Raw genomic sequence first — 230,686 nt, 5'->3', positions numbered from 1 at the left:
TGCGCGGTCATTGTTGGTAAATCATTAAGGTTAGCTTCAATAATTTTAACCACAGCAGAGCCTGAAATAGCACCGGCTGCTCCTGCATTAAGAGCCGCTTTTACATCATCTGGCGTTGAAATACCAAACCCTAAAAGAGCAGGGGCTGCATGGTATTCTTTTAATTTAGTAACAATATTACCAGCAGGCATTTGTGCTTTAGTATCGGTACCGGTAACACCTGCGCGCGATAGTAAATACGTGTAACCACGACCGTAAGAGGCGCACTGGCGAAGTGTGTCGTCATCTGCATTTGGTGTTGCAATAAAAATTGGGTCTACACCGTTATCCATTGCTGACTTTCTAAACATTTTAGATTCATGCAGAGGCACATCAGCCACTAAAATTGAGTCTACGCCTACTGCTTTTGCATCTTTATAAAATGCTTCTATACCGCGTTTAAACACAAGGTTTGAATACAATAATAAGCCAATTGGAATATCAGCATTATACTCACGTATTTCTTTAATAATATCAAAGCAATCTTGTGTGTTAATGTGCACATCGAGGGCGCGAATATTAGCTTTTTGAATTACTGGACCATCTGCAATTGGGTCAGAAAACGGAATACCAAGCTCAAGCGCATCAGCGCCGCCGTCAATTAGACTTTTAATAATCGCAATACTTTGCTCTTTACCTGGGTCGCCAATCGTTACAAATGGTACGAACGCACCTTGTTTTTGCTCGTTAAGCGCTGCAAACATTTTTCCGTAACGATCCGTTTTTACTTGGCTCATAGCTGACCTCTTTCAGTTAGTACATTGTGAACGTGTGCTAAATCTTTATCGCCACGACCACTTAAATTAATCACTATAACACTCTCCTCAGTTAGCTCTTCTGCGTACTTAAGCGCATAAGCTAGCGCATGGCTTGATTCAAGTGCCGGAATAATACCTTCATTTTTAGCAAGCGATTGAAATGCATCAAGCGCTTCTGTATCGGTAATACCCACGTATTGAGCGCGACCAGTTTCGTGTAAAAATGCATGTTGAGGACCAACAGCTGGGTAATCAAGGCCCGCTGATACAGAGTAAGACTCTTCAATTTGGCCATCGTCATTTTGCATAATATACGTATAAGTACCGTGTAATATGCCTTTAGTGCCTTTACAAATTGTTGCACCGTGCTCATTTGTATCAAGACCTTTACCAGCTGGCTCAACACCAATTAATTTAACGCTTGGTTCGTCAATAAAGTCGGTAAACATACCAATCGCGTTTGAACCACCACCAACACAGGCAATAACAGCGTCAGGTAAACGACCTTCTGCTTTAAGTACTTGTTGTTTGGCTTCTTCACCAATAATTTTTTGATACTCGCGTACAATTGTTGGGAATGGGTGAGGACCCGCAGCTGTACCTAGTAGGTAATGTGCGTCTTGGTAATTTGCTGACCAGTCACGCAGCGCTTCATTTACTGCATCTTTTAATGTGCCAGAACCCGCTGTTACCGGAATAACTTCTGCGCCCATTAACTTCATTCTAAATACGTTAGGTTGCTGACGTTCAACGTCTTTTGCGCCCATATAAATACGACATTTTAAACCCAGTAAGGCACACGCTAGCGCTGTTGCAACACCGTGTTGACCGGCACCTGTTTCAGCAATAACTTGTTTTTTACCCATACGCTTAGTAAGTAACGCCTGACCAAGTACTTGGTTCGTTTTGTGTGCGCCGCCGTGTAATAAGTCTTCGCGCTTTAGATACAGTTTTACTTTTGGGTTTTTAACTAAATTGCGCGTTAAAGTAAGTGGGGTAGGACGACCCGCATACTCGTTTAATAATTTACTTAGCTCTGCCTGAAACTCAGGATCTTTTTGTGCTTTGTTAAATTCATTTTCTAACTGCTTAAGCGCAGGGACAAGTAACTCGGGTACAAACATACCGCCAAACTCGCCAAAATAAGCTGGATTTTGCATTTTAACCTCAATAATTTCTGATGCTTGTGAAAGCATTATGTAATTTGTTAGGGCACTTTTTACCCGCAGATTCTTCAACGCCTGAGTTTAAATCAAGGCCTAAGGCACCTTTAAAAAGCGCATCTTTAATATTGTCTGGATTTAAGCCTCCAGCGAGCATAAATGGTGTAGTTGCGCCGCTAAGCACCGACCAATCAAATGCTTTACCAGTACCGCCAGCTTGTGTATCACTGTGCGTATCGTAAAGGTGTCGATCAACCCCATTTACAGGCGTTGGCAATGCATCTTTTATTGCTTGGGCTTTCCAAATTTCGCAATTAGTTGGAAGTTGTGTACGCAGCGCAGCAATGTAATCGTCACTTTCTTGGCCATGTAATTGAACTGCCGCTAATTTTAGCACACTTGCGTATTGAGCAACTTGCTCAATGGGGGCATCTACAAATACACCAACAAAGTTAAGTGGTGCGCTTTGGCTCAGCTCTCTTGCACAATCTAAATCGACATAGCGAGGCGATTTAGGATGAAAAATTAAACCACCATAAACAGCACCGTTTTGATATGCCGCTTGTGCATCTTGGCTACGTGTTAAACCACATACTTTATTGTCACCTAAAATAACACGGCGACATGCTTGCTCTAAATCACGCTCGCCCATAAGTGAGCTGCCAATTAAAAAGCCATCGCATAATGGAGCTAAACGTTTTACGTCTTGATGGGTGTAAATACCCGATTCCGAAATAACCACTTTATCAGCCGGAATAAGCTTTCGTAGTTTTTCAGTAGTGGCTAAATCGGTGCTTAAATCGCGTAAATCACGGTTATTAATACCAATAATTTGTGCATTAAGCGCAAGTGCGCGGTGTACTTCTTCTTCATTACTTACTTCGGTTAAAACCGACATATTAAGTGAATCGGCAACAGCATGCAGTGCTTTATAGCTTTCGTCATCGAGTACCGAAAGCATCAGTAATATAGCGTCACCGCCATAAATACGTGCCATATACACTTGGTACTCGTCTATAAAAAAGTCTTTACAGATAAGCGGTTGTTCTACTTGGCTGCGCACAAATTCAAGATAATCAAAACTGCCTTGAAAATATTTAGCATCAGTTAACACACTCATGCAGGTTGCATATTTTTTATAAACTGAGGTGATTTCAGTTAAATCAAATGGGTTTCTAATTAACCCTTTTGAAGGCGATGCTTTTTTACACTCTAAAATAAACTGTGTGCCAGGTGCTGCAAGTGCTTTATAAAAGCTACGGCTTGTAGGCACTGCAAGATGCTTAAAGCTTTCAAGCGGGCGCGCAGCTTTTCTTTCAATTAGTTCTAATTTTTTATCAGCAACAATTTTGTCTAATACATTAGCCATTACTTACCTCAATAATTGCACTTAGTGTGTTCATGGCTTGCCCTGAACTTAATAATATTTGTACTTGTTTTGCCCCGTCTTTTAACGTTTCTACTTTACCTGTTAGGTATAAAAGGGCAGCTACGTTAACCACAATAGCAGCATTATGTGCATCTGTGCCTTTGCCTTGCAAGATGGCGAGGCTAGCATTTGCGTTGTATTGTGGGCCTTCACCAGCGAGTTGTTCAAGTGAATAGTTTGCAAGGTCGAAGTCGCTTGGGTTTAGTGTGTACTGCGTAATCTCGCTATTATTTAGCTCAACTACCGTTGTTGGGCCGTGTAGGGCTATTTCGTCAGTGCCCGAGCCGTGAACAATCATAGCGCGCTTTGTGCCAAGGGTTTTAAGTGTTTGTGCCATTGGCATACACAACGTTTCGTTATACACGCCGAGTAATTGCACTTCAGGTGCCGCTGGGTTAGCAAGAGGGCCTAAAATATTAAAAATAGTGCGTGTTTTAAGCGATGTTCGTACGCCCATCGCATGGCGTACGCCACTGTGGTAGTGCGGTGCAAACAAAAAGGTAAAGTTAGTCTGCTCAAGACATTTTGCTGCTTGCTCTGGGCTCATATCTATATTAATACCCAGGGCTTTGAGTAAATCGGCTGAGCCTGAATTACTCGATACACTGCGATTACCATGTTTTACCATGTTAATACCGGCAGCAGCGGCAACAATTGCAGCCGTTGTACTTATATTAATTGTGTTTGAGCCATCGCCACCAGTGCCACAGCTATCGGCAAGTTGCGTACTGCTGGTAGTAAAAGTAACGGCGTTTTCGCGCATTGAGGCTGCAGCGCCTGCAATCTCGTCGCTTACTTCGCCTTTAATTTTAAGGCTTATAAGTAGGGCGGTTAGCTCAATTTCACTCATATTACCTTGCATTATTTCATCAAAAAGCGCTTTGGCGTCTGCGTAGTTTAATGATTGCCCAGTAATTAGTTGCTCAATCGCGTGTTGAACATTTATGGGTTGTTCTGGTTGTGTACTCATAATGTCCTCTTTTATTTAGCGCGTGTTAAGTAAGCGACACTTTGCTGAAGTAGCATTGCGCCGTTTGGCGTTAGTATTGATTCTGGATGAAACTGGTAACCCAATGCGTTTTCATCATGATGATAAATAGCCATAGGGATATCTTCGTACTGGGCAATAACCTCAATATTATCAGGCACTTTTGTTGCCATTAATGAATGGTAACGTGCCACAGGCATTGTATTGCCCATTCCATCAAATACAGGGTGCTCGCCTAAATTAATAATTGAAGACTTACCATGTACGGTTTCACCCGCGTGACCGATTACTCCACCGTAACTTTGTGTTAATGCTTGTTGGCCTAAACAAATGCCTAGCATTGGGAAGTGGCCTTTAGAGAGCTCAATAAGCTCCATTAAACAGCCCGCATCGCTTGGTGTGCCAGGACCTGGGGAAAGTACTAATAGCACTTGGCCTTGCTCTTGGCGCATTTTGTTAAAAATAACCTCAGCGCTAATGTTGTTTCTGTAAACAACCAGTTCGCAGCCAAGCATCGTAAGCTCATCAACAAGGTTATATGTAAATGAGTCAAAGTTATCTAAAAAATAGATTTTGATAGGATTCGCTTTACTCATTTTATACCGCCTTATACGTAGATTTTATGGCGGTGATAACCGCTTGTGCTTTAGCGCGAGTTTCGTTTGCTTCTGAAATAGGATCTGAGTCAAACACCACACCGGCACCTGCTTGCACATACGCTTTGTTATTTTTAACAAAAGCTGAGCGAATAACAATACAGCTATCCATTGCGCCATCACCGGTTAAGTAACCTACTGCGCCGCCATAGCTGCCACGGCGCTTACCTTCTGTTTGACGAACAAGCTCAGCAGCACGAACCTTTGGTGCACCAACAAGCGTGCCCATGTTCATACACGCTTGGTAAGCATGCAGTGCATCAAGCTCGGGTTTTAGTGTGCCAACAACGCGTGAAACTAAATGCATTACTTGTGAATAGCGGTCTACTTTTAATAGCTCTTTGGCAAAACGAGTACCTGCAACACTAATGCGGGCTACGTCGTTACGGGCTAAATCGACAAGCATTAAATGCTCGGCGCGCTCTTTTTGATCGTTTCTAAGTTCAAGCTCAATGCGGCTGTCTAGGTCTGGATTTATTTGCCCATTAGCAAATTTGCCACGTGGGCGAGTGCCAGCAATTGGGTATACTTCAACTTGCTGAGATTGCACTGTGTATTTAAGTGCTGATTCAGGCGATGCGCCAAATAAAGCAAAGTCTTCATCGCGCATATAAAACATATACGGACTTGGATTTTGCTTTTTAAGCTGGCTATAAGCATGCAAAGCGTCAGGACAAGGTAGTGAAAATGTACGCGATGGCACTACCTGAAAAATATCACCGTCTACAATATTCTTTTTAAGCTTAACTACTTGCTCGCAGTAAGTGTCATCGTCTATATCAACGCTTACCTCACATTCGCCACTTTGCATATCTGCACTAAATTCTGAAGCGTTATCGCACAGTGTATTTAATCGCTCTAGCTCTTTACCTACTTCAAAGCAGTTAGCGTGTACGTCTGGGCCGTTAAATACATTACCAATGAGTTCGGTTGTTTGTTTTTGATGATCAATAACAACTAAGGTTTCGGCTAAATAAAATACGTAATCTGGGCAGGTATTTTCGCCATCAGGTACATCACTTAACTGCTCAAAGTTTGCTACCATATCGTAGGCAAATACACCGCCTAAAAATAACGAAAATGGATTGTTAGTTGTGCTTTTTATACTGTTAATACAAGTGCGCAGAGCGCTAAATGCATTATCTGCAATTAGTTTACTCGCTTCGTCAGTATCGCCGCTAGTGTCTAAATAACACAGGGTAAGTGTTGCGCCGTCTAAAGTAGCGTCACAGCTTTTAACATTTGCCTGCAAGTAGCTTAGAAGCTGTTGCCCATTATTAGATTGAGCAGTAATAGTAACTGTTTTACCTTGGCATACAATGCGCAGTGCACAGTCGACTAAAATTAAACTTTTTACACTGTCTTTAGAATCAATCTCAGCCGATTCAAGCAGTAGTGAGTTAGGCTTATCAAGTGCCGCGTATAATGCAAGAGGACTACTAATATAGTCGCGTACTTGCGTAATGCTTGTTACTTCGCCTGGTGTGGTAGTTATATGACTAAAAATCAAACCTCATTCCCTCAAAAAATTAAACCCCGCAATGCTTTAGCAGTGCGGGGTTTGAATAACGATATCTAAATTACAAACAGATCATTACCGTCCCGCTATATCAGGCGCCACCACCAACGATGTGTAAGAGTAAGACCGTTATTCATGTTTTTCTGCCTCAAAATTTGTTAAATATTTTTAACGTATACGTTTCGTAAAATTTAGTTATAAAAAAACCCGCATAGTTGCGGGTTTTGAATTTTTGTTAGACACGACAATTCATCACCCGATAATTACGAGTGCCACCACCAAATAGTGTTTAAGTTTGAATTGATCATTATTGTTAATTCTTAATGTGTCTGAAAGTGGCTACAGTAAAACGTATCTTATGCTTTTGTGTCAAGTGTTTATTTAAAACAATTTAGTCAAAAAAGTTGTTATACTTACATAAACACCAGTAACCCTTAATTTTAAGCAGTTTTCTTTTGATAAAATATGATTTACATAGCCATACCACACATTCAGACGGGCGTTTAACGGTTGAAGAATTATTGCATCGCGCTGTTGATAAAAATATTGATGTGTTTGCTATTACCGATCATGACACTGTGGCGGCTATTAAGCCTGCGCAGCAATTTATTAAAACCGAAAACTTACCGCTTTCATTGATAACGGGTACCGAAGTGTCTACTAAATGGGAAAGCTTCGAAATTCATATTGTAGGTTTAAATATTGATATTAATAATATTGACCTTACCTCTTTATTATCAGCTCAGCAGCAAAAGCGAGAAGAGCGTGCACTAGAGATTGGTGTTCGCCTTGCAAAAAATGGCTTTGATGGCATTTACGAGCAAGCTAAAGAGCAGGCAAAAGACGCGCAAATAACGCGTGCACATTTTGCACGCGCCCTTATTGAGCGCGGTGTTGCTAAAAATTTCCCGGGTGTTTTTAAAAAGTACTTAGGGCGTGGCAAAACAGGCTACGTACCAAGTTGCTGGTGCACCATGCAAACCGCTATTGAGGCCATACATGCCGCTGGTGGTGTTGCTGTACTAGCGCATCCAAGTAGCTATCAAATGTCAAACAAGTGGCTACGCAAATTATTAGTAGAATTTAAAAGTGTAGGAGGGGACGCAATGGAAGTTGCACAACCTCAACAGGCGCCAAGCGAACGTCAATTTTTAGGTGAACTCAGCCGTGAGTACGAACTACTTTGCTCGCAAGGGTCTGATTTTCATTTTCCGACAAGCTATTTAGAGCTTGGCAAAAATTTATACCTACCAAAAGACTGCCAAGGTGTTTGGCAAGCTTGGGAAGGAGAAGAAGGGGCATTAACATGAGTCAATTATTTCATATTCATCCTGATAACCCGCAACCGAGACTAATTAGTCAAGCCGTTGATATTATTAAACAAGGCGGCGTTGTTGTTTACCCAACAGATTCGGGTTACGCCATCGGTTGTAACATTGGTAATAAGCAAGCCAAAGAGCGCATAGAGCGTATTCGTGGTATTGAAAAAAACGATAATTTTACGCTAGTTTGTCGTGATTTATCGGAGCTATCTACTTACGCACGTGTAGATAATCAGCTATTTAGGTTAATAAAAAATAATACGCCAGGGCCATATACCTTTATTTTTAAAGGCACAAAAGAAGTCCCTAAACGTTTATTAAACGACAAGAAAAAAACCATTGGCATGCGTGTAATTGAGCACCCAATAGCCTGTGCGTTACTTGCCGAACTTGGTGAGCCGTTAATGTCGTGTTCTTTAATTTTACCAGGTGAGCAGTTTACAGAATCAGATCCTGATGAAATATTAGAGCGATTAGATAAACACGTTGATTTAATTATTCACGGTGGCCACTTAGCCGAGCAAGCAACCACGGTAATCGATTTGTCGGAAGATGAAGTCAAGATTTTGCGTGTTGGCTGTGGTGATACAAGCCCGTTTGAGTAATAGCGAGTGAGCGAAAGCACTGCGAATACAAAAAATAGTGAAAAGCCAGTGCAGCAAAAGCTGCCACTGGCTTTTTTGCATGGTAAAGCGGTTGTAGACAAACCAGAAGATTTATACATTCCACCTGACGCGCTCGAAATAATATTAGAAACCTTTGAAGGCCCGCTCGATTTACTGCTCTATTTAATTAAAAAGCATAAGCTTGATGTACTCGAGCTTTCTATTTTTAGTATTACAGAGCAGTACGTAAGTTATGTAGAAATGATGACCGAGTTTCAACTCGAACTTGCTGGCGAATATTTAGTAATGGCTGCGTTACTTGCGCAAATTAAGTCTCGCTTATTACTCCCTGTACATGAAGAGCTTGAAGAGGAAGAAGATCCTCGCGCAGAGCTTATTAAACGCCTGCAAGAGTATGAGCTGTTTAAACAAGCCGCCGAAAACCTCGACGATATTCCCCGAGTTGGTCGTGATATTTTTATAGCGCATGCCGCTATGCCAATAAGTGAAGATACAAGTCAAAATCTCCCCGATATTGAACTTAAAGACTTAATGCTGGCGCTGAGTGATGTAATGGCGCGTGCAAAAACCTTTGAGCATCATCAAATTACTGCTGAAGTACTCTCAACCCGAGAGAGAATGAGCCAAATATTACAGCAACTATCGCAAGCAAACTCGGCAGTGGTATTTAATGCGCTTTTTACCCCAAATGAAGGGCGAAGTGGTGTAGTGGTTAGTTTTATAGCTATGCTTGAGCTTATTAAAGAAGGGCTTGTTACCTGTTTGCAAGTGAGCCCTGAGAGCTTAATTTATGTCAGCTTAAGCGAACAATCCACCCTATAAACTTATCTGTTTAATCATCTATTTGCAAAACTGACTTTAAATAATAAAGTTCTGTGCGTATACGCACATAAAGTGTTTGTAAATGTTATTTTCATTTACGGCTGTGCACTATATTGTAACGTCATAGCATTATAGGACGTTACACATGTTTAAAAATACACCTTCATCTTACGGACTTGTCGCCATTATTTTACATTGGCTCATGGCGCTGACTATTTTTGGCCTGTTTGGTTTAGGTTTATATATGGTTGAGCTTACTTATTACGATAGCTGGTATAAAGGTTCACTCGATTTACATAAGAGTATTGGTATTACGCTTGTGGCCGTATTTTTATTTAGAGTTTTATGGCGTGCTTTATCTACACAACCTAAGCCATTAGGTGAGAGTAAAGGCATGAACCAATTAGCGCATACGGCGCATATTGCTATGTATATTATTTTGGCTGTTATTGTTGTTGCAGGGTATTTAATATCAACCGCAGACGGGCGTCCAATAGAAGTATTTACTTTATTTAATGTATCAGCGCTTGATTTTGCCTTTGATGACCAAGCCGATATTGCAGGAAAAGTACATTATTACGGCGCGTGCACATTAATCGGGTTTGCAGTATTGCATGCACTAGGGGCGTTAAAACATCACTTTATCGATAAAGATAAAACCTTAATTAGAATGATCAAACCATTAAAGGATGATTAAAATGAAAAAATTATTAGTAAGCACAGCCGTTTCGGCTGCAATGATGTTATCGGCAACAGCCGCCAATGCAGCTGATTATGTAATTGATACAAAAGGCGGGCATGCATCTGTTAACTTTAAAATTAAACACTTAGGTTACAGCTGGTTATATGGTCGTTTTAATACTTTTGACGGCACATTTAGTTACGATGCTAAAAACCCTGATGCGTCAAAAATTATGGTAAACATTGATACCACAAGTCTTGACTCTAACCATGCAGAGCGCGATAAGCATTTACATGGTAAAGATTTTTTAAATGTAGATAAATACCCAAAAGCGACATTTAAAAGCACGAGTATTAAATTTGATGAAGACGGCGAAGAGGCTGATGTAACCGGTGAGTTTACGCTGCACGGCGTAACAAACACTATTACCTTTGAAATAGATAAAGTGGGCGAAGGTAAAGATCCGTGGGGCGGCTACCGCGTAGGTTTTGAGGGCGAAACCAGCCTTAAACTTACCGATTACGGTATTGATTACAACTTAGGACCTGCATCTACTCATGTTGATATTATTTTATCAATAGAAGGCGTTCGTCAGTAATACCATTATTAAATATAAAAACGCCACTTACTGTGGCGTTTTTTTTGCTTAACAGAAACTCAAATTAAGCGACTTCGAATTTGCTTATTTTGCGCTATTAATACGTGACTGTAATAGCGGCCTTAAATGCTCGGGCAACCAGCGCATGAGTAAATCATTATAAGCCTGCGTTTTTTTAATAACTTTAAGCTGCTCATTAAGAATAGCAATGTCTTCTGCGCCTTGCTTGTTTTTAGTACAGCCAATAAAACCATAACTTAACGCAGGTGATTCGGTTAATGGACGCTGCGTTAAGTTCTCTTCAAAGTGCATTGATTTAGCTAAATAGTAATGCTCGCTTGGGTAACCCAGCAAAATATCAATTCGTTTTAGGTTAAGCATATATGTGAGGCTCGCTAGGCTATCGCGAGTGGGTCTAATTACTAAATCTATATTAGGCGTACTGTTTATCAATGTATCTATCTCTTGGCCATAAGAGCGGCTCATAGAGATCCCAAGAGTTAGTTTTTTATCTTGTATTAAATCTAATAGTGATACTTCTTTTGATTCCGCTATATTTAGCGCTTTGGCGAGTCTTTTGTGCATTGCTATTGAAGGCGAGAGGCCCGTTGTTGAGCTCTCCTCTGTAAAATAAATATGCTCTTTTCTGTAATCATTTTTATAAAGCGATAACGCACAAACATTATTTGAAGTATTAGATAGCTCTTGGATTACTTTACCTGAAGGGATAAGCATGCGGTTAAAGGTAATATTAGGAAGTTGTTTTTCAAGTAATGAAATTATGCTTTCGTCACGGCCTTGGTGTTGATATTGACCATTTAAAATATAATAGGGTGCAAAGTCGTGCGCTAGCCAGTTTATGGTTCTAGCATTGCCTATTGAGCTCAGACAGAAAAAAAGTAAGAAAGTTAAAAATATACGGAGCATTACAACAGCTGCCAGTAATTATTATTGTAAAACTATTGTAACCAATAAAGAGCTAAAAAGTAAAATGCCAGCAACGAGGCTGGCATAATATCTTATCAATAATTGCAATAATAAAAGGGCAATTAAAGTTATGTGTTGCTTAGTTAGCTTTTAGCCACTTAACAAACTGGCGTGCATCACTCGCTTTTTGAAACAATGCATTTTTTAAACCTTGTGTATCACTAAAGATTACACGATGTTTGTTTACTGAAATTGATTGCACTGGATGTGCGATTTGGATCATAGACCCATTATATTTATAAGACATAATAAAACTCACTTTATTCTTGTTATTTATTCTGCGCTATATTTTTATAGCAAATTGCAGTTAATAAATTAACGATGTTGTGTTTAGCTTCATTACAGTGTTGACGATCTTTATGACACTTTTGCGATGATAGTAAAAAATCATCTCGGTATTATTCAAGGGGTTCTCGCCGTACAATAACTTAGCTTTCAAATATACGTTTTGCGGGGCTTACTGGATCAGGGTAAATGGTTAACCGCGGCGGTTTCTTTAAACCAGAGAGGGAAGGTAACTTATATATAAATTGTGTGCAAGCTATTTTTGTAAAAATATTTATAATAAATCTTATCAACTGCTTACAAAGCCCATTTTTAGTTACCAAAGGATAAGTATGAATTACCTAATAGTGAGTGATATTTATGGTTTAACCCCTGCTTTAAGGAAGTTATCACAGGCAATTAGTTCAAATCTAGTGATTATTGACCCTTACAATAACAAGTTTCAAGCTATTGAAAGTGAACAAGATAGTTACAATAATTTCATACAGCACTGTGGCCATGATAAATACACCGACAAACTTCAAAAATGCTTTGAGAGTTTAAAATTGCCAACGACGTGTATTGCTTTTAGTGCAGGGGCAAGTGCAGAATGGCGGGCACAGTTATTAACAGGCAATACACACCTTAAAAAGTTAATTGGCTTTTATCCGTCGCAAATTAGACATAATTTAAATTTAAGCGCAAAAGTACCCTGTGAGTTCATATTTCCAGAAAGTGAGAGTCACTTTAATGTTGATGAAGTTATTAAAGCTTTAAGCACCAAAGCGGATGTTAAGTGCTATAAAACCAATTTTTTGCATGGTTTTATGAACGAGTACTCAACCAATTTTAACGCGCAAGGGCTTGTTGAATATAGTAACTATATAAAACAGAGCAGCCGTTAAAGCGTGTTTAGCTGCTCTTTACTAATATCAGGAAAATCGGTGCGGGTATTATATTTTGCATACAGCGCTGTAAAAACGCTACTACCGGATAGCTTATCTAACTCTTTTATAAAGGTTTTCGCACTAGATCGAGCGGGTCTACAGCATACTTGATACTGTTTTATTATACCCGCGACAGATAAACCTTGTTTTTGTAGCTCCAAATCGGCCTGTGCAAAAAAAGCCGCACCCGTCCAATAAACACGTTGCTGGGCTCGTTGTTTCCACATATCGGCAGAGAGCTTATTAAGTGGCTGTGTTTTAGTTTTAGTTTGCATGCGGGCACGATCAAACCCTGCATTTAAACGTTGTACAAATTGCGGCTGGGTAATTATACCGCTGTCACGCATTATTACGTTTTGCATATAACTGGCAAAACCCTCGCTAAGCCAAAAACCGGAGTAGGGAAGTAGCGGCAAATATAAATGCGAAAGTTCATGGTATAGCGTCCAATCTTTAGTGAATGCATTTAAACTGGCATAGCGATCTATATGTAGTTCAAGCCCATCGGGGTTATTGCGCTTAACTGTAGCCCACGGTACAGGCTCAAAAGCAAAGTATTGCGGTTTTAAATAAATAGGCAATGTGGTTTGTTTTAAAGGTCCCAGTGTATTTTGTGTTTTTTCAACACTTTGATTAACCCATATAGACACCGTATTTTGAGCATTACTTGAGAGCGAGCTAAGGTTATGTATGACTACTTCAACGGCTAATGCGTTAAAAGAGCTGATTAATAGTAGCAGTACAAAAAAGAATTTCATTAAAATGCTCCACTGTAATTTAATAATTGGTACGAAAATTCTAATATACAAGACCAACTAAATGGATAAATAATCACGCCTAATTCTTTATTTTTTAAAATGATAGTAACTATAAAAGTACAAATACAGACACTCCTAGCTAAGCATGGTTTAATCAATTAATCGTTATTTTAAGTTAGGTTTAGCCATGACGTATCAGCATATTCAAGTTCCTGAGCACGGCCAAAATATCACTATTGATGCACAAGGACACTGGCAAATACCGTTAGAACCTATCATTGCTTTTATTGATGGCGATGGCGTGGGGCTAGATGTTATGCCGGTAATGCGCCACGTTGTTGATAGTGCAATTGAGCATTGCTATAAAAGCGCACGGAAAATTCATTGGATGCAGGTTTATAATGGCGAGCAGGCCGCAAAGCTGTATGACGGTGATTGGTTTCCACAAGAAACAATTAACGCGGTACGTGCCTGTAAAATTGCCATAAAAGGGCCGTTAACCACACCACTAGGTGGTGGTTTTCGATCTCTTAATGTCGCACTCAGGCAAGAAATGGATTTGTTTGTAAATATGCGCACTATAAAAGGCTTTAGTGCACTCCCTTCTCCTTTAAAAAACCCTTTTTTAACAAACATAACAGTGCTTCGTGATAGCAGCGAAGACGTGTACTCAGGTATTGAGTGGCAAGCAGGCAGTGTAGAAAGCGAAAAAATGCTCGATTTTTTATGTGAGGAAATGGGCGTAACCCGCCTAAGGTTTTCACAAGAGTGCGGAATTGGTATTAAAAATATATCTAAAGAAGGCTCTGAGCGACTAATGCGCTTTGCAATTAACTATGCACTTAAAAACGATAGTGAATCATTAACGCTAGTACACAAAGGTAATGTACTTAAATTTACCGATGGTGCATTTAAGCGTTGGGGGTTTGCACTTGCACAAAACGAGTTTAATGCCACTGCACATGAAAATGGGCGTTGGTTGCAAATAGAGCGAGCACACCAAGCGCCCTTAATTATTAAAGAAGTCATAGCTGACAACATGCTGCAACAATGTTTAATGCATCCAGAGCAATTTGATGTAGTGGTGACTACTAACCAAAATGGTGACTTTTTAGCGGATATGCTGAGCGCACAAGTTGGTGGTGTTGGTATAATGCCCGCTGCAAATTTAAATAACGATGTCGCATTTTTTGAGCCTACACATGGCACGTTTGAACGTATAGCAGGGCAAAATAAAGCAAACCCCAGTAGTAGTATTTTAAGTGCGGTATTAATGCTTAAATTTATGGGGTGGGACGAGGCCGCATTACTCATAGAAAATGCGTTAGAGCAAACATTTAAAAGCGGTGAAGTAACCTTTGATTTAGCGCAAGAGCAGAGCGATAACTCAAGTATTCATAACTCGACAACCTTAACTTGTACTGGCTTTGCAAAGAAGGTTATCGAGCACTTTTAAATACATTCATTATTAAGCTGCTGAGGCAGTTTTTACTCTGTGCATACAAGGGCGGTTGGTTAACTGCGCTGCACGATGGTAAATCTCATGTGCTTGGGGTTCATCGCACTGTGTACCACTAAGCGTATCCATTAACGCAACAACAATAATTGCAGGAACCTGGCAGCAATATTCGTCTAAAACGGCTTCCGTAGTTTGTGCATCAACATGGCAAAGTGGATGATTTTTAAGTTGGTATGCATTTAATAATGTATCAACTTCTAATACATCATCTGGTTGATGCTTTGTTTTACGGCATTTACAACCAAACTCATCAACTAAAGTAGCTAACGCTTGGTAAGTTTCAGTGGTGTTAGCTTTAGTGCATAACTGCTCTTCAATGAACTGATGCAAGTTAGCATCGATGAATAATCCGTCTTGGCGTGTGAAAGAAGCTGTTGTCATAATAATTACTCTTAGTTTGTTGGCTTAACTTCACTCTAGCGCTAAGTGTAATATTAATAAAATTGTTGTTTTCAATAACTGATATTGATTTTATCAATAGTAAGTTTTAAAACTAAATAAAAAATAGAAAACATATCTAAATAATACTAATTGATTTGGTGCAATGCGGTGAACGTGTGCACAAAAATGGAACAAGGGGAGGAGTTGAGGAATAAAGAAGGAATCTTAGTTAATTGTTTTTATTGAATTTTAATTATTTTATGAAGTTGGTACTAAGCTTGCTAATAATACGCTGTAGGTAGATTCCTATATCGACGATTTCCAAAAGCGCCACGGTATTTTCCCAAAGTTGAATACCGTGGCGCTTTTTTATTTTTCGCGTGTATTTTATTTAGCCGTCACAATAGCAATAACAATAGTAATGTTAAATTTTAATAAAGTAGGGAATAGCCACTAAAATACCGCCTACAATCAACAGCATGCTAACACTGGTCATAAAGTACGGAAAAACCAATAATGACAAACCAATACAAAGTGGCACTACGGCTTTTTTTCTTCGCCCGTAAGTAAGGTAGCCAATACCTATGCCGCCGAACAAAACACTCCACGCAATTATTGATGCACTATCCATTTATAAATTACCTATTTTGAAATACTGATTTAAATTACGACCGACATAGCCAGGTTTTCAATACCATGTGAAGGAGTCCATCTTTTAAATTCCACGAAGCCATGCTTTTTATATAAATTTATTGCAGGAGTATTAGCAACCGCAGTCTCCACTATTGCATGAGAAAAATCATCCATTGCTAAAACATAACTTATTAGCTTACTTGCGATACCTTTTTTAAAATGACTAGGATCAACGGTTAAACTACAAATATCTAAACACTCGTTGTTTGTATCTACTTCAATAACAGCTACTAAACATTCTTTTTCGCTGTAGCCATAAAAAGTTGTTTCTGACTTTTTTATACCTTTAATATTACGCGCTAAAGGAGGGAAGTTATGCGCGCCGATCAGTTTAGCCTCAATAGCATAGGATTTTTGAAAGACAGCAAAAATTTTATTTGCAGTATCGTTATTCTTATTATTAAGTTTGTTTATCATTGTCTTCTTTTTTAGAAAATAAAGCATGAATACCATATGCCGTAATAAAACCTCCGGCACTAATTGTGAAAAAAAGAAATAAATAAAACTTTTTCGGGTTATTTTCTAAAGATGCCACTGCCGGCTCATTGTATCTCTTATAAATGACACCACTTTCGTAATTAAAATAGCTGCGCAAAAGAATAAACAAACCTAAAACAATACACAGGAGCGCTTTACTTGTTTTCTTAGTGTTCTTTTTAGCTATTACTATTTGTTGCGCAGCTTTTGGCTCGTTACGATTTGGTTTAGCTAATTCATCTTTAAGGCGTTTGTAGTTCTCTGGATATTTATGTGAGTCAATACTTTCAATTGCTTCGTTTAATTCACTAAGTGAATAAGCAGAGTAATCAATATTTATAATAATCTTCCTTAAAAGGCTCTTAAATAACACTTACACAGCAAGGTTTTTAAGTTGTTGTTATTTAATGATATTTTTATAATCCGATTAAGTTTATTTTAATGTAGCAAAGACTTGAGGTTAGTCACTTTTACTTTCATATTTAAACTCGAATGAAACTATTGCAGCCAATATACCTCCAGTCGCTAATATAGCAGCGCTAAATAACATCTCCCATAATAATTTTTTCAACAGTAGAGTCTGATGAATATTTGTAAATATTACGCTCCAAGTTTGTTCAAAGTTGTATAAATTAACAACTTCATGAACATCATATAAAAAAGTACCTAACCCATTCAAAAAGTATGCAAGAGCTATATAAACAAAAAATCGTGCAGTAAATAAGAGGGTTTTTAAATTATCAGTTTCAACTTTAGAGAAAGGAAGAAAGCTAATTTTGGTGACCTTGCTCATTATAAGTGAACACTTCAAATATAGGTATTGGTACATAAAATTCCATTTTTTAATATGTCTTAGGTTATTGATAACGAGTATCTAAAGTTATTGACTTTATATCACTAATTAAGAATAACGCAGTACCTATTTTGATTCAATTCTTCAGCGAACACTGTATTTGAGTTCTAGCTTTTTCATTAGATAGTTTTTAACTCAATGTATTTAAAATGCTAACCAAGCTATTAGCTCAAAATAAGATGATTCAGTACATAGCACAGGCACTCGCATTAGGCTCTTGAGTACTAATCAAAGGTTTGCTCTTAATTACCTATCTGCAATCGTTTTAGCAAACGCTAATAATTCACGCCTTAACCATTGGTGTGCAGGCGCGTGGTGTAGTAGCGGGCTCCATATCATTTTTACCTCAATAGGCACTATTTGAAATGGTACAGGGCTGATTACTAAATCAGTATGAGAGGTTAACAATTTAGCCTGCCTGCGCGGTAGGGTGGCAATAAGTTGCTCTGATTGGCAAAGCAGGCTTGCGACCATGTAGTGGCGAGTAAAAACACGTATTTTACGGGTTTGTTCTAGTTGCCAAAGGGCTTCGTCTACCCAGCCTAATTTTTGCTTACCTGATTTATTAGTAACAGCGGCCTCCGGCCCCCAACCTGCACGGTTTACCCAAATATGTTCTTTTTGTAAGTAGTCGTCTAACCCTGAATGTTGTAAAAATGTATTTTTAGGATGCGTTAAACAACAGTAGTTATCGCGCCAAACACTGGCCTGATGAAACGAGCGAGGGAGACCGTTAAAGCGGTTTATAGCTAAATCAATAGTGCCTTTTTCCATATCTTGTAGGTTTACGTCGCTTGGGCTCAATACATCAAAATTAATACCGGGGTTTTTACTAAGCTGCGCCGTTATAAAAGGGGCTATTAAGGTCGACTCTATATAGTCGTTTGCCATTATTCTAAACGTAACTTCAGCGGTTGTAGGGTTAAACTGCTCACTAGGCTGCGTAATAGCTTCAGCCATTTTTAATAGGGCCTCAACTTCAGGCTTTAATGCAAGTGCCTTTGCCGTTGGCGTCATAGAGCCTGCGGCACGCACAAGTAGCGGGTCGTCAAATAAATCGCGCAAACGTTTTAGCGCATTACTCATAGCTGGTTGCGTAAGAGCAAGTTTATTTGCAGCTTTTGACACACTTTTTTCATCTATTAACACATTTAAGTAAACGAGAAGGTTAAGATCGACATTTCTTATATTCATATGGGCGTGTTGGCCTTTCAGGGTTGAAATTTGTTCAATCTAGGGGCGATTTAATCGCGGCGCGAGGTTTGCCACCTAGTGGGCTAAGTAAAAATCGAGCAAAGCTTCCGCGTCCTGCTCACGCCCCTTACCTACATCCATGTAGGCAACAAAGAGTTAATCGTCCCTAGAAAGAACCCTATGGGCAGTGTGTATTTGGCCTTTATGCAGCGTTAAAGTACATTTATGGGGAGTCACCACACTACATGTACTTTGCCTTGCTTAAAAACCAAATACACGGCTGCAAAATTAACCTCGAAAGGTCAATACGCCCAATAAATTCTATTTATATGCTTTATTAATTATCTAAATTAAAGCCTGCTTGCTAAGGTGTAAACCATTAATAAAAAATAACCGCCATAACTGGCATCAATATAAGTGCTGTATTTATGCAAAATAAGCTAACAAATCAATCTAATAATGCGCTACAACACGTTGTAGCCAGTAAGCTTGCACGATCTGTTTTTGCTGGATTTGAGGCGATGTTTTCGCAATTTTTAAATATTACACTGGGTGCACAAAGCCGTTTTGAACAACGACAGTATCACAGTGTACAAAGTGCTATGCGTGAACGTTTACAGGTGTATGAGCGCGAAGTTAAAAACGTGAGTGAAGCCGTGAGAGTTATTGCTTATGCTGAACTTACTTGCCCGCAAACGTGGCAGTTAGCTAAAAATATTTACGGCGATATGGTAGAAAATCACGAAAATAAACCTATTGCGCATACCTTTTTTAACTCAACGTTTGGCGCAATTTGGGACGATAAAAAAATTCGTACTGTGCATTTGTTTGTATTAAAAGCAAAGTATCGTAGTGAGCCGCGCTCTTATGAAAGCTTAGTGAGCAGGGTATCGCTACATAATGGGTTTAATAACGCCGTTAAAACGCTTATCACTAATCAAGTATTTAGAGTGCCGTTTAGTCATTTAGAACGCGATGTAGCCACATTACAAAGTACGTTAATGCAAGGCGCTAAGCAGCAATGCAAACAGGTGTACGAACTTATAAATTTAAACGATGGGTATATTGAATACGCCAACTCATTATTTTTTAGAAACAAAGCCTGTTATTTAATTGGGCGCTGCATTGCTAAAAATGGCGACAATATGCCTTTTGCTATCGCTATTTTAAATACCGATGAGGGATTAAAGCTTGATGCTGTAATGATGGGCGCCGATCAATTAAGTTTATTATTTGGTTTTGCACGCACCTATTTTATGGTTGATACCGATAAGCCCGCTCGTTATGTAGATTACTTAAGTGTGTTAATGCCACATAAACAACGCTTTGAGTTATTTAACGCCATTGGTTTTATAAAGCACGCCAAAACTGAGTTTTATCGGCACAAGGTTGATACGACTAAAAATAGCCCAGCCAACTTCAAGTATGTCACAGCACCAGGGACGCCAGGTATGGTAATGCTGGTATTTACTATTGAAGGGCTAGATTACGTTTATAAAGTAATTAAAGACAAATTTAGTGCGCCAAAAACAGCCACCAAAGCACAAGTGAAAGAAAAGTATAACTTTGTAAAACAAGCCGATAGGGTTGGTCGTTTGGTAGACACACACGAATTTAGATATTTAGCGTTTGATTTAAGCCGTTTTAGCGATGAACTGCTTGAGCAGATGAAAAGCCAAATTGGCAGCAGCATGGTTATATCTGGCAAGGCACTTATTTTAAAGCACGTTTATGTTGAGCGTAAAATGACCCCGCTTAATTTATATATTACCCAATGCGATAACAAAACCTTAGAGAGAGTTATGCATGATTACGGTAAAGCAATTAAAGAATTAGCCGGTGCTAATATATTTCCGGGCGACATGCTAATGAAAAACTTTGGCGTAACGCGATGGGGGCGAGTGGTGTTTTACGACTTTGACGAAATTTGCCCACTAACCGATTGCAACTTTAGAGAGGTGCCACAAACCCAAAATGCACTTGAAGAGCTAAGTAGTAACTCGTATTTTGATATAGCTGAAAACGATATATTTCCGAGCCAATTTAAGGTGTTTTTTAGCGCCAACGAGATTGCGTTTAATTATTTTAATAATGAGCACAGTAACTTGTTTTTAGCGACGTTTTGGCAAGGTTGTCAGCAACAAGTACACAATGGTTATCTACCCGATGTTTATCCTTACAAACAAAGTTGGCGCTTTTGAGGTTGTTTGAATCTGTGTTCATCCCCATCTATATGTTATTACAGTTTTTAAACTTGGAGCAACAATGAAATATATTTCTCATGAAGATGGTAATCTTGCATTTAGTGAAACCGAAAAACCGGTTTTAAAGAGCCATGAAGTACTTGTTAAAGTTGCAGCAATAGGTGTAAACCGTGCAGACAGTATGCAGCGCCAAGGTAAATACCCGGCCCCTGCGGGAGATAGCCCTATTTTAGGTTTAGAATGTGCCGGTGTTGTTAGCGATATTGGTGGTAAAGTTGATAGAGTTTGGCTTAATAAACGTGTTTTTGCTTTGTGTTCTGGTGGCGCTTACAGTGAATATGTAGCCGTTGATGCAAAGCAGCTTATGGAATTACCCGATGATGTAACAATGGCTGAAGGCGCAGCAATAAGCGAAGTGTACCTAACAGCATTTGGCGCGTTATTTGAGCTTGGTAAATTGCAAAAAGGGCAAACAGCGCTTATTCATGCAGGTGCTAGTGGTGTGGGCGGTGCAGCAATTCAAATGGCTAAAAGCGCAGGTGCTACCGTGGTTATTACCGCAGGTACGGATGACAAATGCCGACACGCAAAAGAACTCGGTGCCGATCATGCAATTAACTACAAAACCACCGACTTTGTAGAATATATGAAAGCAAATGAGTTAACAGCAAATGCAATTGTAGATCCTGTTTCGGGGAGTTACTTAAATAAAAATGCCGCTATTGCAGCGATGGATTGCCAAATTGTAATGCTTGCATTTTTAGATGGACGTTTTGCAGAAGTTGATTTTGCCGCGCTTTTACGCAAACGTATTTCGTTTCATGCCTCAACGCTTAGAAATCGTAGTATTGAGTTTAAACGCCAGGTGCGCGACGACTTTGTAGCGCGTTTTTACAATGATATTGCCACTAAAAAGTACGACTTTAACCTGTACAAAACATTGCCTTGGAGCGACGCAAACGAAGCTCATGCTATTTTAGAGCGTAATGAAAATGCTGGTAAAGTTGTTTTACTTGTAGAGTAACTCTTTAATTTTAGGGTTTAGCCCATATACTAAGCCCTATAAAAAACACTTAAGGTTTAATAATGAATCCAATACTAGCAATACTTAAAGAGCACAATGTAAGCGACGAAAAAGTAAAAGCATTGTTTGAAGCGTTTACTCAAAACCCAATGATGGCAATGGCGCTTGTTCAAGAGCTTGGTATTCCGCCAGAAAAACTACAGCAACTAATGGCAGTCGTAATGACTCAACCGCACCTTATTAAAGAAGCGACTGACGAACTTGGTTTAGATTTTGAAAAAGTAAAAGAAGCGAAAGAAAAACTAAATCAATAATTTTTTATGTGATAAAACATAAAACATAAAACATAAAACATAAAACATAAAACAATAAAAAAGCATAAGTATTTACTTATGCTTTTTTATTTGGCTTATTCTTTTATGACTACTCTTTTGGAAGTAGTACTGTGTCGATAACATGAATTACGCCGTTGCTTGCTTTTACATCAGCTTTTACAACTTTAGCGTCATTTATCATTACGCCCATGCTGTCGGCTTTAACCATAACTGATTGGCCTTGTAGTGTTTTCGCACTGTCTACATTCATTACATCGGCTGCCATCACTTTTCCAGACACTACGTGATAAGTTAATACCGCCGTTAGCTTGTCTTTGTTTTCAGGCTTGAGTAGCATTTCTACAGTGCCTTCAGGTAATTTAGAAAATGCAGCATCTGTTGGTGCAAAAATAGTAAACGGTCCTTTACCTTGCAGCGTTTCAACTAAACCTGCGGCTTTAACAGCAGCAACAAGAGTAGTGAACGAACCATTTTCAACGGCTACTTCAACAACGTCTTTTTTCATACCATGATGATCAGCATAAGCCATTGTAGTAAATCCAAGGCTTGCAGTTGTAAACAATAATGCAGTAGTAATTTTCTTAAACATTTTATTTTCCTTTAAGTTAATACCCGTTGGTTTCGTTAAATGTTACGACGCTCTAAATTTAATCGATCAATTAAAATTAGTAGTCAACATGTTTTGTTACATCATTGATTGAACTGCAGCTAATTAGCAAAGTCATATAAATAGTTACTCAATTAAAGACTTGTTCAATTGAAGGGAATAGGCATGAAATTAGTTTATAAGTTTTGGAAAAATAACCGCTCTCTTATCGTATTTATTGCACTGATGAGCGTATTTAGAAGCGCTGTTGCCGATTGGTACGAAGTGCCAACAGGCTCAATGAAACCGACCATTCAAGAAGGTGACAGAATACTTACCGATAAAATGGCCTACGATATTCGCGTCCCATTTACGCACATAAAATTACTTAAATTAGCGGATCCACAAGCTGGTGATATTATTGTTTTTGACTCACAAGCTGCCGATAACCGTTTAATTAAACGTGTAATTGGTGTGCCAGGAGACACCGTTGCGCTTGAAAATAATGAGCTCATTATTAATGGTAAAAAACTTAATTATGCAGATCAGCGAAGCAACATAGACTCGCTTGATAAAATTGAAGATTTAAACGGATTAGAACATTCGATAAGAGTGGCAAATATTCCTTCACGTTTATCGGGGTTTGATGCAATTACAATTCCTGATGATTATTACTTAGCAATGGGCGATAACCGCGACAATAGCGCTGACTCGCGTGTAATAGGTTTAATTCCGCGTAACGAGTTATTAGGAAAAGCAGAGCGCGTTATAGTGTCACTTGATTACGATAATTATTACCTACCAAGAAAAGATCGCGTATTGAAAAAGCTGAATTAATTAGTAGTAATTAATTTTGTATAGCGCCCAATCAAATTTTATGAGCACACATTTGGCTATTTTATAAATAAAATAAACTGCCTATTTAGGCAGTTTACTTATATAGTTTTTTACAAGCTTGGTAAGGTGGCTACGCTCTTGTTCGGTATTTAATACCTTACAAAAATCGCCACTTACTGCCGCGCCACAAGCACCTGCTTCAAACCATTGTGATAAATTATCTAAATTCACACCACCAACAGGTATTAATTGTGCTTCTGAAAATGGACCTGTTAATGCTTTAAAGTAACCAACGCCCATACTGCCCGCAGGAAATACCTTAATAATATCTGCCTTATATTCAATTGCATTTGCTACATCGGTAGGTGTTAGCGCGCCCATTAATACTGGTAACCCGTGCTGGTGGGCAAGTTCGACAACCGATTTGTTGGTATTTGGCGTTACAATAAACTGCGCGCCTGCATCAATTGCTTGCTGAGCAAGGGTGGTGTTAATTATTGTGCCTGCACCAATAAGTGCGTTTTTATGAGCTGCACGAGCTTTTGCTATTTCTTGCTCAAAGCCAGGCGTGTTTGAAGTGATTTCGAGTGCGTTTATGCCTGCATTAACTAAGCAATCAATTAATGGAGCTACGTCGCTTTGTTGTTTTAAGCGTAAGATTGCGAGTAACTTATATTGCTTGATTAGCGCACTGGTATTTAGTCTTTGGGTATGAAGGTTGCTGGTCATGGTTGTTGATCTAAAAAATATTTTAATACACTGATATTATTTAAATAATGCTTATAAAGCAAATAGGGAAGCCCATAAAAAAACCGCTGATGTATCAGCGGTTTTTATTGTATGAGTAATATTACATTACGCGCATACCAGGCTCTGAGCCGTCATCTGGGTTAAGAATATAAATTTCTTTTCCGCCAGGACCTGCTGCTAATACCATGCCCTCAGACATACCAAAGCGCATTTTACGAGGCTTAAGGTTAGCGACCATAACGGTTAACTTACCTTCAAGATCCTCTGGTGCGTAAGCTGATTTAATACCTGCAAACACTTGGCGAGTTTCGCCGCCTAAATCAAGTGTTAGCTTAAGTAGTTTATCAGCGCCTTCTACGTGCTCTGCTTTAGCAATTTTAGCTACGCGTAAGTCTACTTTTGCAAAGTCATCAAATTCTATTTCGTCGCTAATCGGCTCTTTTGCAAGTGGGCTGTTAGGGTCAATAGTTACTTTTGGCGCTAAGCTTTCTTTAGATTCTTCAACCATTTTATTTACTTTATCCATTTCAACACGCTGCATTAACGGTTTAAATTTATTGATAGGGTGGCTTACGAGTGCATTTTGAACGCCGTCCCATGCAAGGTCGTCATTTAAAAATGCTTGTACGTTGTCGGCCATTTCTGGTAGCACTGGTTTTAAGTAAGTAATTAAAACGCGGAACAAGTTAAGACCAAGAGAACACACTTCGTGTGCTTCTTGTTGCTTAGTTTCGTCTTTAATTAATACCCAAGGTGCTGCGCCATCAATAAATTGGTTTGCTTTGTCGGCAAGCGCCATTATTTCGCGAATTGCACGGCTGTAATCGCGGTTTTCGTAGTGTGTTGTAATGCTAGGTGCAGCCGCTTGAAACTCTGCTAACAGCTCTGGTTGCATAATTGTGCTGCTTAGCTTGCCATCAAACTTTTTAGTAATAAAGCCAGCACAACGGCTCGCTATGTTTACTACTTTACCTACTAGGTCTGAATTTACGCGTTGTGCAAAGTCTTCTAGGTTTAAATCAAGGTCAACAATACCGCTGCTTAATTTTGCTGCATAGTAGTAACGTAAGTACTCTGGGTTTAAGTTATCTAAATAAGTACGCGCTTTAATAAACGTACCCTTTGATTTAGACATTTTTTCGCCATTTACAGTAACAAAACCATGAGCGAATACGTTAGTTGGCTTTCTAAAATTAGCGCCTTCTAACATTGCTGGCCAAAATAAGCTGTGGAAATAAATGATGTCTTTACCAATAAAGTGATAAAGCTCAGCGTCTGAACCTTCAGCCCAAAACTCATCAAAGTTGATGCCTTTTTTATCACATAGGTTTTTAAAGCTCGCCATGTAACCAATAGGTGCATCTAACCAAACGTAAAAATATTTGCCCGGTGCATTTGGAATTTCAAAACCAAAGTAAGGCGCATCACGGCTAATATCCCACTGCTGCAGGCCATCGGTAAACCATTCGTCTAGCTTGTTAGCCATTTCTTGTTGAATAGTGCCCGAGTGTAACCACTCTTTTAGCATGCCTTCAAATGCTGGCAGGTCAAAAAAGTAATGTTCAGAATCTTTAAGTACAGGCTCTGCACCTGACATTACAGAACGCGGATTAATGAGTTCGGTAGGGCTGTATGTAGCACCACACGAATCACAACTATCGCCGTTTTGGTTTTCAGACTTACACGTTGGGCAAGTACCTGTTACAAAACGATCGGGTAAGAAAATACCTTTTTCTGGATCGAATAATTGCGAAATAGTGTGCTTTTTAATATGACCGGCATCGTTTAGGCGGTTATAAATAAGTTCGCTTAATTCTTTGTTTTCTTGGCTGTGCGTGCTGTGGTAGTTATCAAATTTGATATTAAAGTCAGCGAAGTCGCGTTGGCGCTCTATGCTCACTTGTTTTACCATTTCTTCAGGCGTGATCCCTTGCTTTTGCGCATTAAGCATAATTGGTGTGCCGTGGGCATCGTCTGCGCAAACATAATAAGCTTCGTGGCCCTGTAGTTTTTGAAAACGTGACCAAATATCAGTTTGAATATATTCCAATAAATGACCTAAGTGAGTAGGGCCATTTGCATAAGGTAATGCGCTGGTAATCAGGATCTTTCGCTGCGTCATAATCATTCCGAATTGAGGATAAAACGCCGTTTTTATTATACAAACGGCAATTATCATTAATTTATCTACAAGCTATCTGCTTAGAGTGCGCACAGCTTATGGATTTTTATTAATTGACTGGTGTTAATGCCCTGAATGTTACATAATTCCGTGGCACTTTTCATCAAAGAAACGCTATTTAATTGCTATGTTTGGACTGTCGAAACTATTCTCTTCTAAATCGGTGCAAAAACAACCGATAATTACTGCCTTAGCGGCATATCGTAGTGCGGCTTTTGCCGTCGGTATTGACGAAAGCTTCATTGATACTATTACTCAAAATGACGATAAATCACTACACATTAAATTAACCCTGCCATTTGCTGGGCAATCAGAAATGCCTTTAGTTGAGCAACACGTAAGTGAAAGCTTGAAAGTGCCTGTAACAATTAGCGCCAAGGTTATCATTAAAGAGGCAGCTAAGTTTAAGGCGATTAAACATATTGTGCTTATTGCCTCAGGCAAAGGCGGAGTAGGTAAGTCGACTACTGCCGTTAACTTGGCGGGCGCGCTTAAAAATGAGGGCGCAAAGGTCGGTATTTTAGACGCTGATATTTATGGCCCATCTATTCCAATGCTTTTAGGCTTGGTAGGCGCAGAGCCCGTCACTAAAGATAATAAACAGCTACAGCCTTTTGATGCAAACGGCATTAAAGCGCAGTCAATTGGCTTTTTAGTCCCAAGCGATGACGCCACTGTATGGCGCGGACCAATGGCGTCAGGCGCACTTAGCCAATTGCTTAACGAGACTGATTGGGGTGAGCTTGATTACTTAATTGTGGATATGCCACCGGGCACCGGTGATATTCAACTAACAATGAGCCAAAAAGTACCCGCGAGCGGCACTGTTATTGTCACTACGCCGCAAGACTTAGCTCTAGCCGATGCGCAAAAAGGCATTGCTATGTTTAATAAAGTAAACGTGCCAGTACTGGGCTTAATTGAAAACATGAGTTATTACATTTGCAGCCACTGCGGTGAAGCTAACCACGTATTTGGTAAAGACGGTGCACAAAAACTGGCGCACAAGCACGGCGTGCCCGTACTTAGCCATATTCCTCTTGCAATCGATATACGTGAGTATTCTGAGCAAGGAAAACTTATTGCCAACGATAACGACGCGGCGATAAGCAAAACATACAGCGCAGCAGCGAGGCTTATAGCCAGCACGCTCTATTATCAACAGCATCACAATGCAATTGAAATTGTGATTACAGAAGATTAATAAATAATGAGACTTTCAGACACACATATTAATGAATACCTAAGCGATGGTCGCATTGTTATTGAGCCTGCGCCAACAAGTGACATGATTTCAGGCGTAACTGCCGATTTGCGATTAGGTAATAAATTTAGAACTTTTAATGCGCATAATGCAGCATACGTGGATTTAAGTGGTCCAAAAGATCAGTTAAATAAAGCCATGGAATCAATCATGAGTGAAGAAATAGTGCTTGATGAAGGTGAAGCATTCTTTTTACACCCAGGTGAACTTGCACTTGCTATAACACACGAAAAAGTAACTCTGCCAGCAGACATAGTAGGGTGGTTAGATGGGCGCTCATCGCTAGCACGTTTAGGTTTAATGGTGCATGTAACTGCGCACCGAATCGACCCAGGCTGGAGCGGTAATATTGTTTTAGAGTTTTACAACTCAGGTAAATTACCACTGGCGCTTCGCCCACTGATGAAAATTGGGGCTATGAGCTTTGAAATGCTATCGGGCCCGTGTGAAAACCCATACAACATCCGTAAAGATGCAAAATATAAAGATCAAAACAGTGCAGTAGCAAGTCGTATTAGTGACGATAAGTAATCACCAAATATAGACATTACTCGTCTATTTTATGAAGCGCATAGCCCAGTAATTCAAAATACTGGTTAAGCGCTTCATTTGCTTTATTAATATGCTCAACATTTGGGTATATTAAATTACTGCTTTTTAAGCCTCCCACTAAAAAACTATTTTTTATATTTGAATGCTGCTCAATACAGGCTTCAAAACAACGTGCGGCAAGCTCCTCTGGCATACTCATATAATTCATATTGTGAGCTTTATCGTGTTCTATGCATGTTTGTACAAAGTTATTAGCATCAACGCTGTGCTCATCTAAAAATACATTTTTATAAAAACTGTTCAAAGCATTATTAAGTGGATGCGATAAATTAGGCGTGTTTGAAAGCCATAATTTTGAGGCAAAACCAAATCGTGGTTTTGCTGCAAATAAATGCTCGCTTATATGATGGTCAAACGCATGAAACCATTCGTGAGCAAGTGCACCACCGCCTGCATTTTTTGCAAGGGCAAGCGTTTGAGAGGCTGCATTATAATGCGCTTGTACACCTTTTTGACCACCATGACCAAATGCAAAATTAAGTTTGCCACGAAGACCAATAGCTTTGGGCGGTAAATGCAGTATTTGTGCAAGGTCGGCCAGTGCATCGTAAATTAAATTAGCGCTAATGTAGCGCTCTTCTTTAGTTACCCATTTACCGACGACCATTGACCTAAAGCCAAAGGTATCTCTTATATCGCTAAAGTCGACTTGGTCGTCAAAGCGATAGTCGGGGCCTTGGCGAGTAAAGCCACGTTTTAGCCTGTTAGGGTAGTTACGCATTGCAAGTTTCATATAGTAACGAATTTAATCTAAGTAACGTGCTTTTACGTGCTCGGGCATGTGATGGGTTTGTTTTTGTATTAATTCATCAAGCACATTATAAAGTGGTGCAGGATTTAACTGCTCTATTAAAAACAAACTATGCGCTACGGCTTCAAGTGTGGATAGGCTGTCGGCCCTAGGGGCTTTACGAATAGCATAACGATTTTTAGGTAACTGTTTAAAACTGACCGTTTTGAATTGATTTAGCAATGTGGTGAGCTGCAAAATTTTGTAGGCTTTTTTCCATGTACCATCAACCACGATTAAATGGGTGATGTTTTTTATATTAGATTGCTCAGCGCTATCGTCTAAATTTACAGCGTGTTCGTTAGGGTAGAGCAAAACAGTTGAGCTTACTGGCAGTGATTTAAGAATAGAAAAGTCGTCATTATTTTCGCCTTTGACTATTTGGCAATCAGTTAGACACAAATTGAGTAGTTTAGCGGTATTTTTTGCTATTTTTTCTTCGCTTGGGTGCTGTAGAATAATAACCTTAACTTTGTTGTTTATATTTGTAATTGCGCTGCAAATACAGGTGTTAAGTGCAAAGTTACAATGATTACAAAGTGTGCGTGCCATTTAATAAACTTTTTGTTGCCAGTATGATCCTCACAATTATACATTTATAAGGTAATTAAGTTGGTTTTTTTTACGCATCAATATAAAGTAGTACTATTAAACTGTAATTTACATGGATTGTTTTAAGGGCTTAAAATATGACAGAAATAAATATTGATACATCAGCATTAGAGAGTATGGAATCGTTATTGGGTGAGCAGTTTGCTGATACACTTGATTTTTGCTGCTCGGAGTTTGAGCGTTTAGGCTCTGAAGTTTTAGCAACCATTGGAAAAGACAGAGAAGCGGCGATTCGTCATTCTCATAGCTTAAAATCTAACGCTGCGCAGTTTGGTGCTTCAAGCCTTGCTGAAGTATCTCGCGTTATTGAACAAAATTTAAACCTAGATAACTTAGCTGAAGCCATCGACGCATCTAATAGCTTAATGGCTCAAGTAACAGGCTCTCAAGCTAAGCTAAATGAATGGTTAGCATCTCGTTAATTATTGAAACTGAAACGTGAATTTATTTCAGTATTAAGCGTTTAAATAGGCTGGCATTTTACGCCTTTACTAGGTTAGTCTAAAGACTCACTAGTCGAGGTAAAAATGTCTGATATTAAAAAGAGTCACAAATTAGAAGGTGTATGTTATGACATTCGTGGGCCGGTTTTAGCGCAAGCTAAAAAAATGGAAGACGAAGGTCAAAAAGTATTAAAATTGAATATAGGTAATCCGGCTGCTTTTGGTTTTGATATGCCAGAAGATATGCACCGCGATATTATCCGCAACTTATATTCAGCCCAAGGTTACTGTGACTCTAAAGGCCTCTATTCAGCCCGTGTGGCTATTTATCAGCATTACCAACAACGTGGATTACATAATTTAGATGTAGATAACATTTATATTGGTAATGGCGTAAGCGAACTTATTCAGATGATCACCCAAGCGCTATTAAATAATGGTGACGAAGTGCTTATTCCTGCTCCAGATTATCCACTTTGGACTGCTTCGGTCACGTTATCGGGTGGTAATCCGGTACATTATTTATGTGATGAAGAGCAAGATTGGTTTCCGGATATTGCCGATATAAAAAGTAAAATCACGTCTAAAACTAAAGCTCTGGTATTAATTAATCCTAATAATCCTACTGGTGCGGTTTACAGTGATGATTTGTTAATGCAATTAATTGATATAGCGCGTGAACATAAACTGCTGTTATTGAGCGATGAAATTTACGAAAAGATTTTATACGATGGTATAACGCATACTTCAATCGGCTCACTTTGCGACGATGTGCCTATTATTACTTTTAATGGTTTAGCTAAAACCTACCGTGCAGCGGGGCTGAGAATGGGGTGGATGGTTCTAAGCGGTCGTACCTCGGTAATGGATGATTTACGCAAAGGCCTAGAAATACTTTCATCTATGCGTTTGTGCGCAAATGTACCTGCACAGTATGCGATTCAACAGGCTTTGGGCGGCGTGCAATCAATTGATAGTCTAATAAACCCGGGTGGTCGCTTGTATGAGCAGCGTGATATTGCATGGCGCGGATTAAATGATATTGAAGGCATTAGTTGTAAAAAACCTAAAGGCGCACTCTATGCGTTTGCCAAAGTAGATACAGCACTTTTTAACGTCAAAGATGATGAAAAGATGATGTACGATTTGCTAAAAGCCGAAAAAATATTACTTGTACATGGCAGGGCGTTTAATTGGCCAGATCCTGATCATTTTAGGTTGGTCTTTTTACCAAGCAAAGATGATTTATCGGATGCGATGTTAAAAATGAAGCGGTTTTTTAAAGACTATCGCCAAGTATAGTTATTAAAAAATAATAAAAAAACGAGCCAAATTTGGCTCGTTTTTTACTTTAGTCATGAATATATTAACAGGGCGTGTAGATCTTTGTGGATTGAAATTTGTTCAATCTAGGGGCGATTAAATCGCGACGCGAGATTTGTAACCTAGTGGGCTAAGTAAAAACCGAGCAAAGCTTCCGCGTCCTGCTCACGCCCCTTACCTACATCCATGTAGGCAACAAAGAGTTAATTGCCGCTAGGCAGAATCCTTCGGGCAGCGCATGTTTGGCATTTATGCTGCGTTATCGCCTATTTATAGGGAACAACCACAGTTCATAGGCTCTGGCTTGTCTAAATACCAAACATTCTGCTGCAAATTCAACCACCAAAGTTCAGCACGTCCTAGTACGCTTTATCTACACGCACTGTGTTGTCGTTCAAGTACACTAATCTTACGTTATCGCCTTTGCTAAAACGCATTGATTGGTCCTGATCTTGAACAACCATAAACTGGTCGCCATTTTCAACTTGTATTAATAACTCTACAAAGTGATTTTGCTGATAATGACTTTGCTGCTGCCTATTATGTGCAACACTGCCGCCAATTACCGAACCTAATATTGTTGCTACTGTGCGGCCGCTACCACCACCAAACTGGTTGCCTACTACGCCACCGAGTAATGCACCGCCGAAGGTTTTCCAGCCGTTGTTTTTGTCTTGAATGATTTCTTGTTCGGTAATATTGCGTACCGATTTTACGTCACCAAATAAAACTTGCTGCACAGGGACTGCTTTATTGCGCTCGTATTTAGCAAACGTAGGCGCGCTTATTGTAAGTAAAGCGCACATAATTACAGTAATTGCTTTCATAACTTGCTCCTTTTATATCAACCTGCATAAATCTTTGATCAATTTAACGAATTAAATTGCGCTATAACGTCGTTAAAAATTTTTTATTTAGAACAACTAAATACAAAAATTTTTGCCTAGTACTAGCGTAATTTTCTTAACGTTAAATAGACCCCATATATAAGCAGATTGGTATTGGCTACCAGCCAAAGGTTGATTTTTCTTTAGTTTTACGAATTTCAGTTTCGTCTGCCCACTCAACTAGGCCGCTTTCCATATCCATTAAACGCATTGTAAATTTGTAGTATACGTCTGATTTGTCGGCATTTGATTTAACAATACTTGATAAGTTTCCATATAACATATATTGCGCACCAATTTGTTTACCAAATGCAACGGCTGTTGCAGGGTTAACAAGAGCATCTTCATTTTGAAACGTTAATTGCTCACGTACTGACTCAACACGGGTCATATCTACAAAACGGAACTTACCGCTGCGTAGCATTTGTGTTGAGATTGAATCGGTGATTGATTCTGTATCAATGTGCTCGCTGGTTTTATTTTTAATACGCTCAACAAATACTACAGGGCGTTTATTAGCGGTCATTGTGCCAACAACAGGTGAGCTGAGTAATGAGTCGGTCATTTGGCTCGCTACTTTTTGTAAGTCGGTAGAACCAAAATTAATATCTGTTGTTTCTACTGCTTGTGCATCGCCATAACTTACTACGGCTTTATTAGCACAGCCACTTAATACTAAAGCGCTCAAGCCAACTAAAGCGTAAGTTGATGCTGTTTTAAATTTGTTACTGGTGATCATGGTTGTTTCCTTTAATCTTTAAATTCTTGTGATTCGGTAGACACTTCTCTTACTGCTAAAGAAAAGGTAACCGCATCAGAGCTAGGTGCTAAGCCCGGTAATTGTGTTTTTGCAAAACCAAATAAGGTGAGTGCTTGCCAAGGTGAATGATTGCCTTTAATAACAAAGCCGTCTTTATCAAACCAATTAAATTGATACTGCAAATACTGTGATTTTTTATACTGGCTCGAAAGTGTCACTACTACATCGGTCAACTGGTTGGTTTGACGTGTTTTAACATCAGTAATGGCCAGCTTTTTACCGAGCTCTGGGTTATCTACACGTAATTGCTCATTAAACTGATTTTTATTTTGTTCAACAGAAATACCCGATGTAACCGGTTTGCTGGAACATGCACTGAGCATTAAGACTGCTAATAATGGCGCTATGTATTTCATGATGGCTCCTGGGCCTATTGACCTTTGTGGATTAAAATTTATTTTATCTAGTGGCGATTTAATCGAGGCGCGAGGTTTGTAACCTAGTGGACTAAGTAAAAACCGAGCAACAAAGAGTCAATCGCCCCTAGGACGAACCCAAAGGGCAGCGCATGTTTGGCATTTATGCTGCGTTATCACCTATTTATGGGGAACAACCACATTACATAGGCTCTGCCTTGCCTAAAAACCAAACATACTGCTGTAAATTTAACCTCGAAAGGTCAATAGGCCCTATAGTTGAACTACGTGGTAATTAAAGTAGTTATTAACGGAGGTTAAGTAAATTAACGTTAACCCTTGCTTACTAACGGTAAAATTTATAGGTGCTTGTGTGCCTATATGCAAAGAATGCTCACCTGTATTTAGGCTTTGCCTTGCAACACTTATTTGATTTGGAAGTGTAAGCCAGCTACGTGTATCAGCTTGCTCAGACGCCAAATTATAAATATTAGCAAGTATGTTACCTACATCACCGGCACTGCGAGCAAGCTCTGCGCGGACTTTTTCTTTAGCTACTAATCTAAGCACTTGGCGAGCTACTTTTGCAGGTATTTGATCTTCTAATGTTTTTGCTGCAAGTGCTTCAATGTGTACTAATGGGCTCAGCTCTAAGCTTTGTGCATCTAAGTTTATATTATTAAGGCGGCGCACATAGGCATTATCTTTATATACTGGCATTGCAAGGCTGTAAAAGCGTGCATCGCCGCGTGATGAATAAATTGGTAAGCGCAGTTTAAATTCATCTTGTTTTGGTACTAAGCCTTGTTCAAATAAAACAATTACTTCGCCTTGTGTTGCAGAAATAGTGGGTGCATCACTAAAACGTTTTTTAAATTCGCTTAGGTCTTGGTCAAACCCTTGTTTTTTAGCAAGGCGCATTACGTCCTGCTGTAAATAAATATTGTTAGGTTGTATAGCCAGTGCTTTTTTATAATCAATATAAGCATCGTCATACTGTTTAGCACTTTGGTAAAGCAAAGCAGATAAATAAAATGTGTAGGCATTTTGAAAGCCATTTTTCACGTCTCTGGTCACATTGCCCATGCTAGGGTAGTGCTGCTGCGCTTCCTTAACTGTTGAGTCGCCATCTGTTTTATTTTCGCTTAGTGCATCAACTTGTACTTTATTAGCGCGGCGAATTTCGACCAAAGCGCCTTCTACATCATTTTTATACACGTAGTTAAGTGCTTTATAACTATGAAGCATACTCATTTCGTAAGCCGGTGGCACATAAGTTATGGCTGAGTCGTTAGTAAATAACGCATTGCTTTGCTCAAGCCCCGCACTTACTTGTATTTTGGCGGCTTCACGTTTTTTTTGCATTTGCGTATACACGTTCTCAAATTTACTTTGTGCCTCTTGTGGCTTATTGGCAAAGTCGTTTAAGCGAGCTTGCTCAAGTTGGTTGAGTAAGTAGCTGCTGTGCATGGTGCTATTATTGGCAATAAGGGATTGCGCTTCTTCGATATTGTTTTTCTCGATCGCATTTCTTATTGGTGTCATTTGCGTGGCATAGTCATTAAATAGGTCATTAAAGCCCATTGTGCTACACCCACTTAAAATACAACAAAAGCTTAAAATTATACTTAGGCGCACTGCGCACTCCTCTCAATTCACCTGTATACATTAACATATTATTTTTAGCTAAATGTGTGAAATATTGTAAAAAATCGTAGAATAAAACTGCCTGCTAATAAAGAAATATAAAATGACATTGGTGAACAAAGTGTGAATTTTCTTGTTGGGTAACAATATTGAAATGCTTAAGGTACTTTATTGGTCTTATTGAATACAATGATCTCTAAAGCGTAACGATAAATGAATTTTTTAAATGAAGTAATTGCTATTCACTAAGTCGTATACGAAAAATACTAAAAGGATATCTTGTGTTGTAGACACCGTATTTTGCAAATGCGGCTAAGATTTGAGTATAAATGATCTAATTTATTAAAACTAAATACTCTCTTTGCACAGTTATACCAATCTTGTTTAAATGTGCTGCTCAGTAAGCGGTTTTATAGGCGCTTATGACAATATTTTGAGCTTAGTAGGTTAATTAGTTGATTAATTGAAATAACGCTGTAATTCGTTTTTATTGCTAAGGAATTTTTTTTGAAAGCTACGTTGTACACAATCATTGCTTTAATTGCGTTTGCTGCAAACTCTCTTTTTTGCAGAATGGCTTTAGCCGAAGGCTATATAGATGCTTGGAACTTTACAGTTATTCGCTTACTCAGTGGTGCTGCGTGTTTGGGCATTATAATGGCTATTTATACTCATAATTTAAAACGAAAAGGCACTTTTAACCCCGCTATTTTAAGCGATAAAGGAAGCTGGCGAAGCAGTATAAGCCTATTAGTTTATGCACTTTGTTTTTCGATTGCATACGTAGAGCTAGATACAGGCACCGGTGCACTGATTTTGTTTTCAGCCGTGCAACTCACTATGATTGGCTGGGGTATATATCAAAAAGAGCAGTTGAGTGTGCTTCAGTGGTGCGCGTTTATAGTGGCGCTAGGTGGGTTTGTATATTTAATGCTGCCATCTGCTGCTGTACCTTCATTATTAGGTGCATCACTTATGGCACTCAGTGGTGTGGCATGGGGTATTTACAGTATTCGCGGTAAAGTGTGCGTATCGCCACTGCGTACTACGGGGTTTAACTTTATAAGAAGCTTAGTGGCTATCCCTATTTTATTACTTGTTGGTATGAGTTATTTAAAAAATATGAGTATTGAAGGGGTTTTGCTTGCGTGTGCCTCGGGTGCGATAGCTTCTGGAATTGGTTACAGTGTTTGGTATGTGGCAATGCCGCTGCTTAAAAGCACCCAGGCGGCTGTTGTGCAGCTTTGTGTGCCGGTACTTGCAGCCATTGCCGGGGTCTTGTTTTTATCAGAGCAGGTAACAATGGAGTTTATAGTTGCAAGCTCCTTAATATTAGGCGCTGTGCTGGTATTTATTTTAAATAAAAAGAAGGCTTAATATTATTTAAGTTAACCTTCTTTTATGGTGGACTCACGTTTGTTACAAAGCGTTTATAAATAGCAGGTAAGTTATCAAGTATTGCCTGCTTACCCTGTAGTTCACTATTTTTTATGCATTCAAAAAGTACTTGCTCGCTAAGCGTATTCACTAACAATTGTGATTGCTTGATATGGCTTATATGCCAAAGCTCAGGTGCGACGCCGCCTAAATCATGTTGGTAAGGGCGATAAAAACCAAATTTAACCAAGTGAGTATCAAGCCAATTACTTAAAGGCGCAAACGGCCCACCTTGCAGGTATTCATCAGGTGTTAGCTGTAGTTTATAATCATCACTTACTGCAGCTTTATCAAACACGTCTAAATCGGTGCCTAAATGGTGCCTGCTTGCCCCAGGTAGTGCAGAGAAGAGCATTATTGCTATGCATTTATCTACATCATTTAATTTAGTTAAATCTACAACCTTTTGTTGTTTATTAAAAACAGATCGAATACCTAAAAACTTATTATTCCAAATAATTGATTGACGATTAAAGTCGCGAAAACTTGAGGCAATAGTAAGCTCAAATCCCGCTTTTTGTGCTGCACTTTGCAGCGATAAAAAATCGCTAATAATAGCGCTGTGCAAGCGATGATTTTGTATATCAGTTAAATGTGTATCACTTTGACCTGTAATACACTGTACTGATGTGGGTTGAGTGACATCCATTATGTTAAAAGTTGCTCTAATATTTGCTCGTAAATGTCGGTAAGGGCAATTAAATCATCGGTACTTACGCATTCATCCACTTTATGAATAGTGGCGTTACGTGGACCAAGTTCAATTACTTTAGCGCCAGTTTGAGCAATAAAGCGACCGTCAGATGTACCACCCGTGGTTTCTAGATTCGTGGTTAAACCGGTTACTGATTTAATCGCTTTAACTGTGGCATCAACAAGCGGGCCGTGCTCGGTAATAAAAGGTAAGCCATTTACTATCCAGCTTAATTCATAATTTAAGTCATGCTTTTGTAGAATGTCATTTACACGTTGCTGTAATTGCTCATACGTTACTTGCGTGCTAAATCTAAAGTTAAACTGTACTTCGAGCTCACCCGGAATAACATTACCCGCCCCCGTGCCACCATTAATATTAGAAATTTGAAAGCTGGTAGCAGGGAAGTACTCATTTCCGTTATCCCACACCGTTTGGCTAAGTTCAGTAAGTGCTGGCGTCGCTAAGTGAATTGGGTTTTTTGCTAAATGCGGGTAGGCCACATGACCTTGTATACCCTTAACGGTTAAAAAAGCGGTAAGTGAACCTCTGCGACCATTTTTAACCACATCACCGAGTACATCGCGTGATGAGGGCTCGCCTACAAGACACATATCAATTTTTTCACCGCGTGCCTCTAGCGTATCAATTACGCGAGTAGTCCCGTTTACAAACGGTCCTTCTTCGTCAGAAGTGATTAAAAAAGAAATCGAGCCTTTATGATCTGGATGTTTAGTAACAAAACGTTCGGTTGCTACAAGCATTGCGGCTAATGAGCCTTTCATATCGGCAGCGCCACGCCCGTGCAGTAGGCCATCTTTTATTAATCCTGAAAACGGCAGGTGTTGCCAATTTTTTTCAGGGCCTGTTGGTACAACGTCGGTGTGACCAGCAAAACAAAAATGCGGCGATTGTGTGCCTTTTCGAGCCCAAGTATTAAGTGTGTCGGTAAAAAATAATGATTCTATATTAAAACCAACCGCAGCAAGGCGATCGTTCATCATTTGTTGGCAGCCGGCATCTTCGGGCGTTACCGATTCACGTTGGATTAGCGCTTGGGCGAGTTTAATTACGTCATTAGTCATTATTTAAAAATCTCGTCGTATTGGGCTGCCTTAAAACCTAAATGGTAACTGCCATTGTTTACCAGTACTGGACGTTTGATCATGGCAGGTTGTTCAACCAACAATGGGATAGCACTTTCTTTAGTTAGGCTTTGTTTTTGCTCATCAGTTAATGCGCGATACGTTGTTCCACGTTTATTAACGAGTTGTTCCCAATCGAGCTTGTCTGCAAATTCACTCACCATTTGCTCATTTACGCCATCTTTGCGGTAGTCATGAAACGTAAATTCGATGTTGTTATCAGTTAAATGTTTTTTAGCTTTTTTTATCGTATCGCAGTTGCTAATGCCGTATAGAGTGATCATAAATCTAGTTCTTCTTAATAATAGTTAATAGTGTGTCTTCACCCGCATTTACATGCGAATGCGAGTAATGAAATGTGCCAAGGTTATGGCCGTTTAGTAAAATTAAACTAGCAAGCATTGGAGTATCAAGTTCTCGTAAATCAAAATAAGCAAGGCGTTGACCTTTGCATATTTTGCTACCATTGAGTTGCGCAATATGGGTATGCGTAATTGATTGCGAATCAAAAATAGTTAAGTTAATCAAGACTTTTAGACCATTATTAGCTTGTAGAATAAACTCAGTACCTGCATTTTTTACTTGTAATAAAGTTCCATCAAACGGTGCTAAAATTTTATGACTTGTTAGTTGCACCATAATACCAGGGCCCAGAGTGCCAAAACGAAAAAAAGGTTCTGGGTGCTCTTTCAGTTCAATTACTTTACCTGTAAATGGGCTGGTAATATTTATTGCATTAAGAGGCGTTTTATTTTGAGCTAAATAGTCAATTTTTTGAGCTTTCATAAGTTAATTTACCACCACGTTATAACCCTCTTTTTTTAAAGCGGAAATAGCATTTTCTGCAGTGTGTTTTTTTATGAGAATATAATCAGTATCGTAGGTTGAGATTGAAAAGATAGAAATTTTAGCGCGCGCTAATACCCCTGAAATATTAGCCATAATTCCGGTTAACGAAAAGCCAAGTGGACCTACAACCTCTAAAGCTTGCCAGTCGGGTTCGGTATCCAGGCTTTTTACTTCAAAATCGCTTGGGCATACAATTGAAAGTTCATCATGGGTTTTAGAAATAAAAAACAAAGATTGCTTTAAAAGTGCCGCAGGTATGTCGGCATCTACATCTAAACTGTGTATAGATAAAATGGTGCTGTGTAATTGTAATGTTTGTTTTGACATTAAAAGCCTGCGAACAGCAATATTGATAGCTTTATAGTATAGATTATTGGCTTTAAATTAAAGGTGTAACAACGACTAACTCAGCAGTAAATAAGTAGATAAAAGAAGGGAGTAAAAACTTACCCACAATTTCTGTGGATAAGTATGGGGGTTGCAGGGTATAAATAACCTAACTAGTTAATTATTAAATAAATAATAGCTAGGCTATAAAAAGCACACGTTACGTTTAATGAGTAATTAGCGCTTCTGTTTGAGCTGCCTGAATGGCAGTTAAGGCGATTGTATACACAATATCATCAACTAATGCACCACGGCTTAAATCGTTTACAGGTTTACGCATACCTTGCAGCATAGGGCCAATACTTATCAAGTCGGCACTACGTTGTACTGCTTTATACGTGGTATTACCCGTATTTAAATCTGGGAATATAAATACGGTCGCTTTACCGGCTACAGGGCTGTTAGGTGCTTTTTTAAGTGCTACGTTTTCCATTATAGCGGCATCGTATTGTAGTGGGCCGTCGATAATTAGATCAGGACGTTTTTGTTTTGCAATTTTTGTGGCTTCACGTACTTTTTCAACATCGGCACCTGTACCAGAAGTGCCCGTGCTGTAGCTGATCATGGCAACACGCGGCTCTATGCCAAATGCAGCTGCAGAGTCGGCAGATTGAATCGCTATGTCTGCAAGTTGTTCAGCATTAGGGTCTGGGTTAATCGCACAGTCACCGTAAACTAACACTTGGTCAGGCAGTAGCATAAAAAATACAGATGATACTAGTGATGACCCTGGTGCTGTTTTAATCAATTGCAGTGGTGGGCGAATTGTATTTGCCGTAGTGTTTACTGCACCCGATACTAAACCGTCTACTTTACCTTGCTCAAGCATCATTGTACCCAGTACGACGTTATCTTGTAGTTGCTCTTGTGCTACTACGGCAGTTAGGCCTTTGCTTTTACGAATTTCGACCATAGGCGCAATATAATCATTAATAATACTTTTTGGCTCGATAATACTTACATGTTCGTTTAGCTCAATACCTTGCTGCTGTGCAATACGCATTATTTCTTCGCGATCGCCTAGTAATATAGTTTTAGCAATTCCGCGTTGACCACAAATAGCAGCCGCTTTAATTGTACGAGGTTCATTACCTTCTGGTAGAACCACGGTTTTACCTGCTTTACGCGCTTTAGTGGTAAGTAAGTAACGAAATGCGGGTGGTGATAACTTACGAGTTTTACCTACACTTTTAGCTAGAGTATCTAGCCAGCTTGAATTGATATGCTCTGCGTTGTGATCTTTTACTTTTTCAATACGTTGGTCATCATCATTTGGTACTTCCATATTAAAGTTATGCAGTAGTAATGATGTACGCCACGTGTCTGCATCGGTTGCGAGTATTGGTAAGCCGGTTTGCATGGCTTGCTCACACAAGGCCATAATACGTGGCTCTGGCTCAAAACCACCGGTGAGTAATATAGCGCCAAGTTTAGTGCCGTTCATAGCAGATAAGCACGCAGCAACAAGTATGTCAGAGCGATCGCCCGGTGTTACTAATAAAGCGCCTGGCGTAAAATAATTTAAAATATTTGAAACCGTACGAGCACAAAAAGTAATACGGCGCAGACGACGATGAAGCATATCGCCTTCGTTAATAATCGTGGCTTTTAAGTATGCGCTTAAGTCTTTTACGCGCGGGGCTACTAAGTCAAAATCCCACGGGATTGCACCAAGTAACATAAACGGATTTTTTTTAAAAATAGGCAGGGAGGCTAAACGATTTAACTCGTTTTCAAGCTCTTCAGGTTTATAGGCATCGACTAAATCGGCGCGTGCACGACCTTCTTCATCAAGTGGCGCATTTACTTTATTAAAAATACAGCCCAGTACGCGAGGATGATCGATACCACCGTAGTTACCTGCTGCAATTTCAAGGCGGTCTTCTATTTGAGTAATGGTGTAATTACCTGGGGTAAGTACAAATACAATTTCGGCGCCGAGTGTTTGCGCAATTTCGCGGTTTACACGCCCAGCATAAGGTTGGCGACGAGTAGGTACCATACCTTCAATAATAGCGACTTCGTCGTCGTTTATTTTACTTTCAAAGCGTTCAACAATTTCCTCTAGTAGGTCATCACCTTTACCGTCGCCAATCATTTGCTCAGCATAATCAAGTGCAAAAGGCATTGGTGGGTTAATAGGTGAGCCTTGAGTGACTATTTGCGTTGATTTTTCAGGGCCTGTTTCACCTGAACGTGGCTGAGCTATTGGTTTAAAAAAGTTAACTTTAACTGTTTTTTGTTCAAGTGCACGCACTAAACCAACTGATACCGACGTTAAACCCACACCGGTAGAAACAGGAATTAACATAATACGACGTGCCATATTAAAGCTCCTTTACAATATTTGCAGCATCAAGGGCAATAACCCATTCTTCATTAGTTGGCATTACTACTGCTTTGACGTGTGAATTTTTACAGCTAATAACGCCTTCTTGACCAAAGCGCGCATTGAGGTTGGCTTGCGGATTACAATTAATACCTAAAAAGGCAAGTTGTGTAATTACTTTTTCACGAATAATATCTGAGTTTTCACCAATACCACCAGTAAATATAACAGCATCAAGGCGCTGTAATGGCACCATATACGCCGCGATTTGTTTTGAAAGTCGGTAGCAAAACATTTCAATTGCGAGTATCGCTTTTTTATTCCCGGCCAAAGCGGCTTCTTCAATGGTACGGCAATCGTTAGAAAGCTCGCTAATACCTAACAAGCCACTTTTTTGATTTAGTAGGTTATCAATTTGCTGGGCTGTGTAATCAAGTTGAGTGGTTAAAAAGTTAAATAAACCAGGGTCAATATCGCCGCTACGTGTGCCCATTATCAGCCCCTCTAGAGGCGTTAGTCCCATGCTGGTATCAACACTCTTACCATTTTTAATAGCGCATACAGAACAGCCGTTGCCTAAGTGGGCACTAATAAAATTGCTTTGCTCGATAGGTTGCTCAAGTAACTTTGCTGTTTGCCCTGCAACATAAAAATGACTTGTGCCGTGAAAACCATAACGCCTAACACCAAACTCGGTGTACAACTTATATGGAAGAGCGTAAAGAAAGGCAACTTCATTCATAGTTTGGTGAAATGCAGTATCAAACACCGCGACTTGTGGCAAACCTTCAAACGATGCCTGCGCCGACGATATACCTAGTAAATTAGCGTGCCCATGAAGCGGCGCAAGCGTTGCCGACTGTGTAATGCCTGCAATTACTTTTTCGTCAATCAATACCGATCGCGTAAAGTGCTCGCCGCCATGTACAACACGATGGCCCACTGCGATAAGTTGCTCGTCTAAGTTGTGATCTTTTATTAAGCTTACAAGCGTATTTATAGCCTCAGCATGTGCTTGATTAGCCGCTAAGTCGATAACTGTTTTAGTACCATTAAATTTGTATTTAATAGAGGGTGCTTTAGCGCCTAAGCGTTCAGCAAGACCTGAAATGATTTCGTGACCATCGTTCGCATCAATAATGGCAAACTTTAAGCTAGAGCTACCACAATTTAAAACTAAAACGTGTTGTGATTCAGGAGGGGTTGTTGGCATAGATTCAATTTCCATAAACAAATTTAGTAAGTAAACGTTAATACGTAATCGTTACACTTACGGTATTAAATAAAGCTAAAACAATTGAATGTTCAATTGCAAAGTGGTTAACGCAATGTTAATTACTTTACCTTAATTAAGATGTTTAAGTTAGGATTGTTCGCCATTAAAAGGTAAATTTAAGCTGTTTTACTGAGAAAGTGTAACTCTTTCATTTTGTGTTACACTTTGCGTACAGCTCGTTTTTCCATTGTATTTAAAAGCAGTATCTGTGAGGAGTCATGATGCAAAAAAGTGTGATGTCACAATTACAAACTGGCCGTTTGTATGGTAAAAAATGGCCAATGCGCAAAGAGCTTGCGCCTTTGTTTTTAGAGTTTAGAGTAATTAGAGCGACTGAGCTTGCCATTACAGTAATGCCAATCTTAGCCATGCTAACATTGTTTTTTCAGCTAAATTACTTGGGTTCTGATTTTTTACCGCAAGCCATTGCAAGTGCATTATTTTTTATATCGCTACCATTACAAGGTTTATTTTGGTTGGGTAAGCGAGCGCAAACGCCTTTAGAGCCTGCGATGCAAAAATGGTATAACGAGCTGTACACTAAAATGGCAGCTAATGGATATCAAACGCAGTTAAGTGAAAACAAGCCCCGTTATATGGAGCTTGCCAATTTACTTAAAGATATGTTTGATAAAATGGACAGGGCGTTTACTAAAGAGCAGTTTTAGAGAGTTACATCATTATCTATTTTGGTAAACTGAGTAATATAAAACGATAAGGTGACAGTGTGTTCACCTTTTTCTTCGAGTGCTGTCCAGTGCTCGGGTCTAAATTTCCATGCAAATGGCGTCATCATTATTAAGTTTTTAATATCAGTAAAGCTAAGCGCTATATGCTCTGTTAAAAGGATCTGCTCTGATTTTCGAAACCCTTTTGGCGTGGCTATTTCAGTATGCTCGTTTACTTCTGAATATATATACGATTTTAGCTCTTTTAAATGATAAGGGCCTGGGCTTGCGACCACTAATGTTGCGTTTTGATTTGCTAGGCGTTCAAGCTCTTGCTCAAATAAAGGTGCAAATACGCTAACAAGTACATCAGCAAATTGGCTTTTAAAGGGGGCTTGGCTGATTGATGCCACACTAAAATGGCAATTAGGGTAGCGCTTTGCTGCATATTTAACCGCTGATTTTGAAATATCGACACCGTATACAACAGCATTTGTTTTATTCGCGATTGCTTGGGTATAAAACCCTTCACCGCATCCTAAATCAATAATAGTATTCGCACTTATATTACTGATTATATCACTAAGGCTTTGCTGTAAAAAACGATAATACCCACGCTCTAAAAATGCACGTCTGGCTTGTACCATTTCAAGTGAATCACCCGGTTGTTTTGAATTTTTCTGTTGCACAGGCAATAAATTAACATAGCCTTCTTTAGCAAAATCAAAGCTGTGGTTGTTAGCACAACGAAGTGTTGAATCAGTTTTCAAAAGTGCTAGGTTACAAAGCGGGCATTGATATTCAAGACTCATGAGCCTAGGTAGTCCTTATCGTAAAAAGTTTTTACCCAATGCGGGCGATAGGTGATCATAATTGTTATAGCCATGCCGTTGAGCATTGCTTCAGGAAACCAAATTATGGCACTTAAATAAACGTAGTTATCTGCAAGTTCTTGCCAATTGTATTGCCCTATAGCTAAGTAAAATAAAGCACCTAGGCCTATTTTTATACAGGCTATAAATCCTGCGGTTATAAACGCACAAACAAATATATAAACAAAAAAATGACGAGGTAAATATTGGTAACTAATTATAAAGCCAAGATAGCTCAATAAAATAGGAATAAACGCACCAATAAGCAGTTGTACTGGTAACAGCTCAAGTTCAATTTGACCAAAGGCAGCGAGTAGGGCTGTGGCAAGTAGGCTACTTAAAATAGTCAACCGCCAGCCTAAAATTAATGTAGCAGCCGTAACACCTAGTATGTGTAAATCAAGGCCAGTTAAAATGCCAGCCTTTATTCGCCAAAGCACTGCAAACACTAACGCACACGCAAGTACGCCAGTTTGACGGACTGGCGTATTAAGCAATGTTTTATATGTTTTTTTATCAAAGCTTAATAGAGCAATAATAATTACAAGAGCCCAAAGTAGCCCCTGCATTGTTAGGCTGAGCATAATAATTACTTAAATGTTGACCATATAGGGGCATGATCTGACGGTTTTTCAATACCGCGAAGTTCGTAATCAATACCTGTATCTATGCAGCGTGCTGCAAGCTCATTGGTTGCAAGCACTACATCTATACGAAGTCCTCGATTATCTACAAACCCTTTAGAGCGATAGTCAAACCATGAGTATTGATCGTCTGTTTCGGGGTTTTGCTCTCTAAAGGTGTCTTTAAAACCCCAATTGAGTAATGTTGCAAGCCATTCACGCTCTACCGGTTGGAAAGAACATTTACCCGTTTTTAACCAACGTTTAGCATTTACTTCGCCAATACCAATATCTAAATCGGTAGGTGATATGTTGATATCACCCATAACGATGACGTCTTGATCGGGTGTGTGATTGGTTTCAAGGTGTGTCATTAAATCTTTATAAAATTGACGTTTATAAGGGAATTTAGTTTCGTGATTAATATTATCACCTTGTGGGAAATAGCCATTCATGACAGTAAGGTCGCGACCGTTTTCTTGTTCAACAGTGACGCTTATCATGCGTTTTTGCGATTCATCTGTATCGGTGGCAAAACCTTTTAAGACCGATTTAGGCTCTTTTTTGCATAACATAGCTACGCCATAATACGCTTTTTGACCATGAAAGTAGACGTGATATCCCATTTTTTGTACATCTTCTAATGGGAATGCTTCGTCGTGAACTTTAATCTCTTGCAAGCCAATAACGTCTGGTTGATGTTTGTCGATAATTGCTTGTAATTGGTGAAGACGAGCACGCAGACCATTGATATTGAAAGAAATCACTTTCATAAAATTTACCTTAAAATTGGTTCTATTTAATAAATTAAATTGTATCAGTAAATACGCGTACATAACATGACTGAATTGAGATAATAGCTGCGCAAATGTTGATCAAATGATGGGTAAAGTTTAAACATTGTGAATACAATATTAATTATTTAAATAAATAAAAAATTCAATTGAACTTAACTTTATTGAATATATAATGCGCGAAATTCACTTGTTTAGCTCGTTCAAATAGGATCTCTCATGAAAACTCAACTACTTTTAGCCACTGCTTTACTAGCATCTGCAACTGCGTCAGCTCAAAGCAATACTTACTTTAGCCAAGATAACAAAATTGAGTCTAAGTTATGTGTACTAAGTGCAAACGAAGGCTTTAGCGTTGCTCGTAAAGAAGCTGCCCAGCACGGTGTTTACCTATCTCGTTTTTCTAAAAGCATTTTATGTAATGGTGAAGATATTCGTGATATTGCTAAAAAAACGACATTAAGCAACGCATCAGTTGAGAAAGTAGAAGTATTTGCAAAAGACGCTCAACAAGAAACTCAATTATGTATGACGGCTTTAAAACAAGGTTTAGCACCTGTTCGTCAAAAAATTGGTAACCTAAACTCATTAAAATGTAATGGTCAAAACGTTACTGAGTTTGTTAAACGCTACCAAAACGCAGCAATCTAATTATTAGCTTAACTATATAAGTAAATTTGAAATGCCTGGTTTTTACCGGGTATTTTTTTGCAAAAATTACAAGGTTGTTTGCAAAGCTTGCAAGCTTAACTTATTGAAACTGTTTAATAAATATACCGGATGAGATTAAGTTATTGATTATTATAAGTTAACTGTTATTGGCATTGGATTTGTATTAGTTAAAGTGACATTTAATTAATTACGAAGGATACGTCTTATGAAAAAGTTAACATTAGCAGCCACTATTTTAGCATCATTAAGCCTAGCGGCTTGTTCATCTAATCAAGGTCTTGAAAGAATAGACAGTGACTTTGCAAGTTTAGATAATGATAGCGATGGCTACATCTCAAAAGTTGAAGCTGACGACGATAGCATTTGGGGCCATTTTTCAAATATTGACACCAATATGGATAACGAAATTAGCCGCAAAGAATTTAACACTTATATGAAGTTAAACAATGGTAAAGTAGCCACTGATTCTGAAGTAAGTGAGTCGGCATTTAAAGCTGAAATTGCTAAATTCGATAAAATTGAAAGCAGCTTTGCAAGTCTAGATAACGACAGCAATGGTTATATCTCGGTAGTTGAAGGTAACGATGATGATATTTCAAATCATTTTGGTTACATGGATAATAACCAAGATAAGCGCATCAGTAAAAGCGAGTTTATGGGTTACATTAAAAAATACGGTAACGCAGTAGCTGAAGATGATGCATTAGAAGCTTTTAAAAGTAACTAATAGTTACCATTTTAGTAAGTAAGATTAAAGCCAGTGCTAGTCACTGGCTTTTTTGTGTTTTAAATTTAGTTATTTGATAGATATATTTTCCTAGTTTGGTGTTGTTCTGTCATAATAGATGGCTGTGTATTTTTATTTGTTAAGAGTGTGTATGGCGGGTCGGCGAATTAGTGATGAACAACTAGTTGAGATCATTGAAGCAGCTATTTTTGTTGCAGATAAGCCTGTTAGTAAACGCCACCTTAAAGACATCGTATTAATAGATTTAGCTATTTCTATGACGCGAATAAATGACGCAATAGATACAATACAAGAACATTTTCAAACTCGTGGTATTCGCTTAGTTGAAGTGGGTAGTGGGTATCGGTTTCAGGCATGCAGTAGTTTAAGCCCTTGGTTAAATAACTTGTGGCAAGAACGCGCACCAAAATACTCGCGTGCTTTACTGGAAACATTATCACTTATTGCATACAGGCAGCCCATTACACGCGGCGAAATTGAGCAAGTAAGAGGTGTTACTACGGGTTCGAATATTATTAAAACCTTACTCGAAAGAGAGTGGGTTAAAGTGGTAGGGCATAAAGAGGTTCCGGGAAAGCCGGCTTTATATGCAACTACTAAGCAATTTTTAGATTATTTTTCGTTAACTGGACTTGAAAATTTACCTGCGTTGCCAACAGAGCAGCAAAGTAAAATTAACCAGTTATTGAGCGATCCTTCTGTGAGAGAACCATCCGAATGAGTATTATACAAGGTGAAAAGTTACAAAAAGTCTTAGCCCGTGCAGGCGTAGGCTCACGCCGTGAAATGGAAAAATACATTGACGCAAACCGCGTTAGTGTAAACGGTAAAGTGGCAAAGTTAGGTGACCGTGTTGAAGAAACCGATTTGATTCGTGTTGACGGACACAGTGTAAAAATCGAAGAAAAAGCAGACCGAATCTGTCGTGTGATTATGTATAACAAACCGGAAGGTGAGTTAAGCACACGTAAAGATCCTGAAGGGCGTCGTACTGTATTTGACCGACTTCCTCGTATTGATGGCGATCGCTGGATTGCGGTTGGTCGACTAGACGTTAATACATCGGGTTTAATGCTTTTTACAAACGATGGTGAACTGGCAAACCGTTTAATGCACCCAAGCTATGAAGTAGAGCGTGAATACTCTGCACGTGTATTTGGTGAAGTAACCAACGAGACGGTTAAAAACTTACTACGTGGTGTTGAACTTGAAGATGGTCCAGCCAAATTCACGACTGTAACCCCTATGGGTGGCGAAGGCGTTAACCGTTGGTTTAACGTAACGTTAAATGAAGGGCGTAACCGTGAAGTTCGTCGTTTATGGCAGTCTCAAGATGCGGAAGTATCTCGTCTTATTCGTATTCGTTACGGTAAATTAGAGCTTGATAAGCGCGTGCCACAAGGTGGTTGGATGGAGTATGATTTAGAAACAGTAAACTACTTGCGTAAAACCGTTAAATTAGGTCGCGAAACACAAACTAAGCTTTCTGTTATGCCTGAAAAACGCAAAGATAAACGCGCCAAAATTAACCAAATTCGTAAAGCAGTTAAAAAACACAATCAGCGTGTTAAGCCGACTAAACGTAAATAATCAATTAGTTATTTATTTATTGAACACAAAAAAGCCGCTAATTGCGGCTTTTTTAATGTACTGTTTAAATTATTTAAACTCTAAATTACTTTTTTACTTGAGCATCTAACGATTCGCCATTCACTTCACTAGAATCGTCACTCATTAGATATAAATATGTAGGCATTAAATCCTCTGGTGTAGCAAGTGCGTCTCTATCTTCACCTGGATATGCAGCAGCTCGCATTGAAGTGCGAGTAGCGCCTGGGTTAATACAGTTTACACGAATATTCGTTTTACCTACTTCACATGCCCATGTTTGCATCATACCTTCTACTGCAAATTTTGAGATGGCATAAGGCCCCCAAAATTCACGGCCTTTGCGGCCTACACCTGATGATGTAAATACTATCGATGCATTATCAGACTTACGAAGAACAGGAAAAAGTGCTTTAGTGATCATTGCTTGTGCAGTCACGTTTACTTTCATTATGTTTTCGAACGTAGATGAGCAAAAATGTTCAAGCGGACCGAGCGACCCTAAAATACCGGCATTATTAAGCAACCCATCAAGGCGCCCAAACTGATATTCGATTGTTGCAGCAAGGTCACGGTAGTTTTGTTTAGTTGCGCCTTTTAAGTCCATGGGTACAATTGCAGGTTTAGGGTAGCCAGCATTAACAATTTCATCGTAAACACATTCAAGTTTATTAGTTGTTTTTCCTAATAAGATAACTGTAGCGCCGTATTTTGCATACGTAATTGCTGCAACTCGGCCAATACCATCACCGGCGCCTGTTATTAAAATAACTTTATCTTTAAGTGCGTTTTCAGCTGCTTGATATGTGTGCATAAAAGTACCAATTCATATAATTTTTTTGATTTTAACATAGCGAAACGTGAAGTAATCGAATTTATTGTAAAATTAGGTGGCGAAAATAGAAACTTTACGTTAAGTTTAACTGGTCTAATGTCTCATTAATAACCTGATTACATTGTTTTAACTTAATACACTGATTAAACACACTATAAAAATAAAATACGTGCGGAGCCAACAATATGAAAAAAATGCTACTTTCACTCTCGGTTACAGCTGCTTTAGCAGGTTGTGGCGGTGGAGAAACGTTAACAGATGTCAAAAACGACACAGCACCAGTTATCCCAACAGCAACAGTTACATTTGATCCAGCAGCAGGTATCTTATCGGTACCCAATGATTTATTAATGAGTGGCACTCAAGACGGTACACTTAATATTCCTGGTGAATTAGATGACAACAATGTGTCTATTTCGCGCGCAGCTTATGCAAACCCTCAGCTTGCACTAGGTGCACTTGATGGTTGGTCTTCGCAGGTTCCTTATAAAATCGATTTAACATTCCCACCAAATGTGAGTTTAGATGAAGCGTCTGCTGGGACCCCTGGTACAGTAAGAATTTTTGAAGTTGTAATGGGTGCAAGTTTAACTGATGCAGAATGTTCAGTTGTAGCTGCCGGTACTGCTTGTAAATTGGTTGGTGAGCTTACTTTTGGTGTTGACTTTGTTACTCAAGCTTCAGGTGATGGCGTTGCAATTATTCCTTTAAAACCATTTACGGCAGGTAGCTCATACATCAATGTATTAACTACTGGTCTTAAAGATTCATTAGGGCGTTCTATTGAGCCTTCTTCTACTTATGGGCTGGTTAAACAAGAAGCGCCATTAATTACAGAAGCTCAACTTGGTTTGCAGGGTGCTGTTAACAGTTACGAAAATGTAGTTGTAAGTTCAGGAGATATCGCAAAAGAAGATATTATTTTTTCTAGTGCGATGACTATTCAATCAGCAGGCCCGGTACTCGGGACAATTAAAAAATTGCTAGCTGCAAGCTTGCAACAGCCTGCGTTACCAACTCCTGCGCTTCAAGTTCCTGAACAGCCTATGGTAAATGTACAACAAGTATTTGCTTCTCAGGGTGTAGAAGTCTCTGCTGCTTTCTCTGGTGTGCAATATCAAAAAGGTAGCATTATGTTACCGATGTATTTAGGTACGCCAACGGGTACTGATATTAGTGATTTAAGTGATACATATTGGCAAGGTATGTGTGATAACGCGGTGGCAATAATTGGTTATAAGGCCGTTGCAGGCGATGCATTTCCGACAGATCCTATTAGTGAAAATGATGGTTTATGTTCTGCATTAAGTGACGGACAATTACGTGACTTAGGACTAGACAGCACACGTCATTTGACAAAATACAACTCAATTCCAAAAGTACAAAGCATGGCAAATGTGCCAGTGCAAGTTACTAAACCTATTTTACCGATAATTAATGGTGTCCGTGCACAGTTACAATTAGATCCTATCGCAATGCCTGAAGGTGGATGGCCTGTTGTGATTATGCAGCACGGTATTACAACACAAAAAGAAAGTATGCTTGCTTTAACTGCGCAGCTTTCTATTCAAGGCTTTGCAACGGTTGCTATTGACCATCCAAGACATGGTGAGCGCGGAATAGATGTTGATGGTGATGGAACAGACGACTTTAATGCAACAACGGGTTCTGTGCTTAGTTACATGAACTTAAGTTCATTACTTGTTGCACGTGATAGCTTACGTCAATCGGCTGCTGATTTATTAGGCCTTCGTTTAGGCTTAAACTTTATTAACGATACAACTATCAATAGTAAAGACGTTACCTACATTGGGCATTCGCTAGGTTCTATTGTTGCTCCAGCATTTATTGCTCAAGCTAATACGCCAATGGCAGAAACGCTTGATCCGCTATTTAATGTAAACACGGTAGCTCTTGCAAGTGGTGGTGGCGGTATAGCAAGCTTCTTACTTGAATCTGCTGCGTTTGGTCCATTTATTCAAGGTTCAGTACTTTCACAAGCGGGTACAACAGAGGCTGATGAATTTACTGCATATTTACAAGGAGATGCAGTTTCTAACTGTGGCTCATTAATACCAGACATGGAAGCTTACTTGACATGTGGTTACAACGAATATATTGCATCACTTACCACTGCGGGTGAAACGACTAAACTTACTAACATTCAAGGTGTATTTACACAGTTTGCTTTTGCGGCGCAAACAGCGCTAGATAGTGGTGATCCAACGAACTACGCAGCCACTGTGAAAGCATTAGGTACTCCTGTTTATACTAATGTTGTTGTGGGTGATGGTGTTGATAACAAGCCTGACCAAGTGATACCACCAATGGCAGCTAATAATCCTATTTCTGGCACAATTCCATTAGCTAACTTGATGGGTCTTGAGACAGTAAGTTCTTCGCAAGCATTGAGTGAAACACCAGCAAGCTACTTAGTTAAATTTACTAAAGGGCATCATGGTTCTATATTAACACCAGCTCAAGATGCTGCACAGGCTGCAACTGTTGAAGGCAGTGCTGCCGCTAATGCAGAAATGCAGTTGCAAGTAGCTACTTACTTAGCTGCTCGCGGACGGATGTTATTAGTTTCCAACCCTGAGGTTGTGACTGATTAATAACCAGTAAAATAATTAACCTTTAAAAGCCACTGAAAAGTGGCTTTTTTTGCTTTAAAGCATGCTAAATTAGCTGAAATTTATAAATGGAGAAACCAGTTGGAATTTTTATATGAATACGGTTTGTTTTTTGCCAAAACAGTTACTTTTGTTATCGCTATAGCAGTTATTTTAATGCTAATAGTTGGCGCTGCGGTTAAGCCAAAGGCCAAAAAAGGTGAAATACAAATTGACGATATATCAGAGCAGTTAGTTGAACTTAAAGAGAGTTTTTTACAAAATACGTTGGGTAAAAAAGAGCTTAAAGCGCATCAAAAACAACTTAAATCAAAGAATAAAAAAGCAGATAAAGATGAGCCTAAACCTCGTTTATATGTAATTGACTTTGTGGGTAGTATGGACGCTCACGAAGTAGAAAGCTTACGAGAAGAAATAACGGCTATTATCTCTATTGCCGATCCAAGTAAAGACAAAGTACTTATTCGTTTAGAAAGTGGTGGCGGTGTTGTACATGGCTACGGACTTGCTGCATCTCAGTTACAGCGTATTAAAAGTGCGGGTATTCCTCTAAGTGTTGCAATTGATAAAGTGGCAGCAAGTGGTGGTTACATGATGGCGTGTGTCGCGGACGAGATACTTGCAGCGCCTTTTGCAATAGTTGGATCTATTGGTGTGATAGCTCAAATACCTAACTTTAATAAAATATTAAAGAAAAATGATGTTGAATTTGAGCAAATAACAGCAGGTGAATTTAAACGCACACTTACTTTATTTGGTGAAAACACAGATAAGGCCCGTGAAAAATTTCGTGAAGAAATTGAACAAACACATGGTTTATTTAAAACGTTTGTAAGCACTCAACGTCCAAGCTTAGATATAAACTTAGTTGCGACAGGTGAGCATTGGTTTGCAACTCAAGCAATTGATAAAGGCTTGGTAGATGTTATAAAAACAAGTGATGATGCATTGCTAGAGCAGCAACATGAGCGCCAAATTTATAAGATTAAATACAAAGTTAAAAAAGGGTTGAGCGATAAGCTAGCTCTTGGCTTGAGTAGTGGTGTAAATAAAGTGGGAATAAACTTACTTTCTAAGTTTAAGTCGTTAAATCCTTAGATTAGAATCTTTTTCAGGATTCAGTTAAATTATTTTTACTCGAAAAAAACCTTGATGGATTGCATCAAGGTTTTTTTATAGCTATATAAATGTAGCTTATGAGTCAATAGATTTATGATAATCTTCTAAGTCTTTAGCTGCATTAGGGTCGTTAAAGATGCTCTCATCTAGCTCACCTTCAGACTTGGCAACAACACAGGTAACCATACAATCGCCGGTTACATTAACTGCTGTACGTGTCATATCAAGTAATCTATCTACACCGATAATAATTGCAATCCCTTCTACAGGTAAGCCAACTTGGTTAAGTACCATTGCCAGCATTATTAAACCAACACCAGGTACGCCTGCTGTACCTACAGAGGCAAGTGTTGCTGTTAATATAACCATTAAATAATCAGATATTGTCAAATCGACACTAAACACTTGTGCAATGAACACGGTAGCCACACCTTGCATGATGGCAGTGCCATCCATGTTAATGGTAGCACCCAGTGGGATAGTAAATGAGGCAACCGAGTTATTAGCACCTAACTTTTTAGTAGCAGTTTCAAGTGTAATAGGCATAGTTGCGCTTGAGCTCGAGGTACTAAATGCAAATAAGCATGTGTGCTTCATTTTTGCTAAGAAAATAAGCGGGTTTAAGCCCGTTAATATTTTTAAAAGCAATGTGTAGTTTACAAAAGCATGTAATAACAGTGCAAGCACTACAACGCCAAAGTACTTCGCTAAGCTCACAATTAAGTTAAGCTCAATTGTTGTAAACAGTTTTGCCATTAAAAAGAACACACCATAAGGGGCAATATTCATTAAAAGCGTAACTAGTTTTAAAATCACAGTGTTTAAATCTTCAAATACGGTAGCAACACGTTTTCCTGCTTTACCACTTAATGCCATTGCTACACCAAATAAAAGCGCAAACACAATAACTTGAAGCATATTGCCTTTGGCCATCGCTTCAAAAGGGTTTGTAGGAAACATATCTATAATTACACGTGCAAGGGTAGGTGCTTCTTTAGCATCGTAGGTTGCATTAGATGGCAAGCTTATACCTTCACCAGGGCTAAATAATAAGGCAAGTGTAATCGCCACTGTTATAGCAATAGCTGTAGTTAATAAATATAAACCAATAGATTTACCACCTAGGCGGCCTAGTTTTTTAGGGTCGCTTAAGCTACAGGTACCACAAACAAGCGATACAAAAACAAGAGGCACAACTAACATTTTCAAGCTGGCAATGAATATTTGACCACCGACATGGAAAATACCATCAACAAAAAAGGCTTTAATTGGCAAAGAGAATAACCCAAGTGGTATTAGATAATCGTCTTCACCAGCTAATATAGCCTGAAATATAAAACCTACTGCAACCCCAAGCGCCATACCAATCATGATGCGAGTGGTTAAACTCATTGAACGGATTTTTGACATATTTCCTGATCTACATTTTATAAATTTGCCATAGACTACCAGCAAGGAAATATTTACTACAGAAAAAGTTAGTATTTATTTAAAAATATTTTGCACAAAAAAGTAATAAAAAACTGTGATTTTAGACTAAGTTATAGGTTAATATTAAGTGTAAATTAATTTTAATTATAATAACAACGCTAGGGAGAGGTTCATGCCTTTAATGCGACTGCTCGGCATTTCATTGCTAAGTTTTTTACTCACAGCCTGTGGTGGCGGTGGGTCACTTGAAAAAGACGGTTCTATAAGTGATGGTGATTCCACTACAGAGGCTGCTACATACTCGGTTTCATTAAATGGGTATTCTCAAACAGACGCAACAGAGTCAAATTCTGTTACCGCTACCTCCTCTTTAGATTTACGCGCAATTCTTACTCAAGACGGGGTAATTGTTGCGGGTAAGCGCATTACGTTTACATTAGAAGATGAGATTGGTGAACTGTCTCCATCAAGTGCATTAACCCAGAACGATGGTATTGCAACCGTTGAACTTACAGCCGGTGCTCAAGCCGGTGCTGGAGAAGTAACCGCTACTTATACAGTCGATGGTGAATCTTATACAAGTACTTTTGCTTTTCAATCAAGCGGTGGGCAGGGTGATGATACTGGTGTTAGTGGGTCAACAACTCTAACAGTAAATATTGTCGATGAAAATGGTGCTAAGTATTCGGATACAAATCCGGTTACAACTGACAACTTAGGCACGGTTACAGCGACTTTAAAAAATGATGGAGTTGCACTTAGCGAGCAACTTGTTACATTTACTACAAACTTCACAGGTAAAATAACGCCAGACTTAGGAACTGCAATTACAAACTCAGCGGGTGAGGCAAAAGTGACTCTCTCTAGTGGTAGTTTTAAAGGCGCAGGTCAAGTTGTTGCAACTTATAATCCTACGAACTCAACAGAAGTGAGTAATACAGCTGTATTTTATTCATCAGGTGATTCTGCACCAGTTGATTTGGCACAATTCTCTATATCAGTAAAGCTCTTAACAGGCTGTAACGCAGGCTGGGACGATAATCGTTCTAGTGTAAAACTTGACCCTACACAAGCAGCATCGAGTTGTACGGTAGCTAATACAATCTCTTCATCAGAACTAGGTGAATTATTTGTTGAAGTCATTGATGAGCAAAGTGGTGAAGGTAGTAAAAATTCGCTTGTTAATATTTCAACAAATTTAGGTTCTGTTCTCCCTTCATCTGGGACAGCCCTTACCGATAACTTTGGTATTGCTTTACTAAAATTGCAGCCTGGAAATACTGGTGGCGCAGGTACTGTGACTGTAACGTCTGTAGGTGAAAGTAATTCAACTAATTTTGCTGTAGGTATTGCTGATTTAACCCTAGAGGTTGATAACGGGCTTAATAAAGATACTTCAGGAAATGTTATTCCTTTAAAAGCAGGTGGTAGTACCGTTATTGAAGTAACACTTTTAGATGAAGATGGTAATTTATACTTAACTCCAACAGATGTTGAGTTCAGCTCAACTTGTGTAATTAGTGGCGACTCAGTAATTGATGAATCAGTAAAATCATCAAGTGGTATCGCAACATCAACATACCGAGCTACAGGTTGTAGTATTGATGATGATATTAATATCACGGTTGAGACAGGTGGTAAAAACTTTACTGCTACTACGATTATTCCTGTGGAAACATCAGCGGTACAATCAATACAGTTTGTTGATGTCAGCGAAACATTTATTGCATTACCTCCAGGTGAAGGCGGCGCCCCGACTCAATCGATTGTTAGATTTAAGCTAATAGATGCGGATGGCCTTGCATCCACGCAGCAACGTATTGATTTCAAGTTAACAGATTCAGTGGGTGCAGCTAAACTGTCGCTTAGAACAAGTGATACAAATAATGAAGGCTTTGTTCAAACAACGGTTGAATCTGGCATAGTGCCTGGTCCATTAGTGGTAAAAGCGTGTTTTATTTCTAAAGAAGATGTTAATAATTTACCTGAAGGTGATGACTTAACATGTTGGGTTGATGATGTAGAACTGTGTACATCAGAACCAAACAATGAAATTTGTCCAGACGGAACACTTACTTTAGTACCATTGAGCGAGCAGATAAGTTCTGTATCGGCTCAATTAACACTGGCTTCGGGCGTAACAGACCAAAACAGTTTTGATGCAAGCCCAAATACGTTTAATACTAACTCACTTAATTATAACGGTGTTTTAAATGATATTACGGTATATTTTGGTGACCAATTTAATAATTATAACGGTGACGGTGTAGAAGCAACTATTTTAGCTGAAGCTGGTGTTATTGGCTCATCTAGCAATGAAGTTACTTGTAAAACTGACGATGCTACCTGTGTTGTAACCTGGCGCTCTCAAGGGGACCGTCCATTTTATGATTATAAGTGGGGTAACCGAATTGGCGATATTGATGGGGACGCAACAACTACTGAAGGTATTAATCCAAAAACAGGTATTATAAATTGTGACCCATATTTTGGTATTGCAGCTCCTTGTATAAATGGTATTACACGCGCTAAAAATAATGCTGATGGTGTTGTTATGGGAGGGCGTGTAAGTGTTCTCGCTGTCACTAAAGGACAAGAGAACTTTGTAGATGAGCAAACTACTGATGATGTTAAACGCACCAATGGCTTGTTTGATATTGGTGAATATTATACTAGTTACGATTTACCTGAAGCATTTATAGATCACAATGAAAATGCTGCCTTCGATAAAGCAAACTGTAGTGATGCAGATGCTTCAAATTATGACCCGTCTACGGATGAATGTTCTGAGTTAATTTCACGAGGTGGTCATAATGAAACATGGCGAGACCTAGATAATGACGGTATTTATGACTTTGCAGATGGTAAATATAATGGCTTATTATGTAGCGAAGCCGCTGAAAATGCAGGTGAGTGTTCTCGAGAGCTAATTGAGGTGCGTAAACAAATTGAATTGGTTATGTCTGGAGATAACCCATATGTTCGTTTTTCTGTGCTGAAAACAACGGATATTCTTGATGCGCCGTATCCTGTTTACGTACCAGCAGATTGCTCAAGCTCTATTGTTGCTTCTCTGGAAGGTTCTGATGTGCTAGAACGTTGTGATGCTGAATCTATTAATCTATCTACGGTTAACGTTATTATTGATAACCCAGATTATGATGATACGGATCCAGATGAAACAGATCCTGAAACACTTACTATTGATATAGGTCTAAGTGGTATTACAGTTCGTATTCACTACACAGATGAGTTTGGTAATCCACTACCAGCGGGTACAACTGTATCTATAGCCTCTACAAATGGTGACTTATCTATTATCGAAAATAACGCTATTATTCCAAGTACGAATACGGATAAACCAATGTATTCAGATGTTCGTATTTCTCGTGAAGCGGATGGTAATGATAAATTTGACGGTGTACTTTCAATAACATTTGAGTTTACTACTCAGGCTGGTGGCACTAAAACAGTCTCCAAAGGAATCGAAATTTACGATAGTAAATAAGGCTTTATTTTAAAAATGCCAACCTTTAGGTTGGCATTTTTGTTTCTGTTCTATATATTCCACATCAATTAATCTAAAAACACTAGTTTGTTTAATTTAACGACAAAAATTGTTCGTTTATTCAGTAAATACTGAAAAGTTTGTATTAAAAGCTTGTAACAACTAGTGTTTGTAGATATACCTATAAATATTCGCGCCGCTTATGTCGGCAAAACACATTTTTAATATTTGGTTAGAAATAGGCAACTATGGGCAAATCGCTAGTAATTGTAGAGTCTCCTGCTAAGGCTAAAACAATTAATAAATATTTAGGTAATGACTTCATCGTAAAGTCCAGTATTGGGCATGTACGAGATTTACCTACTTCAGGTTCGAGCAAAGCTAAAGTGCCGGCAACTAAAACGCCAGCAGAAGTTCGTAAAATGGAACCTGAAGAGAAAGCAGCGTATAAAAAGCAACGAGATTATACAAACTTAGTCGCGCGTATGGGTATTGACCCAAACCAAGGCTGGGATCCGCATTACGAAATACTGCCTGGTAAAGAAAAAGTTGTTCAAGAATTACAAAAGCTGGCTGAAAATGCAGACCAAATATATCTCGCAACGGATTTGGATAGAGAAGGGGAAGCAATTGCTTGGCACCTTCAAGAAATCATTGGTGGTGATCCTGCTAAATATAAGCGCGTAGTTTTTAACGAAATTACTAAAAACGCAATACAGCAAGCGTTTGAAACACCTGGCGAGCTTAATACTGATATGGTTTATGCTCAGCAAACACGTCGCTTTTTAGACCGTGTTGTTGGCTTTATGGTATCACCTTTATTGTGGGCCAAAGTGGCCCGTGGACTTTCTGCAGGACGAGTTCAGTCTGTTGCGGTACGTTTATTAGTAGAGCGTGAGCGCGAAATTAAGGCGTTTATCCCTGAAGAATTTTGGGATATCCATGCTGACGTTAAAAATACTGAGTCTGAATTACGTTTAGAAGTAGCCAAACAAGCAGGAAAGCCTTTTAAGCCTGTAAATGAAGCTCAGGCTAGCGCAGCGGTTAAAAGCCTTGAGAATGCAGAATACAAAGTAATTAGCGTTGAAGAAAAACCAAGTAAAAGTCGCCCAAGTGCGCCATTAATTACTTCAACCATGCAGCAAGCGGCAAGTACGCGTTTAGGTTATGGCGTTAAAAAGACCATGATGCTTGCTCAGCGTTTGTATGAAGGTGGTTATATTACGTATATGCGTACCGATTCAACTAATCTTTCAAAAGATGCCGTTGAAATGTGTCGTGAGTATGTAACAAACGAGTTTGGTGCTAAATACTTACCAAAAGATCCAATTAGCTACAGCTCTAAAGGCAATGCACAAGAAGCGCATGAGGCAATACGTCCTTCAAGCGTTACCGTGTTATCTGGTCATGTTGAAGGTGTAGACGCCGATGCTAAAAAGCTGTACGAGCTAATTTGGCGTCAATTTGTAGCGTGCCAAATGGTACCTGCTGAATACGATTTAACAACACTAACTGTTGCAGCTAACGACTTCCAGCTTAAAGCGAAAGGCCGTGTGCTCCGCTTTGATGGTTGGACAAAAGTACAACCTGCAATACGTAAGAAAAACGAAGAAGATCAATCACTACCGGCTGTTAAAGAAGGTGAAGTCCTTACTTTAATCGAACTCGATCCTAAGCAACATTTTACTAAACCGCCAGCGCGCTTTAGTGAAGCAAGTTTAGTAAAAGAGCTTGAAAAACGCGGTATTGGTCGTCCATCTACTTATGCGTCAATTATATCAACGATTCAAGATCGTGGTTATGTACGTGTAGAAAACCGCCGTTTCTTCGCTGAAAAAATGGGTGAAATAGTTACCGATCGCTTGGTTGAAAATTTCACTGATTTAATGAACTTTGATTTTACAGCTAAAATGGAAGGCCGTTTAGATGATATCGCTGAAGGCGAGCGTGTATGGACTCAAGTTCTAGATAAGTTTTATACTGATTTTTCAACGCAATTAACTGTTGCTAAAGACGAGCCAGAGAACGGTGGCATGCGTCTTAACGAGATGGTTGAAACCGATATTGAATGTCCTACGTGTAGCCGAAAAATGGGTATACGAACGGCATCAACTGGTGTTTTCCTAGGGTGTACTGGTTACAGCCTTCCGCCAAAAGAGCGTTGTACTACAACAATGAACTTGGTGTCGGGTGATGAAGCAGTTGCAGCTGATGTAGAAGATGTAGAAACTGAAAAGTTAATGCAGATGAAGCGTTGTCCTATTTGTGAAACTGCAATGGATTCATACCTAATCGACGAAACCCGTAAATTACATGTGTGTGGTAATAACCCGGCATGTAAAGGGCATATAGTTGAAGAAGGTACCTTTAAAATTAAAGGCTATGACGGACCAATTATCGAATGTGATAAATGTGGCTCTGACATGGAACTTAAATCGGGTCGTTTTGGTAAGTATTTTGGCTGTAATAATGACGAGTGTAAAAACACACGTAAACTACTTAAAAGCGGCGAAGCTGCTCCACCAAAAGAAGACCCTGTTCACATTACTGAATTAGAGTGTGAAAAGTCAGATGCGTATTTTGTATTACGTGATGGCGCCGCTGGTATATTTTTAGCTGCAAATACTTTTCCTAAGTCTCGTGAAACACGTGCACCTAAGGTAGAAGAGTTAAAACGCTTTAGAGACCGTATCTCGCCTAAGTTTTATTACTTAGCAGATGCACCTGCTAAAGATCCTGATGGTAATCTTGCTGTTGTACGCTACAGCCGTAAAAATAAAGCTCAGTATGTTATGACTGAAGTTGACGGTAAAGCTACTGGCTGGACTGCTCATTATGAAGCAGGTAAATGGACAGAAGAAGCGAAGAAAAAGGCAGCACCTAAAAAGAAAGCTGCTGCAAAAAAGGCACCAGCTAAAGCAAAGCCTAAAGCGAAAGCTAAAAAAGAAGATGAATAAGCACGTTATCGCTTATTCATAACTTTTTATAGGTTTTAAAAAACTATAAAAAAACCGGAACGCACAGCTTGTGTCTATTCCGGTTTTTTTGTGCCTAGTTAAATGTTTTCGCAACGGCTTTATTAGCAGTACATTCAACTAAGCGTATTGGAGATACCAATTTTATTAAAAAATGGTCATTATATTGCACTAAATAACCCACTCACTGCGTTAAAAAACATTCATATAAAACAACTATATGTCATGCTATTTCACTTGCTATTGAGCTGTTTTCTTAGCGCTAAAATGGCTCACTAATTTAATGCAATTGGTATGATTAAATCTTAACAGAAGATACTTTTTTATAGCCTTCAGATTCAAGCTCATCATTTACGCATTTTAATACGTAGGCATTTAGCTCTTCATTGCTTACGTCATCATCTTTAGCCCAGTTAACACACATTTCTGTGTATTCTTTTACCATTTCGGCTGAAGCTGTTGGCGCATCGTCTGCTACCGCGTAAGTCGCAGATACTGCAAATAGTGGAGCTACGATTAATGCTAGCAATGCTTTTTTCATTCGTTTATTCCTAAAAAAATGGTGTGATGACTGATTTACCCAGTTTAAGATTAGGTTTAAACCAGTAGTGCCCAATCCAGAACAACTCTGTTGGTACACTGATTTTTAAACGAAAACGAAATAAAAGATAACGAAATTTTTTTATCGTGAGGATGAGTAATTTACTTGTCAGGATTTCGCAGCATTGTGTTGCAGTGGTTTATAAGCTAAGGTCGCTTTTTTTAATTAAAAGACAAACCAATGTCATCACACACCCCTAATAAAAAACCACGCCAAGCTAATAAAGTAGAGCATGCATTAGAATCTTTTATTTTTAAAGGGCGTTGGCTACTAGCCCCATTTTTTGTGGGTTTACTATTTGCAGTTGTACTGTTGTTAATAAAGTTTTTTAAGCAGCTTTATTTAATGGGTATTGCGACATTTACAGCAACCAATCAAGAGTTACTTGTCGGTATTCTAACTTTAGTTGATACGGCATTATTAGCGGGGTTATTGCTGATCATTACATTTAGTGGTTACGAGAACTTTGTTTCTAAGCTTAATATTGATAATCACGAAGACAGACCATCTTGGATGGGAAAAGTTGGTTTTTCAGGTCTAAAGATGAAATTAATAAGTGCGATAGTCGCTATTTCGGCTGTTGAGTTATTAAAAGTATTTATAAACTCAGGCGCATATCCAAGTGATGAGCTACTTTGGAAAGTGACTATTCATGTCACGTTTGTAATGTCAGGCGTTTTATTTGCTTTAACTGACTACTTAAACAGTAAAACCCAAAGTCATTAGAAAAATTAAACGCATAAAAGAGCCCAAGTAATTTACTTGGGCTTTTTATGTTTAGAGCTTAGCTGTAATATTAAGTGTAATTATTGATGTCATTAACACTTTGCATAAAAGCAAGCGAAAGGCTCAAGTGTTAGTGTGTCTTGGCTTAATTTTGCGCTGTGGTGGCTAAGCTCATTGTATTCTTTAACGATTGATGTTGGCATATCAATACTTGTTTGTTGAGAGCTTAGATTAAACATGCACAGCATTTTTTGCGGTCCAAGCGTTCTATAAAAAGCAAGCACAGGCTCAGGCGTTTCAATAAACTCAATATCACCCTCAAGTAAAACAGTTTGGCTTTTGCGCCACGCCATAAATTCACGGTAGGCGTTTAAAATTGAGTTGCTATCATTAGTTTGCACAGCGACTGATTGCTGTTTGTGTGCATTATCAACGGGTAGCCAAGGTTTTACATCACTAAAACCGGCATGAGATGAATCAACTTGCTCCCAAGGCATTGGCGTTCTACAGCCATCACGCCCTTTAAAGTTAGGCCAAAATGTAATGCCGTATGGGTCTTGTAAGTCTTCAAAGGCGACAGATGCTTCACCTAAACCTAATTCTTCACCTTGGTACATACACACACTGCCACGAAGGGAAGCAAGTAGGGCGGTTAGCATTTTACATTGCTGAGGGTTTATTTCGCCATTTTCGCTCCAGCGACTTGCTACGCGCTCTACATCATGGTTGCTAAATGCCCAACACGGCCAACCCTCAGTCATACGTTGTTCAAGAGTTTGAACCGTAGTTCTAATATATTCACTTGAATAATCATTTGTTAAGAGCTCAAAGCTATATCCCATGTGCAGCTTATCGCCACCTTGGGTGTATTGCGCCATTGTCGCCAATGAATCTTCTGATGAGATTTCGCCAAGCGATACAGTACCTGGGTATTTATTAAGTAATGTGCGAATGTCTTGCATAAACTCAATATTTTCTGGCTGAGTGTTGTTGTAGTAATGATACTGAAATGCGTATGGGTTATCTTCACTAAAACCACGACCCTGGCGCTTATCTTTTGGTTTAGCTGGGTTATCGCGAAGTTGTGCATCGTGATAACAAAAGTTAATAGCATCTAATCTAAAGCCATCAACACCTTTTTTAAGCCAAAACTCTACGTTATCAAGTACAGCTTGTCTTACGTCAGGATTATGAAAGTTTAAATCGGGTTGTTCGGTTAAAAAGTTATGCAAATAATATTGCCCACGGCGAGGTTCCCACTGCCACGCGCCACCACCAAAAATAGACAGCCAATTATTAGGTGCTGTGCCGTCATCTTTAGCTTCAGCCCAAACATACCAATCTGCTTTATCGTTATTTTGATTTTCGCGGCTATCTGTAAACCATTGGTGTTGATCTGATGTATGGCTTAGTACTTGGTCAATTATAATTTTAATATTGCGATCATGGGCTTGGCTAATAAGTTCATCAAAATCGTTTAAATCACCAAAAAGCGGGTCAATGTCACGGTAGTCACTAATATCGTAGCCAAAGTCTTTCATCGGCGATTTGAAAAAAGGTGAAATCCAAATTGCATCAACGCCTAAGCTTTTAATGTAATCAATACGATTAATAATCCCTTTTAAGTCACCAATACCATCGTTGTTGCTATCTTGAAAGCTACGCGGATAAACTTGATAAATAACCGCACCTTTATACCACTGCTTTTGGGTCATGCTTTTCTCCGTCATTCCACACAGTATTTAGACTATTCTTCATTGTGATTACGATTAATCACGTTATTTTCAAAAAGCATACGTGAAGCCTGTAATTCTGTAAAAAGTCTGCATACGTATGCACTAAAAATAATGCAATAAAATTATTTAAAATAAGCGCTTAGCGCATCTTTAGCGGTGTTCGTTTTGTGTGTTTAATGTTTACCAATTATGTTATTCATTCATTTTTTAGTTAAATTTAACCTAACAGTTTGTACTATAAAGGAAATATACCCTTGGTTTTACTAGAAATGGTCTGACCAATTTAACACTTAGTAAATGTGCAATTATTTAAACGTTATATAACAGCGCTAATTAATTTCATCTTGTTTACATTCAAGTAGGAAGGCTATTAGTTTTCTACAGAATAGATTTAATCTATCATGCCCTTTCAGTGTTTTTTGTTTTGTTTATTTTTAATAAAATCATATGGTTAAAATTATATGCGTGTAATGTATGTTAATGTTAGGCTACATTGAAATTGTTGAATACGTATGCATAAAGTTGTTAATAAAATAAATCTGGCGTTAATATTCATCCTGACAACAAAATTAGCTCGCCTTGTTTAACTATCACTTAAACATTGAACGCGGGTATCACAATATGGGTAACGGGAAAACATTATGTCTATGTTCAAACCAAGTATATTAACTTTAGCATTAACAGCTGCAGGCTTATCAAGCTTTGCTACACAGGCTGCTCAAGAAGATACAATAAAAAAAGATGATGTAGAAGTTATCGAAGTTAAAGGCTTTCGTGGCAGTGTTGTAGAATCAATCAACACAAAACGTTTTTCTACACAGGTTGTAGAATCTATTTCTGCAGAAGATATAGGTAAGCTGCCAGACTCTTCAATTGCTGAATCGATTGCGCGTTTACCCGGTTTAACCGCACAGCGCTTAGACGGCCGAGCAAGTCGTGTCTCTATTCGTGGTTTTGGCGAGAATGAAAGTGGCACAACGTTTAACGGTCGTGAGCAGGTATCGATTGGTGATAACCGTGGTGTAGAGTTTGACCTTTATCCATCAGAAATAATGAGCGGTGTAACTGTTTATAAAACGCCAAATGCAAGTATTGATGCTGAAGGTATTGCCGGTGTTATTAATATGCAAACCGTGCGCCCTTTAAGTAAAGGCGAGCGTGTTGTGCAAGTAAATGGGCAGTATGAGCAAACCAGCTTTGGTAAATTAAATCCAGACGGTAATGATGACGGTTACCGAGGCACTATTTCATACATTGACCAGTTTGCTGACGATACAATTGGTGTTGCCTTTGCTTTAAATACAATGAGTTCACCAAATCAAGAAAAACGTTGGAACTCGTGGGGCTACCCAGAATTCACTGAAAATGGTAACGATTATTCAATTTTAGGTGGCGCTAAACCATTTGTACGTTCATCTACACTTGAGCGCGATTCTGCAATGCTTGTACTTGAAGCCGCACCTACAGATAAATTAAACATGACGTTTGATGCGTTATATGTAGATTTTACAGATGAAAAAATTCTACGCGGTATTGAAGTTCCGTTTGCATGGGGACAAGGTAGTATTGATGCAAATAGTGTTGTAGTTGATGAAGCATCTGGCTTTATAACTAGTGCAGTAACACAAGGCCAACGTGTAGTAGTTCGAAACGATTATGAAGAACGCGAAGCGGAACTTACAGCTTTTGGTTTTAATACTAAATATGATATTGACGATTCGTGGTCAGTAGAGTTTGACGCAAGCTACTCACAAGTAGACCGTAAAATCTGGAGTGTTGAGAGCTACTCAGGTACAGGGCGTGGTGATGCTCGCGGTGTTGCAGATAACTTAGGTTATACATTTAATGGTGGAAACACCGGCGCAAGCTTTACTCATGACTTAGATTATAGCGATTATGGTTTAATACAGTTAGGTGGCCCGCTATCGTGGGGTGCAAGCTCTGCACTTAACGATAAATATGGTTTAACTGGTACTGAGTATGAAAACCAAGCGCAAGATGGTTTTATTAATGCACCGACCATTGAAGATGAGCTGTCAACATTAAAAATAGCGGCTTCAAAGGTATTAGAAAACGAGTACATAAGCTCTATTGAATTTGGTATGTTTTACAAAGAACGTGAGAAAACAAAAGATTCAGAAGGTTACTTTATGACGTTATCTAGCTTTTCGCTTGATAGCCCAGGCATGCTTAATGTGCCAGAACAGTACCGTAACGGAAGTGTTGATTTAGGCTTTATAGGCATGGGCGATATGATTGCTTATGACGTAAATGGCTTAGTTAACGACGGTTATTACGACTTACTGGCAGAGAGCTTAACAAATACAAGTCATGCGACTAAATCGTGGACTGTAAAAGAAGAAATTACTTCTGCATTTGTTCAAGCAAATATTAATGCTGAAGTAAGCGGCCTTGCATTAACGGGTAACGTGGGCGTGCGTTATGTACAAACTGATCAATCATCACAAGGTAATGCATTTAGTACTGTTGATGGTGTGGTTGTTACATCACCGACAAACATAAGTCATGATTACTCGCACGTATTACCTAGCTTAAACCTGTCACTTGCGATTGATGAGCAACAAACGATACGTTTTGGTGCTGCTAAAACAATTTCTCGTGCACGCTTAGATGAAATGAATTCATCAGTTAATGCTTCATATAATCAAACACCTGATGAAAATGGCAACTATTGGTCTGTATCGGGTGGTAACCCAAATTTAGAACCTAAAGAAGCAACCGGCTACGATTTTACTTACGAGAATTACTTTAGCGATGAAGGTTACTTCTCTGCTGCGTTTTTCTATAAAGATTTAACTCAGTGGATTTTTGACGGCACGTATGCAATTGATATGTCAGGCGTAGCTGACCCTTCAACAGGTGAAGTTCCTGCAACAGCATCAGGTACAGGCAGCGGTAAAATAAATGGCGGCGGTGGCGATTTATATGGTTACGAGCTTTCACTAGCGTTACCATTTAAAATATTCCATCCATCTCTTGAAGGTTTTGGTTTAATTGCCAGCCATACAGGAATAGAGTCTGATATAGAGGATCAAAACGGTAACGATTACGAGCTACCAGGTCTTTCGGATAAAATTCAAAGCTTAACAGTTTACTACGAAATGCATGGTATGCAATTACGTACCAGTATGCGCAAACGCAGTGCCTTTAAAGGTGATGTATATGGTTTAGGTTTTAACACTGAACAAGTTGATATTTTAGGTGAAACTATTTGGGATGTTCAAGCTGGTTATGACTTCTCTGAGGCCGGTATTGAAAGCCTTGAAGGTTTATCTGTTCAGTTTCAAGTACAAAACTTAACTGAAGAACCGTTTACGTCACTTTCTGGCGATAATGCTCTACAAGTACGTGACTACCAAGATTACGGTCGTACTTACTTGTTAGGCTTTAGTTACAAGCTATAATAAAAGTTGTGTGTAGAAGCCCTTGTGATTTGTTTTACAAGGGCTTTTTTATAGCTAGTTTATCAAACACTGATTAATACCAATTCGCTTAATTAAGTTTATTGAGCGCTGTATTAAAGCGTGGGCAATAATATGAAACCAATAAAACATGTCGTAATTGCAGGCGGTGGTACCGCAGGGTGGATAACAGCAGCACTGCTTAATAAAGTGTTAGGTAAAGTAATTAATATCACACTAATAGAATCATCAGCTATTGGTACGGTAGGAGTGGGTGAAGCAACGATACCGCCCATTATGCAACTTAATAACGCGCTGGGTATAAACGAGCAAGATTTTATTAATGCCACTAATGCTTCAATAAAATTAGGTATAGAGTTCGAAAACTGGAAAACGCCAGGGCATAGCTACATGCATGCGTTTGGCTCGTTAGGTAAAGATTTTCCCTTTTGCGATTTTTATAACTTTTGGTTAAAAGGTCAAATTACGGGTTGCGAAGACGACTTATGGGATTTTTCACTCAATTACCAAGCGGCTAAACAGCATAAATTTGCACCCCTCAATACAATTCCTAATACCCAACTACCTGGGCTGAGTTACGCATATCATTTTGATGCGACGCTTTACGCTGAATACTTAAAAAAGTTGGCTATATCGCGCGGTGTTAAACACATAGATGCAAAAATAAGCCATGTTGAACAATGCGATACAGGCAATGTTAAAAGCCTAGCACTGGATAACGACAGTCAAATTAGTGGGGATTTATTTATAGATTGCACCGGGCTGCGTGCACTATTAATTGAACAAACACTAAATACAGGGTTTATTGATTGGTCTCATTACTTACCATGCGATAGTGCAGTAGCCGTACAAACAAAAAGTACTCATGAGCTTAAGCCCTATACGCGATCTATTGCACATAGTGCTGGTTGGCAATGGCAAATACCACTGCAAAATCGTATTGGTAATGGCCTTGTTTATTGCAGTAGATACTTGTCAGATGATGATGCTAAGCAGTTACTGCTAAAAAGCGTACCCGCTGAGCCAATTACAGAGCCCCGTATTATAAAATTCAAAACAGGACGGCGTTTAAAGCAATGGCATAAAAATGTGGTGTCGGTTGGCCTCTCAAGTGGTTTTTTAGAGCCGCTAGAGTCAACCAGTATTCATTTAATTCAAACTGCGGTTACGCGTTTAATTAAGCTATTTCCACACAACGGTATTAGCGATGCGTTAGTAACGGAGTTTAATAAACAAAGCGTTATTGAATTAGAGCACATACGTGATTTTATTATTTTGCATTATAAACTCACCGAGCGAGAAGACTCCCCGTTTTGGCGTCAATGCATGCAAATGGATATACCAAATTCCCTTACCCATAAACTGAATTTATTTAAACACACAGGCAAAGTAATACGTGAAGATGATGAACTATTCGCCGAAGTTGCTTGGCAGCAAGTCATGATAGGGCAAGGGCTTATCCCTGATGACTATAACAGTATTGTTGATTCACTAAGTGATGATCAACTGAGCGATTTATTTTCTACTTTAAAAACGTTGATCAGCTCAACTGTAACGCAATTACCAACTCACCAGAATTTTTTAGCCAGCATTAAAAAGGTATAACAATGCGATTTTTAAACACACTTTTACTAGTAAGTGCATGTAGCTTACCAAGCTTTAGTTATGCACTTAGTGTAGAGCCTGCCAATTGGTGGGTCGGCATGAATAAAAATAACATTACAGTACTCGTGCATGAGCAAAATATAGCTAACGAAGAATTTAAATTAGATAAGTATAAAGGGGTTGAACTTAATAACGTAACACGTACCGACAACCCTAATTATGCTTTCCTTCATTTAAATATTAGCGATAACGCCAAAGCAGGAACGCTCAAGTTTAACAGCACTAATACAGCGCATAGCTTTGAGTTTCCTTTATTTACCCGAGATAAAAATAGCGCGCAACGCCAAGGTTTCACAAGTGCAGATGCTTTATATTTAATTAACCCAGATCGCTTTGTAAATGGCGACTCCACAAATGACACTGTCAAAAGCATGCTAGAAGCTGTAAATCCAGGTTTTAAAGGCGGGCGACATGGAGGGGATATTCAAGGTGTTATTAACGCATTACCGTATTTAAATAATTTAGGTGTAACACAGCTTTGGCTTACTCCAGTGCTTGAAAACAACATGCCAGATTACTCTTATCATGGTTACGCGATTACAGACTTTTATAACGTTGATCCGCGAATGGGATCAAATAATTTATACAAAACGTTATCAATAAAGGCTAAAGAGCAGGGCATTGGGCTTGTTATGGATATGGTGCTTAATCACTTTGGTGCTGAGCACCCGTGGATGAAGGATAAACCAACTCAAGATTGGATTAACTTTAATGGGCAGTTTGAAAATGGTAAAAATGCCACAAGCCATGCGCGCCAAACAATTCAAGATCCACACGCAAGTAACTACGATAAACGCCAGTTTAGCGATGGTTGGTTTGTCGCTAGCATGCCCGATTTAAACCAGCGCCAACCATTATTAAATGAGTATTTAATTCAAAATGCAATTTGGTGGATTGAATACGCAGATTTAAGCGGTATTCGAGTTGATACTTACTCTTACTCAGACAAAGCATTTTTAAGTGATTGGACCAAGGCCATTATGGATGAATACCCACACTTTAATATTGTTGGCGAAGAGTGGACTTCAAACCCTGCAATAGCGTCGTATTGGCAGCGCGGTAAAGTAAATCAAGATGGGTATGTGTCAAGCTTACCCAGTGTGATGGACTTTTCGTTGCAAGAGGCGGTAATTCGAGCTTTAAATGAAGACGAGGGTTGGAGCACAGGCTGGGTTAAAGTATATCAGTCATTAGCTAACGATTTTTTATACCCAGACACCAATAACATTATGGTGTTTGCTGATAACCACGATATGAGCCGTTTATATACGGAATTTGGGCAAGACTTAGCTAAAACTAAAATGGCGATGACTTTGTTTTTAACAACGCGCGGCATTGCTCAAATATATTATGGAACCGAAATATTATTGGATAATACGCCGAGTAAAGATCATGGTGATATACGAATTGATTTTCCAGGTGGGTTCAAAAATCAAAACGCTAATGCGTTTACTGGAGTCGGGTTAAGTAAAGATCAGCGCGATATGCACGAAACTATAAGCACGCTACTTAACTTTAGAAAGCAAAGCCCGGCGCTTGCAAAGGGTAAGCTCGTTCATTTCAGTCCGAACAATGGTGTTTATAGTTATGCTCGCGTTAGTGATACGCAAACAGTATTAGTTTTTATGAATAAAAACAAAGTAACACAAAAGCATAATCTTGATTACATGCAAGAAGTTATACCAAAAAATGCCAATGCGCAGGCATTATTCACACAACACACTTTTAAACTAACTAACAGTATTAACTTAGAGCCAATGACTGCTACGGTATTAGTGATTAATACGCCGTGAATGTTTAAGTGAATACGTATGCAGCAACTGTATGCTTGCTGCAGATATCTTTAGTATAAAGCTATAACACTACTGACAAAAAGACACACAATGAAAAAATCAGTTTATGTACCCGCATTACTGTGTAGCGCACTTATAACAAGTGGGTGCTCAGACAATAATGAAACCGAACAACAGCAAGCCCCTAAACAGGCGCAAAATGAGTTAACAAAGCCTGTTGTATACCAAGTATTTACACGCTTATTTGGTAACACACAGACCGCGAATGTGCCTTGGGGTACAAAAGAGCAAAATGGCGTAGGTAAATTTGCCGACTTTAACGATGCTGCACTTAAAGGTATTAAAGAATTGGGTACGACCCATGTTTGGTATACCGGTGTTTTACATCATGCGCTAGTGGGCGATTATACCGAGTATGGGATTACGCAAGACGACCCTGATGTAGTTAAAGGCCGTGCAGGTTCACCTTATGCAATAAAAGATTACTACGACGTAAACCCAGATTTAGCCATAAATGTGACCAATAGAATGGGTGAGTTTAGTGATCTGATTGAGCGCACTCATGAGCATGGCATGAAAGTGGTTATAGATATTGTACCTAACCATGTGGCTCGTAATTATAAATCAGTAGCAAAACCCAAAGGAATAAAAGACTTTGGTGAACAAGACGACACCAGCAAAGAGTACGATAAAAATAATAACTTTTATTATGTACCAGGCCAGTCTTTTCAGGTTCCGACATCACAAAGCTATACAGTTTTAGGGGGTAATACTCACCCTTTAGCTGACGTTTTTTTTGATGAAACGCCAGCAAAATGGACGGGTAATGGTGCGCGTGCACCCAAGCCAGATATTAACGATTGGTACGAAACCGTAAGAGTGAATTATGGCGTTAAGCCTGATGGCAGCTATGACTTTCCTGTATTACCTAAAGAGTTAGAAAACCAAGATTATCGCGCTCATTATGCGTTTTGGCAAAATAAAGAGCTTCCTAATAGTTGGTATAAATTTAGAGATATCACATTGTACTGGCTCGACAAAGGCGTTGATGGTTTTAGGTACGATATGGCCGAAATGGTGCCGGTTGAATTTTGGAGCTTTTTAAATTCATCAATAAAAATGCAAAAGCCCGATGCGTTTTTATTGGCTGAAGTTTACAACCCACAAATGTACAGAGCGTATATTCAGCAAGGAAAAATGGATTACTTGTATGACAAAGTCGGCTTTTACGACACATTAAAAGCCATTATGCAGGGTAAGCAAGCTGCTAATACTATTTTTGCAGCCCAAAGCCAAGTGGCTGATATTGAAGCGCACATGCTGCACTTTTTAGAAAATCACGACGAACAACGCATTGCTAGCCCTGATTTTGCAGGTGATGCACGCTGGGGGAAACCAGCAATGGTAGTTTCTAGCTTAATGAGTCGCGCACCTACTTTATTATATTTTGCCCAAGATGTGGGGGAGGACGGATCTGAAAACGCAGGTTTTGGCACATCTACTCGCACCAGCATTTTTGACTATATTGGTGTACCAGCGCATCAAGCATGGATGAACAACGGAAAATTCGACGGCGCTAACTTATCGAGCGAGCAAGCATCACTTCGTGATTATTATAAATCAATAATGGCTCTTAATCGTTTACCCGCTGTTGTAGGTGGAACCATGTCAGAGCTTTCACTTAGCAATAGCGAACGCGTTGTTGGTTTTGTACGCTCGCTGGGACAGCAAGCTGTTTATGTTTTTAGTAATTTTAGTGAGGAGCCACAAACGGTATTAATTAATTTAACACCAGAGCAAGCAAATACCTTTGAGCGAAATAAACCGCTACACGACTTACTTGAACAAAACACGGTAAAGATCATCACTGACAAAGAAGTTACAAAGCTTATGCTTTCGCTAGATGCATTTAGTAGCGCAGTTTTAACTAATAAGGCTAATCATGAATAATCAAAATAATAATTATGACAGCAACAAACCAAATCTAAGTTTTTGGCAAATATGGAATATGTGCTTTGGCTTTTTAGGTATTCAATTTGGTTTTGCACTACAAAACGGCAATGTGAGCCGTATTTTTCAAACCCTAGGCGCACAAGTTGATGATATTCCTATTTTATGGGTTGCAGCACCGCTAACGGGCTTAATAGTGCAACCAATAATTGGTTATTGGAGTGATAAAACATGGGGACGTTTTGGTCGTCGTCGTCCATTCTTTTTCATAGGGGCGGTACTTACTACTATCTCACTCTTTATCATGCCGCATTCACCAACCCTTTGGATTGCTGCAGGTATGTTATGGATTATGGATGCCTCAATCAATGTCACTATGGAACCTTTTAGAGCACTTGTAGGCGATAACCTGCCAGAAAAACAACGCGCTACAGGTTACGGGTTACAAAGCTTTTTTATTGGTATTGGTGCGGTATTAGCCTCAGCGCTACCATGGATGATGACCAATTGGTTTGATGTAAGTAATACCGCTGCGCCAGGGCAAATCCCTGAATCTGTTAAATATTCATTTTATTGGGGTGGGGTCGTATTGCTAGTCGCAGTTCTTTGGACAGTTATGCGAACCAAAGAATATAGCCCTGAGCAATTAGCTGCTTTTGAAAACCACACTGCCAAACCGACTAACACCGCATTAGTAGATATCAACTTCAATAAAGGTGCCATTATTTTTGTGGTGCTAGGTTTAGCAACCCTTGCATTAGTAATGGGTTTATCGCTTGAAAAAGAGTTATACCTACTTGCTGGTGGCTTACTAGCGTTTGGTATTGTGCAGTGGATAGCAAGCGCATTAAAGGCTGCTAACAAAATACAAGGCGGTTTTTACCAAGTAGTACAAGATGTATTTACCATGCCAGAGGCAATGAAGCAGCTTGCTTGGGTGCAGTTTTTTAGCTGGTTTACGTTGTTTGCTATGTGGATATACACCACAGCCGCAGTAACAAGCTTTCATTACGGCAGCAGTGATGCAACAAGTAAAGCCTTTAACGATGGGGCTGATTGGGTCGGTATTTTATTTGCAGCTTACAACGGCTTTGCGGCTATTGCCGCTATGTGTATTCCATTTTTAGTTAAAAAAATGGGCTTAAAAGGCGCACATTGCTTTAACTTATTACTAGGCGCATTGGGCCTTGCGAGCTTTATGTTTATAACAGATCCAAAAATGCTCCTTATTCCAATGATAGGCGTTGGCTTTGCATGGGCTTCTATTTTATCGCTTCCTTATGCAATGTTAAGTAACGCACTACCGAGTAATAAAATGGGCGTGTATATGGGTATTTTTAACTTCTTTATTGTTATACCGCAATTGCTTGCTGCTAGTATTTTAGGGCTTATTTTACGCCACGTATTTTCTAACCAGCCTATTTACGCATTATTAATTGGTGCTGCATCATTCGTTGTTGCTGCGATTGCTGTAATGCGCGTTAAAAATTCAAACTAAGGGTCACACAATGAAAAAATATAACCTTATTACTACCGCTCTTTTAACTTTGGGCTTAACAGCCTGTGGTGCACAAAATACGAATAACGAAAATATTGATGCTACAGTTTCAGCAGCTCCTGGCGCACCAGGTGCTGAACCATATTGGGCTTACGCGGGTAAAACCGGAATTGGTACTTCTTTTGAGCAATACCAAAACGGCCAATATAATAACAACGCTGCGACAGGTGAAGTATCAAAAGTATGGTTTTCAATTGCCAAAGGTATGATCACCGAAACTATGTTTGGACTCATTCACCAAGCTCAAATTAAAGATATGCAGTTTGTAGTAACCGGTAAAGATTTTACAGTCACTGAAGCTGACGACTTAGACGTTACAATTGATTACTTACATAAAGACGATAAAGGCAGACCACTATCGCTTGCTTACAAAGTAACAAGTACAGATAAGAAAGGGCGTTTTACCCTCGAAAAACACATATTCACCGACCCTGACGGACAAACATTGTTTGTACGCAGTATTTTTAATACATCACTTAAAGGCGTGAAAGCGTATGTTGCTGTTAATCCTTATATAAACAACAACGGCTTAGGTGATTTTGCAAAAACCACTGAGCAAGGCTTAGTAGCATGGGAAGATGATAATTTTTTAACGTTGCAATCATCTACGTCATTCAAAATGCAAAGTGTAGGCTTTACAGGTGTGAGCGATGGCATCACCTCACTTAAAAAACAACACACACTAAGCAAAAAATATTCAAACACAGGCGATAAGGCCGGTAATGTCACTCTGCTGGCAGAGCTTGGTACTATCTATAGTAATACCACATTTGATTTAGCACTAAGCTTTGGTAAAACGCAGCAGCAAAGCCAGCAACAAGGTGCACAGAGCTTATCTAAAGGTTATCAAAATGTGCTTGATGCCTACAACGGTAAAGGTGAAGCGCTAGGCTGGGAAGATTATTTACAAAGCCTTGAGCCATTAAATACAATGGTTAAGCAAACAGCCGATGACGGTAAGCTACTTTACACCAGTGCAATGGTACTAAAAGCGCAAGAAGACAAAACTAATGCGGGTGCGCTCATTGCCTCACTTTCTAATCCTTGGGGTGAAACTGTTTCAGCCAAAGAGGGTTCGACTGGTTACAAAGCGGTATGGGTTCGTGATTTTTATCAAGTAGCTATGGCATTTATGGCCTTAGGCGATACCGCCACTGCAAAAACGGCCTTCGAATACCTTGAAAAAGTACAAGTTACTAGCATAACCCCCGGTAACAATGGTGATACAGGATGGTTTTTACAAAAAACACATGTTGATGGTGAACTTGAATGGGTAGGGGTACAGCTAGATCAAACAGCTATGCCAATTATGCTCGCGTGGAAGTTACATCAAGCAAACGTACTAAGTGATAACGAACTTAAAGATTGGTATGCACGCATGCTAAAACCGGCAGCTGACTTTTTAGTTGATGGCGGAAGAGCTAAAATTTTATGGAACGACATGCAAATCACTCCACCCGCAACACAGCAAGAGCGCTGGGAAGAGCAAAGTGGTTATTCTCCCTCTACAACGGCTGCCGTTGTTGCTGGCCTTATAACAGCCAGTGACATAGCAACACTCAGTGGTGATACTCAAAATGCAGATCGTTATTTAGCAACGGCTAAAAAGTACAACAGTGATATAGAATCGCAAATGTTTACCACCGAAGGTAATTTAAAAGGTGATAGCACCGATGGCGAGTATTTTATTCGTATAGGTCAAGACACCGACGCTAACTCTAATACTAAAATTAACGCCAACAATGGCCGTGAAGGTTTTAACAAAAAGCAGATTTTAGACGGTGGTTTTTTAGAATTAGTCCGCTATGGAGTAAGAAGTGCCAACGATTCAAGTATAGTTAAAACCCTGCCTGAGTATGACGACGAAACGCTTGAAGATAACTTACAAGTTAAATACAGCTTTAACTTTACCGATGGTAGCGGCACATTTGCAGGCTATCGCCGTTATGGCAACGACGGTTACGGCGAAGATGAAACCACAGGTACTAATTACGCCGAAAGCGGGAGCAACACGCCAGGCCAACGTGGTCGTGTATGGCCATTTTTTACAGGCGAACGCGGACACTATGAAATAGCGGCCGCAAACGCAAATAATACGCTAGATGATGCAAAACAAGCGGACATTAAAAATAGCTACGTAAAAGGCTTAGAGCAGTTTGCTAATAGCGGCATGATGCTACCTGAGCAAGTATGGGATGGCGTGGGTGTAAATAAAGCAGGTTATGTGTTAGGCGAGGGCACAAACTCAGCAACACCTCTAGCTTGGACACATGCAGAATACATTAAGCTTGTACGCTCACTCAGTGATAAACAAGTTTGGGACTATTATCCGGTGGTTGCCGAATCGCTTAAAGACTAATATATAATACCAATTCGCTTAATTAAGTGAGCTATTTTGAGGCAGGAAAAACGTGTTGTTAGCTAGGCAAAAAATTCGCTATTTAGTTGTTCTAAATAAGAATTTTTTAACGCAGTTAGCGACACGTTTAGCCCCGCAAAATGATTAAGTATTATTGCGGATTGGTATAAAATGCTGTAGTTATTAAAAAAGGCTTCTAAATAAATTTAGAAGCCTTTTTGTTATGTACTCACTTAATATTAAAACAAAAGAATGCTCTTCAAATAAAATGAATGTCACTTTTTAGTTACATTATTTGAGGCCACACTTATTATCAAACCATGATAACAACTCGGTATAAAATTCTTTTTTATGATCGTAGAAAAGCGTATCAGAAAAGTGATCGGCATCTTCAAGCTCAATATATTTAAAGTCTTTTTTGTACTTTTCAAGCTCAGATACGAAGTCTCTACTGTGTTTTACTGGAACACGACTGTCGATATCACCATGTACAACCAGTATAGGAATATTTACTTTATTTACTTGCTCTACAGGAGAGACACCTGTAATCGTAGGGCGTTGTAAAATACTTAAAAAGCGATTTTCGTTAAGAGTTGCATTAATACGGCTTAAATCACTTACCCCGGCACCGGCAACAACACATTTGTATATGTTGTTTTCACGCATAGATGCAGCAAATGCAGCGTAACCACCATAACTCCAGCCAAATAAAGCGAGTTTATCTTTTGTCGCTAAGCCTTTATCTATTAAATATTGTGCGGCATCGTCTAGATCATCTTGTTTTTTCAAGCCCCAGTTATTATCACCGGCTATCCAATGTTCTAAACCGTAACCAGTAGATCCCCGATAGTTTGGTTGAATAACGACGTAACCATGATAGGCGAGTAACTGCGCCCAGTCATCAAATACAACAGAGTCACGCACCCAAGGACCACCGTGAGGAAGTATTATCGCAGGGTAAGGACCTTTAGTCGCAGGAATGGTTACATACGCTTTTATTTTGCGTCCATCTCTTGCTTTATAAGAGATATATTTAACGGATCCTAATTTACTTTTATCAATAAACGGAAGTCGATCACCAATTTTAGTCAGCTTCTGTTTATTAGTAACAATGTAATAGCTGCCAGGATTATCGTCAGCAGATACTCTCACCACTAATACGTTATCGTTATCAGAGCTACTAATGATTTGTACAAATTTATCTTTAAATAAAGAAGCAACAGATTCGTTAAGTGCTTGAAGGTTTGGGTCTGTGAAATAAAACTTAGGCTGCTTGGTTGTATAGCGAAAGCCTTGTAAAGTACCGTCTGTATCAAGTATAACACCGTCTGTATCTACAGATTTAAGACCAAATTGACGTTCAGAATACTGACCTGTTTTAATATTGTAAATATAAATGCCAGTCGTATTTTCGCCTAAGTTGGCGTTAACATAAACTTCGTTAGGATTACCTTTTGCAAATCCTAATATCTCAAAGTTTTCACGCTTTTTAGGACTAACTTGCTTAATTACTTTCCAATCATCATTGCCTTTATCTCGGGCATAATAATCGATTGCGTTATCAGATTTATTCCAACCTTGGGCTATTCTTATTTCACCATCGTAGTCAGAAACAAACGAGCCTGATACTTTTTCATTTCCGCGCATTACAGTAACGCTTCGTCCAGTGTTAATATTAAATCTCACTACATCTGGAATGTAGTTATTATTAATATCAACCTCTACAAGTACTTCATCTTTTTTGTCTGGAAGTATATTTATTATATTAAATTGAACATTTCGCTTTTTCTTAAATGGTAATAACCAGTCGCCTTTACCATCAGCATCAGTTATTGCAAACTTATTAACCCAGTATTTGCGACTTCCATCTTCTAGTATTTGTCTAAACATAACGCCAATTTTTTCATCGTTTAACCATACGATGGAAGATATCAGCATTTTATCAGCGCCCAACCTTACGGGGTCTGCTTCTAGGTTATTTGGATCTCTTATCTCAATTATATAGTCACCATTTTTGGTAGTCGCTCTTAAAATAGCAAGCTTCTTACCATCAGGTGATGCTACAACACTACGGATAGCCGATGACATTGAGAAAGCATCGATACTGCTTACTTGTGTCGCATCTTCAGTTTCGCTATTAGCGAAAGAAGATAGGCTTAGTAAGGTAAATCCTACTAACATTCTTTTTTTAAGTTTCATTTTTTATTCCCTCAAAAAAAATGGCCTAAAATTTTAGGCCATCTGGATTGAATATATACTCAGCCAATTCTAATTAAAAAGAAGCTGTAAAACTGATGTATGGGCTACGTCCTGATGTATCATAACCAACACCTAGAGGGATGTTAGTATTTGAGAAAGAACCATTTGGATCTACTTTTGGTGGAGCTTCATTAAATACGTTACGTACACCAAAGTTCACTTTATACGCATCGTTAGACCAAGTCATACCGATGTTATGTACAAAGTAGTCATCAGTGAAACCAACAGGGCGACATTTAAGTGGAGCACCATTTGCGTCAGTTAAACCACGACAACCTGCAGTACCTTCTTCGAATTCACCTAAATCATCTTCATCTTCACGACCTTTACCGATGAAACGTGTTTCCCAGTTAAACCTAAAATCAGAATATTTAAGTTGTAAGCGTGCTGTACCGCGCCATTCTGGTGAATCTGGCTCACCCATATTGTCATCAATAGTACCAAGTACATCAAAAACTTGCTCTGTCATACGCGTAGCTTGAAGGTCTAGTGTAATACCTAAGTTTTCTTCTGCAATTACCGTATCTGTTTCAAAGTAGATATTGTAATCAAAACCTTTAGAAGAGATTAAACCAATATTGATAAAGCTAGCATCAACTAAATCAATTTGACCATTTTCGTCACGGCCGATACGGCTACAAAAAGCATCATTACCATCAGCAGAATAACACTGACCAATACTGTAGAAAGCACTTGGCTCTGCAATACTATTTGTTACTTCAATATCAAAACGAGTTAATGACATTGTTAAATCAAATGCATCAGTGAACGGTTGTTCAAAGATAAAACCGTATGTTTTAGCCACTGATGTTTCAGCACTAAGTTCAGTTGTACCGCCAGTTTCAATCTCAGCGCTATAAGTTCCAGTATATGAATCAGTCCCACCTTGACCTAAACCAAGAGTAGTTGGATCAATACCTGATGCTTGACAAGCGTTTAGTACCGCTGTATCGCGTGTTTCTTCAGCTGCATTATATGTAGCTGCTGAACCTGGGTTCAATGGGTCAATATTACGAGCATCTTCCGGAACAACACATGGATCGGCAACTGTATTAAAACCAGACGTACCGTTTAAGAAACGTTCACGTAAGTTTGGCGCTCTATAAGAAGTACCTTTTGTAGCACGAAGAGTAAACCAATCAACAGGACGGTAGATAGTTTTAAGACTATAAGTTGATTCAGCATCGTAGAAAGATTCTTCAGAAACACGGCCAGAAGCTGTAAATGTAAGTTCTTCAGCACCTTTAACTCCTTTAAGTAAAGGGAAGTCAACTTCTGTGAATATTTCTTTTAGATTACGAGAACCATCAGCGCCTTGGTCAGCAAAGTAGCCCCATAGTAAGCCTTGTGATGCTGCTGCATTAGGATTTGATTCAATCTCATCACGACGATATTCAATACCAACGATACCTGCAACAGTTTCGTTATTCCATGGTAGTGCGAAGAAGTCACCACCCATGAATGCATTAAAAACAAACTGGTTTACTTTAGTTTCGATGTCGCGGTCAATAAATAAATAGGCCGCTTCTTCAGGTGAAAGCGTACCGCCACCTTCTTGGTAAATACTATCTGCAAATAAATTAACAGGAACACATCCATCAGAACCGGTACCACAGGTAACAGTACCATCATCATTAAGAACAGCGGTTTCTAATGAGTTAATTAAGCGTTCTTCATCAATACCAACACGGTGGTCAGTACCTTTAGATGCGCTGTACGATACAGACGCGTCGTAGTACCAATTGTCTAAACCAATGTTTTCGAACATACCAAGATTACCAGTAACACCGGTAACTAAACGATATTGTGAAACTTCAACTTCAGTTTGATCACGGTCACCACGAATATTGATGATTGGCTGAACGGCCTCAGGTCCACCAGGGCCCGCACCTAACACGCCAAAACAGTCAATACCGTTTGTTCCACAAGGGTTATATGGGTTTGATGCCGCTACTTGTTGAAATATTTGTGCACCAGGGCTAAAAATTGGTGATTTACGACTCGCATATAAACCTTCGTAGTAGAAAGTTGTATCGTTATCATCTTGGAAGTTATATTCACCATTAAGCATTAATGAAATACGTTCATTTTTACTTCTGTAATCACCACTTTTGTAGTAATCAGATTGTTGGAAAGCGTATAGAGGGTCTTGGAAATCAACGTCACGGAAACCATCTCCGTTACCATCAACAAATACACCATCATTAATACCATCGCCATCGAAATCGCCAGCTACCCATGAAGGTAAAAATCCTTCAAGACTTGATGGTACAGTTGATTCGCTGAAGTTTGGAATACCAGTGTTTGTAAAGTTAGGAGTGTAATAAACACTACCAAAGAAAGAAGGTACGCTAATACGATTTGTTAGAGGGAAAATATCACATGAATCTTCACCACTCGCCACAGGACCATAGCCACTGTTTCTCGTTACGATACTGCCATCTTCAGCTTCCCAAATACGCTCTTCACACCCTTTAACAAAAGGGTTACCAGATAAAGATTGAGATTTTTGTTCTGAATATTCAACGCCTACAGTGATAAAACCATTATCCATGGTTTTGCCCCACATACCCGAAAGTACAGTTTCTTCACCGCCTTCACCTTTAGGTTGACGATAAGATGCATCAAAAATAAAACCTTCAACATCTTTTTTCAATATTACGTTAGCTACACCCGCTACCGCATCAGAACCATAAACGGTTGATGCGCCATCAAATAAATTCTCTACACGCTCAATCATTACGCCAGGTATTAAATTTAAATCAGGGGATGTTGGTGCACCACCAACGCCAGCAGGAGCCATTCTTCGGCCATTAATAAGCACAAGAGTTCGTTCAGCACCTAAACCACGAAATCCGATTGTTGCAGCGCCCGGACCGTTATCTAGTACAAAACCACCAAATGTATTATCTATTTGAGCACCAGCCGCTTGGCTGGTCGATTGAAGCATTGAGCCTGCATCAAATAAACCCATTTCACGAGATAAGTCGCCATTGATAATTTGAATTGGTGATGCATTTGAAAATTCAGCTTTTCTTATACGTGAGCCTGTTACAACTATTCGTTCAGGTGCTTCTTCTTCTAATTCTACGTCTGAATTCAAGTCGTTTTCTTGAGCTAGCGCGTTAGGCGCTAAGGCTACAGAGCCTAGCAATAAAGAGTACCTTATTGCATTTGATAGAGCTTTAGTTTTAAACATATGTAAATCCCTGAGATATTATTGTTATTTAAGCTATAAAGTTACAGAGTAAGGTTATAGCGGCACAATAAATTTACATTACAGAAACAAAATAGTAAATACAGTTAACAGTTTGCTGTTGCTAAGGAATGTGTAATTGATGTTTTTTTGATGAAAAAGTATAGTTTTTTGGGTGGTGTTTTTTTTAATTTATTGTTTATTATATGATTTTATTGTTTGTAAATGAATGTGAACAGATGTAGCCGGTGTTTGCTTAAAAAATAAGCTCAGCTTGACCTTCTAGGAATGAGAATAGGAGCTAATAGGGTACTTTGTACTTCTTCACCACGTATCAGCTTTAATAAGTTCTCTACGAGCATTTGCCCTGCAACAGTGGTGTTTTGCTCTATCGTCGTCAGCGGTGGGTTTACATAACTAGCAATGGCTATGTTATCAAAGCCGACTACCGCAACATCTTTTGGCACGTTAATATTTGCTTCTTTAAGTGCACGTATAGCCCCAATAGCAATTAAGTCGCTTGCAGCAAATAAGGCGTTAAATTTAATATTATTAGCGATAAGCGAACGAGTGGCGTGATACCCAGATTCTTCAGTTGATATAGCATTAGCCATTTTACGTTCGTTTATTTTTACGTTGTTAGCTAATAGCTCATCTTTAAAACCCTGAAAGCGACTAAAGAATTCAGGGCTATGATCAGATGCATCACCAATAAAAGCGCAATCAGTTCTGCTGTGTGCAATAAAGTGCTCAGCGGCGAGCTTACCGCCACCGTAGTTATCACAACAAACAGTTAAATCTGGGCGATTATCAACCGTTGCACCCCAACAAACAAACTTAGTGTTTTGTTCAAGTAAGGTATTAAATTTTGGTTGGTAATCAATGTAATCGCCATAACCGAGTAAAATAATACCATCGGCTCTGTGGCTATCTTCATAGTCTGCTTGCCAATCAGCACTGGCCGATTGAAATGATACTAATAAATCGTAACCTTCTTTAGCGCAAGCACGGGTAATGCTGCCAAGCATGGCTAAAAAGAAAGGATTAATTTGTGACTCATCAGAGGTAGGGTCTTCGAAAAGAAGTAATGCAAGTGTGCTGCTTTGTTGTGTACGCAAGTTGCTGGCATTTTTATCAACTTTATAATTAAGCTTTTTAGCTATATCGAAAACACGTTTACGTGTTTCTTCATTAACAAGATGGCTGTTACGTAAAGCGCGAGATACAGTTGATTGAGATACCCCTGCATAGTGGGCAATATCAAATGAGGTGGCTTTACCTTTCATTGTTACAACTTAATTAATTTGATAAATAATTGTGCCATTTTCGGTTATTAATGAATAATTTCAAGCTTTTTGTGAATTAACGTATATTTTTATTGATAAACGGCTGACACCGGTGTCATAATATAAATGTTTTATCATTTTGTTGTCAAAACGTATTCGCTGTTTATATATTTTATAGGCAGCATTTTTTACTGTGATAGCTACTTTGAGGTGATAGCTCAAAGTATAAATAACAATGGTATACCATTGTAAAATAATAAGCACGAGTCGCTTAACAAAAGAGATAATACTATGAGCCTAAACTCTTCTGCCCAATTTGATCCCATCTTAGTTGCTGATGTTGGCGGCACCAATGCCCGCTTTGCTTTAATAACTGCTTTTAATGAGCACACTAACCAATTTGTAATAGAGCACATTAATATTTTTCCTAGTGCTAATTTTGGTTCACTTGAAAGTGCGCTTGAGCAATATTTACAAACAGTCTCGCATATTACACCCAAACGCGCATGTTTAGCCGTTGCAGGTCCAATAAAAGCTGGGCAGGTACATTTAACCAATTTAGGTTGGCATTTTAGTGTTAGTGAATTTAAAACTCATTTTGATTTACAGCAACTAGAAGTCATTAACGATTTTGCTGCTTTTGCATATGCGGCTCCTTACTTAGATCCTAAACAAAATGTCATTGTTAAATCAGGTCAAGCTGATGATAATGCAAACATTGGTGTTATAGGTCCCGGTACAGGTTTTGGTGCCGCGTGCTTAGTTAGAACGTCGCAATCTACCGCTGTTTTAAGTTCAGAAGGGGGGCATATATCGCTTGCACCTGTTAATGAACTCGATACTTTACTATTAAATGAATTACGTAAAGATCATCCCCATGTTTCTATTGAAACTGTATTTTCAGGCCCTGGCATAACGCATTTATACAAAGCGATGTCTGCGGTTAAGGGTGTAACAGCTAAAAATTTAGATGCTGCGCAAATAAGTAGCCTAGCAAATAGCGGTGAATGTGTTGTGTGCGATGCAACTCTTAATCAATTTTGTGATTGGATCGGCAGTGTAGCTGGCGATTTAGCCGTTGTTTACGGCGCTTTAGGCGGACTATTTATTGGCGGTGGAATACTGCCTCGTATGCAAGCAAGACTTCTAGAGAGCCGTTTTGTTGAACGATTTTCGCAAAAGGGTATTATGTCGCAATACGCAGGGCAAATTCCTGTAATACTTGTAACACAAGATAATATTCCACTAATTGGTGCCGCAGCGTGTTTGCACAACAGCAAATAAGGAGCTTTCCTTGTTCGCATTTGGAAAAATAGAGTGATGAAAAAAGTAACAATAAACAGTGTGGCAAGTCATGCTGGTGTTTCTAAAAAAACCGTATCACGCGTTTTGAATAACGAGCCTAATGTTAGTGCTGCAACCCGAGAAAAGGTGCTTGCGGTATTTAAAGAACTCGATTACACCCCAAATCCAATTGCACGAGGCCTTGCACAAAATCGTAGCTTTATTATTGGGTGTCTTTACGATAACCCGAGTAAAAGCTACATTACTCGCGTGCAAACGGGTGCTTTAGAAGCATGTAAAGAAAATAACTATAATTTATTGATACATCCTTGTGAGTTTCGTGGTGAAGCCCTTATAAATAATATTGAGCAATTACTACAGACTTCTCGATTAGATGGCATAGTGCTAACACCTCCTTTTGGTGATTTTGCTGAGCTTGTTGCTTTTTTAAAATCTAAAAAAATCCCTTACGCAAGAGTTGCGTCAGCTTTACTTCAAGATGATTCTATTTCAGTTCGTAGTAATGATGAGCAAGGCGCATTTGAAATTACTGAGCATCTAATTAGCCTTGGGCATAAATCTATAGCGTTTATTAAAGGGCACCCGGATCACAGTGCCACTCAACAACGCTTTAAAGGCTACAGGCGTTCACTTGCAAGCCATGGAATAGAGTTTGATGAGCGCTTGGTAGAGGAGGGTAACTTTAGTTATCACTCAGGTGTAGATAGTGCACGCAGTATTTTAGATTTATCTCCTAGGCCAACAGCTGTATTTGCATCAAACGATTACATGGCGGCAGCGGTATTAAAATTAGCTACCCAGCGCCAATTAAAAGTGCCTGATGACATTTCAATAGCCGGCTTTGATAATGCACCCATTGCACGTCATATTTGGCCTGGTTTAACGACTATTGCACAGCCCGTTGAAGAAATGACTAAACAAGCCGTAACTCAACTTATTTCACACATAGCTCAACCGCAAGAACAGCCGTATCAGGTAACGCTTGAGTCACGCTTGATTACACGCGAGTCTACCTCTGCGATAAAATAGTGAGTTAAAAACACTTTCACAGTAGCCCGAATATGAGTGACGCTTATTCGGGCTTTTTTTTGCTCTGAACTTGCTAAAATATACTTTGTGCCTAAAAATCAATTAGGTCATTATTCGGTCATGTTAAAATATTAAACTATTTTTGTTACCCGGGGTTGACACCGGTGTCATTGCTATGCGTTAATACAGTGACACCGGTGTCAGGGCTGTTGTGAGAGGCTCCCTGGTAGCGTACCTTTGAACGGGTAAATCAAAGATGCTCAGTACAGTTATTTACGTGGAGTCTGTAGTTGCTACTGAGCCTTTATCCTCTAACTAATAGAGATGAGTTAAATTATGTTACATCCTCGTATTCAAGAAGTTACCCAGCGCGTTATCGAACGCAGTAAAAATACCCGTCAAGATTATTTAGAACGTATTTCGCACGCAAAAAAACAAACAAGAGTTCGTGCCGGTTTAGGTTGCGGAAATATAGCCCATGTTATGGCTGCATGTAGCAGTGATGACAAAGCGCGCTTAAAGGCTGATGAGCAGCCAAATCTTGCTATTATCAACTCATATAACGATATGCTATCGGCTCATGTGCCATACAAAGACTACCCAGATTTAATTAAAGACATTGCTACCAAATACGATGCTACAGCACAAGTTGCTGGTGGCGTTCCTGCAATGTGTGATGGTGTTACGCAAGGGCGTGACGGCATGGAACTTTCGCTTTTTTCTCGTGATGTAATTGCTATGTCTACGGCAATATCGCTTTCTCACGATGTGTTTGATGGCGTTTTTTGTTTAGGCGTTTGCGACAAAATCGTCCCGGGTTTATTAATTGGTGCATTGTCGTTTGGTCATTTACCTGTGTTCTTTTTACCAGCAGGTCCAATGCAGTCAGGTATTCCTAATAAAGAAAAAGCACGTATTCGTCAAAAATTTGCACAAGGTTTAGTAAGTCGCGAAGACTTATTAGAGGCTGAAAGCGCGTCTTACCACAGCGCAGGTACTTGTACGTTTTACGGTACTGCAAACTCAAACCAAATGTTAATGGAAATAATGGGCTTACACCTTCCTGGTAGTTCGTTTATTAATCCTTACACTGAGCTTCGTGATGGTCTTACAGGTAATGCTGTAGAAACTATGCTTAAGCAGCTTACAGATGATAAAGAAAGCCCGTGTTTGGCCGATGTGATCAGCGAAAAAACGATTATAAACGGTTTAGTAGGCCTGCTTTCTACAGGTGGTTCTACTAACCATGCAATTCATATTGTTGCGATAGCAAAAGCTGCCGGCATTCAGGTTACGTGGAAAGATATGTCTGATTTATCAGAAGTTGTACCACTACTTACACGTATTTACCCTAACGGCTCTGCAGATGTAAACCACTTCCAAGCAGCTGGCGGTATGGGTTTCTTAATGCGAGAGCTAGCAAGCGCTGGTTACTTACACACAGACGTTAAAACAATGCTAGGCGATGGTTTAGCACCTTACATGACAGAACCTCGTTTGGATAAAGACGATAGCCTGATCATGAGCAACTCAACCGGCCCAACTAAAGTTAAATGGGTAGATTGCCCAGCAAACTCACATGATGAAGAAGTACTTCGCCCAGTGAGTAACCCTTTTAGTAAGCAAGGTGGTCTGCAACTTCTAACGGGTAACTTAGGTAAAGCTGTTATTAAAGTGTCAGCTGTTGCTATCGAACATCAGGTTGTTACTGCTCCTGCAAAAGTATTTAGCTCACAAAGTGCTCTGCAAGATGCATACACGCGTGGCGAATTAAACCAAGACTTTATTGCCGTGCTAAAAGAGCAAGGCCCTAAAGCGAAAGGGATGCCAGAGCTACATAAATTAACGCCAGTAATGGCAACGCTTCAAGATGAAGGCTTTAAAGTAGCCATTGTTACTGACGGTCGTATGTCGGGTGCATCAGGTAAAGTACCAGCTGCTATTCACTTAGCACCAGAGGCAGTAGAAGGCGGCATTATTGCTAAAATCCGAGAAGGTGATTTAGTGACACTTGATGCGCCAAACGGAATATTAAAAGTACACGTTAGCGACGAAGAACTTGCTAAACGTGAAGCAGAACTTAGCCTGCCAAGTGCAACATTTGGTACAGGTCGCGAATTATTTACTGGATTTAGAAATATCGTAAGCAGTGCCGATTTAGGCGCGAGTGCTTTTGGACTTGAATAAATATTAGCCATACTGGGTAATGAGGAACAAGTAATGAGTATTGAAAAAATCTTAGCATCGGCACCCGTAGTGCCAGTGGTTGTAATCGAAAAATTAGAAGATGCAGCACCACTTGCAAGAGCGTTATATAACGGTGGCTTAAAAGCCTTAGAAATAACACTACGTACACCTATTGCTGCAGAAGCTGTAAAGCTGATGAAAGCAGAAGTACCTGAAGCCTATGTAGGTACTGGTACGGTAGTAGATAAAGCAAGTTTTGATCTTTCGGTTGCCGCAGGTGCAGATTTTATGGTGAGTCCAGGTGTGAGCGATGAGCTTATTGCTTTGGCTAAAACATCAGATATACCATTTTTACCAGGCGCTGCAACTGCAAGTGAAGTTATGCAACTTGCGTCGCATGGTTTTAAGTATTTAAAATTCTTCCCTGCAGAAGCAGCAGGCGGAACAGCAATGCTTAAATCAATTGGTGGCCCATTACCACATATTACTTTTTGCCCAACTGGCGGCATTAGCCTAGCAACTGCACCGAACTATTTAGCGCTTAACAACGTTATTTGTGTTGGTGGTACGTGGATGCTAGATAAACAACTAATTGAAAATAAAGACTGGCAAGCAATTGAAGCGCTTGCTCGCCAAGCAAGTGAACTTAAATAGGAGTCTAAAATGATTAATGTAGCAATTAACGGTTACGGCCGTATCGGTAGAAATGTTTTACGTGCACTTTATGAGTCAGCTCAAAACAGCGAAATTAAAATTGTAGCAATTAACGATTTAGCACCAGCTAACGTTAATGCACATTTAACGCAGTATGACTCAGTTCATGGTCAATTTTCTAAAAAAGTAACACTTGAAAATAACACCATGTTAATTGACGATGACGTAATTACGTTAACGCAAGAACGCGACCCTGCAAATTTACCGTGGAAAGCACTAAACGTCGATATCGTTTTAGAATGTACTGGTTTTTTCACTAAACGTGATGACGCAGCTAAGCACATTACAGCGGGTGCTAAAAAAGTAATCGTTTCTGCTCCAGGTAAAGATATGGATGCAACAGTGGTTCATGGTGTAAACAGCGATGTAATCAACGCTGATAGCCAAATCATCTCAAATGCATCGTGTACTACTAACTGTTTAGCACCACTTGCAAAAGCAATTAACGACACAGTAGGTATTGAAAAGGGGAGTATGACAACGATTCATTCTTATACGAATGATCAAAACCTATCTGACGTATACCACCCAGATCTATACCGTGCTCGTAGTGCAACTCAATCTATGATCCCAACTAAAACAGGTGCTGCGGCAGCTGTTGGTTTAGTATTACCAGAACTTGCTGGTAAATTAGACGGTATGTCGGTACGTGTACCAACAATCAACGTATCTTTAGTTGATTTTACGTTTATTACTAAGCGCGATACGACCGCAGAAGAAATCAATGCAATCATGAAAGAAGCGTCAACGGGTTCAATGAAAGATATTTTACAATATAATGAGCTTCCGCTTGTTTCTATCGACTTTAACCATAACCCAGCGTCATCTATCTTTGATGCAACGCAAACTAAAGCCGATGGCAATCTAGTTAAAGTAATGGCTTGGTACGACAACGAATGGGGTTTCTCAAACCGCATGTTAGACCAAGTTAAAGCATTAGGTGCGTTTTTATAATACAGCCCTAATGATGTAAAGTTTTAGCTTTATCCAACCAAGCCACGCATTGCGTGGCTTTTTTGCGTTTGGTTTATCTGTATATTTGCAACTCAGACTATGGAGGGAACTATTTGTATTTTTTATACCCTAAATTTTGTTAATATGTGGGTGTGTAAATCAATGGAATTTCGTTGTATTTAATCAACTCAACGAAGCAAGGAATAATAAAAATGATCAGAGCTTTATCACGAAAGGTATTTCGCACAAATCATCTTCAGATAGGTGAGGGCAACATAAGTGGCTACATAGCCTGCTTTTTAGCAATACTGAGTTGCTTAGGCGTATTAGCGTTTCACTTTCCTGAATACTTAACCACACCAGAACTACGCAAAAGCTACAGTGTCGACTTTTTACGTCAGCTTATGTTTGCATCATTATTGGTCTCGGGCAGTTTAGGACTACTTAACTTTGTACGCAATACCAATAAGCGCTTAGGAGCTACAGCGTGGTTTTTTATTTTACTCGCTATTATGTTTGGCGGACCAAACGTTGAGGTAAATGAGTTTGCTAGCGACACACCTTACATAGGGCTCGATTGGTTTATTTTAGATTTACTAGGCTCAACACTCATATTTATTGTTATTGAAAAGCTGCTACCCCATCGAAAAGAGCAAAAAATATTACGTAGCGAATGGCGAGGCGATTTAAACCACTTTTTCGTAAACCATTTAATTATTGGTTTTGTATTACTCGTTACTAACCACTTTGTGCATTATGGTTTTGGCTGGGCTGTATCATCTACAGTACAAGGTTATATAGAGCAAACACCATTTGTAGTGCAGTTGTTTTTAATAATACTCGTGGCTGATTTAATGCAGTATTGGGTGCATCGTGCTTATCACGAAGTCCCTTTATTATGGCGCTTTCATGGCGTACATCACAGTGCTAAAGAAATGGATTGGTTAGCGGGCTCTCGCCAACATATTCTTGAAATACTCGTAACTCGCAGCTTAGTGCTCACACCCATATTTGTACTTGGATTTTCACAGCAAATAATTAGTTTATACGTAATAATTGTGGGTTTGCAGGCTGTGTTTAATCATGCAAATGTACGTGTTAAATTTGGTTGGTTAAAGTATTTTATGGTTACACCGCAGTTTCACCATTGGCATCATGCGTCAGATAAAGCTGCGATTGACCGCAATTACGCTGCGCATTTTTCGTTTTTAGATTACGCGTTTGGTACTGCTGTTAAAGGCCAAAAAGAGTGGCCACAAGCGTATGGCGTAGTCGGGGATTACATGCCGGTAGGTATGCTTAAACAACAGGTTTACCCGTTTAAGCGCACTAAATGAGCTCGATTAATTCAATAAACATAAACTAAAAAAAGAGCAACGTGTTACACGTTGCTCTTTTTTATGACTCTACTCAATTATATATTTAGCTCTTCTAATAACTCAGTAAATGTAGGTCTTTGATTTAATGAAGGTTGCATAGCACACTTTGCCATATCGGACATTTCACCAAATAGCTCACTTTGCCTATCATCACCGGTTACCGTGCCTAATAAGTCTTCAATTAAACAGCCCAGAGCTCTTACTTCTATCCACTCTAGTTGTTTTTGTTGATACTCACTTAGCATCGTTAAATTAGTTGCAGCACCAAAATCGCCAAATAAAACATCAGCATCTTTGTTTATCATGGTGTTATGCGCATACACGTCGCCATGGCTTACTTTACGAACATGCAAGTGATGTAAGGTATTTACCATTTGCTGTGCAATTTTTAAAATAGCTTGAGTTGAGTAATGGCAATCATTGTTAAAGGTATCACGCGTACAGGTTTCAAGGCTTGGAGGCAGACCTAAATTAGCAAAGCTTTTATCTATTAGCTCCATCACTAAACCCAACTGATCACTTTGATCAATGTAGGCAAGTACTTTAATTAAATTAGCGTGATCGCCTGCTTGTAAGCAGCAATTTACTTCATCAAGCGGGTAGCCGTCGCTGGTAATTGCACCTTTAAATAATTTAATCGCTACAGCGCTATCAGCAGCTTGTGCTAAATGAATAACGCCCGATGCACCTTGGCCAATAACATGACTAAGCGTGTAATCGTTAAGAGGTTTATTTTCTAAGCTGCACTTTGTAAGGCACTGGGCTTTATTAAAATCGTTACCGGCAAACGCAAGCCAAGCAAGTTTAGGCAGTTCAAACAGCCAGTCGTCTACGTGTGTTAAGTTATTAGCAGAGAGCCTAACAAGCTCGAGGTTTTTACACTGCGCCATGCTACTTGGCAGTTGCTTAAGTTGATTGCCCGCAAGCGCGAGCTTTTTAAGTTGGGTGTAATTACCAAAGTCTTCAGGCAATTCGCTTAACGTATTATCGGTGAGTATGAGCCACTCAATATTTTTTGGCAGGCTGTTTAAAGCAAACTCAGAAATTTGGTTACCCTTAAACGCGACCATAATTAAAGCAGGGCATTTAGCCAGCACAGTAGGAATATGCTTAAACTGATTAAACGATAAAAATACTCGCTTCAGGCGTGTTAAACAGGCAAATTCATCAGGTAGTGTTGATAAGTTATTATTTGATAAATCGAGTACTTCGAGCGTGTCAGCTAAGCTAAAAATCTCTTCCGGGAATATTGTTAACTCTTCTACTAATTGCAGGTGAGTAGCACCAACAAGTTTGCCACTTTTAAGCTCCGTAAGATTATTCATATATTTATACCACGTTCTAAAAATGAAAAAGCCAACATAGCTGTTGGCTTAAAGTCGTTCTAACTTAGTTAACTAATTTTAGAATTGCGCGTTATGGTAAACGTTTTGTACGTCGTCGCAATCTTCTAGCATGGCTAAAAAGCGTTCCATAACTTCTACGTCTTCGCCTTCAATAGGCGTTTCAATTTGTGGCACAAAGCTAATTAGGTCTTCGTCAAATTCAGTCACGCCCATTTCTTCAAGCGCTGTACGTGTGTTGTTGTACTCTGTGTGAGGAGCAAAAACAGTAACTTTACCATCATCAACTTCTACGTCAGTTACATCAACATCAGCCATCATTAGTGCTTCAAGTACTGCTTCGTCGTCATCACCGTCAAATACAAAAATAGCAAGGTGATCAAATAAATGTGAAACAGAGTTTTGAGCGCCAATTTTAGCATTTGCTTTAGTAAAACAAACACGTACATCAGCAAATGTACGTTTGTTGTTATCTGTTAAACAATCAACAATAATCATACAGTTACCTGGGCCGTAACCTTCGTAACGTGTTGCTGAGTAGTCTTCGCCGCCGCCGCCTTTTGCTTTATCGATTGCGCGGTCAATAACGTGTGCTGGCACTTGGTCTTTTTTAGCGCGTTCAATTAAACGACGTAATGATAAGTTACCATCTGGATCTACACCGCCGTTTTTAGCACAAATATAAATTTCTTTGCCGTACTTAGAATAAACTTTAGTTTTAGCACCCGCAGTCTTAGCCATTGAATCTTTTTTGTTTTGGTAAGCTCTTCCCATCTGCGTTTCGCCTTAATATATGTAAATAATAGAATAAAATTATAATGCGTATTCTAAAGGTAAATGCATTCAAGGGCTAGTAAGTATTAAAGCCGATTAAAACTGTAGCGTTTAAAGTCCATCTAAAGTGTATTTTATTGAGGCGTTTTGGCGCTGATTTAAAGAGGATTTTCAGAGCAAATTTAATCAAATAAAAAGGCAACTTATTTAATGAGTTGCCTAATTGAGTAATAAAATTAAACGAGGCAAATTAATAGCCTCATATATTACTTACCAAATACGTACACGTTCATCTTCAGGAAGGTATAACTCATCGCCTGGTTTTACATCAAACGCTTTGTACCATGCATCGTGGTTACGCGGCGCTTGTGCTCTAAAGCGACCTGGGGCATGTGTGCCACCACGCAGTTGGTTAAGCATGCTTTGCTCAGTACGTTTTTCTTTCCATACTTGTGCCCACGCAAGGAAGAAACGTTGATCGCCAGTAACACCGTCAATAACAGGCGCTTCTTTACCATTTAAACTAAGTTTGTAAGCGTTATAAGCCATTGATAAACCACCCACATCACCAATGTTTTCGCCAAGGCTATTTCGACCATTTACAAAGTTACCTTCGATTGGCTCGTATTTACTGTACTGGGCAGCCAGTTGATCGGCTTTTTCGTCAAATGCAGCGCGATCAGCATCAGTCCACCAATTACGTTGCACACCGTTCTCGTCTGATTTTGAACCTTGATCGTCAAACCCATGACCCATTTCGTGACCAATTACAGCGCCAATACCGCCATAGTTTACAGCCGGATCGGCATTTGGATCGAAAAACGGCGGTTGTAATATCGCAGCCGGAAATACAATTTCATTAAACGAGCTATTGTAGTAAGCGTTTACGCGTTGTGGCGTCATGCCCCAGCGATTTCGGTCTGTTATTTGTAGCTCTTTTCCAACACTTTCTGCGTGGAAAAACTCACGCATGTTTTTCACATTACCAATTAAATCGTTTTTAGTAATGCTTAAACCGTCATAAGACTGCCATACATCGGGGTAACCAATTTTTGGTACAAATGCAGCCAGTTTAGCGCGCGCATTTACTTTAGTTGCATCGCCCATCCACTCTAGGTTATCAATACGTTCACCAAGGGCTGTACGAAGGTTTTCAACCAGCTCTGACATTTGTTGTTTTGATGACTCAGGGAAGTAACGCGCTACGTATATTTTACCAATAGCAAAACCAAGCGAACTTGTGCCTGACATTTCACTTATTGCACGTTTCCAACGAGGACGAGGTTCTTGTTGTCCGTTTAATTCTTTACCAAAAAAAGCAAAATTAGTATTAAATACGTCTTCTGATAGTAAACCTGCGTTACCGCTAATAGCGTGATACGTTAGGTAGTCTTTCCATACTGCAATATCTTCTTGATTGATTAGCTCAATCATCGCTTTTATTGGCTCAGGCTGAGATACATTTAACTGAGGTACTTTATAACCTGTTTGCGCAAAGTATAAATCCCAGTTAAAGCCAGGGTAAGCAGTGCTTAAATCGGCACGTTCAACTTGGTTTAGGGTTAAATCGCGATTACGGCGCTTTTCACGAGGCCAGTGACCTTGTGCAATTTTGGTTTCAAGGTCAAGAATAGCTTGAGCGCGCTCAGTTGCATTTTCAGTGCCTGCAAACTCAAGCATGTCAGCAATGTGAGCAACATAAGCTGTACGGGTTTTTACAAAGCGCTCAGCGTCTTCAAGGTAGTAAGAGCGATCTGGTAGGCCTAACCCACCCGCACCTAGTGACATTTCATATTTGTTAGGGTCTAGGCGATTAAACCACATGCCGCCGCCCAAAGGGGCTTTATTACCGGTTAACCAAGACTTACCAAACATCTCAGCTAAATCGTCAGTTGACGCTATATCACTAATTTCACTTAACAATGGCTTAATAGGCGCTACACCGAGTTTATTAAGTGTTTCGGTATCCATATACGCATTGTAAAAATCAGCAACGAGTTTTTCTTCTGCGTTTAAATCTTTACGTGCGGCTATTTCTTCAATAATAGCTTTAACATCGTCTTCACTGCGCTCAGCTAATCCTGAAAATGCACCGTAGCGGGTTTTATCTGCAGGCATTACGTAGTTGTCATACCACGTGCCACTGGCATACATAAAAAAATCATCGCCTGGTTTAACGGCTTCGTTGCGGGCTGTTAAATCAACACCAAAACTACCTAACTCTGCTTTCTCTGCTACTGCTGCAGTGGCTACTTTAGGTTGTTGCTCGTCTGTTTTTGTTGTTTGCGGCTCTGAACAACCGGTAATAAATGTGGCAGCTAATGCTGCGGCAATTAAACTCTTTTTCATTACTTACTCCTGAGTATCACTGATTGAATTAAAGCAGCAGTGAATCATTTTTATTGTTACGAATATTTAACTTATCGATTGTTATTGATATTAATCAGACAAACAAACCTTTTGAGGTGAATCACCACAGTGCTCGATAAAACTAATATAGAGGAAAAGAGAAAGGCTAATAGGCGCTATAAAAGCTTTATTTAGCTCGAATACTTGAAAGTATCCGAGCTAAGAGGGGTCACACACTATTTATTTTTTATGCTGAAGCTCCCACATACGGGCATATTCTCCGGCGAGTGTAAGTAACTCATCGTGCTTACCTTGCTCAATAATTCGTCCGGCTTTGAGCACAATAATGGTGTCTGCATCGGTAATAGTAGAAAGGCGATGGGCAATAACAATACTCGTATGGTTACTGGCAACTTCACGCATTGCAGCAAGTATTGCTTGCTCAGAATGAGAGTCGAGTGCAGATGTTGCTTCATCAAAAATTAAAATAGGGGACTTTTTCAAAATAGCACGTGCAATGGCAATACGCTGTTTTTCGCCGCCAGATACTTTTAAACCACGTTCACCAACCAGCGTTTTATCGCCTTTATCGAGTGTTGCTATAAAGTCTTTTAAATGCGCCATAGCAATGGCTTCGTCAATTTCTGCATCGCTTGCTGATGGTCTACCGTAAGCGATATTTTCACGAATCGTGGTGTTAAACAACACGGTATCTTGCGGGACTATTGCAATGGCTTTTCGTAAACTATTAAGTGTTACTGAGTTTATTGCTTGATTATCGATACTAATTTCACCAGCGCTTACATCATAAAAACGATAAAGCAGTCGCGCTAATGAGCTTTTACCAGCACCACTCGCACCAACAATGGCTACTTTGCTGCCTGCTTTAACGCTAAAGCTAAGGTTATTAAGAATAGGGCGGTGCGCATCGTAACTAAAATTTACATTATTAAATGTTATTTCACCTTGGCTAATATTGAGCTCTTTAGCATTAAGTGCATCGGTTATTTGTGGTTTTTTGTTAAGTAGCCCAAGCATGTTTTCAAGGTCGGTTAGGGCGCGTCTTATTTCGCGGTACACAAAACCTAAAAAGTTAAGTGGTAAAAATAGCTGAATCATATACGCGTTAATCATCACAAGTTCACCAATAGAGAGTGTACCTGCAACTACCTCGGTTGAGCCCAACCACATTAAAGCGGTAATAGCACAAGCGATAATAAGTGCTTGGCCTGAGTTAAGAGCGAGCAACGACATTCTATTTTTTAAACGGGCTTTTTCCCAGTTTGCTAAAAAGGTGTCATACGTTTTAGCTTCAAACTGCTCATTATTAAAATACTTTACAGTTTCATAATTAAGCAAACTGTCTATTGCGCGGGTATTACTTTGATTGTCGGCAGCGTTTGCTTCTCTAATAAAGCGGTTTCTCCACTGGGTAACCACCACAGTAAAGGTAATATAAATAGCAACTGCCAATAATGTAATAAGCGCAAACCAAACAGAAAACAACGTGCCAAAAATAATCGCAACGGTCAGTATTTCAAATAAAGTAGGCACAATATTAAACATTAAAAAGCGCATTAAAAAGCTTAAGCCACTCGTACCGCGTTCTATATCGCGGCTAATGCCACCGGTTTGCCTATCTAAATGAAAAGCCAGCTCAAGTGAGTGCAAATGCTTAAATACTTTTAAACCAATATCACGCATGGCGTGCTCGGTTACACGAGAAAATACAGCATCCCTTATCTCACCTAAAAATACACTGGCAAAACGCAGTGCACCGTACATCAATAACAATAAAGCGGGAATAACCAACAGTGGGTTAATCGACTTATCTATCGAGTCTATAATTTCTTTAAGTGCCCAAGGCATTAAAAGCGTGGCACCTTTTGCGCCTATAAGCGCCATAAGTGCAATAAAAACACGGCCTTTAAATTTTGTAAGGTAGGGCCACAGTGTTTTTACACTTTGGCGTAAATTCATGGCGTCTGGTCGTTTTTCACTGCTTTGTCTGGGGCGCATTCAGTATCTCAGAGTTGGTATATGGGTAAATAAACTAACTTATAAGCTAACAAGCTCAGTAAATTGAAATAAGGAAAGGTATTAGTTTAATTTTAAACATTAAAATGGAGTTACCAACTTAATGCTTTCTAAAATAGCAGTATATATTTTCCGGTAGAATATATCGCATATAACGTTTTCTGAAACCAGCTTTCCATAATGATTTGCTATAGGCTTGCTTAAACTTAATCGGGTTAAGAAACATTTTTAATGGATCGGACGTTTTAGCAAAGTAACTTTCATGGCTATTTGCTCCGACATACTCAGAGTGTTTTAGATTACCAAAGTTTACGGATTCGCTATAAGTAGGGGTTTTTAATAGTCGAGATATAGGTTTTATAGCTGTTTCAGGAGCGATATTTATTTTTTTATAGTCCCTCTCAATAGCCATAAAATCAGAAATAAAGTCCATAGCCCCTTTTTGAAATTCGTTTATTGTATTTAGCTTATCGTTAGAAAAGTCATTAGGTTCGAATATAGCTACTATGTCATCATTTTTTTTATCGAATTTAATTACAGAGCCGTGAGGTGCCGAAAAAATAAATTCGAGCATATGCACACCTTCCGATAATACTTGAAAATTATTTTTAGGTTCTGAAAAGTTACACATATAGCCAGACATCGGAAACCCTTTTTCAGCAAACTTCATTGCAGTTTGAAATGTGCCTAGGTAATAACCATGAATATCTATTTCATTATTTTCTAATAGCATTAGCTTATTCAGTGAATTCTGGATTGTCCCTTGCCATCCAATGTCAACAATCGCGACTTTTTTGGTATCCATAAACCCAATTTGATCCAGGTAAGTTAATAGGTTTTCTCTTTCGACCGCTGCATTACTACATATATCATCAACTAATAAATGAAAGAGTTTTGCTAATTTATCCTTATCGCTATCTGTTTCTATTGTATGATTTTGATCAGAAAAGCCTACTTTTTTTATTTTTTCAATATGTTTTTCCGCTTCTATATCAACTCTATCAAGGTAGTTTACGACGCTCAAATTAGGAACAAAATGACAAAGTACCTTTATCGAATATTCATCGATGCCATTGTATATAGTGGGGATGTTTATAGCTCGCCTTGATGCATACATATATTTACTAACAGGGGTTTTAATTCCTTGATTCATAAGGCTATACACTTTATGCATAATATAGCCGTCGCGCGCAAGGAAAAATATATGTTCTATTTCTTGATGTATTACCTGACTAGTAAGCCAGCGAGTTAAGCCAAAATATATTATTCCACAATAAACATAACCGAAGTCGTACCAAATATTTTCATTGTTATTATTTCTTTGGGTAAACGTTTTGTTGATGATAGTCGCAAAATAAATAGATTCTTCTATAGAGAGTTTTGAAGGATATAGCTTCCTTAGCCTTTTAAATGAATGATGACTAAGCGCATATTCACTGGTTTTTTTGTAATAATAAGGTTTGATGCCTTCTTTCATCGCATTAATTACATCGGCGAAGTAATAATCGCCAATATGTAATAGCTTAGATGGTTTACAGGATAGTTCTTTAAGTATATGTGGATATAATCCACCTTTAGACTTTGATTTACGGATTACAGAAGATAAAAATAATTGATGGAATTTTGTATAACCATTATCGTAAAGAATTTTTTTTATCACATATTCTGGTAAGTACATGTCTGAGGTGAAAATTACCTTTTTATCACTATCAATACAGTATTGATAAAAAGAGTGCATATATTCATTTTTAACACAAAATTTTAATTCTATTTCGATTTCTAGCGCTTTCAATGTATTTATTGTTTTGCTGTCTAGATCTTGTGTTTTTTGTATGTGTGCATATATTTCATCCAAGCCTATGGATTGGGTACCATCAAGCTCAGTTAGTATCTTTGTCGCTTCTGGTTCTGCTTTGCTTCGGATACTTTTAAAATCTATGTCTAGCTTTTTATGTTCATCATTATATAAATTTTCAACTATTGTAAAAATATCAGCTGGTTCGAGGACTTTTCTGAGGATCACTGTATCGAAAATATCGAAAGAGACTATTTCACTGTTGTTTATTAGCTTTTTTAGGTCAGTGTCATTACTTAGGGTATTTATTAGCTTTAAGCTTTTATTGTAAAATTTTGCGACAATTTTACTAACTATGTTTTTTTTCATAATGACTTTCCCTGCCTTATTTACTATCCATAACATAATTAAGAAAATCAAAATTTAGCTATTTGTTTACATTTAATTATACTAATTTCGTATATCCGCTGCAACTTACGCATTTAATAGTACGAAGCATCATAGGTTACCTGTTATTTTACCAAAAAAAACCACTAAATGAATGTTAAATGAATAATAAAACTGCAAATATTAGATGGTGGGTAAGCCTAAATAATTACTCAATTTTCATTGGGTAAGGGGAAGGTATGTTGCCGAAGTAGTAGATTTAAACGTAACATATTTTGTAAATTAGATTTTCAAAAGAAAATTTAAATAATTCGCTCGATCTCAAGTAACTTTAGCGCTCTGAGGCGAAAGTAAAGCTATGGGGAAAGTTAAACTAAATACATAGCAGGCTATTGTATTTAAAATACTAGCCCTTATATACTACGAATCCCTTATTTTAGTTTTAAAACGTGAATGTTTAAATTTAGAGTGTTTTTAACTGCCTTTTTGCTACTTGCTGCACTTTTTAGTGTGCAGAGCAATGCTATGGGCGCCTCACAAAATTTAAATATCAATATTAGTACGCAGGTTTCGCTTACTGATATTGCCGATTTAACTAAAATACAGCCTATTAGTAAGTCTGTAGATACTTCGCAGCATAAAAAAACGCATCAAACCGATTTTGACGCGCACCAACCAAGGTTAACAGCCAATAATTCATCATTGTTTTTGCACACTGTTCAAAGTGAGCCAGAATACGATGTGGTTTTTGAATTTTTTGCTCAAAATCTTGTTAGGCATATATTCTTACGACCAAGAGCAATTAATCCTATACAGCCTTGGTATACGCTTGTAACTAATAGTAAAAAGTCGCGCTTGAGTGGCTGGAAAGACGTAAACTTACTCTACAGAGCTGTAACTACCTACCACGCTTAATTTTCCTTATTTAATTTTATTAGGTTTTAACTTTTAAAGTTTTAGCCTGCAGATTAATTGTGCTTTTAAAAAGCACGTTGCTAGCTTTGCTGGCAATAAGGATTCAACATGTTAAGTTTTAAAAAAGATAAAAAGCCGTCTTCGGCTAAGTTCAAATTAAGCTATATAGCCATGCTAATAGTATTGGTTTTATTAGCTATCAGCGCATTACCAAACCTATATCCAAATAAATCGTGGTTGCACGTAAGTAGTACGCCGCACAGCGAAACGCAATCTTTACCGAGCACTAAAACGCTAGTTACTTTTTTAAATAAACAAGGGCTAGAGGTTGAGCAGGGTTTAGATAAGCAATCGACTATTAATATACTTTTAAACGAGCCAACTAAAAGCGCTCAGGCGCAAGCGGCTATAAAAGCGCAATATCCAAACACGCAAGTTAAAATTGTTGAGCATGCAACCAGCCCAACATGGTTACAAGATTTTGGTTTATCACCAATAAAGCTGGGCCTTGATTTAAATGGCGGTGTGCTATTTGTACTAGACGTAGATTTAGATAAAGCCGTTGATGAGCAATTAGTCAGTGCGTATCAACAAGCTAAATCAATCATCATTAAGCAAAAAGCACATGGCGTAAAAGCGCAGCAAACTCAGCACGGGTTTGAAATAAACGCATTGCCTAATTCAACCGACAAGTTAACCCCAGTTATTGAAGAGCTACAAAGCCGATTTGCTAATTTAGCCGTTGTAACAAGCAATAACGGCAGCGTTAAAACTGCCAAATTTAGTTATTCAGAGCAAGGCCGCAGCAGCTTTGATAAAGAAGTAATGGGGCAAACACTCACAACCCTTCGTTCACGTATTGAAGAGTTAGGCATTACCGAAGCGGTAACACAGCGCCAAGGAAAGCACCGCATTCGTATAGAGCTACCAGGCGTGCAAGATCCAACCGAAGCAAAACGTATTATTGGTGCAACAGCATCGCTTGGTTTTTATCAATTAAAAGAAATTGGCGGGCAAACATTTAATATGCAATCGGGCGGAACCATAAAGCTCGATCCTGTGCCAATTTTTACAGGCGATCATATTAATAATGCAAACATAGGCCGCGACGATTGGGGTAAACCACTTGTACAACTAAGCCTAGACGGCCTAGGCGGGGATGCAATGTCGGCGTTTTCAAAAGCCAATATTGGTAAGCCAATGGCGACGGTTTACTCTGAGTACTCTCAAAATGCTAAAGGCGAAGTAGTTAAAAAAAGCGAAGTTATTAACGTTGCCAATATTGCTCAGCATTTAAGTTCGCGTTTTAGTATTACCAATATGAAAAGCCAACAAGTGGCAGCCGACCTGGCATTATTACTACGTGCAGGCTCGCTTACAGCACCCGTTACAATTGTGCACGAACAAACAATAGGGCCAAGCCTCGGCAGTGAAAACATTAGTAATGGCTTAGCCGCGCTTATGTTAGGTATGGGTATTACCCTTGCATTTATGGCGCTTTGGTATCGCCGTTTAGGCCTTATTGCAAATGTGGCACTTATATTAAATTTAACGTCGCTTGTGGGCTTAATGTCATTATTACCAGGGGTTGTGTTAACGCTTCCGGGTATTGCAGGTCTGGTGCTAACCATAGGTATGGCGGTAGACACTAACGTAATAATATTTGAACGCATTAAAGAAGAACGTCGCCAAGGCCGTGCACCATATCAAGCTATTCAAGAGGGTTATAAACAAGCCGCAAATACAATATTTGATGCCAATATAACCACCATGATCACCGCACTTATCTTATACGGCATAGGCTATGGGCCCGTTAAAGGTTTTGCCATTACACTCGCACTGGGGCTTTTAACGTCTGTATTTACAGGTGTGTACGTATCAAAAATATTGAGCCAAACGTTGTATTTAAAAATGGGTAAAAAAGTAGGAGAAAAAGCACATGCTTAATTATTTTTTGAAAGGTGAAAAGGGCACACGTTTACGCTTTATGGGTATGCTTTTAAGTGCCATTTTAGTGCTGCTATCCGTATTTACGCTTACGCAAAAAGGTCTAAATTTTGGCCTAGATTTTACCGGCGGTTATTTAACTGAGTTTACAACCAGCCAAAGTGTTGAACTAAAAGAGCTTCAATCGTTTATTGCTAAAAATCACAACGGTGAGTTTGAGCTAACCGCGCAAGGTAATAGTCATTTTCAATTAAAAGAAGCGCCAAGTGCATCAACTACATCAACAACAGCTAATAGCCCTGATTGGCAAAGCGCTGTTACACAAAACGATGATATAAACGCACAGGTATTATCGTCAGCTTATATTGGTTCACAAGTGGGCGATGAGTTATTTGATCAAGGCTGTTTAGCAATGTTTGCTGCAATGATTGCAGTAATGATTTACCTTGCAGTGCGTTTTGAATGGCGCTTAGCACTCGGCTCTGTGGTAGCGCTAGTGCACGATTTAATACTCGTACTTGGGTTATTTTCACTATTACAAATTGAGTTTAACCTAACCGTACTGGCAAGTTTACTGGCTATTATTGGTTACTCACTTAACGACTCAATAATAGTAGGGGATAGAGTACGTGAGCTTTTACGTGTTCAATCAAACAATGTACTTAGCCCAGCGACTATTATTAATAATGCGATTAAAAGTACACTAACACGTACCTTAATAACGTCAGGTACCACACTTGCAACGGTTGCGAGTGTTTGGTTGCTTGCAGGTGCACCACTGCAAGGCTTTGCTATTGCATTATTTACCGGCATTGTAGTGGGTACGTTCTCGTCTATTTGTATAGCGGCAACCTTGCCAGAGCTATTGGGCTTAAGCGCTAAAAACTACGAAGTTAAAGTAGATGCCCACACGCAAACATTATTAGATATGCCATAAGGTTTTTAATAAAGCACAAGCAAAGAGTAGCATCAACCAACCGCCCTTTGTTTGTTTAATGCAAATTTAAGTTCCGCAAGTATTCCCACCAAACTTGCGGGGTTTAAAACAATGGTTTTAAGCCCCGCAAAAATGTTAAACTAGCTGCCTTATTTTTACAGCCTGTATTGTACTAATCCCCATGAATAAAACCCACGTTATCGAACATCTTCGCTTTGCGCTAGAAGCGCAGCTTACAACAGCAAAAGTAGCGGCAAAAACTGCGCACGACACCGCCACACATGAAGAAAACATAGCCGAAAATAAATACGATACCCTAGGGCTCGAAGCCGCTTATTTAGCACAAGGCCAAGCCCAGCGCGTAAACGATTGCTATAAAAGTATAGAATTGTTCGAACCTGCCTTTAACGAAAAACCAACCGATAAAATAGCTATCGGTTCGCTGGTGTGTTTAGAAGATGATAACGCAGCCCAAAAATGGTTTTATTTAGGCCCCGCAGCTGGTGGTTTAACAGTAAACGTTAAACAGCACGCAATTGCTGTTGTAACACCCGGCGCACCAATGGGTAAGCAGTTACTAAATAAACAGATTGATGATGAAATTACGTTAACAATTGCAGGTAAAGCCCACGAATATGTGGTGGTAGAGATTTTATAAAGCTTTGGTTTTTAAGAGAAGCTTTTGCTGGCAGAGCTATGCCAACGTAATAATCGCTTATTTATATTCATAAATTAATTGTCGGATGGCATGTCTTCACCATTTATCCAACCTATAGCTATGTTTTTATAGCGTAACGTGGTGTGTATTTCAATTTCTACAAAGGCATATAATGAGAAGTACCTAATAGTTTAAAAGTGAGCAGGGTTGACGTTAGGTGCTCCCTTTTTAATTGATTTTAGTGGTTATACAGCCTCGTTAGTTGTATTTCCCAAGTTGGCTACTCGGTGCTACTATAGTGATACATTTGTTTGGGGATTATTATGAGAGTAGAACTAGTAACAACATTGAAGCGTCAAGCAACGAAGATATTATCTGAACTTCATTCCTCTAAAGAACCTGTGTTGATAACTGAACATGGACAACCATCTGCATACTTAGTAGATGTTGATGATTATGAATTTATGCAAAAGCGTATGCAAATTCTTGAGTCTCTTGCAAAAGGAGAGCAGGCAATAAGTCGTGGTGAAACCATGTCGAATGTTGAAGCTAAAGATAAAATGAATAAATGGCTGAAATAATTTGGACTAATCCAGCTTTGGATGATCTTAACGATATCGCTGAATATATCGCATTAAGCAATTTACAGTCAGCGAAAAAATTGGTTTCCAAAATATTTGAAAAAGTTGAACGTCTCGAACTCTTTCCTGAATCAGGTAAAAAACCAATTGAGTTAGCTAACCTAAATTATCTTGAACTGGTCGTGAATCCTTGTCGTATATTTTACAAAAAAGATAACGATAAAGTATATATTTTGCACGTAATGAGACAAGAACGAGACTTACGAAAATTTTTGTTGCTAACGCAATATACAGCTAACAAGTAGGTAATCCCTGAGTGAAATTAGTATGACTCCCGTACTAATTATTATAAAAAGCAATTATTAAAAAGCCATCCAAACATCTATCAAAATTCCAACTTAACCAATATAAGAACTAAATTATAGTTTGTTTATTAAAAAAATTGCTACACACATTCCTTAAGTGTTTAATATACCGTACATAAATAATATGGAGGTTGAAATATGAGACATAACAATTGGTCTTGCTCTAAGTTTAATAATAACGAATTTGATACCGGTGAAATAAGAGTTTCGGGTGGCTTTTGGTCAAGAATTTTTGATGTTCAAAATAAAAAGTACACCGCTGTGACATGCAGTCGATGTAGTTTTACTGAATTTTATAAAGGTTCATCATCAACACTTGGTAACGTATTTGATTTCTTTACTGGGTAATCAAAGCTTAAAAAGCACTTTAACTGAAATGTAAACTGATCAGTTCAATAGATACCTCCTCATTAAGGTGAGGAGGTTAAATGCTTAAATATACCTAAGCGATAATTCGCCTTATTAAATGTAGGTGGACCTTTAGATATACACAACTAATAGCAGTTAAACAAAATCTATTACACGCACTAATAATAGGCTTCAATAACAGACCATAAGGCTTGGATGAATTTATTTTTATGATTTTTCATCTAACATCCTATGTTTTAAATATCCAATTTTAGGTAGCTTTCTTCACAAATTTCGCTGTTACCATCATTTCGCCAATGCCATCTACTTTACAATCAAGTTCGTGATCTTTTTTATCAAGCACTCTTCTAACTACCGCTTTGGTGCCAATTTTAATTACTTGCGAGCTGCCTTTAATTTTTAAATCTTTGGCTACTGTCACTTTGTCACCATCATTTAGCAAAGTGCCATTGGCATCTTTAACTAAAATTGCGTGTTCATCGCTTGTATTATTAGGGTTCCACTCATGGGCGCACTCGGGGCAAACAAGCAGTTGTTGGTCCTCGTAAACATATTCACATTGGCATTTTGGGCAAGCAGGCAGCGACATTTTTAACTCTCATAAGGTATTGTTTTGCGTATTTTAATCTGCGTTATTAGTTAATCAATATTTTTTATCTTCACGTTAAAAATATCTCGTTTGTGCGTTTTTAAAAAAGGGCATATAAAGCACATGTCGCTTAAGCAATTTAAGCGCTAACTCGTACAGTAGGTACCTGTTAAAGCACCCATCATATTAAGTGATTCGCGCAATGCCCACTTAGTACGATGGGTGTTTCTATTTATAATGCTTAGTATTTTACTAAGCATGCTTTTTATATTTTGACTTAACTAGGAAAAGTCGTGTTTAAAACCTTAATTGTGGTTGATAACAACGAGCAAACGCTTGCTCAATCGTTCGAAAATGTAATTACGTTTAATACCTACTTACGTGATTACCCAAAACATAACGAACCAAAAACACGCATTATTAATCTGTGCGACTCAAGCCAATACTTGAGCAAAGGTTACTATTGCTCGTTACTTGCTGAGGCGCGCAAGCACCAAGTTTTACCCAGTGTAAAAACCATTAATGCTCTTCGTAGTGGCCAAGCACCTATGTTAAATGTGGGCCAAATAGATGGCACACTTTACTTTGGCAATGCCCAAAATGATTTACAATCAAAAGCAGCAAAGTCGGTATTTAAACAATACCCAGCGCCTATTTTATTTGTTGATGAGCAAGGCTTATTACAACAAGGCTCGATGTCGTCTTTAAGCGAGCAACAGTACAGCGAATTTGTAGCCAAGCTAGATAACTTTACTAAAACGCAGTGGCGTATTAGTTCGGTACAACGTCGTTTTAGATGGGACATGGCAATACTTGTTGATCATAACGAAAAAGTACCGCCGAGTGATAAAGACGCCATTGCACGTTTTATTAAAGCCGCGGCTAAACACGGCATTAATGCACAAGCATTAAGCTTTGACGAAATTGATAACATAGCCCAGTTTGATGCGTTATTTATTCGCCAAACTACAGCGATTGACCATCCAACGTATCGCCTTGCAAGCAAAGCGCAAAGCCTTGGTTTAGTGGTTATTGACGATGCTGAGTCTATTTTACGTTGTTGTAATAAAGTGTATTTACACGATGCGTTTAATTACCAAAAAGTGCCAAGTTTAAAAACGGTTGTAGTGGCTGATCAATCAAGTGAAACGCTTGAGCAGCTAGAAGAAGCGTTTACGTATCCGCTTGTTTTAAAAATGCCTGAAGGGTCTTTTTCAAAAGGTGTTTATAAAGTGTCAAACCGCGATGAGCTTGAAGCTAAGCTTACAGAGTTGTTTGAATTTAGCGCATTAGTGCTCGCGCAAGAGTACATGTATACCGAATACGATTGGCGAGTGGGTGTGTTAAATGGCCGTGCTATTTATGCATGTCGTTATTTAATGGCGCGTAACCATTGGCAAATTTATAACCACGACGCTAAACGGTTTTTCTCAGGTGGTTTTGAAACTCTGCCAACCTTTGAGCTACCAAAAGCGGTGTTAGATGCTGCATTAAAAGCATGTAAAACAGTGGGTAGGGGTTTATATGGCGTTGATGTTAAAGAGCATCAAGGCAAAGCATACGTGCTTGAAGTAAACGACAACCCAAGTATTGATCACAAAGTAGAAGACGGCTATTTAGGCGACGAGCTATACATGATCATTATGGATGAGTTTAAACAACGTTTAGAAGCACGAGGCCGTGGGTAATAACATGAGCAACCTTGTTATTCGAAAGGCGCTTAGCAGTGATTTAAACGCACTTATTGACGTTGAAAACGCCTGCTTTAATAACGATAAATTAAGCCCGCGTAGTTTAAAGCGCTGGCTAAGTGCAAAACACGGTATTTTACTCGTTGCTGAAGACGACGAGCAAATATGCGGCTATGGGCTAGTGTGGTGCCATAAAGGCACGCGTTTAGCGCGTTTATATTCGCTTGCTGTAAAACCCACAATGCAAGGTAAGGGGATTGCAAAAGCACTGCTTACTAGCCTAGAAAAAGAAACGTGTGAGCGGGCTCGTATTTACCTTCGTTTAGAAGTGGCTGTAAATAACGAAGGTGCGATTGGGCTTTATAAAAGCTTGGGTTACAGAGTGTTTGGTCAATACAGCGATTATTACGATGACCACAGTGACGCACTACGAATGCAAAAAAACATTCGACAAACGAGTGAGTTAAAAGTGGCGCGTTTAACGCCGTGGTATCAGCAAACTACCGAGTTTACGTGCGGACCTGCTGCACTATTAATGGCAATGGGGGCACTTGAGCCAACTACTGAGCTTAGCCAATCACATGAGCTAGCACTTTGGCGTGAAGGTACCACCATTTTTATGACATCGGGTCATGGTGGTTGCCATCCGTTTGGTTTGGCACTTGCCGCTCATAAGCGTGGTTTTAAAAGCGAAGTAATGGTTAATACCACCGAGCCTTTGTTTTTAGATGGCGTACGCAACGAAAACAAAAAAGTGGTACTTGCCACCGTGCATCAACAATTTGTAGATGGTATTGCACAAGCAAATATACCGCTTACACATAAAGATGTAGAGCTTGAGCATATTGAGCAGTGGTTAAGTAAAGGCTTTAGTGTGCTGTTATTAATTAGCACATATAGTTTTGATGGTAAAAAATCACCACATTGGGTGTGTGTTACGCACCTTGATGAGCATTGCGTGTATGTTCACGATCCGTTTTGTGAGCCCGGTAACGATAAACAGCTCGCAATAGATTGCCAGTATGTACCTATTGCACGAAGTGATTTTAGTAAAATGTCAGCGTTTGGTAGCCAACGTTTACGAACGGCGGTGGCTATAGCTAATAAAATATAAGGTTAACCGTGAATTTTTTAGATTTAATTGATGTAGCCCCGTATTCGTGGGCAGCTATTGGTACTGCAGCTTTTTGCGGTGCCATTATTGGTATAGAGCGCCAATTGCGCGGCAAACCTGTAGGTATTCGTACCTCTGCGTTAATAACCTTGGGTACGTATTTGTTTTTATCGACCGCGTTTAATTTACAAGGGGATGTAATAGATCATTCTCGTGTAGTTGGGCAAATAATTACAGGTATTGGCTTTTTAGGGGCTGGTGTTATGCTCGCAAAAGATGGTGCGGTAGTGGGTGTAACTTCTGCTGCAACCATCTGGGTGCTTGCATCAATAGGCGTTATGATAGCGACCGAAAACCTTGGCGCTGCAATAAAGCTCTCGGTGCTGGTGGTCGGTATTTTATACGGTGTAGACGTACTCGAGGCTAAATTTAAAAGCTTAAGCAAAGGCGTACACACTAAAGTAAAAAACTATCAAAAACGCTATTATCGAAAAGAATTTAACGACACAGAACGCCACTAAAAGTGGCGTTTTTTTAGTGTTATTGAAACAAGTACTAGTACTATTAAATATCGACTATCCAAATAACTTGCGTCTAACTACTTTTCTGTAACCACTGGGTGTTTGGCTTAATACTTTTTTAAACACGCGTGTTAAATGCCCTTGGTCGTTATATCCCACTTCTAAAGCCACTTCTTGAATTGATAAATTTGATGATGCTAATAACTCCTTCGCACCCTCTACGCGTAATTGTTGCCAATACTCAATAGGGCTTTGATTAGTGGCGGCTCTAAAACGGCGGGTAAAAGTACGGTAGCTCAAGCTAAATTGGGCAGCGACTTCTTGCAGGTTTAACTCGGTGGCTAAATTTGTTTTTAGCCAAAACTGAATTTGCGCAATTAGCTCGTCGGGATGACGGTCAACTGCACCTTCTAAGTAGCGTTGATCTTCGTAGGGTTTACGTATTTCGTGCGAAAAGTTTCGCTCTACATGTTGAGCGGCGGCTTTTCCATAGTACTGACTAATAATATGTACGATCACATCTGCAAGGGCATTAAGGCTTGCTACGGTGTACATGCGTTCTGACTGGGTTATAAAAAAGTCGGGTTTTAAACGCACTAACGGGTAGTCGTGGCTAAATTGATTGGCGTAGTGCCAATGGGTTGTAGCAGGGTGCCCATCAAGTAAGCCAGCCTCAGCTACTAAGCAGTTGCCAGTGCCTACACCAATTATATGGCTGCCTGCGCTAAAGCTCTCGCTTAGCCAATCAACTACGCCTTGATTTGTACGCACTACAGGGCGCGGGTTTCGCCAAATTCCGGGCACTATAATTAAATCACTGTAGGGGGCGTTAGTTGTTATGCAATCAGGAATTATCGCAAGGCCTGCGCGAGTGGGTATAAATTCAGCATTTTTAGCCACTAAATTTATAGCAAGCGGTCTAAAGCTTTGCTTATCAAGATGGCCTTTAGCAAAGGCCTCGCCGGCTCTTAACATCTCAATAGGCAGCGTTAAACTAGTCACTAATAAATGCGGATAAACCGCTATAGCAATGTTTAATGGTGGATTAGTGTTTTTTTCAGTCATATAAATGCTCCGACCAGTACGTTTTGGCCTTTTGTGCTGAATATTTGGCTATTAAAGCACAATGTATGGTACGTAATCCATTTAAACTGCGTGTTCATCTTATAACACGTTTTTTAAAGGTAAATTATGACTGCATTACCCGTTATAGTAGGCATGGGTGGCATTAACGCCGCTGGCCGTACTTCTTTTCATCAAGGTTATCGCCGTATCGTGTTAGATAGTTTAAACGCTAAAGATCGCAGTGAAACATTTTTAGGCCTCGCCACATTGATGAATCTAGTAAGCGTTGTAAACGGCCAATTACAAGATACACAAGGTAATAATGTTGAGCAAAGCGACATAGAAGCACGCTTTGGTGAGCAAATTATTGCCGGTACACTTATTCGTAAAATTGAAAAAGAACACTTTGATGCAGATGCCACACCGTGGCAGCAAAAAATGACGCTAAACGCATCAAGCGATAACGCTATTGTGTTTGAAACTCGCGCTCGCGACTTACCGGTACCTGTTCCAGCTAGCTGGCAAGTTGAAGAACTTGAAGGCAAAAAAGTGAAAGTAACTATTGCAGCCGACTTAGATGTTAAGCATGACTCAACACGTGATAATCCAATTAAATCTGCAGGGCAATTTCCGACTGGATTTGATCCGTCTGTTATGTATAACAGCCGCTATCAGCCTCGTGGTTTGCAAGCGACTATTTTTGCAGCTACCGATGCTATTAAATCAACAGGGCTTGATTGGCAACACATTATGAATAGCGTAGAGCCAGATAAAATTGGTACCTATTCAGCATCGGTAATTGGCCAAATGGACGACAAAGGCCTAGGCGGTTTAGTAAAGGCGCGCCAACAAGGCGACCGTGTTAGCACTAAGCAGTTAGCACTGGGCTTAAATACAATGTCTACCGATTTTATTAACGCGTATGTTACGGGCAATGTGGGAACTACGTTTTCGACCTCGGGCGCCTGTGCTACGTTTTTATACAACTTACGTGCAGCAGTAAACGACATACAAGCAGGGCGGACACGCGTTGCGGTTGTCGCAAGTGTTGAGTGTGCTATTACACCAGAAGTGATTGAAGGCTTTGGTAACATGAGCGCACTTGCAAACGTTGAAGGTTTGCGTCGTTTAGATAACTTATCACATGATGAAGAACCAGATTATCGTAAAAGCAGTCGCCCGTTTGGGGATAACTGTGGCTTTACATTAGGTGAAGGCGCACAAGTTGCTATTTTAATGGACGATGCATTAGCCCTTGAATTAGGCGCTGACATAATGGGCTCTGTGCCGGATGTATTTGTAAATGCAGATGGCATAAAAAAATCAATTACGTCACCTGGTCCTGGTAACTACATTACCATGGCTAAATCGGCTGCTTTAGCAACGAGCCTTTTAGGCAAAGAAGCTTTGCAAGAACGTAGCTTTATTTTAGCGCATGGCTCAAGTACACCGTTAAACCGCGTAACAGAGTCGCTGATATATCACAAAGTAGCACAAACGTTCGCTATTGATAATTGGAAAGTGACAGCGCCTAAAGCTTATGTTGGTCATACTATAGCTCCTGCAAGTGGCGACCAATTAGCGATAGCTCTCGGTGTATTTAGTCACAACATTATGCCTGGTATTACCACAATTGATAAAGTGGCTGATGATGTTTACACCGATCATCTTGATATTCGTAATAGCCATTACGAATGCAGTGAAATGGATATAGCTTTTATAAATTCAAAAGGCTTTGGCGGTAACAATGCAACAGCAATAGTACTTTCACCAAAAGTGACAATGCAAATGCTCTCTAAGCGCCATGGCGATGACGTTATTACTAGTTACGCTCAAAAAAATGTAGCAATTAAAGCCGCTCAACAAACGTACCAAACGCAAGCTGATTTAGGCCAGTATGAGCTAATTTACCGCTTTGGCGACGGACTTATTGATGACAATGACATTGTAATAGACGAGCAAAGTATTAAGTTACCTGGCTTTGAAAAAGCAATTACATTTAGCACAACAAATTCCTACCAAGATATGTTTTAAGCACACATACTTGTTAGCAAGGCGCTTTTTAAGCGCCTTTTTTAATGCCTAAAATATATGTAGCTATTAGATTATTTTTGTTATGGCCCAAATTTAGCTTATTAATTGAACTTATTTTTTGTGTTTACACTTGCTTTTATGTTGATCATTTGTTTCTATTATATAAACACTATCTAGGATGGATAAAACCGATGAAAAAACTCATATTAGCGCTTTCTTTAACTTCTGCTTTTACTCAACTCCCTGCTTTTGCAGACGACTTTGTTCCTGCAGAAGTGATTAATAAAAACTACGATCAGCTCACTAATACTTCCTCGCGCGCTTCGAGGTTAGAGGGGATTAACTTAAGCAGTTACGTGGTCGATAAAAGCGGGCAGGTTAGTGATATAGAAATTGTAGCTACGGTCGGGCAAAAAAAGTACCAAAGAGAAGTAATGGATTACGTATCTAAACTAAATTACAAAAGCGCAAAATTAAATGGTGAGACTATACCTGTAGCAAAAACTATTACTGTAAGTTCACAAAATTTACATGTTGGGTTTTCAAACGATAAGGCATCGCGTGGCTTTTTTAATGATTATGAGCAAGCTAGTAAATTAATCGATGAAAAGAAATACGATGAAGCTAAAAGTCTTATTGATGAACTAGAAAGTGAACATACCAAAAATACGGTTGAAATTGTTTTACTTTCGTGGCTTAAAAGCCAGCACAGTTATTTTGTGCAAGATTGGAAGAGCTTTGATCAGCATATCTACGAAGCGTTCTTATTTAGAGGTAACCTACCTGATCAAATTCAAAAACGTGTGATTAAAAATGCTTTACAGTGGTTTATATCAAAACAGGATTATGTACGAGCCTATGATGCAATAGATGCACTAGGCAATATTGAATCTATAACTTTTACAGATCAAAATAAGGAACAGTTGTTAACCCAAGTGAACGATATTTATAAAAACTCGGGAGATATTGAACAACAATTTAGTTTAGCTTCAGAGCAAGCTGTAATGCCTATGATGTCGAAGTCTGAGGTTAAATTACAATCAGAATTACCACTGAGCAAAGTGCAACTTAGATGCGAAAACAAAGTCGTTGACTATGACACTAATACAATTGATAAAATTGTTATTTCGAAAAATGATTTACGTTGTGGATTATTAATAAAAAGCGCTCAAGCACAAACAATTACACTTAAGCAAAGCGGTGAAAGTTTTTTATAAAAATGTAACTCCCCACATATAAATTATGGGGAGTTATCGTATTAATAAGTATTGGCTATTCAAACAATGCATTGAAATTTTGCTGCAATACTTATTAAAAAACTATCACTTAAACTTTTTTACATACCTAAGCGTTATAAAATTAATAATGGCAAGTAAAATGGCTATTTCGTAACGGCTATAGGCTACAGCTATACCAATTAAGCCCATATTCCAAATACTGGCTGCGGTTGCAGTGCCTGAGGTAGTACGGTTATTTTTTAAAATTGCGCCACCGCCAATAAAACCAATACCAGTAATTATACCTTGCAACATTTTAGATTGAGCTTCTGCACCATCTAAAACCGACATAGCAATAAGTGCATACCCGCATGATGCTACCGCAACTAGCGGAAAGGTTCTAAGCCCTGCGCCATCATGACTACGCTCTCTGTCGTATGCCATGGGTAGTGCAAGTAGGTAAGCAATACCTAAATGTATTAAATTATCGATGATTTCATTCCACTGTAAATCAATTTCCATTATTGAGCCTGTGCTGGTTAATTTTGTTAATAATAAGCAAACAGCAAGCCATGGTATAAATGATTAATAATCAATGGCTTATTTTTTATATCTGCATTTAATAAGAATTATTGAAGAAACTTTTACATGTTTTTATTACTATTTTACGCAATAGTTAATTTGATCTGAGTTTTAAAGCCTCGTATTCTTTTATCCAGACTAAAAGACACCTATGTGAATCTCTTGCCTTTAAATGGAACATTAAGCACACCCACTAAGCTTGAAAAAACAGCCTTACTATTTTGCGTTGGGTTATCTGTTATTGCTTTTTTATTTCCTGAATTACTCACAGAGGACTTACAACCCGCTATTAATAAAATTTTAGGTTATTTAGGGTCGCCATTTTTTATATTGGTAAACTTGTTACTTTTTTCTGTGATAGCTATTGCTATAAGCCCATTAGGGCAACGAAAAATAGGAGGAGCGCAAGCACTTGTTGAGTTTAGTACCTTTGGTTGGCTTTCTATGTTGTTTGCAGCAGGGATGGGCTCAGGACTTATATTTTGGGGAGTAGCAGAGCCTGCACTACACACGGTTAACTCGCCTTTAAAGCAAAGCTTGTATCCCAACCACCAAACAAGTGGTTTGGCGCTTACCTTAGTTAATTGGGGCGCGCATGCATGGGCGCTCTATGCAGTATTTGGCTTGTTATTAGGTGGGCTTACTCGTAATAGTGGTAAAGCGGGCGATATTAGTGCGCCTGTGATCAGTGCAACTAAAGGCGTTATTAATCGGGCTAGGCAGTTACAGCTGAGCTTTAGCATTAAATTAATTGCCATACTTGCAATATTTTTTGGTGTAGTGGGCACAATTGCTAATTCAACTTTATTACTGCGTAAAGGGCTCGAGCTTGAGCTAGGGGTTGAATCGGCTTTACTTTCGGGGTTTATTATTATTTTTTTAATTGCGCTGCTTTATACTACTTCTGCAAAGTTGGGGCTTAAAAAAGGAATTCAAACTCTTAGTAAATTTAATGTGTTTTTAGCATTTGCACTTATAGCATGGCTATTAATTTTTGTGCCTATACAGCCAATTATAGATATAGCAATAGGCGGTACATGGGATTACATTCAGCTCATAACCACAGGTACATGGCAGTTTGAAAGCGTACTTAATGACCCAGCATGGGCAACAGGTTGGACATACAATTACTATTTTTGGTGGTTAGCTTGGGGCCCGTTTGTTGGTGTGTTTTTGGCAAAAATTAGCCAAGGACGGCCGGTTTGGCAATACATTTTAGGTGTCGTATTTGTACCAACCTTTGTGACTATTATATGGTTTAGTGTGTTTTCGGGCTCTGCAATTGCGTGGGATCAAACTCACAATGCAGGCATTTTAGATGCTATTAAAGCCGATTATACGCAAGGGCTGTTTGTATTTTTCGAGCAATTAGGCTGGCAAGGCGGTCTATTAATTTGGTCAAGTTTATTACTTCTACTCATTTTTGTAGCCACATCAGCAGACTCTGCTGTTTTGGTTATTCGCCAATTAAGTGGTGCAAGTGAAGATCAAACATGGAGCTTGTATGCTTGGTCGTTTGCACTAGGTTTATGCGCTTTTGTTTTGTTAGTACAAAACAATGAACCATTAAACAGAAGCGTTGCTATTATTGGAGCGCTTCCTTTTTTAATTATATTTATATTGCAATTAATTGGTTTTATTAAAGAGTTCATACGTGAATTTAAGCACTAAGGCTTACATTTATTTACAATGCTATTTTTAAAATTGTATATAATTTAGGTAATTATATTGGTGGGGTTAATAATGCGTACTTTTTTGATTATTCTATTTTCAAATGTATTAATTGGTTGCGCTGCTGCGGGTATAATTTTAGATGGGGCAGCGCGCTCTCAACCTGGCCCAGTAAATGCGGGGCCTGTTGTAAAAGATAAAGAGGGCTTTAGCTTTACTAAACTCGGTGTTGAAGCCGATATGGCTATAGTTGAATTTATTAAAGGTAAGGGCAATAACAATACTGTACAAGTATGCAGGCAAGTGAGTAAAGTATTGAAAGAGTGTGTAGAGTTAGAAAAGTCATCCCTACACACTAATGAGCCTATGCAGTTAAAAACTGATGATGAAATAATAAGTGTTGGTCAATAAAGCTGCTTATAAAAAAGTAGCTATGATCGTAGCCTGCTTGCATTTCAAGTGTAAGCGGGTAGCCTTTTTTATCAGCAATAGCGACTAAGTTCTCTGGCTTAAGTTGCTCTTGTAAAAAGCCATCTGCATCACCTTGACTCACTAACATGGGTAAGTAATGAGCTTGCTCTGCGTTTTTCATCAGCTCGCAGCTATCATATTGTGCCCAAAGCGCCTTATCATTTCCTAAATAGCCAGTAAATGCTTTTACACCCCAAGGGCATTCAATCGGATTTACAATAGGGCTAAAAGCCGAGGCACTTACAAACGCAGTCGGGTTTTTAAGTGCAACCATTAATGCACCGTGCCCGCCCATAGAGTGACCACTAATTGCTTTTGTGCTTGTAATCGGAAAATGTTGTTCAATAAGTGCTGGTAATTCACTAACAACATAATCGTACATATTAAAATGAGTGTTGTAAGGAGCTTGCGTGGCATTTACGTAAAAGCCTGCGCCTTGTGCAAAGTCGTAGCTGTCTTCATTGGGGACGTTTTCGCCGCGCGGGCTAGTGTCAGGCGCTACAATAGCAATACCCAGCTCAGCTGCTTTTTTAAATGCGCCGGCTTTTTGCATAAAATTTTCGTCTGTACAGGTTAAACCTGATAGCCAATAAAGTACCGGTACTTTGTTTGTCTCACTTGCGCCAGGTGGTAAAAATACGGCAAAGCGCATAGTGCTATGTGTACTTTGCGAGCTGTGAGTATATTGTTTATGCCAACCGCCAGACACTTTTACACTTGAGATATTTTCTAACATACTTAATCCTTAAAAGCCGTAAACTTAAAAGTATTACGGCTTATTAATAAGCTATTTTACGAATGCAGTTTATTAGTAATGAATGACTGTACGAATACTTTTGCCTTCGTGCATTAAATCAAATGCTTCATTAATATCTTCAAGGCCCATTGTGTGAGTAATAAAGTCGCTAAGAGCAAATTCACCCGCCATGTAACGCTCAACAATTTCAGGAAGTTGTGAACGGCCTTTAACGCCACCAAATGCACTACCACGCCATACACGCCCAGTTACTAGTTGAAACGGGCGGGTTGATATTTCTTGGCCTGCACCCGCCACCCCAATAATTACTGACTCTCCCCAACCTTTGTGGCAACACTCAAGCGCTGAGCGCATTACGTCAACATTACCGATACATTCAAACGAGTAGTCAACGCCGCCGTCTGTCATTTCAACAATAACTTCTTGAATTGGCTTGTCGAAATCTTTTGGGTTAATTAAATCAGTTGCACCTAGTTTTGTAGCTAAATCGAATTTAGTGGTGTTTATATCAACACCAATAATACGACCAGCACCGGCCATTTTTGCGCCAATAATCGCAGACAAACCAATACCGCCTAAGCCAAATATAGCAACAGTGTCGCCAGGCTTTACTTTAGCTGTGTTGGTAACTGCGCCCATGCCTGTTGTTACACCACAGCCGAGTAAGCAAATCTCTTCTAGTGATGCTTCTTTATTTACTTTAGCGAGTGAAATTTCTGGCAATACAGTGTACTCAGAGAACGTTGATGTCCCCATGTAGTGATAAATTGGTTGGCCATCTTTAAAAAAGCGTGTAGTGCCGTCTGGCATTAGGCCTTTACCTTGTGTTTCGCGCACGGCTGAGCACAGGTTAGTTTTACCTGAAGTACACATTTTACATACGCCACATTCTGCAGTGTATAAAGGAATAACATGATCCCCAACTTCAACACTCGTTACGCCTTCGCCAACTGCATAGACAACACCAGCGCCTTCGTGACCTAAAATAGCAGGAAAGATGCCCTCAGGATCTTGGCCTGATAATGTAAATGCATCGGTGTGACATACACCTGTAGCGGTAATTTTTACCATTACTTCGCCTTTTTTAGGCATCATCACATCAACTTCTTCAACACTAAGTGGTTGATTAGGACCCCAAGCAATGGCAGCTTTTGATTTAATAAATTCAGACATGTGTTTTATTTCCTTTAACTGGCTATTAAAAAATAATTGTAGACCCAATTTGCTTGGGTGATGTGCTTATTGTATTTGTTTCTCAAATAATGATAATCTCAATTTTATTAAAACACTTTTACAGTATGGTAATAATGGCGCGTTGGAATGGAATAGATGAGTTTATAGCTGTAGGGGAGGAGGGCAGCTTTACTGCGGCTGCAAAAACGCTTGGGCTTTCGGTTGCGCATATTAGCCGCCATGTAACAGCGCTTGAGCAACGTTTAAATACACAACTATTAACTCGTACAACCCGTAAAGTGGTTTTAACCAAAGAAGGCGAAGTGTACTTACATCAAATAAAGCACTTACAACATGCTATGGATGAAGCAACTCAAGGCCTTGCTCAGCAACAAAGCAGACCTAAAGGTAAAATAAAGCTCACAGCACCAGTTATGTACGGAGAGAGCTTTATTATGCCCATAGTGCATAACTTTATGAAGGATCATCCCGAGGTCGAAGTTGTTGCCACACTAAGTAACGAACAAGAAAACTTATTAGAGGGCGGATTTGATTTAGCCATAAGGCTAGGGCATTTAAAAGATTCGAGCTTAAAAGCGCGTAGGTTAAGTGCGCGGCGGTTTATTATGTGCGCGGCACCACAGTATTTAACTCGATTTGGTGAGCCGCATACTTTAGGCGAGCTAAACAGCCATGAATGTTTAATTGGGAATAGTAGCTACTGGCGCGTAAACGAAAATGGGCGCGATAAACACATTAAAATTGCGGGGCGGCTACAGTGTAATAGTGGTTGGGCGCTGGTGGATGGCGCAAAAAAGGGGCTCGGTATTGTACAGCTCCCAGACTACTACATTGAAAACGAAATTAACTCCGGGCAATTGGTGCCTATTTTAACACCCTATCAACCACAGCAAGAAGGAGTATGGGGCGTATATCCACCAAGGCAGTTTGTGGCTACTAATGTACGGGTATTGCTCGATTATTTAGTCAACGGGCTTAAAGCTTAACCGCGAGTTAATGGTTAAATACATATTGCTGTAAATATAGCCAAGTATCAGATTTTTAAATTATTTCTTACATTTTACGCCATACCCAAAGGCACTTTTTTCGTGCTACTATTGCTCAATACTTTTATGATAAGTGTTAAAAATAATATGTTTCAACCGGTTAGCTTATTTATAGGGCTTAGATATAGTCGCTCATCTAAAGGAAATGCGTTTATATCGTTTATTTCGTTTTTTTCTATTGCCGGTATCGCTATTGGTTTAATGGCATTATTTACGGTAAGCAGTGTAATGAACGGGTTTGAAAATAGCCTGAAAACCAATATGCTTGGACTTATTCCGCATGTTGAAGTTAGCGCAGGTAAACACACTGCCACCCAAATGAACACCCTAAAAACCGACCTCGAACAATCTCCTTATGTTGATCATGTAAGCTTATATCGCCACGGCGAAGCTATTTTGCAAACAAATAAAGACTTGCACGGTGTTTTACTACAAGGCCTTTATAACGATAGTGGTTCTTTGTATAAAATTACCGATAAAATAGTGCAAGGCGATTGGAAAACTGTATTAAACAAAAATTACAACATTGCTATAAGCCGTTATTTGAGTCGTAAATTAGGCGTTAGCGTGGGTGATAAGCTTCGCGTTATTATGCCTAATGCTTCAACATATACACCTCTTGGGCGAGTACCCAGCCAGCGTTTATTTAAAGTTGCCGCAATATACGAAACCGGATCTGAGATAGATATGGCACTTGCGTTTACGAGTGGCGCTTCACTACAACGGGTATTAAAGCTGGATAAAAACACCGCCCCAAATTTAAGTGTTTCATTGCACGAACCTTTCGAACTAGATGAATTTATTGAAGCAAGCCAACGTATTTTACAAGATCATAATTATAGTGATTGGCGCAGCACCCAAGGTACTCTATTTGCAGCCGTTGCTATGGAAAAGCGCATTATGTCTATGTTGCTTGCCCTCATTGTATTGGTGGCTGTATTTAATATTGTATCGGCTTTAACCATGATGGTAAGCGAAAAACAAGGCGAGGTAGCCATACTACAAACGTTAGGTTTGACGCCTTCGCAAGTGCAAAAAGTGTTTATGGTGCAAGGCTTATATAATGGCGTAATTGGTACCGCAATAGGCGCATTTTTAGGTGTAATATTTAGTTTATATATAAATGAGCTACTTGCATTAATGGGCTTAAACTTATTGGCGGGTATAGAGCTTCCGGTAAAATTTGATATTTTGAGTTTAGTAATAATAGCGTTTGCCAGTATTGCTATGAGCTTTTTAGCTACCTTATATCCTGCGCGTAAAGCCGCAAAAGTAAAACCAGCAGAGGTATTACGTTATGAATGATTTAGTAATTAGTTGTGAAAATTTAAGTAAGGTTTATCAAGATGGCAGCAACCAAGTTGAAGTATTAAAAGGCGTTGATTTAGCGCTTCAGCAAGGTGAAATGCTCGCTATTGTGGGGAGTTCTGGCTCTGGTAAAAGTACGCTTTTGCACATACTTGGCACATTAGATACCGCAAGCTCAGGTAGCGCTAAAATTAAAAACCAAGAAGTTGCAAAACTTTCGCGAACAGAGCAAGCCGCATTTAGAAACAAAAATTTGGGCTTTATCTATCAATTTCATCACTTATTAATGGAGTTTAGCGCAGTTGAAAACGTGGCTATGCCATTATTAATTAAAGGCTTGAGTGCAAAAGAAGCCAAAGCTCAAGCGCTCAATATGCTCGAAAAAGTAGGCCTTGCACATCGCAGCTCGCATAAACCGTCTGCGCTTTCTGGTGGAGAGCGCCAACGCGTGGCTATTGCCCGCGCGCTGGTTACTAAACCTGCGCTTGTGCTTGCTGATGAACCAACCGGTAATTTAGATAAACAAAATGCAATTAAAATTTACGATTTAATAAATGAGCTTAACCAAAGCTTAAACACCAGTTTTGTGGTAGTTACACACGATTTAGAACTTGCCGATAAGCTGGGCAAAATAGCTTATTTAGACGATGGAAAACTAGCTATTAAAGAGTCGCAGCATGTTGCTTAGTGCATTTTTAAGTAAACGTTTTAGAGCCTATTCAGGCCACAAAGATGAAAAAAACGGCTTTGTTAGTTTTATCGCTAAAGCGTCGACTATTGGTATTTTATTAGGTGTCGCGGTTTTAATTGTGGCGCTGTCGGTAATTAATGGTTTTGAGCAACAACTAGTACATAGATTGCTAAGCGTTGTGCCGCAGGTGGAATATGTAGCACCAAGTAGACCCATCGCGAATTGGTCGCAAAAAGTTGAGGATTTACAAACACAACTGCATGTAACAGGGGCTGCGCCATTTATTGCAGTGAATGGGATGGCGCAATATAAAAGCCAGCTAAAAGCGATAGAAATTCGAGGTGTTGAGCCATCGCTAGAGAGTAATGTATCGGCGGTAAACCAGTTTACCAGTGGTAAATTGGTCAGCCAGTTAGGCCTTGACGATGTAATTTTAGGTAAGCAAATAGTAAAACAGTTAGATGCAAAAGTAGGCGACAACATTACGTTACTTATTCCGCAAATAGGCCAAAAAGGTCAGTCATTATTAGCGCCTAAACGCGTAACACTTAACCTTGCAGGTGTTATAGAAATGGGAGGCCCCATTGATAGTACAGCTGCATTTATACATCTTAATAAAGCGCAGCAAACATTGGGTTACGATGAAACTCAAGTAACAGGGCTGCGGTTAAGTGTTGATGATGTGTTTTCGGCGCACCAAATAGCGCTAAAAGTGGGCCAAACTATTGACGACTACGTGTATGTTTCCAGTTGGTTCAGAACCCAAGGCAGCCTTTATCAAGATATTCAAATGGTACGTACCATTGTTTATATTGTGGTGTTTTTAATTATAGCGGTAGCCAGTTTTAATATTGTGTCCTCCTTGGTAATGGAAGTACGCGAAAAACAAGGCAATATCGCAATTTTAAAAACCATGGGCGCGAAAGACAGTACTATTTTAGCCACCTTTGTAATGCAAGGCTTAATGCAAGCATTTGTAGGCGTGGCACTAGGAACACTAATTGGTGTGGTATTAGCGCTTAATATAAGTGAGCTTTTTACGTGGATAAGCCAATTATTTGGAGCCAATCCACTTGAGGGCGTTTATTTTATAGAGTTTTTACCAAGTAAATTAGTACTTGAAGACATTGGTATTACAGTGATTGTTACGTTTGTGCTTGCGATACTTGCCACTATTTATCCTGCATGGCAAGCAACGCGCGTAGATCCTGCCAAGGTGCTTGGTAACTAGGTATAAGAAGCTCAGATAAAAATTAATAGGGTGGTATTAGTAAACCTGTTAAACTAGGTGCTTATTTAAAATTAAGCAATAACTGCTTGGTTGCTATACCTCACTTTGGGATTTACTTTGACTAATAACGATATTTTACGCCGCATTCGCTACACTTTTAACTTAACTGATACTGCTATGGTCAATGTTTTTGCATCAGCAGAGCATACGGTCACCAAAGAGCAAGTAATTGCATGGTTAACTAAAGAAGGTGAAGAGGCTTTTACCCCAATAAGTGATACTGAGTTTGCTAGCTTTTTAAATGGGTTTATTAATACCCAACGTGGCAAACGCGAAGGTGAGCAACCAGAGCCAGAGAAAAAGCTAAACAACAATATTATCTTTATGAAGCTACGTATTGCTTTAAATATGAAAGCAGAAGATGTTATAGAAACACTTGCACTTGTTGATTTTGATTTAAGTAAACATGAGTTAAGCGCATTTTCTCGTAAAGTAGATAACAAACATTACCGTGTTTGTAACGATCAAATATTACGTTTGTTTTTAACCGGCGTACAAAAGCAGCACCGTCCAGAAGAGTCTGCTGAGTAACTGGTTTTAGCTAATTAGCTTTTAGTTAGTGGGTTTTTTGCGAGCGCAATGCAGTATAAAACCCATTAATTGTTATATTTTTAAACAAACCCATACCTAACCTAATACTTCTAAAATTCCCTTTTGAAAATATAAAAACTCGCTTGGCACTGTTCTAATTTTAAATCTGTGAATTTAAATTCATCTTTAATACATAAAAATCAAACTTCCAATCAAAAATAATTCACGCAGCACGCGTTAAATATCTCAATTTTTCATGCTAAGGTAATAGTTAATTATATTAAATTAAGACTTTAAAGCATGAATCATAAACTTGATCACGTTTACTTTAACATCTGATAAATACTTTTTATTATTAACACGGAAGAATAATTATGAATTATATCCATAGCACAATCGCACAATTAAAAAATAGTAGTCCTGCACAATGCGAGTTTTATCAAGCTGTTGAAGAAGTACTTGAATCACTCGAACCTATCTTAGAAAACTCAGAAAAATACAAAAAAAATGCCATTATACAACGCTTAGTTGAGCCCGAACGCCAAATTATGTTTAGAGTTCCCTGGGTTGATGACGAAGGCAATATTCAGGTAAATAAAGGCTACAGAATTGAGTTTAACTCTGCACTTGGCCCCTATAAAGGTGGCTTACGTTTTCATCCAAGTGTGAATGCCAGCATAATTAAATTTTTAGGGTTTGAGCAAATATTTAAAAATGCTTTAACAGGTTTACCGATCGGTGGTGGTAAAGGCGGGGCAAACTTTGATCCAAAAGGGCGCTCAGATGCTGAAATAATGCGTTTTTGCCAATCATTTATGAGCGAGCTCTATCGCCATATTGGCCCTACAACCGACGTACCCGCTGGAGACATTGGAGTAGGGGCGAGAGAAATAGGTTACTTGTTTGGTCAATATAAGCGTTTGACTGGGCGCTATGAAGGTGTTTTAACAGGTAAAAGCTTATTGTGGGGTGGATCGCTTGTACGAAAAGAAGCCACGGGATACGGCGCTGTTTATTTTGCTGACTACATGCTGCAAGCGCGCGGCGATAGCCTACAAGGTAAGCGCTGCTTGGTCTCGGGCGCAGGTAATGTTGCTATTTATGCTATGGAAAAGCTTTATCAAATGGGGGCAACACCAGTAAGTTGCAGCGACTCTCGTGGCACTGTGTATCATGAGTCGGGTATAGATTTAAATCTTATTAAATGTTTGAAAGAGCAATCGCGTGATTGCTTGAGCGTATATAAAAAAACTCACCCCGATGCTATTTATATTTCTGCAATTGACTACCCTAAAGATGGGCATGCTGTTTGGCGCTTTAATGCTGCCGCTGCTTTTCCGTGCGCCACACAAAATGAATTAACACAGGCAGACGCTAACGCATTATTATCCGGCGGTTGTTTATTAGTAAGTGAAGGCGCAAACATGCCTTCAACAAAAGAGGCTATTGATTGCTTTATTGCTGCAAAAATTGCGTATGGGCCAGGTAAGGCCGCCAATGCCGGCGGCGTTGCAACAAGCCAATTAGAAATGGCGCAAAATGCGAGTATGCAAAGTTGGACCTTTGAAGAAGTTGACGAAAAGCTAAAACAAATTATGAAAAATATATTTGTTACCGCCAACGACACTGCTACAGAATTTGGTGAGCCTGGAAACCTTTTATTAGGCGCTAACATTGCAGGCTTTAAGCGCGTCGCCGATGCAATGATTGAGCAGGGTGTCGTTTAATATTAAAGCTGAACAATAAGGCTTTAATATAATGTGATTTTAAAACTAGCCATAAAATTGAGTATATTATGGTTAGTTTTAAATATTAACGCCATTAGTGAACTATAACCCTATAAAGCTGGGCTATAACAGCGTAGGATCAAGTTACTTTCGAATGAAAATTAGGTTTGCACTTTAGGTGCATTAAGACAAAAAATTATGCAACTAACTGCAAAACCATCACTTCCTAATGCGTTACTTATTTCTATTAGTACACCACAATTTAAAGGTGACGAAGCAACAGAATCGCTTGCAGAGCTTGCTCGTTTGGTAACTACGTTAGGCTTTAAAGTAGTAGGTACACAATCGCAAAAGCAAAGTTCTACCCAAAAAGTTAATGTACTGGGCTCAGGAAAACTAGCTGAAATAGCACACCTTACCGGCAATAAAGGGATGGTTGAAAACGAGCAAGAAGATGATTTACTTGATGAAGACCCTTTAACAGAAATATCCTCAGAAATTCCATCAGACGAACTTGATTTTGCATGTGCCGATGTAGTGGTATTTGACTGTGATTTAACGCCTTCTCAACTACGTAATGTTGAGAACCAGCTTGGTGTAGAAGTATTTGATCGCACCGGTATTATCATTGAAATATTTAGCCGTCATGCGCGTACTAAAACTGCAAAATTACAAGTTGAAATTGCTCGCCTTAATTATGTAGCGCCACGGCTTCGTGAAACATCAACAGGTGATAAAGAACGCCAAATGGGTAAAGGTGCGGGTGAAACCACACTTGAGCTTAATCGCCGTAAGGTGCGCGATCAGTTAGCAGAATTAAAGCGCGAACTTGTTAGTGTTCAAGATGTAATGATGGACAGACGTACGCAGCGCTCTGAGCTATTCTCAGTGGCTTTAATTGGTTATACCAATGCGGGCAAGTCATCAATGATGCGCGCAATTACAGGTAGTGATGTAGAAGGTGAAAACAAACTTTTTGCAACGCTAGATACCACTGTTCGTGCGCTGTATCCGATTACGCAGCCTCGTATATTGGTTTCAGATACGGTTGGTTTTATTAAAAAATTACCTCATGATTTGGTTGCTTCATTTCATTCAACGCTCGCTGAGGCACATGATGCATCGTTATTGTTGTATGTTGTAGATGCTTCAGATCCTTCTTTTCGTTCACAACTTGAAGTAGTACATAAAGTACTGGCAGAAGTTGGGGTGGAAGGCAGCAAAAAATTATTAGTACTGAATAAGTCAGACCAATTAAGTACTGAGCAGCAGCAGTCGCTAATGGATGAGTTTCCTGATGCGATGATGACCTCTACGCGTAATCCAGATGATATTAGTAAATTGCACAAATATATTATTGGCATTGCTCAAGAGGACATGATTGAAGAAGAGATTGTTATACCGTACACAGCCAAAGGTATCGTGGGCGAAATCCGATCGAGTATGAGTGTTGTTAAAGAAGAATATGAATACAGCCATATTAAATTAACAGTGCGCTCGAGTGCGATTGATTTAGAACGTTTAAAAAAGAGAATGTTAGATTTATAATAAATTTAGTATACAAAAAGCACAGCCAATTGGCTGTGCTTTTTAATCGTTACTTGAGGTAGATTTATTATTCAGAGTTCAGATTTTTTGTAGAGAAAAATTAGGAGAAGGCTTTGTCGCTTAGCTCTTCTTGCATTTGCTCACGCATTTTAAATTTTTGCAGTTTACCTGTTACTGTCATTGGATAGTTTTCTACAAAACGGATATGTCGTGGCATTTTAAAATAGGCTAGTTTGTCTTTTAAAAACTCACGAATTGCTTGCTCATCAAGTACAGCGTCTTCTTTTGGTTGGATCCAAGCGCACACTTCCTCGCCATACCTTTCATCTGTTATACCAAATATGGCAGCATCTTGAATGCCCGGGTAGGTGTAAAGCACTTCTTCTATTTCGCGCGGGTAAATGTTTTCGCCGCCACGAATAATCATATCTTTAATACGGCCAACAATAGTGACAAACCCTTCTGTATCCATTACACCTAAATCGCCAGAGTGTAGCCAACCGTTGTCATCTATTGTGGCTTTTGTTTTAGCATCGTCATTCCAATAGCAGCGCATTATACCTGCACCTTTACTACACACTTCGCCAGGTTGACCAATTTGTTGAATGTTACCCAACTCGTCAATAATTTTAACCTCGGTATGGGCAAGTGCGCGGCCAACCGTCGTTACTTGCCGCTCTATTGAAGAGTCTGTTTCGGTAATGTTGTTTATGGGGCTGCACTCCGTTTGCCCGTAAGCAATCAGTACTTGATGCATGTTCATTTGTGTTTGTACTTTGCGCATTACTTGCTCTGGGCATGTAGAGCCTGCCATTACACCCGTGCGTAAAGTACTTAAGTCATAATCGTTAAAATTACTTAGCTCAAGCTCACTAATAAACATAGTAGGTACACCGTGCAGCGCTGTACATCCTTCTTGTTGAACTACATCTAGTGTGGTTTTTGCATCGAATGAATCGCCTGGGTAAATGGCTGCTGCACCTTTACTAACACACAATAAGCTACCCAATACCATTGCAAAGCAATGATATAACGGGATAGGGATACATAACTTGTCATCGCTCGTAAAGTGCATAGATTCGGCGACGAATAGCGCATTATTTAAAATATTTTTATGAGTGAGCGTTGCGCCTTTTGGGTTGCCTGTTGTGCCTGATGTAAATTGTATATTGATGTCTTGCTCAGCATTTAAGTTTGCACCTATTGCTTTTAATTCAAGCTCATGTGCCGGTGCTGGCAAGTTAATAACATCGTTAAAAGAGTACATACCAGGAGATGCTTCATCGCCGATGCGGATTATATTTTTAAGAGTGGGCAGTGCTTTTAAATTAAGTGTGTCTTTATCGCAAGTTGCAAGTTCTGGAACCAAACCATTGAGCATTTCTAAATAATCACTGCCTTTGAAGTTTGATGCTGTGATTAGAGTAGAGCATTCAACACTATTTAAGGCGTATTGTAATTCGTTAGGGCGATATGCAGGGTTGATGCAAACCATTATTGCGCCAATTTTTGCGGTTGCAAATTGGGTTAAGCACCACTCAATATTATTAGGAGACCAAATACCAACACGCTCGCCTGTTTTCACGCCAAGTGCCAGCAACCCCATAGCAAGTTGATTAACTTCTTTTTGAAATTCTTTATACGTTAAGCGAATACCCTGGTGATGAACTACAACAGCTAACGCCTCTGGATTTTTGTCGACAATAAAGTCAAAGTACTCGCCTATAGTTGAATTTGTTAAAGGTGTGCTTTGTATACCTTTAAAATAGCTTTGCGATAACGGTAAGTGATTTATTTGTTCTACTTCTTTTACCGCAATAGTGTGTGTGTGCATTGCTCTCTCCATGAAAATGTGTGTGAGTTATGTAAACTACAAAGTTAAAATAAACACATATTGTCGACAAAGAGAAGTGCAGTTAGACTAATGTATTATTAGATTAATAAAATCTAATCATGTTTTTAGATACAAAAAAACGCGTCTTACAATGTAAGTACGCGTTTTTAAACGAGTAATGAGTTTACATTTCGTCGCTGCGGTATGTTTTTTTCATTATGTAAACGTAAGCGTTTACAAATGCATTTTCTTGGTACTTTTTAAGACCTGTTTCTTCAAAATCAATAGGAATAGGATTACGCTTTACCTGTTCTTTAATTTCAGTTGTGGTAAATAAACGTACGTCTAAATTGTCGATTAATTGAATCGCAGTTTCCATTTTGAATCCCTTTGCGCTGCCAGCAAATTTACCTTTAGGCTGACGCTCACGGATTGCAACAGAATCAATTTGGTAATCTTGCATTAGTTTTGCAAAATCGAATTGAAATTTACGCATTACTTCAGTGTCGTTACCGTTACCTAAGGTAAAGCGTGTTTGGCGCACATCGCGAATATCAAATACGTCATTATCTTTACTTAAAATACAAAGTAGTACATCACTACCGGTAATTTCTACACCACATGTTCTCATGTCTATTCTCTAAAATAACTTAATTACGCAGTATTATACGCAACACACATTAAAATGCGAGTGTAGGTATAGTTGTAGGTGCGTAATTAGTGCGTTGATGCTTTTATATTTTAATGAAATGATTTTTTTTGCTCTAAAAGTTACATTTTGTGCTCAAAACGGGTGGATTTCACCCCTTAAAACTTGTAATTAAATGCGCAGCACGCGACAATATATCTTTGTAGTTGAATAGACTCTGCATCTACATTTATTAGTCAATGCTTATTCGTAAAAGCGTTGTCGAGTCATTCTCATTTAATTTATTAAAAATACACGTGATACATTGTAGGTGTCACCACTGTAGCAAGGATTTATAATGCCAGTTATTACTCTTCCAGACGGAAGTCAACGTAGTTTTGAAAACCCTGTAAGCACGCTTGATGTTGCAAACGATATTGGCCCTGGTTTAGCTAAAGCGACCATTGCGGGTCGTGTTAATGGCGACCGTGTTGATGCATGTGATTTAATTAGTGAAGACTCTCGTCTTGAGATCATTACCGCTAAAGACGATGACGGCCTTGAAATCATTCGTCACTCTTGTGCTCACTTAATTGGTCATGCAGTTAAGCAACTTTTCCCAGACGCAAAAATGGCAATTGGTCCTACCATTGATAACGGTTTTTACTACGATATCGATATGGAACATTCATTATCACAAGATGATCTTGAAGCAATTGAAAAGCGTATGTTGCAACTTGCAAAAACCAACTACGACGTAGTGAAAAAAACAGTAAGCTGGCAAGAAGCACGCGATACATTTGAAGCGCGTGGCGAAACATACAAAATAGAAATTCTGGACGAAAACATCGCTAAAGATGACCGCCCAGGGTTATATCATCACGAAGAATATGTAGACATGTGTCGTGGACCTCACGTTCCTAACATGAAATTTTGCCAAAACTTCAAAATAATGAAAGTTGCGGGTGCATATTGGCGTGGTGATTCAGAAAACAAAATGCTACAACGCATTTACGGCACAGCGTGGGGCGATAAAAAGCAACTTAAAGCGTATTTAAAACGCCTTGAAGAAGCTGAAAAGCGCGATCACCGCCGTATTGGTAAAGCGCTTGATTTATGGCATTGGCAAGAAGAAGCGCCAGGCATGGTATTTTGGCACAACGATGGTTGGAGCATTTACCGCGAGCTTGAAGAATTTGTACGTGAAAAGTTACGCGAATATGAGTACGAAGAAGTAAAAGGTCCAATGATGATGGACCGTTCACTTTGGGAAAAATCAGGTCACTGGGAAAAATATTCAGAAGCAATGTTTACCACTGAGTCTGAAAAGCGTGAATACGCGATTAAACCAATGAACTGCCCAGGACATGTGCAGATCTTTAACCAGGGTTTAAAATCGTACCGTGATTTACCACTTCGTATGGCTGAATTTGGTTGTTGTCATCGTAATGAACCATCAGGTGCACTACACGGTTTAATGCGTGTACGTGGCTTTACACAAGATGATGCTCACATTTTCTGTACCGAAGAGCAGATAATGGACGAAGTTTCAGCGTGTATTAAGATGGTTTATGATACATATGAAACATTCGGATTTGAGAAGATTGTAGTTAAGCTATCTACTCGCCCAGAACAACGCATTGGTGAAGACCATATGTGGGATAAAGCAGAGCTTGCTTTAGCCGAAGCACTTAAGCTAAACGATATTGAATTTGATTATCTTCCGGGTGAAGGCGCGTTTTATGGTCCGAAGATTGAATTTACTTTATACGATTGTTTAGACAGAGCGTGGCAGTGTGGTACAGTGCAATTAGACTTTGCATTACCGGGTCGTTTAGGCGCTACTTATGTAGCAGAAAATAACGAACGTCGTACACCTGTAATGATACATCGTGCTATTTTAGGCTCTATTGAACGCTTTATTGGCATTTTAACTGAAGAGTACGCTGGTTTATTCCCGACGTGGCTTGCGCCAAAGCAAGTGGTAATTATGAATATTACCGATAAACAGGCTCCTTATGTTAAAGAAGTAGTACAAAAATTAAATAAACTTGGAATTAGAGCCGCTGCTGACTTGAGAAATGAGAAGATTGGCTTTAAAATCCGTGAGCATACACTGAAGCGTATTCCATACTTGCTTGTTGTTGGCGATAAAGAAGTTGAACAACAAGAAGTAGCAGTGCGTACTCGCACAGGTGAAGACCTAGGCAAATTTAATGTCGATGATTTTGTAGCTAAAATTAGCGAAGAAATTAAAAATCGACAGTAAAAATCGAGCGTGTAAGGCATTAACAAACAGCCAATTACACGCTTATATTATTGATATTCTTGGAGGAACGTACTATTAGAGGCGGCAAGAAAGGGCAACAAACAGCTCAAAAAAATCGTATTAACGAAGAAATTACAGCGCAAGAAGTTCGTTTAATTGACATTGAAGGCGAACAAGCTGGAATTCAGTCATTACAAGACGCGCAAACTATGGCCGATGCAGCGGGTGTTGATCTTGTTGAGATCAGTCCAAACGCTGAGCCGCCTGTTTGTAGAATCATGGATTACGGTAAGTTCATCTTTGAAAAAAGCAAAGAACTAAAAGAGCAGAAGAAGAAGCAAAAGCAAATCCAGATAAAAGAAATCAAATTCCGTCCTGGTACGGATGAAGGTGATTATCAGGTTAAGCTTCGCAACTTACGTAAGTTCTTAGAAGCTGGCGATAAAGCTAAGATTACTATCCGCTTCCGTGGTCGTGAAATGGCTCACCAAGAAATTGGTATAGAATTATTAAACCGTATCAAAGCCGATTTAGAAGAACTTGCAGTAGTTGAGTCTTTCCCAAATCGTGTTGAAGGTCGCCAAATGGTTATGATGATGGCGCCTGTTGCTAAAAAATAATTTTTAAGCGATAATACGCACCGAAATTAGCTCAGGTCTGCAAGTAATATGCGAATATTCACCTGAGTTAACCGGTATTAAAGTAAGATTGCGGCATTTATGCTGGGTCTTCACCGGAACATGGCAGTAAGTTAGGCCTAAAAGTGGAGCTATAGAAATATATCTCACGCCTGCTTACTAATTTAAAAGCAATACAATTTGGAGTTATTGCAATGGCTTATAAGCTAAAAAGTCACAGTGGCGCTGCTAAGCGTTTCAAAAAGACTGCTTCTGGCGGTTTCAAGCGTAAACAAGCGCATCTTCGTCATATTCTGACTAAGAAAACTTCTAAGCGTAAGTTACACCTACGTCCTAAGATGATGGTTCATAAAAATGACCATGGTCTAGTTTCACGTATGTTACCGTTCGCTTAATAGGGGTTTTTAGAAATGGCAAGAGTTAAACGCGGCGTTGTCGCACGTGCACGTCACAAAAAAGTTTTAAAACAAGCAAAAGGTTACTACGGAGCACGTTCACGTGTTTACCGCGTAGCTTTCCAGGCTGTTACTAAAGCGGGTCAATACGCTTACCGTGACCGTCGTGCGAAGAAACGTACTTTCCGTCAATTATGGATTGCACGTATCAATGCTGCTTCACGTCAAAATGGTCTGTCTTACAGCCGTTTTATCAATGGTCTTAAAAAGACATCTGTAGAAATCGATCGTAAGATCCTTGCAGATATCGCTGTTTATGACCAAGTTGCATTCGCAGCGCTTGTAGAAAAAGCAAAAGAAGGCCTAGCCGCTTAAGCTTTTTCATATAAGTATTAAAAAGGAGCCTATGGCTCCTTTTTTTGTGCCTGTAATTTAATAACTTACACTTTTTTATAGCTGAGCTAAATCGGCTTTTTCAAATTAATACCCATCTGCTTATATTAGCTCTATTTATCGATAAAAAAATACGTTAGAGCAGGGCGAAATTCACTATTTAGTTGTTCTTGGCAATTGCTCCATCATTACTCACTCTCCTGGATCCATGCAGACGTATATCAGACATTTTTGGCGCTGTTAGCGTCAGATGTAATCCTTTAAATTGATTAAGTATTTTTACGAGTTGGTATAAATAGTAATGTAATGAATTACTGTACATTAATAACGTTATATAGCCTTAAAAGACAGGTGTGAATGAGTGACATGTAATTGGCTGCATTTTTTTGTTGAATCACCGCAGTTTCCTCATTATAAAAAATTTAGTTGATATAATTTATATAATTAAGGCGTTTGTTAGAGAATTTTATGTTTGCAAGTTTACTAGTTTTATCTGCAAGTGTGGCGTATGACGCACACTTACCTCCATTAATTGAGTGGCAGGGGAAAAGCGTAGAGCTTTTACAAAAACAAGGGCCGTTAACTACTGATTTTGAGTTGTCAGAAGGTGAAGCGTCGCCAGATTATGCAAATACAATGGCATTTGTAGATAGATTAGTTGCTGCAAACCCTACTCAGTTTCAATCTCAAACCATTGGCTATAGTAATAGCAAGCGTGCAATAAAAATGTTGATTGCCAGTGAACAAGGTTTTTTTGAAGCAAGGCAAATGGCTAATAGCACTAAGCCAACTATTTTTATTCAGGCAGGAATACATTCTGGTGAAATAGACGGTAAAGATGCCATGTTTATGTTGCTTAGAGATATAGCGACGGGTAAGCGCCGTGACATTTTAAAAAAGGTAAACATATTATTTATTCCTATTTTAAATGTAGATGGACACGAACGTAGCAGTGCATTCAATCGCATCAATCAACGGGGCCCTGCAAAAATGGGCTTTAGAACAAATGCTAATAACCTTAATTTAAATCGCGATTTTACTAAATTAGATACCCCAGAAGTTAGAAGTGTTTTAAAGGTTATTAACGACTACAACCCAAATTTATACATTGATGTACACGTAACCGACGGCGCAGATTACCAATATGATGTGACTTATGGCTACAATCCGGTATTTTCAAGCGAGTCGCCTGCGGTATCTGATGCACTAAACCAGTTTTTTAAGCCTCTGATTGACGATACGCTAGCTAAGCAAGGGCACATGCCAGGGCCACTTGTTTTTGTTATGGACAAGCGCGACTTTAAAAAAGGATTAGCGGGATGGGTTGCTACGCCGCGCTTTTCAAATGGTTGGGGTGATTTAAAGTCATTACCGACTATTTTAGTTGAAAATCATTCATTGAAGCCTTACAAGCAACGTGTATTAGGAACTTACGTATTTTTAGATGGTGCTATTACTGCGCTATCAAAGCACAGTCATGAATTAGCTAATGCAGTAAAAAAAGAACAGGAATTTGTTCCTAAACAGTTAATAGTAAAGCGTGGCTATGCCAAGCAAGCTGATACGATTGCGCAGTTTAAAGGTATTGAGTATTCATCAAGCATGAATGCGCTCTCAGGCCAAAATGAAGTGAAGTATTTGGGTAAAGCACATACATATACCGACTTACCTATTTATTGGCAAAAAGATGTACAACATACAGTTGAAGTACCTAAAGCTTTTTTTATTCCGCCTGTATATCGCAATATTATTAAGAAACTAAAGTTACATGGTGTCTCTATTAATAAACTTGAAGGGGCAAACACACAGCCTTTAAAAGTAGCAAAGGTGGCAGACTACACGTTTGATAAAGCACCCTTTGAAGGCCGTTTTAGAGTGTCAGCAAGTTTTGATTACGTCCCTGCTATAAATGTAGATTTAGATGGTTGGTATCAAGTCAATACTCAACAAAAAGCAGGTGAGCTTGCTGTGCATTTATTGCACCCTGAAGCACCAGATTCGTTTTTTGCATGGGGGGAATTTAATACTATTTTTCAGCGTACTGAGTATATGGAAAACTATGCACTAATTCCGTTTGCACGCCAAATGCTAAAAGACAATCCAAAGCTAGCGCTTAAGTTTGATGAAAAGCTTAAAGATAAATCGTTCGCAAGCGACGCTGATGCGAGATTAAACTGGTTATATGAGCAAAGTCCATTTTATGATCAAGCGTACTTAAAGTACCCAATATTGATGTCATTTGAAGAAGAAGTTGTTATCCCGGATCAAAAAAGTAAAGAAATCTAATATGCAAATTATAACCATACCCGTCACTGCGTTTGCACAAAATAGTCGTATTATTTGGTGTAGTGAAACTAAACAAGCCGTAGTCATAGACCCAGGTGGCGACCCTGATAAAATAGTAGCAGCCCTTAATGAGCATAAACTAGAATTAAGTGCTATTTGGTTAACGCACGGGCATTTAGATCATGTGGGTGGGGCTGATATTTTACGTAATCAATTTAACGTACAAATTATTGGCCCACAAAAAGATGAGTACTTCTGGTTTGAAAACTTACCTATGCAAGCACAAATGTTCGGGTTTAAACCCATTGAGCCTTTTTATCCGGATATTTGGCTAAACCATAACGACACCGTGAGCGTAGGTAAACTTAGCTTTTTAGTGAAGCATTGCCCAGGGCATACACCTGGTCATATTGTGTTTTATCAACAAGACTATGAATGCGTTATTGTAGGTGATGTTATTTTTAAAGGCTCAGTAGGGCGAACTGATTTCCCTAAGGGGAATAGCGAACAACTTATAGAGTCGATTAAGACGCATATTCTAACCTTACCTGATAATACTAAAATATTGGCAGGGCATGGGAGCGACACTACGGTTGGATTTGAAAAGCAAACAAATCCTTTTGTGAGTGGTAAGTTTGGTTAAGTTACTTATTTGAAGTTTGGGAAACTGCATAAAAATTAAAAATAAGCAGACTGAGTTTTAAAATGGTTGTATAATTTAACCAGTTTATTTGATAAATAAGAAATAAAATGTCTCTAAATCACGTAGATCGCCAAATATTGGCACTTTTACAACAAGATGCTAGTTTATCAACCGCAGAAATTGCTGATAAAGTAGGCTTGTCTCAATCTCCATGCTGGCGTCGAATTGCCAAGCTAGAGCAAGATGGTTATATAAAAAGCAAAGTGGCTCTTTTAGATGAGAAAAAACTTGGCTTTGATATGCTTGTATATGCACATGTGCGTTTATCAAATCACGGTAAAAAGAACCTTGCTGAATTTGAAAAACTTATAATGAGTTACGATCAAGTAACAGAGTGTTACACCATGGCCGGAACAATGGACTTTATGCTACGCATAATTTCACAAGGCATAGAAGGTTATGAGCACTTTGTACGCGATAATTTACTAAGCTTAGAGTATGTACAAGAAGTACATTCTAATGTAACAATGACATGTGTAAAACGTAGTACTTCCCTCCCTTTATAAAAGCACTTCTTTTAAAAGCTAAACCTCTTTTAGTTTAGCTTAACCATATAATGACAATTGTTAACTGAGCGCTAATTTGGTAGAATTTAGCGCTTTTTTGATACCCATTACACCATTTGAGGAACTCAATGTTTAACTTACTCAGTAGGGCGCCTAGCTCTGCTAAAAACGATATTCTATCTGGATTAACTGTGGCGCTAGCCTTAGTTCCAGAAGCTGTTGCGTTTGCCTTTGTTGCAAATGTAGAACCTTTAGTTGGTCTATATGCCGCGTTTATCGTTGGTTTAATTACGGCTATATTTGGTGGCCGCCCTGGTATGATTTCAGGTGCAACCGGTGCACTAGCTGTTGTTATGGTAAGTTTAGTGCTTGATCATGGTGTTGAGTATTTATTTGCGACCGTATTGCTCATGGGCATACTGCAGATACTCGCGGGTGTATTTAAACTCGGTAAGTTTATCCGCATGGTTCCTCATCCGGTAATGCTTGGTTTTGTAAACGGCTTAGCTATTGTTATTTTTCTCGCTCAGTTAGGACAATTTAAAGTGCCTGATGGTATGGGCGGACAAGAATGGATGACGGGTAACCCGTTATATATTATGCTTGGTTTAGTGGCTTTAACCATGGCTATTATTCAGTTTTTACCTAAACTAACAACGGCTGTACCCTCTACATTAGTCGCTATTATTACAGTGACCGCTTTAGTTATTGGTTTGGACTTAGAAGCGCATACTGTAGTTGATTTCTTGAAAGGAATGACAGGCGACGAAGCTGCAACAATTGCAGGCGGTTTACCTCAATTTCATATTCCTATGGTACCGTTTACTTTCGAAACGCTACAAATTATTTTTCCTTATGCACTTATTTTAGCGGCTATTGGTTTAATTGAATCATTATTAACGCTTAGCTTAATTGACGAGATTACAGAAACTCGCGGTCATAGTAATAAAGAGTGTATAGGCCAAGGCGCTGCAAATATTACTTGTGGTATGTTTGGTGCTATGGGTGGTTGTGCAATGATTGGTCAATCAATGATCAACATTAACTCAGGTGGTCGTTCTCGCTTATCGGGTATAAGTGCTGCATTGATGTTGCTTGCGTTCATCATATTCGCTTCAAGCTTAATTGAGATGATCCCACTAGCTGCACTTGTTGGTGTTATGTTTATGGTTGTATTAGGTACGTTTGAATGGGCCAGCTTTAAAATGATGAAGCGTGTGCCTCTATCTGACGCTTTCGTAATAGTACTTGTATCGGGTGTGACTGTTATTACCGATTTAGCGATTGCAGTATGTGTAGGTGTTATTGTATCTGCATTAGTATTTGCTTGGCAGCATGCTAAGCACATATACACAACTAACTATATTGATGAAGAAGGCGCTAAAGTATATGAGTTACATGGCCCGCTTTTCTTTGGTTCAGTTAAAAACTTTGCAGAGTTATTTGATGTTAAAAATGACCCTAAAAATGTAATTGTTGAATTTAAGCATAGCCGCGTATCTGATCACAGTGCAATAGAAGCAATTGACACACTTGCTGATAAGTACACAAAAGCAGGTAAACAACTTCACTTACGTCACTTAAGTAAAGACTGTACGCAGTTGTTGCATAAAGCACGCGATTTGGTTGAAGTGAATGTGATTGAAGATCCAACATACAAAGTAGCATCAGACAAACTAGCTTAATTTACACAAAGCTATTTATATTTAAAAAGCGAAAGGTGAATAACCTTTCGCTTTTTTAGTGTATCTACTATTTGTTTGCGGTAAGACTATTAAAAAGCAAGGTAGGCTGTAGTGCTATGCAAACTCATAAATCTATATAATAAGACTATCTAATTTTATTAAAATTAGCCCTACATAGGTAAAAATAATAAAGAATAACAAGCGCCTATTTTATGGAATTAGTCTTTAACTATACGGAGTAAACATCTATTTTGAACTGGCAATCTTTAGTCGATAACAGACAACGCTTTTTTTGGCTTTTGCAAATTGCAGGCTGGATTGGTTATGCGTTAGTAAATTATATTGGCTCTAAAGTATTTGAAATGCGTGATATATACGTATTTGTTATTTTATTGAATGCTTACGCTGGTTGCTTAATGACAGTACCGCTTAGGTATATTTACCGTAAAATTTGGAATGCCTCGCCTTGGGTATTAATGATTGTAGTATTTGGTGCCTCTTATATAACGGGCACTCTATGGGCTGTCGTTCAAAAATTTAATTTGTGGGAAATATACCGCCATGGTTATAGACCAGAGGAGTGGTTTTATTACCTGCAGCAAGGCTTAGATTCTGTATATATTATTTTATGTTGGAGTGGTTTGTACTTTGGTGTTAAATACTATCAGTTATTACAAAGTGAGCGACAAAAAGCACTAAAAGCCACAACTATGGCACACGAAGCGCAATTAAAAATGCTTAGGTATCAGCTTAACCCCCATTTTTTATTCAATACACTTAACGCTATTTCTACTTTAATTTTGGTTAAAGAAAACAAAGATGCTAACTTAATGGTAGCAAGGTTAAGTGACTTTCTACGTTATACATTAAATACCGATCCAATAAAAAAAGTACCGTTAGAGCAAGAGTTACATGCGCTCATGCTTTACTTAGAAATAGAACGTGTACGTTTTGATGAGCGATTAAAGGTAAATGTAGATATAAGCGAGCAAGCTAAAGAGGCTTTAGTACCGAGCTTAATTTTGCAACCTATTATAGAAAACGCGATTAAATATGCTATTGCCCATCTAACAGAAGGTGGAGTAATTGATATAAAAGCACAGGTATTTGCGAATGAGTTATTACTAGAAGTGGGCGACAACGGCCCAGGAACTGACATACTCGATGGCCAATTAGTTAACGCTCAAGGCGTAGGTGTCGCTAATACCAAAGATAGATTAAAAACGTTGTATGAAAATAATTATTCGTTTGTATTATCACATAATACGCCAAGTGGATTAAAAGTTAATCTGCGAGTACCTTTTGAGAAGGCTGTGAAAAATGACTAAAATAAAAACACTCATTGTTGATGATGAACCGTTAGCACGAAAAGGTTTAGCGGTAAGGCTCGAAGAATACTCTGATATTGAAGTAATTAAATTGTGTAGTTCAGGGGCTGATGCAATTGAAATGTGTCAAAGCGAGAAAATTGATTTGGTTTTTTTAGATATTCAAATGCCAGGTATGAATGGCTTTGAAGTAGCAAGAGCCCTTAGCGAAAGCTCAAAAGCATTACCAGCGATTGTATTTGTAACGGCCTTTGACCAGTTTGCTGTAAAAGCGTTTGAAATTCATGCTCTCGATTACATTTTAAAACCCGTTGATGATAACAGACTAAAACAGGCGGTAGAAAAAGTGCATACCTACTTAAAAACGCAGCAAGACAACGCCCATAAGAAAAAATTAGCGAGTTTTGTAGCCGGTATTACTGGTAACAATTGCGAAGAAATACTTAAAAAATTAGCCACTGGCGATATGCTAACAGACAGACGTTACCCAGAATCGCTTGCTGTAAAAGAGCAGGGTGAAATTATACGGGTACCTGTAGCGACTATCCAATGGGTTGATGCAGCAGGTGACTATATGTGTTTACACTGTGAAGACGGACAAACGCATATTCTACGTAAAACAATGAAAGAGCTTGAGCAAGAGCTCGACCCTCAGTTATTTGTGCGTGTACATCGCAGCGCAATAGTAAATACAAAACAAATTAGTAAACTGGTTACACAAGTAAGTGGTGAGTATTTATTAGTACTTGAAAATGGCCAAGAATTAAAAGTGAGCCGTAGCTACCGAGATAAGGTTAAAGCGGCATTAGCAAGTTAAAGCCAACGCTTTTATTACAGACACAAAAAATGCGGGCTAAGCTCGCATTTTTTATATTCGGCGTTTAATTACGCAACAGTTACAATTTTCATTGTGTTAGTTGCACCCACAGTTTCCATTGAGTCACCGTGAGTAATAATTACTGTATCGCCAGACTGTAAAGACCCTTGAGAAACTAAAGTATCAAGCGCGGCTTTTACCATACCGTCTTTTTCAGTTTTTGTAGAATCAAAAAATACTGGGTAAACACCACGATAAAGTGCTGTTTGACCTAATGTACTGGCATGACGTGAAAGCGAGTAGATTGGTAAGCCTGAGCTGATACGCGACATTAATTTAGCCGTACTACCAGATTCAGTGAGTGTGATGATTGCTTTAACAGAATCTAAGTGATTAGCTGCATACATAGCAGAAAGCGCAATTGATTCAGCATTGTTAGAAAAGCGACTATCTAAACGGTGTTTAGAAACGTGCGTTTCTTTTTGCGATTCAGCACCTAAACAAACGCGTGCCATAGTCGCAACTGTTTCTTCAGGATAATCACCTGCAGCTGTTTCAGCTGAAAGCATTACAGCATCTGTTCCATCAAGAACAGCATTTGCAACATCCATAACTTCTGCACGTGTAGGCATAGGGTTATCGATCATCGATTCCATCATTTGCGTTGCTGTTACTACAGTACGGTTTAATGAACGAGCACGACGAATAATTAGTTTTTGCTTGCCCATAAGAGCAGCATCACCAATTTCAACACCTAAATCACCACGAGCAACCATTACAGCGTCAGAGGCTAAAATGATGTCATCAACAGCTTCTTGGGTTTCAACGGCTTCAGCACGTTCAATTTTAGCAAGTAACTGTGCTTTTGAACCAGCCGCTTCAGCAAGTGAGCGTACGTAGCGCATATCGTCGCCACTACGTGGGAATGATACGGCAATGTAATCTACGTCAATTTCAGCGGCAGTTATTAAATCTTCTTTGTCTTTTTCAGTAAATGCTGGAGCAGTTAAGCCACCACCTAAACGGTTAATACCTTTATTGTTAGATAAAACACCGCCAACAGTGACTGTACAATGCACTAAATGCCCAGCTACTTCATCAACACTTAATTGAATAAGGCCGTCATTTAGAAGTAGTAAATCGTTAGGGCTTACATCGTTAGGTAATTCTTTATAATCGATACCTACAGAGTTTATGTCGCCTTCGCCTTTTTCCATTTTTGCATCAAGGGTAAATTTTGCACCCACAGCAAGCGTTACTTTACCTTCTTTAAAAGTAGAAACGCGGATTTTAGGGCCTTGAAGGTCAGCAAGTATAGCAATATGCTTGCCTAATCTTTTTGCAATATCGCGTACAGCTTGTGCACGGTCTTTATGATCTTGGGCAACACCATGTGAGAAGTTTAAACGTACTACATTAGCCCCAGCGATAATAATTTTTTCTAAGTTGTTATCTCTATCGGTAGCAGGTCCAAGGGTAGCGACTATTTTCGTGCGTCTTAGCATCAATTTCTCCTGTTTGCTTGGTGAAAGCATGTTGACGTTATTTTGTTGACTTAAAATATCTATATTAGAATAAAATATTTTAGTTATGTGCAAACTTCAAAGGTTTGCCACTATTTTATACAAAACTATTGTGTCATCATTATGACACCGGTGTCAGAATGCGTCAATGATCTTAATTTCAATTAGCTTTGCTTTTAGTCACCCCGAGACCATTGATGTTTGATATAATTACGTAGCTTATTTATCTGTAATAAAAAAGCATGTTGTATTGACTCATAATTAGTATTTTATGACTGTATGGGTATAATGCACGCGGTATTATTTAATTTATACACTGAATTTTCTAACCAAATAGTTGTTACCGAGGAGGACACTAGATGCAAGTTGCATTAGTAGGGTTAGGCGTTATGGGAAAAAATCTTGCCCTAAACTTGATTGAAAAAGGGATAACGCTAGTCGCTTATGACAAAAACCCACATGCGGGTGAAGAGTTACTAAGTTGTGCTAAATCTCAAGGCATGGCTGATAGGCTTCACATTGTCTCTGATTTAAGAGACATGGTAAGGCGTTTAGAGGCACCTCGTTCTATTTTATTACTTGTTCCTGCTGGTGAGTTAGTTGATACAGTTTGTAATGAACTTGTAGAGGCCGGCGTTAACTGTGACGATATGATTGTCGATTGCGGTAATAGTAATTATAAAGACGGTATAACGCGTAAACTTAAATACCAAAATAAATTTGAATTTGCCACTATGGGAATTTCTGGCGGTGCAGAAGGCGCTCGCCATGGTCCTGCAATGATGGCAAGTGGTTCTGAGGGTGGTTGGGAACGTATTGAGCCATGGTTTGAAAAAGTAGCTGCTAGCTATAATGGCGACTCGTGTTTTGCACGTGTTGGTCAATCAGCAAGTGGTCATTTTGTAAAAATGGTTCACAACGGTATTGAATACGCACTTATGCAACTTATTGCAGAAGTGTACCAATTACTTCGTTTAGGCACTAATCGTTCTCCAAAAGAAGTGGCTGAGATATTTAATGACTGGTCAGAAGGTCAATTAAATAGCTACTTACTGTCTATTTCTAGCCACATATTGTCACTTGAAAATCATAATAATGTACCGCTTGCGGACTTAATTGATAATAAAGTTGGCGCTAAAGGTACTGGTCTTTGGACTGCGCAAAATGCACTAGAACTTGGTATTGCAGTTCCTTCACTTGTTGCTGCTGTACAAGCTCGTCATTTAACTAATGCATGTAATACAACGGCTGCACAAGAGATGACGTATGCATCTAAACTAACTAACAATGTTGAAATTGATTTAGAAGAGCTAAAAGAAGCGTTCTTACTTGCAAGCTTACTAGCGTATCGCCAAGGTTTAGCGTTAATTAAAGGTGCATCACGTACTCATCAGTGGAAAGTTGATTTATCTAAAACGCTTCAAACGTGGCGTGCTGGTTGTATTATTCGTGCTGACTACCTTGATAGCGTTGCACAAGGTGTTGAATTTATTGATACCCTTGAGAAAGAGTCTAACTCTTTGCGCAAAATTACCGGCCAAGCAATAATGACTGGTTTAGCATTCCCTGTATTGGGTGCTACACAAACGTATTTAGCAACATTAACCACACCGAGTAATGGGCATTTAGTTCAAGCCCAGCGTGATTACTTTGGTGAGCACGGCGTTAAAACCCATAGCGGTGAAACATGCCATTTAACTGACTTAGTAGATATCGACGCTAAAGTTAGGTAATAAACAGTTGTTTAAAACGATAAAGGCACGCTATTTAGCGTGCCTTTTGTATTTTAGGCGCGGTGAGATTTAACGGCTTAATTCACCACGTAAATTGTCTTGCATTAAATGACGAATCGTCTCTACTTCTAGCTTTTGGCTAAATAAATAATGTAATTTAGTTAAACACGCTTCAAGGGTCATATCGTATCCACTAATAACACCAATATTTAACAGTGCATTACCCGTTGCATAGCCGCCCATATTTACATGGCCTTTTAAGCACTGGGTTAAATTAACAATAACGACGCCACGTTTACTTGCTTCTTCAAGTATTGATAAAAAGTTAGGATCTTGCGGTGCATTACCTACACCAAAACTAAGCAACACCAAGGCTTTAATATTGCCATTAACTAAGCTTTTAACCACTTCTTGACTAATACCAGGGTATAAATAAAGCACACCAATGGGTTGAGGTGTAATAGGAGTAACTTGCAGCTCATTTTCAACATAAGGACTAAGTTGGCCTTTAATAAGTTGAATACTAATACCCGATAACGCTAAGGGGTCAAGATTAGGCGACGCAAATGCATTAAATCCATCGGCGTGGGCTTTAGTTGCTCTGTTACCTCTAAACAGTTGGTTATTAAAAAATAGACTTACTTCTGCAATTGGATAATTTGCCGCTAAATACATTGCATTCAGAAGGTTTACTTGACCATCTGAGCGTAATTGAGAAAGCGGAATTTGTGAGCCAGTTACAATCACAGGTTTAGTTAGGTTTTCGAACATAAACGATAGTGCTGAGGCTGTATACGCCATTGTATCGGTGCCATGAAGCACAACAAAACCATCATAATCTTGGTATTTATCTTTAATGTCATCAGCAATAAGTTGCCAATGCTCAGGAGACATATCTGAAGAATCTATAAGAGGGCAGTATTCGTGAATATCAAACAAAGGCATTTCATCACGGTTAAACTCTGCGTTGTTCACTACGGTTTCTGTTAAAAAACCTTCAGCAGGAATATAACCTCGACTCGATTTTTTCATACCTATAGTACCGCCAGTATAAGCGATATAAATGCGTTTACGTTTCATAAAAAAAGCCCAGTAAAAAAACTGGGCTTAGTATAACGTTAAGTAACTTTAAATACAGCTGATTAGGTAAAGCTATGCACTTTTATTGTGCAACATTACACACTAAACAACGTGCATATACACCTTGTGGATCGTTGTAATCTTTAAGGTTTTCAACTTCAGTACTTAATTGGTTAATAACGCTTTGCAAGTTAGCTTGCGTTGCTAACACAGATGTTTTTTGTGTTTGTAAACCAAGCATCGATTTAATAGACGCGTTACCAAAAATGTTTTGAATCATTTTTTCTTGCGAGCTTAAATCTTGTTTAATGGTTTTAACTTCATAGTGATTAAGTTTTGCAAGTGCTGCGGCTGCTTTTATAGCATCTTGTTTATCACCAAGTTTGTCTACTAAACCCAGTTCAAGTGCTTGAGATGCAATCCATACGCGGCCTTGGGCAATTTTATCAACTTGCTCAGGCGTCATATTACGGGCATCAGCGACAACGTTTAAAAAGCGACCGTATGCTTCTTCAACGCTCATCTGAATTACTTGACCCATTTTTTCGTTTAGGGGACGAGTGATAGAAAAACCAGCCATTTCGGTTGTTGCAACGCCATCTGAATAAACACCAATTTTAGATAAGGTTTTTTCAAATGTCATAAACGTACCAAATACACCAATTGAACCTGTAATAGTACTCGGTGCTGCCCAGATTTCGTTTGCAGCAGAGGCAATCCAATAACCACCTGATGCAGCTACAGAGCTCATAGAGGCAATAACAGGCTTACCAGCAGCTTTAAGCGCTAATACTTCTGCACGAATAACTTCAGAGGCAAACATACTACCGCCACCTGAATCAATGCGCAGTACGACCGCTTTAACTTTGTCATCAAGGCGTGCTTTACGAAGTAGGGCTGCTGTAGAGTCGCCACCAATTTCTCCAGCTTTACGCTCACCATCCACAATTGTACCTTTAGCAACTACAACGGCGACTTTTTCGGTAATAGGGTTATCAAATTCAATCGGTGGTTTAACTAAGCTTAAGTATTCACGAAATGAAACTTGCTTAAATGTTTTGCCATCTTCTTGTGCGCCAACTAAATCAATTAATTGTTTGCGAACTTGTTGATTTGTTTTTAAAGAATCAACCCACTGGTGGTCAAGTGCATATTTACCTGCATCGCCATCTGCAGCTTTCATTTTTTCAAGATATACGTCCATTGTCTCGTCGAAATTTGACTCATCAAATGGGCGAACCGCAGCAACATCTTGTTTGTATTCGCTCCAAAGAGCGCCTAACCAAACACGGTTAGCTTCTTTGGCTGCTTCAGACATGTCGTTACGAATGAAAGGTTCTACTGCTGACTTAAATGTACCAACACGGAAAATATGCTGCGTTACTTCAAGCTTTTCAAGTGCATCTTTAAAGTAAAGCGGATACATGCCGTAACCTTCAATACCTACGCTACCGTATGGGTGCATAGCTATTTCATCAGCATGTGATGCAATATAGTATTGTGCTTGGGTATAGTAATAACCCGATGCAATCACTTTTTTGCCAGCTTGTTTAAATGCATCGATAGCATTGGTAATTTGCTTAAGTTTGTTTAAATGCGCTTTAGGCATTTCTTGTAAATCAAGCAGCATCACCGTAATGCGATCGTCTTTAGTCGCTTCGTTTATTACTTCAACAATATCGTCAAGTAATATTTCGCTTGGCGCTTCAGAACCAGAAGTAGCATCACTAATTGCAGCTTCGACCGGATCTATGTATGTTTTTTCTTCAACAATAGGGCCATTTAGGTTAAGCCTAAGCACAGAGCCATTTTCAACTATTATTTTATCGTCGTCACTTGAGAGTGACACTAAGAAAACAATTACCAGTAATAAAAACAGAATGTTGAGTATTAAACGACGAGAAAAGTTAATTCCAGCCCAAATACCTTTAAATACCTTTGCTATCAAAATAGCTCCTTAATTTGGTACAGTTAATACATTAGTTCCATCTTAGCCTAGAATAAAAATAAATTTAACTGCTAAATCGTAACGAAGTGTTTATGAGGTGCTATTAATACATGTTTTTATGGCTTTTTTTAATTAAATGAAGGCACATATTGCTTATTACTTGCCATTAAAGCAGAATTAGCTAATGTATACAGGTTAGACCAGTTAACGGGGCACAAGATGTTAGAACAACAATTACAACTAAAACACACACAATTACGTAACCGCTTAGTGATGGGCTCAATGCATACAGGCCTTGAAGAGGGATGGCATAACCGCAAACGCTTACGTGCATTTTACGAAGCACGTGCAAAAGGCGGTACCGCAATGTTAATTACGGGCGGATACAGCCCTAATTTACGTGGCAAATTAACACCTATTTCATCTTCATTTAATAGTTATTACGATGTATTTAAGCACCGCGCTTACACAGATGCTGTGCATAAACACGGCGGAAAAATTTGTTTGCAATTATTACATGCTGGACGTTATGCGTACCATCCATTCAATCAGGCACCAAGTGCAATAAAAGCACCTATTAATCCTTATAAACCTAAAGCGATGTCGCTTGGCTCGATTAAAAAAACAATTAAAGACTTTGCGCACTCTGCCTATATGGCTGAAAAAGCTGGCTACGATGGCGTTGAAGTTATGGGTTCTGAAGGGTATTTGATTAATGAGTTTATGGCGCCGCACACCAATAAACGTGAAGATGAATTTGGTGGCAGCCTAGAAAATAGAATGCGACTTGCGCTTGAAATAGTTAAAGCTGTAAGAGCAAAAGTATCTGAGCAATTCTTAATCATTTTTAGATTGTCGGTTATTGATTTAATCCCAAACGGTTCAACACCAGAGGAAGTTGTCATACAAGCTACCGAGCTTGAAAAAGCGGGTGTTGATATATTTAACACAGGTATTGGTTGGCACGAAGCGCGTGTACCGACTATTGCGAGTATGGTGCCGCCAGGTGCATTTAAAGAAGCATCAAAACGTTTAAAAGACGTGGTGAGCGTGCCAGTGATTGCGGTTAACCGAATTAATACTCCAGAAATAGCTAACGATATTTTAAATGCAGGCGAGGCTGATTTAATTTCGATGGCAAGGCCGCTACTTGCCGATCCAGAGTTTTTTAATAAATACGCAAATAATCAATCTAAGCAAATTAATATTTGTATAGGGTGTAACCAAGGTTGTCTAGATCACGTATTTAAAAATAAACGTGCTACATGTTTAGTTAATCCACAAGCTGCATTTGAGCTAGATTACCCGTTAGAACAAGCAACCAAAGCTAAAAATGTATTAGTAGTCGGTGCAGGCCCTGCTGGTTTATCGGCAAGTTGTTACTTGGCTCAAAAAGGGCATAACGTCACGCTAATTGACCAAAAACCGCAAATGGGTGGCCAATTTAATTTAGCTATGCAAATACCAGGTAAAGAAGACTTTAACCATACTCTTACTTACTTCACTAATGAGCTTGAGCGATTAAAAGTAACTGTAGAGCTTGGTAAAGCTTATGACGATTCAATGCTTAAAAACTATGATGACATCGTATTTTCAACTGGCGTTAGGCCGCGTGAAGCCTCTATTAAGTGTAGCGATGATAAGCGTGTATTTGCTTATGACGAAGTTATACGCGGCGAAGTAGAGCTGGGTAAATCAATTGCTATTTTAGGTGCCGGTGGTATAGGTTTTGATATGGTTGCGTTTTTAAGCGAACATAAATCGCAAACTATTAGCGAGTTTAAAACGCAATGGGGGATTGAGTGTGAAGCCCAACCTCATAAAGATGAACGTCAATTGTATATGTTAAAACGCAGTGCGGGTCGTTTTGGTAGCGAGCTTGGTAAAACAACGGGTTGGATACATCGCCAAGTTGCTAAGCAGCATGGCGTTAAGCAAATTGCTGATTGCCAATACCAAAGCTTTGATAAAAGCGGACTAACTATTAATGTTGCTGGTGAAACTCAAGTGCTGCCAGTAGACACGGTTATTGCCTGTATTGGTCAGGTTTCTAACAACGAAGTGCTAGAAAATTACACAGATAATGCAAAGGTACATGTTATAGGCGGAGCTAAACTAGCTGCTGCTATTGATGCTAAACGCGCTATTTTTGAAGCTCTTCAGGTCGCTAGAAGTATTTAACCTTTGTAAATAAATTGAAATAGTTTATCAATTCATGCGGTCTTTGCTGTTTATAGTCTATAACTTAATAAACAGTGAACACACAGGATACGCATGAACAAACTAACCAATCTTTATGATGCAATATTGGGTAAACTATCATTTTTAGATGGTTTACCTGCATTGCTATTTCGCTTGATTTTAGCCCCTGTTATGATCATTGCAGGTTATAACAAACTTGCTATAAGCGGTGAGACAGAAGGTTTCTTTGATAACTTTTTAGCATCTCCAGATGTAGTTCAATGGTTTGGTAATAATGAATGGGGTTTAGGATTACCGTTTCCTGACTTACTAGCTTTTTTAGCTGGCTGGAGTGAATTTTTAGGAGGTTGGTTTTTATTACTTGGCCTTTTAACTCGCTTGGTCAGTATCCCACTTATGTTCACAATGGTTGTCGCTGCAACCTCAGTGCATTGGCATAATGGTTGGTTTGCAATAGCACCAACTAATCCAGAAACAAGTGCTGCGCAAGTGCTCGATTGGTTATCAATTCCGGGCGCTAAAGAAAGCCTTGAAAACTCACTAGAAGTACAAGACCGAATAGGTAAAATTCGTGGCTTAGTTGAAGAACACGGGTTTCCTGATTATCTATACGAAAAGGGCAAGCCGTCTATTTTAAACAACGGTATAGAATTTTCGGCAATTTACTTTGCAATGCTCCTTAGCTTATTTTTTATGGGAGGAGGACGCTTTGTTAGTATAGATTACTGGTTAAGGCGAAATATTGTAAAAGAATAACGTATTCAATCTGCTTTACTAACGGCCGCATAGCTTAACCCTTTGCGGCCGTTTTGCATTTTAATTTCTCGGTATTTATTTTTTAAGGGTTTAAATGTTACTCTAGCGTTTTGAATTTTGAGGAATCGTTATGAACGCTATCGAGCTTTTACTTACCCGCCAATCAGACTCTAAACTAACAGAGCCGGGCCCTACGCCTGAGCAGCTCGACATAATTAAGCAAGCAGCATTACGTGTTCCTGATCATGGCTGTATAGCACCGTGGCAGTTCATTGTTGCTCAAGGTGATGCACGCAATAAACTGGGTGAAATTTACCATCAAAGTGCAGTGGCAGAGCAACAAGAAGAAAAAGTAATTAACCGTGCTAAAGAGCTTCCCCTTCGTGCGCCTATGATTGTAATAGCAATTGCTAAATATCAAGAACACCCAAAAGTTCCTCGAATAGAACAAGTACAAAGCGCAGGCTGTAGTGTATTAGCGATGCAACAAGCTGCATTTGCCCAAGGGTTAGGCGGTGTTTGGCGCACAGGCTACTTTGCACAAAGTAGCGCGGTTAAAAAAGCGCTTAACTTACATGAGCAAGATGAAATAGTAGGGTATTTATATATAGGTACACCCGAAGTCGATTGTAAAAAGTCGCCTCGCCATAAGCCAGAACACTATTTTAGTAATTTGTGAAATAGTATGAACTTTGCGCAACTTACATAGTCATAATTCATTAAGGTTACAAAGAGTATTATTTAAAAGTTAATGACTTGGCTGTAAGAAGCGCTTGGAAGCACTAAATTTACTAAATCTTCTTCAGTTTGTTTTTTAATCGGTTGTTTTTTGATACATTATGGAAAGTCTTAATAAAAATAACGATAAAGAAGACGAAAACTATGGGAAATTTATTTTTACGTGAAAAAGAGAATTGGCTAGCATGGTCAATTTGGGGAATCATTGGTGCTTTTGTAACACTGTATGTTGCAATGAGCACAAATGCATCACACTTTATAGCCGGTTCAGCGATGGGTATGCTTGTGTTGTTAACATGGTGGATGCACCAGTCCAAACGTTTCGACTTTGGGCGTGCATTTAAAGTATGTTGCTACGTTTTATCGCTTAGTGTGCTACCTGCTTTTATGTTTGTTGTAGTACCAAGTGATGATTTAAATCGATTCGATTTAATTTTTCAAGGCGTTACCTTTACCGCACTGAGTATATTGGCTTGTTTAATCTGCTCTTGGATTGCACGTAGACCTAAACAATATTATTAATGTGTTTAACTTTAGTCCATTAACTACACTTTTATTAAAGTGAAGAGCTTAACAAAAGAACAAAGTGGGTCTATTTTATCCAATATGTTAATATTTTATATTAATTTCTATTTAGCTCTTTACAAGTTATGTATTTAGCCATATTATTCGCGCCGTGCGGAGAGATGGCAGAGTGGTCGAATGCACCGGTCTTGAAAACCGGCATGGGTTTATAGCCCATCTAGGGTTCAAATCCCTATCTCTCCACCATTATTTAAAAAAAACCGCCTTATGGGCGGTTTTTTGCTTTGTGGAGTTTCTAAATGACTAAAGCAACAAACCTACCAACCTCGCAGAAATTAATAAAACATCTTTTATTATGGACGGTATTTGGTTACTGCTATCAAAGTGCTATTAGCTTATTAGTAAAAATGGCTATAGACGCTCAACCAGAGTATCCATTAATTACCGGTTTAATTTATGGTGTTGGTTTTAATGTTTTAGCTGCCCATCTTATTACCAAATACGATAAGCATTGGCCAGTTATTGGCTCTGTTTTTATTGGTTGTATAGGGCTGCTTGTAGTGCCATTTTTACTGTTTGGCGAATCAGGATTACTAACAATGCCTCTACTTGTTGGAATTTTATTCAGTTTGCCGCTTTGTAGTTATATTGTTGGCCTAATTAAGCTAAAACTCAGCAAAAACTAGCCCCAAACGCGGTTTATTTTGTGATAGCATAGTCGCGTCTTTTAACTAACAAAACGTGAAAAACACATTATGTCAGATAATTTTACTACAGATGCTGAAAAAGCAAGTTACGGTATTGGCTTACAAATGGGTGAGCAACTTAAGTCTAATCCTTTTGAAGGCTTAAACCTAAATTCAGTATTTGAAGGCATGAAAGATGCGTACGCTGGTAGCGCATTTCAAGTTGAGATCCCTGAGATCCAAGCTGCATTTGAAAAAATCAACGAAGAGATTCAAGCTCGTCGTGAAGAAGAGTCTAAAGTACTTTCTGCAGAAGGTATTTCATTCTTAGAAGAAAACGCAAAACGTCCTGAAATCACAGTAACTGAGTCTGGTCTTCAATACGAAGTACTAGCAACTGGCGAAGGCGAAAAGCCAACAGCTGAGTCTACAGTACGTGTTGATTACCACGGTACACTTATTAACGGTACTGTGTTTGATAGCTCATACGAGCGCGGTCAACCAGCTGAATTTCCAGTTGGTGGCGTGATCAAAGGCTGGACTGAAGCATTACAAATGATGCCTGTAGGTACTAAATGGCGTATCTACGTTCCTCATGAGCTTGCTTATGGTGAACGTGGCGCAGGTGCTGCAATCGCACCTTTCTCAACGCTTGTATTTGATGTTGAGCTACACGAAATCATTTCTTAAATTAAATAAATTTTAATTTAAGAATTTAAAAAGCCGTATTCAATTTGAATACGGCTTTTTTGTGTTTGTAATTTAAGAGTTTTATACCAATTAGCTTAATTAAGTAATCTATTTTTCGCTAAGAAAATCGTGTCGATAACAAGGCAAAAATTTCGTTATTTAGTTGTTATCACTAATTGCTCTTGCATTGCCTCCTGCCTCCATGCAGTCGTATATCAGAAATTCTTAACGCAGTTAGCGTCAGGTTTAATCCTTCAAATCGATTAAGTATTACTGCGTGTTGATATTATATATTCTAAAAATAAAAAAACCGCATTAATAAAATGCGGTTTGTAAAAATATAAACTAAAAACTGTTTTTAATTATTAAAAATAACCACGAACACCAAAGCGGAAGTTTCTGCCTGGTAGTGGGGCTTTATCTTTAATAAATGAGCTATGTACAAAACCTAACTCGTCGGTAATGTTATCTACATTTATATAAAGTTGTGCATCTACCGCACCTAAATCAAGTTGGTAATTAGCTTGTGCGTCAAATAACGTATAACCATCGGTTTGTGTTTCAAACGCAGTTACATCGTTTTGATCAAAGTAATGAGTACCTGTAAGCGTTAGTTGTAAATCACCTAAATCATACTGTAGCTCCGAGCCTAATTTATTGGCTGGAATACGCGGTAGGTTACCTTCATCATCTTTAAGTTTTGCACGAGTTGAGTCACCAAATACTTTAACCATAGCGCTTGATGTAATTTGATAGTGAGCATCAAATTCAATACCATATAGCTCTGCATCTTTGCTGGTAAACTGATAAACCGCAACGGCATCATCATGTGCACCAATAGCCGATTCTAAACCATCTTCTTCATCGTAAACTAAACCTGTATTTTCTTGGAAGTAGAAGTTTTTAATATCGTTATAGAAAAAGTTAACTGTGTAACCAAAATCACCGCTAAAACGTCTAAAGCTTAAATCTAAGTTAGTTGAAGTTTCTTGCTTAATATTTTCAGGCTCAAAATGCGCTTCATTACCTTCAATGTTGTAACCAAGGCCAAGCTCATAAGTACCTGTTGCAATGTGTAAACCATTTGATAAAAGCTCTGCCGAAAGTGGTGCTCGCTCTGAATGAGAAATACTTGTCGCAATACTATGGCCCGGTTTGTACTGCCATATTGCACCCGCTGATACACTTAAATTAGTAAAGCTTTTACTGTAACCAAGCGTTTCTTCGTCGTGTTCTTCTTCAGCTTCGTCATTGTCGTGATCATGACCATGCTCAACTTCCGAAATTTGGCTTTCTATTTTGTAATCTTCGATACGCGCGCCAAGTTCAACGGTTACATCACCAAATTCACGCTCTTCTAGTAAATATAATGCGTTAGTTGTAGTTACACTCGCGGGTGTAAATGCTTCTTCACCAATTGCATCGTAGTCAGAGTCGCTATAGTGATAGCCCATCATTCCGTGCCAATCAGCAAACTTATGCTCTACATTTAAACGTGCTTCAGTCGTTTTATTTTTAAAAGTAGTACCAATTTCGCCATCTTCAATTTCGCTGTGTGAATAATCTGTATAGCCAACACGTAGGTTGATGGTTTCAATCCAGTTATTATGAAGAGCGTAACTTACAAGCCCTTGCCAGCGGTCTTGCTCTAAATGTGCGTAAACAGGCTCTTCAGCAGCTTCATCTTCATGTTCAGCATGCTCTTCTTCAGTTTCACCTTCGTGATCGTGATGATGCTCATGCCCAGGAATACCGTAATCAGTCTCAATGCTACCGTAAGAAAAACCAATCGTTAAGTGATCGCCAACATAGCTGGTACCAAAGTTGAGTGTTTCGCTATCAATAAAAGTATTTTCTACCGAGCTTTCGGTTTCAACATCGCCATCATCGTCGGCAATAGTAAAGGTCGGTGTTTGGTAATCATCGCCGCTGCGCTTAGTACCATCAAAATGAAAGTTAAAGCCTTCATTACCTGTTTCAAGTTTTGCTGCTACGGTGTTTGAATTTGACACCGTATCGTGGCTGTATTCAGCAGCGCCTGTAAGCTCGTCGATATTGCTAGTAGGAATACGGTTATCAACCACGTTTACAACGCCACCAATTGCACCAGAGCCATAAAGTAGGGTACTTGGACCGCGCAACACTTCAATTTGCTCTGCCGCTAGGCTGTCGCTTGATGTCGCGTGGTCTGGGCCAATACGCGAAGCATCGCTGGCATCTAACCCATTTTGTGTAATTTTAACGCGAGGGCCATCTAAACCACGAATAATTGGGCTTGATGATACAGGGCCAAAGTAACTTGCATTTACGCCTGGTAAACCTTTAAGAGTTTCGCCAAGTGTTGGTTTAGATTTATTTCTTAATTCATCACCTGAGAGCACGCTTACTGGCGATATCATTTCTAGGCTGTTCTTATGAAGTGCAGAGGCATAAACAACCACTGTTTCAACCGATGTTGGTTTAAGTGACACAGACAGATTATTTGAAGATTCGGTAACAGCAATACGAGAGTCTATGTAGTTGTCTTTACTAATATGTAATTGGCTGTTTGCATCTATATCGATAGCAAACTCGCCTAAATCATTACTTTTAACACTTTGGTTTTTGCCATGCACATGGATAGAGGCATTTTTAATTGGTTGATTTTTATCATCCATTACTTTACCAGTAACGGTTGCAGCCAAAGCTGATTGAGAACATAAAACAGAAAAAATAGCAGAGGAGATTAATGTTAACTTTGTCATGGATATATTGGTTCGTGGTTATTATGTTGTGATATAATATAACACCGCAAAATTAACGAATCAACAATGTTATAGTATAACTTTGTATTTTGCGATGAATAATCTAAAAATGACGATTAAGCCAATATTATAGAAATTCAAATAATAGGTTTGTGAATAGAAAACTTATCCATATGGCCGAATAGCTCATAGCGCTAGCTGGTAAATCTATGTATTTAATAGCGGCTATCTATCATTATCGCATCTAGTTTATGCTGCGCTCTTGTCTGGTTTGTTATATCTACAGATTCAATCATTTCGCATTCGTCGCGGATCATCTCCGAAATAAGGCTAGGGTAGTGGCGGCAGTCTTCTGGGCGGTCGAGGTAAATGCTGCAGGTATACATGTTTTTAGCGAGAGGATCTTTTTTTTGCGCAATTTCTAAAAATGGGCACACTTGAAGTCTTAAGCCTGTTTTTGGGTCAAACCAAATTTCGTAGTTTTTAACGTATTCATAAATTTCGGGGTTAAAAAGCTCCCATAAATCTATTTCTTCTTTCGTTGCGCTTAAATCGCCGCCGCCATATTTAATACAGCATTTACCACACTGGTTGCATTCTTTCATAATTGGCTAATTTAGTTGGCTGTTAACGAATTTAAGTTATTTATTAGTGTAGCACCAAATTTATTATTAACGCTCTACTGAATTTACCTATCCTTTAATTTTTGGGTGTTTAAACAATAGTTAGATACAATAATTTGTTAAATCCTCTTGTTACATTTTATATAGTACAGGCTTTATTTAATGGTTTACTCTAAAGGTAGCGAAAAATGTTACAAACCCCGCTTGAGCAATTGTGTGATTGTTAAATGTTGCTGAGCGCAGATACCTAAGCAGGGCGTTATTATGAAAGAGGCTGTCACTAAGTTAAAAACAGAATTTAATGCAAAGTTATTGTATTGGAACAATCTTAAAAGTAGCAAAGCTAAAGCGGTAATCATCCTATTATTTACAGTTGTCATTGCACTCAAAGTGTTTACGACCATCTTTACGTTGGATTGGGTTGCAAGTTTATTCAGTGTGTAAGTTTACCAAGAGTAATTTCGATAAAGTTTAATTGCAGTGTGTTTAACGCCTACGCGATGTTCATTATTAATGTATTATTACGTTATACACCAAATTAAATAAATCAGTTGTTTAAATACATTTTATAATGACTGTAATGATACATTTTAGCTAAATTGAGTGAATAAATAAGTTTAGCTGCATTAAAGGATAACCAGTGATGATGAACACAAAAGTATATAAAGCGGTACACGACCTTGCAGAAGATTTAATGGCGGCGGCTAACAAAAATAACCGTGAAAAGTTTGAATCGTTATTTGCAGAGTTAAAAGCTATTTGTATTGAAAATGAAAACACCTCAAAAGATCACCCTGTACAATGGGAAACCTTAGCTGATTTTACCGAAGAGCTAGAAGATGCAATCACTACTTACGAAAAAGCATTAGAAAAGTCGATTGCGATTAATAACAAGGATCACATGTCGTCGGTTTCTTTTTCAATGGCTACATTACAGCTTGAGCTTGGCCAAAAAGATGAAGCTATTAAAAACCTTCAAAATGCTAAAGTCAGCGCCAATAAAATTGAAGACAAAGAGCTTAAAGCTGAAATACACGACCTACTAGAGTCGCTTATTGAAGAAGAAGGTTAAATACATAAAAGCATAACTTATCCATATTAAATGTGATTTTTGTGGATTTAGCTTGAGCTTAATAAAGCGCTGATGGTTTATACCCTCAGCGCTTTTTTATGTTTGCTATAAATACTAAACCAAAAGAAAAGGCTTACTATTGAGCTAGCTTATTCATAAAATCGACAATGTACTTTGCAATTTCTACTGGTTTTTCTTCAACGCTAAAGTGCCCTGAATCGAGTAAATGCAGTTCAGCGTTCGGTATATCTTTTAAGTATGCTTTAGCGCCTGCGGCTATAAACGCAGGGTCGTTTTTACCCCATACAATTAACGTTGGTGGTTGGTACTTGCGTAAATAAGCTTGCCACTTTGGATAGTCGAGAAGGTTGTTGTAGTAATCTTGTAGCAATTGCACCTGAATTAATCTATCGGATTTGGTTTGTAAAAAGTGAAGATCGTGCGTCCAGCTATCTGGGCTCATCACTTCTGGGTTACTTTGTACGTCTCGTAAATACTGCTTATTAATAATGGCTTGCTCGGATGTGAACGAATAAATTTTATCACTCTGCGCTTTTGAACTATCTTCATTCGCGGCTTTAAAAAATGCTTGCCTCGGTAGGGTTAGCCCCTCTAAATACGCATTACCATTTTGTACAATAAGTGCATCAAGTTTATTAGGATTATTTAACAACATTCTAAAGCCTACAGGTGCTCCAAAGTCTTGCATATATAGGCTGTAGCGCTTTACTTTAAGCGTTGTTAGTAACCCTTCAACGTATTGAGCTAGTAATTCAAAAGTATATTTTTGAGTTTCTGGGTTTGGGCGTTCGCTGTATCCTGAGCCTAAATAATCGGGTGCAATTACATGATAACGACCTGATAAAAGCGGGATCAATTCTCGGTAGCTGTGTGAAGACGACGGATAGCCATGTAAAAGCACAATGGTTTGCTTATGCTGGATGCCAGCTTCTCGGTAAAATATCTTTTTACCGTTTACATTTGCATATTTGTAAGCGGTTTTTGAAGGCCATACAGCATCAGCGGCATATATCTGAGCGGTAAGCGTAGACATTGAAACTAATAAAAACACAATAAATGAGACGATGTGAGCAGGTTTTACTTTAAGATTTTTTTGTATATCTGGGTGCATAAGTAAACTCGTTATTTTTGGTAATGACGCTTTATTAATTTACCAGACCCGTTATTTACACAATTGCATTCAGTTAATAATTACAAGTTACTACTAATAAGGACACAGTAACAATACCTGTGTTTTTAAAGCACATTACCAAATATATAGTTGATTAGAGGGTAAGTGGTTTTTTAGCAGCTTTTTGTACTTTAAAAAGAGATTCGTTAATTTACTTTTGTTACAATTGAGTTGTTGGCTTACAACATTTATACAATGTTAAGTGAGTATTTTGGAGGAAGGACGTGCTCGAACAAATAGAACAATGGATTGATGCAACAAATATTAAATATAAAACCCAAAGAATTAGCTGTGAGAAATTTGCTAGTGAGTTTGCAGGGTTTTATCCTGTCGAATTTTTAAAAAATGCCTTTTACGTTATTGTCGATGAAATACCCAAACCTAACTTTCCTTTTTTGCGTGAAATGGGATTAGACGATTTTATTGACATGGATGCCGCAGGTACTACATACAAAAACACTTATTACATGCTTCCTTACGTAGCTGATAATTTAGCTGTGCATTTTCATGAACTTGTTCACGTAGCCCAATGGAGTGAACTTGGTGCAGGGGCTTTTATGTTGCGTTACATAACCGAAATTCAGCAGGTTGGTTATGCAGCTGCGCCACTTGAAGTCATGGCGTATGGTCTTGATAAGCACTTGACAAATAATGGCAAGAAAATAAACGTGCCTGAACTCGTGGTTCAAGCGTTGTAGTTAATTAACATTTTCAAAGGATTGCATATGACACGCTTTACTGTTTTTTTACTGAGCTTACTTAGTGTAAATGCCTATGCGGCATCGTTTGATGACGATATTGTGGCTGCGTTACTTGAAAGAACAACACATAACGTTACCTACGATGGGTCTTATCGCTCTATTACTTATCCGGGTGGCGATGTGCCCGCTAATGTAGGGGTGTGTACCGATGTAGTTATTCGATCATATCGACTTTTAGGTATTGATTTGCAAAAGCTTGTGCATGAGGACATGTTAAAAAGCTTTGAGCTATATCCCTCTAAGCGTATTTGGGGTTTAACCAAACCGGATAAAAATATAGACCACCGCCGTGTGCCAAACTTACAGGCTTACTTTAAAAATCATGGCCAAGTGCTCGCTAAATCAAGTAACGTGAACGACTATAAAACGGGTGACATTGTAACGTGGATGCTGCCAGGTAATTTGCCGCACATTGGTATGGTTGTGAATGAGTTAGCAAAAGACACAGGGAATCCATTAATTGTTCATAATATTGGTCGAGGACCTGAAAAAAGCGACATGCTTTTCGATTTTAAAATTACGGGGCATTACCGTTTCGTCCCACAAGAATATAAATAACCAGATTATAAGTATGAGTTCTCTCATTTATTGATATTGCAGTATAAAGAAAAAGGATTTTGAACGTGAATACAAAAACCGATTCAAAAGAGGCTAACCCAAAAGAGGTTAATCTTAAACAAAGTAAACTCGCTCACAAAATAGCTAGTTTATTTATGAGTATTGCTTTTTCAGCCATAGGAACGGGTTTGTTTAGTTTGGTTGCAAGCTTACTTGGCAACGTAAATGTAACCGAAAAAACAGTTGGCAGTGTGTGGGTTTTACTGACCACATTTTTTGTTATTTTAAATGTATTTGGTGTCATTATTTGGCATAAACCGAAATGGTTAATTACTGCTATAAATAATGTGCTTAGGTTTGCTAAAGAGCGCAAAACAGCATTTTTTAGCGCCGTGCTAATGTTGATATTAATTATAGCAGGCTATTGTTTTTTTCTTTCCTTACCACAGCCAATTAGTTACAAAGCAACTCACTCTACACCTGCTGTTACCACTTTATCTGATGTTTTAAACCCTGAACCGCTTTATATTGATTTTACTCCCGTTTTAGATGATGTAGAAAACACGGATGTAGTGCCTTACTCTGTCGCAAAGCTTGCGCTTGTTGGCAAAGTGATTCCCACAGGTATAAAAGTCACGCCTGAGCTAATTGGACAGTGGTCTTGGAATAGTGAAAGCCAGCTTAAATTTATCCCAAAACAAGATTGGTCAGCAGGGCAAGAATATAAGGTACGTTTTGATTCATCTATTTTTAAAAGTGATATACATCTAAGCGATAATGAGCATGTATTTAAAACTCCCGATTTTGAACTAACGCTTAGCTCACTCGCTTTTTATCAAGATCCTAACGTTAAAAAAAGTCACAAGGTGATTGCAACATTAAAAGCGACTCACCCAACAGATATAAGCACCATAAAAAATAATTTAAAGCTGACTCAATCGCTTGAGCAAGATGGCAAAAACGAACTAGCACAATACAAATTTGATGTTACTTACGACAAGCATCAACGAGAGATTTACATTACTTCAGAGCAAATACGTATTCAAGATACCGAAAGCTATCTGTATTTTGTTCTTAATAGCGGTGTAAAGCCGGTTATGGGTCCTTCTCAAACAACAGTAGAGATTAAAGACGCCGTGTTGATCCCAAGTGTAAATAGCTTTTTTAGAGTAAATACTGCCAATGTGTTGATGGTAAAAAATACGCAAGGGGAGCCCGAACAAACACTTGTTTTAGACTTCACAGATGATATTTCATCGCAAGATGTGGTTAGTAAAACAGTTGCTTACGTATTACCGACTAAAGATTCAAAAGGTAATTATAAGTACTTCGGTAGTCCACGAGAGGTTACTGATGCAGTGCTTAAGCAATCTCAAAAAGTTAAGTTAAATGCGATTCCTACCGCGCAAGATACCGCTAAGTTACACAGTTTTACGTTTGACGCCCCTCAAAACCAGCAAGTTTATATCGCGATTGATAAGGGATTAAAGTCGACGGGTGAGTTTAGGATGGTGAATAAATACGACACTATTTTAGATACGCCGGCTTATCCGACACAAGTAAATATTATGTCTAAAGGGTCTATATTATCAAAAAATGGCGATCATAAATTGTCATTTTTGACCCGCGGTGTAAACGCACTTCAAGTTAAAGTAGGTAGGGTAGAAGCCAATCAAATTAACCACCTTATAAGTCAAACCAGTGGTGATATTTCTAATCCAGAATTTAATAATTATTACTTTACAGAAGAAAACATAAGTTCAATTTTTACCAGACAAGTTAATTTAAAATCGGAGCACCCTAAAAAAGCGGTCTATTCATCTATTGATTTGAGTAGTAAGTATAATGAGTCAGTTGGTTTAGGCTTATTTTTTATAAATGCTCAAGCGTTAAATACAGAAGATAATTACGTATATGGCCCCCAAGAAAAACGACTTATCCTTATTACTGATTTAGGTATTTTGGTAAAAAATAATGCAGATGGATCTCGCGATATATTTGTCCAATCTATTGAAACAGGAAAACCGTTAGCAAAAGCGAAGGTGTCGTTATTGGGTAAAAACGGATTAGTTATTTTAAATGCTAAAACAGATTCTGAGGGGCACGCATTTTTCGACAACACAACGTGGTTTACTGATGATCAAACTCCCGTTGCTTTTGTAGTCGAAACTAAAAGTGACATGTCTTTTATTCCTTATAATCGCTATGCTCGAATGGTTAACTACTCTCGGTTTGATACCGGCGGTGTAAGTTCTGGGCTCAGTGGTAGTAATAAAATAGATGCGTTTGTTTTTTCTGACCGTGGAATTTATCGACCAGGCGATAGTGTTAAACTTGCCACGATTGTGAAGCAACAAAACTTTGCAAAACTGGGCGATATACCGCTTGAACTTATAATTACCGATCCTAAAGGGACAACTGTTTATAATAAACGAGTGAGCTTAGATAAGTATGGATTGCTTGATTTTGACTTTAAAACACAAAATAGCGCCAATACCGGAACGTATTATGTATCGGTCCAACTTATTAAAAATAATAATAGCCGCGACCAATTAGGCAGTACTCAGTTTAAAGTTGAAGAGTTTGTACCCGATAGATTGAAAATTAGTAGTCAATTTTCTCAATCATCTGCAAAGGGGTGGGTAAACAGCTCAAAATTTAAAGCATTGGTGAGCCTTCAAAACTTATTTGGTACACCTGCTCAAAATAGACGTGTTACTGCTGATTTACATTTATCTCCAGCTGGTTTTTACTTTAATGAATACAAAGATTATGTGTTTTCTGATCCCCACAGTGAAGGAAAAAATATTAGACACAGTTATGAATCATTAACCGAAACCAAAACTGATGAACAAGGCAAGGCAGAATTTGATATTGACTTAACTCGCTATGAGGCAGGTACTTATCAGTTAAATTTTGCAGTACAAGGGTATGAAGAAGGCGGTGGTAAAAGTGTTCGTGCAAGCAGCTCGGTGCTTGTTTCACCCGTTGAGCAGTTAGTTGGTTATAAAGCCGATGGCGATTTAAGCTACATATCAAAAGAGTCAAAACGTGTTGTAAAATTTATTAATATTAATTCAGAAACTGAGCAAGTAGCTCGTGATGATTTATCGCTAAATTTAATAGAACAACAATATGTATCTACGTTGGTGCAACAAAATAACGGCACTTATAAGTACCAATCGGTTAGAAAAAACAAACAGATATCAAGCAACCCGTTTTACATTAAACAAGATGGCGCAAACTACGAATTACCCACTGCTGAACCAGGTGATTACTTAATAGAACTCGTTGATGGCAAAGGGAATACCGTCAGTAGGGTATCGTTTACGATAACCGGCACGGGTAACTTAGCGGGTAAGCTTGAAAAAAATGCTGAACTGCAAGTTCAATTAAATAAACCGGATTACAAACCTGGCGAAACAATCGAAATAAGTATTGTAGCGCCTTATGTTGGCTCGGGTTTAATTACAATTGAAACCAATAAAGTACACGCTTTTAAATGGTTTGAGAGTAAAACAACAAGTAGCATACAAACAATAACGTTACCTCAAGGGATAGAAGGCAATGCGTATGTTAATGTTTCATTTGTTCGAAGCCTCGAATCGAAAGAAATATTTACAAGCCCATTAAGCTACGCAGTTAAACCATTTGCGATTGATCGTAGTAAACGCGCAATAGATTTTGACGTAAACATACCTGATAAAGTAAAACCAGGTGACGATTTAGTCATTTCATATAGTGCCAAATCACCTTCACGTGTTCTGTTATTTGCTGTAGATGAAGGTATTTTACAAGTGGCGAATTATCGGACGCCAAAGCCGTTAAATCACTTCTTACAAAAACGTGCTTTAGAAGTTAGTACTATGCAAATTGTTGATCTTATTTTACCTGAATTTAAACTAGTGCAAGAGCTTGCAGCTGCGGGTGGTGGTTATGCTGACTCAATGGCAATGAACCGCAAGAGCAAGCAACTTAACCCGTTTTCTCGTAAGGTACAAAAACCAGTCGCATTTTGGTCTGGTATTTTATCGGCTGATGCTAAAACGAAAAAACATACGTTTACTATCCCAGATACTTTTGCAGGTCAGGTACGTGTAATTGCTATTGCCGTAAATGACGAGGGTGTTGGTGTTAAAGAAAGTACAACACTTGTGAAAGGGCCCTTTGTATTAACTCCTAATGTATTAACGACAGCAGCACCAGGCGATGAGTTTAATATTGTACTTGGTATTGCTAATGGCGTTGAGGATTCAGGTAAACAACTGCCAATTACGGTAGAAGCGCTTACTTCAAGCAACATTGAAATAATAAGCGATAAAAAATTAACGCTAAATATTGATGAAAAATCAGAAGACACATTAACGTTTAGAGTGAAAGTGCTTGATAAGCTTGGCGCTGCATCAATTACATTTACTGCGTTATCGGGTGATAATGTTAGCCAACGCACGGCAACGTTAAGTGTGCGCCCTGCGGTTGCATTTGTTAGTAGCTTTGAAAGTGGCTTTAGTGAATCAGGTAAAAAAGAAATAGCGGTTTCGAGACAGCTATATCCTAACTTATCACAAAATAATATTACCGCTTCACAAAGCCCGTTAGCGCTTGTTGATGGTCTTATTAATTATTTAGATAACTTTCCTCATATGTGTACCGAGCAAGTAGTGAGTAGTGTGTTTCCGGTGCTGAGTTATTTAGAACACCCAAGTTATATGGGCGATGTATCTTATAAACATGAGCGTATAAACAACTTAATAGATACCCTTCGTCAACGTCAGTTACCTGATGGCAGATTTATGTTATGGCCGGGTAATTCTAGTGCATCTATTTATTCTTCTCTTTATGTTATGCATTTTTTATTAGATGCAAAAGAAGCGGGCGTAGCAATACCTTATGATATGTGGAGCAGTGGTTTTGAAGGTGTGCGCAGTATAGCGAGCGGATCTTTAGAGACGAATGACAGAAACCGCGCTTATGCCATTTATTTGCTAACACGACAAGGTGAGGTAACAACTAATTACTTATCTGATTTAGAAAAAAGTGTAAATGCGAGTAATAGCAAAGTATGGCAACAAGATATAACGTCCGCGTTTATGGGCGCAACTTATCAGCTATTACGTGCAAACGACAAAGCGCAAGCACTGATCAATAGCTATAAAATTGGGCAAGATACCCAACACGATAATTGGGGCGCTTACGACTCACGTTTAGCTCACGACGGACAGTATATTTATTTGTTATCAAAACATTTTCCTGCTCGCTTAAAGCAGTTAACTAAAGATGATTTGTTTAATGTCGTTGACCCTATTTTTAAAGGAGACTACAACACGTTGTCGTCTGCTTGGTCTGTACTTGCTATGACGGCATACTCAAAAGTTGCGTTATCACAAGCCCAGCCTGAAGATGTAAAAATAATGGCAACAACGACAATGGCAGAAAAAAAGGCATTAGACGTAACCTATACACCTTATCCTAAAGCCTCGTTTTTAAATGACGTTAAAACGCTTGATGTATTAGCGCCACCTCGCTCATTTTACATGATGAGCCAAGCTGGTTTTGATACAAACGTGCCACAAAAGTCATTAAGTAATGGTTTAGAAGTTGTCAGAGAATACCAAGACGATAAAGGTAATGTGATAACCACCGCTGTTCAAGGTCAAGAACTAAACGTTGTATTACGAGTGCGTAGTACAACGGGTAAAAATATTTCGGATGTTGCTGTTATTGATTTACTACCTGGTGGGTTTGAAGTACTCAGAGACAGCGTTCGCAATAGTTATAATCGCTGGACCTCTGATTATAAAGATATACGAGAGGATCGCGTTATATTATATGGCAGCTTTGGCGATAGCATGACTGAGCTTACTTACAAGATTAAGGCTACTGCATCTGGCAGCTTTGTAGTGCCATCGGCTTATGCTGAATCTATGTATGATTTAAGTATTAAAGCGCACTCAAAATCGGGTCGTTTTGATGTTACCGCCGCTAAATAAAAAGTTTAGTTTTATAATAAAAACGGCTTTTTTTACAACAGCACTGCTTGCAGTGCTGTTGTATTTGTTTACTCCAAAGCCTGATATTACCCAGCCCAATGCTTACTCAACGGCTTTTTACGATAGCAGTGATAAATTACTTCGTTTAAATTTAGCCGCAGACGATAGATATAGATTATGGACGCCAATAGATAAAATCCCTTTGAGCATTCAACAAGCTACTTTACTGTATGAAGACCAAGACTTTTATGAGCATATTGGTGTCGATTTTATTGCTTTAATAAATGCGTTTTATACTAGCTATATTAAAAGAAGTCACCGAGTCGGTGCGTCAACAATAACAATGCAAGTAGCCCGGTTGCACTTTGGGATGAACACGCATGTTATTTTTGGAAAAGTAGAACAAATACTTCGAGCGTTACAAATTGAGCGACACTACAGTAAAAATCAAATACTCGAGGCGTATTTTAACTTAGCGCCTTATGGATCAAATATTGAAGGTGTTGGTGCAGCCAGTTTAATTTATTTTAAGAAACCAGCTATTGATCTTAATTTACCTGAGTCATTATTACTTAGCTTAATCCCGCAAAACCCAACCAAACGAAATCCCATTAAAAAATCGGCTAAACTCGTATTGCTAGAAACAAGAAAAAAACTGTTTACTCGTTGGCTTGAAAAGTACCCAGACGATAAACACTGGCTAGCAGCTATGCAATTACCGATAAAGGTATATGCCTCTTCAGACTTGCCTTTTGAAGCCCCACATTTTATTGATAATTTACAAAGCGAGTACCCGCACCTAAAGCATGGAGAATATAAAACGTCGATAGACCTTAATTTACAAAACTTACTTCAGCGCCATGCAAGAAATTACATTAATCGCAGGCATAGAGACGGGCTCAGTAATACGTCTGCTATTTTACTAAATTATAAAACTATGGAAGTAGTTGCTGAATTAGGCTCTGTGGATTTTTTTAATAATGACATTAGCGGTCAAGTAAATGGTGTAAGAGCTAAACGTTCACCAGGTTCAACCCTTAAACCATTTATTTATGCGCTTGCTATAGAGGAAGGGTTAATTCATCCATTAACGCTTGTAAAAGATGCCCCCAAACGCTTTGGAGGATATACACCAGAGAATTACGATCAGCAGTTTTTAGGGCCTATATCGGCTACTGAATCGCTAGTGCTGAGCCGTAATGTGCCTGCTGTTAATTTGATGTATCGCTTACAAAAAGTTGGGCTATACGATTTACTCGTTGCAGCCGATGTTAAAAAGCTTCAGCCCAAAGAGTTTTATGGTTTAGCGCTTGCGCTGGGCGGCAGTGAAGTAACGATGCTAGAGCTCGTTAAGTTATACGCTATGTTAGCTAATTTAGGGGTGTATAAGGATGAAGTTATATTAAAAAAAGACGCCACTGTTATTAACGAAAACAACCCAAATAATCAAAACAATCATATCAAGCAACTCATCAGCCCAGAGGCAGCCTACCTGACTTTACAAATGCTAAGTAAAAATAGTGCAGTTGATGAAATTTCATTTCAAAAAGAAAGAAGACAATCATATCCTGTATATTGGAAAACAGGTACTTCATTTGCTTTTCGCGATGCATGGTCAGTAGGTATTGTAGGTCCGTATGTTTTAGCTACATGGGTGGGTAATTTCTCAGGAGAAGGGCACCCATCTTTTATTGGGCGACAAGCAGCCGCGCCTTTATTTTTTGAAATAATACGTTCATTAGATAGTTATGGCTTAATCAAAGGCAATATAAAACCAGGTGGTTTAAATATTACAGAAGTAGATATTTGTTCAACAACAGGTGATTTACCTAATGTGCATTGCCCTAAAACAGAAAAAGGGCTTTTTATTCCAGGTAAGTCGCCAATTAAAGTGTCCGATGTACATCGTGAAATTTATATTGATAAAGTATCGGGATTACGTGCTTGTCAGTATGTTGAATCTACAACTACAAAGGCAGTTTATGAATTTTGGCCATCTGACTTAGTCAGATTATTTAAACAAGCAGGCATTGTTAAACGCCAGCCTCCACCTTATTTAGATTCATGCTTAATTAATGACACGAGTACACGAGGCTCAGCACCGAGTATTACATCCCCGAGTAATTTAATTAGCTACACGATAAGAGCCAGTAAATTGAAAAAAGAAGGCCTGCCTTTTAGCGCAATCACAGATACAGATTCACGTATTTTATATTGGTTTGTAGATAACAGCTTTGTTGGTAAAGTAGAGCGAGATACGCCTTTTTTCTGGCACCCGCAAGTAGGCGAATTTGACGTAAGAGTGGTTGATAATTTAGGGCGTAGCGCATCAGTTTCAATGCGTGTAAAGCTCGTTCAGTGATACGTAAATAAGCTAAAGAGCTAGTTATCGGGTATTAAACAATTAGATTGGCGTTTATAAACTGTATTTAGCGTTTAGACTACTTTAAATTAATACTTACATTGCCATTGGGTTTACAGCAGCACAGGAGTATTTCGCCTTCGCGCACAAATGCAAGGGGCTCTTCGTTATATTCAACACTACCTGACACTAACGTTGCTCTACAAGCGCCGCAGTAACCTTCACGGCATTGGAATGCGACGTCTATTTTCATGGATTCTAAGCAGTGTAAAAGAGAAGGGCAGCCAGCGGTAAACTCTATACACTGGCTGTTTTCTGCAAGTGTTACACTTGCAGTAGACTTGTCACTCATTATAAATCAAAATCACCAAATTCTGATGCATCAACTTGCGAGTCTATTTGACCAACAAGGTATGAGCTTATTTCTGCTTCTTGTGGTGCTACTTGCACGTTATCAGACACTAACCACGAGTTTATCCATGGGATAGGGTTACTGTTATTTTCAAACTGTGCTGGCAAACCAATCGCCGTCATACGCGCATTGGTAATGTATTCAACGTACTGACATAAAATATGCTTATTTAAGCCAATCATCGAACCATCTTTAAATAAGTATTCGGCCCACTCTTTTTCTTGCTCTGCTGCGTCAACAAACATTTTAATAGCTTCATCGCGGCACTGGGCAGCAACAATCGCCATTTCTGGGTCGTCTTTACCGTCTTGCATAATGTTTAAAATATGCTGAGTACCCGAAAGGTGAAGTGCTTCATCACGTGCAATTAGCTTGATGATTTTAGCGTTACCTTCCATTAGCTCGCGCTCAGCAAACGCAAACGAACATGCAAAGCTTACGTAAAAGCGAATCGCTTCAAGAATATTTACCGACATCATTGCAAGGTAAAGTTTCTTTTTAAGCTCAAACAAATTCACGATAACAGTTTTACCATTAATCTCGTGTTTGCCTTCACCGTATAAGTTGTAAAGCGAAACAGAGTTAATTAAGTCATCGTAGTATTTAGTTACGGCATCAGCACGTTCGCTAATTTTATCGTTGCTAACTATGTCATCAAAAATAAGCTCAGGTGCTTGTGTTACATTACGGATAATATGCGTGTATGAGCGGCTGTGAATCGTTTCACTAAACGCCCATGTTTCGATCCATGTTTCAAGCTCTGGTAGCGATACAATTGGAAGTAGGGCAACGTTTGGCGAACGACCTTGCACACTATCAAGTAGAGTTTGGTATTTGAGGTTACTTAAAAATATATGCTTTTCGTGATCGGGTAACGCTTGAAAGTCTAAACGGTCTTTACTTACATCTACTTCCTCAGGACGCCAAAAGAAAGACAGTTGCTTCTCGATTAATTTTTCAAAAATAGGGTATTTTTGTTGGTCGTAACGAGATACGTTTACAGTTTGGCCAAAAAACATTGGCTCTTGCATTTGGTTATTATGGTTTCGGCTAAAAGTAGTATAAGACATGTTTATCACTCAAAAAACTATCAGAAAAAGCGGGCTAAATGCCCGCTTAAAATAAAAATCAGCAGTTATATTTTACACGCGCCGCCTTCACAATCATCATCTTCCACTTCTGGAGTATCTTCTTGCATATCTGAGGCACCATCACGAGTATTGTGGTAGTACAAGGTTTTAACACCTAGTTTGTACGCGCTTAGTAAGTCTTTTAATAAGACTTGCATAGGTACTTTACCGCCTTCGAACTTGTTTGGATCATAATTTGTATTTGCAGAAATTGTTTGGTCTACAAATTTTTGCATTATACCAACAAGCTGCAAGTAACCATCGTTTGATGGAATGTCCCACAGTAGCTCGTATTGATCTTTTAAACGCTCATACTCAGGAACAACTTGCTTTAAAATACCGTCTTTACTTGCTTTAACGCTAATATGTCCACGTGGTGGTTCAATACCATTTGTTGCATTAGAGATTTGCGACGATGTTTCTGATGGCATTAACGCACTTAGTGTTGAGTTACGCATACCGTGCTCTTTAATATTTGCACGTAGTGTATCCCAATCAAGATGAAGTGGCTCATCACAAATTTTATCTAAATCACGTTTGTACGTATCTGTTGGCATAATGCCTTGTGAATACGTTGTTTCGTTAAACTTAGGACAGGCACCACGCTCTTTAGCAAGCTCGTTTGATGCTTTCATCAAGTAGTATTGAATCGCTTCAAATGTTTTATGAGTCAGTGCATTTGCGCTGCCATCTGAATAACGCTTACCGTTTTTAGCTAGGTAGTATGCGTAGTTAATCACGCCTATACCTAACGTTCGACGACCCATAGTTGCATTTTTAGCAGCCGGTACTGGGTAGTCTTGGAAATCAAGTAAGTTATCAAGGGCGCGTACTGCAAGTTCAGCTAGCTCTTCAAGCTCGTCTAGTGATTCTATTGCACCTAAGTTAAACGCAGACAGTGTACAAAGGGCAATTTCGCCTTCTTCGTCATTTACGTTATTAAGTGGCTTAGTTGGCAATGCAATTTCTAAACATAAGTTAGATTGGCGAATAGGCGCAACTTTAGCAATGAACGGGCTATGTGTATTACAGTGGTCCACATTTTGTAAATAAATACGACCTGTACTTGCACGCTCTTGCGCAAACATAGAGAAAAGCTCAATCGCTTTAATGCGTTTTTTACGAATCGATTCGTCTTGTTCGTATTTTACGTAAAGCGCGTCAAACTCAGCTTGGTCTTCAAAAAATGCATCGTAAAGACCAGGCACATCTGATGGGCTAAATAACGTAATGTAGTCGTCTTTAATTAAACGAGAGTACATTAGTTTATTAAATTGTACGCCGTAATCTAGGTGACGAACGCGGTTGTCGTCCACACCACGGTTATTTTTAAGTACAAGTAGGTTCTCTACTTCTAAATGCCAAAGCGGGTAGAACAATGTTGCAGCGCCGCCACGTACACCACCTTGCGAACAACTTTTAACAGCTGTTTGAAAGTGCTTATAAAAAGGAATACAACCAGTGTGGTACGCTTCGCCGTTACGAATATGGCTACCTAGCGCACGAATTCGACCAGCATTAATACCAATACCTGCGCGTTGTGAAACGTATTTAACAATAGCTGACGACGTTGCATTGATTGAATCAAGGCTATCGCCACATTCAATTAATACACACGAGCTAAACTGGCGAGTAGGTGTACGTACACCCGACATAATTGGCGTTGGTAGAGATATTTTAAATAACGATACTGCGTCGTAAAAGCGCTTAATGTAAGAAACGCGTGTTTCACGTGGGTAGTCAGAGAATAAGCTCGCTGCTACTAAAATATATAAAAACTGTGCACTTTCGTAGATTTCACCCGATACACGGTTTTGAACGAGATACTTACCTTCAAGCTGTTTTACAGCCGCGTAGCTAAAGTTAAGATCGCGAGAATGATCAAGATATGCATCAAGCTCGTCTAATTCTTGCTCTGTGTAATCTACTAATAAGTGAGCATCGTAGCGTTTATCGCCAACCATTTTTGTTACGTGGTCAAATAAACGTGGTGGCTCAAATTGACCGTACGCTTTTTTACGTAAATGGAATACAGCTAAACGTGCAGCTAAGTATTGATAATCAGGCGATTCTTTTGAAATCTGATCCGCTGCTGCTTTAATGATGGTTTCGTGAATGTCTTTAGTACGAATACCGTCGTAAAACTGAATGTGCGATTTTAATTCAACTTGCGAAACCGAAACGTTGCTTAAACCTTCGGCGGCCCATTCAATGACGCGATGGATCTTATCCAGATCAAGAGGCTCTTTGCGCCCGTCACGTTTGCTTACAGATAACTGTTGGTTCATTTGCCTGTATTCCTTGGGAATTATGTATTTTGACCAATGCTTTATGCCTCGCCGAAGCAAGGTACATACTCATTTATTATAGGTTTCACCGTATTGGCGAATTTAATTGAATAACATTTGGCCACAATATCTGGTGTTGTTCAATTTAGAGATCACAAGATAGTGTGGTCTGAGTTGTTTTGCAAGGGACATAATTGCCCCTGTTTGTGGATAACTTTGGGATAACGCATTTGTGTTAGTAGACACTCACCTTCGAACAATCATTTAAGTTGAAATATGCAAAAATCAACTAATGATCTGCTAAATTTACTCATTTTAAAAATAAATTTTGACTGCTTTTTTTATCAGCAAGCTTTGTGTGAAAACTAACACAATCACAATATATAGTGTTTAATAATTAACATAGCACTATATATGGTTAAAACCATCAATTGGGCTTTGCCAGTTAAAATCAGCATTCCAGCTGTTGGCTTCATCAATACTTGGGATGTAACCCCAAAGTGCCGTTGCGGTATGCATACCTGCCGCTTTGCCTGCTTGTATGTCACGCTGTGCATCACCAATGTATAAACAACGGCTTGGTTCTACCTGCATAAGCTTTGCACAATGTAGCAGTGGTAAAGGTGATGGCTTAGCTTCAGCTAATGTGTCGCCACTTATTACTACACTGGCATTTTTTAATGCGGGAATAGCTGCCACTAAAGGATCGGTTAAAAACCCTGGTTTATTAGTCATGATCCCCCATTTGATCTTTTTCTGATCAAGGGCGATAAGTAACGATTCAACTCCGCTGAAGCAACGTGTGTGATTTGCTATGTTTGTGGCGTACTCGTCAACTAATTGCTTTATAAGCTCGCTTTGGGGTTGTTTAGCCCATAATTCTTTAAAACCAGCCTCTAATAATGCACCTGCGCCGTTAGATGCGGCAGGACGGTATATATCACTACTAACAGGTTCTATTTTATTGCTAATAAGGACTGTGTTTAAAGCGGCACCTAAATCATCAGCGGTGTCGAGTAGGGTGCCGTCTAAATCAAATAAAAATGCATCGTACTCAATAAGGGGTAGGGGGGCTTGAGAGTTAGCCATTAAGCTAACTTCTCAAAATAAAGTATGTAATTTACGCTAACGTCACTATTGAGCGTATATTGCTTTGATAGTGGGTTATAAGAAAGCCCTGTACTTGCACGAACTTTTAAACCGGCTTGCTCTGCCCATGCAATAAGCTGTGCAGGCTTTATAAACTTTTTATGGTCGTGTGTACCTTCAGGCACCATTTTTAAGAGTTTTTCAGCGCCAACAATAGCGTATAAGTATGCTTTAGGTGTTTTGTTCAGGGTTGAAAAAAACACGTCTGCGCCTGGTTTGGCAAGTGCGGCTACGGCATGAATGATAGATGCTGGGTCGGGAACGTGTTCAAGCATTTCCATACACGTTATTACATCAAAGCGCTCAGGGTACTGTGTTGCAAACTCTTCTGCAGGCACTTTTATATAATCTACATTTACGCCAGTTTCTAAACTGTGCAACTTAGCAACAGTTAAAGGTTCTTGGCCCATATCGATGCCAGTTACTTTTGCACCCATACGCGCCATGCTTTGGCTTAAAATACCGCCGCCACAGCCAACGTCGAGTGTTTCTTTATCGAATAGGCCTTGCGTTTTATTTGCTATAAAGTCTAAACGTAACGGGTTAATTTCGTGAAGAGGTTTGAATTCTCCGTCTAGGTCCCACCAACGCTCAGCGATGGCTTCAAATTTTGCTATTTCTGCGTGATCTACATTTTGATGTTCGGTCATAAAATACTTCCTCGTCAATCTGAGGCCATTATATAGGGCTAAATTGATAAATCGCAAAGTTTTGCGCCTGTAAATTAAAATTAATTGTGATAGCATGGCTGTTAGAAATAATAACAATACTCTTAATACCCAATACCGGGTTGTTGAGAGCTGATACTGAAGGAATGTGATATCAAATGACTGATCTCGCCAATGAAATTCTGCCAGTCAATATTGAAGACGAGTTAAAAAACTCCTACTTAGATTACGCAATGAGCGTAATAGTAGGACGTGCATTACCAGACGTACGTGACGGCTTAAAACCTGTTCATCGCCGCGTTTTGTTTGCAATGAACGAGCTTAGTAATGACTGGAACAAGCCTTACAAAAAATCGGCCCGTGTGGTCGGTGACGTAATCGGTAAATACCATCCACACGGCGACAGTGCAGTTTATGACACGATAGTTCGTATGGCTCAGCCATTCTCACTACGTTACATGCTTGTAGATGGCCAAGGTAACTTCGGTTCGGTTGATGGTGATTCAGCAGCGGCAATGCGTTATACAGAAGTACGTATGGCAAAAATGTCGCATGAGTTATTAGCCGATCTTGAAAAAGAAACGGTTGATTTCGTTCCTAACTACGACGGCACTGAGTTCATCCCTGACGTGTTACCTACGAAAGTCCCTAATTTATTAGTGAATGGTTCGTCGGGTATTGCAGTAGGTATGGCTACAAATATACCACCACATAACTTAACTGAAGTTGTGAACGGTTGTTTGGCACTTATTCAAAATCCTGATTTAACTATTTTAGAGTTAATGGATTATATTCCTGGTCCTGATTTCCCAACGGCTGCAATTATCAACGGTAAAAAAGGCATTGAACAAGCCTATTTAACTGGCCGTGGTAAAGTGTACATGCGTGCACGCGCCGACGTCGAAACCGATGAAAAAACAGGCCGTGAAACAATCATCGTTCACGAAATTCCTTATCAAGTTAATAAAGCCCGTTTAATTGAAAAAATTGCAGAGCTTGTTAAAGATAAGAAAATTGAAGGTATTAGTGCACTACGTGATGAATCAGATAAAGACGGTATGCGTATCGTTATTGAAATTAAACGTGGTGACGTAGGCGAAGTTATTTTAAATAACTTGTATTCACAAACTCAGTTACAAACTGTGTTTGGTATGAATATGGTTGCATTAATTAACAACCAACCTAAGTGTTTTAATCTAAAAGAAATGCTTGAAGAGTTTATTATTCACCGCCGTGAAGTAGTAACTCGTCGTACCGTGTTTGATTTACGCAAAGCGCGTGACCGTGCTCATACTCTTGAAGGTTTAGCAATTGCGCTTGCAAACATTGACCCAATTATCGAGCTTATTCGTAAATCCCCAACACCTGCTGAAGCTAAAATTGCTTTAACTGCACGTCCGTGGGAATTAGGTCATGTACAAGGTATGCTTGAAAAAGCAGGCGAAGATAATGTAGCCCGTCCAGATTGGCTTGCTGATGATTTAGGTATTCGCGACGGTCAATACTATATTTCTGAGCAACAAGCTCAAGCAATTCTAGATTTGCGTTTACACAAGCTTACTGGTCTTGAACACGAAAAAATCTTAACTGAATATCAAGCGTTATTAGAGTTAATTGCTGAACTACTTTATATTTTGGCAACACCTGAGCGTTTAATGGAAGTTATTCGTGACGAACTAGTTGAAATTAAAGCGCAGTATGGCGACGAACGTCGTACTGAGATTAATGCAGCGGCTCACGATATCAGCCTTGAAGACTTAATTACTGAAGAAAACGTTGTTGTAACGCTTTCTCACGAAGGGTATGTGAAGTATCAGGCATTGTCTGATTACGAAGCACAACGTCGTGGTGGTAAAGGTAAGTCAGCAACGAAGATGAAAGATGAAGATTTCATTGAACGTCTGTTAGTTGCAAATACACACGATACTATTTTATGTTTCTCTACGGCCGGTCGTTTATATTGGCTTAAAGTGTATCAGTTACCACTAGCAAGTCGTGCAGCGCGCGGTAAGCCAATTGTTAACTTGTTACCACTTGAAGCTGATGAACGTATTACTGCTATATTGCCAGTACGCGAGTACGCAGAAGATAAATATATCTTTATGGCAACTGCATTCGGTACAGTTAAGAAAACACCATTAACGGCTTACAGTCGTCAACGTGCAAGCGGTATCATTGCTGTTAACTTAAATGATGGCGATAGCTTGATTGGTGTTGATATTACCGATGGTAGCAACGAAATTATGTTGTTCACTGATGCAGGTAAAGTTGTACGCTTCAAAGAAGCTGAAGAAACAACAGTTGTTGATGAAAACGGCAACCCAGTATTAGACGAAGAAGGTAACCCTGAGATTCGCTTCAAAGGTGTTCGCCCAATGGGTCGTACTGCTACAGGTGTTCGTGGTATTAAAATGCCAGACGAGCAACGCGTAGTATCGTTAATTGTACCAAAAACTGACGGTGCCATTCTAACGGTAACTGAAAATGGTTACGGTAAGCGTACACAACTTGAAGATTACCCATCTAAGAGCCGTGCAACACAAGGTGTTGTATCAATTAAGGTGAGTGAACGTAACGGTGCTGTTGTTGGTGCTGTGCAAGTTGATGACAACGATGAAATAATGATTATTTCGAATCGTGGTACCTTAGTACGAACTCGCGTTAATGAAGTTTCAACGGTTGGACGTAACACACAAGGTGTTATTTTGATCAGAACTATTGACGGAGAGCAAGTAGTTGGTTTACAACGTATAGAAGAGATTGAAGTTACAGAAAGTGACTTAATTGATATTGAAGACGTTGAAACAGTAGATACGGTTATTGATGAAGTAGCGGATGATAATCCTCCTTCAGAATAATTGATATTGAAAAAGCGGCCTTGGCCGCTTTTTTTAATGTTGTTGAAAAAAAATTAATAGGGTGTGAAATTATACTCATACCAATTCGCTTAATTAAGAGATCTATTTTGAGGGTGGAAAAACGTGTTGATAGCTAGGCAAAAAATTCGCTATTTAGTTGTTCTAAATGAGAATTTTTTAACGCAAGTAGCGACACGTTTAGCCCCGCAAAATGATTAAGTATTATTGCGGATTGGTATTATTCATTAAATTTTAAAGGTTTAGCGGATTGGTATTAAATGTTCATGCTTAGTAGTTAAATTACTGGAATGAGGCAAAGGTAATGAGTAAATATAATTTTTGTGCGGGGCCAGCTATGCTTCCGCAAGCGGTTATGAAAAAAGCGCAAAAAGAGTTTCTAGATTGGCAAGACCTAGGTGTGTCTGTGATGGAGATTAGCCATCGTAGTAAAGAGTTTTTAGCGCTTACAGCTAAATGTGAAGTTAGCCTTCGTCGCCTAATGAATATTAGTGATGAATTTGAAGTGCTGTTTATGCATGGTGGTGGTCGTGGCCAGTTTAGTGCTGTGCCATTAAACTTACACCAAGAAGGCAAAACAGCGTTTTATTGTGAGAATGGCGTTTGGTCGAAAAGCGCCAGAGATGAAGCGAATAAGTTTACTCAAACGTCTTTTACGGATGTCCGTAATGATGCTGATGGTGAGTTTTCAATTAAAGACGTTGCTGACTGGGAATTACCAGAAGACGCTGCGTACATCCACTATTGCCCTAATGAAACTGTCGATGGCTTAGAGATTTTTGATGTACCAAGCCACCCAACAGCTCCGATTATTGCTGATATGTCTTCAACTATTTTATCGCGTGAGATAGACGTTAATAAATTTGATTTGATTTACGCTGGTGCGCAAAAAAATATCGGTCCATCGGGCATATCAATTGTTATTGTTCGTAAAACATTACTTGAGCGCGAAGGTTTGCCAAAGCCCGGTATTTTAGATTACGCACTTGAAGCAAAGCAGGGCAGTATGTTTAATACCCCACCTACCTTTGCTTGGTATTTAGCGGCTGAAGTATTTGAATGGCTTGAAAGCAATGGTGGGGTAAAAGCCATGGAAGCACAAAATATTGCTAAAGCAAATTTACTGTATGATTTTATCGATAACTCAGATTTTTATTCAAATATAGTCGCTAAACATTGCCGCTCACGCATGAATGTTCCATTTTGGTTAAACGATGAAAGCTTAAATAGCAAATTTGTTGCTCAATCAAGCGAGGCCGGTTTACTTGCACTTGAAGGTCACAGAATTGTGGGCGGTATGCGCGCAAGTATTTATAACGCTATGCCTCTTGAAGGTGTTCAAGCACTTGTAGATTTTATGGCTGCATTTGCAAAGGAGCACAGCTAATGGAGCAGCTCCGTTTAGAACCTATTTCTAAAGTAAATGGCACGGTAACCCTACCAGGTTCAAAGAGTCTATCGAACAGAATTTTATTATTAGCAGCACTGGCAAACGGTACCACCGTTGTAGAGAACTTACTTGATAGTGACGATATACGCCATATGCTGGGTGCTTTAAAGTTATTGGGTGTAAATGTAACTTTAAATGATGAACACACTGTAGCGACCGTAGAGGGAGTTGGTGGTGTGTTTAATACACCTACTGAGCCCTTGTTTTTAGGTAATGCGGGTACTGCTTACAGACCTTTAACGGCTGTACTTGCTGCCGTTGCTGGTGAGTATGAGCTAATAGGCGAGCCACGTATGGAAGAGCGTCCGATAGGGCACTTAGTTGATGCTCTACAAGCGCTTGGTGGTGATGTTACTTATACAAAACACAAAGACTATCCACCACTTAAAATTGTAGGTGGTCAAATAAAAGGTGGTGAGGTTGAAATTGACGGTAGTATTTCAAGTCAATTTTTAACGGCTCTATTAATGGCAGCGCCATTATTTAGCGGTGATACAACGATAACGATTAAAGGTACTTTAGTATCTAAACCTTATATTGATATTACGCTTGATGTAATGGCACGTTTTGGTGTTAATGTTGAACACAGTGATTATGCAACTTTTAAAGTTAAAGGTGGTCAACAGTATCAATCACTCGAACGAATTATGGTTGAAGGCGATGCATCTTCTGCTTCTTACTTTGTTGCTGCGGCTGCAATTGCTGGCGGCGAGATTGAAATTAAAGGCGTGGGTGCTAAATCAGTTCAAGGTGATATAGGCTTTGCTAAAGTAATGGAGCAAGTAGGCGCGAAAATCGATTGGTATGATGAGCGTTTAGTTGTTCGCAAAGGCGAATTAAAAGGCGTAGATATTGACGCTAATGCAATTCCTGATGCTGCTATGACCCTTGCAACAGTTGCTCTTTTCGCTAAAGGCCCAACTGCTATTCGTAACATTTATAACTGGCGAGTAAAAGAAACAGACCGTTTATATGCGATGGCAACTGAGCTTAGAAAAGTAGGTGCAGAAGTGGTAGAAGGGCATGACTTTATAGAAATTACACCGCCTAAACACTTCAACGATGTAGCAATAGACACTTACGACGATCACCGTATAGCCATGTGTTTTGCAATGGTTGCCGTTGGTGGAAAGCCAATAACGATTAATGATCCAAAGTGTACCTATAAAACATTTCCTACATTTTTCAATGTTTTAGCGTCAGTCAGTGAATAAGCTAATTAGAAGTAATTACAAAAGTTACACACTAATAGCAGATATATTTTAATAACTGAAGTATAATGTCGCGGTTTATTTAGGTGTGCATTGCAGGAGGTTTTAAATGCAGGCGTTATTAATGCCCGTGATCACCGTTGATGGCCCAAGTGGTTCAGGTAAAGGAACTGTTTGTCGCTTGTTAGCCGACAAGTTAGGGTGGGATGTATTAGATAGCGGTGCGATTTATCGCGTTTTATCTTTAGCTGCACTTCATCACCAAATTGCATTAGACAATGAAGAAGGGCTTGTCCCTCTTGCTGCAAATTTAGATGTGCAGTTTTTGGTAGATAGCCAAACTAATGCAGGAAAAGTTATTTTAGAAGGCGAAGATGTAACTACTACTATTCGTAATGAAGAAGTAGGCGCTGCAGCATCAAAAGTTGCAGCATTACCTCGCGTTCGTGAAGCGTTATTACGTCGCCAGCGTGCATTTCGCACTGAAAACGGCTTAATTGCCGATGGCCGTGATATGGGCACTGTGGTTTTTCAAGATGCGCCGTTAAAAATATATTTAACAGCAAGTGCAGAAGAGCGTGCTCGTAGACGCTTTGTTGAGTTGAATACGCGCGGTCTTGATGTTACACTAAGTGGTCTATTACAGGACATTCAAGCTCGTGACGAGCGCGATATGAATCGTGCCGTTGCTCCGCTTGTACCTGCAGATGATGCTATTGAGCTTGATACTAGCGAGCTCAATGCACAGCAAGTGTTTGATAAGGTAATAACTTTATTGGATATTGCAATCTCTGAAGGTAAGCTTCCTAAACGAAGCTAAACACATTTTATGCGCCAGCAGGATGCCAGTGCTATTTTAACAACCCCATGCAGCATGGTTGCTTATTGGTATTAATATATGAGACGTATATTCGTATGTCAGAAAATTTTGCGCAGTTATTTGAAGAAAGCTTAAAGGGTTTTGAAGCAGAGCAAGGCTCTATCGTTAAAGGTACAGTAATCTCTATCGAGAATAACATTGTACTTGTAGATGCTGGTCTTAAATCAGAAAGTGCTATCCCTGCAGAGCAGTTCAAAAATGCTGCTGGTGAACTTGAAGTTGCTGTAGGCGACGAAGTAGATGTTGCACTAGATGCAATTGAAGACGGTTTCGGTGAAACTATTCTTTCTCGTGAGAAAGCTAAGCGTCACGAAGCATGGATCCGTCTTGAGAAAGCATGTGAAGAGCAAGAGACTGTTACTGGTGTTATCAACGGTAAAGTTAAAGGCGGTTTCACAGTTGAAGTTGATTCAATCCGTGCTTTCCTACCTGGTTCACTTGTTGATGTTCGTCCAGTACGTGACACAACTCACCTTGAAGGCAAAGAGCTTGAATTTAAAGTAATCAAGCTTGACCAAAAACGTAACAACGTTGTTGTTTCACGTCGTGCAGTTATCGAATCTGAAAACTCACAAGAACGTGAAGAGCTTCTTGCTAACCTTGTTGAAGGCCAAGAAGTTAAAGGTATCGTTAAGAACCTTACTGACTACGGTGCATTCGTTGACCTTGGTGGTGTTGATGGTCTACTACACATTACTGATATGGCTTGGAAGCGTGTTAAGCACCCTTCAGAAATCGTTAATGTTGGCGACGAAATCGCAGTTAAAGTTCTAAAATTCGACAAAGATAAAACTCGTGTATCTCTAGGCCTTAAACAGCTTGGTGAAGATCCATGGGCAGCTATCGCTGGTCGTTACCCAGAAGGTTCTAAACTTTCTGGTCGTGTTACTAACCTTACAGATTACGGCTGTTTCGTGGAAATCGAAGAAGGCGTTGAAGGTTTAGTACACGTTTCTGAAATGGATTGGACTAACAAAAACATCCATCCTTCAAAAGTTGTTAGCTTAGGCGACACTGTTGAAGTTATGGTTTTAGAAATTGACGAAGAACGTCGTCGTATTTCTCTTGGTCTTAAGCAATGTATTGCTAATCCTTGGCAGGAATTTGCTCGTCTACAAAACAAAGGCGATCAAGTTACTGGTAAGATCAAATCAATCACTGACTTCGGTATCTTTATCGGTCTTGACGGTGGTATTGACGGTCTTGTACACCTTTCAGACATTTCTTGGAACACACCTGGCGAAGAAGCTGTACGTGAATTCAAGAAAGGCGACGAAATCACTGCTATCGTATTGCAAGTTGACCCAGAGCGTGAACGTATCTCTCTAGGTGTTAAGCAAATCGAAGCTGACCCATTCAATAACTACCTTGATGCAAACAAAAAAGGTGCTATTGTTAAAGGTAAAGTGACTGAAGTTGATGCGAAAGGCGCAACTGTTGAACTTATCGAAGGCGTTGAAGGTTACATCCGTGTAGCTGATATCGCTCAAGAACGCGTTGAAGATGCAACTACTGTTGTTTCTGTAGGCGACGAGATTGAAGTTAAATACGTTGGTGTTGATCGTAAGAACCGCACTTTAAGCTTATCTGTAAAAGCTCTTTTCGAAGCAGAAGAGAAAGAAGTACTAGAGAAGCTTAAGAAAGAAGAGCCAGTGTTTGAAAACGCAATGGCAGCTGCTTTCGCAAATGCACAAAAAGACTAATATATAATTAGTTTTTAGTTGGAAGGGCATTTTTTGCCCTTCCTATATCTCTTTTTAAGGAAACGCTATGACTAAGTCAGAACTGATAGAAACACTTGCGGAACAACACGCACACGTTCCAGTGAAAGATGTTGAGAATGCTGTAAAAGAAATTCTTGAACAAATGGCCGGCTCATTATCTACTTCAGATCGTATTGAGATCAGAGGTTTTGGTAGTTTCTCTTTGCATTTCCGCGCTCCTCGCACAGGTCGTAATCCTAAGACTGGCGATACAGTTGAGCTTGAAGGAAAGCATGTACCTCATTTTAAACCAGGCAAAGAATTACGCGACCGCGTAAATGAAAGCATTGCCTAGTTAACTTAGTGGAGTAGTTACTTGTTCAAGGTATTAAAAATTATTCTGGTTGCGCTATGCCTCATCAGTGCATTTGTATTAGGGTCACAAAACCCACAGTTAGTACAAATAAATTATATTATAGCCAGTAATACACTACCTTTAGCTGTAATAATAAGTATCTGCTTTTTATTAGGTGTTTTAGTGGGTTGTTTTATTAGCTTTAAATTGTTTTCACAATTAAAGTGGCAAAACTACCGCTTAAAAAAGCAATTAGCGCCTGAAAAAGATAAAAAAAAGCTTGCCGCGAATAAAGACACCTAACTATGATTGAGCTTTTGTTTTTACTATTACCTGTTGCCGCCGGTTACGGCTGGATTATGGGTAAAAACAGTGCTAAAAACCAAGCTCATCAACTAAATCGTCAGATCACTTCTGAATACAGCAAAGGCTTAAAGTTTCTACTCGACAGAGAAGAAGACCAAGGCTTAGAGCACTTGATTAATTTGCTTGAAGTTTCAGCTGACTCTGTTGAACACTATTCTACACTTGCCACCATGTTTCGCCGTAGAGGTGAATTAGACCGCGCAATTAAAATTCATGAACTTCTATTAAAACACCCAGGCTTAAATGAACAACAAGCTGCAACTAGCCGTTTAGAACTTGCCGAAGATTATATAATGGCTGGTCTACTAGATAGTGCAGAAGAGCACTTAGTTTGGTTAGTTAAGGCTGGCCATGTAGAAGCGCTAGACCCTATTATTACTTTATATTCGCAAACCCGTGAATGGGAAAAAGGCATCAACATGTTTGAAGCCCACAGCGAACTATTTTCAAAAGAACAACAATTTAAAGCGATTGCTAATTTTTATTGTGAATCAGCTTTAAGTGATAACACACCCCAACTAATGAGAAAAGCGATTAGCTTAAATTATAAAGCCGTACGTCCGCTTTACGAGTTAGGATTAGTTGCTTACGCGAAAGAAGATTACGTTAAAGCTATTTATTACTGGCGTGAGCTTGTATCACAATTCACTTTGTTTGCGCCGTTGTTTATTGATGAGCTAGCTCACAGCTATAAACAATTAAATTTAACGCATCAATTTCATGAATTAGTCAGTGACTTGTTAGAAAAGGGCGGTGTATTAATTAAAATAAAACATTGCCAAGCATTGCTTGAGCAAGGACACACTAAACAAGCCTTTGAATTTCTAACTGATAGCTTAAAACGTCAACCTACTATTCGTGGTTTCAGTTTTTTACTGCAATTAATGGGTGACCAAAATAAAAATACTAAAGAAGTACTTAATGAAATTGATAAGCTTGTAACCTCTTATATTGCTACAAAACCTGATTTCCAATGTCAGCATTGCGGTTTTACAAGCTACACCATATATTGGAATTGCCCTTCTTGTAAGCATTGGGAAACCATTGTTCCAAGTCGAGGCTTAGACGGATTTTAATAACCCCTTAAATAATATCGGATTTAACTATGATAATTTTAGCAAATTAAACTGAGAGTTTACTGGGTTGGAATTTTTTGATGTTGTGTCTATATAAATTTCTCTACACCTTCTCTCAAATTACCAGCTAGCACTATTGCATTAAATCTACTTATACAATTACTTTATATCAATTCGCTTAATTAAGTGGTCTGTTTTGAGGTAAGAAAATTGTGTCGATAACAAGGCAAAAAATTTCGTAATATTATTGTTCTATATAAGAAATTTTTAACGCAGTTAGCGTCAGATTTGGTCCTCAAATTGATTAAGTATTATTGCGGATTGGTATTATAGCCATACATTAGGATAGTCATGTCTTTCGAACAGTCAAAAAAAATTCTTATAGCATTAGATTACGATGATCAAGAGGTTGCTTTAAACTTTGTTAAACAACTTTCTCCTGATACATGTCGTCTTAAAGTAGGCAAAGAGATGTTTACTTATTTTGGACCTGCATTTGTTAAAGAGTTAATTGATTTAGGTTTTGATGTTTTTCTAGATTTAAAATTTCATGACATCCCTAATACAGTAGCTAAAGCTGTTACTGCAGCTGCGAAAATGGGTGTGTGGATGGTAAACGTTCATGCTTCTGGTGGTTTTGAAATGATGAGCAAAGCTAAATCGGCTCTAGAACAATTTGGCGATAAAGCGCCATTACTTATCGCGGTTACTGTATTAACAAGCATGGATGAAACAGAACTAAAGCGTTTAGGCGTTGATAAATCTGCTCAAGAGCAAGTTATATATTTAGCTAAGCTTGCAAAGGAAGCAGGGCTTGATGGCGTTGTGTGTTCTGCACAAGAAGCAAAAGCTTTAAAAGCAGAGTTAGGTGAGAACTTTAAACTTGTAACACCAGGTATACGTCCTGAAGGCAGTGATGCTGGCGATCAAAAGCGTATTATGACTCCTAAGCAAGCAATAGATGCAGGAAGTGATTATTTAGTTATAGGACGACCTATTACTCAGGCGGATGATCCCGTAAAAGTGCTTAGTGATGTTAATAGATCTATAGAATAATTTAACAAAAAGCAGCAATATAGTGCTAAAAGCCCTTACCTCATGTGTATTTTATGTTACATTATTAGGATTGAAATGTAGTAGGGGTTTGTTTTGAAGTTATTATTAGGTTTTATAATTATTATTGTTGCGGGTTTTTCAGTAAATAAAAATCTTTTTTCTAATAAAGCATATGATGATGTTACATCAGTAACAGATATAATCACGAATTACCCTGTCAATATGTTCGATTTTAAACAAACAATGCAAGATTATGCACACCACCTGTGTTACAAAAATGAGGATACACTTACATCTCAGCATATAACAGTAACTGATTGCATATCTAAGCTTGATGATAAAAAAATAGAATGCGAAAAGAAGGTTTTTCGTTTGGCACCGCTTAACCTAGAGTCAAAAGGTGAAGTGCTTGATTATTCAAGGCAATATACGCAATGTACATTGCCTTATAAGTATATTTTAGGTTAATTACAAACAGATAATATTAGTAATTACAGCCTATTATTTATAATTAAGATCTTAAGCGAATGGATTTCGCTTCAATATCTATCAACTCTTGTTTGAATAATCCACCAATTGCTTTTTTATAGTTAGCTTTACTAGTAGAAAACATCTTTTTTATTGCTTCAGGTTCAGATTTATCACCTAATGGGATAACACCACCTTCATTTTTTAGTTTTTGCATAATAGTTTCACCAAGGTCACTTACTTTTCCCATACCTGGTTTTTCTAATACAACATCAATTTTTCCATCTTCACGTACTTTCTGAATGAAGCCTTTAAGCTTTTGACCCACAAATAAGCTTTTAAATACCATATTATAAAAAACAACACCGAAATGCGATTCTTCAATTAATACCTTGTAGCCAATATCTGTTTTGCCAGCAACAATTAAATCCACTTCTTGTAAGTGAATATATTGCGGCTCATCTTTAGATAGGAAGCGATTAAAGTTGTTTGATGCACAAATACGTTGGCTTGCATTATCAAGGTACAAACGAACTAAATATGAGTGACCTTCTTGCATGCGTGGTTTTTGTTCGTTAAACGGGGTTAGTACATCTTTCTCAAGACCCCAATCTAAAAATGCACCAATACTATTAATTTCTTTAACGCGAAGCAGGGCATATTCACCTACTTGTGCGTGTGGCTTTTTAGTTGTGGCAGTTGCTAAGTTAGCGTTGTCTAAAAAGATAAATACACTAATGCTATCGCCCGCTTCAAGCTCATGTTTAATTTCTTGTTTTGGTAAAAACACTTCACCTAAATCATGACCATCTAAGTAAGCACCTTCGTTACTCACTTCTTTTACAAATAATGTTTGTGTGGTTCCTAGGTAACTCATAATTATTCCTGCTCAGTCTTTTTTTTACGGCGCATTGGTGTATCGCCATCAATGTTCATTGGTGCTTTAATTGGTGCTGTTGGCTTTTTAGGTTTGGCTTTGCGTTTAAATACAGGCTTTTTAACAGCGGCGGATTTTTCTTTAGATTTATCCCACGTTGCCTCAGGCTTTTTCTCTTTTAAACCTTTAAACTTAGCTTTTAAGCCCTCTACGCTCGCAAATTTTAACTCATCATTTAAAAATGCTTTAATAGCTAAATAACTTGCCCAATCTTTTGGGCCAACTAATGAAATTGCGTTACCTTTAAAGCCAGCTCGTCCTGTACGACCTATGCGGTGTACATACTCTTCAGCGTGTTTTGGTAAATCAAAGTTAATAACATGCGTTACACTTAGTAAATCTAAACCACGAGATGCAACATCGGTGGTGATTAATATTTTAAAGTTTTCGCGACTAAACGAATCCATTATATCTAAACGTTTATTTTGTGTTAAATCACCAGCAAGCGCTACAGACTTGAAGCCTTTAGCATTAAGCGCTTCACTCAAGCGACTCGTGTCAGAACGTGTTGCTGTGAAGATAATGCATTGACCAACATCATCTTGATTCAAAAAGTGCTCTAATAGCGCTTCTTTGTGATCAAGGTGATCGGCTAGATATAAAGTTTGTTTAATATCGCTATGTTGCTCGTTCGCTGCACTTAGCGTAATTTGCTTTGGTTTTTTTAATAGGTTACGTGATAGAGCATCTACTTGAGCATGGTCAAGTGTTGCAGAAAACAATAACGTTTGACGTAAACGGTGATTAGCTTGCTCGTTAATCATTTTTAACTGCTCGGTAAAGCCTAAATCTAAAATACGATCGGCTTCATCAAAAATAAGCAGTTCTAGTCCACTCAATTGTAATGAACGTTTTGTAATGTGATCAGCTAAACGCCCTGGTGTAGCAACTACGAATTGTGGGTCGTTTCTAAGTGCTTTTATTTGGTCATTAAAGTTTTCGCCACCAAGTATTTTTACGGCCTTAATGGCTGTGCCTGCAATTAATAAACGCAGCTGGGTAAATACTTGCGTAGCAAGCTCACGAGTAGGAGCAACAATAAGTACACGAGGATCGCGTTTACTGAGTGCTTTTTGTTTCATAACCCTTTGTACAGCAGGTAATAAAAACGCCAAGGTTTTGCCCGACCCAGTTTTAGACTGAGCGAAAATGTCATGCCCTGCAAGTGCGGTAGGCACTGCATGCGCTTGAATATCGGTGGGCTGGGTGATCCCTTGATGTGCTAGTTGTGTTTCAAGGCGTGTATCAATCCCAAGATCAGTAAACTGCAATGTGTGTTTCTCCAAAATGAGCAAATTAAGTCTATAAATTTATCAGCGCATTATAGCTTACACAGATAGGTCGCTAACAGTAAAAACCAATCTATAGCGCTATTTTTTGCAATTAAACTAAAAAAGCGTAAAATACGCGCCCCATATGCGCCGGATTTACGATTCGGTAAACGCCAATACTGGCTAATAAGGCAAAATAGGAAATAGAATGACTGTTGTTCATAAAGATAATGTAACGGGCGATCACTTTGTAGTATGTGCGCTGTATAAATTTGTTGGTTTACCTGAATTTGAAGCTATCCGTAAGCCGTTGCTTGAAGTGATGGAAGCAAATGAAGTACGCGGTACTTTACTACTCGCTGCCGAAGGTATAAACGGCACTGTTTCTGCAAAACGTGAAGGGATAGACAACTTATTAGCATGGCTTGATGAGCAACCAAATTTAAAAAACATTGTAACAAAAGAATCTTACGATGATGAATGCCCGTTTTACCGCACTAAAGTAAAACTAAAAAAAGAAATTGTAACGATGGGCGTTGAAGGCGTAGATCCGCTTAAAGTTGTGGGTAGCTATGTAAAGCCAAATGAGTGGAACGCACTTATATCTGATCCAGAAGTAATTTTAATTGATACACGTAATGATTACGAAATTGAAATTGGTACATTTCAAAATGCAGTCGATCCAAATACTAAAACTTTTCGCGAATTTCCACAGTGGGCTAAAGAAAATTTAGACCCTGAAAAACATAAAAAAGTAGCGATGTTTTGTACAGGTGGTATCCGCTGCGAAAAATCGACGGCCTACATGAAAGAGCAAGGTTTTGACGAAGTTTATCATCTTGAAGGCGGCATTTTAAAATATCTAGAAGAAGTGCCAAAAGAAGAAACCATGTGGGAAGGCGAATGTTTTGTATTTGATAATCGCGTTGCGGTTGATCACGACTTACAAAAGGGCTCTTATGATCAATGCCACGCGTGCCGTATGCCAATTACAGAAGACGAAAAGTTAAAGCCTGAATACATGGAAGGTGTATCTTGTCATCATTGTATTGAAGAAGTGACAGACGAGCAGCGAACACGTTTTGCGGAGCGCCAAAAGCAAATAGAATTAGCGCAAGCGCGTGGTGAAGGCCATATTGGTAATGAAGCACAAGCTGTTTTACAGCAACGTAAAGAAGCTAAAAAAGCCCAAAAAGACGCTCAGCGCGGTAAATAAATTTTTACAATAAGTATTACACTTAAAGAGTCTATTTAGGCTCTTTTTTGTGTCCAAAATTGTGCAGTAATTGTTTTCACACCCCGATGATAGTGTTAATCTGAAAAATAGATTTAGTCATTTTAATGCGCATATAGGAAGGGATTTATGCAAGCCGAACAAGTTGAAATCGCACAATTTTTAGCACAACATCCTCCTTTTGATGACTTACCTCAAAAAGCGCTTAATGAGCTAGCTCAACAAGTAGAAGTTGCTTATTTTAGAGCAAAAACAGACATTTTAAGTTTTGGACAAGACATATCTGATTTGTATGTGATTAGAAGTGGTTCTGTAGAAATGTATCGCCGAAATGGTGAGCTATACAATCGTTTGGCCATCGCAGGAATATTTGGTCAAATGGGTTTATTGATGAACCGTAAGGTGCGTTTTCCTGCAACTACTCTTGAAGATACGTTAGTTTATTGTATAAATGTCGAGCTATTTAATCGTTACTGTGATGAGTTTGATGCGTTTGCTGATTACTTTGAAACAGATGGTAACGTGCGTTTACATCAAGCTATTGTTGAACAAGCCGATGGCAATGACCTTACAACCGCTAAAGTAAAATCATTAATTCACAGAGATGTAGTCACCGTAGATGCAACATCTACAATACAAGATATCGCTAAATTAATGACCGAAGAGGCGGTATCGTCAGTTTTGGTAACCGATGTAAATAAACCAATAAACGACGATCCTGAGGAAGATGATGGACAAGTCGTTGGCATAATAACCGATAGGGATTTACGCTCAAAAGTAGTGGCTAAAGGACTTGATTTTAACACACAAGCAAAAGAGATTATGTCTACTAACTTAGTGCTTTTAGATGCTAATGACTATATTTTTGAAGCGGTACTGGCCATGCTCAGAGATAATCTTCATCATTTACCCGTAGTACAAAAAAGACGTCCTATAGGAGTTATCTCCCTCTCTGATATTTTACGTTACGAATCGCAAAGCAGCTTATTACTTGTACGCGGCATACTTGCTCAACAAACAATTGAGGATTTAGCGCATTATGCACGCCAATTACCCAATGTTTTTGTGCGTATGGTTAACGAAGATGCAAATTCACACATGATTGGTACTGCCATGGCTGTTATTGGACGTACTTTTAAACAAAGATTACTTGTATTAGCTGAAGAAAAGTTTGGTCCACCTCCCGTTCCTTATTGTTTTATTGCACTGGGCTCCATGGCTCGCGACGAGCAACTTATTGTAACTGATCAAGATAACGCACTAATTTTAGATGACAGTTACGACGATGAAAAACATAACGCGTACTTTCAAAATATTGCCGATTTTGTGTGTGATGGCTTAGCGCAGTGTGGTTACACCTACTGTGATGGAGAAATAATGGCGTCGTTTAAAAAATGGCGTAAAACTCGCTCAGAGTGGTTCGATCAATTTGCTGATTGGATAGCCCAGCCAAAACCACAAGCACTGCTTAATAGCTCTATATTTTTTGATTTAGACGGTGTGTGGGGCAAAACCAAGTGGGCCGACGAGCTTAAAATATTTATAGCGAAACAAAGTAAAGTGAATCGTATATTTCTAGCAAATATGGCGGCAAATGCTCGAAATAGGACACCACCTCTTGGCTTTTTTAAAGGCTTTGTTATGGAGCATAACGGCCAACATAAGCGTTCAATGAACTTAAAACGAAGAGGTACTGCACCACTTTCTGATGTTATACGTGTACACGCATTAGCTATTGGTTCGCGTAAACAAAACTCGTTTGAGCGATTAGAAGATATTATTGAAGCTAAGCTATTACCGCAGGGTAAAGCGCAAGATTTACGTGATTCACTTGAGTATATTGCTATGATGCGAATTCGCCATCAAGCGTGGCAAATAGAGAAGGGCGAAGAGCCTGATAACGACTTAGACCCACATTTACTGTCTCCTTTTGAACAGCGAAACTTGAAAGAGGCATTCGCTATTTTAGAAAAAGCACAAAGCTATTTAAAATTTAGCTACACAGCAAACTCTGGTGTGAAGTAGCCTATGAATCCGCGCAATTATAAAGCAGTTGATTGGCAAGCTAGATACAACGAGCTTGCTAACAACACCGAAAATAAACTTCTAAAACACTTTTATGCAGGTGCTTATAACCAAGATAAAGCCGCAGTAGAAGATGTGCCTTTTGTAGCAATGGACTTTGAAACAACAGGTTTAAATAGCCAGAACGACGATATAGTGAGTGTTGGCTTAGTGCCGTTTAATTTAAAGCGTATTTATTGCAAACACAGTCGGCATTGGGTTGTTCAACCAAGACGTAACCTGCATGAAGAGTCTATTTTAATCCATGGAATAACGCACTCTGAGGTGGATGACGCCCCTGATTTTAACCGAATTATTGAACCTTTACTTGAAGCGCTAAGTGGCAAAGTTGTCGTGGTGCATTACGCTGCAATAGAGCGCCATTTTTTAAATAATGCGTTATTACTGAGGCTTAAAGAAGGTATTGAGTTTGCTCTTGTTGACACAATGGAGCTAGAAAAAAGAGCACTAAAAGAGAGGCAAGGTTTATTAGGCCGATTATTTAATACAAAACTAGGCTCGCTCAGATTAACAGATTGCCGTGCGCGTTATTCCCTACCTGCGTACCAAAATCATAATGCGTTAACGGATGCACTTGCCACAGCTGAGCTTTTACAAGCGCAACTGAGTCATCATTACCGTGTAGATACTCCAATCTCAGAGTTGTGGGTATAATACTAATACGCAATAATACTTTAATCATATTGAGGGTTAAACCTGACGCTAGCTGCGTTAAAAATTTCTCATTTAGAGCAATTAAATAAAGAAATTTTGCCTTACTATCGAGAAGTTTTTCCTGCCACAAAATAGATCACTTTATTAAGCGAATGGATATAACCTTAAATAGTTAAATAAAAAAGCGCCGCAAAAATTGCGGCGCTTTCGTTACTAATTAAAAGTATTGCTTACTAAAAGTATTATTTAACTGGGCGAGGCTCAGTTCGTAAACCTAAAACTAAGCTTAAACACATAAACAACAATACAATAGTAAATGGCAAGCCTGTAGAAACAGCACCTGCTTGTAGTGCTTCGATTGCTTGTGTACCACCAATCCAAAGTAAGGCCGCTGCAATTGCGCCCTCTACCGTTGCCCAAAATATACGTTGTGGCACCGGTGCGTCAATTTTACCGCCAGCTGTAATTGAATCAATGACTAATGAGCCTGAGTCAGATGACGTAATAAAAAATACTAACACTAATATAATCGCAATAAATGATAAGATATTAGATAGAGGTAATGCATCAAACATCTGGAACATAGCTAAAGGGACATCAGTTAAACCATTAGTGCCTAGTGCACCAACACCATTAACTACTTGATCAATAGCAATACCGCCGTATATAGACATCCATAAAATAGTGACAGCAGTAGGGACGAGTAATACCGCAATTAAGAACTCACGAATTGTACGACCACGTGATACACGCGCGATAAACATACCTACGAACGGTGACCAAGAAATCCACCAAGCCCAGTAAAATACAGTCCAGCCATGCATCCATGTTTCGTCTTCACGGCCGTGAGGATTACTCAATGGAATAATGTTTTCTACATAGCCCATCACGGTAGTCGGTACATTACCCATTGCTACAGCAAAGCCCACTAAACAAACAAACAATAATAATGAGAAAGCAATTAACATGTTTACATTACTTAGCAGTTTCACACCACCGTCAATACCGCGAACCACAGAAACAATGGCTAAAAGTGTTACACCCGCAATAACTAGAATTTGAGAGCCAATGCCACCTTCTGTACCAAATACATGGTTAATACCTGCAGAGGCTTGTTGAGCACCTAAACCTAAAGATGTTGCAAGGCCAAATAACGTAGCAAGTACAGCTAAGATATCAATGATATGACCAGGCCAACCCCATGCTCTATCACCTAATATAGGATAAAAAATAGAACGAATAGAAAGCGGTAAACCTTTGTTATACGTAAAAAATGCAAGAGATAAACCAACAACAGCGTAAATAGCCCAAGGATGAAGACCCCAATGGAACATAGTTGCGCCCATTGCTAATTTTGCAGCTTCTGGTGTATTAGCGGCTACATTAAGTGGTGTTTCGTACCAACCAGTAAAGTAAGCAACCGGTTCAGCAACGCCCCAAAACATAAGGCCGATACCCATACCTGCAGCAAATAACATAGCAAGCCATGAAACTCGAGAGTGAGAAGGTTTAGCATCATCACCACCAAGGCGAATATTCCCGTAAGGAGAAACAATAAGTGCTAAACAAAAGAGTACAAAGAAGTTAGCAGCCCACATAAATAGGGCATCAAAATTATTAATAATATCGGTCTTGATACTATCAAGCGCTGTTTTTGCAGTTTGTGGGTCGGTAACAAGTATGGCGATTAAAAAGATGACAATCAGGCCCGCACTAGTTCCAAAAACAGGGTTGTGTATATCAAACCCCCACTTTTGTACGTTGTCCTGACCTACGGTGTAGTCCGTATTGTCAATACTATATTTGTCATGATTTTCCTTCATGCAATACCTCTTTAGTTGTCCTAACAAGCCAAAATAAATTCGGCGTCATATCGAATTACATTAGCCTTTAAATATTAAGTAAAAAGTAATACCGTAATTATTTGAAGACTAACTAATTTGAAGAGTGATCATACAGCTAGTAGTGTATGAGTTAAATATTAAATGTAAATGAATTTGTATTTAAAACGCTGTTTATATAGCCAAATTAATGATTCTTTTATTTAAAAAGCCCTAAAATTATAAATTCAGTGAACGTTAAAATTTAGTTTGCTATTAAAAGTATTAATTTACTTAGTTAAGTAAAAAAAGATCACTTTTAAGCAACTTAATTAATGCTTAAATACTAGGGCTTGTTGATCTTTTAGGATTAAAATTTGTTCAATTTAGGAGCTGTTTAATCGATCCTAGGTTTGTAACCTAACGGTTCGATAACTGCTCCTGCGTTATTCTGCATGCTTACATACACGTGAGAATAATTAAAAGCTGAGCAGCAAAGAGCAAATTTCCCTTTAGGGCTAGTATAAATTTATAAGCTGATAAGCATCTTTAATCAAGTTGTAATATGAATATGATTTAACACAACATTAGGGCATGTTGAATTTTGGCGATTGAATTTACAGTAGTATGTTTGGTTTTTAGGCAAGGCAGAGCCTATGTAGTGTGGTCATTCCCCATAAATAGGCGATAACGCAGCATAAATACCAAACATACACTGCCCTTTGGGTTCTTTCTAGGGACGATTAACTCTTTGTTACTCGGTTTTTACTTAGCCCACTAGGTTACAAACCTCGTGCCGCGATTTAATCGCCCCTAAATTGAACAAATTTCAATCCAAAAAGCTCAGCATGCCCTAAGCTATATTTTATAAATAGATAGGCAAAGGATTAATACTATTATGCGTGAATGCGCTTTAAACAATACCAATCAAAACGAACTTGTTAAACGCTTTTGCAGCGTTAGAGACGAAAGCCTGGCTATTATCGAGGTACTCACTGTAGAAGATTGCCAATTACAAGCTATGGCAGATACCAGCCCAAGCAAATGGCATTTAGCGCACACCACGTGGTTTTTTGAAACGTTTTTACTTAGTGTTTACTGTAAACAGTACACTGTGTTTAACTCTCACTACCGAATGCTTTTTAATTCTTACTACAATGGGATTGGAGAGCAATTTAAACGGGCAAACCGAGGTAGTTTATCTAGACCTAGTTTAGATGAAGTTTTAGCTTATAGAGAGCATGTAGATAGCTGTGTGGTTGAATTACTTAAAACTGAAGTTAGTCCACAAATTAAAGATATTATTGAACTTGGGTTACACCACGAGCAACAGCATCAAGAACTAATGCTTATGGACATCAAATATAACTTTTCAGTAAATCCGTTATTTCCGCAATATAAAACATCGCCTTTAAACAGCCAAAACAAATCAGCAGATATTAAGCCTCTCAATTTTATAAATTTTGAGCAAGGTATTATTAATATAGGTACAAATGCCGACGATGAATTTGCATATGATAACGAGCGCCCCAAACACCAAGTATTAATTCATCCATTCAGTTTTGCTAATAGATTGGTCACTAATGGGGAGTATTTAGACTTTATAAATGCAGGTGGATACAGCAATCCACAGTATTGGTTAAGTGACGGTTGGGCAAATATACAAAACAACGCTCTAACGCAACCATTATATTGGCATTGTATAGATAACGAGTGGTTTGAGTTTACACACTATGGATTAGAGCCTCTCAATTTAAATGCCCCGATCTGTCATGTTAGTTATTTTGAGGCCAGTGCCTATGCTAATTTTGTAAAGGCTCGCTTGCCTACAGAGTTCGAATGGGAATATGCAGCTAAAAATACACCTTCAACAGAGATTAATAATCACTACCTAACACCACAGCAAGCAAAAGGTGATGCTGAAATAAATCAGTTAACTGATTCGTGTTGGCAATGGACGAACAGTGCATATTTACCATACCCCGGTTTTAAGCCTATTGAAGGAATAGCAGGGGAATACAATGGTAAATTTATGAATAACCAAATGGTGTTACGTGGTGGGTGTGTGTTTACCCCTCAAAACCATTTACGACAAACATACCGTAATTTTTATTACCCGCATCAAGCGTGGATGTGCAGCGGGATAAGACTAGCTAAGGATATAGTATGAGCCAAGTAACAGCGATTAAGCAAAGCAACATAACCGACACTGAATTTCTAAACGACGTGATAAGCGGATTAACTCAACAACAAAAAACGCTTCCGTGTAAATATTTTTATGATGATAAAGGCGCTGCATTATTTGAGCAAATAACAGCCTTACAAGAGTATTATGTTACACGTACTGAGCTTTCTATATTAGAGCAACACTCAAAGTCGATTGCTCAAATGCTACCTGAAAACCTCTCTATTATAGAGCCCGGCTGTGGCTCGGGTAAAAAGGTAGCCTATTTATTAGCGCATATGGCAAACGTTAAAACCTTTGTACCGTTTGAAATATCTGAGGAGATGCTCAGTTATTCACTTGCACATTTGTCACCATTATTTCCAGATTTGGCAATTTCGCCATTATTAGGAGACTTTACACATAGCCAAATGGTCAAACAGCTAACCAAAGACACCGCTTTAGACAGTCAAACTAATTTGGTGTACTTTCCGGGCTCTACTCTTGGTAATTTTGCCCCAGTTAAAGCCATAGAAATTATGAATAATTTCCATCGTTTATGCGGTGTAAACGGTTATGTACTAATTGGCATTGATTTAGTAAAAGAGCGCCAAGTGTTACTTGATGCATATAACGATAAAGCGGGAGTTACCGCTGCTTTTAATAAAAATTTACTACAACGTATTAATAACGAGTTAAATGGCACATTTAACTTAGACAATTTCAGCCACGAGTCACGCTTTAACGAGCAACATAGCCGTATCGAAATGCATTTAGTAAGTAATCGTACTCAAAGCGTGATTATAAATGATCAGCAAATAGACTTTATAGAAGGCGAAAGTATCCATACAGAAAACTCTCACAAGTACACGCTCGAGTCGTTTAAGCAGCTTGCAGCGCAAGCTAATTTAAAGTTAGAGCAAACATGGCAAGACGATAGTAACTATTTTGCTCTGTGTTTATTAAGGCCGCTTTAAACGTTACTTAAGTTTAGGGCGTGTTGATCTTTGATAGTTGAATTTGCAGCAATATGTTTGGTTTTTAGGCAAGGCAGAGCCTATGAAGTGTGGTTATTCCACATAAATAGGCGATAACGCAGCATAAATGCCAAACATGTGCTGCCCTTCGGGTTCTGCCTAGGGGCGATAAACTCTTTGTTGCTCGATTTTTACTTAGCCCACTAGGTTACAAACCTCGCGCCGCGATTTAATCGCCCCTAGATTGAACAAATTTCAATTCGCAAAGATCAACACGCCCTAGTAAATGACAACTTGGGCATTGTTAAACTCATAGTTTAGCAATGCGCCATTATTTGATTGCTGTACAAGCATAGCTTTATTTAAACCGTATAGTCTAAATAGCAGGGGGGCAATAACAGATACCGCAGAGCCTGTAGCACTGTCTTCATTTACACCAAACTGGGGTGCAAAGTATCTAAAATGCGCTATGGCATTTTTTTTGTCTTTATTTTTTATACTAAGGGCGATTACTGCATTTTTGTGGAGTGCACACAAAGCTTTAAAATCAACGTGTACGCTTTTTAAATCGTCTTTTTCAACTGCTTTATCGAATTCTTTACTAAATTCTTTATTAAATTCTTTACTAAATAATACAACCGTATAACCGTTTTTGTCGCCGGTACTGTAGGCTGCTTTTATTGCTGATGAAAACACACTTTTTAACTCACCTATAGCTAACTCGCTTTTTTTAGGCTCTATGCTTTTTAGTAACAGCTGAGCGCGTTGTTTTTTTACTCTTATAGTAAAGCGCTCATTACTCATTGAAGTAAATACTTCAGGGCAATAACCCAAATGGTCTATTAAAAAATTAGCGGCTGCTAAAGTACCATGTCCACAGCGTTTAATTTCACTCGTTTGATTAAACCAGCGAATTTTACAATGGCGTTTAGTTATCTCATTTTGATTTAAAAATACGGTAGCAGGGTAAGTTGATTGTGATGCAATATATTGCATTGTTTTTGAAGTTAACCCATTTTTATAAATAACAATTAAAGCACTTGAGCCTTTTAAGTTATGTGCAGGGCTATAAAAAACAGATTCGGTGGAAGTGAACTCTATAAAGCGAAGCGTAAGCCATTTAGGCTTACGCTTCGCTAAACAAAGAGTATTAACCTTTGCTTGCATATGCGTCGTTATGAACGCCTGCAGCACGACCTGATGGATCAGCATTGTTTTGGAACGATGCGTCCCATGCAAGTGCTTCAGGAGTCGAACACGCTACCGATTTACCATGCGGTACACATTTAGCTGATGCATCACCAGGGAAATGCGATTCAAAAATAGTACGGTAGTAGTAAGCTTCTTTTGAATCTGGCGTATTAATAGGGTATTTAAACTTTGCATTTGCAAGCTCTTGATCGCTTACTTGCTCGTTTACAAACTCTTTTAACGTATCAATCCAGCTGTAACCAACACCATCTGAAAACTGCTCTTTTTGGCGCCATAGCACTTCATCAGGTAAGTAACCTTCAAAACCTTCACGTAAAATGTGTTTTTCAATTTTTCCATCTTTACACATTTTAGCTTCAGGGTTGATACGCATAGCAACATCAACAAATTCTTTATCAAGAAACGGTACACGTGCTTCTACGCCCCATGCCGCCATTGATTTATTAGCACGTAAACAGTCAAACATATGCAGTTTTGATACTTTACGGTTTAGCTCTTCATGAAACTCTTGTGCGTTAGGGGCTTTATGGAAGTATAAGTAACCACCAAATAGCTCATCAGCACCTTCGCCAGATAACACCATTTTAATGCCCATCGCTTTAATTTGGCGAGCCATTAAGTACATAGGTGTAGAGGCACGAATCGTTGTTACATCGTACGTTTCAATGTGGTAAATCACTTCACGCAGTGCATCAATACCTTCTTGAATCGTAAAAATAATAGGGTGGTGAATAGTACCAATCATGTCAGCTACTTTTTGTGCAGCCGCTAAATCAGGTGAGCCTTCAAGACCTACTGAAAAAGAATGCAGCTTAGGCCACCATGCGTCGCTTTCGTCGTTATCTTCAATACGTTTTGCAGCAAAGCGCTGGGTAATAGCAGAGATAACCGATGAATCTAAACCACCAGAAAGTAATACACCGTAAGGCACGTCACACATTAGCTGGCGTTTAACGGCCGCTTCTAATGCATCTTTAACGTCTTGCGCTTCTGCGCTGTTATCTTTAACTGCATCAAATGTTTCCCAATCACGTTTGTAATAAGGCGTCATTTTGCCATCTTTACTGTACAGGTAATGCCCTGGTGGAAATTCTTCAATATGCTTACAAATTGGAGAAAGTGCTTTTAGCTCAGAAGCAACGTAAAAGTTACCGTGCTCGTCGTGACCGGTGTAAAGCGGGATAATACCAATATGGTCACGGCCAATTAAGTAAGCGTCATTTTCTTCATCGTATAAACAAAATGCAAAAATGCCATTTAGATCATCTAAAAAGTCAGGCCCTTTTTGTTTATACAGCGCTAAAATAACTTCACAGTCTGATTGAGTTTGAAAAGTAAAATCAACGTCTAACTCTGCTGCAAGTTCTTTATGATTATAAATCTCGCCATTAACCGCTAAAATATTTGTTTTTTCAGGATTGTATAAAGGCTGTGCACCGCTTGATACACCAACAATAGCTAAACGCTCATGCACTAAAATAGCTTTTTCAGATGCATATACACCAGACCAATCTGGGCCACGGTGTCTAAGCAGCTTTGACATTTCAATTGCTTGGGTACGCAATTGAGTGGGATCAGATTTAATATCTAATACCCCAAAAATTGAACACATAGTAACTCCTCATTCCTATTATGTGTGCAGCAGAGCCAATTTGCTGTGCTGCGAAACCTTGTTTTATCAGAAAAAATTACTCAAGTCACATAGCTTTTACAATTAATTAAGAATAATTTATGCACCAAGCTAGATGTAATTGCACCAAAGTGGTTAATGCGTGGTTCCTGCTGCTATTTTTACGTCGCTATTATTGTTCAAAGCTTGTGCAATCATAACTCTCAGGGCATTAATAACGGTTTCTTCGCTCATGCTTGGTGCGCCATTGTGGTGCACAGCTTGGCTTGGTAAATAAGGAATATGCACAAAGCCACCTTTCATTACAGCGCAGTGATCATTTATGTAATGCATAAGACCATACATAACGTGATTACACAGATACGTACCTGCCGTATTCGAAATGGCAGCAGGTATATTGCTGTTGTGCAATGCTTGTAACATGCGCTTTATTGGTAAGTTTGTGAAATAGGCATCAGGGCCATTTTTTTCTATTGGTGTATCGATAGGCTGCTTACCTGCATTGTCTTTAATGCGTGCATCGTCAACGTTTATTGCAATACGCTCAATTGATATTTCGCTGCGCCCACCAGCTTGGCCTATACATAAAACAACCGCCGGATTGTGCGACTCAATGGCGTTTATAAGCTGACTGATAGACGTATTAAATTCACAGGCAAGTTCTAGTGTGCATATTTTGTGTTTCATGATGATAGTTTCATCAAGCTTTTGCACTGCTTGCCAAGAAGGATTGATAGCTTCGCCACCAAAAGGAGCAAAGCCAGTTATTAATACACACGGCATAGTAGAAGTTGATTTAGTCATTAAACACCAAGCTATACATTAAAATAATATTAACGGCGAGTAAGGAAACGGCCGTCGGAATTTGAACCTTTATTACATGGTACCTATTTTTTAAATCTAGGGCGTGTTGATTCTAGAATATTTTATAGGTTATTTTTAAGTGCAAGGCTCAATTGATGTAGGTGCCCGTCAAGTTTCTGCTTCGCCTTTGCTGCTTCTTCAAACGTTACATATTTAAATTCAACAGTATCTAAAGGTCTAAATTGTGCAAATTGATGTAAGTCGGCTTCAATTACAGTCCCTAAAAGAGGGTAGCCCCCGGTTGTTTGACCATCGTTAAGTAGCACAATAGGCTCACCATTCGGTGGCAGTTGAATACTCCCAGGACTCACCCCTAGTGATGGCAAAGAGTGCGAATGTGCCAAATTATTTTTATGCTCAAGCCTTACGCCCATTCGGTTGCTGTTACTACTAACTTTAAATGCGGTAGATACAAAGTTGTTAAGTAAAGGCTCGCCTAATAAATTAGCATGAGGACTTGGGTGCAGTCGTATAAGCTTGCGCTGGGCGGGGGCAATTGCGCCTACTTTTATAAACTCTCCATAATAAGGAGTAATAGGTATTTCATCACCAGTGGCGAGAGCTCTACCTTCAATACCACCAAAACATGCGTTTAAATCTGTAGATTTAGAGCCCATAACATCAGTATTTTGTATACCGCCTTTCACTGCTAAATAAGCTCTTAAGCCGGCTCTACCAGTAGCAAAGCTCAGTACTTGTTTGTTTTTTACTGCGTATGTCCAACCAGGGTAAATTGCTTGTCCATCAAGGGTTGCTTGCAAATCTGCACCATGAAGCGCAATTACTGTGTCGCAGGTGAATTCCAGCTCGCACAAACCAACGGTTATTTCTAAAACGGCATCATTGTCGTTATTGTTAAGTAATCTATTAGCAATTATTTGTGCAAATGGGTCTAAGCTACCCGCTTTGCTTACACCTAAATGGCGGTAGCCTTCACGGCCAAAATCTTGAATTGTAAGTAATACACCACTTTTAAGTACTTTAATCATGAGTTGCTCCTTTATTAACTAGCGGAACAAATTCAAGCGTATCGCCTGGTTGAATTAAACAAGGTTGCTCCGAGGTCGAATCAAACAAAGCAGTATCTGTATGACCTATTATGTGCCAACCACCAGGGGTATCTGCGGGGTAAATTCCGGTTTGTTCAGCACCTATCGCAACAGAGCCTTTAGGAACTTTAATGCGTGGCTCATCACGCCTTGGTGTATGTAATTGCTGATTTAAGCCATGTAGGTAGGCAAAACCGGGCTGAAAGCCTAAAAATAAAACGTGGTATTTGGTTTTACTATGAATATTAATAACCTCATCAGCGCTTAAATTATGATAACGAGCCACGTAATTAATATCCTCACCCTTGTATATGGTTTCGATTAAGTGATGCTGCCCCTTAAAAGTACTCGTTTTAATATCATTCCACAGCGAAGGTAGCACTTGTAACCACTTATTTAAGTGTTTGTCTGATTTTAAATAAAGAGTGAGCGAGTTCATGGCTGGCACCAAATCGGTAAATTCATCAGTGCTTTTACAGTGGCTGGTTAAAGCCCAAATTTTCTTTTGAATAGAGAGTCTATCTGTAGCGTCTAAATGCGATGCATCAAGTAGTAAACTACTGTTTGTTAATGCATAAATATGGGGAGCTGGCTTCATTAAATAAACCTATTTGTACAACATAATTTAAACGTAACACAGTTTTATTAATTTATTTACACCATTGCGACTAAGTGGTTATGTTTAGTGTTTATTTACCCAGCTTACTTTAAGAGTGTTTTTATATTCAATTAATCGTATTTAACTTATTGAGGACTAAAACTTAATACATTTCGTACTAAATAAGTAATTAGGTTGAAATGAAAATTAAGATAAGGAGGTCTTAATTAGCACGCACTTGTTTATGAGGTACTTTATGAAACACCAGCATTTATTATATTTATCAGGCGCTGCTATTATATTTAGCGCAGGCAGCTTTGCTTTATCTATGGAAAAGGTAGAACACAGTAATGTAGAAGCCACCATGCATGTAGAAACCATCGTACTGGGGTCTGGTTGTTTTTGGGGAGCCGAAAAACGCTACGAAGCGCTTAATGGCATTATTGATGCTGAGTCGGGTTATGCTGACGGTAATGGGTTTAAAGCAACGTACAGAAATATCACCGATCAGTCTCGTCGTTTTGACGAGAATAATTATGCTGAGGTTGTACAGGTTATGTATAACAGCAATATAATTTCAGCAGAAGATCTCTTAAAAAATTATTTTGAAAGTCACGATCCTACGCAAAAAAATCGCCAAGGTAACGACATCGGTACGCAATATCGTTCAATCGTATTAACGACTACTGATGCACAAGCTAAAGTAGCTGAGCAAGTTAAATCGCAATATCAGCAGCTTTTAACTGATGCGAGCTACGGCGAAATCGAAACGGTTATTAAACCGCTTACAGGTTTTGTATCGGCAGAAGAATATCACCAAAATTATCTAGAAAAGAACCCTAATGGCTATTGCCCCGATCATTCTACAGGCGTAGTTTTTAATAAAACACCCGTAGAAAAAGCAGACAACAGTGCTCTACTCGCAGGTAAGCAAATAGTGGTACTTGATTCTCGTGATTACTGCCCGTACTGTGAAAAATTTAAAAAAGCAGTCGCAAATGATTACAAAGGCACAATACCTATGACATTTCGCCATGCTGACCAACTTAATGATTTAACTATTAAGTCAGCCACGTGGGCAACGCCGACTATTTTATTTTTAGAAAATGGCGTTGAGGTATATGGCCGTCAAGGCTATGCAACACCTGAAGAGTTTTATAAAGCATTAGGCGCTTTTAAATTAGGTAACAGTGATGCTTATAAAGTTGCATTCGATGCACGAACAGATAGACCTTATTGTAAAGAGTACAAAGAGTTTAAAAATACACCTGATGGTACTTTTGTTGATAAATTAAGTGGAGAGCCACTATTTGATACAAGCGATAGGTTTAACTCCGGTACTGGTTGGTTGTCGTTTAAGCACCCAGTAAAAAGTAGTGTAACGCAGCATGACGATAGCAGCTGGGGAATAACACGTATTGAGCTACGTTCTAAAAGTACAGGTATTCATCTTGGTCATTTATTCCCAGGAGAAGGCCCTAGAGGCACAGACCGCTACTGTATAAACGCAACAGTACTCGATTTTGTACCAAGAGATAAAAGCTAAACCTTTTACTTTGTAAAGCCTGATTTTAATCAGGCTTTTTTTTGCATAAAATAAAATAGATTTATCATATTCTTTGCAAATTTGTTAAAATTAAAGCGTTGAGCTACACATCAATAATATTACTTAGGTTGTAAATGAATCAATTTATAAAAATAACAACGCAGTTAATGTATTTGCCTTTAGCTTTATTAATTTTTATTACCGATGCTAAGTCGGCAACGCACTATGTCGTCGGTGTAGAGAATATAGAGTATCTACCTTACTTTGATGGTAGTGGAACAAATGGTGCAGATTATTATGGCTTCAGTGAAGAGTTGCTCACTTTATTTGCACAGCAGCACGATTTTGAATTTGAGTTTTACACGCTGCCAATTAATCGTCTTTATAAAGAATTTATTGATCACCATCATGTTGATTTTAAATACCCAGATAATCCACAATGGAAACCAAGTTATAAAGCTTCCTTTGGTAATTTAAATGAAATTATTTATTCGCAGCCAACCGTTGTGACTAAAACGGGTATTGCGAGTTTAAATAAAAATATCACTATTGATGAATGCGTTAGTTTTGCAACGGTGAGAGGGTTTACGTCTCAAAGCTTTAAACCTTTAATGAATAACGAAAACGTTGAGCTAATTGAAACCGCTAATGTAATGGAATTAATAGAGATGCTTTTGAAAGAGCGAGTGGAGTGTATTTACATATCTAACGATGTATTAAACTATAATATTGTTAAATATTTCAAATTAACCCGACCCGTTTATTTTCAAAACGAATTGCCGACAGATTTACAAGCCTTTTTATTATCGTCGATTGACTACCCTGAAGTAGTTAAGCAATTTGATACATTTTTGCTTTCACATAAAGTGCAAATAAGTAAATTAAAAAAAGAGTATCAAATAAAAAATTAACTAAAAAAGCCCCGTAAGTTATAACTTACGGGGCTTTTTAAAAGGTATTAACCTGTATATAACTATATTATGTATGTGCTTAATAATAAAAACAGTCCAAGCCAAGTCACCACCTAACTTGAACTGCTTTTCACACTGACAACATCTTCACACACAATATAAAGATTCTGTTTACTACGCTTACGTAGCCTTGTAATGCATATCATGTGGTTTGAGCCAAGAATAAAAACAGTCCAAGCCAAGTCACCACCTAACTTGAACTGCTTTTCACACTGACAACATCTTCACACACAATATAAAGATTCTGTTTGCTACGCTTTAGTAGCCTGGTAATGCATATCATGTGATTGAGCCAAGAATAAAAACAGTTCAAGCCAAGTCACCACCTAACTTGAACCGCTTTTCACACTGACAACATCTTCACACACAATATAAAGATTCGGTTTGCTACGCTTTAGTAGCTTTGTAATGCATATCATGTGGTTGAGCCAAGAATAAAAACAGTTCAAGCCAAGTCACCACCTAACTTGAACCGCTTTTTCACACTGACAACATCTTACACACACAATATAAGATTCTTTTCACTGCTAAGTTTGAGTTACTAAAACTCAAAAGGTTGCATTTATTGCTCTTAAAAAACAAATTAACTAAGTTGTTTTGAGCTGATGAAGTAACTTTAATATTTAACTTTATTTTCGACAAACGATAAAAATGAAACCAATGAGTGAAAAAAATTAAACTATAGACTTTAGTCTAATGCTCGGCGTTAAGTTTATGTATTTAAATAAAAAATATTATTCAAATTTGCAGGGAGTTATACCAATCTTCTTATATATGGGGTCTATTTAACGTTAAGAAAATTACGCTAGAACTAGGCAAAAATTTTTGTATCTAGTTGTTCTAAATAAAAAATTTTTAACGACGTAATAGTGCAATTTAATTCGTTAAATTGATCAAAGATTTATGCAGGTTGGTATTAGACGAGTTCAGTAATAAAACACAGAGTGGGTTGTATTACTGAACTCGTCTAATAGGGGATTATTCTTGGATTTTTCTAAACGTATTTACAACCCACTTCGCAAATAAATCAAGCGGGTGATTAGGCGTGCTTGATTCGTGCTGCACTAAATAGTATTTATCTTTAGTTGTTAAAGGCTGCTCGAATAATTTGTACAGCCATTGCTCATCTAACCAGCTTTGACTAATAGGCAGTGGAATAAGCGCAATGCCCATGCCTTGCTGCGCTGCACGCGCTACACCAAACATGCTATCTATTTGAATAATCTGCGAAGGAGAAAAGTCATCAATACCCGCTTTTTCGGCCCACTGGTGCCATGCCCAAGGGCGAGCTTTGTGGAGGATGAGGGGAACTTGGTTAAGCGCTTGACGATGATCGTCCCTCCATTGATCGAGCAATTTTTTATTACATGCAGGAATATATTCAAGGTTAAACAACTCTGTTGCTAATCCTTCAGTAGGTTTACCTGAGGACAATACAATAGATAAATCGCTATGACGCGTTAACTCTTTGCGTGTTTTAAGCGTGTCCATTTGCAGGTTTATATTAGGGTGCTCTGACGTCCACTCACTTAATTTAGGCATGAGTAGCTCGCTGGCAAAAAACTCAGGCAACGTAATTGTCAAATTTGTATTTTGCTGCATCTGACTAAACTCGTTAATGGTGCCCTCTAACATTGTGATGATAGGAGACACAGCATCAAAAAAGTTTTTACCCGCTGTGGTTAAGCTAATTGAACGCGTTTTACGTTGAAAAAGTTCAATACCAAGTTGTTCTTCAAGTTGTTTTATTTGATGGCTTACCGCAGACGGCGTTAAGTACAGCTCATTAGCTGCATGCTTAAAACTTAGGCTTCTTGCGGCAAAGCAAAAAGAGCGAAGGCCACGAATAGGAGTTTGCATGTTTTCCAGAATTATTTAATTTATTGAGACGCCTTACTTAGGCAAAATTTGAACCAACTATTTAATATATAAATATCAGTAGGTTAAAAATAAATTTAACGCTAGTTCACAAAAAGGGTGCAGGCTATCCACAAAATAGTGCAAAGAATCTAAGCGCTTACATTTAATTTATATTTGTATTATAGATAAAATTTACTACAGATGTATGAATGACGGTAAAAATAATGGCAAAAGATAAAAAAAATCCCTCGTGAGAGGGATTTTGGGTAACTCAGCGCCATTGGCACTGGGAATGAGGTCGGTACAGGGTAAAGCGTTATTTTAAGTTAACTTATTAAAAGTTACTAAAAAACCATTTCTGGTACTTCACCGTCAACAAGTAATTTACCTGCTGTTTTACTAATGATTTCATCAACAGTTACGCCCGGAGCGCGTTCTAATAAATGAAATGCGCCGTCTTTAACTTCTAGTACGGCTAAATCTGTCACTATTTTTTTAACGCAATTAACGCCAGTAAGCGGTAAAGAGCAGGCTTCTAATAGTTTAGAGTCACCATGCTTACTTGCATGGGTCATAGTAACAATAATGTTTTTCGCGCCAGCGACTAAATCCATCGCGCCACCCATGCCTTTAATCAGCTTTTTAGGTATCATCCACGATGCGATGTTGCCGTTCTGGTCAACTTCAAATGCACCCAGAACAGTTAAGTCTACATGACCACCCCGTATCATGGCAAAACTATCTGCACTATTAAATATGGCTGCACCTTTAGCTGCTGTCACGGTTTCTTTACCCGCGTTAATCATATCGGCATCTAGCTCTGCTTTAGTCGGGTACGGGCCCATGCCTAAAAGGCCATTTTCGGACTGTAACATAACTTCAATATCATCCGGTACATAGTTTGCGACGAGTGTCGGAATTCCTATGCCCAAATTTACGTAGTAACCGTCTTGAAGTTCTTGTGCAACGCGCATTGCAACTTGTTCACGTGATAATGCCATAATTATGCTCCTGCTTAATCTCGTGTTGTTACACGTTCAATGCGTTTTTCAAAGTTGCCTTTAATAACGCGATTTACAAAAATACCCGGGGTATGAATTTGGCTTGGTTCAAGCTCGCCCGGCTCTACAATTTCTTCTACTTCGGCAACGGTAATTTTACCAGCCGTTGCTGCCATTGGATTAAAGTTCATGGCGGTGTGTCTAAACACTAAATTACCGTATCGATCGGCTTTCCATGCTTTTACTATGGCAAATTCACCTGTTATAGACTCTTCTAAAATATACGGGCGACCATTAAATTCTTTTACGTCTTTACCCTCAGCCACAGGAGTACCGTAACCGGTAGCTGTGTAAAACGCAGGTATACCGGCGCCACCAGCACGCATTTTTTCAGCAAGTGTACCTTGAGGTGTAAGCTCTACGTCAATTTCACCACTTAATAACTGCTGCTCGAATAGGGCGTTTTCGCCAACGTACGAGGCAATTACTTTTTTAATTTGCTTGTCTTGTAATAAAATACCTAAACCAAAGTCATCAACACCACAGTTATTAGATACCACGGTTAAGTTTTTTGTTTGCATGTGCTTAATTTGTTTAATTAAGCCCTCAGGAATACCACATAAACCAAAACCACCGGCAATAATGGTATCGCCGTCTTTTAATCCTTCCATTGCAGCTTCGTAGCTATAAACTACCTTATCAAAACCGGCCATGAGTCTCTCCTCATTGTGTGCTATTTATTGTTAACTATCTTGAATCATCATTTTATGAGATAGCTATTTAACCTGAACTCTGGTTAAGAGATTTACTAACATATTGAATTAGCGTGATATTTAAATTTATTTTCTCTAGCCAGAGATTTTCAGTGAAAATAAGGCGAATTTACGCGTCAATAGCTGGCCTATTGCAAGTAAATTCAACGCAGTTAGCGCTGAAAATAGCTGCTCGAGATAGATTTATTATCCAGAGCTCAGGTTATTTAGTGTGTAGTGCCACAGATACTTTGCTCACAGGTTGCTTACCAAGTGCTTTGGTTATCTCCCATCCAGCGTCACTTAACCTTTGTAAATCAATTCCGTGTTCAATGCCAAGCCCTTGCAGCAAGTAAACTACATCTTCGGTGGCAACATTTCCTGACGCACCCTTAGCATAAGGACAGCCACCAAGGCCTGCAACTGCTGCGTCAACCGTTGCTATACCTAGGCTCAAGGCTGCGTAAATATTTGTAAGCGCTTGGCCGTATGTATCATGAAAATGCACGGCAAGTTTGGTTTTATCAATGTGCGTTAAAAGTAACTCGATTAATTGCGTTACTTCTTTAGCGGTGCCAACACCTATGGTATCGCCAAGGCTTACTTCGTAACATCCTAAATCTATTAGCTTTTGCGATACACTTAGTACTGCTTGTGGGTCAATTTCACCCTCATAAGGGCAACCTAGCACACAGCTTACATAACCACGTACGCGGATATTATTCGCTTTAGCAAACGCCATTACTTCGCTAAAGCGTTCAATACTTTGCTCTATTGAGCAGTTTATGTTTTTTTGACAAAACGACTCACTCGCAGCGGTAAATATAGCAAACTCTTTAATGCCAACAGCATGCGCTGCTTGTGCACCTTTTAAGTTAGGTGTAAGGGCACTTAAATTTACATCGGGTAAATTAAGGGCTGATATCACATCAGCTGAGTCTGCCATTTGCGGCACCCATTTAGGGGAGACAAACGCGCCAGCTTCAATATCTTTTAAGCCAGCAGCACTTAGGGCGTTAATAAGCGCTACTTTATCAGCTGTGCTTACTGTTTTTTCGTTTTGTAGGCCGTCTCGCGCACCAACTTCAACAATACGTACTTTATTTGCAAAGGCACTCATTATGCACCTTCCTCAGTCGTATCTTCTACTATAGCAAGCAGAGCGCCATGCGTTACTAATTCGCCTTCACCAAAACAGTAGCTTTTTAAAATGCCATTATGCGGTGCGTTAAGCGTGTATTCCATTTTCATGGCTTCGATAATAACAACCGCATCGCCTTTGATAATTGTGCTACCAATTTCGATTAAGTGCTTAACTACCGTGCCATTAAGCGGCGCGGCAAGTGGCAGTGCTTCGCTTTCGTGCGAACTAATATAATGTTTATCAACTAGTTCAAGCTTAGTTTGCAGTGCTTTATTCATAACAGTGACAATATTGCCAACAGTATTATTACCTACCGTAGTTACGTGCGCGCTATGTTTTTTGCCGTTAATAAATACACTGCACAGATTATTATTTAATGTGCCTTGTAGGTTAAATACGTGCTCGTTATGCGTAATACTATAGCCCGCTGACGTTTTTATAGCGCTTAGCTGTAAATCGGCAAAAGGGATCTTAATTGCTTGCGGAGCATTGAGTGTAAAACCGCTTAGTTGTTGCCACGGGCTTGCACTGTTTGGCGCATTTTGGGTGTTAGTTAACGATTCTAAATATGCAAAAGCACCAATAAGTTGGCTTGCTTGTAATAACGATTTATCAACCGCAACTAACGAGTCGCCTTGCTCTGCAATAAAGTGTGTACTTGGCGCACCTTGTTTAAACGTAGGGTGGCTTGCTAAGTTATGTAAAAAGCCAATGTTAGTGCTAAAACCCGCTAAATGAAATTGATCAAGGGCGTGTTGTAAACGGCTCAAGGCTTGTTCGCGATTGTCGTCGTGCACAATAAGTTTTGCAATCATCGGATCGTAAAATGGGCTAATTTCGTCGCCTTGTGCAATGCCTGTATCAATGCGCACAAATTCGCTGTTAAGGGGTGTGTGTAGTGCTTCAATAGTGCCCGAACACGGGATAAAGTCGTTGGCTGGATCTTCTGCGTATATTCGCGCTTCAAAGCTATGACCCTGCAATTGAATATCACTTTGTGTCAGTGGCAATGTTTGCCCACCCGCAATATTAATTTGCCAATTGACTAAATCTACACCGGTTACCATTTCGGTCACTGGGTGTTCTACTTGAAGGCGCGTATTCATTTCCATAAAGAAAAATTCATCGCCACACAGTAAAAACTCAACCGTACCTGCGCCTCTATAATTTATAGCCAGTGCACAACGTACAGCTGCTTCGCCCATTTCTTTACGTAGTGCGTCAGATAAACCCGGAGCAGGGGCTTCTTCAATTACTTTTTGATGACGGCGTTGCAAAGAACAATCACGATCGCCTAAATAAACACAGTTGCCATGGTTATCTGCAAATACTTGCACTTCAACATGGCGAGGCTGGTTTACGTAACGCTCAAGCAATACTAAATCGTTACCAAAACCGGCAATGGCTTCACGTTGCGCACCTTGTAATGCGCTCATAAAGTCTTGTGCTTTTTCAACCACACGCATGCCTTTACCGCCGCCGCCAAAGGCGGCTTTAATTAGTACAGGGTAGCCAATTTTTTCAGCTTCACTTTGTAAAAAAGCAGGATCTTGTTTATCACCATAATAACCAGGTACTAATGGCACATTAGCAGCTGCCATTATTTCTTTAGCGCGGGTTTTAGATCCCATTGCTTCAATGCTACTTGCTGGTGGTCCTACAAAAGCAATGTTGTTAGCTTCGCAGGCTTTAGCAAATTCGCTGTTTTCAGATAAAAAACCATACCCCGGGTGAATACAATCAGCGCCGCAGTCTTTGGCAACTTGCAAAATTTTGTCTGCTACTAAATACGAATCTTTACTTGGCGCAGCACCAATATGGTAAGCCTCGTCGGCCATTTTTACGTGCCGGGCATGTTTGTCTGCATCAGAATAAACCGCGACCGTGGTTAAGCCCATTTGTTTTGCGCTGCGCATTACTCGGCACGCAATTTCTCCACGATTGGCAATCAGTATTTTTTGTAATCGTTGTGTGTTCATAATCAATCCTACAGTTGCCAAGCGGGTGGGCGTTTATCAAAAAAAGCAGTTAGCCCTTCTTGGCCTTCCTCAGATACGCGAATTTTTGCAATACGCTCTGCGGTAAGCTCAATGAGTTTATCGGTTATTGGTTTATTTGCTACATCGTTAATTAATGCTTTTGCTGCTTTTACTGCAACAGGTCCGTTATCAATCAGTGTTTGCAGCATATTATCGACCGCACAGTCTAAATTACCGGTTACTTGATGAATTAAACCAAGTTGTTTAGCAGTATGGGCATCAAACACTTCAGCCGTTAAAAAGTACCTACGAGCAGCACGTTCACCAATCGCTTTAATGACGTATGGGCTAATAACAGCGGGAATGAGGCCCAACTTTACTTCGCTTAAACAAAATTGTGCATCGTCTTTACTAAGGGCTATGTCGCAACAGGCAATTAAGCCCAGTGCACCACCAAAAGCAGCACCTTGCACAGCGCAAATTGTTGGATGCGGCGAGCTTGCCAATACCTGCATTAATTTAGCTAATTGCATTGAATCAGCTAGGTTATCGGCGTAGTTGTTATCCGCCATCGATTTCATCCAGGCTAAATCGGCACCGGCTGAAAAATGCTTGCCCTCAGTTTTTAAAACTAAAGCACGAATATCAAGCGTATTTGCATGCTCTATACACTGAATCAGCTCGTGTATTACTTCGCTATTAAATGCGTTTCTTTTTTCTGGGCGGCTTAACACAAGTACAGCCACATTAGATTTTGTTATTTGTAGTGTTACTGACATTTTGCGCTCCGTTTACATTCTAAATACGCCAAATTTCGAATCACATTTTGGTGCGTTGTTTGCAGCCGTTAACGCGAGCCCTAATACATTACGCGTATCGGCAGGGTCTATAATGCCGTCGTCCCACAAGCGTGCGCTTGCGTAATACGGATGACCTTGCTCTTCGTACTGATCAATAATTGGCTTTTTAAAGTCACTAATTTCTTGCTCGCTCATGCTTTGGCCTTTGCGTGCTAAACCATCTTGTTTAACTTGCGCCATTACACCCGCTGCTTGCTCGCCGCCCATAACCGAAATACGGGCATTAGGCCACATCCACATCATGGTTGGTTCAAATGCACGGCCACACATTCCGTAGTTACCTGCGCCGTAAGAGCCGCCAATAAGTACTGTAAATTTAGGCACATCAGCACACGAAACCGCCATCACCATTTTAGCGCCGTGCTTTGCAATGCCTTCGGCTTCGTATTTTTTACCCACCATAAAGCCGGTAATATTTTGTAAAAACACTAAAGGAATATTGCGCTGAGCACACAGCTGAATAAAGTGCGCGCCTTTTTGCGCCGACTCACTAAATAAAATACCGTTATTAGCCACTATGCCAACGGGGTTGCCATAAATGCTGGCAAAACCTGTGACTAACGTTTCACCAAAGTAGCGTTTAAATTCATCAAATGATGAGTCATCTACAGTGCGCGCTATTACTTCGCGTACATCAAATGGCTTTTTAAGGTCGGTGCCCACAATGCCGTAAAGCTCGTTAATGTCGTAACGTGGTGGCTTTACATCCTCTAGAAGAGGGGCTGTAGGGCGTGTGTAATTAATGCGCTCAATACATTGGCGCGCAATAGACAGCGCATGGGCATCGTTTTCAGCGTAGTGATCGGCAACACCCGAAATTTTACAGTGCACATCGGCGCCGCCTAGTTCTTCGGCGGTTACTTCTTCGCCTGTTGCTGCTTTTACAAGGGGCGGACCTGCTAAAAATATAGTGCCTTGCTCTTTTACAATAATGCTTTCATCGGCCATTGCAGGTACGTACGCACCACCAGCGGTACATAAACCCATTACTACAGCAATTTGTGGAATGCCTTTGCCCGACATACGGGCTTGATTGTAAAAAATACGACCAAAATGCAGCTTATCCGGAAATACATCGTCTTGCTCAGGCAAGTTAGCACCGCCCGAATCGACCAAATAAATACACGGTAAGTGGCAACGCTCTGCAATGTCTTGTGCACGTAAATGCTTTTTAACAGTTAGCGGAAAGTAAGTACCGCCTTTAACCGTGGCATCGTTTGCAATAATCATGCATTCAATGCCTTTAACACGGCCAATGCCGGCTACAACACCTGCGCACGGTATAGCTTGTTCGTACACACCAAATGCCGCAAATTGCGAAATTTCTAAAAAAGGTGAGCCTTCGTCAATTAACGTACTTATACGGTCGCGTACAAATAATTTACCACGGCCTTCGTGGCGCTCTTTTAACGCAGCGCCTCCGCCTTGGCTAATAGTGGCTACTTTACTGCGTAAATCATCCACCAGCGCCGACATATTTTTATGGTTTTGCACAAACGTTGAATCGTGAGGATTAACGCTCGATTTTAAAATCGTCATGGTTTAATCCTTAACGGCTTTCAGTGAAAAGTTCGCGGCCAATAAGCATGCGGCGTATTTCTGATGTACCTGCACCAATTTCGTATAATTTAGCGTCGCGCAGCAGGCGGCCCGTTGCGTATTCGTTTATGTAGCCATTGCCACCTAAAATTTGAATCGCATCAAGCGCCATTTTAGTCGCAAGCTCTGCGGCATATAAAATGGCACCGGCTGCATCTTTACGGGTCGTTTCGCCACGGTCACAAGAGCGAGCTACCGTATATACATATGAGCGCGCAGCATTCATTTGTGTATACATGTCGGCTACTTTGCCCTGAATTAACTGAAATTGACCAATAGGGGTGTCAAACTGTTTACGCTCATGAATGTACGGTACTACTATGTCCATACACGCTTGCATTATGCCAAGCGGGCCAGCTGCAAGTACTACACGTTCGTAATCAAGGCCACTCATGAGTACTTTAACGCCTTCGTTTAAGTTACCTAAAATGTTCTCAGCAGGTACTTCACAGTTTTCAAATACTAGTTCACAGGTGTTTGAGCCGCGCATGCCCAGTTTGTCGAGCTTTTGCGCCGTTGAAAAACCAGGGAAGTTGCTCTCAACAATAAACGCGGTAATGCCTTTAGCGCCGGCATCTAAATCTGTTTTAGCATAAATTACTAACGTGTGTGCGTCAGGACCATTGGTGATCCACATTTTGTTGCCGTTTAAAATGTACTTATTGCCTTTTTTTTCGGCTTTAAGTTTCATCGATACAACGTCAGAGCCTGCATTAGGCTCGCTCATTGCAAGGGCACCAATGTGCTCACCACTAATAAGCTTAGGTAAGTATTTTTCTTTTTGAGCTTGTGTGCCGTTACGGTTAATTTGATTAACACACAGGTTAGAATGTGCTCCATAGCTTAAACCTATAGAGGCACTGGCACGGCTAATTTCTTCCATAGCAATAACATGTTCTAAGTAACCTAAACCGGCGCCGCCAAGTTCTTCAGATACGGTCATACCCAGTACACCCATTTCGCCCATTTGTGTCCAAAGTTGATTTGGAAAAGCGTTATCTAAATCAGTTTTTTCAGCAAGCGGGGCAATCTCCTGACTCGCAAAACTGTTTACGTGGTCGCGGATCATATCGGCGGTTTCGCCTAGGCCAAAGTTCATTTCTTTATATAGTGAAATAGTGCTCATGATTCATTCCTGTGTGACGTGTGTGTTGTCAGTGTGTTGTTATTTTAAAAATAAACCTACTCGTCTATTTTATTAAGCGTGTCTCTGCAGCGGCGCTCGGCCGTCACCAACTCCATAAGAACAACTTTAATGTCGTCCATTTGTTGAGATAGGTCAGACTTTTTATCGGCTATTAAATCAAGCATGGTAACCAGCTGCTTAGCACTCGACTTATCAGCGTCGTACAGTTCAAACAAACGGCCTGTTTCAGCAAGCGTAAAGCCCAATCGTTTACCACGTAATATTAGTTTTAAACGCACTTTGTCGCGTTTTGAATAAATACGTGTTTGACCATTACGTTCTGGAGTTATTAACCCTTGATCTTCGTAAAAGCGAATAGAGCGGGTTGTAATGTCAAATTCTTTAGCGAGTTCGCTAATGCTAAATGTTTGTTCATTACTAGCCGGCATTTTGGCTGAGCTTGCAAAGTTTGTTTGATTATCTGGTTTCATAATTGTATTTACCTCATTCGAATAACCCCAATATAAGTGAAGTTTACGTAAAGGTAAAGCTTGGTGTGTTTTGAAACTATTTATAAAGGAGTGTTGGCGCGAAGAGTTGACTTATTATATTAATTTTCAGTAGGTTAATTTTATTTCCTCAGTGTGGCCTAACAGCTGGAAAATAATGCTTACACTTATAAAACTAAAAATTAAGCTGTTTTTAGTTGACGTTGGCGTAAACGTTAGTATTGTGTGTAGGTATTAAATAATAAATGAATACTAAATTAATAGAGCAAATATACTAACAATTATTTGCATTAAATTACAACGGAGTTAGTTATGACTTTAGAATCAGTGGTAATTGTAGCAGCAAAACGCACCCCAATGGGTGGTTTTATGGGAGCGTTAAGTGATGCGCAGTCTACCGAGCTTGGCGCTACCGCCATTACCAGTGCACTTGCACAAACTGGTTTAGCTAATGATGCAATAGATGAAGTAATTATGGGCTGTGTATTACCAGCAGGGCTTGGGCAAGCGCCCGCACGCCAAGCAATGTTAAAAGCAGGCCTTGCACTTAGCACTGGCGCTACAACAATTAACAAAGTATGTGGCTCTGGTTTAAAAGCCGCCATGCTTGCAAACGATTTAATTAAAGCAGGCTCTATCCAATCTGCCATTGCCGGTGGCATGGAAAGCATGACAAACGCACCATACTTTATTCCAAAAGCACGTGGTGGAATGCGAATGGGTCATGGCGAAATAAAAGATCACATGATGAGCGATGGCCTTGAAGATGCTTACGACAACAAAGCAATGGGTTGTTTTGCACAAGACACCGCCGACGAGTACGGTATTGGTCGTGAGCAAATGGATGCGTTTGCATTAGGCTCATTAAGTAAAGCTAAAGCCGCGATACAAAATGGCAGTTTTGATAACGAAGTTGCACCCCATACGATGCAAACACGCAAAGGCGATGTAACAGTTTCGATTGACGAGCAACCAGGTAACGCCCGCCCAGAAAAAATTCCAAGCCTACGTGCAGCCTTTAAAAAAGACGGCACCATTACAGCTGCTAATTCATCGTCAATTTCAGACGGTGGCGCAGCGCTTATATTAATGAGCGAATCAAAAGCAAAAGAGCAAGGCTTAACACCGCTTTGTAAAATTGTAGCGCACAGTACTCACTCTCAAAAACCAAGTGAATTTACAGTAGCGCCAGTAGGTGCAATAAGCAGCGTGCTTGAAAAAGCAGGCTGGGCTGTAAACGACGTTGACCTTTGGGAAATTAACGAAGCATTTGCCATGGTAACCATGCTGGCTATTAACGAGTTAAAACTTGATGAAAGCAAAGTAAACGTTAACGGCGGTGCATGTGCATTGGGTCATCCAATTGGTGCAAGCGGCGCGCGTATTTTAGTAACGCTTATTCATGCCCTTAAAAACCGAGGCCTTAAAAAAGGCATTGCGTCTTTATGTATTGGTGGCGGTGAAGCGGTTGCTATGGCCGTAGAAGCTTACTAATTAGGGTTACATAAATAGCTAGGCGAATACTTTAACGAATAACTATAAAGGCGCTGCACTCATAATACTAACAAAGCGGCGCTACCAATTTTAAAAGAGAACACACAACTCACACACTAGGATTTAATCATGCACCAAGTACCACTACTTATTAATGGCGAATTTATTCAATCAGCGTCAAAAGAGCTTATCGATGTTATAAACCCAGCAACTCAAGAAGTACTTGCACAAGTGCCATGTACCACAGAATCAGAAATGGACGCGGCAATTGCCTCAGCCTCAGAGACGTTTAAAACATGGAAAGACGTACCCATTACTGAACGTGCTCGCATTATGATGAAGTACGCAGCGCTATTAAAAGAACATCACGATGAGCTTGCTACCATTATTTGCCACGAATTGGGTAAAACGTTTGAAGATGCAAAAGGCGATGTTTGGCGTGGTATTGAAGTAGTAGAACAAGCCGCTAACGCACCATCATTAATGATGGGTGAAACAATGGAAAACGTAGCGCGTAAAATCGATACGTATTCTTACATGCAGCCACTTGGCGTGTGTGCGGGCGTAACACCATTTAACTTCCCTGCAATGATCCCACTTTGGATGTTCCCGCTGGCTATTGTGTGTGGTAACACCTTCATTTTAAAACCGTCTGAGCAAGATCCACTTACACCAATGCGCTTAGCAGAGCTATTTATTGAAGCCGGCGCACCAAAAGGCGTATTACAAGTTGTTCACGGTACAAAACCACAAGTAGACCGCTTACTAGAAGATAAAGCTGTGCGCGCTATTTCGTTTGTTGGCTCGTGTGGTGTAGGTGCTTATATTTATTCTAAAGGCACACAAAATCTTAAACGCGTGCAAGCGTGTGTTGGCGCTAAAAACCACATGGTTATTATGCCAGATGCAAGTAAATCGCATGTCGTAAACAACCTAGTAGGCGCATCGGTAGGTGCTGCTGGCCAGCGTTGTATGGGTATTTCGGTTGCTGTATTTGTAGGTCAAGCAAGTCAGTGGGTAGATGAAATTAAAGCAGGCTTTGAAAATGTACGCCCAGGCGTGTGGGATGATGCAAACGCGGCATACGGACCACAAACATCAAAAGCAGCAAAATCGCGTATTTTATCGCTTATTGCTGGTGGTAAAGAGCAAGGCGCTACCTGTTTAATTGATGGTTCTAACTTTACGGTTGAAGGCTTTGAGCAAGGTAACTGGGTTGGCCCAACGTTATTTACTGACGTAACCAAAGAGATGGATTTATACAAAGAAGAAATATTTGGCCCAGTACTAGCGTGTATGTTTGTAGACACGCTTGATGAAGCAATCGCACTTATTAACGACAGCCCTTACGGTAACGGTACCTCGTTATTTACCTCAAGCGGCGCAGTAGCTCGTAAATTCCAACACGAAATTGAAGTAGGGCAAGTAGGTATTAATGTACCAATTCCGGTGCCACTTCCGTTCTTTTCGTTCACTGGTTGGAAAGGCTCGTTTTACGGCGATACGCACACGTACGGTAAGCAAGGTATTCGTTTTTACACAGAAACTAAAACGATTACCTCACGTTGGTTTGAAGATGATATTGCGTCGGGTCCAAACATGAGCATTAACTTAAAATAATTTTTATTAAAACGAATAACTAAATAACTAATAATAAAGATGGGCGCGAAGGCTACTTCACACACAACACACATAAGTCTTCGCCGCTCATCACTAACTATTCCTGTAATGGGAAAACGACACACAACAACAAACACACAACTAAAGAGGTCTCTACCATGGACTTTAATTTATCAGAAGATCAACAAGCCTTTGCGCAAACAGCACGACAATTTGCCGAGTCAGAACTCGCACCTTATGCAGCAAAGTGGGACCGCGAACATATTTTTCCTAAAGACACGATTAAAGCAGCAGGCGAGCTTGGTTTTTGCGGTTTATACACGCCAGAGGAAGCCGGCGGCCTTGGTTTATCTCGTTTAGATTCGAGCATTATTTTTGAACAGCTTGCTATGGGCTGTACAGCAACCACGGCCATGTTGACCATTCATAATATGGCCACGTGGATGGTAGCAAGTTTTGGTACCGATGCAGTTAAAGACCAATACGTAGAGCAATTAGTAATGGGCGAGCTACTTGCCTCTTATTGTTTAACAGAGCCAGGTTCGGGTTCAGATGCCGCATCACTTAAAACAAAAGCTGTGCTTGAGGGCGATGAGTACGTTATTAACGGCTCAAAAATGTTTATATCGGGCGCTGGCGAAACCGAAGTATTAGTGGTAATGGCACGTACAGGCGGCGAAGGCGCAGCGGGTATTTCGGCATTTGTAGTGCCTGCCGACGCAAAAGGCGTGGAATACGGCAAAGCAGAGGAAAAAATGGGTTGGAACGCACAACCTACACGCCTAATTAGCTTTGAAGATGTACGCATTCCTGCGCATAACTTATTAGGGGCTGAGGGCGAAGGCTTTAAATTTGCGATGCAAGGCCTTGATGGCGGTCGAATTAACATTGCCACATGTTCAATTGGTACAGCGCAAGCGGCGCTTAATACCGCCCGTGAATATTTAAAAGAACGCACGCAATTTGGTAAACCATTGGCTGCGTTTCAAGCGTTGCAATTTAAAATTGCCGATATGAACACCGAGCTTGTAGCTGCGCGCCAAATGGTTAGGCTTGCTGCATTTAAACTTGATAATAACGACGTTGAAAAAACCACTTACTGCGCCATGGCTAAACGCTTTGCTACCGATGTTGGCTTTACTGTGTGTAACGACGCACTGCAAATTCATGGTGGTTACGGTTACATAAAAGAATACCCGCTTGAGCGCCATGTACGTGATGTACGTGTTCATCAAATTTTAGAAGGCACTAACGAAATTATGCGTGTAATTATTGCGCGTCGAATTTTAGCTGAGTCAGCAAGTGACGTTTTATAAGGAGCAATGTATGTCAGAATCTAAATCTAATCCGAGTATTGAACTTACAATCGAAGGTCATGTTGCTATTTTAACTATGTCTAATCCGCCAGCAAACACCTGGACAAAAGACACCTTAGTTGATTTAAAAAATACCGTTAATGAGCTTAATAATAATAAAAATATTTATGCATTAGTACTGACTGGTGAAGGCGAGAAGTTTTTTAGCGCTGGTGCCGACCTAAACGTATTTGCTGGTGGCGATAAAGGCGTAGCCGCCGATATGTCGCGTGTATTTGGTGAAGCATTTGAAGCGCTTAGTAATTTTAGAGGCGTGTCGGTTGCAGCCATAAACGGCTATGCAATGGGCGGCGGGCTAGAAGTCGCTCTTGCGTGCGATATACGTATTGCGGAAGAGCAAGCACAAATGGCGCTCCCTGAAGCTAAAGTTGGGTTATTACCGTGTGCGGGTGGTACACAAAATTTAGCATGGCTTGTAGGCGAAGGCTGGGCAAAACGGATGATTTTATGCGGCGAGCGCTTAAAAGCTGATAAAGCCCTGCAAATTGGCTTAGTGGAAGAAGTAGTACCACAGGGTGAAAGCTTTGCGGCAGCATTAAAACTTGCCAACCAAGTGGCCGATCAAAGCCCTAGCTCGGTAGCTGCATGTAAAACATTGATTCAAAAAGGTCGCCATCAACCAATGGCAAGTGTATTGCCTCTTGAGCGCGAGTTATTTGTTGGTTTATTTGATACCGAGGATCAACAAGAAGGCGTAAATGCCTTTTTAGAAAAACGCCGCGCTAACTGGGTAAACGGCTAATGAGTACTTTAATATTATTAAATAGCGCCGATGAGCCCGTGGTATTTGAAACCGCAACCGCAGAAAATGGCAGTTTAATTGGGTTTATTACACTCAACGCGCCAAAAGCCTTAAATGCACTTAATTTTGAGATGATCAAATTACTTGAGCCGCAGCTGCGAGCTTGGCAAGACGATGATGCTATTGCAATGGTGTTGTTAAAAGGCGCAGGCGATAAAGCATTTTGCGCCGGTGGCGATGTTGTAAGCCTTCATCATGCAATGGCGCAAGGTAAACCAACAAGTTTAGTTGAAGAGTTTTTTACGCTTGAGTACAAGCTTGATTACCTTATTCATACCTTTGATAAACCAATCCTTGTTTGGGGTAACGGCATAGTAATGGGCGGCGGTTTAGGGCTAATGGCCGGTGCTAGCCACCGCGTTGTAACGGAAACATCACGCATTGCCATGCCAGAGCAAACCATAGGTTTATACCCTGATGTAGGCGGCAGTTACTTTTTACATAAAATGCCACAAAGTGTGGGGTTATTTTTAGGGTTAACGTCGGCCTCAATTAATTGCGACGACGCGCGTTTTGTATCGCTTGCCGATCACTGTATCGACTGCACTAAATATGATTCCATGCTTGCGCAAATTTTAGCAGCTAAATGGGGCAAAACCGCAAGCTTAAATCATGAGCGTTTAACTAAGTTATTAACCGATTTAGACAACCAATCTGCGCGTATGCCCAAAGGCAACGTAAAAGCTAACCTAAAAACAATTCAAAAATTGGGTGAATTTACAACCTTGCAGGAGCAAGTTGATTATATTTTAGGGCTAGCTACTGACGATAAATGGCTACAGCGCGCTCAAAAGTCACTTAAACACGGATGCCCACTAAGCTGCGCACTCGTTAGTGAGCAATTAAAAACAAGTAAAGGCAAAAGCTTATTAGCGTGTTTTAAAATGGAGTTGGGTATGTCGGTTCGCGCTGGCGAAGTAGGTGAGTTTCAAGAAGGTGTAAGGGCGCTACTAATAGATAAAGACGGCGCACCTAATTGGCAGTACAAAACACTTAGTGATGTTCCTCAAACAATAATAGACAGTTTTTTTGCTAATCGCTTTGGCGAAAACCACCCATTCAATGGCTTAGACACGCCAACACAAAAATAAAGGAAAGACGATGACTAAACTCAATATTGGTTTTATCGGCTTAGGTAATATGGGCGGCCCTATGGCGGCTAACTTAATTAAAGCTGGACATACTGTGAGTGTGTTCGATTTAAACCAGTCGGTCGTAAATGAACTTGCAAGCAAAGGCGCAAAAGCCGCAGTTGATGCAAAGCAGTGCGCAACCAATGCTGACATACTTATTAGTATGTTACCTGCGGGCAAGCATGTTAAATCGCTTTACTTAGGTAATAACGACGACAGCGGTTTAATTAACGTGCTAAGCAAAAATACTTTAGTAATTGATTGCTCAACAATAGATGCAGAATCAGCACGCATTGTAGGCACTGCACTTGGCGAACAAGGCATAAGCTTTGTAGATGCACCGGTATCGGGCGGCGTTGCAGGCGCAACCGCAGGCACACTTACTTTTATTGTAGGCGGCGAAAAAGCAGCGTTTGATAAAGCACATACAGTGCTGAGTGATATGGGTAAAAACATATTTCATGCAGGCGATATTGGCGCAGGGCAAGTAGCAAAAATATGTAATAACATGCTACTTAGTATTTTAATGGCAGGCACCAGCGAAGCACTGCAAATGGGTATAAATAACGGCCTCGATCCTAAAGTACTTAGCGACATTATGACCGCAAGTTCGGGCCGTAACTGGACGCTTGAACTTTACAACCCTTGCCCAGGTGTAATGGATACAGCCCCTGCAAGTAACGATTACAAACCAGGCTTTATGGTTGATTTAATGGCTAAAGATTTAGGCCTTGCCATGGAAGCCGCGCAGCAAAGTAATTCATCAACCCCTATGGGTTCAATGGCTAAAAATTTATACACTATGCTACAGCACCAAGGTGCGGGTAGTGATGACTTTAGTGCCATTTTTAAACTGTTTTCTAAGTAGGAGCAACGCGTGGAAATTAAAAATAACACGGTAGTAATAACCGGTGGCGCACAAGGTTTAGGCTTTGCAATGGCGCAAAAGTTTGCACTTATGGGTGCTAACATTGCGTTAATAGATATGGCACAAGACTTGTTAAACACAGCATGCGAGCAATTAACACAGCTTGAAGGTGTAACTAGCAATATTAAAGGTTATGCCGCAAACGTAACAAATGAGAGCGAAGTAGAAAACGTATTTAATACCATTAACAGCGATTTTGGTTACATTGGTGTGCTTATAAACAACGCCGGTATTTTACGCGACGGCATGTTTATAAAGGCTAAAGACGGCAAGGTGGTTAAAAAAATGTCTCTTGAGCAATTTCAATCAGTGATTGATGTAAACCTGACCGGTGTGTTTTTAGCCGGGCGCGAAGCTGCAAGCCACATGATTGAATCAGGCAAAGGCGGCGTTATAGTTAATATGTCGAGCGTAGCGCGCGCAGGTAACATAGGCCAAACAAACTACGCAGCATCAAAAGCAGGCGTAGTTGCACTTACCACCACATGGGCTAAAGAACTTGGTCGATTTGGTATACGCGTAGGCGCTATTGCACCAGGTGTAATAAGCACCGCCATGACCGACGCCATGAAGCCAGAAGCCAAAGAGCGTATGCTTGCAGTAACGCCAGTAGGGCGCTTAGGCGAAAGCGACGAAATTGCCCATACTGCACAATACATAATCGAAAACGACTTTTTTACCGGCCGCGTTGTTGAAATAGACGGCGGTATTCGTTTGTAAAACAAGCGGGATTAAGATTGATTTAAAAGCATGGCGTTTGTGGGCTGTGCTTTTTTGTTTTAAATCGGGAAGTTTATAATCTTGAAAAAGGTCTGATAATGGCATTGGCAATTTGTTGTAAAACTAGTTGCTCGTTTGCTCTTAATAAAACCTAATGAGAGTGGCTTTTTAATCACTTTTTTAAATAAAAAGCTCAACGCATTTAAGGCTTGTGTTTGAGTGTTAGGAGCAACATTTTGTTGGTTGACTAAACGAGTTAAATTCATTCCTATCAATTTCGCTGAGCAAATTCTGCCTGGCACTTTTGAGTATGCCCTTTGTTATATTGTCGAAAATAAACTCGATTTATCGGGGTTTGACGCGTGGTACAACAATGACAAAACGGGCGCGGCGGCGTATCCACCTTCGGTAATGCTAAAGATTATTTTACTGGGCTATGCACATGGTTTGATCAGTAGCCGTCGAATTGCTAAAGCGTGTGAGACGAACATTTTATTTATGAGTGTGTCGGGAGATATCCAGCCGCATTACACATCAATAGCAGGCTTCGTTGCTAAAATGCATGAACAGATTGAGCCGATTTTTACGCAAGTGCTGATGATATGTGATGAGGAAGACTTGATAGGCCGCAACATGTTTGCCATTGATGGGTGTAAATTAAAGTCCAATGCGAGTAAAGAGTGGAGCGGCACATTCGATGAGTTAAGCCGCAAAAAAGCAAAACTAGAACGCGCAAGCAAACGTATTATTGAACGCCACCAATCACAAGATGGGCTGGGCGAAGAATTGATAACTCAGGATTTAAAACAAAAAGAAAAGCTAGATAAAAGTGCAGGTAAAATTACCGAGTTCTTAGCCACTCACAAAGAAAAAACAGGCAGTAAAGGCAAGCCTGTTAAAAGTAATATCACTGATCCAGATAGTGCAAAAATGACTACCTCAAAAGGCACAATCCAAGGCTACAACGGCATCGCTATTAATGACGATAAACACCAAATCATCCTGCAAGCACAAGCATGGGGTTCAGTGGGCGAACAACAAACTTTACAGCCAGCTGTTGCACAATTAAAACAGCAACTCGCTAAACTCAATACAGAAAAACGCGCAGATGAACATACTATTAAATTCACTGCAGACAGTGGGTTTAACAGCGAAGTGAATCTTGGATTTATGGCGCAAAGTGGGTTCGATACGTACATTGCAGATAACCAATTTAGAAAACGAAATCCGCTGTTTAAAGCCAGCGAAACATACGAAACGGAGCAAGAAAAGCGCCGACTAAAACGCAGCAAAGGCAAGCCTCGGTTATTTACCTCAGACGATTTTCATTATGATGCACAAATTAAACAAGACACCCATCCTAAATTTAAATGAAATTAACAGAAATTAACAAGACACCCATATTAAATTTTGCACTTTTCGAAGTTAGAGGCTAGCCTTTATTTAGTGCGAAAAACGAGCAGGGTGTCTTATGGTGATTGCAAGAAAGCGTCAAGTAAGTTTGGTTGATACAAAATACTACCATTGTATTTCGCGGTGCGTGCGACGTGCATTTTTATGTTGGCATCTAAATAAACAAGATAAATAAACAAGACACCCATCTTAATTTTGCACTTTACGGAGTTAGAGGCTAGCCTTTGTTTAGTACAAAAAACGAGCAGGGTGTCTTATGGCAATTGCAAGAAAGCGTCAAATAAGTTTGGTTGATACAAAATACTATCACTGTATTTCACGCTGTGTTCGTCGTGCATTTTTATGTGGAGAAGACCGTTTTACTGGTCAATCTTACGAGCATCGACGAGGGTGGGTTGAAGATAAGCTGCTTGAATTAGCAAAGGTATTTTGTATTGATGTGTGTGCTTATGCTGTTATGAGTAATCACACTCACTTAGTCCTGTATGTAGATGATAATCAAGCAAACAGACTGAATGATAAAGCGATTGTTATTCGCTGGCATAAACTCTGTAAAGGCACATTGTTAACGCAAAAATATGTACAAGGTGAAAAGCTAAGTAAAGTTGAACTCATCTTTTTCAACCAAACGGTTAAACAATACCGCGAACGCCTAGCAAGTATTAGCTGGTTTATGCGGCTATTAAATGAAGACATTGCGCGTAGAGCAAATAAAGAAGATAACTGCACAGGACGATTCTGGGAGGGTAGATTCAAATCGCAAGCATTACTAGATGAAGCAGCACTTGCAGCGTGTATGGCCTATGTCGATTTAAATCCCATTAGAGCAAAAATGGCTAACACACCAGAAGAGTCAGACCATACCAGTGTACAAAAGCGTTTAACATGCGCAGCAGAAGGTAAACAACCAAAACAGTTACTACGTTTTGCTGGTCTGCCTCGTCAGATTATGCCCAAAGGGCTGCCGTTTGAGCTTAAATCGTACCTTGAACTTGTTGAGCTAACAGAGCGAATAATACGAGAGGATAAGCGTGGGCATATTGATAATATGAACCTTCCTTTGTTAGAAAGGCTTAATATATCCCCCGAAAACTGGTTAAAACTCACCACACAATTTACGCGCGTATTCCATGGTGCAGTAGGTAGGCCCACTTCACAAGCAAGTTACTGTGAACATTTAAAGCGGAAACGGCGAACAAATATTAGCAACTGCGAAAAGTTACTCGCATAAAACTTAAACTACTCAGTAAAACCATTCAGTAAACATTAAAACTGTAATTATGTAGTTATTATCATGCGTGTAATTCAGGTTTTAGCGTGCTAATGACTTATTTATTAGATGAAATGAAAGTGACCCAGTAATCAAAGATAAATTTTGAACCTGATTGGCTAATTTAGTGGCACAGTTTTGTTTGTTCGATTAAGGTGGCTGTCAGGTTTGTATTTGTTTCTGTGTATTTCTACATTAAGGAAAAAACCTTAAAGTTAACTAATTGTTTACAGGTGTTTATTTGATGGTTAAGATAAATGCATTGTGATATGTGGACATTTGTCGGTTTATAAAACGACAAATATCGTAGACAAAATTGTTAGGTGCTACAAGCAAAAGGCAGTTGTTTCGAATTTTGCTAAAGCTTCTCAAAAGGAAAATTGGCTGAAAATAGTTTATGAAAAAACACTCAAAATCTGACAAGATACTTTTGGTTTCTTGTGGTCTATTTTTTACCTTTCTCTTCATTCACGATCTACTTACTGGTCAAGTTTCTCCCAAAGGAGGCGAAGATTACTCACTTGAAACCAGCCCAACTATGTTTTACTTTATTCTAGGTGTATATGCAGTTTTAACTGGGGCGTGTATTTTTGAACTTGTAAGAAACAAGATTCAGTTTAAATGAACAGCGCACCTAACAAACCAATCTTGTTCAGCCAGCAAGCAGTTATCGATTTTTCAAAAAACAGGCTAGAGCTTTTTAATAAAAAAAATTAAATAACTAACCTAAACTTTGTTCTTTGGTAGGTTTTAACTAACGCACCATGTTTATGGATTTCACTATGGTATGGTGCGACAGCTGTTATTGTTTACAATTTGTATTTTAAAGCTACTTTTCTAGTTCTTTTCTAATAATTCTTTTCTTATAATTTCAGCCCCAGCGCTCAAGGCATTTAGTTTACCTCTGGCTATATGGTGAGGTAGTGGAGCCATGCCGCAGTTTGTACACGGGTAGAGTTTGTCGGCATCTACAAATTGCAGTGCTTTACGTAGCGTATTAGCTACTTCCTCTGGCGTTTCGATAGTATGATTTGCTACATCAATTGCGCCTACCATTACTTTTTTACCGCGAATAAGTTCTAGTAAATCCATTGGTACATGGNCTTTTTTACCGCGAATAAGTTCTAGTAAATCCATTGGTACATGGGAGTTATGGCACTCTAGTGAGATAATATCGATATTAGATTGCTGAAGCTTAGGGAATGCTTCTTCGTACTGTCGCCATTCGCTTCCTAGTGTTTTTTTCCAATCTGTATTTGCTTTAATGCCGTAGCCATAGCAAATATGCACGGCGGTTTCGCATTTAAGACCTTCAATTGCGCGCTCTAAACAGGCAATTCCCCAGTCGTTTACTTCATCAAAAAATACGTTAAACGCGGGCTCATCAAATTGGATGATATCAACGCCGGCGGCTTCTAATTCTTTTGCTTCTTGATTAAGAATGATGGCAAATTCCCACGCTAGTTTTTCGCGGCTTTTATAATGGTCATCGTAAAGCGTGTCGATCATGGTCATTGGGCCTGGCAATGCCCATTTTATTGGTTGCTTGGTTTGCTTGCGTAAAAATTTAGCGTCTTCAACAAACACAGACTTTTGACGGCTAACAGAGCCCACAACTGTAGGTACGCTTGCGTCGTATCGGTCACGAATTTTTACTGAATAAACAAGACACCCATCCTAAATTTTGCACTTTACGGAGTTAGAGGCTAGCCTTTGTTTAGTGTAAAAAACAAGCAGGGTGTCTTAAATTAACAGTGACACCCATCCTAAATTTTGCTCTTTTCAAAATTTAGGACTACGTTTTAGTTAGTGCAAAAAACGAGCAGGGTGTCTTATGGCAATTTCAAGAAAGCGTCAAGTAAGTTTGGTTGATACAAAATACTATCACTGTATTTCACGCTGTGTTCGTCGTGCATTTTTATGTGGAGAAGACCGTTTTACTGGTCAATCTTACGAGCATCGACGAGGGTGGGTTGAAGATAAGCTGCTTGAATTAGCAAAGGTATTTTGTATTGATGTATGTGCTTATGCCGTAATGAGTAATCACACCCATTTGGTACTATATGTAGATGATAAGAAAGCAAACAGGCTGAATGATAAAGCGATTGTTATTCGCTGGCATAAACTCTGTAAAGGCACATTGTTAACGCAAAAATATGTACAAGGTGAAAAGTTAAGTAAAGTTGAGCTCATCTTTTTCAACCAAACGGTTAAACAATACCGCGAACGCCTAGCAAGTATTAGCTGGTTTATGCGGTTGTTAAATGAAGACATTGCGCGCAGAGCAAATAAAGAAGATAACTGCACTGGTAGGTTCTGGGAGGGCCGATTCAAATCGCAGGCATTACTAGATGAAGCAGCACTTGCAGCGTGTATGGCCTATGTCGATTTAAATCCCATTAGGGCTAAAATGGCTAACACACCAGAAGGGTCAGACCATACCAGTGTACAAAAGCGCTTAACATGCGCGACAGAAGGTAAACAGCCTAAACAGTTACTACGTTTTGCAGGTATGCCACGTCAGATTATGCCTAAAGGGCTGCCGTTTGAGCTTAAATCGTACCTTGAACTTGTTGAGCTAACAGGGCGAATAATACGAGAGGATAAACGCGGGTATATTGATAACATGAACCTACCTTTGTTAGAAAGGCTTAATATCTCCCCAGAGAACTGGTTAAAACTGACTACGCAATTTACGCGCGTATTTCATGGTGCAGTAGGCAGGCCAGCCTCACAAGCAAGTTACTGTGAAAATTTAAAGCGTAAACGGCGATCAAATATTAGCAACTGCGAAAAGCTACTCGCATAATACTTAAGCTATTCAGTAAAAGCATTCAGTAAAAGTTAAAACTGCAATTTTGCAGTTATATTTATGCGTGTAATTCAGGTTTAAGCATGCTAATGACTTATTTAATGGATGAAATAAAAGTTATCCAGTAATAAAAGATAAATTTTGAATCTGAAGAGCTAATTTTGTGGCACAGTTTTGTTTGTTCAATTAAAGTGTCTGTCTGGTTTGGTCGGTATTAATCGATCCCTTGGAGGGGTAATGGAAGCAATAACAATTACGAGTGTTTTTAGTGCGGTAGTCGGTGCATTAACAGGTAGTCTTGGGGCTGCACTCCTGGGAGCGGGTATTGGTGCAGGGCTTTCTGCAACTTTAATAGTTATCCATGAAACTAATCGTGAAAGAAAAAATAGAGCTCTTGATCTGATACAAGAATACAGTTCTCCGGATTACATTCAGATTCGTAATGATGCAAGTAAAGCACTTAAAAAGTCGATGCTAGAAATTGAAAGCCCATCTTGGGATAGTCTTTACCGAAAACTATCTACGGAAGAGTGGCAAAAAATATCTAAAATTGAACATTTCTATAAAAAGTTAAATTTTATGGTAGATATTAAAGAGGCGGATTCTAGATATTTAGCAAAATATTTTGAAGTTGAATTTTGGCATTGGCAAGCAAGGTATTTTAGTCGGATTAATATTGAATCTGGTGAGCCTGAAATGGTATTTCAAGCTCTTGCGGATGCTTTCGAAAACCCTAATAATAAAAAGACTTAGGGAAATAATAAAAGCGTATCCCCATTCTTAAATAAACTAGACAACCATTCTAAATTTTATGAAAACACTAATAGATTGAAGCAAAATAGGAACTCAGCTATGGTTTGTTTATTAATAAAAACAAATAAAAACGAGTTAATCAGCTGGCTCGTTAGGTAATTCAATGAATACTGCCATCGATGAAGTCACAAATAATTACCAAGACTGGAGCTTAGACAAATTATCGTATGTTGATGGGTTACTAACACTGAACCTTAAAACTTATATAAAAGACGATGATCCCGTAAGGTTTATGGTTGTGTTTACAAATACCGTTTTATTTGAAACTTATGATGAAAGTACCCATTTTCATGACTATCATCAAAACCGTGATTCGGGCGTAATCGGCGTGTATTCTGATTCAAGCTTATTGGAGTATGCGCAAACTAAAACGAATACTTTCAGTTTAAACAACAGTAAGCTGTTTCATTATTCAGTAATGACTACAAATGAAATCATTCATGTTTTAACAAATATTGAGCCTCAGGTGATAAACGTTACCTAACAAAACGCGCTGAGGTGGGCGACTAGTAAAATTTGGCTATTAATTGTGGGAAGCTGAAAATAGTAAGTAAGATTTTAAAAACTTTATAACAAGGAACGTATATGAATTTATCTGAAGGCAAAACTGTAATTGAGTTTGAAATATCAGAAACAGGCCACCAAATTGTTGAAGCTAAAATTAACGGTAAATTGTTACGTTTTATTTTAGATACTGGCGCTGGAACATCTGTTTTAAACAGAGGATGCCTAAGTGAGCTAGGCATTGAAGAGACACTAAACATTGAGAATGCAGCAGGCTTGGGCACTTCGGATCACGCTATGGGAGATATAGAAGTTGATTCAATTGAGTTTGGTAGTGCCTTGCTTGAAAGTCCAGGCTTTGTGTCACTTAATCTTGACCATGTTCAGGTAGCGGGTGGTGAAAAGGGAGTACATGGCTTGTTAGGCTCTCCTTTTTTTACTCAATACCAAGCAGTTATCGATTTTTCAAAAAATAGGTTAGAGCTTTTTAATAACCTAGATTCAAATTGTAAGTGCATAACTTGTTTTGGCTAGATTAAGTGGTCAGTTGCTCATAAGCTAACTGCTTTTTCTCCGGCAAGAGATTTTACAATGAGACATTACAAACAACT

192 protein-coding genes, 1 tRNA gene and 4 pseudogenes (1 of these 197 cut by a window edge) are annotated in these 230,686 nt (G+C 39.1%); 113 read left to right on the top strand and 84 right to left on the bottom strand.

Annotated elements, in window-relative coordinates; all coding sequences use genetic code 11:
• The 6 genes in view from trpA to I6E82_RS14405 are tightly spaced (at most 11 nt apart) and all read right to left on the bottom strand, a layout consistent with a single transcriptional unit that may run on beyond the window.
• Positions 1-776, bottom strand: partial view of a tryptophan synthase subunit alpha gene (trpA, locus tag I6E82_RS14430; protein ID WP_024590411.1) — the 5' portion only. The gene continues 46 nt to the left of window position 1, outside the view; only the first 776 of its 822 coding nucleotides appear in the window; the start codon lies at positions 774-776; its stop codon lies off the left edge, out of view.
• Positions 773-1,957, bottom strand: coding sequence for a tryptophan synthase subunit beta (trpB, locus tag I6E82_RS14425; RefSeq protein ID WP_197118154.1), 1,185 nt, complete (start codon positions 1,955-1,957; stop codon positions 773-775). The genes trpA and trpB overlap by 4 nt, the downstream gene beginning before the upstream one ends.
• A gap of 7 nt (positions 1,958-1,964) precedes the next feature.
• Entirely contained in the window at positions 1,965-3,329 is a 1,365-nt protein-coding gene (gene trpCF, locus I6E82_RS14420) for a bifunctional indole-3-glycerol-phosphate synthase TrpC/phosphoribosylanthranilate isomerase TrpF (RefSeq protein WP_197118153.1), read from the bottom strand.
• Positions 3,322-4,359, bottom strand: a complete 1,038-nt coding sequence (gene trpD, locus I6E82_RS14415; protein ID WP_197118152.1) for an anthranilate phosphoribosyltransferase — start codon at positions 4,357-4,359, stop codon at positions 3,322-3,324. The genes trpCF and trpD overlap by 8 nt, the downstream gene beginning before the upstream one ends.
• An 11-nt stretch (positions 4,360-4,370) precedes the next feature.
• On the bottom strand, positions 4,371-4,973 hold the full coding sequence (locus I6E82_RS14410; RefSeq protein ID WP_197118151.1) for an aminodeoxychorismate/anthranilate synthase component II: 603 nt from the start codon (positions 4,971-4,973) through the stop codon (positions 4,371-4,373).
• 1 nt (position 4,974) lies between these two features.
• On the bottom strand, positions 4,975-6,543 hold the full coding sequence (locus I6E82_RS14405) for an anthranilate synthase component 1 (protein WP_007582499.1): 1,569 nt from the start codon (positions 6,541-6,543) through the stop codon (positions 4,975-4,977).
• Positions 6,544-7,007: 464 nt separating this feature from the next.
• On the opposite strand from I6E82_RS14405, the gene rnm reads away from it, so the two are divergent.
• The 5 genes from rnm to I6E82_RS14380 all read left to right on the top strand — a co-directional run bounded on the left by rnm (position 7,008) and on the right by I6E82_RS14380 (position 10,602).
• Entirely contained in the window at positions 7,008-7,862 is an 855-nt protein-coding gene (rnm, locus tag I6E82_RS14400) for an RNase RNM (RefSeq protein WP_197110799.1), read from the top strand.
• Complete coding sequence (locus I6E82_RS14395) at positions 7,859-8,479, top strand: L-threonylcarbamoyladenylate synthase (protein WP_024590418.1); 621 nt, start codon at positions 7,859-7,861, stop codon at positions 8,477-8,479. Before rnm ends, I6E82_RS14395 begins: the two co-directional genes overlap by 4 nt.
• Before the next feature lie 6 nt (positions 8,480-8,485).
• Positions 8,486-9,322, top strand: coding sequence for a segregation and condensation protein A (locus I6E82_RS14390; protein WP_010554218.1), 837 nt, complete (start codon positions 8,486-8,488; stop codon positions 9,320-9,322).
• A 145-nt stretch (positions 9,323-9,467) separates the two neighbouring features.
• A complete protein-coding gene (locus I6E82_RS14385; protein ID WP_165721489.1) occupies positions 9,468-10,019 on the top strand; it encodes a cytochrome b in 552 nt (183 codons plus the stop codon).
• 1 nt (position 10,020) lies between these two features.
• Positions 10,021-10,602 (top strand): YceI family protein, encoded by a 582-nt coding sequence (locus I6E82_RS14380; protein ID WP_007582505.1) that lies wholly within the window; start codon positions 10,021-10,023, stop codon positions 10,600-10,602.
• 84 nt (positions 10,603-10,686) lie between these two features.
• Here the strand turns inward: I6E82_RS14380 and I6E82_RS14375 are convergent, their stop codons facing one another.
• Together I6E82_RS14375 and I6E82_RS14370 are read right to left on the bottom strand one after the other, a co-directional pair.
• Entirely contained in the window at positions 10,687-11,529 is an 843-nt protein-coding gene (locus I6E82_RS14375) for a transporter substrate-binding domain-containing protein (RefSeq protein ID WP_197110800.1), read from the bottom strand.
• 139 nt (positions 11,530-11,668) lie between these two features.
• Positions 11,669-11,836, bottom strand: coding sequence for a hypothetical protein (locus tag I6E82_RS14370; RefSeq protein ID WP_002961566.1), 168 nt, complete (start codon positions 11,834-11,836; stop codon positions 11,669-11,671).
• Positions 11,837-12,206: 370 nt separating this feature from the next.
• Between I6E82_RS14370 and I6E82_RS14365 the strand changes: the two genes are divergently transcribed.
• Positions 12,207-12,758: a hypothetical protein gene (locus tag I6E82_RS14365; protein WP_197118150.1), complete on the top strand. Its 552-nt coding sequence runs from the start codon at positions 12,207-12,209 to the stop codon at positions 12,756-12,758.
• Here the strand turns inward: I6E82_RS14365 and I6E82_RS14360 are convergent.
• The gene (locus I6E82_RS14360; RefSeq protein ID WP_197110802.1) at positions 12,755-13,558 is read right to left on the bottom strand and encodes a M61 family metallopeptidase; all 804 of its coding nucleotides are present in this window, start codon (positions 13,556-13,558) and stop codon (positions 12,755-12,757) included. The genes I6E82_RS14365 and I6E82_RS14360 overlap by 4 nt on opposite strands.
• A gap of 187 nt (positions 13,559-13,745) precedes the next feature.
• On the opposite strand from I6E82_RS14360, the gene icd reads away from it, so the two are divergent.
• Positions 13,746-15,014 carry an NADP-dependent isocitrate dehydrogenase gene (gene icd, locus I6E82_RS14355; protein ID WP_197110803.1) on the top strand — a complete coding sequence of 423 codons (1,269 nt, stop codon included), beginning with the start codon at positions 13,746-13,748 and terminating at the stop codon, positions 15,012-15,014.
• Between the two features lie 12 nt (positions 15,015-15,026).
• Here icd and I6E82_RS14350 read toward each other — a convergent pair whose 3' ends face one another.
• The 6 genes from I6E82_RS14350 to I6E82_RS14325 all read right to left on the bottom strand — a co-directional run bounded on the left by I6E82_RS14350 (position 15,027) and on the right by I6E82_RS14325 (position 18,675).
• Positions 15,027-15,458 carry a hypothetical protein gene (locus I6E82_RS14350; RefSeq protein WP_010554222.1) on the bottom strand — a complete coding sequence of 144 codons (432 nt, stop codon included), beginning with the start codon at positions 15,456-15,458 and terminating at the stop codon, positions 15,027-15,029.
• A 424-nt stretch (positions 15,459-15,882) separates the two neighbouring features.
• Positions 15,883-16,089, bottom strand: a complete 207-nt coding sequence (locus I6E82_RS14345; protein WP_010554223.1) for a hypothetical protein — start codon at positions 16,087-16,089, stop codon at positions 15,883-15,885.
• A gap of 29 nt (positions 16,090-16,118) precedes the next feature.
• Positions 16,119-16,568, bottom strand: coding sequence for a GNAT family N-acetyltransferase (locus tag I6E82_RS14340; RefSeq protein WP_197110804.1), 450 nt, complete (start codon positions 16,566-16,568; stop codon positions 16,119-16,121).
• Positions 16,552-17,001, bottom strand: coding sequence for a hypothetical protein (locus I6E82_RS14335; protein ID WP_101216730.1), 450 nt, complete (start codon positions 16,999-17,001; stop codon positions 16,552-16,554). Before I6E82_RS14335 ends, I6E82_RS14340 begins: the two co-directional genes overlap by 17 nt.
• Positions 17,002-17,088: 87 nt before the next feature.
• Complete coding sequence (locus I6E82_RS14330) at positions 17,089-17,421, bottom strand: hypothetical protein (RefSeq protein ID WP_133120254.1); 333 nt, start codon at positions 17,419-17,421, stop codon at positions 17,089-17,091.
• A 306-nt stretch (positions 17,422-17,727) separates the two neighbouring features.
• Entirely contained in the window at positions 17,728-18,675 is a 948-nt protein-coding gene (locus tag I6E82_RS14325) for a LysR family transcriptional regulator (protein ID WP_101216732.1), read from the bottom strand.
• A 428-nt stretch (positions 18,676-19,103) separates the two neighbouring features.
• Between I6E82_RS14325 and aceK the strand changes: the two genes are divergently transcribed.
• The 3 genes from aceK to I6E82_RS14310 all read left to right on the top strand — a co-directional run bounded on the left by aceK (position 19,104) and on the right by I6E82_RS14310 (position 22,217).
• Positions 19,104-20,876: a bifunctional isocitrate dehydrogenase kinase/phosphatase gene (aceK, locus tag I6E82_RS14320; protein WP_197110805.1), complete on the top strand. Its 1,773-nt coding sequence runs from the start codon at positions 19,104-19,106 to the stop codon at positions 20,874-20,876.
• Positions 20,877-20,940: 64 nt separating this feature from the next.
• Positions 20,941-21,903 carry a zinc-binding dehydrogenase gene (locus I6E82_RS14315; protein WP_010554229.1) on the top strand — a complete coding sequence of 321 codons (963 nt, stop codon included), beginning with the start codon at positions 20,941-20,943 and terminating at the stop codon, positions 21,901-21,903.
• A gap of 62 nt (positions 21,904-21,965) precedes the next feature.
• Positions 21,966-22,217 (top strand): DUF2999 family protein, encoded by a 252-nt coding sequence (locus I6E82_RS14310; protein ID WP_007582532.1) that lies wholly within the window; start codon positions 21,966-21,968, stop codon positions 22,215-22,217.
• Positions 22,218-22,326: 109 nt separating this feature from the next.
• Here I6E82_RS14310 and I6E82_RS14305 read toward each other — a convergent pair whose 3' ends face one another.
• Positions 22,327-22,827 carry a fasciclin domain-containing protein gene (locus I6E82_RS14305; protein ID WP_149592549.1) on the bottom strand — a complete coding sequence of 167 codons (501 nt, stop codon included), beginning with the start codon at positions 22,825-22,827 and terminating at the stop codon, positions 22,327-22,329.
• 183 nt (positions 22,828-23,010) lie between these two features.
• On the opposite strand from I6E82_RS14305, the gene lepB reads away from it, so the two are divergent.
• Positions 23,011-23,661, top strand: coding sequence for a signal peptidase I (lepB, locus tag I6E82_RS14300; RefSeq protein ID WP_007582535.1), 651 nt, complete (start codon positions 23,011-23,013; stop codon positions 23,659-23,661).
• Between the two features lie 81 nt (positions 23,662-23,742).
• Here lepB and I6E82_RS14295 read toward each other — a convergent pair whose 3' ends face one another.
• Together I6E82_RS14295 and metG are read right to left on the bottom strand one after the other, a co-directional pair.
• Positions 23,743-24,390: a bifunctional 4-hydroxy-2-oxoglutarate aldolase/2-dehydro-3-deoxy-phosphogluconate aldolase gene (locus I6E82_RS14295; RefSeq protein WP_197118149.1), complete on the bottom strand. Its 648-nt coding sequence runs from the start codon at positions 24,388-24,390 to the stop codon at positions 23,743-23,745.
• A 121-nt stretch (positions 24,391-24,511) separates the two neighbouring features.
• On the bottom strand, positions 24,512-26,533 hold the full coding sequence (metG, locus tag I6E82_RS14290) for a methionine--tRNA ligase (protein WP_007582537.1): 2,022 nt from the start codon (positions 26,531-26,533) through the stop codon (positions 24,512-24,514).
• 187 nt (positions 26,534-26,720) lie between these two features.
• Between metG and apbC the strand changes: the two genes are divergently transcribed.
• Positions 26,721-27,797 carry an iron-sulfur cluster carrier protein ApbC gene (apbC, locus tag I6E82_RS14285; RefSeq protein WP_197101924.1) on the top strand — a complete coding sequence of 359 codons (1,077 nt, stop codon included), beginning with the start codon at positions 26,721-26,723 and terminating at the stop codon, positions 27,795-27,797.
• A 6-nt stretch (positions 27,798-27,803) separates the two neighbouring features.
• Positions 27,804-28,388 carry a dCTP deaminase gene (gene dcd, locus I6E82_RS14280; protein WP_007582539.1) on the top strand — a complete coding sequence of 195 codons (585 nt, stop codon included), beginning with the start codon at positions 27,804-27,806 and terminating at the stop codon, positions 28,386-28,388.
• A 16-nt stretch (positions 28,389-28,404) separates the two neighbouring features.
• Here dcd and I6E82_RS14275 read toward each other — a convergent pair whose 3' ends face one another.
• Both I6E82_RS14275 and I6E82_RS14270 read right to left on the bottom strand, forming a co-directional pair.
• Positions 28,405-29,190: a CLCA_X family protein gene (locus tag I6E82_RS14275; protein WP_165721582.1), complete on the bottom strand. Its 786-nt coding sequence runs from the start codon at positions 29,188-29,190 to the stop codon at positions 28,405-28,407.
• Between the two features lie 24 nt (positions 29,191-29,214).
• Positions 29,215-29,811: a tRNA-uridine aminocarboxypropyltransferase gene (locus I6E82_RS14270; RefSeq protein WP_007582541.1), complete on the bottom strand. Its 597-nt coding sequence runs from the start codon at positions 29,809-29,811 to the stop codon at positions 29,215-29,217.
• A gap of 137 nt (positions 29,812-29,948) precedes the next feature.
• Here I6E82_RS14270 and I6E82_RS14265 point away from each other — a divergent pair, with 137 nt between their 5' ends.
• Positions 29,949-30,293 carry an Hpt domain-containing protein gene (locus I6E82_RS14265; protein WP_007582543.1) on the top strand — a complete coding sequence of 115 codons (345 nt, stop codon included), beginning with the start codon at positions 29,949-29,951 and terminating at the stop codon, positions 30,291-30,293.
• A gap of 105 nt (positions 30,294-30,398) precedes the next feature.
• Positions 30,399-31,616, top strand: coding sequence for a pyridoxal phosphate-dependent aminotransferase (locus I6E82_RS14260; protein WP_010554238.1), 1,218 nt, complete (start codon positions 30,399-30,401; stop codon positions 31,614-31,616).
• Between the two features lie 380 nt (positions 31,617-31,996).
• Here the strand turns inward: I6E82_RS14260 and I6E82_RS14255 are convergent, their stop codons facing one another.
• The 4 genes from I6E82_RS14255 to I6E82_RS14240 all read right to left on the bottom strand — a co-directional run bounded on the left by I6E82_RS14255 (position 31,997) and on the right by I6E82_RS14240 (position 35,338).
• A complete protein-coding gene (locus I6E82_RS14255; protein WP_008134100.1) occupies positions 31,997-32,464 on the bottom strand; it encodes a glycine zipper 2TM domain-containing protein in 468 nt (155 codons plus the stop codon).
• 178 nt (positions 32,465-32,642) lie between these two features.
• Positions 32,643-33,263, bottom strand: coding sequence for a penicillin-binding protein activator LpoB (lpoB, locus tag I6E82_RS14250; RefSeq protein WP_165735115.1), 621 nt, complete (start codon positions 33,261-33,263; stop codon positions 32,643-32,645).
• A gap of 11 nt (positions 33,264-33,274) precedes the next feature.
• Entirely contained in the window at positions 33,275-33,700 is a 426-nt protein-coding gene (locus I6E82_RS14245) for a YcfL family protein (protein ID WP_007582549.1), read from the bottom strand.
• 273 nt (positions 33,701-33,973) lie between these two features.
• Complete coding sequence (locus tag I6E82_RS14240; protein ID WP_197118148.1) at positions 33,974-35,338, bottom strand: COG3014 family protein; 1,365 nt, start codon at positions 35,336-35,338, stop codon at positions 33,974-33,976.
• 516 nt (positions 35,339-35,854) lie between these two features.
• Here I6E82_RS14240 and I6E82_RS14235 point away from each other — a divergent pair.
• On the top strand, positions 35,855-36,724 hold the full coding sequence (locus I6E82_RS14235; protein WP_121955389.1) for a DMT family transporter: 870 nt from the start codon (positions 35,855-35,857) through the stop codon (positions 36,722-36,724).
• A 22-nt stretch (positions 36,725-36,746) separates the two neighbouring features.
• Here I6E82_RS14235 and I6E82_RS14230 read toward each other — a convergent pair whose 3' ends face one another.
• The 7 genes from I6E82_RS14230 to I6E82_RS14200 form a co-directional block, all read right to left on the bottom strand.
• The gene (locus I6E82_RS14230; RefSeq protein WP_197118147.1) at positions 36,747-37,433 is read right to left on the bottom strand and encodes a M15 family metallopeptidase; all 687 of its coding nucleotides are present in this window, start codon (positions 37,431-37,433) and stop codon (positions 36,747-36,749) included.
• Complete coding sequence (dapE, locus tag I6E82_RS14225) at positions 37,433-38,563, bottom strand: succinyl-diaminopimelate desuccinylase (protein WP_197118146.1); 1,131 nt, start codon at positions 38,561-38,563, stop codon at positions 37,433-37,435. Before dapE ends, I6E82_RS14230 begins: the two co-directional genes overlap by 1 nt.
• On the bottom strand, positions 38,563-38,907 hold the full coding sequence (locus I6E82_RS14220; RefSeq protein ID WP_024592532.1) for an ArsC family reductase: 345 nt from the start codon (positions 38,905-38,907) through the stop codon (positions 38,563-38,565). The genes dapE and I6E82_RS14220 overlap by 1 nt, the downstream gene beginning before the upstream one ends.
• 4 nt (positions 38,908-38,911) lie before the next feature.
• Positions 38,912-39,409 (bottom strand): PTS glucose transporter subunit IIA, encoded by a 498-nt coding sequence (locus I6E82_RS14215; protein WP_007582561.1) that lies wholly within the window; start codon positions 39,407-39,409, stop codon positions 38,912-38,914.
• A 3-nt stretch (positions 39,410-39,412) separates the two neighbouring features.
• Positions 39,413-39,799 carry an ACT domain-containing protein gene (locus I6E82_RS14210; RefSeq protein WP_007582563.1) on the bottom strand — a complete coding sequence of 129 codons (387 nt, stop codon included), beginning with the start codon at positions 39,797-39,799 and terminating at the stop codon, positions 39,413-39,415.
• 226 nt (positions 39,800-40,025) lie between these two features.
• A complete protein-coding gene (pta, locus tag I6E82_RS14205) occupies positions 40,026-42,185 on the bottom strand; it encodes a phosphate acetyltransferase (protein ID WP_010554245.1) in 2,160 nt (719 codons plus the stop codon).
• Position 42,186: 1 nt separating this feature from the next.
• Entirely contained in the window at positions 42,187-43,401 is a 1,215-nt protein-coding gene (locus I6E82_RS14200) for an acetate kinase (protein WP_197118145.1), read from the bottom strand.
• 284 nt (positions 43,402-43,685) lie between these two features.
• Between I6E82_RS14200 and yfbV the strand changes: the two genes are divergently transcribed.
• A complete protein-coding gene (yfbV, locus tag I6E82_RS14195) occupies positions 43,686-44,132 on the top strand; it encodes a terminus macrodomain insulation protein YfbV (RefSeq protein WP_007582569.1) in 447 nt (148 codons plus the stop codon).
• On the opposite strand, the gene I6E82_RS14190 is transcribed toward yfbV, so the two are convergent.
• The 3 genes from I6E82_RS14190 to xthA are packed head-to-tail and all read right to left on the bottom strand — an operon-like array spanning position 44,129 to position 46,400.
• Positions 44,129-44,944 carry a putative RNA methyltransferase gene (locus I6E82_RS14190; protein WP_197118144.1) on the bottom strand — a complete coding sequence of 272 codons (816 nt, stop codon included), beginning with the start codon at positions 44,942-44,944 and terminating at the stop codon, positions 44,129-44,131. The two genes, yfbV and I6E82_RS14190, sit on opposite strands and share 4 nt — an antisense overlap.
• Positions 44,941-45,588: an energy-coupling factor ABC transporter permease gene (locus I6E82_RS14185; protein ID WP_010554248.1), complete on the bottom strand. Its 648-nt coding sequence runs from the start codon at positions 45,586-45,588 to the stop codon at positions 44,941-44,943. Before I6E82_RS14185 ends, I6E82_RS14190 begins: the two co-directional genes overlap by 4 nt.
• Positions 45,589-45,593: 5 nt before the next feature.
• On the bottom strand, positions 45,594-46,400 hold the full coding sequence (gene xthA, locus I6E82_RS14180; protein ID WP_197118143.1) for an exodeoxyribonuclease III: 807 nt from the start codon (positions 46,398-46,400) through the stop codon (positions 45,594-45,596).
• 240 nt (positions 46,401-46,640) lie between these two features.
• Here xthA and I6E82_RS14175 point away from each other — a divergent pair, with 240 nt between their 5' ends.
• The 4 genes from I6E82_RS14175 to rluB all read left to right on the top strand — a co-directional run bounded on the left by I6E82_RS14175 (position 46,641) and on the right by rluB (position 49,431).
• Positions 46,641-47,072 carry a hypothetical protein gene (locus I6E82_RS14175; RefSeq protein ID WP_007582577.1) on the top strand — a complete coding sequence of 144 codons (432 nt, stop codon included), beginning with the start codon at positions 46,641-46,643 and terminating at the stop codon, positions 47,070-47,072.
• A 226-nt stretch (positions 47,073-47,298) separates the two neighbouring features.
• Entirely contained in the window at positions 47,299-47,820 is a 522-nt protein-coding gene (locus I6E82_RS14170) for an EF-hand domain-containing protein (RefSeq protein ID WP_197118142.1), read from the top strand.
• A gap of 151 nt (positions 47,821-47,971) precedes the next feature.
• Positions 47,972-48,562: an SMC-Scp complex subunit ScpB gene (gene scpB, locus I6E82_RS14165; RefSeq protein WP_024592539.1), complete on the top strand. Its 591-nt coding sequence runs from the start codon at positions 47,972-47,974 to the stop codon at positions 48,560-48,562.
• Positions 48,559-49,431, top strand: coding sequence for a 23S rRNA pseudouridine(2605) synthase RluB (rluB, locus tag I6E82_RS14160; RefSeq protein WP_007582584.1), 873 nt, complete (start codon positions 48,559-48,561; stop codon positions 49,429-49,431). Before scpB ends, rluB begins: the two co-directional genes overlap by 4 nt.
• Positions 49,432-49,516: 85 nt before the next feature.
• Here the strand turns inward: rluB and I6E82_RS14155 are convergent, their stop codons facing one another.
• Complete coding sequence (locus I6E82_RS14155; RefSeq protein ID WP_007375386.1) at positions 49,517-50,263, bottom strand: YciK family oxidoreductase; 747 nt, start codon at positions 50,261-50,263, stop codon at positions 49,517-49,519.
• A gap of 206 nt (positions 50,264-50,469) precedes the next feature.
• Here I6E82_RS14155 and I6E82_RS14150 point away from each other — a divergent pair, with 206 nt between their 5' ends.
• Entirely contained in the window at positions 50,470-52,899 is a 2,430-nt protein-coding gene (locus tag I6E82_RS14150) for a VolA/Pla-1 family phospholipase (protein WP_197118141.1), read from the top strand.
• Between the two features lie 99 nt (positions 52,900-52,998).
• Positions 52,999-54,015 (top strand): protease SohB, encoded by a 1,017-nt coding sequence (sohB, locus tag I6E82_RS14145; RefSeq protein ID WP_197118140.1) that lies wholly within the window; start codon positions 52,999-53,001, stop codon positions 54,013-54,015.
• 96 nt (positions 54,016-54,111) lie between these two features.
• Here sohB and I6E82_RS14140 read toward each other — a convergent pair whose 3' ends face one another.
• Positions 54,112-55,446, bottom strand: coding sequence for a dicarboxylate/amino acid:cation symporter (locus I6E82_RS14140; RefSeq protein WP_024590095.1), 1,335 nt, complete (start codon positions 55,444-55,446; stop codon positions 54,112-54,114).
• A gap of 193 nt (positions 55,447-55,639) precedes the next feature.
• Between I6E82_RS14140 and I6E82_RS14135 the strand changes: the two genes are divergently transcribed.
• Together I6E82_RS14135 and topA are read left to right on the top strand one after the other, a co-directional pair.
• Positions 55,640-58,975, top strand: a complete 3,336-nt coding sequence (locus I6E82_RS14135; protein ID WP_197118139.1) for a hypothetical protein — start codon at positions 55,640-55,642, stop codon at positions 58,973-58,975.
• Between the two features lie 248 nt (positions 58,976-59,223).
• Positions 59,224-61,932, top strand: coding sequence for a type I DNA topoisomerase (topA, locus tag I6E82_RS14130; protein WP_197118138.1), 2,709 nt, complete (start codon positions 59,224-59,226; stop codon positions 61,930-61,932).
• A 316-nt stretch (positions 61,933-62,248) separates the two neighbouring features.
• Here the strand turns inward: topA and I6E82_RS14125 are convergent, their stop codons facing one another.
• Positions 62,249-62,491 carry a hypothetical protein gene (locus I6E82_RS14125; protein ID WP_007582596.1) on the bottom strand — a complete coding sequence of 81 codons (243 nt, stop codon included), beginning with the start codon at positions 62,489-62,491 and terminating at the stop codon, positions 62,249-62,251.
• 240 nt (positions 62,492-62,731) lie between these two features.
• Between I6E82_RS14125 and I6E82_RS14120 the strand changes: the two genes are divergently transcribed.
• Positions 62,732-63,277: a TIGR00645 family protein gene (locus I6E82_RS14120; RefSeq protein ID WP_007582598.1), complete on the top strand. Its 546-nt coding sequence runs from the start codon at positions 62,732-62,734 to the stop codon at positions 63,275-63,277.
• A gap of 92 nt (positions 63,278-63,369) precedes the next feature.
• On the opposite strand, the gene I6E82_RS14115 is transcribed toward I6E82_RS14120, so the two are convergent.
• Positions 63,370-64,992 (bottom strand): alpha-glucosidase family protein, encoded by a 1,623-nt coding sequence (locus tag I6E82_RS14115; protein ID WP_024590098.1) that lies wholly within the window; start codon positions 64,990-64,992, stop codon positions 63,370-63,372.
• A 662-nt stretch (positions 64,993-65,654) separates the two neighbouring features.
• On the opposite strand from I6E82_RS14115, the gene I6E82_RS14110 reads away from it, so the two are divergent.
• The 6 genes from I6E82_RS14110 to I6E82_RS14085 all read left to right on the top strand — a co-directional run bounded on the left by I6E82_RS14110 (position 65,655) and on the right by I6E82_RS14085 (position 77,781).
• Entirely contained in the window at positions 65,655-68,438 is a 2,784-nt protein-coding gene (locus tag I6E82_RS14110) for a TonB-dependent receptor (RefSeq protein ID WP_197101960.1), read from the top strand.
• Positions 68,439-68,570: 132 nt separating this feature from the next.
• Positions 68,571-70,061, top strand: coding sequence for a tryptophan halogenase family protein (locus I6E82_RS14105; protein ID WP_197101962.1), 1,491 nt, complete (start codon positions 68,571-68,573; stop codon positions 70,059-70,061).
• A gap of 2 nt (positions 70,062-70,063) precedes the next feature.
• Entirely contained in the window at positions 70,064-71,914 is a 1,851-nt protein-coding gene (locus I6E82_RS14100; protein WP_197101964.1) for a glycoside hydrolase family 13 protein, read from the top strand.
• Positions 71,915-72,004: 90 nt separating this feature from the next.
• On the top strand, positions 72,005-73,864 hold the full coding sequence (locus I6E82_RS14095) for an alpha-amylase family glycosyl hydrolase (protein ID WP_197101966.1): 1,860 nt from the start codon (positions 72,005-72,007) through the stop codon (positions 73,862-73,864).
• Positions 73,857-75,362 carry an MFS transporter gene (locus I6E82_RS14090; RefSeq protein WP_010555040.1) on the top strand — a complete coding sequence of 502 codons (1,506 nt, stop codon included), beginning with the start codon at positions 73,857-73,859 and terminating at the stop codon, positions 75,360-75,362. Before I6E82_RS14095 ends, I6E82_RS14090 begins: the two co-directional genes overlap by 8 nt.
• 10 nt (positions 75,363-75,372) lie before the next feature.
• The gene (locus I6E82_RS14085; protein ID WP_197101968.1) at positions 75,373-77,781 is read left to right on the top strand and encodes a glucan 1,4-alpha-glucosidase; all 2,409 of its coding nucleotides are present in this window, start codon (positions 75,373-75,375) and stop codon (positions 77,779-77,781) included.
• Positions 77,782-78,072: 291 nt separating this feature from the next.
• Here I6E82_RS14085 and I6E82_RS14080 read toward each other — a convergent pair whose 3' ends face one another.
• From I6E82_RS14080 to I6E82_RS14070, 3 genes are all read right to left on the bottom strand, one after another.
• Entirely contained in the window at positions 78,073-79,980 is a 1,908-nt protein-coding gene (locus tag I6E82_RS14080) for an alpha/beta hydrolase family protein (protein WP_197110821.1), read from the bottom strand.
• Positions 79,981-80,053: 73 nt separating this feature from the next.
• A complete protein-coding gene (locus I6E82_RS14075) occupies positions 80,054-83,239 on the bottom strand; it encodes a TonB-dependent receptor (RefSeq protein ID WP_197118137.1) in 3,186 nt (1,061 codons plus the stop codon).
• A 266-nt stretch (positions 83,240-83,505) separates the two neighbouring features.
• Positions 83,506-84,522: a LacI family DNA-binding transcriptional regulator gene (locus tag I6E82_RS14070; RefSeq protein ID WP_007582612.1), complete on the bottom strand. Its 1,017-nt coding sequence runs from the start codon at positions 84,520-84,522 to the stop codon at positions 83,506-83,508.
• A 291-nt stretch (positions 84,523-84,813) separates the two neighbouring features.
• Between I6E82_RS14070 and glk the strand changes: the two genes are divergently transcribed.
• The 6 genes from glk (at position 84,814) to I6E82_RS14040 (ending at position 92,048) form a co-directional block, all read left to right on the top strand.
• Positions 84,814-85,806: a glucokinase gene (gene glk, locus I6E82_RS14065; protein WP_197118136.1), complete on the top strand. Its 993-nt coding sequence runs from the start codon at positions 84,814-84,816 to the stop codon at positions 85,804-85,806.
• A 36-nt stretch (positions 85,807-85,842) separates the two neighbouring features.
• Positions 85,843-86,856, top strand: coding sequence for a LacI family DNA-binding transcriptional regulator (locus I6E82_RS14060; protein ID WP_010555045.1), 1,014 nt, complete (start codon positions 85,843-85,845; stop codon positions 86,854-86,856).
• 336 nt (positions 86,857-87,192) lie between these two features.
• Positions 87,193-89,043, top strand: coding sequence for a phosphogluconate dehydratase (gene edd / locus I6E82_RS14055; RefSeq protein WP_007582619.1), 1,851 nt, complete (start codon positions 87,193-87,195; stop codon positions 89,041-89,043).
• A 33-nt stretch (positions 89,044-89,076) separates the two neighbouring features.
• Entirely contained in the window at positions 89,077-89,697 is a 621-nt protein-coding gene (gene eda / locus I6E82_RS14050) for a bifunctional 4-hydroxy-2-oxoglutarate aldolase/2-dehydro-3-deoxy-phosphogluconate aldolase (protein WP_002959756.1), read from the top strand.
• Between the two features lie 9 nt (positions 89,698-89,706).
• Positions 89,707-90,711: a type I glyceraldehyde-3-phosphate dehydrogenase gene (gene gap, locus I6E82_RS14045; RefSeq protein ID WP_007582622.1), complete on the top strand. Its 1,005-nt coding sequence runs from the start codon at positions 89,707-89,709 to the stop codon at positions 90,709-90,711.
• 212 nt (positions 90,712-90,923) lie between these two features.
• Positions 90,924-92,048: a sterol desaturase family protein gene (locus I6E82_RS14040; protein WP_024607975.1), complete on the top strand. Its 1,125-nt coding sequence runs from the start codon at positions 90,924-90,926 to the stop codon at positions 92,046-92,048.
• Between the two features lie 77 nt (positions 92,049-92,125).
• On the opposite strand, the gene I6E82_RS14035 is transcribed toward I6E82_RS14040, so the two are convergent.
• The 5 genes from I6E82_RS14035 to I6E82_RS14015 all read right to left on the bottom strand — a co-directional run bounded on the left by I6E82_RS14035 (position 92,126) and on the right by I6E82_RS14015 (position 100,757).
• The gene (locus tag I6E82_RS14035; protein WP_197118135.1) at positions 92,126-93,415 is read right to left on the bottom strand and encodes a leucine-rich repeat-containing protein kinase family protein; all 1,290 of its coding nucleotides are present in this window, start codon (positions 93,413-93,415) and stop codon (positions 92,126-92,128) included.
• Positions 93,416-93,493: 78 nt separating this feature from the next.
• Entirely contained in the window at positions 93,494-94,207 is a 714-nt protein-coding gene (locus I6E82_RS14030; RefSeq protein ID WP_010555049.1) for a YebC/PmpR family DNA-binding transcriptional regulator, read from the bottom strand.
• Between the two features lie 270 nt (positions 94,208-94,477).
• On the bottom strand, positions 94,478-96,556 hold the full coding sequence (locus I6E82_RS14025; protein ID WP_197118134.1) for a M13 family metallopeptidase: 2,079 nt from the start codon (positions 96,554-96,556) through the stop codon (positions 94,478-94,480).
• Positions 96,557-96,796: 240 nt separating this feature from the next.
• Entirely contained in the window at positions 96,797-98,575 is a 1,779-nt protein-coding gene (locus tag I6E82_RS14020; RefSeq protein WP_197118133.1) for an ABCB family ABC transporter ATP-binding protein/permease, read from the bottom strand.
• Positions 98,576-98,693: 118 nt separating this feature from the next.
• Positions 98,694-100,757 carry an HAD family hydrolase gene (locus I6E82_RS14015; protein ID WP_197118132.1) on the bottom strand — a complete coding sequence of 688 codons (2,064 nt, stop codon included), beginning with the start codon at positions 100,755-100,757 and terminating at the stop codon, positions 98,694-98,696.
• A gap of 471 nt (positions 100,758-101,228) precedes the next feature.
• Here I6E82_RS14015 and I6E82_RS14010 point away from each other — a divergent pair, with 471 nt between their 5' ends.
• From I6E82_RS14010 to I6E82_RS13980, 7 genes are all read left to right on the top strand, one after another.
• A complete protein-coding gene (locus tag I6E82_RS14010; RefSeq protein WP_165721524.1) occupies positions 101,229-101,690 on the top strand; it encodes a hypothetical protein in 462 nt (153 codons plus the stop codon).
• 108 nt (positions 101,691-101,798) lie between these two features.
• Entirely contained in the window at positions 101,799-103,637 is a 1,839-nt protein-coding gene (gene secD / locus I6E82_RS14005) for a protein translocase subunit SecD (RefSeq protein WP_197118131.1), read from the top strand.
• Positions 103,630-104,574 carry a protein translocase subunit SecF gene (gene secF, locus I6E82_RS14000; RefSeq protein WP_197118130.1) on the top strand — a complete coding sequence of 315 codons (945 nt, stop codon included), beginning with the start codon at positions 103,630-103,632 and terminating at the stop codon, positions 104,572-104,574. The genes secD and secF overlap by 8 nt, the downstream gene beginning before the upstream one ends.
• Before the next feature lie 181 nt (positions 104,575-104,755).
• Positions 104,756-105,232, top strand: a complete 477-nt coding sequence (locus tag I6E82_RS13995) for a GreA/GreB family elongation factor (RefSeq protein ID WP_007582643.1) — start codon at positions 104,756-104,758, stop codon at positions 105,230-105,232.
• A gap of 323 nt (positions 105,233-105,555) precedes the next feature.
• Entirely contained in the window at positions 105,556-105,813 is a 258-nt protein-coding gene (locus tag I6E82_RS13990; RefSeq protein WP_010555056.1) for a type II toxin-antitoxin system Phd/YefM family antitoxin, read from the top strand.
• A complete protein-coding gene (locus I6E82_RS13985) occupies positions 105,801-106,118 on the top strand; it encodes a type II toxin-antitoxin system RelE/ParE family toxin (protein WP_024592928.1) in 318 nt (105 codons plus the stop codon). The genes I6E82_RS13990 and I6E82_RS13985 overlap by 13 nt, the downstream gene beginning before the upstream one ends.
• Positions 106,119-106,316: 198 nt before the next feature.
• Entirely contained in the window at positions 106,317-106,526 is a 210-nt protein-coding gene (locus I6E82_RS13980) for a zinc ribbon domain-containing protein (protein ID WP_197110830.1), read from the top strand.
• A 271-nt stretch (positions 106,527-106,797) separates the two neighbouring features.
• Here the strand turns inward: I6E82_RS13980 and I6E82_RS13975 are convergent, their stop codons facing one another.
• On the bottom strand, positions 106,798-107,136 hold the full coding sequence (locus I6E82_RS13975) for a zinc ribbon domain-containing protein YjdM (protein WP_101217298.1): 339 nt from the start codon (positions 107,134-107,136) through the stop codon (positions 106,798-106,800).
• A gap of 293 nt (positions 107,137-107,429) precedes the next feature.
• Here I6E82_RS13975 and I6E82_RS13970 point away from each other — a divergent pair, with 293 nt between their 5' ends.
• From I6E82_RS13970 to I6E82_RS13960, 3 genes are read left to right on the top strand one after another with little or no spacing between them, the layout of a single operon-like run.
• Positions 107,430-108,824, top strand: coding sequence for a RimK family protein (locus I6E82_RS13970; protein ID WP_197101990.1), 1,395 nt, complete (start codon positions 107,430-107,432; stop codon positions 108,822-108,824).
• Positions 108,825-108,828: 4 nt separating this feature from the next.
• Positions 108,829-109,941 carry a GNAT family N-acetyltransferase/peptidase C39 family protein gene (locus I6E82_RS13965; protein WP_197118129.1) on the top strand — a complete coding sequence of 371 codons (1,113 nt, stop codon included), beginning with the start codon at positions 108,829-108,831 and terminating at the stop codon, positions 109,939-109,941.
• 8 nt (positions 109,942-109,949) lie between these two features.
• Complete coding sequence (locus I6E82_RS13960) at positions 109,950-110,462, top strand: MgtC/SapB family protein (protein WP_138586145.1); 513 nt, start codon at positions 109,950-109,952, stop codon at positions 110,460-110,462.
• Between the two features lie 54 nt (positions 110,463-110,516).
• Here the strand turns inward: I6E82_RS13960 and I6E82_RS13955 are convergent, their stop codons facing one another.
• Positions 110,517-111,527, bottom strand: coding sequence for a GlxA family transcriptional regulator (locus tag I6E82_RS13955; RefSeq protein ID WP_101217300.1), 1,011 nt, complete (start codon positions 111,525-111,527; stop codon positions 110,517-110,519).
• Between the two features lie 126 nt (positions 111,528-111,653).
• Here I6E82_RS13955 and I6E82_RS13950 point away from each other — a divergent pair, with 126 nt between their 5' ends.
• Both I6E82_RS13950 and I6E82_RS13945 read left to right on the top strand, forming a co-directional pair.
• Positions 111,654-113,561 carry a beta-ketoacyl synthase gene (locus tag I6E82_RS13950; protein ID WP_197118128.1) on the top strand — a complete coding sequence of 636 codons (1,908 nt, stop codon included), beginning with the start codon at positions 111,654-111,656 and terminating at the stop codon, positions 113,559-113,561.
• 191 nt (positions 113,562-113,752) lie between these two features.
• Positions 113,753-114,778, top strand: coding sequence for an energy transducer TonB (locus tag I6E82_RS13945; RefSeq protein WP_197118127.1), 1,026 nt, complete (start codon positions 113,753-113,755; stop codon positions 114,776-114,778).
• A gap of 105 nt (positions 114,779-114,883) precedes the next feature.
• On the opposite strand, the gene I6E82_RS13940 is transcribed toward I6E82_RS13945, so the two are convergent.
• Positions 114,884-115,300: an MgtC/SapB family protein gene (locus tag I6E82_RS13940; RefSeq protein WP_024600286.1), complete on the bottom strand. Its 417-nt coding sequence runs from the start codon at positions 115,298-115,300 to the stop codon at positions 114,884-114,886.
• 213 nt (positions 115,301-115,513) lie between these two features.
• On the opposite strand from I6E82_RS13940, the gene I6E82_RS13935 reads away from it, so the two are divergent.
• Positions 115,514-117,031 (top strand): BCCT family transporter, encoded by a 1,518-nt coding sequence (locus I6E82_RS13935; protein ID WP_331459161.1) that lies wholly within the window; start codon positions 115,514-115,516, stop codon positions 117,029-117,031.
• Positions 117,032-117,103: 72 nt separating this feature from the next.
• Positions 117,104-117,442: a hypothetical protein gene (locus I6E82_RS13930; RefSeq protein WP_024607503.1), complete on the top strand. Its 339-nt coding sequence runs from the start codon at positions 117,104-117,106 to the stop codon at positions 117,440-117,442.
• Here I6E82_RS13930 and fghA read toward each other — a convergent pair.
• Together fghA and I6E82_RS13920 are read right to left on the bottom strand one after the other, a co-directional pair.
• A complete protein-coding gene (fghA, locus tag I6E82_RS13925; protein WP_121954832.1) occupies positions 117,396-118,238 on the bottom strand; it encodes an S-formylglutathione hydrolase in 843 nt (280 codons plus the stop codon). The two genes, I6E82_RS13930 and fghA, sit on opposite strands and share 47 nt — an antisense overlap.
• Positions 118,239-118,310: 72 nt before the next feature.
• Complete coding sequence (locus tag I6E82_RS13920; protein WP_007375333.1) at positions 118,311-119,432, bottom strand: S-(hydroxymethyl)glutathione dehydrogenase/class III alcohol dehydrogenase; 1,122 nt, start codon at positions 119,430-119,432, stop codon at positions 118,311-118,313.
• Between the two features lie 134 nt (positions 119,433-119,566).
• On the opposite strand from I6E82_RS13920, the gene I6E82_RS13915 reads away from it, so the two are divergent.
• The 7 genes from I6E82_RS13915 (at position 119,567) to hflX (ending at position 127,595) form a co-directional block, all read left to right on the top strand.
• Positions 119,567-120,439 (top strand): LysR family transcriptional regulator, encoded by an 873-nt coding sequence (locus I6E82_RS13915; protein ID WP_197118126.1) that lies wholly within the window; start codon positions 119,567-119,569, stop codon positions 120,437-120,439.
• Between the two features lie 147 nt (positions 120,440-120,586).
• Entirely contained in the window at positions 120,587-121,804 is a 1,218-nt protein-coding gene (locus I6E82_RS13910; protein WP_197118125.1) for a lipoprotein-releasing ABC transporter permease subunit, read from the top strand.
• The gene (lolD, locus tag I6E82_RS13905) at positions 121,797-122,495 is read left to right on the top strand and encodes a lipoprotein-releasing ABC transporter ATP-binding protein LolD (protein ID WP_197118124.1); all 699 of its coding nucleotides are present in this window, start codon (positions 121,797-121,799) and stop codon (positions 122,493-122,495) included. Before I6E82_RS13910 ends, lolD begins: the two co-directional genes overlap by 8 nt.
• Positions 122,485-123,729: a lipoprotein-releasing ABC transporter permease subunit gene (locus I6E82_RS13900; protein ID WP_197118123.1), complete on the top strand. Its 1,245-nt coding sequence runs from the start codon at positions 122,485-122,487 to the stop codon at positions 123,727-123,729. Before lolD ends, I6E82_RS13900 begins: the two co-directional genes overlap by 11 nt.
• A gap of 117 nt (positions 123,730-123,846) precedes the next feature.
• The gene (locus I6E82_RS13895) at positions 123,847-124,320 is read left to right on the top strand and encodes a DUF1456 family protein (RefSeq protein WP_197118122.1); all 474 of its coding nucleotides are present in this window, start codon (positions 123,847-123,849) and stop codon (positions 124,318-124,320) included.
• Between the two features lie 374 nt (positions 124,321-124,694).
• On the top strand, positions 124,695-126,047 hold the full coding sequence (gene gdhA, locus I6E82_RS13890; RefSeq protein ID WP_197118121.1) for an NADP-specific glutamate dehydrogenase: 1,353 nt from the start codon (positions 124,695-124,697) through the stop codon (positions 126,045-126,047).
• 198 nt (positions 126,048-126,245) lie between these two features.
• The gene (hflX, locus tag I6E82_RS13885) at positions 126,246-127,595 is read left to right on the top strand and encodes a GTPase HflX (RefSeq protein ID WP_024592374.1); all 1,350 of its coding nucleotides are present in this window, start codon (positions 126,246-126,248) and stop codon (positions 127,593-127,595) included.
• 100 nt (positions 127,596-127,695) lie between these two features.
• On the opposite strand, the gene I6E82_RS13880 is transcribed toward hflX, so the two are convergent.
• On the bottom strand, positions 127,696-129,429 hold the full coding sequence (locus tag I6E82_RS13880; protein WP_197118120.1) for an AMP-binding protein: 1,734 nt from the start codon (positions 129,427-129,429) through the stop codon (positions 127,696-127,698).
• Positions 129,430-129,613: 184 nt separating this feature from the next.
• Positions 129,614-130,060, bottom strand: coding sequence for a DUF3010 family protein (locus tag I6E82_RS13875; protein ID WP_007582681.1), 447 nt, complete (start codon positions 130,058-130,060; stop codon positions 129,614-129,616).
• 355 nt (positions 130,061-130,415) lie between these two features.
• Between I6E82_RS13875 and thrS the strand changes: the two genes are divergently transcribed.
• The 10 genes from thrS to I6E82_RS13825 all read left to right on the top strand — a co-directional run bounded on the left by thrS (position 130,416) and on the right by I6E82_RS13825 (position 141,077).
• Positions 130,416-132,326 carry a threonine--tRNA ligase gene (thrS, locus tag I6E82_RS13870; protein WP_007582683.1) on the top strand — a complete coding sequence of 637 codons (1,911 nt, stop codon included), beginning with the start codon at positions 130,416-130,418 and terminating at the stop codon, positions 132,324-132,326.
• A 59-nt stretch (positions 132,327-132,385) separates the two neighbouring features.
• Entirely contained in the window at positions 132,386-132,946 is a 561-nt protein-coding gene (infC, locus tag I6E82_RS13865; protein ID WP_002960714.1) for a translation initiation factor IF-3, read from the top strand.
• Positions 132,947-133,158: 212 nt separating this feature from the next.
• Complete coding sequence (rpmI, locus tag I6E82_RS13860) at positions 133,159-133,359, top strand: 50S ribosomal protein L35 (RefSeq protein ID WP_002960713.1); 201 nt, start codon at positions 133,159-133,161, stop codon at positions 133,357-133,359.
• A 15-nt stretch (positions 133,360-133,374) separates the two neighbouring features.
• Positions 133,375-133,734, top strand: a complete 360-nt coding sequence (gene rplT, locus I6E82_RS13855) for a 50S ribosomal protein L20 (RefSeq protein WP_002960711.1) — start codon at positions 133,375-133,377, stop codon at positions 133,732-133,734.
• A gap of 486 nt (positions 133,735-134,220) precedes the next feature.
• Positions 134,221-136,038, top strand: coding sequence for a M14 family metallopeptidase (locus tag I6E82_RS13850; RefSeq protein ID WP_197118119.1), 1,818 nt, complete (start codon positions 134,221-134,223; stop codon positions 136,036-136,038).
• A gap of 1 nt (position 136,039) precedes the next feature.
• The gene (locus I6E82_RS13845) at positions 136,040-136,681 is read left to right on the top strand and encodes an MBL fold metallo-hydrolase (protein WP_170070981.1); all 642 of its coding nucleotides are present in this window, start codon (positions 136,040-136,042) and stop codon (positions 136,679-136,681) included.
• A gap of 107 nt (positions 136,682-136,788) precedes the next feature.
• A complete protein-coding gene (locus I6E82_RS13840) occupies positions 136,789-137,247 on the top strand; it encodes an Lrp/AsnC family transcriptional regulator (protein ID WP_007375323.1) in 459 nt (152 codons plus the stop codon).
• A 128-nt stretch (positions 137,248-137,375) separates the two neighbouring features.
• Positions 137,376-138,932: a SulP family inorganic anion transporter gene (locus I6E82_RS13835; RefSeq protein ID WP_010554472.1), complete on the top strand. Its 1,557-nt coding sequence runs from the start codon at positions 137,376-137,378 to the stop codon at positions 138,930-138,932.
• 251 nt (positions 138,933-139,183) lie between these two features.
• A complete protein-coding gene (locus tag I6E82_RS13830) occupies positions 139,184-140,260 on the top strand; it encodes a sensor histidine kinase (RefSeq protein WP_165725850.1) in 1,077 nt (358 codons plus the stop codon).
• Entirely contained in the window at positions 140,253-141,077 is an 825-nt protein-coding gene (locus I6E82_RS13825; RefSeq protein WP_007582688.1) for a LytR/AlgR family response regulator transcription factor, read from the top strand. The genes I6E82_RS13830 and I6E82_RS13825 overlap by 8 nt, the downstream gene beginning before the upstream one ends.
• Before the next feature lie 68 nt (positions 141,078-141,145).
• Here the strand turns inward: I6E82_RS13825 and pyk are convergent, their stop codons facing one another.
• Positions 141,146-142,582, bottom strand: coding sequence for a pyruvate kinase (gene pyk, locus I6E82_RS13820; protein ID WP_007582689.1), 1,437 nt, complete (start codon positions 142,580-142,582; stop codon positions 141,146-141,148).
• A gap of 377 nt (positions 142,583-142,959) precedes the next feature.
• On the opposite strand from pyk, the gene gndA reads away from it, so the two are divergent.
• Entirely contained in the window at positions 142,960-144,333 is a 1,374-nt protein-coding gene (gene gndA / locus I6E82_RS13815; RefSeq protein ID WP_197118118.1) for an NADP-dependent phosphogluconate dehydrogenase, read from the top strand.
• A 69-nt stretch (positions 144,334-144,402) separates the two neighbouring features.
• Here the strand turns inward: gndA and ansA are convergent, their stop codons facing one another.
• Both ansA and sppA read right to left on the bottom strand, forming a co-directional pair.
• On the bottom strand, positions 144,403-145,413 hold the full coding sequence (gene ansA / locus I6E82_RS13810) for an asparaginase (protein ID WP_007582693.1): 1,011 nt from the start codon (positions 145,411-145,413) through the stop codon (positions 144,403-144,405).
• Between the two features lie 82 nt (positions 145,414-145,495).
• Positions 145,496-147,361, bottom strand: a complete 1,866-nt coding sequence (sppA, locus tag I6E82_RS13805) for a signal peptide peptidase SppA (protein WP_024590136.1) — start codon at positions 147,359-147,361, stop codon at positions 145,496-145,498.
• A gap of 219 nt (positions 147,362-147,580) precedes the next feature.
• On the opposite strand from sppA, the gene I6E82_RS13800 reads away from it, so the two are divergent.
• The 7 genes from I6E82_RS13800 (at position 147,581) to I6E82_RS13770 (ending at position 152,958) form a co-directional block, all read left to right on the top strand.
• Positions 147,581-149,542 carry an oxidoreductase gene (locus I6E82_RS13800; RefSeq protein ID WP_197118117.1) on the top strand — a complete coding sequence of 654 codons (1,962 nt, stop codon included), beginning with the start codon at positions 147,581-147,583 and terminating at the stop codon, positions 149,540-149,542.
• Positions 149,543-149,635: 93 nt separating this feature from the next.
• Positions 149,636-150,319: an HvfX family Cu-binding RiPP maturation protein gene (locus tag I6E82_RS13795; RefSeq protein ID WP_007582701.1), complete on the top strand. Its 684-nt coding sequence runs from the start codon at positions 149,636-149,638 to the stop codon at positions 150,317-150,319.
• A 130-nt stretch (positions 150,320-150,449) separates the two neighbouring features.
• A complete protein-coding gene (locus tag I6E82_RS13790; protein ID WP_024590138.1) occupies positions 150,450-150,998 on the top strand; it encodes an NAD(P)H nitroreductase in 549 nt (182 codons plus the stop codon).
• Positions 150,999-151,201: 203 nt separating this feature from the next.
• Positions 151,202-151,579 (top strand): hypothetical protein, encoded by a 378-nt coding sequence (locus I6E82_RS13785; RefSeq protein ID WP_007582705.1) that lies wholly within the window; start codon positions 151,202-151,204, stop codon positions 151,577-151,579.
• Between the two features lie 158 nt (positions 151,580-151,737).
• Positions 151,738-151,828: transfer RNA gene (locus I6E82_RS13780), tRNA-Ser, on the top strand.
• Positions 151,829-151,881: 53 nt separating this feature from the next.
• Positions 151,882-152,268: a hypothetical protein gene (locus I6E82_RS13775; protein ID WP_024590139.1), complete on the top strand. Its 387-nt coding sequence runs from the start codon at positions 151,882-151,884 to the stop codon at positions 152,266-152,268.
• Between the two features lie 69 nt (positions 152,269-152,337).
• Positions 152,338-152,958 (top strand): FKBP-type peptidyl-prolyl cis-trans isomerase, encoded by a 621-nt coding sequence (locus tag I6E82_RS13770; protein ID WP_007586200.1) that lies wholly within the window; start codon positions 152,338-152,340, stop codon positions 152,956-152,958.
• Between the two features lie 365 nt (positions 152,959-153,323).
• Here I6E82_RS13770 and I6E82_RS13765 read toward each other — a convergent pair whose 3' ends face one another.
• Together I6E82_RS13765 and I6E82_RS13760 are read right to left on the bottom strand one after the other, a co-directional pair.
• Positions 153,324-155,702: a TonB-dependent receptor gene (locus I6E82_RS13765; protein WP_197118116.1), complete on the bottom strand. Its 2,379-nt coding sequence runs from the start codon at positions 155,700-155,702 to the stop codon at positions 153,324-153,326.
• 215 nt (positions 155,703-155,917) lie between these two features.
• Positions 155,918-156,307 (bottom strand): YkgJ family cysteine cluster protein, encoded by a 390-nt coding sequence (locus tag I6E82_RS13760; RefSeq protein ID WP_197118115.1) that lies wholly within the window; start codon positions 156,305-156,307, stop codon positions 155,918-155,920.
• 282 nt (positions 156,308-156,589) lie between these two features.
• On the opposite strand from I6E82_RS13760, the gene I6E82_RS19875 reads away from it, so the two are divergent.
• On the top strand, positions 156,590-156,769 hold the full coding sequence (locus tag I6E82_RS19875) for a hypothetical protein (protein ID WP_197184987.1): 180 nt from the start codon (positions 156,590-156,592) through the stop codon (positions 156,767-156,769).
• 199 nt (positions 156,770-156,968) lie between these two features.
• A complete protein-coding gene (locus I6E82_RS13755; protein WP_197118114.1) occupies positions 156,969-157,397 on the top strand; it encodes a tetratricopeptide repeat protein in 429 nt (142 codons plus the stop codon).
• A 136-nt stretch (positions 157,398-157,533) separates the two neighbouring features.
• Here I6E82_RS13755 and I6E82_RS13750 read toward each other — a convergent pair whose 3' ends face one another.
• Positions 157,534-158,529, bottom strand: coding sequence for an alpha/beta fold hydrolase (locus tag I6E82_RS13750; protein WP_197118113.1), 996 nt, complete (start codon positions 158,527-158,529; stop codon positions 157,534-157,536).
• Positions 158,530-158,813: 284 nt separating this feature from the next.
• Between I6E82_RS13750 and I6E82_RS13745 the strand changes: the two genes are divergently transcribed.
• From I6E82_RS13745 to pbpC, 4 genes are all read left to right on the top strand, one after another.
• Positions 158,814-159,287, top strand: coding sequence for a hypothetical protein (locus I6E82_RS13745; RefSeq protein ID WP_197118112.1), 474 nt, complete (start codon positions 158,814-158,816; stop codon positions 159,285-159,287).
• Between the two features lie 27 nt (positions 159,288-159,314).
• On the top strand, positions 159,315-159,908 hold the full coding sequence (locus I6E82_RS13740) for a DUF1287 domain-containing protein (protein WP_165743582.1): 594 nt from the start codon (positions 159,315-159,317) through the stop codon (positions 159,906-159,908).
• Positions 159,909-159,973: 65 nt separating this feature from the next.
• Positions 159,974-165,898 (top strand): alpha-2-macroglobulin family protein, encoded by a 5,925-nt coding sequence (locus I6E82_RS13735; RefSeq protein ID WP_197118111.1) that lies wholly within the window; start codon positions 159,974-159,976, stop codon positions 165,896-165,898.
• Positions 165,879-168,260 carry a penicillin-binding protein 1C gene (gene pbpC / locus I6E82_RS13730; protein WP_197118110.1) on the top strand — a complete coding sequence of 794 codons (2,382 nt, stop codon included), beginning with the start codon at positions 165,879-165,881 and terminating at the stop codon, positions 168,258-168,260. Before I6E82_RS13735 ends, pbpC begins: the two co-directional genes overlap by 20 nt.
• Positions 168,261-168,339: 79 nt before the next feature.
• Here pbpC and yfaE read toward each other — a convergent pair whose 3' ends face one another.
• The 5 genes from yfaE to ubiG form a co-directional block, all read right to left on the bottom strand.
• Positions 168,340-168,612, bottom strand: coding sequence for a class I ribonucleotide reductase maintenance protein YfaE (yfaE, locus tag I6E82_RS13725; RefSeq protein WP_165721553.1), 273 nt, complete (start codon positions 168,610-168,612; stop codon positions 168,340-168,342).
• Complete coding sequence (nrdB, locus tag I6E82_RS13720) at positions 168,612-169,742, bottom strand: class Ia ribonucleoside-diphosphate reductase subunit beta (protein WP_007583038.1); 1,131 nt, start codon at positions 169,740-169,742, stop codon at positions 168,612-168,614. Before nrdB ends, yfaE begins: the two co-directional genes overlap by 1 nt.
• A gap of 65 nt (positions 169,743-169,807) precedes the next feature.
• Positions 169,808-172,090, bottom strand: a complete 2,283-nt coding sequence (nrdA, locus tag I6E82_RS13715; RefSeq protein ID WP_010552863.1) for a class 1a ribonucleoside-diphosphate reductase subunit alpha — start codon at positions 172,088-172,090, stop codon at positions 169,808-169,810.
• Between the two features lie 408 nt (positions 172,091-172,498).
• A complete protein-coding gene (locus I6E82_RS13710) occupies positions 172,499-173,179 on the bottom strand; it encodes an HAD family hydrolase (protein ID WP_165721554.1) in 681 nt (226 codons plus the stop codon).
• Complete coding sequence (ubiG, locus tag I6E82_RS13705) at positions 173,179-173,889, bottom strand: bifunctional 2-polyprenyl-6-hydroxyphenol methylase/3-demethylubiquinol 3-O-methyltransferase UbiG (protein ID WP_008171708.1); 711 nt, start codon at positions 173,887-173,889, stop codon at positions 173,179-173,181. The genes I6E82_RS13710 and ubiG overlap by 1 nt, the downstream gene beginning before the upstream one ends.
• A gap of 176 nt (positions 173,890-174,065) precedes the next feature.
• Here ubiG and gyrA point away from each other — a divergent pair, with 176 nt between their 5' ends.
• The 10 genes from gyrA (at position 174,066) to I6E82_RS13655 (ending at position 185,348) form a co-directional block, all read left to right on the top strand.
• A complete protein-coding gene (gene gyrA / locus I6E82_RS13700) occupies positions 174,066-176,765 on the top strand; it encodes a DNA topoisomerase (ATP-hydrolyzing) subunit A (protein WP_007583046.1) in 2,700 nt (899 codons plus the stop codon).
• Between the two features lie 322 nt (positions 176,766-177,087).
• Positions 177,088-178,170 carry a 3-phosphoserine/phosphohydroxythreonine transaminase gene (serC, locus tag I6E82_RS13695; protein WP_197118109.1) on the top strand — a complete coding sequence of 361 codons (1,083 nt, stop codon included), beginning with the start codon at positions 177,088-177,090 and terminating at the stop codon, positions 178,168-178,170.
• Entirely contained in the window at positions 178,170-179,447 is a 1,278-nt protein-coding gene (gene aroA, locus I6E82_RS13690) for a 3-phosphoshikimate 1-carboxyvinyltransferase (protein ID WP_024590150.1), read from the top strand. Before serC ends, aroA begins: the two co-directional genes overlap by 1 nt.
• A gap of 106 nt (positions 179,448-179,553) precedes the next feature.
• Complete coding sequence (gene cmk / locus I6E82_RS13685; protein WP_007583052.1) at positions 179,554-180,264, top strand: (d)CMP kinase; 711 nt, start codon at positions 179,554-179,556, stop codon at positions 180,262-180,264.
• 95 nt (positions 180,265-180,359) lie between these two features.
• Positions 180,360-182,027, top strand: a complete 1,668-nt coding sequence (gene rpsA / locus I6E82_RS13680) for a 30S ribosomal protein S1 (protein ID WP_002961176.1) — start codon at positions 180,360-180,362, stop codon at positions 182,025-182,027.
• 67 nt (positions 182,028-182,094) lie between these two features.
• Positions 182,095-182,382, top strand: a complete 288-nt coding sequence (gene ihfB / locus I6E82_RS13675) for an integration host factor subunit beta (protein ID WP_007583054.1) — start codon at positions 182,095-182,097, stop codon at positions 182,380-182,382.
• Between the two features lie 21 nt (positions 182,383-182,403).
• The gene (locus I6E82_RS13670) at positions 182,404-182,685 is read left to right on the top strand and encodes a lipopolysaccharide assembly protein LapA domain-containing protein (protein ID WP_007583056.1); all 282 of its coding nucleotides are present in this window, start codon (positions 182,404-182,406) and stop codon (positions 182,683-182,685) included.
• 2 nt (positions 182,686-182,687) lie between these two features.
• On the top strand, positions 182,688-183,824 hold the full coding sequence (gene lapB, locus I6E82_RS13665) for a lipopolysaccharide assembly protein LapB (protein ID WP_010552858.1): 1,137 nt from the start codon (positions 182,688-182,690) through the stop codon (positions 183,822-183,824).
• A 351-nt stretch (positions 183,825-184,175) separates the two neighbouring features.
• Positions 184,176-184,880: an orotidine-5'-phosphate decarboxylase gene (gene pyrF, locus I6E82_RS13660; RefSeq protein ID WP_197103360.1), complete on the top strand. Its 705-nt coding sequence runs from the start codon at positions 184,176-184,178 to the stop codon at positions 184,878-184,880.
• Positions 184,881-184,973: 93 nt separating this feature from the next.
• Positions 184,974-185,348, top strand: coding sequence for a hypothetical protein (locus I6E82_RS13655; protein ID WP_007583062.1), 375 nt, complete (start codon positions 184,974-184,976; stop codon positions 185,346-185,348).
• Positions 185,349-185,391: 43 nt separating this feature from the next.
• Here I6E82_RS13655 and I6E82_RS13650 read toward each other — a convergent pair whose 3' ends face one another.
• On the bottom strand, positions 185,392-186,225 hold the full coding sequence (locus tag I6E82_RS13650; RefSeq protein ID WP_197118108.1) for a CvfB family protein: 834 nt from the start codon (positions 186,223-186,225) through the stop codon (positions 185,392-185,394).
• Positions 186,226-186,227: 2 nt separating this feature from the next.
• On the bottom strand, positions 186,228-187,556 hold the full coding sequence (locus I6E82_RS13645; RefSeq protein WP_007583068.1) for a DEAD/DEAH box helicase: 1,329 nt from the start codon (positions 187,554-187,556) through the stop codon (positions 186,228-186,230).
• 208 nt (positions 187,557-187,764) lie between these two features.
• On the opposite strand from I6E82_RS13645, the gene trhO reads away from it, so the two are divergent.
• The 3 genes from trhO to I6E82_RS13630 all read left to right on the top strand — a co-directional run bounded on the left by trhO (position 187,765) and on the right by I6E82_RS13630 (position 191,529).
• Entirely contained in the window at positions 187,765-188,772 is a 1,008-nt protein-coding gene (gene trhO / locus I6E82_RS13640; protein WP_007583069.1) for an oxygen-dependent tRNA uridine(34) hydroxylase TrhO, read from the top strand.
• Between the two features lie 147 nt (positions 188,773-188,919).
• A complete protein-coding gene (locus I6E82_RS13635; protein WP_197118107.1) occupies positions 188,920-190,815 on the top strand; it encodes a DUF294 nucleotidyltransferase-like domain-containing protein in 1,896 nt (631 codons plus the stop codon).
• A 3-nt stretch (positions 190,816-190,818) separates the two neighbouring features.
• Positions 190,819-191,529, top strand: a complete 711-nt coding sequence (locus I6E82_RS13630) for a 3'-5' exonuclease (protein WP_165721556.1) — start codon at positions 190,819-190,821, stop codon at positions 191,527-191,529.
• Positions 191,530-191,771: 242 nt separating this feature from the next.
• Here the strand turns inward: I6E82_RS13630 and I6E82_RS13625 are convergent, their stop codons facing one another.
• Positions 191,772-193,352, bottom strand: coding sequence for a BCCT family transporter (locus I6E82_RS13625; protein ID WP_024590156.1), 1,581 nt, complete (start codon positions 193,350-193,352; stop codon positions 191,772-191,774).
• An 895-nt stretch (positions 193,353-194,247) separates the two neighbouring features.
• Here I6E82_RS13625 and egtB point away from each other — a divergent pair.
• Both egtB and egtD read left to right on the top strand, forming a co-directional pair.
• On the top strand, positions 194,248-195,519 hold the full coding sequence (gene egtB, locus I6E82_RS13620; RefSeq protein ID WP_197118106.1) for an ergothioneine biosynthesis protein EgtB: 1,272 nt from the start codon (positions 194,248-194,250) through the stop codon (positions 195,517-195,519).
• Entirely contained in the window at positions 195,516-196,490 is a 975-nt protein-coding gene (gene egtD / locus I6E82_RS13615) for an L-histidine N(alpha)-methyltransferase (protein WP_197118105.1), read from the top strand. Before egtB ends, egtD begins: the two co-directional genes overlap by 4 nt.
• 279 nt (positions 196,491-196,769) lie before the next feature.
• Here egtD and I6E82_RS13610 read toward each other — a convergent pair whose 3' ends face one another.
• The 6 genes and pseudogenes from I6E82_RS13610 to pxpB form a co-directional block, all read right to left on the bottom strand.
• Complete coding sequence (locus tag I6E82_RS13610; protein ID WP_197110849.1) at positions 196,770-197,657, bottom strand: PhzF family phenazine biosynthesis protein; 888 nt, start codon at positions 197,655-197,657, stop codon at positions 196,770-196,772.
• The gene (gene asnB / locus I6E82_RS13605; protein ID WP_010552851.1) at positions 197,641-199,314 is read right to left on the bottom strand and encodes an asparagine synthase B; all 1,674 of its coding nucleotides are present in this window, start codon (positions 199,312-199,314) and stop codon (positions 197,641-197,643) included. Before asnB ends, I6E82_RS13610 begins: the two co-directional genes overlap by 17 nt.
• Positions 199,315-199,467: 153 nt before the next feature.
• Positions 199,468-200,136 carry a pyroglutamyl-peptidase I gene (gene pcp, locus I6E82_RS13600; protein ID WP_197118104.1) on the bottom strand — a complete coding sequence of 223 codons (669 nt, stop codon included), beginning with the start codon at positions 200,134-200,136 and terminating at the stop codon, positions 199,468-199,470.
• Positions 200,129-200,236 (bottom strand): annotated as a pseudogene (locus I6E82_RS19940) (5-oxoproline transporter, DUF979 family subunit); the annotation flags it as partial. The pseudogene I6E82_RS19940 and the gene pcp, both read right to left, overlap by 8 nt.
• 22 nt (positions 200,237-200,258) lie before the next feature.
• Entirely contained in the window at positions 200,259-201,185 is a 927-nt protein-coding gene (locus tag I6E82_RS13590; protein WP_197118103.1) for a biotin-dependent carboxyltransferase family protein, read from the bottom strand.
• Positions 201,178-201,843, bottom strand: a complete 666-nt coding sequence (pxpB, locus tag I6E82_RS13585) for a 5-oxoprolinase subunit PxpB (RefSeq protein WP_197118102.1) — start codon at positions 201,841-201,843, stop codon at positions 201,178-201,180. The genes I6E82_RS13590 and pxpB overlap by 8 nt, the downstream gene beginning before the upstream one ends.
• Before the next feature lie 256 nt (positions 201,844-202,099).
• On the opposite strand from pxpB, the gene msrA reads away from it, so the two are divergent.
• Positions 202,100-203,389: a peptide-methionine (S)-S-oxide reductase MsrA gene (gene msrA / locus I6E82_RS13580; protein WP_197118101.1), complete on the top strand. Its 1,290-nt coding sequence runs from the start codon at positions 202,100-202,102 to the stop codon at positions 203,387-203,389.
• 134 nt (positions 203,390-203,523) lie between these two features.
• The gene (locus I6E82_RS13575; protein ID WP_197118100.1) at positions 203,524-204,300 is read left to right on the top strand and encodes an amino acid ABC transporter substrate-binding protein; all 777 of its coding nucleotides are present in this window, start codon (positions 203,524-203,526) and stop codon (positions 204,298-204,300) included.
• 1,038 nt (positions 204,301-205,338) lie between these two features.
• Here the strand turns inward: I6E82_RS13575 and I6E82_RS13570 are convergent.
• From I6E82_RS13570 to I6E82_RS13530, 9 genes are all read right to left on the bottom strand, one after another.
• Positions 205,339-206,220, bottom strand: coding sequence for a LysR family transcriptional regulator (locus I6E82_RS13570; RefSeq protein ID WP_024590165.1), 882 nt, complete (start codon positions 206,218-206,220; stop codon positions 205,339-205,341).
• A gap of 344 nt (positions 206,221-206,564) precedes the next feature.
• Positions 206,565-207,221 carry a CoA transferase subunit B gene (locus tag I6E82_RS13565; protein WP_007580251.1) on the bottom strand — a complete coding sequence of 219 codons (657 nt, stop codon included), beginning with the start codon at positions 207,219-207,221 and terminating at the stop codon, positions 206,565-206,567.
• A gap of 14 nt (positions 207,222-207,235) precedes the next feature.
• Positions 207,236-207,934 (bottom strand): CoA transferase subunit A, encoded by a 699-nt coding sequence (locus I6E82_RS13560; protein WP_007580250.1) that lies wholly within the window; start codon positions 207,932-207,934, stop codon positions 207,236-207,238.
• 262 nt (positions 207,935-208,196) lie between these two features.
• Complete coding sequence (locus I6E82_RS13555) at positions 208,197-209,093, bottom strand: hydroxymethylglutaryl-CoA lyase (RefSeq protein WP_197118099.1); 897 nt, start codon at positions 209,091-209,093, stop codon at positions 208,197-208,199.
• Complete coding sequence (locus I6E82_RS13550) at positions 209,093-211,096, bottom strand: acetyl/propionyl/methylcrotonyl-CoA carboxylase subunit alpha (RefSeq protein WP_197118098.1); 2,004 nt, start codon at positions 211,094-211,096, stop codon at positions 209,093-209,095. Before I6E82_RS13550 ends, I6E82_RS13555 begins: the two co-directional genes overlap by 1 nt.
• A gap of 8 nt (positions 211,097-211,104) precedes the next feature.
• A complete protein-coding gene (locus I6E82_RS13545) occupies positions 211,105-211,875 on the bottom strand; it encodes an enoyl-CoA hydratase/isomerase family protein (protein ID WP_197118097.1) in 771 nt (256 codons plus the stop codon).
• A gap of 12 nt (positions 211,876-211,887) precedes the next feature.
• A complete protein-coding gene (locus tag I6E82_RS13540) occupies positions 211,888-213,495 on the bottom strand; it encodes a carboxyl transferase domain-containing protein (protein WP_197118096.1) in 1,608 nt (535 codons plus the stop codon).
• Between the two features lie 10 nt (positions 213,496-213,505).
• Positions 213,506-214,681, bottom strand: a complete 1,176-nt coding sequence (locus tag I6E82_RS13535) for an isovaleryl-CoA dehydrogenase (RefSeq protein ID WP_197118095.1) — start codon at positions 214,679-214,681, stop codon at positions 213,506-213,508.
• Positions 214,682-214,737: 56 nt separating this feature from the next.
• On the bottom strand, positions 214,738-215,172 hold the full coding sequence (locus I6E82_RS13530) for a MerR family transcriptional regulator (RefSeq protein ID WP_007580242.1): 435 nt from the start codon (positions 215,170-215,172) through the stop codon (positions 214,738-214,740).
• A 330-nt stretch (positions 215,173-215,502) separates the two neighbouring features.
• On the opposite strand from I6E82_RS13530, the gene I6E82_RS13525 reads away from it, so the two are divergent.
• The 7 genes from I6E82_RS13525 to I6E82_RS13495 all read left to right on the top strand — a co-directional run bounded on the left by I6E82_RS13525 (position 215,503) and on the right by I6E82_RS13495 (position 223,263).
• Positions 215,503-216,684 carry a thiolase family protein gene (locus I6E82_RS13525; protein ID WP_197118094.1) on the top strand — a complete coding sequence of 394 codons (1,182 nt, stop codon included), beginning with the start codon at positions 215,503-215,505 and terminating at the stop codon, positions 216,682-216,684.
• A gap of 129 nt (positions 216,685-216,813) precedes the next feature.
• Positions 216,814-218,304, top strand: coding sequence for a CoA-acylating methylmalonate-semialdehyde dehydrogenase (locus tag I6E82_RS13520; protein WP_165721568.1), 1,491 nt, complete (start codon positions 216,814-216,816; stop codon positions 218,302-218,304).
• A 158-nt stretch (positions 218,305-218,462) separates the two neighbouring features.
• Positions 218,463-219,620 carry an acyl-CoA dehydrogenase family protein gene (locus tag I6E82_RS13515; RefSeq protein ID WP_165727517.1) on the top strand — a complete coding sequence of 386 codons (1,158 nt, stop codon included), beginning with the start codon at positions 218,463-218,465 and terminating at the stop codon, positions 219,618-219,620.
• Positions 219,621-219,630: 10 nt separating this feature from the next.
• Entirely contained in the window at positions 219,631-220,422 is a 792-nt protein-coding gene (locus tag I6E82_RS13510; protein WP_197118093.1) for an enoyl-CoA hydratase, read from the top strand.
• Positions 220,422-221,573, top strand: coding sequence for an enoyl-CoA hydratase/isomerase family protein (locus tag I6E82_RS13505; RefSeq protein WP_197118092.1), 1,152 nt, complete (start codon positions 220,422-220,424; stop codon positions 221,571-221,573). The genes I6E82_RS13510 and I6E82_RS13505 overlap by 1 nt, the downstream gene beginning before the upstream one ends.
• A gap of 10 nt (positions 221,574-221,583) precedes the next feature.
• A complete protein-coding gene (mmsB, locus tag I6E82_RS13500) occupies positions 221,584-222,483 on the top strand; it encodes a 3-hydroxyisobutyrate dehydrogenase (protein WP_197118091.1) in 900 nt (299 codons plus the stop codon).
• A 9-nt stretch (positions 222,484-222,492) separates the two neighbouring features.
• Entirely contained in the window at positions 222,493-223,263 is a 771-nt protein-coding gene (locus tag I6E82_RS13495) for an SDR family oxidoreductase (protein ID WP_197118090.1), read from the top strand.
• Between the two features lie 77 nt (positions 223,264-223,340).
• On the opposite strand, the pseudogene I6E82_RS13490 reads toward I6E82_RS13495, so the two are convergent.
• Positions 223,341-223,529, bottom strand: a pseudogene (locus I6E82_RS13490) (phage integrase N-terminal SAM-like domain-containing protein); the annotation flags it as partial.
• Between I6E82_RS13490 and I6E82_RS13485 the strand changes: the two are divergent.
• Positions 223,507-224,598: pseudogene (locus tag I6E82_RS13485) on the top strand (transposase); the annotation flags it as partial. The pseudogenes I6E82_RS13490 and I6E82_RS13485 overlap by 23 nt on opposite strands.
• 334 nt (positions 224,599-224,932) lie before the next feature.
• Positions 224,933-225,907, top strand: coding sequence for a transposase (locus I6E82_RS13480; RefSeq protein WP_197118089.1), 975 nt, complete (start codon positions 224,933-224,935; stop codon positions 225,905-225,907).
• 876 nt (positions 225,908-226,783) lie between these two features.
• Here I6E82_RS13480 and I6E82_RS13475 read toward each other — a convergent pair.
• Positions 226,784-227,605: pseudogene (locus tag I6E82_RS13475) on the bottom strand (methionine synthase); the annotation flags it as partial.
• A gap of 175 nt (positions 227,606-227,780) precedes the next feature.
• Between I6E82_RS13475 and I6E82_RS13470 the strand changes: the two are divergent.
• The 4 genes from I6E82_RS13470 to I6E82_RS13455 all read left to right on the top strand — a co-directional run bounded on the left by I6E82_RS13470 (position 227,781) and on the right by I6E82_RS13455 (position 230,609).
• A complete protein-coding gene (locus I6E82_RS13470) occupies positions 227,781-228,755 on the top strand; it encodes a transposase (protein WP_197118088.1) in 975 nt (324 codons plus the stop codon).
• Positions 228,756-228,995: 240 nt separating this feature from the next.
• The gene (locus I6E82_RS13465) at positions 228,996-229,511 is read left to right on the top strand and encodes a hypothetical protein (RefSeq protein ID WP_039487800.1); all 516 of its coding nucleotides are present in this window, start codon (positions 228,996-228,998) and stop codon (positions 229,509-229,511) included.
• A gap of 163 nt (positions 229,512-229,674) precedes the next feature.
• Positions 229,675-230,055 carry a hypothetical protein gene (locus tag I6E82_RS13460; RefSeq protein ID WP_197112774.1) on the top strand — a complete coding sequence of 127 codons (381 nt, stop codon included), beginning with the start codon at positions 229,675-229,677 and terminating at the stop codon, positions 230,053-230,055.
• A gap of 101 nt (positions 230,056-230,156) precedes the next feature.
• Complete coding sequence (locus I6E82_RS13455) at positions 230,157-230,609, top strand: retropepsin-like aspartic protease (RefSeq protein ID WP_197118087.1); 453 nt, start codon at positions 230,157-230,159, stop codon at positions 230,607-230,609.
• The last annotated feature ends 77 nt before the right edge of the window (positions 230,610-230,686 follow it).

It is taken from the genome of Pseudoalteromonas sp. NZS11 (genome assembly GCF_015864765.1).
GTDB lineage: Bacteria > Pseudomonadota > Gammaproteobacteria > Enterobacterales > Alteromonadaceae > Pseudoalteromonas > Pseudoalteromonas arctica.
This window is presented reverse-complemented; position numbering and strand designations above follow the sequence as displayed.

Coding starts and splice junctions, on each gene's coding strand:
- trpB (WP_197118154.1), bottom strand. CDS start 1,957: ATGCAAAATCCAGCTTATTTTGGCGAGTTTGGCGGTATGTTTGTACCC.
- trpCF (WP_197118153.1), bottom strand. CDS start 3,329: ATGGCTAATGTATTAGACAAAATTGTTGCTGATAAAAAATTAGAACTA.
- trpD (WP_197118152.1), bottom strand. CDS start 4,359: ATGAGTACACAACCAGAACAACCCATAAATGTTCAACACGCGATTGAG.
- I6E82_RS14410 (WP_197118151.1), bottom strand. CDS start 4,973: ATGAGTAAAGCGAATCCTATCAAAATCTATTTTTTAGATAACTTTGAC.
- I6E82_RS14395 (WP_024590418.1), top strand. CDS start 7,859: ATGAGTCAATTATTTCATATTCATCCTGATAACCCGCAACCGAGACTA.
- I6E82_RS14385 (WP_165721489.1), top strand. CDS start 9,468: ATGTTTAAAAATACACCTTCATCTTACGGACTTGTCGCCATTATTTTA.
- I6E82_RS14380 (WP_007582505.1), top strand. CDS start 10,021: ATGAAAAAATTATTAGTAAGCACAGCCGTTTCGGCTGCAATGATGTTA.
- I6E82_RS14375 (WP_197110800.1), bottom strand. CDS start 11,529: ATGCTCCGTATATTTTTAACTTTCTTACTTTTTTTCTGTCTGAGCTCA.
- I6E82_RS14370 (WP_002961566.1), bottom strand. CDS start 11,836: ATGTCTTATAAATATAATGGGTCTATGATCCAAATCGCACATCCAGTG.
- I6E82_RS14365 (WP_197118150.1), top strand. CDS start 12,207: ATGAATTACCTAATAGTGAGTGATATTTATGGTTTAACCCCTGCTTTA.
- I6E82_RS14360 (WP_197110802.1), bottom strand. CDS start 13,558: ATGAAATTCTTTTTTGTACTGCTACTATTAATCAGCTCTTTTAACGCA.
- icd (WP_197110803.1), top strand. CDS start 13,746: ATGACGTATCAGCATATTCAAGTTCCTGAGCACGGCCAAAATATCACT.
- I6E82_RS14350 (WP_010554222.1), bottom strand. CDS start 15,458: ATGACAACAGCTTCTTTCACACGCCAAGACGGATTATTCATCGATGCT.
- I6E82_RS14345 (WP_010554223.1), bottom strand. CDS start 16,089: ATGGATAGTGCATCAATAATTGCGTGGAGTGTTTTGTTCGGCGGCATA.
- I6E82_RS14340 (WP_197110804.1), bottom strand. CDS start 16,568: ATGATAAACAAACTTAATAATAAGAATAACGATACTGCAAATAAAATT.
- I6E82_RS14330 (WP_133120254.1), bottom strand. CDS start 17,421: ATGAGCAAGGTCACCAAAATTAGCTTTCTTCCTTTCTCTAAAGTTGAA.
- I6E82_RS14325 (WP_101216732.1), bottom strand. CDS start 18,675: ATGAATATAAGAAATGTCGATCTTAACCTTCTCGTTTACTTAAATGTG.
- aceK (WP_197110805.1), top strand. CDS start 19,104: ATGCAAAATAAGCTAACAAATCAATCTAATAATGCGCTACAACACGTT.
- I6E82_RS14315 (WP_010554229.1), top strand. CDS start 20,941: ATGAAATATATTTCTCATGAAGATGGTAATCTTGCATTTAGTGAAACC.
- I6E82_RS14310 (WP_007582532.1), top strand. CDS start 21,966: ATGAATCCAATACTAGCAATACTTAAAGAGCACAATGTAAGCGACGAA.
- I6E82_RS14305 (WP_149592549.1), bottom strand. CDS start 22,827: ATGTTTAAGAAAATTACTACTGCATTATTGTTTACAACTGCAAGCCTT.
- lepB (WP_007582535.1), top strand. CDS start 23,011: ATGAAATTAGTTTATAAGTTTTGGAAAAATAACCGCTCTCTTATCGTA.
- I6E82_RS14295 (WP_197118149.1), bottom strand. CDS start 24,390: ATGACCAGCAACCTTCATACCCAAAGACTAAATACCAGTGCGCTAATC.
- metG (WP_007582537.1), bottom strand. CDS start 26,533: ATGACGCAGCGAAAGATCCTGATTACCAGCGCATTACCTTATGCAAAT.
- apbC (WP_197101924.1), top strand. CDS start 26,721: ATGTTTGGACTGTCGAAACTATTCTCTTCTAAATCGGTGCAAAAACAA.
- dcd (WP_007582539.1), top strand. CDS start 27,804: ATGAGACTTTCAGACACACATATTAATGAATACCTAAGCGATGGTCGC.
- I6E82_RS14275 (WP_165721582.1), bottom strand. CDS start 29,190: ATGCGTAACTACCCTAACAGGCTAAAACGTGGCTTTACTCGCCAAGGC.
- I6E82_RS14270 (WP_007582541.1), bottom strand. CDS start 29,811: ATGGCACGCACACTTTGTAATCATTGTAACTTTGCACTTAACACCTGT.
- I6E82_RS14265 (WP_007582543.1), top strand. CDS start 29,949: ATGACAGAAATAAATATTGATACATCAGCATTAGAGAGTATGGAATCG.
- I6E82_RS14260 (WP_010554238.1), top strand. CDS start 30,399: ATGTCTGATATTAAAAAGAGTCACAAATTAGAAGGTGTATGTTATGAC.
- I6E82_RS14255 (WP_008134100.1), bottom strand. CDS start 32,464: ATGAAAGCAATTACTGTAATTATGTGCGCTTTACTTACAATAAGCGCG.
- lpoB (WP_165735115.1), bottom strand. CDS start 33,263: ATGATCACCAGTAACAAATTTAAAACAGCATCAACTTACGCTTTAGTT.
- I6E82_RS14245 (WP_007582549.1), bottom strand. CDS start 33,700: ATGAAATACATAGCGCCATTATTAGCAGTCTTAATGCTCAGTGCATGT.
- I6E82_RS14230 (WP_197118147.1), bottom strand. CDS start 37,433: ATGGATGTCACTCAACCCACATCAGTACAGTGTATTACAGGTCAAAGT.
- dapE (WP_197118146.1), bottom strand. CDS start 38,563: ATGACTAATGACGTAATTAAACTCGCCCAAGCGCTAATCCAACGTGAA.
- I6E82_RS14220 (WP_024592532.1), bottom strand. CDS start 38,907: ATGATCACTCTATACGGCATTAGCAACTGCGATACGATAAAAAAAGCT.
- I6E82_RS14215 (WP_007582561.1), bottom strand. CDS start 39,409: ATGAAAGCTCAAAAAATTGACTATTTAGCTCAAAATAAAACGCCTCTT.
- I6E82_RS14210 (WP_007582563.1), bottom strand. CDS start 39,799: ATGTCAAAACAAACATTACAATTACACAGCACCATTTTATCTATACAC.
- pta (WP_010554245.1), bottom strand. CDS start 42,185: ATGGCACGTCGTATTATGTTAATTCCTGTTTCTACCGGTGTGGGTTTA.
- I6E82_RS14200 (WP_197118145.1), bottom strand. CDS start 43,401: ATGCCAACAACCCCTCCTGAATCACAACACGTTTTAGTTTTAAATTGT.
- yfbV (WP_007582569.1), top strand. CDS start 43,686: ATGCAAAAAAGTGTGATGTCACAATTACAAACTGGCCGTTTGTATGGT.
- I6E82_RS14190 (WP_197118144.1), bottom strand. CDS start 44,944: ATGAGTCTTGAATATCAATGCCCGCTTTGTAACCTAGCACTTTTGAAA.
- I6E82_RS14185 (WP_010554248.1), bottom strand. CDS start 45,588: ATGCTCAGCCTAACAATGCAGGGGCTACTTTGGGCTCTTGTAATTATT.
- xthA (WP_197118143.1), bottom strand. CDS start 46,400: ATGAAAGTGATTTCTTTCAATATCAATGGTCTGCGTGCTCGTCTTCAC.
- I6E82_RS14175 (WP_007582577.1), top strand. CDS start 46,641: ATGAAAACTCAACTACTTTTAGCCACTGCTTTACTAGCATCTGCAACT.
- I6E82_RS14170 (WP_197118142.1), top strand. CDS start 47,299: ATGAAAAAGTTAACATTAGCAGCCACTATTTTAGCATCATTAAGCCTA.
- scpB (WP_024592539.1), top strand. CDS start 47,972: ATGGCGGGTCGGCGAATTAGTGATGAACAACTAGTTGAGATCATTGAA.
- rluB (WP_007582584.1), top strand. CDS start 48,559: ATGAGTATTATACAAGGTGAAAAGTTACAAAAAGTCTTAGCCCGTGCA.
- I6E82_RS14155 (WP_007375386.1), bottom strand. CDS start 50,263: ATGCACACATATCAAGCAGCTGAAAACGCACTTAAAGATAAAGTTATT.
- I6E82_RS14150 (WP_197118141.1), top strand. CDS start 50,470: ATGAAAAAAATGCTACTTTCACTCTCGGTTACAGCTGCTTTAGCAGGT.
- I6E82_RS14140 (WP_024590095.1), bottom strand. CDS start 55,446: ATGTCAAAAATCCGTTCAATGAGTTTAACCACTCGCATCATGATTGGT.
- I6E82_RS14135 (WP_197118139.1), top strand. CDS start 55,640: ATGCCTTTAATGCGACTGCTCGGCATTTCATTGCTAAGTTTTTTACTC.
- topA (WP_197118138.1), top strand. CDS start 59,224: ATGGGCAAATCGCTAGTAATTGTAGAGTCTCCTGCTAAGGCTAAAACA.
- I6E82_RS14125 (WP_007582596.1), bottom strand. CDS start 62,491: ATGAAAAAAGCATTGCTAGCATTAATCGTAGCTCCACTATTTGCAGTA.
- I6E82_RS14120 (WP_007582598.1), top strand. CDS start 62,732: ATGTCATCACACACCCCTAATAAAAAACCACGCCAAGCTAATAAAGTA.
- I6E82_RS14115 (WP_024590098.1), bottom strand. CDS start 64,992: ATGACCCAAAAGCAGTGGTATAAAGGTGCGGTTATTTATCAAGTTTAT.
- I6E82_RS14110 (WP_197101960.1), top strand. CDS start 65,655: ATGTCTATGTTCAAACCAAGTATATTAACTTTAGCATTAACAGCTGCA.
- I6E82_RS14105 (WP_197101962.1), top strand. CDS start 68,571: ATGAAACCAATAAAACATGTCGTAATTGCAGGCGGTGGTACCGCAGGG.
- I6E82_RS14100 (WP_197101964.1), top strand. CDS start 70,064: ATGCGATTTTTAAACACACTTTTACTAGTAAGTGCATGTAGCTTACCA.
- I6E82_RS14095 (WP_197101966.1), top strand. CDS start 72,005: ATGAAAAAATCAGTTTATGTACCCGCATTACTGTGTAGCGCACTTATA.
- I6E82_RS14090 (WP_010555040.1), top strand. CDS start 73,857: ATGAATAATCAAAATAATAATTATGACAGCAACAAACCAAATCTAAGT.
- I6E82_RS14085 (WP_197101968.1), top strand. CDS start 75,373: ATGAAAAAATATAACCTTATTACTACCGCTCTTTTAACTTTGGGCTTA.
- I6E82_RS14080 (WP_197110821.1), bottom strand. CDS start 79,980: ATGAAACTTAAAAAAAGAATGTTAGTAGGATTTACCTTACTAAGCCTA.
- I6E82_RS14075 (WP_197118137.1), bottom strand. CDS start 83,239: ATGTTTAAAACTAAAGCTCTATCAAATGCAATAAGGTACTCTTTATTG.
- I6E82_RS14070 (WP_007582612.1), bottom strand. CDS start 84,522: ATGAAAGGTAAAGCCACCTCATTTGATATTGCCCACTATGCAGGGGTA.
- glk (WP_197118136.1), top strand. CDS start 84,814: ATGAGCCTAAACTCTTCTGCCCAATTTGATCCCATCTTAGTTGCTGAT.
- I6E82_RS14060 (WP_010555045.1), top strand. CDS start 85,843: ATGAAAAAAGTAACAATAAACAGTGTGGCAAGTCATGCTGGTGTTTCT.
- edd (WP_007582619.1), top strand. CDS start 87,193: ATGTTACATCCTCGTATTCAAGAAGTTACCCAGCGCGTTATCGAACGC.
- eda (WP_002959756.1), top strand. CDS start 89,077: ATGAGTATTGAAAAAATCTTAGCATCGGCACCCGTAGTGCCAGTGGTT.
- gap (WP_007582622.1), top strand. CDS start 89,707: ATGATTAATGTAGCAATTAACGGTTACGGCCGTATCGGTAGAAATGTT.
- I6E82_RS14040 (WP_024607975.1), top strand. CDS start 90,924: ATGATCAGAGCTTTATCACGAAAGGTATTTCGCACAAATCATCTTCAG.
- I6E82_RS14035 (WP_197118135.1), bottom strand. CDS start 93,415: ATGAATAATCTTACGGAGCTTAAAAGTGGCAAACTTGTTGGTGCTACT.
- I6E82_RS14030 (WP_010555049.1), bottom strand. CDS start 94,207: ATGGGAAGAGCTTACCAAAACAAAAAAGATTCAATGGCTAAGACTGCG.
- I6E82_RS14025 (WP_197118134.1), bottom strand. CDS start 96,556: ATGAAAAAGAGTTTAATTGCCGCAGCATTAGCTGCCACATTTATTACC.
- I6E82_RS14020 (WP_197118133.1), bottom strand. CDS start 98,575: ATGCGCCCCAGACAAAGCAGTGAAAAACGACCAGACGCCATGAATTTA.
- I6E82_RS14015 (WP_197118132.1), bottom strand. CDS start 100,757: ATGAAAAAAAACATAGTTAGTAAAATTGTCGCAAAATTTTACAATAAA.
- I6E82_RS14010 (WP_165721524.1), top strand. CDS start 101,229: ATGTTTAAATTTAGAGTGTTTTTAACTGCCTTTTTGCTACTTGCTGCA.
- secD (WP_197118131.1), top strand. CDS start 101,799: ATGTTAAGTTTTAAAAAAGATAAAAAGCCGTCTTCGGCTAAGTTCAAA.
- secF (WP_197118130.1), top strand. CDS start 103,630: ATGCTTAATTATTTTTTGAAAGGTGAAAAGGGCACACGTTTACGCTTT.
- I6E82_RS13995 (WP_007582643.1), top strand. CDS start 104,756: ATGAATAAAACCCACGTTATCGAACATCTTCGCTTTGCGCTAGAAGCG.
- I6E82_RS13990 (WP_010555056.1), top strand. CDS start 105,556: ATGAGAGTAGAACTAGTAACAACATTGAAGCGTCAAGCAACGAAGATA.
- I6E82_RS13985 (WP_024592928.1), top strand. CDS start 105,801: ATGGCTGAAATAATTTGGACTAATCCAGCTTTGGATGATCTTAACGAT.
- I6E82_RS13980 (WP_197110830.1), top strand. CDS start 106,317: ATGAGACATAACAATTGGTCTTGCTCTAAGTTTAATAATAACGAATTT.
- I6E82_RS13975 (WP_101217298.1), bottom strand. CDS start 107,136: ATGTCGCTGCCTGCTTGCCCAAAATGCCAATGTGAATATGTTTACGAG.
- I6E82_RS13965 (WP_197118129.1), top strand. CDS start 108,829: ATGAGCAACCTTGTTATTCGAAAGGCGCTTAGCAGTGATTTAAACGCA.
- I6E82_RS13955 (WP_101217300.1), bottom strand. CDS start 111,527: ATGACTGAAAAAAACACTAATCCACCATTAAACATTGCTATAGCGGTT.
- I6E82_RS13950 (WP_197118128.1), top strand. CDS start 111,654: ATGACTGCATTACCCGTTATAGTAGGCATGGGTGGCATTAACGCCGCT.
- I6E82_RS13945 (WP_197118127.1), top strand. CDS start 113,753: ATGAAAAAACTCATATTAGCGCTTTCTTTAACTTCTGCTTTTACTCAA.
- I6E82_RS13940 (WP_024600286.1), bottom strand. CDS start 115,300: ATGGAAATTGATTTACAGTGGAATGAAATCATCGATAATTTAATACAT.
- I6E82_RS13930 (WP_024607503.1), top strand. CDS start 117,104: ATGCGTACTTTTTTGATTATTCTATTTTCAAATGTATTAATTGGTTGC.
- fghA (WP_121954832.1), bottom strand. CDS start 118,238: ATGTTAGAAAATATCTCAAGTGTAAAAGTGTCTGGCGGTTGGCATAAA.
- I6E82_RS13920 (WP_007375333.1), bottom strand. CDS start 119,432: ATGTCTGAATTTATTAAATCAAAAGCTGCCATTGCTTGGGGTCCTAAT.
- I6E82_RS13915 (WP_197118126.1), top strand. CDS start 119,567: ATGGCGCGTTGGAATGGAATAGATGAGTTTATAGCTGTAGGGGAGGAG.
- I6E82_RS13910 (WP_197118125.1), top strand. CDS start 120,587: ATGTTTCAACCGGTTAGCTTATTTATAGGGCTTAGATATAGTCGCTCA.
- lolD (WP_197118124.1), top strand. CDS start 121,797: ATGAATGATTTAGTAATTAGTTGTGAAAATTTAAGTAAGGTTTATCAA.
- I6E82_RS13900 (WP_197118123.1), top strand. CDS start 122,485: ATGTTGCTTAGTGCATTTTTAAGTAAACGTTTTAGAGCCTATTCAGGC.
- gdhA (WP_197118121.1), top strand. CDS start 124,695: ATGAATTATATCCATAGCACAATCGCACAATTAAAAAATAGTAGTCCT.
- hflX (WP_024592374.1), top strand. CDS start 126,246: ATGCAACTAACTGCAAAACCATCACTTCCTAATGCGTTACTTATTTCT.
- I6E82_RS13880 (WP_197118120.1), bottom strand. CDS start 129,429: ATGCACACACACACTATTGCGGTAAAAGAAGTAGAACAAATAAATCAC.
- I6E82_RS13875 (WP_007582681.1), bottom strand. CDS start 130,060: ATGAGAACATGTGGTGTAGAAATTACCGGTAGTGATGTACTACTTTGT.
- thrS (WP_007582683.1), top strand. CDS start 130,416: ATGCCAGTTATTACTCTTCCAGACGGAAGTCAACGTAGTTTTGAAAAC.
- rpmI (WP_002960713.1), top strand. CDS start 133,159: ATGGCTTATAAGCTAAAAAGTCACAGTGGCGCTGCTAAGCGTTTCAAA.
- rplT (WP_002960711.1), top strand. CDS start 133,375: ATGGCAAGAGTTAAACGCGGCGTTGTCGCACGTGCACGTCACAAAAAA.
- I6E82_RS13850 (WP_197118119.1), top strand. CDS start 134,221: ATGTTTGCAAGTTTACTAGTTTTATCTGCAAGTGTGGCGTATGACGCA.
- I6E82_RS13845 (WP_170070981.1), top strand. CDS start 136,040: ATGCAAATTATAACCATACCCGTCACTGCGTTTGCACAAAATAGTCGT.
- I6E82_RS13840 (WP_007375323.1), top strand. CDS start 136,789: ATGTCTCTAAATCACGTAGATCGCCAAATATTGGCACTTTTACAACAA.
- I6E82_RS13835 (WP_010554472.1), top strand. CDS start 137,376: ATGTTTAACTTACTCAGTAGGGCGCCTAGCTCTGCTAAAAACGATATT.
- I6E82_RS13825 (WP_007582688.1), top strand. CDS start 140,253: ATGACTAAAATAAAAACACTCATTGTTGATGATGAACCGTTAGCACGA.
- pyk (WP_007582689.1), bottom strand. CDS start 142,582: ATGCTAAGACGCACGAAAATAGTCGCTACCCTTGGACCTGCTACCGAT.
- gndA (WP_197118118.1), top strand. CDS start 142,960: ATGCAAGTTGCATTAGTAGGGTTAGGCGTTATGGGAAAAAATCTTGCC.
- ansA (WP_007582693.1), bottom strand. CDS start 145,413: ATGAAACGTAAACGCATTTATATCGCTTATACTGGCGGTACTATAGGT.
- I6E82_RS13800 (WP_197118117.1), top strand. CDS start 147,581: ATGTTAGAACAACAATTACAACTAAAACACACACAATTACGTAACCGC.
- I6E82_RS13795 (WP_007582701.1), top strand. CDS start 149,636: ATGAACAAACTAACCAATCTTTATGATGCAATATTGGGTAAACTATCA.
- I6E82_RS13790 (WP_024590138.1), top strand. CDS start 150,450: ATGAACGCTATCGAGCTTTTACTTACCCGCCAATCAGACTCTAAACTA.
- I6E82_RS13785 (WP_007582705.1), top strand. CDS start 151,202: ATGGGAAATTTATTTTTACGTGAAAAAGAGAATTGGCTAGCATGGTCA.
- I6E82_RS13775 (WP_024590139.1), top strand. CDS start 151,882: ATGACTAAAGCAACAAACCTACCAACCTCGCAGAAATTAATAAAACAT.
- I6E82_RS13770 (WP_007586200.1), top strand. CDS start 152,338: ATGTCAGATAATTTTACTACAGATGCTGAAAAAGCAAGTTACGGTATT.
- I6E82_RS13765 (WP_197118116.1), bottom strand. CDS start 155,702: ATGACAAAGTTAACATTAATCTCCTCTGCTATTTTTTCTGTTTTATGT.
- I6E82_RS13760 (WP_197118115.1), bottom strand. CDS start 156,307: ATGAAAGAATGCAACCAGTGTGGTAAATGCTGTATTAAATATGGCGGC.
- I6E82_RS19875 (WP_197184987.1), top strand. CDS start 156,590: ATGAAAGAGGCTGTCACTAAGTTAAAAACAGAATTTAATGCAAAGTTA.
- I6E82_RS13755 (WP_197118114.1), top strand. CDS start 156,969: ATGATGAACACAAAAGTATATAAAGCGGTACACGACCTTGCAGAAGAT.
- I6E82_RS13750 (WP_197118113.1), bottom strand. CDS start 158,529: ATGCACCCAGATATACAAAAAAATCTTAAAGTAAAACCTGCTCACATC.
- I6E82_RS13740 (WP_165743582.1), top strand. CDS start 159,315: ATGACACGCTTTACTGTTTTTTTACTGAGCTTACTTAGTGTAAATGCC.
- pbpC (WP_197118110.1), top strand. CDS start 165,879: ATGTTACCGCCGCTAAATAAAAAGTTTAGTTTTATAATAAAAACGGCT.
- yfaE (WP_165721553.1), bottom strand. CDS start 168,612: ATGAGTGACAAGTCTACTGCAAGTGTAACACTTGCAGAAAACAGCCAG.
- nrdB (WP_007583038.1), bottom strand. CDS start 169,742: ATGTCTTATACTACTTTTAGCCGAAACCATAATAACCAAATGCAAGAG.
- nrdA (WP_010552863.1), bottom strand. CDS start 172,090: ATGAACCAACAGTTATCTGTAAGCAAACGTGACGGGCGCAAAGAGCCT.
- I6E82_RS13710 (WP_165721554.1), bottom strand. CDS start 173,179: ATGGCTAACTCTCAAGCCCCCCTACCCCTTATTGAGTACGATGCATTT.
- ubiG (WP_008171708.1), bottom strand. CDS start 173,889: ATGACCGAACATCAAAATGTAGATCACGCAGAAATAGCAAAATTTGAA.
- gyrA (WP_007583046.1), top strand. CDS start 174,066: ATGACTGATCTCGCCAATGAAATTCTGCCAGTCAATATTGAAGACGAG.
- serC (WP_197118109.1), top strand. CDS start 177,088: ATGAGTAAATATAATTTTTGTGCGGGGCCAGCTATGCTTCCGCAAGCG.
- aroA (WP_024590150.1), top strand. CDS start 178,170: ATGGAGCAGCTCCGTTTAGAACCTATTTCTAAAGTAAATGGCACGGTA.
- cmk (WP_007583052.1), top strand. CDS start 179,554: ATGCAGGCGTTATTAATGCCCGTGATCACCGTTGATGGCCCAAGTGGT.
- rpsA (WP_002961176.1), top strand. CDS start 180,360: ATGTCAGAAAATTTTGCGCAGTTATTTGAAGAAAGCTTAAAGGGTTTT.
- ihfB (WP_007583054.1), top strand. CDS start 182,095: ATGACTAAGTCAGAACTGATAGAAACACTTGCGGAACAACACGCACAC.
- lapB (WP_010552858.1), top strand. CDS start 182,688: ATGATTGAGCTTTTGTTTTTACTATTACCTGTTGCCGCCGGTTACGGC.
- pyrF (WP_197103360.1), top strand. CDS start 184,176: ATGTCTTTCGAACAGTCAAAAAAAATTCTTATAGCATTAGATTACGAT.
- I6E82_RS13650 (WP_197118108.1), bottom strand. CDS start 186,225: ATGAGTTACCTAGGAACCACACAAACATTATTTGTAAAAGAAGTGAGT.
- trhO (WP_007583069.1), top strand. CDS start 187,765: ATGACTGTTGTTCATAAAGATAATGTAACGGGCGATCACTTTGTAGTA.
- I6E82_RS13635 (WP_197118107.1), top strand. CDS start 188,920: ATGCAAGCCGAACAAGTTGAAATCGCACAATTTTTAGCACAACATCCT.
- I6E82_RS13630 (WP_165721556.1), top strand. CDS start 190,819: ATGAATCCGCGCAATTATAAAGCAGTTGATTGGCAAGCTAGATACAAC.
- I6E82_RS13625 (WP_024590156.1), bottom strand. CDS start 193,352: ATGAAGGAAAATCATGACAAATATAGTATTGACAATACGGACTACACC.
- egtB (WP_197118106.1), top strand. CDS start 194,248: ATGCGTGAATGCGCTTTAAACAATACCAATCAAAACGAACTTGTTAAA.
- egtD (WP_197118105.1), top strand. CDS start 195,516: ATGAGCCAAGTAACAGCGATTAAGCAAAGCAACATAACCGACACTGAA.
- I6E82_RS13610 (WP_197110849.1), bottom strand. CDS start 197,657: ATGCAAGCAAAGGTTAATACTCTTTGTTTAGCGAAGCGTAAGCCTAAA.
- asnB (WP_010552851.1), bottom strand. CDS start 199,314: ATGTGTTCAATTTTTGGGGTATTAGATATTAAATCTGATCCCACTCAA.
- pcp (WP_197118104.1), bottom strand. CDS start 200,136: ATGACTAAATCAACTTCTACTATGCCGTGTGTATTAATAACTGGCTTT.
- I6E82_RS13590 (WP_197118103.1), bottom strand. CDS start 201,185: ATGATTAAAGTACTTAAAAGTGGTGTATTACTTACAATTCAAGATTTT.
- pxpB (WP_197118102.1), bottom strand. CDS start 201,843: ATGAAGCCAGCTCCCCATATTTATGCATTAACAAACAGTAGTTTACTA.
- msrA (WP_197118101.1), top strand. CDS start 202,100: ATGAAACACCAGCATTTATTATATTTATCAGGCGCTGCTATTATATTT.
- I6E82_RS13575 (WP_197118100.1), top strand. CDS start 203,524: ATGAATCAATTTATAAAAATAACAACGCAGTTAATGTATTTGCCTTTA.
- I6E82_RS13570 (WP_024590165.1), bottom strand. CDS start 206,220: ATGCAAACTCCTATTCGTGGCCTTCGCTCTTTTTGCTTTGCCGCAAGA.
- I6E82_RS13565 (WP_007580251.1), bottom strand. CDS start 207,221: ATGGCATTATCACGTGAACAAGTTGCAATGCGCGTTGCACAAGAACTT.
- I6E82_RS13560 (WP_007580250.1), bottom strand. CDS start 207,934: ATGGCCGGTTTTGATAAGGTAGTTTATAGCTACGAAGCTGCAATGGAA.
- I6E82_RS13555 (WP_197118099.1), bottom strand. CDS start 209,093: ATGAGTGCCTTTGCAAATAAAGTACGTATTGTTGAAGTTGGTGCGCGA.
- I6E82_RS13550 (WP_197118098.1), bottom strand. CDS start 211,096: ATGAACACACAACGATTACAAAAAATACTGATTGCCAATCGTGGAGAA.
- I6E82_RS13545 (WP_197118097.1), bottom strand. CDS start 211,875: ATGTCAGTAACACTACAAATAACAAAATCTAATGTGGCTGTACTTGTG.
- I6E82_RS13540 (WP_197118096.1), bottom strand. CDS start 213,495: ATGACGATTTTAAAATCGAGCGTTAATCCTCACGATTCAACGTTTGTG.
- I6E82_RS13535 (WP_197118095.1), bottom strand. CDS start 214,681: ATGAGCACTATTTCACTATATAAAGAAATGAACTTTGGCCTAGGCGAA.
- I6E82_RS13530 (WP_007580242.1), bottom strand. CDS start 215,172: ATGAAACCAGATAATCAAACAAACTTTGCAAGCTCAGCCAAAATGCCG.
- I6E82_RS13525 (WP_197118094.1), top strand. CDS start 215,503: ATGACTTTAGAATCAGTGGTAATTGTAGCAGCAAAACGCACCCCAATG.
- I6E82_RS13520 (WP_165721568.1), top strand. CDS start 216,814: ATGCACCAAGTACCACTACTTATTAATGGCGAATTTATTCAATCAGCG.
- I6E82_RS13515 (WP_165727517.1), top strand. CDS start 218,463: ATGGACTTTAATTTATCAGAAGATCAACAAGCCTTTGCGCAAACAGCA.
- I6E82_RS13510 (WP_197118093.1), top strand. CDS start 219,631: ATGTCAGAATCTAAATCTAATCCGAGTATTGAACTTACAATCGAAGGT.
- I6E82_RS13505 (WP_197118092.1), top strand. CDS start 220,422: ATGAGTACTTTAATATTATTAAATAGCGCCGATGAGCCCGTGGTATTT.
- mmsB (WP_197118091.1), top strand. CDS start 221,584: ATGACTAAACTCAATATTGGTTTTATCGGCTTAGGTAATATGGGCGGC.
- I6E82_RS13480 (WP_197118089.1), top strand. CDS start 224,933: ATGGCAATTGCAAGAAAGCGTCAAATAAGTTTGGTTGATACAAAATAC.
- I6E82_RS13470 (WP_197118088.1), top strand. CDS start 227,781: ATGGCAATTTCAAGAAAGCGTCAAGTAAGTTTGGTTGATACAAAATAC.
- I6E82_RS13465 (WP_039487800.1), top strand. CDS start 228,996: ATGGAAGCAATAACAATTACGAGTGTTTTTAGTGCGGTAGTCGGTGCA.
- I6E82_RS13460 (WP_197112774.1), top strand. CDS start 229,675: ATGAATACTGCCATCGATGAAGTCACAAATAATTACCAAGACTGGAGC.
- I6E82_RS13455 (WP_197118087.1), top strand. CDS start 230,157: ATGAATTTATCTGAAGGCAAAACTGTAATTGAGTTTGAAATATCAGAA.